Source organism: Burkholderia paludis (assembly GCF_000732615.1).
Lineage (GTDB): Bacteria > Pseudomonadota > Gammaproteobacteria > Burkholderiales > Burkholderiaceae > Burkholderia > Burkholderia paludis.
In genome coordinates this window covers 1-228,153 of sequence record NZ_JPGL01000010.1, presented here as the reverse complement: position 1 = coordinate 228,153, position 228,153 = coordinate 1, and the positions used below count along the sequence as shown (strand labels likewise).

The following is a 228,153-nucleotide window of genomic DNA, read 5'->3' as shown; positions in this document are numbered from 1 at the left end:
GCCGCAGAATCATTTCGGGCTGGTCGACGTGATCGCGCTGACCGGCACCGACGCGCAGAAGCGCCATTTCTTTTCCGAGGTGCTGAGCGGCAAGCGGTTCGGCAACGGCTTCTCGGAGAAGGGCACGAAGCACGTGCTCGACCTGAAGACGCGCGTGCGCCGGGACGGCGACGATTTCGTCGTCGACGGCACCAAGTTCTATTCGACCGGGGCGCTGTTCGCGCACTACGTGCCGGTGCTCGGCCTCGACGACGAGCGCCACGCGTGGCTCGCATATATCCGCCAGCCGGCGCCGGGGCTGGCCGTGATCGACGACTGGTCGGGCTTCGGGCAGCGGACCACGGCGAGCGGCACGGTGGTGCTCGACAACGTGCGCGTGCCGGCCTCGCACGTGCTGCCGGCCCAGCGCGTGTCGGACCTGCCGACGCTGAACGGCCCGCTGTCGCAGATCATCCAGGCCGCGATCGACGCGGGCATCGCCCGGGCCGCGCTCGACGACACGCTGGCGTTCGTCCGCACGCGCACGCGGCCGTGGGTCGACAGCGGCGTCGAGCGGGCGGCCGACGATCCGTTGACGATCCGCGAGATCGGCCACCTGCATATTCAGCTGCATGCGGCGGAGGCGCTGCTCGAGCGCGCGGCGCGCACGCTCGACGAGATCGCGGCGCGGGGCGACGTGACCGAGGACGACGTCGCGCGCGCGTCGGTGGCGGTCGGGGAGGCGAAGGTGCTGACGACCGAGATCGCGCTGCTCGCGGGCGAGAAGCTGTTCGAGCTGGCCGGCACGCAGGCGACGCTGGCCGAGCACAATCTCGACCGGCACTGGCGCAACGCGCGCACGCATACGCTGCACGATCCGGTGCGCTGGAAATATCACCTCGTCGGCAACTACTACCTGAACGGCGTGCGTCCGGCCCGCCATGCGTGGAACTGAGCCGCCGGCGACTCCACCCTCAAGGCGCGGCGACGGCAACGCCCGCCGCCGCAGCAGCCGGGTTCGTCGACGCGATCGTGGATGAACCCGCCGATGCCGTCGAAGCGCAGCCGCCGGATTTCGCCGGGGTGAACGCCGCGACGTTCTCGAAGGAGCCGGCGGTGCAATCCGGCAGCGGCCTCGCCGCGAGGCCGGTCATTGCGGCGATTCGGGCAGCGTGTATTCGAAGCGGTAGGCATGACGGCCGTTGTCGACGTCGATGGTCATCGAGCCGGCGAGCCCCAGCAACGCCCCTGTGCCGGAATCGGGCACGACGGTGATCGACTGCCGCGGCTGCCCGCGGGTCATCGTGGCACTGTGCTGCAGGACGAAGCTGCCGTGGCGGCCGCCGAGCGCGCCTTGCACCGTTTCCATCGCCACATAGCCGGCGGAGCCCTGCACGTCGCTGCGAAACGCGAGCATCTCTCCGTGGCTGACGGCTTCCAGATCGCCGTGAAACTGCTTGTCGAGCGACATGCGGCCGAGCCCGCTAGCGCCCGCGACGGGACTCAGGGGTTCGGGATTCAGCTTCACTTCAAACGGTCCGTTGGCCAGCAAGGTCATGGCGGCGCTCCTCGTCGAATGGGCATGCCGCACTATAAGCCAACCGGGTTCCGCCCGAGGTGACGGTTCGACCGATGCGAACGCGTCGCCGCCGGGCGCCGCCGTGGCTTGCTTTTTCTCGCGGCGCCTGGGGGATAATCGGCATCCCGTCCCCGACGCGTTCATTCATGACTCTCCCCGCTTTCGCACCCTTTCAGGATCTGGCCAGGACCCTGCTGGCTCACTGGAACGACACCCACGACGACGGCGCTCACGACACGTCGCATCTGCAACGCGTGTGGAAGAACGCGGCCGCCATCCAGGCCGAAGAGGGCGGCGACGCTGAAGTGCTGCTGGCGGCGACGCTGCTGCACGACTGCGTGGCGGTGGAGAAAAATTCTCCGCTGCGCGCGCAGGCATCGCGGCTGGCGGCGGAAAAGGCCCGGCAGGTGCTGACGTCGCTCGGCTGGCCCGACGCGAAGATCGACGCGGTCGCGCATGCGATCGAGGCGCACAGTTTCTCGGCCTGCATCGCGCCGCTGACGCTGGAGGCCAAGGTGCTGCAGGACGCCGACCGGCTCGACGCGATCGGGATGGTGGGCGTCGCGCGATGCTTCTATGTCGCGGGCCGGATGGGCAGCGCGCTGTACGATCCAGACGATCCGCATGCCGAGAGACGGGCGCTCGACGACACGCGATTCGCCGTCGATCACTTCCGCACGAAGCTGCTGAAGCTGTCGACCGGTTTCCAGACCGTCACCGGCACCCGTCTGGCGCTGGTTCGGCGCGATCGGTTGCACCGCTTTCTGGAAGAGTTTTCCGACGAAATCTGATGGCGCCGGCGCGGCCTGCGGATACCGTCGTCATCCGATGCACCCGGTGCGATGCGCAGCGATGCGACGTTTCTCAAGAGGATCGAACCATGAAGATCGTTTCCGGGCCCCTGAGCATGTTCGGTGCGAAGGTCGAGATTGCCGCGCACGAGAAGGGCATCGATTTCGAGCGGGTGATGGCGCCGTTCAGCCAGCTTCGCGGCTACGAGCCCAGGCATCCGGACGTGGTGCGCATCAATCCGAAGCGGCAGGTGCCGGTATTGATGGACGGCGATCTGGAGATATTCGACTCCACGCAGATCTTCGAATATCTCGAGGACCTGCAGCCCGATCCCGCGCTGTGGCCGGCGGGACCGGCGGCGCGCGCCGTGGCGCGCCAGCTCGAACATGGCAGCGACGAGGTCTATTTTCCGCACATCGTCCGGCTGATGGGCCTGGAACGGACGCCGGACGACCCGGCGGCGCAGGCCGCGCGCGCGGCAGCGGCGCAGTACTACCTGCGCATGGAGCAGGTGCTCGGGGAGCGTGCATTTCTGGCCGACACGTATTCCTACGCCGACATCGCGTTCTACATGGCGCAACTGTTCGGCGCGCGCAAGGGCGCGCCGATGACGGACGAGACGCCCCGCCTGCTCGCGTGGCGCGACCGGATGACGGCCCGGCCCGCCGTGTGGAAGGTCGCCGGCGCGATGGCCGGATATCTTGCGTCGATCGGGGAGGCGGTGCCCGGTTTTCTTCGTGCGCGTGGCTAGCCTCCGTGCGGACGCAATCCGACTTGCTCCTCTATTCGGACCCTTGACCTTGAAGTCGACTTCAAACTTAGAGTGCCTGCTGACGGCGGTGCATCAGCAGGCTTCGGGTGTTGCCTGCCACGGTCGATCATCGACGAGGGGCAACCAGCATGGACAGACGTTTCACTCAGGTCGAATTCGGGCCGCACAAGGTCGACGTGCCCGAGGGCGGGTACTACGACCGGTTCCGGATGAATCCGGACCTGAACGAGGTGGCGCGCGATCCCGCCGCGGGGAACATCGATTTTTTCCGCCGGATTCCGAAGCGCCAGGTCATGTCGCGGGTCGGTCCGACCTGGGCGCCGAACTTCTACTACCGCTCCAGCAGCATTCAGCTCCTGTTCCTGGCGCCGCTCGAACGGCTGCGGGCCACGCTGCCGGCGCCGCTCGAACCGCTGCGCGCGCTGCCCGGCCACGGGCTGGTCGCGCTGACCTTCTTTTCGTATTCCGTCTGCGACAACGATCCCTATGACGAAGTGTCGGTCGCGGTGGTCATCCGCCGGCCCGGCGCGACGGGGTCGCACGCGCTCGAGCTGATCGACTCGATGCGACGCCGGAGCTTCGTCGCGCACGTGCTGGCGCTGCCGGTCAGCACGGAAATCGCGCGGGTGCGCGGCGTCCACGGTTATCAGTTGCCCAAGTGGCTCGCCGATATCGACGTGAACCTCGGCGCGGTCGCCAGCGCCCGCATTGCGGGCCCGGGCGGCCGGCCGGACCTGAGCCTGAGCGTACCGCTGCCGGCGCTGACCGAGGCCGCGCCCCAGTCCCGCCTGGGCACGACGACGATGATCAATCGCATCGACGGCGAATGGCATCAGTCGACGGTGCAGACCAATACGCTCTCGTTCGCCCAGCGCCTGTTGCCGCGCAACGTCGAGCTGGTGCGGCACGGCGGCCCGCTGAGCCAGCTGCTCGACGGGCTCGGCGCATCCACCGTCCTGCGTCTCGACGTGGTGAAGGACGCGCAGCTGGTCCTGAACCTGCCGACTCCGCTGAAGGGATTCGATGAACCCGGAACGCCACGCTAACCCCGCGGATGTCTACGCCACGCCCGCGCCGAAGGAATCGTCCATGACCCAGCCGACCCACGATCTCGTCGTATTTGGCGCCACCAGCTTCGTCGGGCAGATCCTGGCCCGCTACCTGTCCGAGTACCTGTCGGGCGCCGGCGAGACGCTGCGCTGGGCCATCGCCGGCCGCTCCGAAGCGAAGCTCCGGCAGGTCAGGGAAACGCTGGGCGCGGCCGGACAGTCCGTGCCGATCGTCGTCGCCGACGCGGCCGATGACGCGCAGCTTCGCGCGCTCTGCGCGCAAACGCGGGTGGTCGTGTCCACCGTCGGCCCCTACGCGCTTTACGGCGAGCCGCTGGTCAGGATCTGCGCGGAAACCGGCACCGACTACTGCGACCTGACCGGCGAGACGCAGTGGATCAAACGGATGATCGAGAAGTACGAGCCGGCGGCCCGGCGATCCGGCGCGCGCATCGTCCATTGCTGCGGCTTCGATTCGGTGCCGTCGGACCTGGGCGTGTTCTTCCTGCAGCAACAGGCGCGGCGGCAGTGGGGCGCGCGGGCCGCGCAGGTGAAGATGCGCGTGAGGACGCTGAAGGGCGGCGCGTCGGGCGGCACGGTGGCGAGCGTGATCAACGTCGTTCGCGAAGCGGCGGCCGACCCGGCATTGCGCCGGGAACTGCTCGATCCTTATTCGCTGTGCCCGAAGGGGCACGGCTTCACGGTGCGCCAGCATGCGGTGCGGTCGGCGGAATTCGATCGCGACTGCGACGCGTGGATCGCGCCGTTCGTGATGGCGGCGATCAACGAGCGGGTGGTGCATCGTTCCAATGCGCTCGCGGACGATGCGTACGGCAGCCGCTTCAGCTACGACGAAGCGGTGATGACGGGCGCGGGCCTCAAGGGCCGCCTGACCGCGCTGGCGATGGTGGCCGGCCTCGGCGCGTTCATGGTGGGCGTCGTCATCGGGCCGGTGCGCGGCCTGATGGAGCGCTTCCTGTTGCCGAAGCCCGGCGAGGGGCCGAGTGTCGAGGCCCAGCAGGCCGGCCGCTACGATCTGCGCTTTTTCGGGCGCGCCGACGACGGACGGACCGTGCGCGTGAAAGTCACCGGCGATCGCGATCCGGGCTACGGCTCCACCGGCAAGATGCTCGGCCAGGCCGCGATCAGCCTCGCGCTGGATTGCGTCGCCGACGGCGTCAAGACCGGACGCGGCGGCGGCTTCTGGACGCCCGCGACGATGTTCGACGAACGGTACATCGAGCGTCTGGTTCGCCATGCGGGGCTGCGGTTCGAGGTCGTCTGAGCGCGCGTGCCGTTCGTCGTTCAAGGACGCTGCCGTCGCGCATCCCGCCCGCGAATGCGATGGACGAAGGCGACGGCGCCGCCTCCGCGCGTGACGAACGGGTGTCGCGCCGGACGGCCTGCTCCCGGGGCGGCGGCCGTCACGTCGCGTCGCATCACATCACGTCAAAGAAGCGCGACGACCTGTTCGGCGGTCGCCTTTGCGGATTGCGGATTCTGGCCGGTGACCAGGCGGCCGTCGACGACGACGTTCGACGTGAACGGCAGCAGCGCCTTCTCGTAGCGCGCACCGCGCTCCTGCATCTGCTGCTCGACGTTATAGGGCACCTTCTTCGCCACGCCGGCGAGGATTTCCTCCACCCACGAATAGCCGGTGATCCGGCGTCCGGCGACCAGCAGCGAGCCGTCCGACAGCTTCGTGTTCAGCAGCCCGCAGTAGCCGTGGCAGACCGACGACACGATGCCGCCGCGTTCGTAGATCTCGCGGGTGAGCCGCTGCAGGCCCGCGTCGTCCGGGTAGTCCCACATCACCGCGTGGCCGCCGGTGAAGTAGATCGCATCGAAATCGGCCGGATCGATCTCGTCGGGGCGCGCCGTGGTGGCGAGCAGCGTCGCGTTGGCCTGGTCGGCGCGCCACGCCTTCGCGGCGGCGTCGGCATGCGGCCATTTGAGCGAGCGCGGCTCCAGCGGCGACACGCCGCCCTTCGGGCTCACGAGCCGCTGCTCGTAGCCGTGCGCCGCGAAGATGTGATGGGCATGCGTCAGCTCGGACAGCCACAGGCCGGTCGGTTGCGACGGATCGGCGTAGTGCGCGACGTTGCTGACGACGTGAAGGATACGCTTGGTCATGATGCGGTTCCCGGTTGATCGGCCAAGGGCGGACGTCTGCGACGCGCCGCCGGATTGTCGGATGGCAGTACCCATACCCATGGCCTCGATACGCTGCCGAGGCAAACCATAACCTTCAAGTTAAATCGAAGGTCAAGCGTCTTTCGTGCGGGCCGTCGGCGCGTGCCCGTCGGGCAGCACGAGGCCGTCCAGCAGCGTCGCCAATGCATCCTCGATCGCATGATCGCCGACCTTCTCGCGCACCAGGCGCCCGTCGATCGCGAGCATCGTCAGGCCATGCAGGTGCGCCCAGCAGGCGGTCGCCTGGCCGAGCGCCGGACGCGGGCGGATCGTGCCGGCGCGCTGGCCGCACTCCAGGAGGTCGACCACCAGCAGGAACGGCGCCTGGACGCGCGGATCGAGGTGGATGTCCGAAGGCTCCCCGGCGTCAGCGGCAAACATCAGCCGGTAGAGGTCCGGGTTGCGCTGCCCGAACGCGAGATGGGCGTACGCGAGCGCCAGCAGCACCGCCGGCGCGTCCGCGGCCGGATCGACGGACGCGGCGAGTTCGTCGCGCAGGCGGTCGAAACCGATCAGCGCCAGTTCGTGAAGCAGCGCGGCCTTGTCCGGGAAATGCCGGTACGGCGCGGAGTGGCTGACGTTCGCCCGCCGCGCGATTTCACGCAGCGTGAACTGCCAGCCTTGTTGCTCCTGCAGCGTGTCGAGCGCCGTGTCGATGATTGCGCGACGCAGATCGCCGTGGTGATAAGCCTTGTGCCCGGTGTCCGCATCCGCGTTCGACGGCATCGTGCTTCTCCTATGTTGACAGGGAAAACATTGTGGGCCTATGATCCGCTGCATGCAAGTTGACAGTGTCTACATCAACGCTCTTTCGTGAGGTGCACCATGGCCGTTTCCGCGGAATCCCGCTCGAGCCTCGATCCGGCGGCGTTGCTGGCCCGCCAGCGCGACGCGTTTGTCGGCGAGGGGCCGCCGAGCCTGCAGCAGCGCAAGGCGCGGCTCGCGCGGCTGCGCGCCGTGGTGCTCGCATATCGCCGCGAAGTGGAGGAGGCGGTCAGCGCCGATTTCGGGCATCGCTCGCGACACGAGACGGCGATCATGGAACTGGTCGGCGTGATCCAGGCGATCGACTACCTGACGCGCAACCTGCGCCGCTTCATGAAGCCGCAGCGCCGGCATGTCGGCCTCCTCTATCGCGCCGGGCACGCCCATGTGGAATATCAGCCGCTGGGCGTCGTCGGCGTGATGGCGCCGTGGAACTACCCGTTCGCGCTGACCTTCATTCCGCTTGCCACCGCGCTGGCCGCGGGCAATCGCGCGATGCTCAAGCCCTCGGAGCTGACGCCGCGCACCAGCGAGGTGATGCGCCGGATGCTCGCGGAGACCTTCGCGAGCGAAGAAGTCGCGGTCGTGCTCGGCGGGCCGGAAATCGGCGCCGCGTTCAGCGGCCTGCCGTTCGATCATCTGCTGTTTACCGGCAGCACGCAGGTGGGCCGCAAGGTCATGAAGGCGGCCAGCGACAACCTGGTGCCGGTGACGCTCGAACTCGGCGGCAAGAGCCCGGCGATCGTCGCGAGGGGGCGCGTCGACGAGCGGTCGGTCTCCAGCATCGTGTTCGGCAAGCTGTCGAACGGCGGGCAGACCTGCGTGGCGCCCGACTACGCGCTGGTGCACGAGGACGACCTGGACGCGTTCGTCACGCAATACGATGCGGCCGTTGCGCGTTTCTACCCGGGCGGGCCGACCAGCCAGGACTACACGTCGATCGTCAGCGACCGGCATTTCGATCGATTGAAAGGGCTCGTCGACGAGGCGCGCAGCAAAGGCGCGCGCGTGATCGAGGCGGGCGTGAACCCGAAGCAGGCGGCCACCCGCAAGCGGACGCTCGCGCCCACGCTGATCGTCGGGGCCGGCGACGATACGGCCGTCATGCAGGAAGAGATCTTCGGGCCGATCCTGCCGGTGCGCACGTATCGCACGATCGACGAAGTCGTCGATTACGTGAATGCGCGCCCGCGGCCGCTTGCGCTGTATTACTTCGGCGCGCGGGACGGCGATTGCGAGACGTTGCTGGCGCGCACCACGTCGGGCAACGTCGGCATCAACAACACGCTGCTGCATGTCGCGCAGGAAGACCTGCCGTTCGGCGGTGTCGGCCCGAGCGGGATGGGCGCGTATCACGGCATCGAGGGGTTCCGCGCGATGAGCCATGCCAAGGGCGTGTTCGTGCAGGGGCGCTGGAACCTGCCGAGCCTGCTGCGCGCGCCGTTCGGCAAGCTCGCGGATCTCTCGCTGGCGGCGCTGCTCGGGCGCAGCCGGGAGCCGGTCGGCGCGCGGGCGGGCTTGAGCACGCGGCGCTGAGCCGGGCGGCCCGTCGGCCCGGCCGCGCCCGGCGGCGGCGCCAGCGCGGGCGTCCGGATCAGCGTCCGCCGCGCGCGATCGCGAGCGCGACGCCGAAGCCCACGAGCAGGCATCCGAAGGTGCGGTCGATCCAGTGGCGCAGCGACAGCAGGCGATCGCGGACGGCCGGCGCGGAGAAGCACAGGGCGACCAGGCTGAACCAGCCGGCGTGCGCCAGCGCGATGAACGCGCCATAGCCGAGCTGCACGATCAGCGGCGTGTCGGGTCGCACGGCCTGCATGAACAGGCTGACGATGAACACCGTGGTCTTGGGGTTCAGCGCATTGGTCAGGAAGCCGGTGCGCAGCGCGGCCAGGTCGGACAGCGGCGCGACCCGGGCGGCGGGTTGCCCGTCGGCGGCCTTCGTCATGAGCATCCTTGCGCCCAGGTAGACCAGGTAGACCGCGCCGATCAGCTTGACGGTATTGAAGAGCCACGGCGATTGCCGGATCAGCAGGCCCACGCCCAGCAGCGTGTAGCTCACGTGGACCGTGACGCCGAGCCCGATCCCGAGTGCCGTGAGCACGCCCGAGCGGCGCGACAGCATCAGGCTGTTGCGCGTGACCATCGCGAAGTCGGGGCCCGGGCTGATCACGGCCAGCAGCGTGATCGTGACTACAACTATCCATTCTGTCATCGTGTCGTCCTTTCGGTCGGTGTCGTCATGGCACAATCGTAGAGACCGTATCCGCCCGGGAAAAGCGATGATTTCTGACCAGAATGGTGAGCTGGATTCACCATCGATCCGTTCGCACCTGCCATCGCTGATGGCCTTGCGCTGCTTCGAGGCGGCGGCGCGTCACGAGCATTTCAGCCGGGCCGCCGACGAGCTGTGCGTGACGCACGGCGCGGTCAGCCGGGCGGTGCGACTGCTCGAGGACGATCTGGGCGTGGCGCTGTTCGAGCGGCGCAGCCGTCGCGTGTTTCTGACCGACGCGGGCCGCAAGCTGGCCCGGGCGGTGCATGACGGGCTGGGGCTGATGCGTCACGCGGCGGACGAATTGCGCGTCGAGGCTGCGCGGGCGCGGCGCTGGGTCCTGTCGTGCGAACCGACGCTGCTGATGCGCTGGCTGATTCCGCGCTGGCCGGATTTCCAGGCGCGGCATGCGGGCGTCGACATTCACCTGGCGGCCGGGGGCGGGCCGTTCTCGTTCGACGGCGGCATCGACATGGCGATTCGTCGCAGCGATTTTGCGTGGCCCGCCGGTTGTCACGCCGAGCCGCTGTTCGCCGAGCGGGTGGGGCCGGTCTGCCGGCCCGACAAGGCCGGTGCGTGGTTTGCCTCGCGTCGCGGCGATTGCACGTTGAAGCCCGATGTGCCGCTACTGCATACGCGGACCCGGCCGGGCGCATGGAAGGAATGGGCCGCGGCGGCGAATCGGCCGGCCGCGGGCGAGCGCGGGCAGCGGTTCGACCATTTCTATTTCAGCCTGCAGGCGGCGGTCGCGGGGCTCGGCGTCGCGATCGGCCCGTGGCATCTCGTTCGCGACGACATCGACAGCGGCGTGCTGGTCGCGCCGATGGGGTTCGTCGACGACGGCTCGCACTATTGCCTGCTGACGCCGGCGCCCATCGCGGACGGCACGGCGCAGGCGGATCTGCTTGCGTGGTTGAGGGCGGCGGCCTGACGAACACGGGGAGACCGGGGCGGCGCGGGCCGCCGTGAGCGCCGCGCAATCCGGGATCGCGTCGGGGTTGCTGAACACCGCGCGGCAGGTGGGCGGCGTGATGGGGGGGGCGCGTTGTTCGGCTTCTTCGTGCGGGCGCCCGGGGCGGCGTCGTTCATCGACGGGGTGGAGCGGGCGTTGCCCGTCTCGGCGCTGCTGCCGGTCGTCGGCGCCGTGACGGCCTGGCGGAACCCCGGGCAGGCGGCGCAGCGCGGGAAGCGGGCTCGCGCGGCGAGCCCGCTGCGTCAATGACCCACGCGATAGACGCGACCGCTATGCACCCCTTCCACGCTGCGGCGATAGGCCAACGCCACGCGCGCGGCCGGCACGCTCTCGCAGCCCGGAAAAAACGGACCGAACCGGTCCATCGATTCCGTCAGGACGGTCGGGCTCACGGCATTGATCCGGATGCCGCGCCGAAAATCGCACGCGGCGGCGCGCACGAAGCCTTCGATCCCGGCGTTCGACGTCGCGGCGTTGGCGCCTTGCGCAACCGGATCGTCGACCGCGATGCCCGAGGTCAGCGTGATCGATCCGCCGTCGGACAGGTAGTGCTGGCCGACCAGCGCGACGCGTACCTGACCCAGCAGCTTGTCCTGCAATCCCCGTTGGAATTCAGCCGTCGTCATCCTTTCGATCGGCGCCAGGATGACATTGCCCGCGGCGGCGACGATCGCGTCGACTCGCCCGATCTTTTCGAACAGCGCATGCACGCTCTCGTCATGGGCGATGTCGACCTGATGGTCGCCCGACGTGCGCCCGACGCGAATGACGGCATGGGTTCCGTCACGCGCCAGCTCATCCGCCACCGCACGGCCGACGTCTCCGCCGGCGCCGATTACAACGATCTTCATGGAACGGCTCCTTGTCGAATTCAGGTTGGAGCGGCCATTGTTCGTCGAATCGGCGCGCCGATAAATGTGCTCTAATTTTCGATACTACTAATCGCCGGTTCGCAATATGGACAAGCTGCGCTCAATGGAAACGTTCGTTGCCGTCGTGGAAGGCGGCAATTTCACCGAGGCGGCGCAGCGGCTCGGAATGTCGGCGGTCATGGTCGGCAAGTACGTGCGCGAACTGGAAGAGCGCCTCGGCGCGCGCATGCTCGAGCGCACCACGCGACGGCAGAGCCTGACGGATGCGGGGCGTGTCTTCTACGACGATGCGAAGCGCGCGCTTGAACACGTGCGACTGGCCGAGACCTCGGTCGAGCGGTTGCGCGCGTCGCCGTCCGGCACGTTGCGCATCAGCGCGCCGCTCACTTTCGGCTCGTGCGTCGTCGCGCCGCTGGCCGCCACGTTCCAGCAGATGTATCCGCTCGTGCGCATCGAGCTGGAGTTGAGCAATCGTGTCGTCGACCTGGTTGACGAAGGGTTCGACCTGGCCATCCGTATCGGTGCGCTCGGCGATGTCGACCTGATCGCGAAGCCGCTGGCCCCGTATCGCATGACGATCTGCGCATCGCCCGGCTACCTCGCGCGGCATGGCCGTCCCGAGACGCCGCAGGACCTGGGCGTGCATCATTGCCTGTCCCACTCGGTATGGAACGGACGTAACGGCTGGAAACTCGCGGGCTGGGACGGGCCGTCGGTGTCGACGGACCCGGTATTCACGTGCGACGACGGCAACGGCCTGCGCATGGCCGCCATCGCGGGCGCGGGATTGCTGCTGCAGCCGGAAGTCCTGGTGGCGCACGATCTGGCGAGCGGGGCGCTGGTGCCGGTGCTGCAAGCCTATCTGCCCGAGCCGCATCCGATCCATATCGTGTACCGGCACGACCGGCGGCCGCTGCCGAAGCTGACCCGCTTCGTCGCGCATCTGCTCGAGCATGCCGCCGAGCGGGACACGTCTCAGGAGGCGCTTTCCGGTTGAGCCTGCCGGGAAGCGGCGCGCTCGCGAGGCGATGCGCGTCGGGCGGCCGGGCGGCGCTTGCCGCCGGCGACGCTACGCGTCCGGCGCCGTGTGGCCCGGGATCGGGGCGGGGCCGGCCATCTCGGTGATCCATTGTTCGAATGCCATCACGGCATCGTCGTCGGCGCGTTCGGCGTTGATCACCAACTCGTAGTCCGGCGCGTGCCACACCGGCGCCGGTATCGGACAGACCAGGCGGCCCGCGGCCAGGTCGCGCCCGATCAGCGGCAGCGACGCGAGCGCGACACCCAGGCCCTCCATCGCACCGGCCAGTTGAAGATAGGTGTGTTCGACCTCGACGTCGCGCATCGGCCGAAGCTCGGAGGCGCCCGCCTCGCGGAGCCAGTGCGACCACGCCGTGCGTGTCGTGGCGGAGTGCAGCAGCGTGTGGTGACGCAGGTCTGCCGCTTCCCGGACGGGATGCCGGTGCAGCAGCGCCGGGCTGCAGGCCGGCAGCCGCACGTCGGCCATCAGGCGCCGCGAGATCACGCCGTCGCCTTCTTCCCGTCCGGCGCGCACGCCGATATCGAAAGCGTGACCGATATAGCGCAATTTGCGCGAGGTCGTGGACAGGCGCAGGTCGATCTCGGGATACCGGGCCTGGAAGTCGCCGAGCCGCGGCAACAGCCAGTTCAGCGCGAAGCTCGGCTGTACGTTCACGCGCACGATACCCGAGACCCGATGCGCGACGCCACGCCGGCGCAGCCGGCCCGCCGTCGCGGCGAGCCGCTCGAACGTGCTGCTCACGTCGTTGAGCAATGCGGCGCCTTCGTCGGTCAGGGCGACGCCGCGTGCGCGACGCTCGAACAGCGGCACCCCGAACCAGTCTTCCAGCAGCCGGATCTGCTTGCCGACAGCCCAGTGCGTGACGTGCAGGTCGGCCGCGGCGGCCGTCAGGCTGCCATGCCGCGCGACCGCTTCGAAATGGCGAAGCGCATTGAGCGGCGGCAGCTTTCCGTCATTGCCTTGCGGCTTCCTCGCGCGGTTCACGATGTGACTTTTTCTCTCATGTGAGGCGATATTAACTCATTTGATATGGGGAGCCGGCGACGATAGGATCGTCGTCGAAGGAATTGAAAAGAAACGGACATGTCGCGCCTCTTCGGCCGGAATGTCATTCGCCCGAGGGGCCATGCGCTGCGATTTATTCTCCCTGACGCCCGCATTACGATCGGCTCGCCGGGCCGGCATCGGCTCGGCACCCGACGCGTTGCTTCGCCGATGACGGGCTACCTGCTGGTTCTGTTCGTCGGCGTGGCGGCCGGTACGCTGAGCGGCATCGTCGGTACGGGTTCGTCGATGATGCTGATGCCGGTGCTCGTGATCTGCTTCGGGCCGCAGCGTGCGGTGCCGATCATGGCGATCGGCGCGGTGATGGGCAACCTCGGCAAGGTATGCGCGTGGCGACGCGAGATCGACTGGCGGGCGCTCGGCGCCTACTGCCTGACGGCCGTTCCCGGCGTCGCGCTGGGCGTTCGCACGTTGCTGGCGCTGCCTGCGCGCTTCGTCGACGTCGCGCTCGGCGTGTTCTTCATCGCGATGATTCCCGCGCGCCGCTGGCTTGCCCGCCGCTCCGCGCGGCTCAGCCTGTGGAACCTGGCGATGATCGGCGGCCCGGTGGGCTTCCTGACGGGAATCGTCGTGTCGACCGGCCCGATTACCGTGCCCGTCTTCACGTCCTATGGCCTGGAGCGGGGAGCGTTTCTTGCAACGGAAGCCGCCGGGGCCTTGGCCGTTTATGCGACCAAGATCGCGACGTTCCGGGAAGCCGGTGCGCTGCCGCTCGACGTGTGGACCAAAGGGCTGATAGTCGGGGCCGCGTTGATGGCGGGATCGTTCATCGCGAAACGATTCGTTGTCCGGATGAAGTCGTCGTCGTTCAGGCTCCTGGTCGACGGGTTGATGTTCGTGTCGGGCACTTCGTTGCTGTGGGCGTCGGTGGCGAAATAGGCCGGTTGCAAGGTCGCCTAGCGACTTGGCTGCGTGACTTCCCCGGGCCGTTTCAATGCGCGTTACCGAATGACGATCTGCGCGTCGCCTGACTATATCGGCCAACGCGGGCTGCCGCGCGCGCCGCAGGATCTGGTCGAACAAGAATGTCTCGGGTCCGGGCGCGGCAGCAAGACGTCGACTTTGACGGCGAAGGGCGGGTCAGCACAGTGCCGGTCCGTCCGCATATCAAGGTGAATAACGGGCAGACGCTTCGTGTCTGCCGCCGCGAACGGCCTCGGAGTCATCCTGCAGTCCCAATCATTTCTGGCCGATGATGTCGCCGCCGGACGCCTCGTGCGATTGTTTCCGGAGCATGAGTTGCCCGGCCGCCCGATGTATCTCGTTGATCTGCTTAACCGGCGCAAGTCGTTCAGATTGCAGAGCTTCATCGATTTCGCGATCGATCCGTTCACGGCTTGGTCGTTCGCGCATTGTTGCCCGACCGGGATTGCCGGATAAACCGTACTGAATGTGTTTCATACGGAACCGCTTCAATACCGGACGGACGATCGACGCGCATGGCGAACATCGTTTCGAGCCGGCCTTCAATGAGCGTGATTCCGCTTTCCCGGGTTGGCCTGTCGAATCAAAAGCCAGGCCACGATCGACAATAGAATCGTCGCGGGTTGTGCGGCGTCGCGCGATCGCCGAATAGCCGGTATCTCGACGAATGCGAGCGCTTCAAGATATTGCCGATTCGGCGCACGGACAGGATTGCCGGAGACAATGCAAACCGTCACGTCGATTTCGGCGCGCAACGCCGATACCGCGATTCGGCCGCCATCGGGACAATTGCCGGGAAGCCATAGTTGCCTGAAGCCGCCACGCATTCGGCGTTCCGCTCTGTTTCGCTTTCCGACATTCGTGTTCGGCGATGCCCGCCGCTGCCGCCGCGAAACAAGTCTGCCGTATTGGCAGTCACTGGACTACAGTGAACCTTTCCCGCCGCATTGAAATCCGCTTCCTTTCCCCGAAAGCCGACGACGAGATCAAGCCATGACACTTCAAACCGGTAACCTGTTCGCCGCGGAAGGCCCGCGCGGCGACGACGAACGAATCGACCTCCTCGTTACGGGGCCGCGTTTGAACGTCGAGAGAATCGTGTCGATGGGGCATGCGAGCCCCGACGGGTTCTGGTACGACGACTCGCGCGCCGAATGGGTCGTCTTGCTGTCGGGCGCGGCCGTGCTCGAATTCGAAGCGGGCCCGGCGCGTCATGAAATGCGCCCCGGCGACTACGTATTGATCGAGCCGCATTGCCGCCATCGCGTCGCGTGGACGCAAGAAGAAACGCAAACCGTGTGGCTTGCGATTTATTACGAACGTTAAAACAGGAAATATCGGAGGGTTTGCGATCCGGCACGCAGCATGCGACTCCGTGCCGGATTGCGCAAGTTTTCACCATGCCGGAGCGGTCTTTGAATACCGCCGGCCTCGATGCCCATATTGCCGGACGGCGCGCCGAATCGCGCGCCGGTATGCGCCGGGAATCTTATTCCTGGATCAGGAATCGATTGCGATTCTTCGCGTCCTTGATCCATGCGGGTGCGCGACCACGACCCGACCAGGTTGCCCCGGTCTTCGGATCGCGATACTTTGCCTGCACGGGTGCAGCCGCCTGTTTGGCCGGTCGACCTCGACGCGTGCCGAAAATGTCCTTTTCGGTGATGCCGAATTCCACGACCTTGGTGCGGATGTCATCGAGGATTGCCTGGAATTCCGCGGCACGCGCCACTTCGGCTTTTTCCGCCAAAGCTTCCATTTGGGCTTTCAGTTCCTTGTAAGTCGCCATATATCGCTCTTCAGGTTGAAGTACACACATGATAGCGGTTTCAATGCGAAATTATGAGGAAATTCTCACTGATTCGGCGTTTTGTCATCGATACAACATTGCAGGACTGCTTCGAACACCTGAGAAGTGTGTCTCGCCGGCGTACATCCAGGGGTTTGTTTACATATGAAGCACACGTGCGAATGCCCGACATCGCGTGTGGGGAAAGAAATGAGGCGAGCCCTTTCGTCTTGTGGCAAGTGACGAACGAAATCGCCGTGCAGCGCGATTTCGGGTATTCCCGTGACATGTTTTTAAATGCGGGGTTGCCGCGAGAGCGACCGCGCTCCGCGTGACGCTTCTTGCGCGCGCCCGTTCTCGCGGTAACGCGGGCGTGCTCGATATGTAAACAGTCGCTGGAGGATTACCCGGAAATATTGAATGGCAACGATGCATCGCTTCGACCGTTCCAGGCCGATCCTCTTTCCGGCGACAAGCCGCGGCGATTTAATTATTCTTTGCATTTTTCAGAGGTATCGGGGAATTCACTAATGAACAGAGACGACAGATTGACCCGGATCGCGGCCGGGTTCGGATTCGACCCGGACGAGGAAATCAGGATCGGCGGAAAGTACACGCCCGTTCTGGTCGACGGCAGGACGGCCTACATTGCCGGCCAGATTCCGCGAATCGGCGAAGTCGTGCACTTCGTTGGCGTCGTGGGGGAATCCGTTTCGCTCGACGAGGCTCGCCGCGCGGCCGGCATATCGGCGCTGCGTGCGCTGGCGCTGATCCGCAGGCAGTGCGGCACGCTCGATGCGATCGCGACGGTGCCGCGCATGACCGTGTACGTGCGCAGCGCGCCGGGCTTCACGATGCAGAGCGAAGTGGCCGACGGCGCATCCGACGTGCTGTATGCGGTGCTCGGCGACGCGGGCGTCCATACGCGTTCGTCGGTCGGCGTGCTGCAATTGCCGAAAGGCGCATCGGTGGAAGCCGACTTCATTTTCGGGTTGAACCGCGACGACGCTTCCCGCTGATGTCGCTCGGGGCCGGCGGCGATGCGGCAATGCGTCAGCGGGTTTTCCGTGCGCGTGCGGCTTCGGGCGTCATGCCGGTCCATTCGTTGAATGCGCGGAAGAACGAATTCGGATCCTGATAGCCGAGCAGGAACGCGATCTGGTTGCACGGCAGGTCGGAGCGGTCGAGGTAGTGCCATGCGAGTTTTTCGCGCACTTCCGCGAGGATCGCCTTGAAGCTGGCGCCCTCGTCGCCGAGCCGCCGCTGCAGCGTGCGCCGGCTGATCGCCAGCATGCCCGCGACATCGTCCACGGTGGCGATGCCGCCGGGAATCAGTTCGAGCAGCGCGGCCCGCACGCGCTCGGCGATGCCCGCTTCGGCCGACAGCAGGTCGAGGCGGCGGCGCAGGTCGGGTTCGAAAATCTGCCACATCGCGTCGTTCGCGGTGACGAACGGAAGCCGCACATCCTGCAGCGACAGACTCACGGACGGCGCGTCGCCGTATTGCGGCGTCACGCCGAAAAACTGCGCGTAGCCGGGATCGGGCCTGAGGTCGCGCGGCAGCGTGACGGCGCGTGCCGGCAGGCGGGTGCGGGTGGCGAGGCGCGCGACCCTGACGAAGAAGCCGAGCTCGATCGCGAGCAGCGAGCCGGGCGGCGGCACGCCCTGCTCGAGGAACTGGACGGTCAGCGTGAGAAGGTCGGCCTCGCGCGCGACGTGCAGGCGGATCGGGCCGATCAGCGGCTTGAACTGGACGATGCGCCGTATCGCGACCTCGAGATTCGGGCTGCACATCGCCGCGAAGATCGACGGATTGAAGGTCTCGGTCGTCACGAGATCGAGCACGCGCAGCGCGACGGCGGGCTCGTCGACCATCTCCTCGATCGCTTGCCACATGCGGAAATACTCGCGGGTGGTCAGCCCGCTTTCCGGCCGCGTGAACAGGTCGGCGGGCAACTGCGAGCGCCGCAGCACTTCGTCGACGCGCAGGCCGAGATCGACGATCACGATCCGCCAGCCCGGTGAAATCGCGAAGCGGTTCATTTTCGCAGTTGCCCGGTCTCGACCAGTTGCTGAAAGAACTCGTTCATCGATTCGGCGAGCGGGCGGTAGCGCATGCCGAGTTCGTCGCGGCTGCGGCGATTGTCGGCGTGCCACGGATATCCGACGTTGCGGGCGATCACGCGCCGCGTCAGGTCCTTGTTCGCCAGCGGGCCGACCAGCCATACGAGCCATTTGGGCAGGACGCGCCGTGGAATCGGGTAGTCGGCGCCGTACCGTTCGAGCAGCGTGGCCGCCATGCCGTGCAGGCTCGTGTCGTGGCCCGACACGATGTAGCGGCCGTTCGCGTCCGGCAGGAACGCGGCGCGCAGGTGGGCGTCGGCCACGTCGCGGACATCGACCGCGCCGATGCCGAGATCGGGGACGCCGGTCTTCATCGTGCCGTTGCCCATCTGCCGCACGATCTCGAAGCTTTCCGACGTGGCGTACGGGTTGATGCCGGGCCCGATCACCAGCGACGGATTGACGGTGACGAGCTTCCAGCGTTGCTGCGCGCCGGCGATTTTCCACGCTTCGCGCTCGGCGACGGTCTTCGAATACGAATACGGCTGGTGGGTCAGCGACGAACTCGTGTTCCAGATCGCCTCGGTAAACACCTCGTCGGGCGTGGCGGCGAGATCGGCATTGTCGCCGTAGATCGCCGCGCAACTGCTGGTCTGCACGACGCGCCGTACCGACGGCGTGCGGTTGGCCGTTTCGAGCACGTTGCGCGTGCCGAGCAGCGCCGGATCGACCAGCTCCTTCTGCGGATCGCGGACGCTGACCGTGAACGGCGACGCGGTGTGGAACACGGTCCCGCAGCCCGCCATCGCGTCCGCGTACGATCCGGATTCGAGCAGGTCGGCGCGGAAATAGCGGATCGTGCCGGGCTGGCCGGCCGCGATGCGCTGGAGATGCTGCAGCTTGTCCGGGCTGCCGGGATCGCGGACGGCCGCATGAACCGTCAGGCCGGCTTCGAGAAGTCGTTGCACGAGCCAGCCCGCCACGTACCCGGTGGCGCCGGTCACCATGACGGGGAGGTCGGTATCGATATTCATGGTCGTTGATTCCGTGGCGAATGGGATGAGCCATGATGCCGCCTTTCGCGTGCCACTTCACTCGCGAAGCGCGCCAATCGACATGCAGGGCGCGCCACGCGGCGCGACGCCGGACCGGCGGAAAGCTTGCAATACTGAAAGAAAATGCCGTTGCCGAAGGGCTTCGGCGCATGGCTCGACGAAGGCGATTCCCGCGCGCTGTAATTTCCGGAAATCGCCGGGTGGCCGGGGTTGACCGGCATCCTCATTTTTGGGGATGCCGGAGCCGGACGCTGCGCCTACGATTGACAACGGGGCACCCGGAACCGGATGCCGCCAAGCCTTGTCGTTCCGCGTTGGCGGTCGCGACGAGCGCACGCGCAGTTGATTGACACAGCCGTTGCGTACGATGCCGCGCAACGTGTGCAGTGAGCCGTCTGCATCGCGCCGCGCGACGGCGCGTCCGCGACGGATGCCTGATGGCGTATTTCGGGGAATCTCAATCGATATGCTGGCGCGAGACTATGTGGAACGGGAGATCTCTCACATACAGAGAATGGTGGCGCTCCTGGAAAGCGAGACGTTCGCCGACGCCGTGTCGATGTCGGGCGCGGGGCGCGTCAGGCATCCGAGTTACTGGCGCGGACGGATCGAGGCGCTGCTGTCGGCGCCCGACGTGCCGAGCCACGTCAGGCGGCTCAGCGAAGCCGTGCTCGCGAAGATCGACGAGATGGAGTTGCGGTTCGCCACGATGAAGTAAGCGCACCGTCGGCTCGGGCGCCGGCACGCGCGTCGTCGCGTGGCCGCGCGACCGCGTGCCGGCTGGCCGGTCGCTTACCCTGCCGACATCACGTCGAGCAGCGCCGCGCGAAACGCGGCCATCTCCGCCGCCGTGCCGATCGACACGCGAAGATAGTCCGGCGGGCCGGATTCGCGAATCAGGACGCCGTGACGCAGCAGCCCGTTCCATATCCGGTGGCGATCCGCGAACTTGCCGAACATCACGAAGTTCGCATCGGAATCGGCTGCCGTGAGGCCCAGGCCGCGCAGCCAGCCGACCGTCGAATCGCGCTCGGCCTTGATCGCGTCGACCTGCGACAGCATTTCGTCGCGCGCGACCAGTGCCGCGCAGGCCGCTGCCTGGGTCAATGCGGACAGGTGATAGGGCAGTCGAACCAGCTTCAACGCCGCCACGATCGCAGGCGCGCATGCGCAATAGCCGACGCGTCCGCCCGCGAACTTGAACGCCTTGCTCAGCGTGCGGGTGACGATGAGCCGCGGATGATCCGGCAGCAGCGTCACCGCGCTGCGCACACCCTGGCGGCGGAATTCCGCATAGGCCTCGTCGACGACGACCACGCCCGGCGCGGCGTCGAGTATCGCCCGGATGGTGTCGAGCGCGAGCGCGGTCCCGGTCGGATTGTTCGGCGACGTCAGCAGGACCACGCTCGGCCGGTGCGTCCGGATGCTGTCGATCGCCTGGTCGAGGTCCAGCGCGAAATCCTCGGTACGCGGCAGCGTATGCAGGCGCGTGAAGGTCGTGCGGCAGTATTCGTCATACATCGGATACGCGGGCGTGAAGGCCAGCGCCGCGCGCCCCGGGCCGCCGAACGCCTGCAGGATCTGCTGGATCACTTCGTTCGAGCCGTTGGCCGACCAGACCCGCGACGCGTCGATGGCGACGCCCGTGTCGTGCGTCAGGTAGGCGGCCAGATGCGCGCGCAGTTCGGCGAAGTCGCGGTCCGGATAGCGGTTCGCGTCGCGCGCGGCGTCGGCCACCGCGTTGGCGATGCGCTCGACGAGCGCCGGCGACGGCGGATAGGGATTCTCGTTGACGTTCAGGCGCACCGGCACGTCGAGCTGCGGCGCCCCGTACGCGTGCAGCGACCGGAGGTCCTCCCTGAGCGGCAGGTCCGGCAGGGCGATGTCTGTCCAGGCTTGTTGCATTGAAAACACTCCATCCGTTGTCGATTGATCGGCGCGGCAGGTTTCTCGGGCGGCAAAAAACAAAAAAGGCGCCGGAGGCGCCTTGGGTATCGTCCTGATCGGGCATGAACCCGATGCGGTTGCTAGATGCGAGACGAGCCACGGCGCAATGGAGGGCGTCCGTGGTGATGGTGCAGCGAGGTCGTGGCGTGTCGCATCTTCATGCGCCGCATCATGGCATATGGCGACCCGGATGAAAAGCCGGTCGCGATCGCGTCATCCTGCCCGAGCAAGCCATTCCATCTGACGAGAAGCGGTAACAAACGTGGTATTTCGGACAAACGCACGCGGGCGATTTTTGACCGTCGTTGCCGATTGGCTAAGATGCGCGGAAGACGTTCGACAAAGACGCACGGCGCGGGGTGGCCAGATGCAACTGAACGGATTGATTCCATCGGCGTGGATCGATGACGTCTACGCGGCGGCGCTGGGCGACCAGCGATGGGAAGCGGTGCTGGACGGGCTGCGGTCGACGGTCGGCGTGCGCATGGTCACGCTGCTGTCGTTCGACGATGCGGCGAGGGTGCCGGCGATCGAGCAGGCGGCGGGCGACGACGCCTCGTGGGTCGCCGCGTGTTACCACACCTACAACACCGAGTTCTACCGGTACGACCCGGTGGTGCCGGTCGCCGGCAACTGGCCGGCCGGCCGCTGGTTCGAGGACATCCGGCACCTGTCCGCGCAGCAGCGCACGCACGGTGCGTTCTACCAGGAATTCCTCCATCCGTACGGGCTCGGCAGCATCTCGGGCCTGTACATCCATCGCGACGCAGGCGCGGGCGCCTTCCTCAGCGTCCAGAGCGGCCCCGAATCGCAAGGCCTGTCCGACGAGCAGCGCCGCACGATCGAAACCATGGGCGTGCACATCAGCCGCGCGCTGCAGATCCAGGCGCGGATCGGGGCGCTCGAGGCGCGCGTGGCCGCCGCGGAATCGACGCTCGATGCGATTCCGGTGCCGGTCTTCCTGCTCGGCGCGCAACGCGAGCTGCGCTACACCAATCGCGCGGCCGACCAGCTGATCGCGGCGGAGCCGGCGCTGCGGATCGTGAACGGGCGGTTCGTGCCTGACGGCTGCGCCGACGACGCGCAATGGCGTCATGCAATCGCCTGCGGCGGGCTGCTGTTGCGGCGCGTGACCGGCGAGCCGCTGCCGCTGGCGCTGATGCCGGTGCCCGGGCAGTCGCGCCTGATGCGCGAGCGGCCCGGCGCGGCGACGCTGATGACGGCCGCCGACCTGCGCGCACCGTCGGCCCGCGCGCAGCGGCTGCGGGTGTTCTACGGGCTCTCGTCGGCCGAAGCCGAGCTCGCGGTGCTGCTCTGCTGCGACGGGCTGTCGCCGCAGGAATGCGCCGGGTTGCGCGGCGTGTCGATCGGCACGATCCGCACGCAGATCAAGTCGATCTACGCGAAGACGGAAGTGGCGCGCGCGGCGCAACTGACATCGCTGGTCATGCAGGCGTGACGGCGCGGCAGGCGCCGTCGCCTGCCCGGAATCTCCGTCGTCCCGTTTCCTTCGCATCGGGCAGGGCGCTTGTGCGTCACATGACGCCGAGTGCTGCCCTGTGTGATCGGACATCCTATGACAAATGCAAGCGAAGCGAAAGATAAATTTTCGCTGCCGATGCCTGCGGTCGCGCGGTCGTCGCGCGTGGAGAGGAACCCGGTTCAGGAAAACGTTTCGCAGAAATTCCCCAAAACAGAGAATGCGATTCCCCGGACAATCCAGAAAACGCTGCATGACAGTAGTTCTACGGGTATGCACCAAGTGAGTTAAACGATTAACCGACGTACATTCGCGTCAACACGTCATACGACGTATGACTCTGCGGTCGGCGAGCACGGCGCCGAAGCACGCGCCGGCCGGCGGATCGCCGCGCAATAACGAGTACAACCATCAAGGAGACTGACGATGAAGCACCGATTCACCCGCTCCCGTACCGCACTGGCCGTCGCGCTGCTGGCCGGCTTCGCGACGTCCGCCCATGCGCGCGTGTTCCGCTCGGCGGACGTGCACGGCGACAACTTCCCGACCAACATGGCCGTGAAGTACATGGGCGACGAACTGTCGAAGCAGACGGGCGGCAAGGATTCGATCAAGGTGTTCGGCAACAGCGCGCTCGGCTCCGAGAAGGACACGGTCGACCAGGTGCGGATCGGCGCGATCGACATGGCGCGCGTGAACGGTGCGTCGTTCAACGAGATCGTGCCGGAATCGCTGATCCCGTCGTTCCCGTTCCTGTTCCGCGACGTCGATCATTTCCGCAAGGCGATGTACGGCCCGGCCGGCCAGAAGATCCTCGACGCGTTTACCGCGAAGGGAATGATCGCGCTGACGTTCTACGAGAGCGGCGCGCGCTCGATCTACGCGAAGCGTCCGGTGCGCTCGCCGGCCGACATGAAGGGGCTGAAGGTGCGCGTGCAGCCGTCCGACCTGATGGTCGACGAGATCAAGGCGATGGGCGGCACGCCGACGCCGATGCCGTTCGCCGAGGTGTACACGGGCCTGAAGACGGGCCTCGTCGACGCGGCCGAGAACAACATGCCGTCGTACGAGGAAACCAAGCACTACGAGGTCGCGCCCGACTACTCGGAAACCCAGCATGCGATGACGCCGGAAGTGCTGGTGTTCTCGAAGAAGGTCTGGGACACGCTGTCGCCGCAGGAGCAGGCGGCGATCCGGAAGGCGGCGGCCGATTCGGTGCCGTACTACCAGAAGCTGTGGACCGCGCGCGAGGCGTCCGCGCAGCAGACGGTGACCAAGGGCGGCGCGAAGATCGTGCCGGCCGGGCAGATCGATCGCGCGGCGTTCGTGAAGGCGATGCAGCCGCTGTGGACCAAGTATGAAAAGACGCCGCAGATGAAGCAGATCGTCGACGAGATTGAGGCGACCAAGTGACGCGACGCACTTCCCTGAACAGCGCGGCGGCCGCGGGTGCGCAGGCCGCCGCCCCGGATGGCGCGGCGCCGGCCCGGCCGCACACGGCGCCGCTGCTGCGCTGCGTGAACGACGTGCTGTTCCGCGTGCTGGCCGTGATCGCGTCGGCGTGCCTCGCGGTGCTGACGGTGCTGGTGTTCTACGCGGTCGTGATGCGCTACGTGTTCGAGAACGCGCCGGATTTCGTGGAGCCGATCGCGCTGCTGCTCGTGATCGTGATCGCGATGTTCGGCGCGGCGATGAAGGTGCGCGACGGCGGCCACATCGGCCTCGACTCGCTCGTGCGCCGGCTGCCGCCGAGGTCGCGCACCGCGGTCGTCGCGGTCCAGCACCTGAGCCTGATCGCGTTCGCGATCATGATCATGGCCGGCTGCGGCAGCATGGCCGCCGAGACGATGGGCGACCGCATTCCGATCATCGGGCTGCCCGAGGGCGTGCGCTACCTGATCGCGATGCCGGCGGCGATCGCGATCATCCTCTTCTCGCTCGAGCACCTGCTCGCGCTCCGTCGTCCTTCGTCGAGACAATAACGCCATGGAACTCGCGATCCTGTCCGTCAGTTTTCTGATTTTCCTCGTGCTCGGCGTACCCGTATCGTTCGCGCTCGGGATAGCGTGCGTGCTGACCTATATGGTCGAAGGCCTGCCGATCGCGACCGCGATGCAGGCGATGGTCTCGGGGATGAATGCATTCTCGTTCCTCGCGGTGCCGTTCTTCATCTTCTCCGGCGAACTGATGCTGCACGGCGGCATCGCCGACCGGATCCTGCGCTTCGCGCAGGCGACCGTCGGCCATTTCCGCGGCGGCCTCGGGATGGCGAACGTCGTCGCCTGCACGCTGTTCGGCGGCGTGTCGGGCTCGCCGACCGCCGATACGTCGGCAATGGGCGGCGTGGTGATCCCGCTGATGAAGCGCGAAGGCTACAGCGCCGCATACGCGGTCAACGTGACGACGCACGCGTCGCTGGCCGGCGCGCTGATGCCCACCTCCACCAACATGATCATCTACGCGTTCGCCGCGCAGGGGATCACGGGGATGCTGCACGGCCAGCCGGTGAGCGGCGTGTCGATCGGCGACCTGCTGTTCTCGGGGCTGCTGCCGGTGCTGTGGGTGATGGGCTTCGTGCTCGCCGCCGCATACTGGCAGGCCGTGCGTCACGGCTATCCGCGCCGCGCGGACGGCTCGTCCGCGCTGCCCGCGTTTCCCGGCTGGTATGCGGTGCTGCGCAGCTTCGTCGGCGCGGTGCCGGGGCTGATGGTGATCGCGATCATCCTGGTGTGCGTCGCGAAGGGGATCGCGACCGCGACGGAAGCGGCCGCGATCGCCGTCGTGTACTCGCTCGTGCTGACCGCGCTCGTCTACCGGACGCTGACGGTCGAGAAGCTGCGCCGCGCGCTGTCGCATGCGGCGCGTACGACCGGGGTCGTGCTGCTGCTGATCGCGGTGTCCAACATGCTGCGCTTCCAGATGTCGTACCTGGAGATTCCGGATGCGATCGAAGGGCTGCTGAAGCAGTCGACCGCCGCGCCCTGGCTGATGCTGCTGTACATCAACATCATCCAGGTGTTCCTCGGCACGTTCGTCGACATGGCCGCGCACATCCTGATCACGACGCCGCTGTTCCTGCCGATCGCGATGGCGTGCGGCGTCGGGCCCGTGCAGTTCGGGATCATGCTGCTGCTGAACTGCTCGCTCGGCCTCGTGCATCCGCCGATCGGGTCGGTGCAGTTCGTCGGCTGCGCGATCGGCAACGTGTCGATCGGCGAGACCACGAAGATGGCGTGGCCGTACTATCTCGCGATCTTCAGTGCGATCAACATCGTCACCTACCTGCCGTTCTTCTCCACCTGGCTGCCGAGCCTCATCAGCGGGCACGCGGTGTTCTGAGCGAACGCCCGTTTCGCCTGACCGCGGCGCCGGACGACCTGGGTTGTCCGGCGCCGCGGTCGTTTTGGCGTGCCCGATCGGGAGGGCGGCAAGCGGCGGAATGAACGCGCCGGCTTGATTCGCAATCCTTTGCATCCGACCCGGGACTGTCCCGGTCTGCCGCATGGCGGCAGGCATCTTTCGCGCGTGCCGTCACGCGCGCCACGGCCCCGCCATATTTTCCGGCCGTCCGTTCGGCCGGCTTTGGCCGCGTGCGTCCCGACCGGGACGCACGTGCGCGCCGAGCCGTTTTCCCTCTCCACCGACCCCGCGCGTCGATCCCGGCGCGACCGACGCCGCGTCAGTGTCGCTGCAGCTTGCCGCACCCGCCGGGCGACGCGTGCCCGATGCGCGCACGACTCCTCCCCCGGCGCGACCGCGGCGGCCTGCGCGTCGCCGGCCCGACAGCCGGCGGAAGTTCGCGTCCGTCAAGACAATTCGACAGCCCGTAAAAACAGTCCGTCCGGTCGGTAAACTTGCCCGCTCGCGGGGAATCGGTGCGGACGAATGCGGCAAATGATGGAGAGTTTCACGTCGCGTGAATCCCGTGCACGCGTCGATGGGTAAATCCGTATCGGCGAGAACGTTTGCGTGACGTCAAACCGGAATATTCGGCGATGAAACCGCGATTTAAATATGGTTTCGGGGCAGAAGGCTGCCCGCTCGTTCAATAAAGTCCATAAAAATCCCCACCGGAAACGCTTGCGGTAAATCGATGTGTATACGATGCCGGCACTCCGCCGCCGACTCGAATTCGGTAATTTCGAGGTAAAAATCGGTCGATTTTACATGCGGTCGTCGGCATTACCAGAAATTGCGACATGCCCGGTATTCACATGAAACATCCCGAATTACGCGATTGACCGGGGAGCGGGCCGCACGGGCGGGGGGCAAGGCGCAGCGGGGCGGGCGGCCGTCCGGTCCGGGCGAAATGCGGCGATGCGCGTTTCACATGAAGCGCCGCATTGCATTCCGAATGCCTGCTCCTTTTCTCGCTCCGGCCTTGCCAGCCGGTATTTTTGGCGTATCCAACGGATTCCGGTTCCTCGTACTCGGCCGCGGAAAGAACCGCCAACCATATTCCGGTTCAAAATCCCGCGTCAATGACGTGCATCAATTGTCTGCGGATTTGAATGAATGTATTGCGATCGGGTACGAAGAATCTTGAAAAAGGGCCATACCATCTGCTTGATTGATTCCGACAACAACACGGCGAAAACAGACATTGACAAATCGGCGGACGAGGGTCGCCCATATGATGCGGCGCAGAAAATCAGAAATGTAAGAAATTGTCAAAGGTCCGTAATAATGCAGACAGTGTCGAATCATTCATCGGCGGGGTTCACCGTGAATCGTGGTAGAGGCCCCGGTAACGGGCACCAACGCGCAAGCGTAATCGTGCTGTTGCTCGAGGGTTTTCCCATTATGCAGATGGGCAAGCTTGCCGCGGTTTTCGAACTCGCCAATCAACTCGGCCGTGCGGACGGCGCATTTGTCGACCACTACGAATTACGGCTCTATTCCGTGCACGGCGGGCCGGTCCGGTCGTCGTCGGGTGTCGGAATCTGGACGGACGCGGCCCGTACGCTCGACGCCAGCGTCGTGCATGCGATGTTCGTTCTGGGCGGGCAGGGCGGGATCGACGATCCCGACGAGCTCGACGAGCAGCTGATCGCCTGGCTGAGGTATGCGCACCGGCGTGCGCGTGTCGTCAGGGGCAGCAGCGGCGGCCGGAAGTTGCTCACGCAGATGCACCTGCCGCAGAAGGAGGTGGAGAAGGCCTCGCCCGACATGGATGGCGGCAGGGCTCTGCAGGTCGGACCCGACGCCGCCGACTATGCCGGCGACGAGGACGACGGGCCTTTCTCGGATGCGCTGTCGATCGTCCGGGTGGACATGGGCTACGAAGTCGCGCAGGAAATCGTGGCGTGCATGGTGTCCGGCGCGAACCGGAGGTTGACCGACGTGTTGTTCGGCGCGCGCGTCGCGCGGGCCAGCACGCTGATCCGGATGGCGGCGCATCACCTGCGCGTGAACAGTGAGAATCGCATCTCGATTGCGGAAGCGGCGCAGGCGGCGGCGATGAGCGAGCGCAATTTCCTGCGGCGCTTCAAGAACGAAATCGGCGTCACGCCCACCGAGTTCGTGCTGAGAATCCGCCTCGAAAAAGCCTGCCGCATGCTGATCGAGACGGATCTCCCCGCGGACAAGGTCGCGAGGCGCACCGGCCTGGGCAGCGGCGACCGGATGGCCAAGCTGTTTCGCCAGCACCTGCAGACCTCGCCGACCGAATACCGGACCGCCGCGCGAAAGGGCGGCGATGCGTCGGCGGAGATGCTGTACGCGTCGGATCTGAGCGACTGGATGAGCGGCACGACCTCCTAGGGCGCGTGGCGCGCCGACCGGTATCGATCCGCCGGATTCGATACCGTGCAAGCCGTTTCATGACGGATATTCGTGTTCAAGTAGAATTGCGAAGCCGTCATTCCGGAATAAAAACCGGATATTCGTCAATCAAAATGCGACGAAGTCGGATTCAGCCACAATCGTGGCGCGGTCCGACATGGCGCGTCAAAAGCACCCTTCCGCCGGATTAACTTATCGACTGGACTTTCGAGGAGGCGGCACCCCGGCACTCCTCGGAATTTTGCCTGCCGTGCTGCCGTGAGCGCACTGCGCAGGCCTTTTTATTCGTCGAGCCAGCATTCGCGCCGATCGCGTCCGGCCGGTGCTTGCCCGCATGTTCCGGGCGGCGAGCGAAGGATTCGGTCGCTGCCCGATGCGCCTGAAACGACCGGCGCGGTCCATCGAAATTCAATAACCGTTCGTCAATCGCTTCAGCGCGCGCTTGCCATTCGCGTGCGGAATTTCATTGCGCAATCGATGAAATGAATTGAATGAATTCGCGCGGAAATCGGCCTTGATTTGTTCCGCCATCAACAAGGCGAATTCGGACGCAAGCGGTAAAAGCGCGAATGGCGACGCATATGATGCGCTGCGGAAACATTGAAGCAACGACGTCGCGACGATCGCGCCGCGTTGAATGCGCATCGTGCCGGGCCGGAGAGGCCAGGGGGATGCGCATCGCATGCAGTGAAGACGTGAGGCGCCGACGCGCCGCGCGAACGGGTGTTGGACGATGAATTAGGAGTTCACATCAATGAATTCGTTGATCAATCGAGCGACCGATATCGGGCTGATTGTGCTGGGCGCGTTCATTCCCGCGTCGATCGGTGCGGCCGGCGGTGCGCGAGGGGCCCTGTTCGACGGCGCGCTGGTGGCGTTCGCCGCCGCGCTGGCGTTGACGGTATTTCCGGCGTGCGGCATCTACGAGCCGGCGCGCAAGCGATCGCCGTTGCGCGTGCTCGGCCGCACCGTGCTCGCCTGGAGCGTCGTGCAGGGCATGAGCACCGCGCTCCTGTACGTGCTGCATCGCGCACACGTGCTGTCGAGCGAATGGTTCGTGTACTGGACGCTCGCGAGCGGCATCGGCCTGATCGCCTTTCGCGCGCTGACGCTCGCGATCTTCGGCGCGATCGAGCGGGCGGGCGGCCAGGTTCGCGCGGCGGGCATCGCGCACGCCGACCGGTTCGGCCAGCAGGAATCCGGCCACGCGGCGGCAGGGCGAATCGGGCGGATGGTCAAGCGAAGCTTCGACCTGGCCGGCGCGTCGCTGTTGCTGGTCATGCTGGCGCCGGTCCTGTCGGGCATCGCCTGGACCGTGCGGCGCGACGGCGGCCCGGCGATCTTCGGTCACGAGCGGGTCGGCCGCAACGGCCGGCGGTTCAAATGCCTGAAATTCCGTTCGATGGTGACGAACGCCGATGCGGCGCTCAAGGCGCTGCTGGAGCGCGATCCCGACGCCCGCGCGGAATGGGATCGCGAGTTCAAGCTGAAGAACGACGTCCGCATCACGCCGGTCGGCCGGTTCCTGCGCAAGACGAGTCTCGACGAGCTGCCGCAACTGATCAACGTGCTGAGGGGCGACATGAGCCTGGTCGGGCCGCGCCCGATCGTCGAGGCCGAGCTCGAGCGCTACGGCACGGACGCGCGCTACTACCTGATGGCGAAGCCCGGCATGACCGGCCTCTGGCAGGTCAGCGGCAGGAACGACACCGACTATTCGACGCGCGTGTCGCTCGACGTGTCCTACGTGCGCGAATGGTCGCTGCGCCGCGATATCGGGATTCTGTTCCGGACGATCAACGTGGTGCTGCGCGGTTCGGGCGCGTACTAGCCGCGACGGGCCCGCGCGCCGGCAGGGGCGCGGGCGATCGCGGAAGGTGGCAGCAGGCAGCAAGTCCGATCTAGACAGGGGTGCTGTACACGCGTCGATGCGGCGCGTGGCGATCGGAGCAATTTCAAATTAGAACAGGTGAGAGGTTGTCATGCAGAGGTTGCGTCTCATGGTCGCGGCGCGTTGGTCCGCGCCGCGACGGCCGGCGCGTGCCGGTTCGCTTGCGGCGATCCTGCCGCTGTGCGCATTGCTGGGTGCGTGCGGTATCGCGCCGGGCATGCGCATGCAGCAGCCCGCGTCGATTCCGCTGCAAAGCGGCGCCACGCCGGCCGACAGCGCCGCGCTGCCGGTTCCGGTCACGAACATCGACCTGTCGCTGATCCGGCGGCTGCGCGATGCGGAGCACGGCGCGCGCGGCGACGCGCGCGACATCGTCGCCGCGCCGGGCGTCTACACGATCGGGCGCGGCGACGTGCTGCAGATCACGGTATGGGATCACCCGGAACTGGCGGCGGCGCTCGGTGCGCCCGCGCAGGCCGCGCCGCGCGCGGCGGATGCGGCGCCGGGTTTCGTCGTCGACCAGGACGGCACGCTGCAGTTTCCGTATGCGGGCCGGCTGCCGGTCGCGGGGCTCACGGCCGAACAGGTGCAGACGCAATTGACGCACCGTCTCGACAAGACCTTCAGGAATCCGCAGGTCACGGTGCGCATCGCGTCGTTTCGCGCAAAGCAGGTGTATATCGAGGGCGAGGTGCACACGCCGGGCACGCAGCCGCTCAACGACATCCCGATGACGCTGTACGACGCGATCGGGCGGGCCGGCGGCTTTGCGGCGTCGGCCGACCAGAGCCGGATCGTCCTCGTGCGCGACGGCGTCGAGCGCCGGATCGACCTGACCGAGATGGCCGAACAAGGACGCAATCCGTCGAAGATCGTGCTGAGGAACGGCGACCTGGTGCGCGTGCTGCCTCGCGACGAGAGCGGCGTGTTCGTGATGGGCGAGGTCAACAAGCCGGTCACGGCGATGCCGATGCGCAACGGCCGCCTGACGCTGAGCGAAGCGATTTCGCAGGCCGGCAGCCTCAATGCGAACACGGCCGACGCCGCGCAACTGTACGTGGTGCGCGGCATGCAGGACGAGCAGCCGCAGGTCTATCACCTCGATGCGCGCTCGCCGGTCGCGATGGTGCTGGCGAACCAGTTCCAGCTGAAGCCGAAGGACGTCGTGTATGTCGACGGCAACGGGCTCGTCCGGTTCAGCCGCGTGCTGAGCCTGTTGATGCCGGCCATCAACGCCGGCCTGACCGCGGCGATTGCGACCAAATGATCGAATCCATCCTGATCGTTTGCGAGGGCAACATCTGCCGCAGCCCGATGGCCGAAGCGATGCTGCGCCGGGCAATGCCCGGGCGCCGCGTCGTGTCCGCCGGACTGAACGCGCTGGTCGGCATGCCGGCCGCGCCGTATGCGCAGGACGTCATGCGCCTGCGCGGATTCGACGTGTCGACGCACCGCGCGCAGCAGATCGGCTTGTCGCTGTGCACCGAAGCCGACCTGATCCTCGTGATGGACCGGCGGCAGCGTGCGTCGCTCGAAAGCCAGTTCCCGTTCGTGCGCGGCCGCGTGTTCCGTATCGGCGAATACACGGATTTCGACGTGCACGACCCTTACCGCCAGCCCAGGTTCGTATTCGAACGCTGCGCGCGACTGATCGAGCTCGGCGTGTCCGAGTGGTCGAAGCGCCTGCGCATCGTCTGAACGCCCCACCGGAACACATTCGCCTCCTATCGTTGCCATGACCCAACCCTCCGCCCCGCCGCAGCACGCCGCCGAAGAAGGCGGCGAGACCGATTTCGTCGCGGTGCTCGACATCCTGCTGGAAAGCCGCTGGCTGATCGCGGCCGTCACGTGCGTATTCCTCGTCGCGGGCCTCGCATATGCGGTGCTCGGCAAGCCGGTGTTCGAAGCGAACATCATGGTCCAGGTCGAGGACAGCCCCGATACCTCCGCCGCCAAGTCGCTGCTGGGCGACGTGTCCGCGCTGTTCGACGTCAAGTCGTCGGCGGCCGCCGAACAGCAGATCCTCGCGTCGAGGCTGGTGGTCGAACGCGCGGTGGACAGGCTGCATCTGTTCATCGACGCATCGCCCAAACGCTTTCCGCTGATCGGCGACTGGATCGCGCGCCACGGCGACGGGCTGTCCGATCCCGGCCTGGCCGGAGTCGGCGGCTACGCATGGGGGCGCGAGCGCATCGACGTGTCGACGTTCGACGTGCCGCGCAAGAACGAAGGCGACAAGTTCGTGCTGACGAACCTGGGCGGCAAGCGCTATCGGCTCGAAGGCGGCGATTTCGACGCCGCGGTCGAGGGCACGGTCGGCACGCTGGAGCGGTTCCGCTCGCCGCGCGGCCCGGTCGCGCTGCGCGTCGACGCGATCGACGCGAAACCCGGCGCCGCGTTCGTGCTGGTTCGCAACTCGCGGCTGAAGACGATCGAGGATATCCGCGACCGCCTCAACGTGCAGGAGCGCGTGAAGCAATCGGACGTCGTCGTCGCCAGCCTGCAGGACACCGATCCGAAGTGGGTGAGCGACACGATGAACGAGATCGGCCGCCAGTACGTCCGGCAGAACATCGAGCGCAAATCGGCCGAGGCCGCGCAGTCGCTCGAATTCCTCAACGCCCAATTGCCGCAGCTCAAGGCGCAGTTGACCGATTCCGAGGCGCGCCTCACCCGCGTGCGCAACGAGCACGGGACGGTCGATCTCACCGAGGAAGCGAAGCTCGCGCTGGCGCAGAGCGCGGACGCGAAGACGCGCCTGCTCGAACTGCAGCAGAAGCGGCAGGAACTGATGTCCCGCTTCACCGAACGGCATCCGAGCGTGGCCGCGATCGACGAGCAGATCGCGGCGCTGGGCGGCTACCGGAACGCCGCCGAGCTCCAGATCCGGCGCCTGCCGGATCTTCAGCAGGAAACCGTGCGCCTGATGCTCGACGTGAAGGTCAACACCGATCTCTACACGGCGTTGCTGAACAACATGCAGCAACTGCAGCTCGTGCAGGCCGGCAAGGTCGGCAACGTGCGCCTCGTCGACACGGCGGCGGTGCCGGAGGTCGCGGTGCGGCCGAAGAAGGCGCTCGTCGCGCTGGCGTCGCTGCTGCTCGGGCTGCTCGCCGGCTGCGGCGCCGCGATCGTCCGCTCGATGCTGTTCCACGGCATCTCGGACCACAACGAGATCGAGCGCCGGCTCGGCCTTGCGGTCTACACGACCGTGCCGATCAGCGACCACCAGCGCGAGCTGGCCGAAGAGGCCGCACGCAAGCGCGGCCACAAGTCGGTCCTGTCGGTCGACTACCCGAACGAGCCGGCGGTGGAGTGCCTGAGAAGCCTGCGCACGGCGCTGCAGTTCGCGATGCTCGAGGCGAAGAACAACATCGTGCTGATCGCCGGCCCGGCGCCGGGCGTGGGCAAGACGTTCATCTCGTCGAACCTGGCGGTGGTGATGGCCAGCGCGGGCAAGCGCGTGCTGCTGATCGACGGCGACATCCGCAAGGGGCGGCTGCACGACTATCTCGGCTTGCCGCGCGGGCGCGGCTTCACCGAGCTGATCGCCGGAAGCGCCAACGTGGACGACGTGATGCATCGCGAGATCGTCGACGGCCTCGATTTCATCTCGACCGGGACGATACCGAAGCACCCGGCCGAACTGCTGCTGAACCGGAACCTCGCGCCGCTGGTCGACGCGCTGTCGTCGCGTTACGACATCGTCATCGTCGACTCGGCGCCCGTGCTCGCGGTGCCCGATGCCGGCATTCTCGGCGCGATCGCCGGCACGTCGCTGCTGGTCACGATGGCCGGCAAGACGAAGCTCGGCGAGATCGGCGAAGCGGCGAAGCGGTTCGCGCAAAACGGCATCCGCCTGAACGGCATCATCTTCAACGGCGTCAATCCGCGGCTCGGCCAGTACGGATACGGATCGAAGTACGGCGGATACCGGTACGTCTCCTATGAATACGGGATGCACGATGCGTGACGCGCGCACGATCGTCGACGGCGCGCCGCACGGGCGCAGCGGGGGCGGGCGATGATCAATCCACGGGATTCGATCGTTTCGCTGGCCGGCGTCGTGGTCGGGCAGATCGCGCTGTTCGCCTGCATCTTCGTGATCGGGCGACGGTTCGGCCCGGCGTCGCTCGGCCACTTCAACTACCTGCTCGCGCTGGCGACCTTCGCCGGCACGCTGCTGGCGTTCCGCTACGAGCTTGCGTGCGTCGACGACGATCCGCGCGAGTCGTTCAATGCGTTCGTCAACGTGACGGCGCTGGGCCTGGCCGTCGTGGCCGTGGCGGCGACGGCGATCGGCATCGCCGGCCGCGCCGACCTGCTGGTCGTCGCGGTCTATGCGCTGGCGTCGTTCGTGCAGCTGGCCGCGGCGTCGTACCTGAACAGCCTGCGGCGGTACGGATGGATCGCGGTGTCGCGCGTGGTCGTCAACGGCGCGTTTCTCGCCGGCCTCGTGCTGGCGCCGGCGTGCCGCGCATGTGCAGGCGGCGACGTATTCGACCTGTACGCGTGGGTGAGCGCGGCGGTCTCTCTCGCGATCGCCGCCGCGATCCTGCTGACCGGCTACCGGGCCGGCCATTCGTTCCGGCTGTCGCGCGGTTTCTTTGCCCGCAACCGCCGTTTCGCGCTGTACATCCTGCCGTCGACGCTGTGCGCATCGGTGCTGACGTATGCGCTGTCGATCGCGATACCGCACTGGTTCGACGCGCAGAGCGCCGGCTACTTCGCCGCCGCCTACCGGCTCGGGTTCTTTCCGGTCTCGCTGATCGCGCAGAGCGTCGGCGGCGTGTTCCGGCGCGACGCGATCGGCGCGATGGCGCGGCCGGACGCCGCCGCGACGGTGCCTCGGGTGTATCGCACCTACGCGCGTGCGCTCACGGTGCTCGCGGCCGTCTACATGGCGGGCGGGCTGCTGCTGTTCGGGCCGCTGGTCGACCTGTTCTTCGGCGACAGCTGGCGGGGTTCGGTCGGCTTCTATCGCAGCCTGATGCCGCTCTTCGGGCTTCAATTGATCTACGTGCCGCTGTCGCAGATCTTCCTCGCCACGCGCGCGCAGCGCACCGATTTCCTGTTCCAGCTGGCGTGCGGCACCAGTCTCGTCGGCGCGCTGGGCGTGGCGAGACTGACGGACCTGTCGGCCGCCGCCAGCGTGCAGCTGTTTTCGGTGACGGGCGCGGCGCTGATGGCGGCCGGCATCGCGCTGACGTACCGGGTACTCGACGCGAACCTGAACCGATCCCGTGCGCCCGCATGACGGCGCCGCCACGACGAACGAGCACACCATGATCCTGATAGTCATCGATTCCCTCCAGCGGTACGCCTTCGTCACCCGCCTGGTGAACGAGGTCCGGCACGAGTACGAGTTCGTGTTCCTGACGAGCGAACCCGTCGCGCATCTCGGCCTGCTGCGGCGCGGCTACCGGTCGGTGTACCTGAACCGCTTCCTGCCGGCCGACGAGCCGGACGCGCAGGCCGCCGACCGGACGCCGTACCGGTTGTCGATCGAGGTGTTGAACGGCCAGATGACGGAGGCGCGCGCGCGGCGCGAGTCGGCGGCGATCTTCCGGATCGCGTCGGAGCAGCTGCGCAGCCGGCGGGTCGACCTGTGCGTGATGTGGAACGGGCAGCAGCTCGTGTGCCGCGCGGTCAGGCAGGCGTGCACGGTGCACGACGTGGCGACCCGGTTCATCGAGATCTCGAATCTGCCGGGCAAGCTGTTCGCCGATTCGCTGGGCGTCAATGCGCTGTCGACCATCAGCCGGAACCCCGACGTCATCGATCGCCTGCCGCTGCCGGACGAGGAGACGCATGCCCGGTGGCTGTCGCGCTACGAGCACGACAAGCGGATGCCGCTGCCGCAGGCGCGGACGTCGCTGGCGCGCAAGGCGATGTCCACGGCCAACTACGTGCTGAAGGTGGCGAGCCGCGGGGTCGCCCGCAAGCGCCTCGCCAGCGTGCGCGCGCGCAACGGGATGCCGGCGCCGCGCCAGGCGGTGCACCTGCCGACCGAGACGCTGTCGAGCTGCCGCTACGTGTTCCTGCCGCTCCAGGTGTCCGGCGACACGCAGATCAGGCTGCATTCGGACGTCGGCAATCTCGACGCGATCCGCCAGGCGTTCGAGTTCGCGGCGAACGAGAGCGCCGACCTGTTCGTGAAGCTGCATCCGGCCGAGACCGATGCGGCCGAGATCGACGCGATCCTGCGCCTGCAGGAGACCTATCACTTCGAGATCGTCACGTCGCCGACCACGGACCTGCTCAGGCATGCGTACGCGGTCGTCACGATCAATTCGACGGTCGGGCTGGAGGCGATGCTGTACGGCAAGCGCGTGGTGTCGCTCGGGCGGTGCTTCTACAAGGAGTTCGACCGCGACCGCCTGCTGAAGTACATCCACTCGTTCCTGATCGACGGCATCGACTACTTCGGCACCGCGCGCATTCCGGCCGACGCGGCCCGGCGCGTATTCGCGGAGGCGAACTGACATGGCCGTCACCTTGCGCAACACCGTCGAGGCGATCGCCGAGGACTGCCGCTGCAACGCGTTCTTCAAGACGCGCTGCGTCGTGATCTTCTACCGGATCGTGCATTACCTCGCCTGCCGGAGCGCGTTCACGCTGGTGGCCGGCGCGCCGCTCATCGTGCTGTACATCGTGCTGTGCGACTGGCTGATGGGCATCGAGATCCCGGTGAAGACGAAGATCGGCAAGGGGCTCGCGCTTTATCACGGCACCGGCCTCGTGATCAACGGGTACACGGTGATCGGCGACTACTGCACGCTGCGGCACGGCGTGACCATTGGCAACACCATCCGCAAGGACGGCACGATCGGCGGCGTGCCGACGATCGGCGATCACGTGGAGTTCGGCGCGCACAGCGTCGTGCTCGGCGAGATCAGCGTCGGTCATCGCGCGCGCATCGGCGCCGGGGCCGTGGTGCTGAGCGACGTGCCCGACGGCTACGTCGCCGTCGGCGTCCCCGCGCGCATTCTCGACAACGGAAAGGAGCCGAAATGAGCGTCTTCATCCTGCATCCCGGCAAGGCGAACTATCCCGAGATCGCCGCCTACGGGCGTTGCCTGAGGGCCTACGGCTACGAGGTGTTCGACGGCGATCTCGACGCCTATGCGCGCTTTCCGGACCGGGATGCATGCATCCTGTGGTGCATCATGGGCTTCTATCGCGCGTTGCCGCCGGCCAGGTACGTGATTCACGACTATCGCTCGCTGTCGGTCGGCCGGCTCGCCGCGATGAAGGATCGCGTGAAGCGCGTGCTCAACGTCCGCCCCGACCTGCGGATCTTCCAGAATGCGCGCATGCGCGACGCGATGGCGTTCCGCGACGACGTGCGGACGCTGCTGCTGCCGATGGGCGTGCCGGACTGGATCTTCGATCCGGCCGCCAATGCCGCCGGCCCGGTGCACGCGGCCGCGGGCCGGTTCTGCTACATCGGCGAAATGAGCCGCGAGCGCGGTTTTCACAAGGTGCTGGCCGCCTACCGCGACGCGCGGCGCGACGCGGCCGACACGCTCGTGCTGGTCGGCCAGCCGGAGCCCGAAATCCAGGCGGCGTTCGGCGCGACGCCGGGCATCCGGTTCGTCGGCCGCGTGCCGCAGCCGGATGCGCTGCGCATCGTGCGCGACAGCGACTACGCGGTGTGCTTCTTTCCGTATCACCGCCCGCATTGCTTCCAGACCCCGACGAAGCTGCTCGAATACGCGTCGCTCGGCAAGAAGATCGTCTGCAACGACGCGCCGTCTAACGTGCGCACCGCGCACGAACTCGGCATCCAGTGCCACGTGACCGGCGCGGCGATCTTCGACGAACTGTTTCCGCTGTCGCGGATCCGCGCGCACCGCACCGACCCGGCCGCGATGAAGTCGCTCGAATGGGGGCGCGTCATCGAGCGCTCGGGCGTGCTGGCCCATATCGGCGCGGCGGCGCGTCGTTCATGAGGCCGGCGCCGATGAAGATCGTCCACATCGTCGAATCCAGCGCCACGGGCACGTTGTCGATGGTGTGCCTGATCGCCAATCGTCTCGCGCGCGAAGGCCATGACGTGCACGTCGTCTACTCGGTGCGGCCGGATACGCCGCCCGGGCTCGCCGCGATGTTCGATGCGCGCGTGACGTTGCATCACGTCCAGATGCAGGGGGCGAGCCTGTTGCGGAACGTGTTCCGGCTGCGCGCGATGCTGACGGCGCTCGGGCCGGACGTCGTGCATCTGCATTCGTCGATCGCGGGCTTCCTCGGGCGCCTGTCGACGCTGTTCGCGCTGCCGGGAACGGCGTTCTTCTACAGCCCGCACTGCATTTCGTTCATGCGCCGCGACATCTCGCAGTTGAAGCGCCTGGCATTCGTCGCGCTGGAGAGGCTCGCGTGTGCGCGGAAGTGTCTTTACGTGGCCTGTTCGGAAAGCGAGGGGCGGGCGATCCGCGCATGGCTGCGCCAGCCGGCGGTGGTGATCGAGAACGCGGTCGGCGACGGCGCGCCGCGCGCCGCTTCGGACGACACGCCGCCGGCGGCGGACGGCCCCGTGTGCGTGACGACCGTCGGCGGCGTGCGCACGCAAAAGGATCCCGCGCTGTTCGCGCGGATCGCGCACGGCATGCGCGGGCGCGGCATGCGGTTCGTCTGGATCGGCGACGGCGACGACGCGCTGAAGGCGCAGCTCGCGGATGCCGGCGTCGAGGTGACCGGGTGGCTGCCGCGCGACGAAGTGGCGCGCCGGCTCGAACGGGCGGACGTGTACCTGTCGACGTCGTCGTGGGAAGGCATGCCGGTGTCGGTCATCGAGGCGATGCTGGCCGGCCGGCCCGTCGTCGTGTCCGACTGCGCCGGCAACGTGGATGTCGTGCGTCATCTGCAGACCGGCGTGCTCTACGCGACGGCGGACGATGCGCTCGCGTGGCTGGAGCGCCTCGCCGGCGACCGCGCATTGCGCGGGGAGCTGGGCCGGCGCGCCGGCCGGGAAGCGCGCCGGCGTTTCGGCGAGGAACGCCTGTATGGCGAGCTCGCGCCGCTTTATGCTGCATGGGCGGCGCGCTGACGGTCGGCCCGGCCGCCCGGTCGCGCGGCATCCGCCGGCCTGCGACGCGAACGACGCCGATTCAATTTCATGGAGAACTGTATGAATGTATCGATCACGCCGGACATCACGGTGGGCAACGACCTGCCGTTCGTGCTGTTCGGCGGCCTCAACGTGCTCGAGAGCGTCGAGTTCACGCTCTACGTCTGCAGCCGGTACGTGGAAGTCACGCGCCGGCTCGGTATTCCGCTGGTGTTCAAGGCGTCCTTCGACAAGGCCAACCGCTCGTCGATCCACTCGTATCGCGGCGTGGGGTTCGACGAGGGCCTGCGGATCTTCGAGGAGATCAAGCTGCGGTTCGGCGTACCCGTGATCACGGACGTGCACGAGGTGTGGCAGGCCGAGCCGGCGTCGCAGGTCGTCGACGTGCTGCAGGTGCCGGCGTTCCTCGCGCGCCAGACGGATCTCGTCGTCGCGGTCGCGCGGACCGGCAACGTCGTCAACATCAAGAAGCCGCAGTACATGAGCCCGACGCAGATCGAGCACGTGGTGTCGAAGTGCCGCGAAGCCGGCAACGACCGCGTGATCGTGTGCGAACGCGGCACGTCCTTCGGTTACGACAATCTCGTCGTCGACATGCTGGGGTTCCGCCAGATGCGCGACGTGACGGGCGACTGCCCGGTGATCTTCGACGTCACGCACAGCCTGCAGATGCGCGATCCGGGCGGCGCCGCCTCGGGCGGCCGGCGGCGCCAGGTGCTCGATCTCGCGCGGGCCGGGATGGCGGTCGGGCTGGCCGGGCTGTTCCTCGAGGCGCACCCGGAGCCCGACCAGGCGCGCTGCGACGGCCCGAGCGCGCTGCCCCTCTCGCAGCTCGACGCGTTCCTGCAGCAGGTCAAGGCGGTGGACGACCTGGTCAAGCGGTTCCCGCCGCTCGATATCCGGTGAGCGGCGCGACGTATCGCGGGGCCGTGCGGCTGGTGCTGTTCGATGTCGACGGCGTCCTGACCGACGGCCTGCTGCACGTGACGGCCGAAGGCGAGGTCATGAAGCGCTTTCACGCGCACGACGGCGTGGCGATCGCGCTGCTGCGCGCGCACGGCATCCGCAGCGGCATCCTGTCGGGCAAGCACAGCGGCGCGCTGACCTGGCGGGCGCACGAGCTCGGCATGGACGTGCTCGTGACCGGCTGCAAGGACAAGGCGGCCTGCTATGCGGGCATCAAGGCGCGGCGGCAGATCGACGATCGCGAGATCGCCTACGTCGGCGACGACGTGAACGATCTCGCGGTCATCGAGCGCGTCGGCGTGTCGTATGCGCCGGCCGATGCGCATCACCTGGTCCGGACGCGCGTCGATCATGTCACGCGCGCGGCCGGCGGCCGCGGCGTGGCGCGCGAGGTGGCCGAGCATGTGCTGCTCGGCGCCGGCCTGTCGCTCGACGACGCATACCGGCCCTTACTCGAACAATGGAGCGGACGTGACGTCATTCAATAACGGGCGGCCGGTGCATGTCGTGATTCCGGCCCGATACGGCTCGACGCGCCTGCCGGGCAAGCCGCTCGTCGACCTCGGCGGCGAACCGATGATCGTCCGCGTGCATGCGCGCGTGAGCGGCGCGCTGCCCGGCGCGGACATCGTCGTCGCGATCGACGACGCGCGCATCGCGGAGGTGCTCGACGCGCGCGGCATCCGTTTCGCGATGACCGGCGCGCATCACGCGTCCGGCACCGACCGCGCGGCGGAAGTCGCGCGCGCGGCCGGCTGGCCCGCCGGCGACGCGGTGCTCAACGTGCAGGGCGACGAACCGCTCGTGCCCGGCGCGCTGCTGAAGGCCTTCGCGGCCTTTTGCGCCGCGCAGCCGGACCTCGGCGTCGCGACGGCGGCGTGCCCGGTCGACGAGGCCGCGCAGCTCGACGATCCGGGCATCGTCAAGCTCGTCGTCGATCGGCGCGGCCGCGCGCTGTACTTCTCGCGCGCGGCGATCCCGTTCTGTCGCGACGGCCGGCCGGCGGCCGTGGACGGCGGCGGGTTCCTGCGGCACATCGGTCTCTACGGTTATTCGAATAAGGCGTTGCAGGTGCTCGCGGGCACGGCGCAGTGCGAGCTGGAGCAGCTTGAAAAACTGGAGCAGTTGCGCGCGCTGTGGCTCGGCATGCCGATCGACGTGATGCGCTGGCCCGATGCGCCGCCGGCCGGTGTCGATACGCCCGACGACGTCGCGCGCGTCGTCTCCTTCCTCAAACGACATACCCATGATGCGACATAACCATATTGAATCCGCCCGGCAGGTCTTCGAGATCGAGTCGCGGGCATTGGCCGGCGTCGCCGCGCGTCTCGACGCGAATTTCGACGCGGCGGTCGAGACCATCCTCGGCTCGCGCGGCCGCGTCGTCGTGTGCGGCATGGGCAAGTCCGGCATCGTCGGCCGGAAGATCGCCGCGACGCTGTCGAGCACGGGTACGCCCGCTTTCTTCATGCATCCGGGCGAGGCCTATCACGGCGATCTCGGCATGGTGACGCCGGACGACGCGTTTCTCGCGATCTCGAATTCGGGAGAAACGGACGAGGTGATCAAGCTGATTCCGTTCCTGCGCAACAACGGCAACGACCTGATCGCGCTGACCGGCAATCCGTCGTCGACGCTCGCGTGCGCCGCGCGGATCCATCTCGACATCGGCGTCGAGCGCGAGGCCTGTCCGCTGCAACTGGCGCCGACCGCGTCGACCACGGCGACGCTCGCGATGGGCGATGCGCTGGCCGTGACGCTGATGCGCGCGCGTGGTTTCCAGCCCGAGCACTTCGCGCGCTTCCACCCGGGCGGCTCGCTCGGCCGCCGGCTGCTGTCCACGGTCGACGACGAAATGGCGTGCGGGGATCTGCCGTTCGTGACGGAGGAGACGTCGGCGCTCGACGTGCTGGATGCGATGACGCGCGGGCGGCTGGGCCTCGCGATCGTGAAGCGCGAGGCCGGCTGGGGCATCGTGACCGACGGCGACGTGCGCCGCGCGATCGAGCGGCACGGCGACGCCGTGCTGCGGCGCACGGCGGCCGACATGATGTCGGTCGAGCCGTCCACGGTGCCGCCCGGCACGCGGGTGGAGGACGCATTGCTGCTGATGCAGCAGCAGCGCATCGGCGCGCTGCTCGTCTCCGACGGCGCGCACATCGTCGGCGTCTTCAAGAAGTAGGCGCGGCGGCGGCCGCGCTACTGCAGGCTCTGCGTCAGCGCCCTCGGCGCGGCGTCCTGGCGGAAGCGCGGCACGCGCAGGAACGTGATGAAATTCGAGTCGTGCTGGCTCGCCGCGCCGCCTTCCGGATCGTCGAACGCCACGCGGAGCACCGCGATCAGGTCGTCGCCGTCGAATTGCCAGTCGACGTACTGGAAACCGTGCCGCTTCACGTCGGCGTGTTGCAGCACGACCCGCCGGGCGGTCCACTGCCTGAGATCGGGCGAGGACAGCAGCACCAGCGTGTTGCGCACGCGCTCGAGGTTCGCCCGCCCGACGCTCTTCGGCACCGCGTTCGTGATCGTCCAGTACTGCTTCGAGCGCGGGTCGAAGCGGATCGTGAATTTCTTGCCGGCGCCGGGCAGGTCGACGAAATCGCGCGCCGGGTCGAACGACAGCGTCCGGCCGTCCTCGCCCGTCGCGACCAGCGCGGCCTTCTCCGGGCCGTTGTCGGTGTTCACGCGCAGCATGACGGCCGGCGCCGCGCCGGGCCTGCCGACGACGTTGCCTTCCTCCCACGACTCGAAGCGGCCGTCGAGCCAGCGCCGGTCCGACGGCAGATGGACGGACGCACGCCAGTTGCGCGCGTCGAGCAGATCGCGATCGGCGGGCGCGGACATCACCAGCGCGCGCAGGTCGCCGTCCTCGACGCTTTCGTACGCGCGCCAGACCCGCCCGCGATCGACGAGAACCGGCACCGGCCCGGTGATATAGCGGCCCGCATACGGCAGCAGCCCGGTGGCGGCGTCGACCGGCGTGGTCCAGGTCGCGCCGCCGTCGTCGGAGCGGCGAATCGACGGCGTGCCCATCGAGCGGTTGGTGCCCATCAGGTACAGCGCGCCGCGCAGCACGAACAGCGACGACCAGTACTGGTCCGGCACGTCGTCGAGCTTCGACCAGGTCGCGCCCTTGTCGTGCGACGTGAAGACGGACACGCGGTTTTGCGCGGCGGCGGGGCCGAACGTGTCGCAGGTCGCGACGTAGTCGCCGTTCGGCAGCACGGCCAGCGACGGCGAGCCGAGATAGACGCGCGTGGCCGCCCGGCTGTGCGCGACGATCTGGCCCGGCGGCACGGGTGCCGGCGCGGGCGCGGCGTTCGAGGCCGTCGCCGTGCAGTACGCGCACAGCGCCGCGAGGATCGGCCGCTTCATCGCGGCCAGCTTCGGCAGGTACGGAAATGTGGTCATGTCATGTTTGCCAGCGGTTTGCCGCCGAATGCGCCCGGGTGCGGGCGCGCGGCGGCGCGCCTGCGTGGCGCGTCCTGGTCGGCCAGCACGACGAACAGCAGGATGGTGAGCCAGAGCATGCCATAGAGGACGTGATACTTGAACAGCAGGATCGGCAGCAGATACAACAGGTATTTCCGCCTGCCCCGGCGGCGAAACAGCACGAACAGCGTGCCGATGAACGCGACGGACCCGGCGGCGCCCGCCGCGAACACGAGGTAGATGTAGAACGAGCTGTCCCGCACCTGGTAGCCGCGCAGATGGGTTTTCCCGACGTTGTTGCGTTCGTCCCAGAACAGGCCGCCGCCGAACACGCCGGCGACGACGTCGCGCTCGGTCAGTTCGGTCAGCACGAGCGTGCGGCTGCCCACCGCGTCGTAGTCGACGGACTGGTTGACGCGCTGGTCGTACACGCCGTAGAGCCACGGGACGCACGCCAGCGCGACGGCGACGACGGCGATCCGGGCCCCGATCCGCCCGCGCCCGGCGAGGACGTGCAGCCCGCACAGCGCCGCGCACACGACCATCGAGGCGATCGAGAAGCTCAGCAGCGCGGTGGCGAACGCGACCACCGGCGCGAGCGTGACGCGCCGCTGCGACAGCAGCAGGATCACCGCGCTCGGGACGACGGTCATTGCATAGAAGGACGGTTCGGAATACAGGCCCAGCGCACGGATCGAAATCAGGCTGTCGCTGAGTGCCTTGGTCGCGTAGAGCGCTTCGGAATCGGATTCGCGGACATAGCTGTCGAAGTCGATGAAGTGGCCCGTCGCGAGGTAGAAGACGAGCTGAAACGTGAAGAACGCGGCGTGGACGTAGATGAGCGTCCGGCACGCCGTGTCGAGCGAATGCCGCGTGAGCACGCCGCCGGCGAACATCCAGTAGCTCAGTGCGATATACGTCTGGATCAGCACGAACTTGATGTAGAAGTTCAGGTAGAAATCGCCGAACGCGGACAGGATGAACGCGACGCAGGTGCTGATCAGCCAGTACGTGCACACCGGAAACAGGTGCCGCTGGCGCGTCGTCAGGGTCGGCGCCCGGAGAAAGGCGAGCGCGCACAGCAGGAAATACGCGGCGAAGGTTGCCCGTACGCTGAACGCATTGAGGGAGAAGAACAATACGCTGGCTGAAAATAGCAAGGTCGACATGCATGCGCCCGATCGGAGAGTGCGGATGCGCCGCGTGACGGCCGTTGCGGCGCCGCGCGGCGAGGTGCCGTGCGACGCGGGCGGCATGGCTGCCGGGCAGCGCCGGCTCGCCGGTTCGCACGCGGAACGCGCGCGTCGTTCGGCACGAAGCGGTTCCGGCGATCAAGCATAGACGGCCGGGCGGCGGGGCGAACGCGGCCGTCCGATCGCGGCGGGGTTCTGTCGGTTTCCGGCAGGGTCCGTCCCGCGGAGGGCGCCGGTGCGGGTGCGCTCCGGCGGGCCGGGCGGGCGCCGCGCGGCGCGGCCGCCCGGGGCCGTCCGGGGCCGCGACCGTCAAGGCGGCATCGCGTAGCGTCCGCACAGAAACGGCGAGTACAGTTCGATCGCCGCCTGGATCGGCGCGTGATGTCCATACGCGACGGCCGACACGGCAAGCAGCGACGCGGCGGCGAGCAGCCGATACCGGGGCGCGATGCGCGGCGCGCCATGCCGCCGCACGAACGACAGCGCGACCGCCGAGCCGACGATCCAGCCGGCGACGACTTCCGACGGCGTATGCGCGTCGTCGATCACGCGCGCGACGCCGATCAGCGCGCCGAGCGCCAGCCCGAGCGCGAGCGACGCGCCGGGCCGCAACCGCGCGCAGCCGGCCAGCGCGAGCGCGCAGGTCATCGGCCATACCGCCGCCGCCAGCATCGTGTGTCCGCTGATCACGCGGAAGTCGATCGCGCGGATCTGGATGCCGCAGCCGGCGTACAGCGTCTTGGTGGCGCCGACCAGCGCCATGCCCGCGGCAAGCATCAGCGTCCACGCGGCCGCCCCATGCCGCCCGGCGTTCGACCGCGTCAGCCAGCCGATGCACGCGACGGCAAGCGGCAGCGTCACCGCCGCATCGCCGAGATCGCTGACGGCCACCCACATGAACGGGCTCCCGGCGGCTATGCGCTCAGGCGGCCAGCAGCGCCGACATGCGCGTGGCCAGGAAGCTTTCGAAATCCGCGGCCACTTCCGGGTGGCGCAGCGCGAATTCGACCGTCGCCTTCAGATAGCCGAGCTTGCTGCCGCAATCGAAGCGCGTGCCGTCGTAGCGATGCGCGAGCACCTGTTCGTCGGTCAGCAGCGACTGGATCGCGTCCGTCAGCTGCAATTCGCCGCCGGCGCCCGGACGCAGCGCGCGCAGGTGTTCGAACACCTTCGGCTTGAGCACGTAGCGGCCGACGACGCCGAAATTCGACGGCGCCTTCGTGGGCTCCGGCTTCTCGACGATTCCGGACAGCTTGAACAGGTTGTCTTCCCAGCGCTTGCCGTCGATGACGCCGTACGACTTCGACGCCTCGGGCGCGATCTCTTCCACGCCGATCACCGACGCATGGTAGTGATCGAAGACGTCGATCATCTGGCGCAGCACAGGCGTCGGGCCGTCGAGCAGGTCGTCGGCGAGGATCACCGCGAACGGCTGGTCGCCGACCAGCTTTTCCGCGCACAGCACCGCGTGGCCGAGCCCCAGCGCTTCGGCCTGGCGAACGTAGAAGCAGTCGACATGGCTCGGCTTGATGCTGCGCACGAGCGACAGCAGCTTTTCCTTGCCGCGCGCCTCGAGTTCGGCCTCGATCTCGTAGGATTTGTCGAAGTGGTCCTCGATCGCGCGCTTGCTGCGGCCGGTCACGAAGATCATTTCGGTGATGCCGGCGTCAATGGCTTCCTCGACCGCGTATTGAATGAGCGGCTTGTCCACGACAGGCAGCATCTCCTTCGGGCTGGCCTTGGTCGCAGGCAGAAATCGCGTGCCGAGACCGGCAACCGGAAATACGGCTTTCGTCACTTTCAACATGATTTTCGAATTCCATCCGTTCAGGGCTGTGAACAACAATGCGGGGCGCAAGCGGCGGCGCGGGAATTCCGTCGTCGCTCGCCGGCGTCGTGCCGCGCGTCAATGAATCCGCGCGCCGTCGGAAAATCGTAGGGACATTCCGGTTCGGGGGAGTGACCGAATCTAGGTCGATTCCGACAAAGGCGAATCGCGCGTTTCGAATACGCAATGGCGGCTTTACGGTGTGTCGGATGCCATCTAGGAATTGTCGGCATGACGCCGGCCGCGTGACATAGATTCAGGCATCTACTACTGGACGGGCCGGTCGCGGCGCCGCGCATCGCGGCCGCGGCGCCGCCGTCGCGCGGGAGCGGCCATGACCGGACACGGCGATATCTTCGATGCAATCGCGGAATTCAACCGCGCCTATCTCGTGCTTGCGCAACGCATGTTGCGTACCGACTTCGAGCAGGGCAAGCGGCAATTGGGGATTCCGGACGACGTCGCCGCGTCCATCGCCGCATTGACGCAGCAGCAGATCGATGAGATTGCGGAAAGCGGCGAATTGTTCTGCGAATTCCGCAGTGAAAACGCGCCGGGCCGCGCGTGAATCGTTTTTTGTTTTTTTAATGGATGGCCGGCGGCGCTTTTCACGATGTTGCATCGCACATCGACGGCGGTCGTATTGCCGCGCTCGTCCGGTCCTTTTGAAACGCCATGAATCAATGGAGGAAGTGCATGTCCGGTTATCGCGAATTGAAGGCGCAAGCCGACGCTTTGATGAAGCGCGTCGAGGAGGCGCGGCTCGCCGAACTCGAGAACGTGATACAGGAGGTTCGCAACCGGGTCGCCGAATACGGGCTGACCGCCAGCCAGATATTCGGCCGCTCGGCCGGCGCCGGAACGAGGCGGGGCCGCAAGGCCGCCGCCGCGCCCAGGTATCGCGACCCGAAAACCGGCGCGACCTGGAACGGACGCGGCCGCGAGCCCGGCTGGATCAAGGGCGGCCGTCGCGAGCGTTTCCTGATCGAGCGCAGCGCGGGTTGAGCGCGCGGCGCGCGAGCCGCTTACGGATAGTCGGTGAAGCGCGACGTCGGCGCGGGCAGCGCCGGTGTCGCATACCCCGGCACGCTCGCGCGGAATTGCTGCAATAGCCCGTTGTCGATGCGGCTCAGCCCGTTGAGCTGCAACTGCACCAGCACGCGCGTCCCGGTGGTCGGCGACGTGGTGCTGTTGTAGTTGGTGTATTTCTGCAGCGCGAAGCTGACGGCCCAGCAGTCGGCCGCATACTGGAAACCGAGCAGCCCGCTCACCAGCCGGTGCGCGGCGAGGTCGTAGTCGACCGAGCCGACGCCCGACAGCGCATGCGTGAGCGGCCATTGCGCGGACAGCAGCACCTGGTTCTCGGGCTCGTCGTCGAGCGTCGCGTTCGCGCGCGCATACAGGTAGGCGAGATTGATCACCTTGCCGTCGGCCGGCTTCCAGTCGATGCCGGCCATGGCCTGGGTCAGCTCGTTGCTCGACTGGTTGTATTCGGCCGCCTGCTGCAGTTCGAGGCCGGCGCCGATATGGAGCGCCGCGCCGCCGATCACGCTGGACGGCCCGACCGTCGGCGGCGTGTCGCCCGGCATCGTGACCTGCGACGTACGGAAGTCGTACGCCTGCGCGAGCACGAAGCGCGCCAGCTCGACGCCGCTGCCGGCATCGATGAAGCGCGTGGTGACGCCCGCCGTCAGCCGGTTCATGTCGCTCACGCGATCGCCGCCGACGAAGCGGTTGCTCGTGAAGATCTCCGCGAGACCGAAGTCGAGCGGCGCGGTGTCGAACACCGGTGCGAAGGTCTGGTTGCGGTACGGCGTATAGACGTAGTACAGCCTCGGTTCGAGCGTCTGGATCATGTCGACGCCGAACAGCCGCACCGCGCGCTCGAACGTGGCGCTCATGTCGAGGCTCGCGGTCGGCACGTTGACGGTGAAGTTCTTCGGCTGGCCGGCCGGTGCGTCGCTGCCGATCGACGTCAGGTCGTACGACGCCGCATGCCACTGCAGCTTCGGTATCACCGACCAGCCGGGCGACAGGATCGGGTAGCTGACGTAGGTGTCGAACGTCATCCGGTTGCCTTCGGTCGAATCGGCGGTCGGGATCGTGAAGCGCGTCGCGTCGACATCGGCGCCGAAATCGAAGCCGCCGGCGTCGTAGCGCGTGTATTTCGCGTTGAGCTCCGGTTCGCGGTTGTAGGGCGGCGTGGTCGTGAACGACTGCCAGTTCTGCACGCGAGCGAGCACCGACCACGGGCCGTGGTTGTACGTGACGCCCGCCTCCTGCTGGAACAGCGTCTGCGAGCCGACGACGAGCGAGTTGGCGCTCGAGAAATCCGACGGGACCGACGCGTCGGACACGCGGTTGTAGTTCGTGTACGCGGCGAAGCCGTTGCCGAGGTCCTCGCGGTGCTGGAATGCGATCGAGTAGCGGTTGGTGTGCGTCGTCGCGTCGTCGGGCAGTACGCTGGCGGACAGCGAGCCGGAATAGGTCGAGCCCAGGTAGCGGTAGTCGGTCGTCAGCATCGCGCCGCGCTTGGTCATCAGCCGCGGCGTGACGGTCAGGTCGTAGTTGGGCGCCAGGTTGAAGTAGATCGGGACGGCGATGTCATAGCCGTTCGTCGAGCTGATCGCGAACGTGGGCGGCAGGATGCCGCTCTTGCGCGCGTCGTTCAGCGGAAACGACATCCACGGCGACGCGAACACCGGCACACCCGCGAAGAAGAGGATGCCGTCGTGCGCGACGCCGATACCCGCCGCATTGTCGAGATCGAGCCGCGACGCCCGGAGATACCACGCCGGATCGTCCGAGCAATGGCACGTCGTGTACGTGCCGTCGTAGACCACTTCGCGCGTGTCGTCGAGCAGGTCGACCCGCGTGCCGGAGCCCGAGCCGCCCGTCAGGTTGAAGCGGTAGTGGGGCGCCGTCATCGTTCCCGCGAAGCTGTCGAGCTGCAGGTGCGCGTCGGGGCCGGCGAACGCGTTGCCGTCGTGAACCACGAGCACGTGGCCGTACGCGTCGGTCATGTCCGTGTCGGCGTCGTAGTGGATCGCGTCCGCCTTCACGACCGACGGGCCGCGCCGCAGTTCGGCGTTGCCGTGCAGCGACAGGTCCTGGTCGACGGTGCCGCTGGCGGCCGCGCCGATCCCGAACGTCGTCGCGGCCTGGCCCGGCGCGAGCGGATGCTCGACGAGCTGCGACGCGATGCGCAGCCCCCATGCGTCGCCGATCCGGTACGGCTCGGCGGCGGCGTTCTGCAACTGCGCGTCGGCATCGCGCGGGGTGCAGAGCGCGACCGACAGCGCGACGTCGACGAGCAACGCGACCGCGCCGGCGCGCAGGCGCGCGACGATGCCGCCGCGTGGAGCGGAGCGCGGGCCGCGCGCGGGTTCAGAACGACGTGCCAATCTGGAACTGGAACTTCTGGTACTGGTCGCCGCTGTGGTGAACGATCGGCAGCGCATAGTCGATCTTCAGCGGGCCGATCGGCGAGATCCATTCGAGCCCGAGGCCGTAGCTGTACCGCAGCCCGTTCGCGCCGACGCTGTTGCCTTCGGTGCCCCACACGTTGCCGCCGTCCACGAACGTGAAGACGCGCAGCGTGCGGTCGTAGCCGGTGCCCGGCAGCGGGACGGTCATCTCGATGTTGCCGACCACCATCCTCGAGCCGCCGATCGGGTCGCCCGTCGTCGCGTCGCGCGGGCCGAGCGAGTTGGGCTCGTAGCCGCGCACGGAGCCGATGCCGCCCGCGAAGTAGTTCTTGAAGATCGGGTAGGGCTCGCCGCCGAGGCCGTTGCCGTAGCCGGCCTGGAAGTTCATGCCGAGCACGAGGCCGCGCGCGAACGAGTGGTAGTACTGCGCCTGCACGTCGGTCTTGTAGTACGACACGGAGCCGATCGGCGTGCCGTATTCGGCGTTCGCCTGCAGGTAGTAGCCGTGCCCCGGAATCAGCACGCTGTCGCGCATGTCGCGCGACCAGCCGACCGTGAAGGGCGCGACGTTCGACACGCGGCCGAACGTCTTCACGTAGTCGAGATAGCTCTGCGGGGTCGTCGAATCGACGTCGAGGCGATCCTGTTCGAGCCCGAGTCCGAAGTACACCATGTCGGTCTCGGAGAACGGGATGCCGAACTTCGTGTCCGCCCCGTACGAGATGATCCGGAAGCTCGTGTCGCTCGTGCTCGAGTAGTAGAGCGGTTGCGTCGTCCGGTAGTACACGTCGGTGATGCGCTTGACGCCGTCGATCGTGAAGTACGGATCGGTCTGCGACAGGCTCAGGGTGCGCATCGTCGTCGCGGTGTTCGCGTTGACGGCGATCGTCTGGCCGCTGCCGAACACGTTGTCCTGCGACACGCCGGCCGAGATGATCGGGCCTTCGCCCGATCCGTAGCCGAGGCCGAGCGAGATCGTGCCGGTCGGTTTCTCGGTCACTTTCACCTGCACGTCGACCTGGTCGGCGGTGCCTTCCACCGGCACGGTCGTCACGTCCACGTCGGTGAAATAGCCGAGACGGTTGATGCGATCCTTCGACAGCTTGAGCCGCGACGAATCGAACCACGCATCCTCCATCTGGCGCATCTCGCGGCGGATCACCTCGTCGCGCGTGCGCGTGTTGCCCGAAATGTCGATGTGCCGCACGTAGACGCGCTTGCCCGGCGTGACCTGCAGCGTGAGGTCGACCGTGTGATGTTGCTGGTCGATCTGCGGCACGGTATTGATCGTCGCGAACGCGTAGCCGTATTCGCCGAGCTTGTCGATCAGCGCCTGCGTCGTGTCCTTGAGTTTCGCCGCGGAGAAGCGCTCGCCGGCGTGGATCGCGACGATGCGGTTCAGTTCGGCCTCGCGATCGAGCAGGTCGCCGGCCAGCCGGATGCCGGAGATCGTGTAGGGATCGCCCTCGTGCAGCGTGATGGTCAGGTCCATGTCCTTGCGGTCCGGCGACAGCGACACCTGGGTCGAGTCGATGTTGAACTCCAGGTAGCCGCGATCGAGGTAGTAGGCGCGCACGGCGTCGAGATCGGTCGCGAGCTTGTCCTTCGAGTACAGGTCGTCCTTCGTGTACCAGGAGAACCAGTTCGGCGTCGACATCTGCATTTCGTCGCGCAGCGTCGCGTCGCTGAACACGTGATTGCCGATGAAGGCGACCTGCCGGATCTTCGCGCTCGGCCCTTCGATGACGGAAAACAGCAGCGCCACCCGGTTGCGGTCGATCGGGCTTACCGTCGTGGTCACTTCGGCCGCGTAGTAGCCGCGCGTCAGGTACTGGCGCTTGAGCTCCTGCTCGGCCTTGCTGACGAGCGACGGGTCGTACGCATGCCCGGACACCAGCCCGACCGACTTCATCGCCTTCTCGATCGCGTCCCGGTCGAACTCGTGCAGCCCGGCGAAGTCGATCGTGCCGATCACCGAGCGCTCGACGACGTTCACGATCACGACGTTGCCTTCCGTGCCGATCCGCACGTCGTTGAAGAAGCCGGTCGCGTAGAGCGCGCGGATCGCGGCCGACGCCTTGTCGTCGGTGAAGGTGTCGCCGATCTTGAACGGCAGATACGAGAACACGGTGCCGGACTCGATGCGCGTCAGACCCTCGACACGGATGTCGTGGATCGCGAAGCCGCTCGACGCCGGCGCATCGGGCGCCGCTTGCGCAGCCGGTGCCGGTTGCGCGTGAACGGAAAATGCAGCCGGCGCGAGCCAGCAAAGCCGGGCAAGCCAGCCGAACCTCATCGAACGTGCTTTCACTGCCAGGCGATCCCTTCTTCGAATGTGTGGACGCGATGTGCGGCGTCGTTCTGCGCGTCGCGCACGAGCAGGCGCGACACCGTGTCGACGTGCGACCGGGCCAGAAGATGCACGGCCGCATAGCCGTTGCCGCAGACGGCGCTCAGCGACAGCCCGGACGCGTAGCGGCCGTCGAGCCGGCAGCGGAAGATCGGGCGCGCGCCGAACGCGTGAACATCGCGGGTTCCGGCTGCTGCCGGCCGCGTGTCGGCCGGCAGCAGGTACCACGTGCAGGCGCCGAAATCGGACAGCGCATAGGTGGCGCGTTGCCGGGCGGGTGCGACGATCGGGGAAGGGATTCGCATGATGGCAGGTCCTTGTCGAAAAGGAACGGAAAGTCGCGATCCGGGGCAATGCGCCCCGCATCGTGTCAATGATTCGTATTGCGAAATAAATAGGGTTGGGTTCGACGATCCGGCGTGAATCCGGTCAGCGCCGGTCGCGCCTCAGTTCAGCATCGCGTGATTGATCGGCAGCGCCATTTCAGGCGGAGAGACGAGCGCCTCGACGAGGCTGTTCAGGTTGACGGCGGGCAGGGCGAACGCGATCCAGCCCATCCCGACATGACGGATCGACAGCACCGCGCCGTCGTAGTCGGCGAGCCGGTCGACGCGCCAGCACGGGTCGATCTGCAGCGGATACTGTCCTTCCGGCGGCTCGACCGGATGGGTCGGCTGCATCGCGGCTCGTGCGGTCGCGAGTTGCAGGATCATCTGGTCGATATCGTTGACGCCGAGGACGGAGGTCTGGCCGTCGATCGTGAAGCGGATCACTGGAAACCCGGATTCGGAGGAGACTTCCATGCGCATCGTGTGATACATGATCGGGCCTTTCACTTTCACTGTCGGGGAGAACTGCCGCCATCGGCGCGGCCGGTGTGCGGTGTGACGGAAGCATAGGTCACACGCTATCCGAATAAATTTCAGGATTGTTTCGTCATATTCAGGACTCCCGGATTCGCGCGTTGTAAGCGGAATGAATTGGAGATCGCGCAAGAGTGCGCGGTAATTATTGAGATATATGGCGACGCTGACATCGGTCGCTGTGCGCGATCGGTAACCGATGCCGCATGAGCGTGCGCGATCGACGGACATTGGGCGGAATTCCGCACCGGAAGTGCGTTTCGGCCTGTCTTGAGCCCGCAATATTTCAAATGATTGCGGTGAAACCCGGCGCTTCGACGCGAGGAATCGCGATACGCCGGCCGTCGCGAACGGCGGCCGGCGCGTGTCGCGATCAGAACCGGTGACGAATGCCGAGGCTGACCATCTCCTGGCTGTCGGTGCCGGCGACGCCGTACGAGCCGATCGACGCTTCCGCGCCCGACACCGTGCCGTCCGCGTTCAGCTGCGTGCCGGTGGCCTTCTGCCATGCGCCGACGAGATACACGTCGGTGCGCTTCGACAGGCTGTAGTCGGCGCCGAGCGAGACCTGGTGATAGGACGCGCTGGCATCCCCGTTCGCATGCGTGTAGCTGTAGCCGAGACCGAGCAGCAGCGCCGGCGCGGCCTGGTAGTTGACGTACGCCTGGCCGGTGTTGAACTTCTCGGTCGACGCGAACGCCGATTCCGCATCCGCCTTGTACGCCGAGTTGCTGTACGCGAGGCCGAGCGTATACGGGCCGGCGATGTAGCGCGCGGCGACGCGCGCGATATTGATCGACTTCGCGGTGGCGTAGCCCGAGTTGACCGGGCCGTCGAAGGTGCCGTCCGAAGTCGACGACCAGCCGGTGCGCGCGGCCGTCGCGTTCGAGTTGTCGGCCACGTAATAGCCCGCGGCCAGCGAGAACGGGCCGTTGTTGTACGAGGCCGCGACCGCCCAGGTCTGGCCGGACCCGGTTTGCCCCGCGACGCCGCCGAGCGCGTACATCGTCTCGACCTGCAGCCCGCCGTAGCTCGGCGACAGGTACTTGATCGCGTTGTTGGTGCGCGAGCTGTTGTCGTAGTTGTCGACGTCGCCGGCGGTGGCGAACGTGCTGCCGAAGTAGTTGTCTTCGGTCAGCCCCTGGATCTGGTCGACGAGCGGATCGTACTGGCGGCCGAGCGTGAGCGTGCCGTACTGGGCGCTTTGCAGGCCGACGTAGGCCTGGCGGCCGAACAGCGACGTCGTGCCGTTGTAGGTGCCCATCTTGCCGTTGTTGACGTTGAAGCCGTTCTCGAGCTGGAAGATCGCCTTCAGCCCGCCGCCGAGATCCTCGCTGCCGTTCAGGCCCCAGCGGCTGCCGGACAGGTTGCCCGAGTAGAGGCCGACCTGGTTGCTGCCGGTGGGCGTGGCGTTGTGCGTGAACTGGAGCGACTCGTCGATGACGCCGTACAGCGTCACCGTGCTCTGCGCGTGCGCGGCCGAAAAGCCGGCCAGCAACGCGAGCGACAACAGCGATTTCCTCAAGATACCTTTCATCATGAACTCTCCTGGCATGTACCGGAACTGCTTTCCTTCCTGTCGAAGCGACCCGCCTTCGTCAGGAGCCGCCATTAGGTCATGACACAAATCCCGATCCGTTGGGATTCCACAACGACGGGTTTACCGCGGGTTTCCGCTTCGTTCATCCGTAATCTGATGGTTGCATGCGCAACGTTTATTCGAGGCCGGATGAAGGGGCGGTCGGTGCGGCGCGAGCCCCATCTAGCGGGGCCGCGCAGGCGTCGGCCGAATCCGTCGCGGTGCGCGGCGGCGCGCGATCGGGAATGCGTGCGTCAAATGCGGTAACGAAAACGCTCGCGAGTGAACGGCGGGATCCGGGCCGACAGGCAACCCGCGCGCTGCGCGGCAGCACGCGGCCGGTAAATGGCGGTAACGGGGCCGGTAAACCGGGTAATTCCACCGAAACCTACACTGGCCCGATGCGATGGACGAACTTCGACCCAACCTGACAGGAGCCACCATGAACTCGATGCAAGCGGTGTTTCTGCATTCCGGATACGGCGCGACCGACGGCTGGCTGTGGTCCTGCCTGCGCGATCTCGACGGCGTAACGGCCTACGACGAGCCGCTGCGCGCGATGGACGAGCCGGTCGACCGCGGGCAGTACGCGGGCGCCGGCCCGGGCGGCCCGCCGGCCGCGGACGTGGCCGAGACGCTCAGGCAGGATGCGCTCGGCACGTCGCGCGCCGAAATGGCCTTTTCGGCGAACCAGTTCGAGGAAGCGACGCCGGAACATGCGGGCGACATCGATCGCTTCCTGCGTACGCTGATGGCGCAGGCGTTCGATCGCGGCGACGTGCCGGTGTTCCGGTTCGGCGAATCGCTCGGCCGCCTCGCGTGGATGCGCCGCACGTTTCCGGACGTCGTTCACATCGTCGTCGCACGCAATCCGCTCGCGCAGTGGCAGTCGTGCTGCGACCGGCTCGTCGCGCAGCGCGACGGGGGCTGCATCGCGCTGCCGTTCCTGGCGCTCGCATGCGCCCGCAGCGTGCCGGCGGTCGAACGGGTGATCGTCGGCCTGCGCATCGATCTGCCCGACGACGTTCCGTGCGTCGGCGAGCGCCCGGCCGATCATTGCATCGAGTTCTTCAAGGCGCACGCGGCGTATGTCGGGCCGGCCGCCGCGTATCGCGCGTTTCTCGGCTACTGGCTGCTCGCGATGCGGCATGCGACGACGCATGCGGACGCGATCTTCGATTGCGACCTGGCGATCCGGTCGCATGCGTACCTGGGTGCGGCGCAAGCGTGGATCGGGAGCCTGACCGGATTGACGCCGTCGCTGCGCGCCGCGCACCGGAACCACGCGGTGCGCAGCCGGACGATGTCGTGCTCCGATGACGAGGATGTGCATCTCGCGGCGATGGAAATCGGCAGGATGCTGGTGCGCGACGGCTGCGCGCCGACCGACGCCCTCGCGCTGTGGGCGAGCAAGCTGGCCGAGGCGACGCTGGGCGCGCGCGCCGACGCCGATGCCACGACGGCGTACGGGCAGATGTGCGTCGATCAGGCGATGCGCATCGTCGATCTCGCGGCGGCCGGCAGTTTCGGCTCCGATACGGCGCTCGCGAGCGAACTCTCGATGATGAGGGCGGCGCTCGGCGGGTCGGCCGAGCAGGAGTCAAGCCGGCGCGCAGGGCCGTGGTCGCGGTTGACGAGCACCGCGCGCAGTTTCCTCGCGATGCGGCGGTAGCGGGCCGGATACGCCGGCGGGACGGCGGCGCGAACGGGGGCGGCGATCGTTTCGCCGCCCCCGTTCGCATCGCGCGGCCGTCAGCCCGGCGTGCGCGCCGCCTGCTTCGACGGCTGCGCGTCGAGCTGCGCATCCGACCACCCGCCGCCGAGATCGCCGAACAGCGTCGCCGTCGCCACCAGCCGCTCCTGCTGCACCGTCAGCGCATTTTCCTGCAGCCCGAGCAAGGTCGTCTGCGCGGTGGCGACCGTCGTGTAGTCCACGGTGCCGGCCTGATATTCGTTGAACGCGATGTCCGCGCCACGCCTGGCGTCGGCCACCGCGCGTTCCAGCACGGCCGCCTGCTCGGCCAGCACCCGCACGCTGACGAGATCGTCCTCGACATTCTGCAGCGCCCCGAGCACCGTGCCGCGATAGTTCGCGACCGCCGCGTCGTACGCGGCTTTCGCGGCCGCCACTTCGCCGCTGCGCTCGCCGCCGTCGAACAGCGTCTGCGACGCACTCGCCCCCAGCGACCACACGTAGTTCGCGACATTGAGCAGCCCCGCCAGCGGCGACGCGGAGAACCCGGCCGCCGCCGACAGCGAGATCGTCGGGTAATAGGCGGCAATTGCCACCCCGATCGCCGCATTCGCCGACGCCATCTGCCGTTCGGCAACGGCGATGTCGGGCCGCCGCTGCAGCAGCGTCGACGGCACGGCGACCGGCACGTCGGGCAGCGCAGGCAACGCGGGGTGGTGCGGAACGTCGAGCGCTTCGGGGGTGCGTCCGACCAGCACCGCGATCGCATGCACGTACTTCGCGCGCGTCACGCCGAGCGCGATCAGGCTCGACTGCGCGCTTTCGAGCTGCGTCTGCGCGGCGACGAGATCGGACGGCGGGATCGTGCCGGCCTTGTCCTGGTCGGCGATCACGCGCAGGTACGCTTCGTCGGCCTTGACGGTCGCATCGAGCAGGTCGAGGTTCGCATCGGCGACGCGCAGGTCGATCACGGTGGTCGCGAGCGTCACCTGCTCGGACAGCGCCGCATTCGCGTAGGTGGCGGCGCTGGCCTGCGCGCTCGCCTTGCGTTCCTCGACCGTGCGGCGCACCTCGCCCCACAGGTCGGGCGACCAGCTCACGGTGCCTTCGAGCGCGCCCGCGTTCGCGACGGTCGGCGAGCCCGCGGCCGTCGTGCGCTGCCGGGTGGCCGACGTCGTCGCGGAAACGGTCGGAAACAGCCCGGAACGCGCTTCGCGCACCAGCGCGAGCGCCTGCTGGTAGTTGTAATAGTCCTGCCTGACCGTCTGGTTCGACACCGTGACGAGCGGCTCCAGTTCGTTCAGCAGCGGATCGTTGAACGCGGTCCACCAGTCGCCTTTCGGGCCGTCGGCGTCGGGCTTCGCCTGCGTCCAGCCGGGCAGCTCGCGCCAGGTCGCGGGCGTTGCCACGGCCGGGCGGTGATAGTCGGGGCCGACCGCGCAGCCGGCGACGGCCAGTGCGATCGCCGCACCGAGCGCGCAGGTTCGCAGCCGTCGCACGAACGGCGGCACGGGTCGAGGAGAGAAGCGGGGGAAAGTCATGGGTCAGGGCCTCGATTCGGGCCGCTGTTGCCGCGGCCGCAGCCACGACCCGCGCGCGAGTCGCTCGCGCAGCCGGTCGAGATACAGATAGATCACGGGCGTCGTATAGAGCGTGAACACCTGGCTGATCAACAGCCCGCCCATCACCGTCACGCCGAGCGGCTGGCGCAGCGACGCGCCCTGGCCGATCGCGAACGCGAGCGGCAGCGCGCCGAGCACGGCCGCGGCCGTCGTCATCATGATCGGCCGCAGGCGCCGCACGGCCGCCTCGTGAATCGCGCGCCGCGCGTCGACGCCCTCGTCGCGCTGCAGCGCGATCGCGACGTCGACCATCATGATCCCGTTCTTCTTCACGATGCCGATCAGCAGGATGAAGCCGATCAGCGAGATCACCGAGAACGGCACGCCGAACACGAGCAGGGCCAGCGTCGCGCCGATGCCGGCCGACGGCAGCGTCGACAGGATCGTCAGCGGGTGGATCGTGTTTTCGTACAGCACGCCGAGCACGATGTAGACCACCACGAGCGCCGCGACGATCAGCAGCGGCACCGCGCCCATCGAGTTCGTGAATGCCTGCGCGGCCCCGGCGAAGCCGCCGTGTACCGACGCGGGCATGCCGATCGACTGCTCGGCGTCGGCGATCGCGACGGCCGCGTCGCTCAGCGACCCGTTGGCCGGCAGGTTGAACGAGATCGTCGCCGCGACGAGGCCGCCCTGGTGGTTCACCTGCGTGGCGGTGTGGCTGTTCGCGAACATCGCGAGCGCGGCGAGCGGCACCATCGTTTCCGCCGACGTGCTGTCCGCGCTGCCGGTCGAGCTGCCGCCCTTGCTGTTCGCGATGCTGTTGGTGGATGCGTTCGCTTCCGCGTTCGCGTTCTGCGCATTGGTCGTGCCGCCCGCGCCCGCCGTCGCGACGCCGACCGCCGCGCCGGTCGCGAGCGTCGCGGCGGCGGCCGGGACGGTGGCCGACGGATACTGCGTCTGCGCGGTGCCGTTCGCGTTGCCCGCCGCGGTGCTCGCGAAGATCCGGCCGAGCGACGACGGGAACTGCCAGTACGGCGGCGCGACTTCCATCACGACGAAGTACTGGTTCAACTGGTTGTAGATCGTGGAAACGGTGCGCTGGCCGAACGCGTCGTACAGCACGTTGTCGATCTGGTTCGGGTCGAAGCCGAAGCGTTTCGCGGTCGCGCGGTCGATCGTCACCATCGTCTGCAGCCCGTGCTGCTGCAGGTCGGAGTTCACGTCGACGAGCTGGCCGCGCCGCCGGTTCAATTCGTCGACGAGCCGCGGCGTCCACGTATAGAGCGCCTGCGGATCGTCGCTCGTGAGCGTGTACTGGTATTCGGCGGCCGATTGCCGGCCGCCGATCCGCAGGTCCTGCTGCGCCTGCAGGAACAGGCGCGCGCCCGAGACGGCCGCGAGCTTCGGCCGCAGCCGGTTGACGACCTCGGTGGCCGACGCGTGGCGCTGCGCGAGCGGCTTCAGCGCGACGAACACGTTGGCCGTGTTCAACGCGCGCCCGCCGGTGAAGCCGGCGACCGCCGAGACGGCCGGGTCCTGCTGGACGATCGCCTGGAGCTGCGCGAGCTTGTGCCGCATCGCACCGAACGAGATGCTCTGGTCGGCGATGATCTGCCCCATCAGCGTGCCGTTGTCCTGCTCGGGGAAGAAGGTCGCGGGCAGCAGCCGGAACAGCAGCAGGTTGCCGGCGAGCAGCGCGATCAGCACGACGCCGACGAGCGGCGCGCGGTCGAGCACCGCGTCGAGCGAGCGGGCGTACGCGTCGCGCAGCCCGTCGAGCACGGCGGCGATACGGGCGCCGACGCGCGACGGCGCGGCGTGCGCGCTGCGCCGGCTCAGCACGTACGCGCACATCGTCGGCGTGACGGTCAGCGAGATCACCATCGACAGCAGGATCGCGATCGACAGCGTGACCGCGAACTCGTGGAACAGCAGGCCGACGATGCCGGGCATCAGCAGGATCGGCAGGAACACGGCGATCAGCGACAGGCTCATCGACACGACCGTGAACGCGACTTCCGCGCTGCCGCGCAGCGCCGCCTCCTTCGGCGTATGGCCGGCCTCGAGAAAGCGCGTGACGTTCTCGAGCACGACCACCGCGTCGTCGACGACGAAGCCGGTGCCGATCGTCAGCGCCATCAGCGACAGGTTGTCGATGCTGTAGCCGAGCAGGTACATCGGGCCGAACGTGCCGACGATCGACAGCGGCAGCGCGACGGCCGGGATCAGCGTCGCGCGCGGCGACAGCAGGAACACGAACACGACGCCCACGACCAGCAGCACCGCGATGCAGAGCGTGCGCTCGGTGTCGTCGACCGACGCGTTGATCGACTGCGAATGGTCGACCGCGATGCCGACGCGCACCGAGCCCGGCAACGCGGCCTCGATCACGGGCAGGCGCTCGCGGATCTGCTGCACGGTGTTCACGACGTTGCTGCCCGGCTCCGGAAACACGATCACGAGCACGGCCTGCTTGCCGTTGTAGAGCCCCGCGTTGCGCACGTTCTCGTTCGAATCGAGCACCTGCGCGACGTCGTGCAGCTGCACGGCCGCGCCGTTGCGGTAGGCGACGACGAGGTCGCGGTACGGCGCGGCCGTGCCGATCTGGTCGTTGGACAGGATCTCGTAGCGATGGCCGTCCTGGTCGAGATGGCCTTTCGGGCTGTCCGCGTTCGCCGCGCCGAGCGACGCGCGCACGTCCTCGAGGCCGATGCCGTAGCTGTTCAGCTTGCCGGGGTTCAGCTCGACGCGCACCGACGGCAGCGCGCCGCCGCCGAGCGTGATCTGCCCGACCCCCTTGATCTGCGAGAGCTGCTGCTGGATCACCGAATCCGCGGAATCGTAGAGCTGCGCGGAGGTCAGCGTGTCGGAAGTCAGCGCGAGCACCATCACCGGCGCGTCGGCCGGGTTGTATTGCCGGTAGGTGGGGTTCGAGCGCAGCGTGGTGGGCAGGTCGGCGCGCGCGGCCTGGATCGCGGCCTGCACGTCGCGCGCGGCGCCGTTGATGTCGCGGTCGAGGCCGAACTCGATCACGATCATCGACGAGCCCGTGTAGCTCATCGACGTGAGTTCCTCCACGTCCGCGATCGTTTCGAGCCGGCGTTCGAGCGGCTCGGCCACCGTCGACGCCATCACGTCCGGGCTGGCGCCGGCCATGTTCGCCTGCACGACGATCACCGGATACGCGACGTTCGGCAGCGGCGCGACCGGCATCCGGAAGTACGCGAGCGCGCCGGACAGCAGGATCGCGATCGCCATCAGCGTCGTGGCGACCGGCCGGTTGATGAACAGGGCCGCCGGGTTCACGGCGCGCTCCCGCCGTCCGGCGCTGCGGCGCCGGCGCCCGCCGCGTCACGCCGGCGCCGCAGCGCCGCGGCCATCCGGTCGAACAGCAGGTACACCACCGGCGTGGTGAACAGCGTGAGGAGCTGGCTCAGCGCGAGCCCGCCGATGATCGCGAGGCCGAGCGGGCGGCGCAGCTCGGACCCCGTGCCGGTGCCGACCAGCATCGGCAGCGCGCCGAGCATCGCGGCGAAGGTCGTCATCAGGATCGGCCGGAAGCGCAGCAGCGACGCCTCGAAGATCGCGTCGGCCGGCGTCTTGCCGTGCTCGCGTTCCGCTTCGAGCGCGAAGTCGACGATCATGATCGCGTTCTTCTTCACGATGCCGATCAGCAGCACGATGCCGATGATGCCGATCACGTCGAGATCCGCGCCCGCGATCATCAGCGCGAGCAGCGCGCCGATCCCGGCGGACGGCAGCGTCGACAGGATCGTGACCGGATGGATGAAGCTCTCGTACAGCACGCCGAGCACGATGTAGACGGCGACGAGCGCGGCGATCAGCAGATAGACCTCGCTCGACAGCGAATCCTCGAACGCGGCCGCCGCGCCCTGGAACGACGACTGGATCGACGGCGGCAGCGCCGCGTCGCGCTCGACGCGCCGCACGTCGGCGACGGCCGCGCTCAGCGACGCGCCGTTCGCCAGATTGAACGACACCGTGACCGCCGGGAACTGCGCGAGATGGCGGATCGCGAGCGGCGTCTTCACGAGCCGTACGGTCGCGATCTGGCTGAGCGGCACCTGGCCGCTGCTGCTCGTCTGGCTCGGCAGGTAGAGGTTGCCGAGCGACGCGACGTTCGGCATCGTCTCGGGCTTCGCGACCAGGATCACGCGGTACTGGTTCGACTGCTCGAAGATCGTCGACACGATGCGCTGGCCGAGCGAATCGTACAGCGCGTTGTCGATGGTGGCCGGCGTGATCCCGTAGCGCGCGGCCGCCTGACGGTCGACGTCCACCTGCACGCCGAGCCCGTCGACGTCGAGATCGCTCTGCACGTCGGTGATCGAGCGCACCTGCTTCAGCTTCGCGACCAGCGCGGGCACCACCTGCTGCAGCGCCTGCCGGCTCGGGCCGCGCAGCACGAAGCGGTACTGGTTCGGCGACAGCGTCGTGTCGAGCGTCAGGTCCTGCACCGGCTGCAGGTAGAGCCGCACGCCCGGTACGCCGGCCGTTTCCTGCTGGAGCCGCCGCGCGATCGCCGCCGCGCTCTCCGCGCGGTCGCCGTGCGGGCGCAGGTTGATCAGGAAGCGGCCGTTGTTCAGCGTCGCGTTGACGCCGTCGATCCCGACGTACGACGTGAGCGACGCGACATCCGGGTCCTTCAGCAGCGCATCGGCCAGTTGCGACTGGCGCTCGACCATCGCCGCGTACGACACCGACGTGTCGGCCACGCTGATCCCCTGGATCGTGCCGACGTCCTGCACGGGGAACAGCCCCTTCGGGATCGCCACGTAGAGGATCAGCGTCAGCGCGAGCGTCCCGAGCGCCACGACGAGCGTCAGCGTCTGGTGCCGCAGCACCCAGGTCAGCGCGCGCGAATAGGCCGCGAGCGTGCGATCGAAGATCCGTTCGCTGAAGCGCTCGAAGCGGCTCGGCTGCGACTCCGACTGCGCATGCAGGATGCGTGCGCACAGCATCGGCACGACCGTCAGCGACACGACCGCGGAAATCAGGATCGTCACCGCGAGCGTGACCGCGAACTCGCTGAACAGGCGGCCGATCACGCCGCCCATGAACAGCAGCGGGATCAGCACCGCGATCAGCGACACCGTCAGCGACAGGATCGTGAAGCCGATCTGCCCGGCGCCCTCCAGCGCGGCGTCGAGCGGCCGCATGCCCTGCTCGATGTAGCGCACGATGTTCTCGATCATCACGATCGAATCGTCGACCACGAAGCCGGTCGCGATGATCAGCGCCATCAGCGACAGGTTGTCGATCGAGTAGTGCAGTTCGTACATCGCGGCCACCGTGCCGATCAGCGACACGGGCACCGCGATGCTCGGGATCAGCGTCGCCGGCAGGTTGCGCAGGAACACGAAGATCACCATCACGACCAGCGCGACGGCCAGCACGAGTTCGGTCGCGGCGTCGAACACCGACGCACGGATCACGCCGGTGCCGTCGCCGACGATCTGCACGTGCATGCCGGCCGGCAGCGTCGCCTCGAGCGCGGGGAGCTGCCGCTTGATGCGGTCGACGGTCGCGATCACGTTCGCGCCCGGCTGGCGCTGCACGTTCAGCACGATCGCCGGCGTGCGGTTCAGCCACGCGCCGCGCTCGATGTCCTGCGGCGCCTGCGACACGCGCGCGACGTCGCCGAGGAACACCGGCGCGCCGTTCTGGTACGCGATCACCGTGCGCAGGTACGCGGCCGGATCGGTGATCTGGTCGTTGGAATTGATCGTGTAGTCGAGATCGGGGCCGTCGAAGTTGCCTTTCGGCTGGCTGACGTTCACGTTCGCCAGCAGCGTGCGCAGATCGTCGATGTTCAGCCCGTACGCGGCGAGCTTGTGCGGATCGGCTTCGACGCGCACGGCCGGCACGTGGCCGCCCGCCGTCGTGACGAGGCCGACGCCCGGCACTTCGGAAATCTTCGTCGCGAGCCGGTTGTTCGCGGTGTCCTGCAGCTGCGTGAGCGACATCGAGCTCGACGTGACCGCGAGCGTGAGCACGGGCTGGTCGGCCGGGTTCACCTTCGCGTAGGTCGGCGGCGCGGGCAGGCCGCTCGGCAGGTAGCTGTTCGATGCGTTGATCGCCTGCTGGACGTTCTGCTCGGCGACGTCGAGGCTGACCGACAGGTCGAACTGCAGCGTGATGACCGACGCGCCCTCCGAGCTGTACGAGATCATCTGCTGCAACCCGGGGATTTCGCCGAGCTGGACCTCGAGCGGCGCGGTGACGGTGGTTGCCATCACGTCCGGGCTCGCGCCGGGGTAGAAGGTCTGCACCTGGATCGTCGGGTAGTCGACGTCGGGCAGCGACGACACCGGCAGGAAGCGCACCGCGACCGCGCCGGCCAGCACGAGCGCGATCGTCAGCAGCAGCGTCGCGACCGGCCGCAGGATGAAAAGGCGGGAGAGGTTCATCGTATCGGGCGCCGCGGATCGTCAGGCGGCGCCGGACGCGCCGGGTGCGGCCGATGCCGCGCCTGCCGCGGCGGGCCGGTGGCCGGCATGATGCGACGCGGCCGCCGCCGGGGCGCCCGATGCCGCCTGGGCCCCGCCGGCCCGGTTCGACGCGATGCGGATCGCCGCGCCGTCGCTGAGCCGGTCGACGCCGTCGGTGACGACCTGCTGCCCCGCCGCGAGCCCGGCAACGATCGCGGTGGTGCGCCCGTCGCTGGGCCCGAGCGTGACCTTGTGCACCGAGACCGTCCGGTTCGCATTGACGAGATACACGTAGTCGCCCGGCGCGCCGTTCTGCACCGCGGCCGTCGGCACGAGCACCGCGTCGTGCAGCGTATCGACGCCGAGCCTGACGTTGACGAATTCGTTCGGGAACAGCGCTTCGTCGTCGTTCGCGAACGTCGCGCGCAACGTGACGGTGCCGGTGGCGGTCGCCATCTGGTTGCCGATCGCATACAGCGTGCCGGTGGCGACCTGCTTGTCGTCGTCGCTCGAATACACGGTCACCGGCAGTTTCGCGCCCGCGCCGACGCGCCGGATCACGGCCGACAGCGCGTTCTGCGGCACCGTGAACTGCACGGTCATCGGTTTCATCTGCGTGATCACGACGATGCCCGTCGTGCTCGACGACGTCACGTAGTTGCCCGGGTCGACGAGCCGCAACCCGACGCGGCCCGCCACCGGCGCGGTGATGTGGCAATAGGCGAGATCGAGGTCGTATTGGGCGATGTTCGCGCGATCGGCCTGGGTGGCCGCCTCGTCCTGCTGGACGGTGAACTGCGCGTCCTGATAGGTCTGCTCGGCGATCGACTTGTGCTCGGCGAGCTGCGCGTAACGCGCGAGATCGGCGCGCGCCTGCGCCAGGCTCGCCTGGTCCTTCGCGAGCTGGGCCTGCGCCTGCTGCTTGCTGATCTGGTACTGGCGCGGATCGATCTGCGCGAGGAACTGGCCCTTGGCGACTTCCTCGCCTTCGTGATAGCCGACCTCGGTCAGGTAGCCGCTCAGTTGCGGCAGCACCGTCACGGTCGCGACCGGCGTGACCGTGCCGAGTTCGTTCAGCACGACCGGCATGTCGCCCGTCGTCGCGGTCGCGACGCTGACGACCTGGGCCGACGTCGAGCGAACCGGCTTCGACTGGCGCAGCAGGTGAAAGACGATCAGCGCGACCGGGACGGCCAGCGCGACGACGACGATCCAGCGGCGCGCACGGCGGCGCGGCGGCGGTGCGGAACCCGGTTCGCTCATGTCCGTCTCCGGAACGGGCGGCGCATTGCGCTACGAGCTGACATGGGGGCACTCCCGAGGGTGGCGGTGGCTGATGCGGAAAGACCGGGCCGGCCGCGTTGCGGCCGGGTCGAGGCATGGACCGGCGCCGCGTGCGGGCGCACGCGGCGTACGGTTGCCGTCGATGTCGTGACGGGGAAAGCGGGGCGGGTGCGGCGGGCGGGCCGCCCGCCGCGTGACGCGGCTTACCAGCGGTGGTGCGCGGCCCAGTCGCGCCGGCCCCACCAGCGGCGGCCGTCCCAGTACCGGTCGCCATGCCAGCCGAGCGTGATGCCGATCGCGGGCACCATCACGGGCGCGGCCACGACAGGCGGGGCATAGACCACCGGGGGCGGCGGCGCGACGTACACGGGCGCCGGCGCGACATAGACCGGGGCGGGCGCGGCTATGCCGAAACCGATCGAAACGCCGGCCATCGCCGGCTGTGCGGAAAGGCATGCGACCAGCATGCCCGAGCCGACCAGGGCCCATTGTTTCGCGTTCATCGTTGCACCTCATTGCGCTGGGAACGCTTTTAATCTAGTGGAAGGCCGGGGCAATGGGAATTACAGGGGCGTAACGCTCGATTTCGAAAAATAGCGGGGCCGGGCGCGCGGCGTCCGGAGGCGGCTCCCGGGCCGGCCGGCCGGTCGCCGGGCCGGCTCGTCGCGGTCGGCGCGCGTGCGCCCAAATGTTTGATGGAAAAAGGCTTTCGCGGCGCCCGGCGCGGGCGCCGCGAAAGTCGCCGGCAGGGGCCGGGCAGGCCCGACATCCGGCTGTCAGCCGGCTGTCGGTAATATGCCGAGATCAATTTCGGGCGGGAACGCGCGCCGGCCGGCCCGTGGCGGCCCGTTCCGGTGCGATCAGGCCGGCCCGGGCGCGTCCGTTCCGGCATCGGGCGCCGCGGCCGCGATGCGCGCGCGCTTCAGCGCATCCGCCAGTTTCTCGATCGCGGGCAGATTCAGCGCGTCGAGGTGCTCGCGCACCTGCCGCACGAAGGCCGCGTAACCGTGCTCCTCCGAATATCGGCCGAGCCAGGCCTCGATATCCGTGAGCCTCCCGTGGCCGGCAAGCCGGACCAGCGTGTCCAGCGCATCGGCGGGCGGGCCGTCCATCACGGGCGCGGCGCGCGCCGGTACGGCAGCGTCGTCGCCCGGGCCGAACCGCCGGAGCAGCTCCGCCGCCGGCACGATCGCATGCCCGACGGCCGGCGCGACGATCGCGAACGAGAACGCCGTGCCGACGCCCGGCTCGCTCGCCACGGCCAGCTCGCCGCCCATCGCGGCGACGATGCGCTGCGCGATGAACAGGCCGAGCCCGGTTCCGCCGTTGACGGCCTGGACCTGCTGGTACGCGCGGAAGATGTCGCGGTGCTCGTCGATGTCGATTCCGATGCCGGTATCGGCGACCTCGAACAGCAGGTGCCACGCATCGCCCGCGCGCGCCGCGTGAACCGACAGCGTGACCGTGCCGTCGCGCGTGAATTTCGATGCGTTCGACAGCAGGTTGAGCAGCACCTGCTGCAGCCGCGTCCCGTCGATCGACACCGTGCGCGGCAGCGGCGTGGTCGGCCGGTAGACGAACCGGTTGTCCTGCTGCGCGCCCAGCGCGACCGCGTAGTGGCCGATGTCGTCGAGCAGGCCGGGCAGGTCGGTCGTGTCCGGGGTGAGGCCGAGCGGCTGCAGTTCGGCCTTCGTGAACGCGAGCAGTTCGTCGATCAGCGCGAGCTGATAGCGGATGCTGCGGTCGATCGAACGGATCAGCCGCGCCTGGCCATGCGTCGCATCCTGCAGCAGCAGCTTCGCGTAGCCGTTGATCGTCGACAGCGGCGCACGCAGGTCGTGGCTCACGTAGCCGAGCGTCTCGATCTTCTGCTGCATGTGGGTCGTTACCTGCTGCAGCGCATCGTTGAGCGCCACCGTGCGGCGCGCGACCTCGTCGCGCAGGCGCTCCTGCTCGGTGAGCTGCCAGTGTTCGAGCCGCTGCCTCGCCTCGGTGCGCTGGCGGCCCACGTGATGGATCCAGGCGGCCAGCACCAGCAGGTGCGTGGCGAGCCCGACGATCGTGATGACGGGGTTCGGGTAGATGTCGGACTTGAGCCACGCAAGCGCCGGCGGCAGCATGTTCATGCCGTCGAGCACGCGCATCAGCATGTTGAAGGTGGCGAACCCGATGGCGACCAGCATGACGCGGCCGGTTGGCGTCCGGCGGATCGCGAGCATCAGCGCGATGCTGATGTTGACGATCCCGAGCACCGCGTTCAGTCGCAGGCAGAACCATGTGAAGGTCAGCAGGTCGCCGCATGCGGCGCCGGCCATGCCGATGCATTCGAGCGCGAGGAACGCCGCGTAGACCGCGCGCATCGGCAGCCTCGCCTGCTCGCGCCGGGCGACCGTCAGGATGAAGACGATAAAGCATGCGACCGCCAGGTACGCGAAGATCACCTCGCCGCGCGCCGACCATTCCCGCAGCGCGGCGGGCAAGGCCATCGCCACGTAGCCGCGGTAGGCCGCTTCGAACAGCGTCGTGCCGAGCGCCAGCGCGGCCAGCACGTGAAACACGCCGCTGCGCGAAAAGAACCCGATCAGCAGCGCGCACCAGGCGAGCGCGAGCAGGCCGCCGAAGAAGCCGAAGTCCCACATCGTCGCGCGTCGTTCCAGCGCGTCCCATGCCGCGCGGGTGAACGCGGCCGGCGCGAGCCGCATTTCCTTGCGCGACGTCACGCGGATCAGCACGGAGACGCTTTCGCCGGCGCGCAACGTGACGTCGAGCGCCGGGTAGCGCGACGGTTGTCGCGCCGCATCGCCGGCGGCGTCGGCCGGGAAGCGGCCGGCGAGCGTCCACCGGCCGTTCCGGTCGACAAGGAAGTCGGCCTGGTCGACGCGTGCGTCGCGAATCGCCAGCACCAGCGGATGCGCGACGCTGTCGCGGTTGGTCAGCGTCGCGCGAATCCACCATGCGGACCGCGAGAACGCGACGTTGTACGACGCGGCGCCCGCGACGGGCGCGCCTTGCGCCGGATCGTCGAGCCGCGCGGCGACCTGATCGGCCGACAGGGTCGTGGTCGCATCCTCGAATACCGCCACGTGTTCGAGTTGCGCGACGTCTGGCGCTGCGGCGGCGCGGGCCGTTGCGCAGCCAACCGCCATCGCGAACAGGAGCAGCCACATCGCGCCGCATCCGGCGGCCCATGCCGCGCAGCGCCTACGCATCGTGACGGTGCATTCGGGGCGTGCCGGCCGCCTGGCGGTGGCGACGCAAGACGGATGGCGCGATGCGGGGGCGTTCGCGGAAGTCCGTCGGGAAATTGCCGGGTGTGGAAAGGGCGGTCTTTTCGGCGATGTCGCCGATCGCCGGCGGCACGTGGGTGTGGTGGCCGGCTGGCTGCCCGTCGAACGCGATGCGGATCGCGCGTCGCGTGGGCGGCGGGATGTCCGTCGGGAGCCGCAGGTCGGCCGGGCGATCGCCGACGACAGGCAGATGGACGTCGACGAAACCCGGCGTGATGCGGGGCAACGCCGGACTGAACGAGCGGGATGACATGGTGGCGGACGCGCTGGAAGGATGGCCGGTCAGGGAGAAAGCATCTCGGGCTGCTCAATGGTTGCGAAAAATTATATGCCGGTGATTGCGCCGGCTGCGAGGATTCCGTGCGGCTCGCGGGGGCTTGCACGATGAGGCGCTGCACGTTGGTGGCCGCAATGGGCGGCGGGAAAGAACCGACGTGGAAAAACATGCCGGATTTGTTTTATGAATCCGGTTTTTGTTGTCGGGTTCGTTGTGTTTGGCCCGGGTTTTGAGGGTAATGGGTGTGTTTTGCCGTGCATTGACGGGTTGATGCGGTCAATGTGAAGCGCGATGAAAAATCGTGCGGCTGGCTGGAATCTTGTTTTTGTAGTCCGGAGGTAATCGGATTTGTATCGGCATGCGTGAATGTAAAGGCCGTCTGTCCGGGAAAAGGTTTTTTCCGCTCGGGAAAAGGTCGGCCCGGCCCGATGCGCCGGCACTCGTCTCCGTGCGGCTGGAGGCGATTCTTTCGAGGCCCGACGGGTGTTCGGACGACTGGCCGCAGTCGCGTCGCGCGGCATGCGATATCCATTCAACTTCGAACGGCGAGATTCCCGGGATTCGGGGAGGCGGCAGTGCATGAAGAACCGGTACGCGGGTAATGAAAATTTCGTGCATTCGACGAATGCGCTGCCGGATGAAGTCATTCGACGGATCGTGAAAATTTCCCGGTGTGATGCACTGATCTGGATGACATGGTCAAGAAAAATGGCTCGATGAATGCGGTGCGGCGGCGTTCGAAAATTCGTCGATTGTGTTCCGGAAAACGGGGAAATACGGTCGATGGCCGGACGGGAAAGGTGAGTGGCTGCGCGTGAGTTGCCTGATGGTTCGAGTCGCCAGATTTGAGTTATTTATTCAGTAATCCAATATGAATAAAGAGATGTCGGAGACCGGGATGAGCATGGTCTATCCGGCCGGCAACCTGTGTTGCGACGCAGTCGGGACAGGCGTGGGGCATTGCGATGCTCCCGGAGAACAGCCACTGGATCTACGAGAAGGTCGTTTTGGCCAACACGCACGGCGCGTCCGGCACTGTGGTCAGCTCCGATCATCAGTGATGAACCGCAGACGCGCGCCGATGTATGCAAACGGAATCGGTGAGGCCTCGACCGCACGGGCACGAACGATACGAACGATACGAACGATACGAACGATACGAACGATACGAACGATACGAACGATACGAACGATACGAACGGATCGCCGGGCCGGAGCCGCCCGATTCATCAACGGACAAGCCGGCGCCCGGCCATCGGCGCCCCGTCAGTGCCTGATCACGCAGACGGCTACGATTTCGTATCCGGGATCGGCGTGTGCGTGCGCCGCTTTTTCCGCTTCTTCATACGAACGAAACGACGTGGCATCTTCGACTGCCGGCGCCATGCCGATATCGCCGTCTTCGGCGGTACAGAGGAACTGTTCGCCGGTCTTCACGACGTAGATGGACATCATGATTCCCTCCATGGTTTGCAGGGGGAAATTTCAGTCTAGCAGGCCGAAGGAGGGACGGATGGCTCACTGTGACCGGTTCGCGAGACGGGCGCCGGCGGCATTTCCGCAGCGTGTGTCTATGCGTCGTTCCGGCGATGGATCGGGATTCGCCCGCGCGCGCTGCGGCGCATACGCCTGGACGCTACGGCGAGCCGCCGACCCGGAGCGGTTTCCCGATCCGGCATCGCGCGAAGGTCCGGCTTCACGTTCTCCAACCGCCCCGGATCGGCCTGCACGCAACGGGCGCGGAAAGCCGTGCACAATACCGCCATGCACGCCCCAGACCTTGAACATCTCGTTACCGTGACCATGCCCTTCGGAAAGTACAAGGGCCGACTCATTGCCGACCTGCCCGGCAACTACCTGAACTGGCTGGCCCGCGAAGGATTTCCGCGCGGCGAACTCGGCCGGCAGCTCGCGCTGATGCACGAAATCGATCACAACGGCCTGAGAGACCTGCTGGAGCCGCTGCGCAAACGCGGATAGCGTCGTCAGTCGGCCGCGATCGGTGCCGCGAGCCATTCGGCGCGAATCAAACCGGCCGTTCTTGCCGGCGGTAGTTGCGGTTGCTGCGACGACAGCGCGCCCTGCAGATACCCGCGTCGTCCGTTCCAGGCGACCGCATCGGCTTCATCGCCGTAAACCAGAAGATTCCGGGCGCATGGTAGCGGTTCCCGCCTGCCGGCTGGATCGAGGAATCCACGCCCGGCGTTGCGCATGCCGCCTGCACGGAACACCGGATCGCATGACCGGCCACGCGGTACGCTCGCCGCCACGAGCCACGAGCCACGAGCCACGAGCCACGAGCCACGAGCCACGAGCCACGAGTCGCGAGTCGCGCAGGCTGCGCCAAGGATCATCCATGTGCGATCACCGCATGGCTGCGGGTGACATAAAATAGAAGACGCTCCCGCGTGAGGGAGCGGATGGCAGAAAAGGGGTGCCAACATGAGACGCCTTTATTTCCTCGTGCCCGATACGCTGATGGCGAAGGCGATCGTCGACGATTTGCTGCGCGCACGTATCATCTGGCGCCATATCCACGTTCTCGCCGACCACAGCGTCACACTCGATCAGTTGCCCGAAGCATCGTTGCTGCAAAGCAGCGATGTCGTTCATGCGCTCGAGCGCGGCGTGGCGCTCGGCGGCGCGACGGGTGCGCTCATCGGCCTGGTCGCGCTGGTGTTCCCGCCCGCGGAACTCGTGATCGCGGGCGGCGCCGTCGTCGCCCTGACGCTGGCGGGCGCGGGCTTTGGGGCGTGGACGGCCGCGATGATCGGCATCGCCGAGCCGAACGGCCGGCTCCAGCGGTTTCGCGAAGCCATCCGGGAAGGCCAGATCCTGATCATGGCCGACGTCCCGGCGTTGCGGGAGCAGGAAATCGAGCAGATGGTCGCCCAGCATTTTCCGAAGGCGGACCTCGAAGGCGCCGAGCCGACGACCCCGATCTTCCCCTGACGCGCGAAGGCCGGCCTTTCCGGCCCCGGGCGCGCCGGCGCCCTGGCGCAATCGCGGACGGCGTGCCGATGCGTCCCGATGCGTTCGGCCCCGGCGTTGCCGCACGGTTCGCGCAGCCGCCGTCCGGCGAGGCGGGCCGTATTCGTCAGCGCGCACCGGTCGTGCGCGTCGCCCGATGAGCGAACCGGACAACGCCGCGCCGCGTTGCCAGCCGACACGCCGATGCAGAGCCGCGAGCGGAACGCCGCGGTGCCGCGCAACGTGCGGGCCGGTTCGCCGGCTGCCGCCGCGCCGCGAGCTGCCATTCCGGATCGCGCAGGAAGCCCGCGCCCGACGCGCATCGCGCCTTCCGAACCCGAGTGCCGGCGTGGAATCGTCGGCGAGGAGGTCGTATGGAACTGCACATTCAATCCCATCATTGGGCGCGTCGCACGCCCGACTGGGTCGCCGCCGCCGTGGCCGGCCTTGCGGGCGGCGCGCTGGTGATCGTGCTGGAATTCTTCTGGTCGACCCTGGTGCTCGGCGAGAGCCCGTGGCAGCCGACCCACAAGATCGCGGCGATGGTGATGGGCCGCAGCGCGCTCGGTCAGCTGTCGCAATTCAGTCTCGAGATCGTGGCGATGGCGCTGCTGCTGCACTACGTGCTCGGCGCGATCATGGGGATGATGCTCGCCGCGATCATGGCGCCGTTCCGCTTCGATTCGAGCGTGGGCATGGAGGCCGTGATCGGGCTGGCGTTCGGGATCGTCGTGTACGGATGGAACTTTTACGTGATGACGGCCGTGTTCCCGTGGTTCGTCTCGGAGCGGGGTTCCGGACCGTTGCTGGCGAACCTGCTGTTCGGCGTGGTGGCGGCCGTCGCCTACGGCAAGCTGGAACGATGGCGCAATCCGGGCGAGGCGGGCTGACGCGCCGCCGCCGTTCCTGCCGCAGCGCGACTGAACACCCGGCGCCCTCGCGAGACAGCCACTCGCGCGACGCGTGCCGGACGCGGCCGTGGCGCACGGCTGCGCCACGCGTGACGCCGCCGTCCGGGCGGCTTGCGCAACGGCGCGACGCTTCCGCCGCTGCCTTGCGAGACGCGGCGGCGCGGACTACCTTTGGTATGGAGCCGTCGTTGAAAACGCGTGGCGCAGCGGTCCCGGCAGACGCGCCGACGCAGACGAATACACGGTGCGACGAGGCCGCACGCCGCCGCCGGGAGCGTCGTGCCGGCGGCTCCGGCGAGTGACACGCAACGAGGCGGCTTATGGCGCTTGCGATTGCCCTGATCCTGATCGTCGTCCTGGCGGTGGGGTTTCACTTTGCCAGCCCCTGGTGGATCACGCCGATCGCGTCGAACTGGGTGCGCATGGACGACATGCTGACGATCACGCTCGTCATCACCGGCGCATTCTTCATCGCGATCAACCTGTTCATCGTGGTGGCGCTGCTGCGCTACCGCCATCGCGGCGGACATCGCGCCGCATATGAGCCACACAACAAGCGGCTGGAATGGTGGCTGATCGGCCTGACCGCCGCCGGCGTGGCGGCGTTGCTCGCGCCGGGCCTGTTCGTCTACGCGGACTACGTACGGCCGCCGCACGGGGTGCTGCAGATGGAGGTGCTCGGCCAGCAATGGCAGTGGCGCTTCCGCTTCGCCGGCCCCGGCGGCAAGCTCGGCACGACGGACGTGCGCTACATCACCGACGACAACCCGTTCGGCCTCAATCCCGCCGACCCGAACGGTCAGGATAACTACCTGATCGAGACGCCCGAGGTGCACCTGCCGCTCAACCGGCCGATCCAGGTCCTCGCGCGTTCGCGCGACGTGCTGCACGACTTCTACGTCCCGCCGTTCCGGGCCCGCATGAACATGGTGCCGGGCATGGTCACCACTTTCTGGTTCACGCCGACCCGGGCGGGGCGCTACGACATCCTGTGCGCGCAGCTCTGCGGCATCGGGCACTCGAGCATGCACGGCGTGGTGGTGGTGGAGGATGAAGCGTCGTTCCAGGGCTGGCTCGCGCGGCAGGCCACGTTCGCGCAGCGGCAGCAGGCCCGCGCGCAGGCCGCGCCTGCCGCCGCCGGCGGCAGCGCGGCGGCGCTGGTCGAACAGGGCCGCGCGCTCGCGGCGTCCAGGGGCTGCGTCGCGTGTCATACCGTGGACGGCAGCCCGCGCGTGGGGCCGACCTGGAAGGGCCTGTACGGCAAGACCGAAACGATGGCCGACGGCAGCACCGCGAAGGTGGACGAAGCCTATCTGCGCGCGTTCATCCGCGACCCGACGGCCCGCGTCGTGAAGGGCTACGCGCCGGTGATGCCGCACTTCGACCTGAGCGAGCCGGAGCTGGCCGCGCTGGTCGCCTATATCGAGGCGCAGGGCGGGCCGCCCGCCCGCACCGCCGCCCGGCCGTAGCGGAGCCCGCCATGCCTTACGCACACACCGATCACGCCCCGCACGGTTTCTGGACGCGCTATGTCTGGAGCCAGGACCACAAGGTCATCGCGGTGCAGTACGCGCTGACGGCGATCGCCGTCGGCCTGGTCGGCCTGGTGCTGTCGGACCTGATGCGGCTGCAGCTCGGCTTCCCGGGCCGGTTCGGCTTCATCGACGCCAGCCACTACTACCAGTTCGTCACCATGCACGGGATGATCATGGTGATCTACCTGCTGACGGCGCTGTTCCTGGGCGGCTTCGGCAACTACCTGATCCCGCTGATGCTGGGCGCGCGCGACATGGTGTTCCCGTTCCTCAACATGCTGAGCTACTGGGTCTACCTGCTGGCCGTGCTGGTGCTGCTGGCGAGCTTCTTCGTGCCGGGCGGGCCCACCGGCGCGGGCTGGACGCTGTATCCGCCGCAGGCGATCCTGCCCGGCACGCCGGGCGTGGAGTGGGGCATCGTGCTGATGCTGGTGTCGCTCGCGATCTTCATCGTCGCGGCGACGATGGGCGGCCTGAACTACGTCACCACCACGCTGCAGGCGCGCACGCGCGGCATGACGCTGATGCGCATGCCGCTCACGGTGTGGGGCATCTTCATCGCGACCGTCATGGCGCTGCTGGCGTTTCCGGCGCTGTTCGTGTCGGCGGTGATGATGCTGCTCGACAGGACGCTGGGCACCAGCTTCTTCATGCCGGCCGTGGTGTCGATGGGGCAGACGCTCAGGCATGCCGGCGGCAGCCCGCTGCTGTTCCAGCACCTGTTCTGGTTCTTCGGGCATCCGGAGGTCTACATCGTCGCGCTGCCGGCCTTCGGCATCGCGTCGGACCTCATCAGCACGCACGCGCGCAAGAGCATCTTCGGCTACCGGATGATGGTGTGGGCGATCGTGATCATCGGCGCGCTGAGCTTCGTGGTCTGGGCCCACCACATGTTCATCGCCGGCATGAATCCGTATTTCGGCTTCTTCTTCGCCACCACGACGCTGATCATCGCCGTGCCGACCGCGCTCAAGGTCTACAACTGGGTGCTGACGCTGTGGCGCGGCGACATCCACCTGACCGTGCCGATGCTGTTCGCCATCGGCTTCGTCAGCACCTTCGTCCTGGGCGGGCTGACCGGGCTCTACCTCGGCAACGTGAGCGTGGACATTCCGCTGTCGAACACGTACTTCGTGGTTGCGCACTTCCACATGGTGATGGCCGTGTCGCCGATCCTGGTCGTGTTCGGCGGGCTCTACCACTGGTATCCGAAGGTGACGGGCCGCATGCTCGACGACACGCTCGGGCGCGCGCACTTCTGGATCACCTTCGTCGGCACCTATGCGATCTACTTCCCGATGCACTATCTCGGCCTGCTGGGCATGCCGCGACGCTATTACGCCTATCAGGGCTACAGCTTCATTCCGCAATCGGCGCAGACGCTCAATACCTTCATCACCGTCGTCGCGCTGGTCGTCGCGGCGGCGCAGTTGCTGTTCCTGTTCAACCTGGCGTGGAGTCTCGTGCGCGGCAGGCGCGCCGACGGCAACCCGTGGCGCGCCACCACGCTCGAATGGCAGACGCCGCATACGCCGCCGCAACACGGCAACTGGGGCGCCGCGCTGCCCGTCGTCTATCGCTGGGCATACGAATACAGCCCGCCGGGGCAGGAGCAGGATTTCGTCCCGCAAAACCAGCCGCCCGCGGCGCCGCCCGAGCCGGCCCGGCCGACGCTTCATCCCGGCGAGGCGCGCGAATGACCACGCTGCCGCGCCCCTTCGCGCCCGACGCGCGCCCGGCGCTGCCGAATGCGGGGCGCACCGGCCTGTTCGTCTTCATGGCCGTGGCCACGACGCTGTTTGCGTTGCTGCTGCTCGCCTACGGGATGCGCATGCGCGAGCCCGACTGGCAGCCGGTCCCGCATCCGGCGCTGCTGTGGTGGAACACCGTCGTGCTGGCGCTGGCCGGCGCGGCCATGCAGCGGGCGCGGCGGACGGGCCCGTACCGCGCGGCGTGGCTCGTGGCGGGCGGCGTGCTGGCGGCCCTGTTCGTGATCGGGCAACTGAGCGCGTGGCGCCAGCTGGCCGCGGCCGGGCAGACCGTGGCCGTCAATCCCTCCGACAGCTTCCTTTACCTGCTGACCGGCCTGCACGGGCTGCATGTGCTGGGCGGGCTGGCGGCGTGGGGCATGACGGTCGCGCGCCTGCGGCGCGCGGATCCGCCGCGGGTCGGGCGCGCCATCGCGCTCTGCGCGCTCTACTGGCATTTCCTGCTGGCTGTCTGGCTCGCGCTGCTGGCCGCGATGTGGTGGCTCACCCCCGGAATCGTCGCCGATATCTGCGGGCCGCTGTACGGAGCCGCGCCATGACCTCGCCCGTGCTCCCCGGTGCATCCGGTGCATCCGGTGCATCCGGTGCCTCCGGCGGCGAACCGGCCGCGCCCGCGTCGCCCGATGGCGGGCCCGACGGCTGGCGCGGCATCGTCGCGGACTGGTCGGCCGACCGCGAAGCCTTCAAGGTGCCGTGGGGCAAGGCGATGATGTGGATCTTCCTGCTGTCGGACACCTTCGTCTTCAGCAGCTTCCTGATCGGCTACATGACGGTGCGCATCTCGACCACCGCGCCGTGGCCCGATACGTCCCGGGTGTTCGCGCTCACGGTGGGCGGCCTCGACGTGCCGCTGCTGCTGATCGCCGTCATGACGTTCATCCTGATCACGAGCAGCGGCACCATGGCGATGGCGGTCAACTTCGGCTACCGGCGCAACGCCCGGCGCGCCGGCGCGCTGCTGCTCGCGACCGCGCTGCTGGGCGCGACCTTCGTGTCGATGCAGGCCCTCGAATGGACCAAGCTGATCGTCCACGAAGGGATCCGGCCATGGGGCAACCCGCTGGGCGCGGCGCAGTTCGGCGCGTGCTTTTTCGCGATCACCGGATTCCACGGCTTTCACGTGACCTGCGGCGTGATCTACCTGCTGCTGGTCGCGCGCAGGATCCGGCGGCCGGGGTTCGACGCGCACGGCAATTTCCAGATCGTCGAGATTGCCGGCCTGTACTGGCATTTCGTCGACCTGGTGTGGGTGTTCATCTTCGCGCTGTTCTACTTGTGGTGACGGGCCATGAATCCTGCCGATCCCGCCGGTCGACCCGGCCCCGCGCACGGCCAGCAGCATCCGGTCGGCCTGTACCTGAAGATCTGGGGCCTGCTGTTCCTGCTGAGCACGATGTCCTACCTGGTCGACTACTTCCGCGTGCAGGGCCTGCCGCGCTGGGGGCTGATCGTCGCGCTGATGATCGCCAAGGCCGGGCTGATCGTGTCGGTCTTCATGCACATGCTGTGGGAGCGGCTGGCGCTGGTGTATGCGATCCTGATCCCGCCGCTGTGCCTGCTGGTGCTCATGGTGCTGATGGCCGCCGAGGCGCATCACACGCTCGGCGTGCGGGAACTCTTCTTCCGGTGAGGCAGGCGGCAGCGCGTTGCACGGCCGCCTGCCCATGACGACCTCAGGGTCGTCATGGAAAACTGTATGAATATACAGTATAGTATCCGTCGAATTCGAGCCGCGCGGGCGCACCCCCGCGGCGCGCGCGCCGCGCCTGCGGGCATCCGCCGCAGCGTTCCGGCACCGTGAACTCTGGCTAACTCATTCAGACGGGCAGGCAAATTGGCATCCAGCAATCTGATCCGCATTCGCGGAGCACGTCAGCACAACCTCAAGAATGTCGATCTCGACCTGCGCACCGGCGAAATGACGGTCGTCACCGGCCCGTCGGGTTCCGGCAAGTCGAGCCTCGTGTTCGATACGCTGTACGCGGAAGGCCAGCGGCGCTATGTCGAGACGTTCAGCGCGTACGCGCGGCAGTTCCTCGACCGGATGGATCGCCCGCAGGTCGAGCGCGTCGACGGCGTGCCGCCCGCGATCGCGATCGACCAGACCAACCCGGTGCGCAGTTCGCGCTCGACCGTCGGCACGATGACCGAGCTGAACGATCACCTGAAGCTGCTGTACGCGCGCGCGGCCGAGCTGTTCGACCGCAAGACCGCGCGGGCGGTGCGGCACGACTCGCCGGAAACGATCTACGCGGATCTCGTCGCGCGCACGCGGGCGGACGATCCGCGCGTCGTCGTCACGTTCCCGGTCGAGCTGCCCGAAACGGCGTCCGACGACGAGGTTGCGCAGTGGCTGTCCGCGAGCGGCTACACGCGCGTGCAGGCGCAGCGCGAGGTCGCGTCGCCCACCGGGCCGCGCAAGGTGCTCGACGTGGTGGCCGACCGCTTCCGCGTGCAGCAGGCGGACAAGGTGCGGGTCGTCGAGGCGATCGAGGCGTCGCTCAAGCGCGGCGGCGGGCGCGTGAACGTGTACGTGCTCGCGCCGGAGCCGGGCAACGCGGAATCCGCGGCGGCCGAGCCGCAGGTGTGGCGCTTCTCCACCGGGCTCCACGATCCCGATAGCGACCTGCGCTACGCGGAGCCGCAGGCGGCGCTGTTCTCGTTCAACTCGGCGTACGGCGCGTGCGAGACCTGCCGCGGCTTCGGCCGCGTGATCGGCGTCGATCTCGGCCTCGTGATTCCCGACGCGCGCAAGACGCTGCGCGGCGGCGCGATCAAGCCGATGCAGACGCCCGCCTGGAAGGAATGCCAGGACGACCTGATGCGCTACGCGGCGAAGGCCGGCATCCCGCGCGATACGCCGTGGTCCGAGCTGTCGGACGCCGAGCGCGACTGGGTCGTCAACGGCTCGCCGGAATGGAACGGCAAGTGGCAGAGCCAGTGGTACGGCGTGAAGCGCTTCTTCGGCTACCTCGAATCGAAAGCGTACAAGATGCACATCCGCGTGCTGCTGTCGAAATACCGCAGCTACACGCCGTGCGAGGTCTGCGGCGGCGCGCGCCTGAAGACGGAATCGCTGCAGTGGCGGCTCGGCTCGAAAGAGAACGCCGACGCTGTGCTCGCGCCGGCCGGCCGTTTCATGCCGCGCGGCGTCGACTGGAGCCGCGCGCAGCTCGAGGCGCTGCCGGGCCTGACCGTGCACGACCTGATGCTGCTGCCGATCGAGCGCATCCGCCGCTTCTTCGACGGAATCAGCCTGCCGAGCGCGCTGCTCGACGACGCGCTGAAGCTGCTGCTCGCCGAGGTGCGCACGCGTCTCAAATACCTGTGCGACGTCGGGCTCGGCTACCTGACGCTCGACCGGCAGAGCCGCACGCTGTCGGGCGGGGAGGTTCAGCGGATCAACCTGACGACGGCGCTCGGCACGTCGCTCACGAAAACGCTGTTCGTGCTCGACGAGCCGAGCATCGGGCTGCATCCGCGCGATCTCACGCGGATCGTCGAGGCGATGCAGCGGCTGCGCGACGCGGGCAATACGCTGGTCGTCGTCGAGCACGATCCCTCCGTGATGCTCGCGGCCGACCGGCTGATCGACATGGGGCCCGGCCCGGGCGAGCGCGGCGGCACGATCGTCTACGACGGCACGCCGGGCGACATCCGGTCGGCGCACACGCTGACCGGCGAGTATCTCGGCGGCCGCAAGCATGTCGCGCATGCGTCGAACTGGGCGCGCCGGCCGGTCGACGCGCACACGCCGCGCATCGTGCTCGACGGCGCGACCGAACACAACCTGCGCGACGTGACGGTCGAGATTCCGCTGCAGCGGCTCGTCTGCGTGACGGGCGTGTCGGGGTCCGGCAAATCCACGCTGCTGCAGGACGTGCTCTATCCGGCGATGGCGCGGCACCACGGCAAGGCGACCGAGTCGCCGGGCGCGTATCGCGGCCTCACCGGCGCGGACCAGGTGGGCGACGTCGTGTTCGTCGACCAGTCGCCGATCGGCAAGACCACGCGTTCGAACCCGGCGAGCTATGTCGGCGCGTTCGACGAGATCCGCAAGCTGTTCGCGAAGGCGCCGCTCGCGCTGCAACGCGGCTACGGCGCCGGCACGTTCAGCTTCAACTCGGGCGACGGCCGTTGCCCGACGTGCGGCGGCTCGGGCTTCGAGCACATCGAGATGCAGTTCCTGAGCGACGTCTACCTGCGCTGCCCGGATTGCGACGGCAGCCGCTACCGCGCCGAGATCCTCGAGGTACGCCTCGAGCGCGACGGCCGCGCGCTGAGCATTGCCGACGTGCTCGACCTGACCGTCAGCGAGGCGGCGGCGTTTTTCGCGACGGACGCCGAGGTGCTGCGCGTGCTGCAGCCGATCGTCGACGTCGGCCTCGAATACGTGAAGCTCGGCCAGCCGGTGCCGACGCTGTCGGGCGGTGAGGCGCAGCGCCTGAAGCTGGCAGGCTTCCTGGCCGAATCCGCGGCGGCCGGCAACGGGCGCCGGGTCGTCACGGAAGAGGCGCGCATCGCGCGGGCCAAGCTGTTCATGTTCGACGAGCCGACCACCGGGCTGCACTTCGACGACATCGCGAAGCTGATGCAGGCGTTCGGCAAGCTGCTCGCGGCCGGCCATTCGCTGATCGTGATCGAGCACAACCTCGACGTGATCCGCGCGGCCGACTGGCTGATCGATCTCGGCCCGGAAGGCGGCGACGGCGGCGGCCGCGTGCTGTGCGCGGGCACGCCCGACGACGTGAAGGCCTGTGCCGAATCGCATACGGGCGTGGCGCTGCTGCAATACGATCGCGCGATGGATGCCGACCGGGCGCCGGCCGACGAAGGCGTGCCGCTGCAGGCGGTGCTGAACGCGGCGCGCGAACGGCGCGCGATCGAAGGCGAGGACGTCGTGCGGATCGTCAACGCGCGCGAGCACAACCTGAAGGCGCTCGACGTCGACATCCCGCACGGCAAGTTCAACGTGATCACCGGCGTGTCGGGTTCCGGCAAGTCGACGCTCGCGTTCGACATCCTGTTCCACGAGGGCCAGCGCCGCTACCTCGAATCGCTGAACGCGTATGCGCGTTCGATCGTGCAGCCGGCCGGGCGCCCCGAGGTCGACGCGGTGTACGGCATTCCGCCGACCGTCGCGATCGAGCAGCGGCTGTCGCGCGGCGGCCGCAAGAGTACGGTCGCGACCACGTCGGAGGTCTGGCATTTCCTGCGGCTGCTGTACGTGAAGCTCGGCCTGCAGCATTGCATCCACGACGGTACGCCGGTCACGTCCCAATCGGTCGAATCGATCGCCGCGCAGTTGCTGCGCGACCATCGCGGCGAGCACGTCGGGTTGCTCGCGCCGCTCGTCGTCAACCGCAAGGGCGTCTATACGGATCTCGCGAAGTGGGCGAAGGCGCGCGGCAGCACGCATCTGCGCGTCGACGGCGAGTTCGTGCCGGTCGATCCGTGGCCGAAGCTCGACCGCTTCCGCGAGCACACGATCGAGCTGCCGGTGGCCGACATTGTCGTATCGCCCGACGACGAAGCCGGGTTGCGGCGCGCGCTCGACGAAACGCTCGAGCTGGGCAAGGGCGTGATGCATCTGCTCGCGCCGCTCGACGGGCTGCACGACGCGATGCGGAACGATCATTCGACCGCGCGCGTCGGCACGATCAAGGTGCTGTCGGTCAAGCGCGCCTGCCCGGTGTGCGGCACGAGCTACCCGGAACTCGATCCGCGGATGTTCTCGTACAACAGCAAGCATGGCTGGTGCACGACCTGCGTCGGCACCGGCGTCACGCTCACGCGCGAGCAGCGCGCGGCGTACGACGACACGGTGCTGGCCGGCGACGATCGCGGCCGCGAGCAGACGCTGCCGTCGGACGAGCAGGAACCGGAAGGCGTCGGCAACGAGCCGTGCCCGGATTGCGGCGGCACCCGGCTGAACCCGTCCGCGCGCGCGGTCACGTTCGATGCGCATCCGATCGTCGAGGTCGCGCAGTGGACGGTGTCGGACACGCGGCGCTGGATCGACGGGCTGGAACTCAGCGGGCGCGACGCGCAGATCGCGCGCGACATCGTCAGCGAGATCGGCAGCCGCCTCGCGTTCCTCGAGGAAGTCGGGCTCGGCTACCTGAGTCTCGATCGCGCGGCGCCGAGCCTGTCGGGCGGCGAAGCGCAGCGCATCCGGCTCGCCGCGCAGCTCGGCAGCAACCTGCAGGGCGTGTGCTACGTGCTCGACGAACCGACGATCGGCCTGCATCCGCGCGACAACCAGATCCTGCTGGACGCGCTGCGCAAGCTCGGCGACAAGGGCAACACGCTCGTGGTCGTCGAGCATGACGAGGACACGATCCGCCGTGCCGATCACATCATCGACGTCGGCCCGGGCGCGGGCAAGCGCGGCGGCACGCTGGTCGCGCAGGGCGCGGTCGCGGATCTGGCCGCGCAGCCCGATTCGGTGACGGGGCGCCTGCTCGCACAGCCGATGATGCACCCGCTGCAGCCGCGCCGGAGCGTGAGCCTGCCGGGCAGGAAGGGCGCGGCCGCGGTGCCGGACGCGTGGCTGACCGTGCACGGGGCCCGGCTGCACAATCTGCGCGACGTCACGGTCGGCATTCCGCTCGCGCGGCTCGTCGCGGTGACGGGCGTGAGCGGGTCGGGCAAGTCGACGCTCGCGCGCGACGTGCTGATGACGAACCTGCTCGACGCGGTCGGCCGCTCGGTGTTGTCGTCGCCGGCCACGCGGCGCGCGCGCAAGGCCGCGCAGCAGGACGCGCCGGCCGCCAACCGCCGCTCGAGCGTGCTGGCGCGCAGCGCGCCGCGGCCGTCGCTGAACATCACGCATGCATGGCAGGGCTGCGAGTCGCTGAGCGGCTGGGAACAGATCGACCGCGTGCTCGAAGTCGACCAGACGCCGATCGGCAAGACGCCGCGTTCGTGTCCGGCCACCTATATCGGCGTGTGGGACACGATCCGCAAGCTGTTCGCCGATACGCTCGAAGCGCGTGCGCGCGGCTACACGGCGTCGCGTTTCTCGTTCAACACCGGCGACGGGCGCTGCCCCGCGTGCGAGGGCCAGGGCGTGCGGACGATCGGCATGAGCTTCCTGCCCGACGTCAAGGTGCCGTGCGACGTCTGTCACGGGCAGCGCTTCAACCCGGAGACGCTCGCCGTCACGTGGCGCGGCCGGAACATCGGCGACGTGCTGACGATGGAGATCGACGAGGCGGTGGAGTTCTTCGCGCCGATCTCGAACATCGCGCATCCGCTGCAACTGATGAAGGATGTCGGCCTCGGATACCTGACGCTCGGCCAGCCGTCGCCGACGCTGTCCGGCGGCGAGGCGCAGCGCATCAAGCTCGTCACCGAGCTGACGAAGGTGCGCGACGACATCACGCGGCGCGGCCAGAAGGCGCCGCATACGCTGTACGTGCTCGACGAGCCGACGGTCGGCCTGCACATGGCGGACGTCGCGAAGCTGATCCGCGTGCTGCACCGGCTCGTCGATGCGGGGCACAGCGTCGTCGTGATCGAGCATGACCTCGACGTGATCGCGGAAGCCGACTGGATCATCGATCTCGGGCCGGAAGGCGGCGTGGGCGGCGGCAAGATCGTCGCGGCGGCGACGCCGGAAGCGCTCGCGGAAACGGCCGCGAGCCACACGGGGCAGGCGCTCCGGCCGGTGCTCGCCCGCACGGGCGGGGACGAGGGCGAAGCGGCGCGGCAAGGCGAAGCGCGGGTCGGTTGAGCACGACGCCGCGCGTCGGCAGGCCCGCTGCCGGGCGCCGGTTCCCTTCGGTCAGCGGACTCGTGGCCGAAGGGAGCGGCCCGGCTTGAGTACGCCGCTTCGCCGTATCACTGAGCGCCCGCCTACCGGCCGCCTGACGGCTTCTTGACGGTCGGCGTGCTGTTCATGGAGGGCCCGCCCGGGCCCTCCCGTACGTTTTCGGCAACCTTGCCGATGCGTGATGCATCGACGACGGTGTGCGCCCCCGGATCCAGCAGGTTCGTGCTGAAATCGCAGGTCCGGGCTGCCAGCCGGACGATCTCCGCCGTCAGCGTATGCGTCTGCCCCTGTCCCTGCCGATGCAGTGCGACGTAGCGAACCGGCGGCAGCGCCGGGCGAGTCCGCACGATATTCAGCGCCTCGCAGGCGACCAGGTGCGCGACGCATGCCTTCGGCAGATAGCTGACGCCCAGCCCCGACAGCGCCAGGCCGATCTGCGCGATCAGGCTGTTGCTCGTCAGCACGCGCTGCATCGCGACGCCGTGTTCCTGCAGGAAGCGCGTGTACAGGTGCCCCGTGCCCGACAGGTTGCCTTGCAGGATGAGCGGAAATTGGGCGATGTCCGCCAGCGAGAGGGCCGTCTTCCGTTTCGGCACGAGCCCGGCTGCGCACATCCATGCATTGTCGACTTCGCCCACCACCGTCGCCGCGAACGATTCCGTCGCGTGAATCTGCGGGACGACGATCAGGTCGATCGTGTCGGCCGCGAGCCGCTCGCGCAGCGTCGCGGTCAGGTCCACCTCCGCCTCGACGTGCACCCGTGGATAGGCGGCCTGGATCGCCGCAATCAGGCGCGGCAGCCACGTCAGCGCGGTCAATTCGGTCACGCCGATCCGGACGTGCCGCACCAGCGCTTCCTTCGAAATCATCCGCTCGACGACGCGGTCGCGCTGCTCGAGCAACTCCTTCGCGTGATCGAACAGTTCGGCGCCCTTGTCGGTGAGCCGGGCGCTGCGATGAGCGCGGTCGAACACGGTCAGGTCGAACGCGCGTTCGAGTTCCTGGATCCGCTTCGACACGGCCGACTGCGTCGTGTTGAGACGCGTCGCCGCCGCGTCGAAGGTGCCGAGTTGCACGATCCAGTACAGCGCTTCCATCTGCTTGAACGTGAGCATCGTCTGTCGCTCGATAGATGAATAAAAGCGATATTTTCGCATATCAAAAAATCGCTTTTTTTACCTGTTTCGGCCGCTTAAGGTTCTCCCGTTGCGTTGCCCGACGCGTGCACTCGTCAGAAAGCGCGCCGCATCGCCCCCGGCGTTCGATCGCCCCCTCATTTCCGGAGACAGCATGGACACCGTCATCGACTCCCCGCCCGTCCACGAAGCGGCGCGCAAGCCGCGCATCGGTCTTGCATGGCAGATCGCCATCGGGCTCGTCATCGGCATCGCGACCGGGCTCGTCCTGAACCGGTTCCCGTCGTTGCGCGACGCCGCCGTTTCCGGGTTGCTTCAGCCGGCCGGCGACATCTTCATCAGGCTGGTGCGGATGATCGTCGTGCCGATCGTGTTCACGAGCATGGTGATCGGCATCGCCGGGGTGGGCGACGGCAAGTCGCTCGGCCGCATCGGCCTGAAGACGCTGCTCTATTTCGAGGTGATCACCACGATCGCGATCGTGCTCGGGCTCGTGATCGGCAACGTGCTGCAGCCGGGCGTCGGCACCGACATGTCGCAGCTCGGGCACACCGACATTTCCCGCTACCAGCAAGCGACGCAGCAGGTGCAGCAGGCGCACCACGGGTTGATGGCGCTGGTGCTCGGCATCATTCCCGACAACATCGTCGCGTCGATGGCGAAGGGCGACCTGTTGCCGGTGATCTTCTTCTCGCTGCTGTTCGGGCTCGGTCTGCAATCGGTCCCGGAAGAGCACCGCAAGCCGGTGCTCGCGATGCTCAAGGGCGTCGCCGACGCGATGTTCAAGGTGACGAACATGGTGATGCGCTATGCGCCCGTCGGCGTATTCGCGCTGATCGCGGTCACGGTCGCGAGCTTCGGTTTCGGGTCGCTGATGCCGCTGCTGAAGCTGGTCGCCGTGACGTACTTCGCGATCCTGGTGTTCGGGATCGCGGTGCTCGGCCTGACCGCGCGGCTGTTCGGGTTCCGCATCTTCACGCTGCTGCGCGTGATCAAGGACGAGCTGATCATCGCGTTCTCGACCTGCAGTTCGGCGACGGTGCTGCCGCAGTTGATGAAGAAGATGGAGGACTACGGCGTGCCGAAGAGCATCACGACGTTCGTGGTGCCCACCGGCTACACGTTCAACCTCGACGGTGCGTCGATCTATCTCGGCATCGGCACGCTGTTCGTCGCGCAGCTCTACGGCGTGCATCTCGGCTGGCAGCAGCAGATCCTGCTGACGCTGACCATGGTCGTCACGTCGAAGGGAGCCGCCGGCGTGCCGGGCTTCATGTTCGTGATCATGCTCGCGACGCTCGCGAGCGCCGGGTTGCCGCTCGAAGGGCTGGCGTTCATCGCCGGCGTCGACCGGATCATGGACATGGGCCGCACCGCGCTGAACGTCGTCGGCAACGCACTCGCGCCGCTCGTCATCGCGAAATGGGAAGGCCGCTACGACGCGGACAAGGGCCGCGCGTACCTCGAATCGCTGCGCGGCTGAACGTCGCCATGCAGGCATCGCACAACATCCGGAAGCAAACAGGAGTATCGAAGATGAGCAGTCCCCGTGGAGTACTTTTTCCCGACGCGTTGATGCAGCAGGTCAAGGCGCGCTTTCATCACGTCGATCGCGATATCGACGGACGCGCGCGGCTGTTCTTCGACAACGCCGGCGGATCGTTCCGGCTGAAGGCCGCGGTCGACGCGTACGCGTGGACCGATGCAATGCCCGACTGCCCGGAGCGCATTCATGAGCGTGCGCTCGATCTCCAGGCGATCCAGTCGCGCGGTGAGGACGACGTGCGAACGATCCTGAATGCACGCGACGGCACCGTGTATGCGTCGCTGACGGCGTCGGGCGCGATGTTCGACATGGTGCGCGCGATCATGGAGAACGTGCCGGGCGCCAATGCGGTGACGACCGTGCTCGAGCATCCGTCGTCCTACGATGCGATGACGTATTACGCGGAACGTACCGGCAAGACGCTGCGCATCGCGCCGAGCAATCCGGAAACCGGCGGCGTGGACGTCGATGCGATCGTGTCTCTGGTCGACGCCGATACCGCGCTGCTCAGCGTGATGTTCGCGTCGAACATCTCCGGCGCAAAATTCGACATCGAGACGATCGTCGCGCGTGCGCGGGAGAAGAAGCCGGACCTGTTCGTCATCGTCGACGCGGTCCAGCATGCGCCGCACGGCGTCGTCGACCTGCAGCGCACGCCGGTCGACGGCATCAATTTCGCGCCGTACAAGTTCTTCGGTTGCCGTGGCTCCGGCATCTCGTGGCTGTCGCCGCGTGCGGCCGCGTTGCCGCATCACCGGCTCGCCGCGAAGGAGAGCGGTGTATGGGAACTGGGCAGCCCGGCGCCCGCGCAGTTCGCGGTCGTGACGTCGATCGTCGATTACGTCACGTGGATCGGCCGGTATTTTTCCGATTCGGACGATCGGCGCACGCAGTTCGTCGAGGGCATGCACCGGATCGAACTGCACGAGCGTGCGCTGCTGGCGGCGCTGCTCGACGGGTATGGCGGCCGTCGCGGGCTGCGCTCGATCGACGGCGTCGAGGTCTACTGGGATCACGACGACCTGACGAAGCGCGACCTGATCGTCGGGATCGGCTTCGCGAACCTCGAACCGACGCAAGCGGTGCGGGAGTACGAGAAGCATGGCGTGATCGTCTATGAGCGCGTTGCGTCGAGCCTGTATTCGGGACGGATGCTGAAATCGTTCGGGATCGGCGGCGCGGTACGCGTATCGCCGCTCCATTGCCATGCGCCGGACGATATCGCGCGATTCCTGGCGATTACCGAGACGCTGGCGGCGAACCGCTGAGCGACGACACGGCCCGGATTTTCCGGGCCGTGTCGCATCCGGCATCCGGCATGCGGAACACGCGCCGGCCCGCGAGCCTGTGCTGGTCCACCACGTCCCCCGTCAATGCCGCGCGCCGGCCGTGCGGCATACGATCGTCGAGCTGACCGGAGAACTGGCCGCGAGTGGGGCGTGAACGGGCATTGCGCTGCGGGCGGGCGACTCCGCGCCGTCATGACGGGCGGGGTGGACGGGCTCAGTCCGCGACGCCGTGCGCGGAGGGCCGGTCGCCGCGTTCGACGGCGGCACGCACTCCGTCCCGAACGGCACGTGCCCCCGCTCCGGCCATCGAGCGCGGACACCGGCGCATCATTTGCACAGCGCGTCCCGTGCGGCCTCGAGGATCTCCTGCGACAGCCCGTCGTCATCGACCACGCGCGACATCATCAGTGCGCCGATCATGGCTGACGCCGCCGCCAGCGATTTGCCGCGCTTGCTCGCTTCCGTGCCCCCCAGCTGTTCCGCAAAGAGACCCGCGAGACGCAGGAATCCTTCCGTCGCGACTTGCCGCGTGCGCGCATCGGCTCTCGCCATGTCGCCGCCCAGCGCCGCGAACGGGCAGCCGATCGACATGTTGTCGCGGTGCGCGACCGACAGGTAACGCTCCGCGATCTCCCGGCGCGCGTCGCGCGGCGGCTTCCCCTGCACGAACGACTCGAGCGTCTCGTACAGCGTCGCACTGGCGACGTCGCATGCTTCCGCCACGAGATGGTCCTTCGATTCGAAATGTCGATAGAACCCGCCCGGCGTGAGGCCGGCCGCCGACATGATGTCGGCAATCCCGGCGCCCACCACGCCCTTCTCGCGCAACTCCCGCGCCGCTGTTTCCACGATCCGCTTGCGGGTCTGGCTGGCCTCTTCCCTGGACTTTCTCATGTCGATCCGGCGCCCGAGCGCCGCCTTGAAACTTTTCGTTGACACTTAGAGTGTATCCATACTCTAATTGGATGTCGATCATACTCTTATTGACCCAAGGGGGCGGAAGTGGGACACGACTGGAAGCATGGCTACGTCCATACCAACGGCATTCGCATGCATTACGTGGAGCAGGGCGTCGGGCCGCTCGTGCTGCTGTGTCACGGGTGGCCGGAATCGTGGTTTTCGTGGCGTCATCAGATCGAGCCGCTGGCGCGGGCCGGGTACCGGGTCGTCGCGATGGATCAGCGAGGCTACGGCGACACCGACTCACCGCAAGCCGTCGAGTCGTACAACGTCCTGAACCTCGTCGCGGATCTGGTCGGCCTGGTTCATGCGCTCGGGGAAGAGCGCGCGACGCTCGTCGGGCACGATTGGGGCGCCATGGTCGTCGCGCCCGCCGCGCTGCTGCGCCCCGACATGTTCGACAGGCTCGCGTTGCTGAGCGTGCCGTACCTGCCGCGCCAGGTGCTGCGGCCCGCGGTCCGCTTTCAACTGCTTTCGCAAGAACAGCACTTCTATCAGCAGTATTTTCAGGAACCCGGACGGATCGAGCGCGAACTGGAAGCCGACATCCGACGCTCGTTGCTGGGCATTCTCTATACGGCGTCGGGGCAGGCGCGCGCGAATGAAAAACATCGCCACGCCAGCTTCGCCCGTTTCGACAAAGCCAGCCGCCTCGTCGACAGTCTCGTGTTCCCCGACGAGCAACCCGCGTGGCTCACGACGGAAGCGCTCGACTATTTCACGGCGCAGTTCGAGCGGTCGGGTTTCCGCGGCGGCATCAACTGGTATCGGAACTTCGACCGGAACTGGGAACTGACGGCGTTCCTGGCCGGCGCGCGCATCCTCCAGCCCACGGTCTTCATCACGGGCGAGCTGGACGGCGTGCTGAAGATGGCGAAGGACGAGTACGAGACGCTCGAACGCAACGTGCCGCACCTGACGGGCAAGCACCTGATCGCCGGAATCGGCCATTTCGTACAGCAGGAAGCGCCCGATGCGGTCAATCAGCTGTTGCTGTCGTTCTTGTCGAACCGGGGACAGGAACGGCGCCCATGAATCAGACTGCCACCAGGCCCGATGCCGGCGCGCTGCGTCGCGCCCGCATTCTGGGCGGCCCGCTGTTTCGAACCCTGCTGTCGCTCGGGCTCACCACCATCGTCGTCCTGATCGCCCAGACGTTCGTCGGCGTGCTGGAGACGTGGTACGTGAGTTTTCTCGGCACCAATTCGCTGGTCGGCGTGTCGCTCGTCTTCCCGGTCTCGATGTTGATGACGATGATGTCCAACGGCGGTATCGGCGGCGGCGTGGCGTCCGCCGTGGCGCGCGCGATCGGCGGCGGCAAGCGGCGCGAAGCGGATGCGCTCGTCCTGCATGCGGTCGTCGTGGCCGTCGTGCTCGGCTGCCTGTTCACGATCGGGGCGTGGTGGTGCGGCCCCGCGCTGTATGCCGCGCTCGGCGGCCGGGGGCCGGGGCTTGCCGCGGCGGTGACCTATTCGAACTACGTATTCGCCGGCGCGATCCCGATCTGGATCGTCAACCTGCTGTGCGCGGCCTTGCGAGGCAGCGGCAACGTCAGGATTCCCGCGATCACGACCTTTGCCGGCGCACTGGTGCTGATTCCGCTTTCGCCGTTGCTGATCTTCGGCGTGGGCGCCGTGCCGGGCCTCGGCATCGCCGGAGCGGGGATAGCGGTGTCTCTCTATTACAGCGTCGCCGCGGTCGTGCTGCTGGTCTACATGGCCCGCGGGCACGGCGGGTTGATGCTGACGCGCACGCCGCTGAACCGGCGGTTCTTCGCGGACATTCTCCGGGTCGGCGCGCTCTCGTCGATCGGCGCGCTGCAACTGAACCTGATGGTCGTATTGCTGACCGCGGTGGTCGGGCGTTTCGGCCAGGCCGCGCTGGCCGGCTACGGCATCGCGTCGCGACTCGACTACGTGCTGATACCGCTGCTGTTCGGCATGGGCACCGCCGTGCTGACCGTCGTCGGGACGTGCATGGGCGCGGGCGACGTCGCGCGCGCCCGGCGCGCCACATGGCTCGGCATTGCGATGGGCGCCGGCTTCACGCAGGTCATCGGGCTGGTCGTCGCCATTCATCCGCCCGTCTGGCTGGGGCTGTTCACGCATGACGCGGCCGCGACCCGTTTCGGCGGGCTTTACCTGACGACCATCGCGCCGCTCTACGGCCTGGTCGGCGTGTCTTTCATCCTCTCGTTCGCCGCGCAGGGTATCGGCCGTCCGTTCTGGACGATCCTGGGCGGCACGGCCCGCCTGTGCATTGCGGCCGGAGGCGGCTGGCTGGCCGTCAATCAGCTGGGCGGCGGCATGGGGACGCTCTCCGCGTTCGTCGCGGCGGGGACGGTCGGCTCGGCGCTGGTGTGCGCGGCCACGATGGTGCCCAAACGTATCTGGACCCGGGTCGAGGTGTGACGGCGCGCGCACTGGCGCGCCGTTACCGGCCGGCCTCATTTGGAGGATGCTGAAATGAATCGTACCGTCATCGCGGGTTACGTCCGCACGCCTTTCGCGTTTGCCCGCAAGGGACCCCTGCACGCCGCGCGTCCCGACGATCTGGCCGCCGTCGCGCTGGCCGAACTGGTCCGGCGCAGCGGAATCGATCCGCACCTGATCGAGGATGTGCTGATGGGATGCGCCTATCCCGAGGGGGCCCAGGGCGACAACGTCGCACGCATCGCATTGCTGCTCGCGGGACTGCCCGTCCGGATCGGCGGGGCGACCGTGAACCGCTTCTGCGGCTCGTCGATGTATGCGATCCACATGGCGGCCGGGCAAATCGCGATCGGGGCCGGCGAAGCGTTCATCGCGGCAGGGGTCGAGAGCATGACGATGGTGCCGCAAGGCGGCCTGTCGGCGTCGCCGAACCCGCGATTCGCGTCGCCGGAACATCCCGATGCGGAGGTTCCGACCCACGCGTACACGCCGATGGGCATCACGGCCGAGAACGTCGCGGCCGGCTGGAACATTTCGCGCGAGGAGCAGGACGCGTTCGCGGTCGAGTCGCAGCGCAAGGCCGCACGCGCGCAGGCCGAGGGGCGTCTGGACGACGAACTCGTGCCCGTCGTCACGCCCGACGGCACCATGATCGATCGCGACCGCTGCCTGCGCCCGCAGACGTCGCTCGAAGGGCTGGCCGCGCTGAAACCCGCGTTCGGGGAAGGCGGAACCGTCACGGCCGGTACCGCGTCGCCTTTGACCGACGGCGCCGTTGCCGTCCTCGTCACGTCGGAGGCATTCGCCCGGCAGCATGGGCTCGACGTGCTCGCCCGCATCAGGTCGACCGCGATCGCGGGCCTCGAACCGGAAATCATGGGGATGGGGCCGGTGCACGCGACGCGCAAGGCGCTTGCGCGTGCCGGCTTGCGCATCGAGGACATGGACGTGATCGAAATCAACGAAGCCTTTGCGTCGCAAGCGATCGCCTGCATGCGCGAGCTCGGCATCGATCCCGAGCGAACCAACATCGACGGTGGCGCGATCGCGCTCGGCCATCCGCTCGGCGCAACGGGCGCGCGGATCACGGGCAAGGCGGCCACGCTCCTGTGCCGCGTCAGCGGTCGTTACGCGCTGGCCACGCAGTGTATCGGCGGCGGGCAGGGGATCGCGACGGTGCTCGAGGCGGTTTAGGCGGTGCGTGAAGGGCGCGCCCCGTCGAGGATCGCGTCGGCATGCCGGCGCCATCCAGCACGTGCGGCTGAATTTGCGTTGTGCGGTGCCGCGACGGCATGACGTTCGCGGCACGGGATGCCGATGACGCTGGATGGCCAGGCGCCTGACCCGCGACATCGTGCGGCTCGTGCCGGCAGTGCGCGGCGGGCCGGCCGCCGCGGGTGGCTACGTGAGTCCCGGGGCGACACCGTGAAGCCCGCGCGGGCGATTGTCGCGGCGGGCCGTGATCACGCCGGCGGCGCGACGGATGCGCCGTTGATGCCGTGGCGCCGCAGCGAATCCGCGACGAAGCCCGACGCCTTCATGTCCTCGACGAATGCGCTCAGTGCCGCCGCGGCCGCTTCGCCGCGGCTCTTCGGCACGCCCATCGCCTGCCGGATCACCATGAAGCGTTCGTCGAGCAGGCGCAGGCCGGGCGTGGTCGCCGCGTCTGCCTCGAGCTGCTGCTTCACGCCGGCCGCCACTTCCAGCTGCTGGTCGACGAACGTCTGCACGACGGCCTGCGACGTCGGTGCACGGACGATCCGGGCGGCCTTCAGCTCGCGCGTGAGGAACAGGTCGTAGGCGCTGCCCTGGCCGACGGTCACGCGGTTGTGAGGCTGGTCGACGTCCGCGTTCGTGCGGATCGGCGACGCGTCGCGCACGAGATAGAACCCCTCGATCAGCACGTACGGCGCGGTGAACGCGACCGTTTCGCCGCGCAGCGGATCGACCGCGAAGAAGCCGAAATCCGCGCGCTCGTCGGTCAGCGCCTGCACCGACTTGCCGGCCGCGTCGAACACCACGAGTTCCAGTTCGGCCGACAGGCGTTCGGCGAATGCACGCGCGAGGTCGATCGATACGCCGAACGGTTCGCCGGTCGCCGGGTCGCGGTTCGCCAGGATCGGGTTGCCGAGATTGATCGACGCGCGCAGCTTGCCGGTCGGCGTGAACGCGGAAAGGACGGAAGGAGAGAGGGACATGGGGGCTCGCTGCGGTCGTAGGGTCAGGGTTCGAGGTGCGCCGGTGCGCGGCGATGCGACGGCATCGAGCTTATCACCTGACCGGCGGAGGGCGCGAAGCGGCGCCGGTCGAGGGGGGCCATTTCGTGTCGATGGTCGGCTGCGTCGTGTCGAAGCGCGAGACGCGGGCCGCAGGCCGGTGCCGGGGAGACGCGCGTCGATCGGCTGCTTCGAACGCGTCGAGGCGCTGCGCGCGGTGACGCCGCTTCGATCGGAGACCCTTGCGTCCCGCGATCCGCATGGTGGAACCGGCGTGATAACCGCTAGAATTACGGTTTTAGCCCGGAAAACGTCCATGTCTTTTGCATCGCTCGGCCTGATCGATCCGTTGCTGCGTAATGTGCAGGATCTCAATTACCAGACACCGACGCCGGTGCAGGCCAAGGCGATTCCCGCCGTGCTCGGCGGCAAGGACGTCATGGCCGCGGCGCAGACCGGCACCGGCAAGACGGCCGGGTTCGCGCTGCCGCTGCTGCAGCGCCTGGTGCAGCACGGCCCGGCGGTGTCCAGCAACCGCGCGCGCGTCCTGGTGCTGGTGCCGACGCGTGAACTGGCGGAGCAGGTGCTGCAAAGCTTCGTCACTTACGGCAAGGGCCTCGACCTGCGCTTTCTGGCTGCCTATGGCGGCGTGAGCATCAACCCGCAGATGATGAAGCTGCGCAAGGGCGTGGACGTGCTCGTCGCGACGCCGGGCCGCTTGCTGGATCTCAATCGCCAGAACGCGGTGCAGTTCGATCAGGTGCAGGCGCTGGTGCTGGACGAAGCGGACCGCATGCTGGATCTCGGCTTCGCGCGCGAACTCAACGCCGTCTTCGCCGCGTTGCCCGCCCGGCGCCAGACCTTGCTGTTCTCCGCTACGTTCACCGACGATATCCGCGCGATGGCGGCGGGCATTCTGCAGAACCCGGTCGATATCAGCGTCAGTCCGCCGAACGTCACGGCGAGCAAGATCAAGCAGTGGGTGGTGCCGGTCGACAAACGGAACAAGCCCGACCTCTTCATGCACCTCGTGGCCGAGAACAAGTGGACCCATGCGCTGGTGTTCGTCAAGACCCGCAACGGCGTGGATTATCTGGCGGCGATGCTGGATGAAGCAGGCTATGCGGTCGACACCATCCACGGCGACAAGCCGCAACCTGCGCGCCTGCGTGCGCTGGAGCGTTTCAAGTCCGGCGACGTGCAGATGCTGGTCGCCACCGACGTGGCGGCGCGCGGGCTGGATATCGACGATTTGCCGCTGGTGATCAACGTCGATCTGCCGATCGTCGCGCAAGACTACGTGCACCGTATCGGCCGCACCGGCCGTGCAGGCGCGAGCGGGGTGGCGGTGTCCCTGGTGTGTGCCGACGAGGCGCCGCAACTGGCCGCGATCGAAGCGCTGATCCGGCAAACGCTGCGCCGTGAGGAAGAGCCGGGCTTTGAAGCCGAACATCGTGTGCCGCAGACCAGCACGACCGGCGAGATCGTCAAGAAGCCGAAGAAACCCAAGAAGCCCAAAGTGCCGCAAGCCGTGCCGGGCGGCGGGCAGGGGCCCGGCAAGAAGCCGCGTGCGCAAGGCGGGGAAGGCAAACGCAAGCCTGCGGCGCCGCGGGCGGCGGGCTCGGGTGCGGGTAAAGGGGCAGGTTTGTCCAGCGGTAGTCCGTTCAGCGCGCAAAAGCCGCGCAGCAAGCCCGCCGGCAAGGCTGTTGCGGGTCCGCGCAAGCCGGGTGGCAAGCCGGCCGGTGGCCGAGGGAAACGCCAGGCTTGATGGGTGGCAGCGTTGTGTTGGGCGGATGAATCGCGCGTTTAAGACGCGGGACGTATTCGACACGGCGCTGGTCGCGCTGGTGACGAGGCGAGAAATCCGTCGCGTGACGTCCGGCTGCTCGGTGATGCGGTGCTCCGTTGGTGATCATGCCGCCATCTACCGTTGTATTCAGGAGAACCAGAGTCATGGGAATCGAGTACAAGATCAAGTTTTCCGTCCCGGCCGGCTACGATCCATCCGCGCTTTTCAAAAAATTACCGAACCCCGTCGATCAGCCTTCGATGGCAGAAATCTACAGCTACTCGCTCGAGCAAGACGGGTTCTACTTTGTGGATTATCTGGTGAACAGATCTGCTGCTGCGCTTGCACTCCGAATATTTATCGATGAAGCGTTGAAGTACGCCGAGCATATCGTGATCTCGGAGCCGTGATGGAAAGGGGCGCGTGGGCTTCCGGATTCGGCCAGAGGCAGTTGCTCGGCGCCACGATTCCTGGGGTGCGCAACACAGGCTTTGCCTGGAGAAATCAAGCTGTATCTTGATCGGGAAGACTGGGCCTCATTGGCTGATAGAGGCATCGGTTTGGTCGTTTTTAGTCGTCGCTGCCGCTCGCGTCCGATTGGGCCCGGCCAATTCCGGACCGTCGAGATAGACTGGCAGCTTTGCTGCCGGAACACGTTCAGAATGGAAAAGCCATCGATGGAGTCTACCGTTACGCTGCGCCAGGCGTATCTGATCATGTTCGAATTTCTCGAACGGGAATGGGAGTCTCTCGATAGGCCTGAAGTGCTAGGCGCACTTCTCAGCAGCCTGGCCCTATGGGGGGAACCCAATGGGCAGGGGGCGCCCATGGACGCCGCGGTGTTCCCTGAGTGGCTCGAGTGCGCTCGCCGCGTGCTTCGGGATGGGCAGCGTGGTGGTTATGGAAACGCGGACATCAGATTGTCACCCGAGTAACCGTGAGCGCCTGCTTGATGACAGGCCGGTTCCTGCCGCAGATCAGTAACGGTCCGCCATGCCGGGTAGACGTTGGCCACAACGAGACAGTCGACCTTGTGACGTAGACCGACAACAATCTGTCTCCGTCTATTGATCCGGGAGCATCGAAAGTGTTGATCGTCCTTGGCGGGCTACCGGGCACCGGGAAGACGACAGTAGCGCAAATGCTCGCACGCAAGCTCGCGGCCGTTTATCTGCGCATGGATACATTGGAACAGGCGATCAAGGCGTGCAGAGGCGGCCAAGCGGATATTGGGGCCGGTGGCTATCTGGCCGCATATGCGGTTGCCGCCGATAACTTGCGGCTTGGGTCGACTGTCGTCGCGGACTCGGTCAATTCATTGCAAATTACACGTAGCGCCTGGAGAAGTGTAGCGTTCGACGCAGGGGTGCGGATTTGCGAGATCGAATTGGTTTGTTCGGATGCTGCCATGCACCGGCGTAGGGTCGAGGGGAGACAGGCCGATATTCCCGATTTTCAGTTGCCGACATGGCAGAGCGTGCTTGAACGTCAATACGACCCATGGAAATCGGCGCACCTCGTCGTCGACACCGCAAAGTTGTCGGTTGAGCAGGCAGTCGAAGCAATCATGCAGCGACTGTCGTTGGCCCCTCCAGGGAACCAAATGGTTTAGTGAAAAGCACGCCGAACAGGCTGATTGCATCAGACGACGTTCGGCCAGCAGGGGGCTATCGGCAGCGTTCGCAAGATCGGTGGCAATGGTAGCGTTAATCCGCTTCGGATGCGGCGTGAAAAGGGCACATGGATACTGATGACGGAAAAGCAGAGGCAACATTAGATTGGGTCGAGGTGTCGAGGGAGGCGCACGAACTCGCGCTGCGTCATGGAAGGGCTGCTCATATCTTCGCTGCTGGTTTGGCAGATAAAGCGGAATCTACCGACGACTTCAAGGCGGCACAGTTTTGGCGAGCTGTCTCAAGGAGTCTTGCGCCGCGCACGTGAGCTAACCAAATGGAGATCTGATTTGAAGTGCGTTATCTGTCTCTCCCGATCGCTGCCAAGGTAGGGGCGGGTGCGGTTGCTATCGTCCCGGGTTCGAACGAAATGAACCGTTCGACACAGCCACCGGCTTCGTCGAGATTCGGAACCTCGGGTATTTATGGTTTTGCGAGAAGCCCGACAATCAGCGACCGGAGCATCCACGCGACGTATCCTTGCCATAGGTGATGGCGGCTTCATGATGGAAGATGCCCGGTCGCCTGTCGACGAGCATGTCGTTAGCCTCACTGGAAAGATGCGGCTACGTATCTGTTATCTGGCGCCCCCCAGCGGAGATCCTCACTGCAGCGACGGGTGCGCAGAGATCGACAACCTGATTGCTGAACGAGCGCTGCGCGGCGTCGCGATCGACAGGCGCAACTACTTGTACGCCGGCGCCGACGCTGGCGGAGAACGTGCCGCCGCGATGTACAGCCTGATCGGCACGGCACGCCTGAACGGCCTCGCTCGCGAGGCGTATCTTGCCTACGTTCTCGAGCGTATCGCTGACCATCCGGTCAGCTGGATTGACGAGCTGATGCCGTGGCGCGTGGCGCCGTTGCTGCCATCAACCGCTCGCGTCGAACCCATCCGATAGCATCGCCCCCCGCCGTCAACAGCCCACGCTACGGTTCTGGTCGGGCGCTTACGGAGCATGCCAGGCGCCCGCTCGATCAACTCGATGCGTGGCTGAGTGCCACGCTGGAAACGCTCGCGGGCAAATCCGCCAGGAGCCGGGCGATCCTCTGCGTTGAACCGGTGGGAAGCGCTCACGCGCCATTGAGACGACGGGCATCTGGAGATCGACACCCGCCAGTTGAACGCGCGCTACGAGGGGTTGCAATCGGACGGCGCAATTACCTGTTCGCGGGTGCGGACTCAGGCTGCGAGCGCGCTGCTGCGATCTACAGCCGGATCGGCACCGCCGGCCAAGGAATGGCATCGATCCCGAAGCATATCTGCGTCACGTGCTGGCACGCATCGCGGATCACCCGATTAACCGGATCAATGAGCTCACGCCGTGGGCTGTCGCCGATCAGCTCGCCATCGCATAAACGCCAGCGCTACACAAGACGGCTCCGGTGACACGCTTACCCGCCACCAACGTGGCAGCGATACAGATTACGCGCCCGGTACGATCGCGCCGACTTGACTTGCCGCTTGCCCTCGGCAGACAGATTGACCTTGCCGAGGGAGATCCATCTTCTATACTTTTCTCGGTGTACGACCCCACACCCAGGCCGTCGGAGACCGTCATGCTGGAGCAAAAACGAATCCAACAACAGGCTGTCTTGATTTCTCTGCTCGCTCTCGCTGTGGTTGGTTGCACTACCCTGGTTAGCGTGCATTACGATCCATCAAAGAAGGACCCTCCTGTGGACTCGTACCGTTATGCTCTGCCCGAGGCGATGGTCACCGTACTCTACACTGTGACCTTGACCAAGTGCGGTGAAACGACCCGGAACGTGAGGGACGTTCCATCGATCGGAGTGAAGATATCAGCGACGATTACCCCTTCCTATCCCGTCGATCCCAACCAATATTTCTACGTGCCTACCACCAGCCTGCAAGGGGCATTCAAAAACGCCAACGTGAAATTTACTACGGCATCTGATGGCACGCTGCAAGGCGTGAATGGGGAGTTGGCAGACCAATCGCTGCAGGTGGTAGGGGCCGGGTTGCAATCCGTCGCGACGATCGCAGGGGATGTATTGACCGCTGGGGTACATGTTCCCAGGAACGCGAGTCCATCATCCACGCAATTCAACGGGACCTACGACGAACCTTTGGATTTCGCCAATTTGACGAGCAAGCAAAAAAAGCTGATCCCAAACGATACGACAAAACAGATTTTTTTGGATAGCAATGCTTGTTCCGGGACAGCCCAGGCGGCTTTAAAGGACTACACGAAGGCTCAGACTGAACTCAAGAGCGCGTCCCAGAAGGCCAGTGCGGCAAAGTCTGCTCAAGCCACGTCGGCTGCAGAAGTGACACTCAACCAGGACACCTCGACGATGGCTGACGCGCTCAAAAAAGTGTCGTTCACGATACCCATCGCTGTTGTTCCGACCGCCAATCAGTTCAAACCCGTAGAGGGGGCGCTGAGCCAACCCCGTCTCATGAAAGCCGAGGTTCCGGTCGATCTTTGGCGCTACATTAAAGCGCTTTGGGTCGACCCGGACAAGGCCAAAAAGACCGTCTATGTCACGATCAATGGGGCTGCCAATTCCATTCCGAAGGATCCGCAATCCACGGATGACGGTGAAATCGCAATCTACGTGCTGAGGTCTACCACCGCGACGCAGCCCGCCGGAGCCTCCGACGCATTACCCGCTCAACCCACGGCCGCAACCGATCCCGCGTCAGACGCAAATGGGCAGATCAAGGGCCTGGTGCTGCGGCAACCCGCCGCAGGCCTTGCTCGTACGTGCTTAGGCAAGTGCCTCGACCCGGACACCCAAGGCGTGGTGATTACCCAAACTACCAGCGCGAATGCGGACCTAGCGCCTAGCGTTCCGATCACGCTGCCCCAATTGGGCAAACGGATCCTTGTTCCGTTACATACGCACGTGGGCGACGACGTGACGATCTCCGCCACGTTGTCCGCTGACGGCGCCCCTACAGTCCTGTCATTGGCCAACACCTCGACGTTGGCCCAAGGTCTCACCGCCGTAAGCGGTGCGGCCAACAGCTACTCGACCGCGTTGGGCGCCGAGAACACGGCTATTGGTCAGCGCAACACCGCGCTCACTGCTCAATCCACGCTATCGACCACCAACGCCACGCTCAACGACACGAAACTTAAAGCCCAAGCAGATTGCCTCGTACAGCAAGCTGCGATCGTGAAGGCTGGAGGTACGCCGGTCGCCGGCTGCCAGTAGGCAAATGACCTGCGGTTCCCACTACTGTCCGATGGGAACCACTCTGGACATTTCTATTCAGTCCGTCGAGACGGGGCTGGGAACTCGTTTACGATAAATTCACCCCCCAAAAAAGTGGTAATTTTCGTTTTGACACGCCCTCGGCCAGAATCGGTCATTCGATGTAAGAGCCTGGATCGTCGACAATGCTATTTTCGTGGAATAGCCACACCACAGTTCGTAAAGTTGCTTAAGTCAACAGGAAAAATTGATGGGACTCGACTGGAATCCAATTGGTAGGCCAAAGGCAGGATGCAAGGACGAATTTGAACGGATTTTTTCCTTGCTTGTAGGTGGCGATGCTTCAATCGACAAGGAGCAGCTTACAAATCAATGGCTGGGAATTCAGGTATCGCCGTTCGAAACGATCAAGGCACCACAAGTCGGATTTGATCCTGGGGCCGATGCCTGGGCGCGAGATCGCTACCGGACGATCCAGCACCCGACGACTTCGGAGGCGGAGTTCATGCGCTCCATGGAAGGCTATTACGTGATTGAGTTGGCTGCCCCATGCGATGGGATCCCGGTCTATTCCAATGGCGCCTTTGGGTATGTCGAACTCTACAGTTTTCGCGCACAATTTCTGGTAGAACATTGCGGGATACTAGGAGACGACGTTACCGCCGGCCTCTACAAGTCCTGTCTTGCGAGAGATCTTGGTGTTCTGGGCGAGAGAATTCGTGACGCAGCCACATCATATGCACAACGGGAAAAGGTGTCACATGTGGAGCATGTAAAGACAGTTGACGGAATCGAGCCTGAAAGCCCGGAGTCGACCGCGCACATACTGTTTTCGGCCGCCAGGTGGTGCGAATATTGGGCTCGTCGGGAGCATGGAATGGACGCATACTGGTAAACACGAAAAAGCATGTGTTGGGATGCAATTGCTCTCCGACGTGAACGCCGTAGTGGTCAGTGTGCGATTGGGACTGACGATGAATTCAACCGGTAGTTGCATACATGATCGAAACACGCACGGTAGCTCAATGCAAAACGTAATTGCAACATTCCATATTGCAGCGGACGTTCCTGAGCCGAGGACGCGCGGAGTGCGCAGCGGGTACGCACCGCACCATAAATTCACAGTCGACAATGATCTCTTCAGTCGATTTCACTCGTACGCCGATAATGAAATTCACTATCCAGGTGAAAGCTTGAGAGTCGACATCACCTTTCCCAGTTGGGCAAGTTTTTTCCGAAAGCGTGAGAGTCGGACAACGGGTCGACGTACTTGAGCTAAGTCGACTTGTCGGCCATACGACTTGAATTAGTGCGAGATCGACACATGACTACGAATCGCACGAAAACTCGGCTAGCTGGCGAACTTAGTCGCTTCGTCCAGCAATACGCCCGCAAGGCTCAGGCCTCGGAGCCCAACGACAGGTAATACGATCGCAAGATCGAAAAGAAGATGAAACGACTCTCCCCGTCTGAACTGTCAAACCTTCTTTCCCAAGACGGTGTGTTGATGCCGCAGCAATAGCCAGTATTACATTTAACGGACGGCCTTATTACACCCAACCCCGTTCGAGATCGCTTCGAGTGGCTAGGCATGACCGGTAATCAATCTCAGTGATCCATCGAACATCGGCAGCGTGCGAAGAAAGCCATACTTTGCGTCCCACGCGCCGTTTTCGAGATCGCGGCTGAGGCGCTCTGCAAAACGCGCCTCCACGCCAGGTTCAACGAAGCTCCATGCGGAATTGGCGCGCCGCGCGCCGGCTTCAAGCAACCTTTCAGGTCGCCCGTAATAGCCTTCGGCGAAGCCGTCCACGCAATTCAAGGGAATCTTCACGGACTCGACGTCCACCCGGCCGCCCAATCCATCGACGATGGACTGAATCGCCGGGTATCGCCGCGCCTCCACTGCGATCATCTCGGGCGCATATTCCGCAAGCCAGGAGGCGCTTAGTTGTGCAGGATCGCACGTCAGGATCAACACGGGTCCGCGCGACACTCTCCGCATTTCGGCAAGTCCGGCGTTCAGGTCGGGCCACTGATGCACCGAGAACGTCGACATGCTTGCATCGAAGCTGTCATCCGCGAAAGGCAGGCTTTGCGCCACCGCATCGATGGCAATCGGGAGATACGGAGGCCGCTGGGCCCGCATCGAGGCCGAAGGTTCAACTGCCGTGACATCACGGTCAAGAGGCTCGTAGGAGCCAGCGCCGGCCCCGACATTGAGAACCGATCGGGTATCGCCGAGAGCTTTCCTGATGCAGCCATCAATATAAGGATCAGGTTGCCGGTAAAGGGTGTAGTTGATACCTATCGATCCATAGTTGGCATCGCCCGCACTGCCGTCCTCGTGTCTGTTATCCATGTGCAGATCCTTTTCACTAGTAAACTAACGAAAGCTTGTTATTGCATAATCCTTTTGCGCAACGAACTCGGTGTCTCATGCAGCCACCTTCAACGACGGAAAGACTGCTGAAGGTGTCTCTCCTGCATCGCCGATAGTTTGCGAAAACTAGAATAAGCGCACACGGTACTATTCGAACATCGAGTTTTTTTGCTCGTATCCGTCAGTTTTTTTAACGAAGGGGCAGAAACATGCGTGCTCTACCTCCGCTCTCCTTGCTGCGCGCGTTTGAAGCGACGGCCAGGCATCAATCGGTCACAAAAGCCGCGGACGAGCTGTCCAGAACGCACGGCGCGGTGAGCCGGCAGTTGAGGCTCCTTCAAGAGCATGTAGGAGCCCCGCTCTTTGACAAGGACGGAACAGGGCTAAAACTGAATCGACACGGGCAGCAACTTAACTCCGTTGTCACGTCAGTTTTCGAGCAGCTCGAACACGGCTACGCGAAGGTACGCGATCAGGTACAACGCGCAGGTTTGCACGTTGCTTGTAGCGCGACTTTCGCAATGCGTTGGCTCGTTCCCAATCTAGCGGACTTCTATCGCGAGCATCCTGATGTCCGTATCCGCCTGTCAATGACCTCGGCTCGTGAAATCCGCAACGAAGGAGCAGACCTGGTCATTGCATGGGATCTCACGTCATATCCGGAAAGCGACCTCGGTCGCGCAACGCTGCTTGCGCCAGTTACATTCGGACCCGTGTGTTCCCCTGCATATCGAGGCTCAGCCGAGACCGGCATACGCATTGCCCACGATTTCACATCAAGTGCATGGACACATTGGGACGAGCGGGCCAATTGCGGAGTCGGAACCGGAGGAGAGATATCGTTCCCGCACACGCACCTATGCATTGAAGCTGCACTCTCCGGACTCGGCGTTGCCCTCGTCGAGCGCAGACTTGTACGTAAAGAGCTTAACGAGGGGCAGCTCGTTGCGCCGTGGGGATTCGTGGAACTGCCATTTGGATTGATGGCGCTACCTGCAAACAGAACACCCCCTGCAAATCTCGATGAGTTCGTTTCGTGGCTACGTGGTCGTTTTGTGACAGGGGATCGCGCATGACGACACTTTTTATTGCATGGTCAGGTGAGAGCGAGGCTTCGCCTTGAAACGAGCCCCCGGATTCATGGCCCATATAAACGGCGTCCGCGCCCGGAAGCAACCCCGTTCTTCCCTCCAAAAAACGACGAACGACCGTCGTCCACCAGCGGTTAGCCTCCGCATTGCCAGTCGGCCACATCATCCGCATCCGCGATCAACCTGCCGCTGCATGCAGCCCCAACGCGGCGGCGACCTTGACGATATCCGGTAACGGCGCTTCAGGTTCGAGCAGCGCTCTAAGCGCCATGCCCCGCAGGAGGTCGATAAAGAGCGCCACGCCTGGATCGTCCGCTTGCCGTCCGAAATGCGGTGCGACGAACCGAGCGAGACTTCGCGCATGTTCCGCGACTACCGACCGGAGTGCGGGTTCTTCGCTCACCTCGAGGATGGTCGTGAAGAAGAATCGCGCCCGCTCCCGATCGAACATGAGCTGATTCAGGAATGCGAAGAAATGCGGCGTTTCTTGCACGTCCCCGTGACCGGAATGGGCATGCGCGCGCGCGTGCGACGCTTCGAACAGCGCAAAGAACAGATCGGCGCGGCGCGGGAAATAGTAGGTCAGGTGGGACTGGCGAACGCCGGCCAGTTTGGCGACGCGCGGTTGGGTCAGTGCCTGTACCCCCTGCGTCCGGATCAATTCGAACGCAGCGTCGAGAAGGCGCGTGCGTATGCTGTTTTCGGGCTCCGGATCGCGTTTCCGGGACAAGTGTTCGTTCATTGCTTCGCATCCATGTGTACCAGGCCCGCGAAATGCCCGAAGCGGGCCAGGACCGCAGGTGAAAGCGTGCGCTCCATCGCGGCGAGATCGTTGGCGAGCACGGTCGCTTGCGGCATGGCGAGTCCCGCCTGCACAAGCGTTGCGGTTTCTTTCAGTGCTTCGCCGCCGCACAGCATAATCGACCATTGGCCTTGCCGGCGTCGCAGGAGCGCGCGGCCGCCGGTGGCACCCTGCGCCCAGTCGGCAATCGCGGCGTCGCCACTGACGGCGATCGGGCCGACCGTCAGGGGCGCATCCGGGTTATCGAAACGATCGTGGAGCATTTGACGGATCAGGGAAACGTCGGACGCCGGGGCATGCGGCGCGTCTGCTGTCCGTGTATCTTGCAGGAATTGCCGGATCGATCGATAGACGGCATCCGGCTGGTCCAGCATGACGAAGTGCCGCGCATTCGGGACGATTACCACGCTGGCCTGGGGCGCGTTGGCCAGCATGCCCGTATAGAAGGCGCGGATGTCGGACTCGCTCGCACCCTTCCGGTAGGAATTGGCCGCCACGATCGCCAAGACCGGCGCTTTCAGCTTGACGAGGTCAGGGCGGAGATCCGCGGGCAGCATCTCGAGAACGTATTCGGCCACTGCCTTCGGATCGCTGCGTGACGCAAGCGTGGCCAGGCGGTCCGCTTCCTTCGAATCGTTCATCCGCGCTTCCAGAAAGCCCTGCATGGACGCCAGGAACGCTTGTGGCGTGCCGCCTTCGGTGAACGTGCCGGCAAGCTTTTGTGCGGCTGCGCGCCGTGTGGCGGCATCCGCGTTTGCCAGCGGCGGGAACACGGGAAAGCCTTCCATTGCGACAAGTCGCCCGACGAGGTCCGGATGCTCGGTCGCGAAACGGTACCCGATGTAGCCGCCCAGGCTGTGGCCGATCAGAACCGGGCGGTCGAGATGTTGCTGGACGATCAGGCGCGCAAGATCCGCCACGACTTTTTCGATGACCGGCGCCGACGCGGCCGGGCGTCCATCGAGGCCGGCAAGCGTTAGCGTATAGACCGGATGGGACGACGCGAATCGCCGGTCCAGCCCGCCCCAGATCCAGGGTCCCGCTCCGAGGCTGGGGATGAAGATCACCGGTGTGCCGCTGCGGCCGCCCGCGCGATCGTATTTGTCCGCTTTGATCGTGCCGACGACGAGGGTTGTCGCAGGGCCGTCGGCCGCCGCCAGTGACGTCGACGGATGGCCGAACAGAAGCGCGAACAGCATCCAGATGGCGAGCACGGCTTTCGGTACGCGGCGGGCCGCCGTGGAGCGCCTGCTTTCAGTGCAAGAGCGTTTCATGCCGCGCCTCCCGCTCCGTGTCGACGGACCAGCGAAACACGGAACCCAAGTGCCTGAAAGCACGTTTCCGACGACCTATATCCCGCCTCTTTCAACAATGCCTGCCTCCGTTCCGCCGTAACGGGATGCCAGTGAGTGTCGATCCGCGCCTGTACGTCCGCGGCGTCCTCGTGATTGAGTCCGTTCGCGATCAGCCAGTGCCGATAGGCGCCGTCGGGAAGCGGGGTGGCTTCGTATTCGAAAAGCAGGCCGGGGCTGCCCGGTTTCATGCGCATCGCCATCGCGCGCAGATAGTCGAGCCGGGCTCCATCGTCCGGAATGAAATGCCCCACCAGCAGGGAGACGGCGGCGTCATGCTGCCCCGGCGGCGCATCCTCGAGACGGCATGGATGCCATGCGACGTGATTTGCCAATGCGGTGTGCTGCACCTTTGTCCGGGCGACCCCGAGCATCGCGGCGGACGGATCGACCGCGGTGAAACGCCAGCGGCTGGCCGCCTGGCCGAGCCGAAGCAGTTCCGCGCCTGTGCCCGCCCCGCAGATGAGGATCGAAGCGTCGGTCGGGAGGAGGTCGAGCATGATTGCGCGCACGACGTCCTGGGCGAGCGCATAGCCCGGGACGAGGGTTGGAATGCGCTGGTCGTAGCTGGTTGCGGAGGTGTCGAAATCTGCCATCGAAGAAATCCTCGCGTGAGCGTTGAGAACAATGAAAACAGAGGGATAACCTGATTTGGTATGTTACCAACCAATATCGAATCGTGCGGAGGAACTTGCGAATAACCTCACGACGGGAGGGTTCAATTCGTTCGAAGTCGTCGTCGACCGACAAGGAACACGGCTTTCGCGCGATGCGTCAGTCCGTCGGGAGTCGGGGTGTTCGTGGTTCGAAGGAACGGCTGTCGAGGCGCGAGGGAGGGCCATATTGGAGCCGACCGCTCATCCGCAACTTCCCGCAAAGGCAGCTCCGCTCGACATCGACCCGCCGATCGACGCGGAACGGCTTTCAAGGACCGAATGAGACCGGATAGCGGCCGTCCACGGAACCGCACAGTCAATCTCCCTTTGACTGAAAGGCAATTGTCGGAAAATCTGGTAACGTCGCCGTTCGCAACCGTGGGCCATGGAACAAGGGCGCGCTTGTCCTGCAGAAGCCGCCGTTAGCGCGCCGCGAAATCCGGGCGATCCGGATGAGGCCTCCGATGAGATCGAACCTTCGCGAACTCGCGATGTTCGATCTCATGATTGATAGCGAGCGCCGAGTTTGTGATCGTGCGCGGCTGCGGGTTCTGGATGTTTGTCACCGGCGCCATGTGGCGTCCAGGGCGATAGTCATGCAACAGCAGACTCGGCGGCCGGTGCAGTTCGAAATACCTTTAGGGGGGTATCCAGGTCCCGCACGATTCGTATCGCATTCGCGTTGTGCACCGCCCGGTGCGACCTATATCGCAGCGAAGGCACCAACGATGCACTATTCCGAATCATCACGATCGTGCCTGTTGAAGCTTGCTTACGGGGCATCACGAGCCAACGCGCATAAGGCGCCAAGCGTGCCGCGAAGGATATCCGGTAACGCGTCGATTAAAGGAAATGTGAGATGTCTGTTGCAATACGTTCCGCGGTCGCGGAAGACTGGCCCAAATTGCGGCAACTGTTCATGGAGGTTCGCCGGGATGCTTACCCATGGCTGGAGCCTGAAAAGATCCGGAGCGAGGATCTGGATGAACAGACGCAAGGCGAACTGCTGCTGATCGCCGAAGACGGCTCCGGGCTTCCGGCGGGTTTTGTTTCGGTTTGGGAGCCGGACAACTTCATTCATCATCTGTATGTTGGGCTCGATCACCAGCGACTCGGCGTCGGTCGCGCTCTCCTGCACGCATTGCCGGAATGGCCGACAGCACGCTATCGATTGAAGTGCCTGACTCGCAATCTGTCGGCGCTTTCGTTCTACCGAGCCTGCAACTTCATCGAAGTCGGTTCCGGAATATCGGAGGACGGGGACTACATTCTTCTGGAGTCACGCGAAGGGCCTCCAGGTGACCTGGAGAGCGACGCGCGCCATCGTCAGGCGTGAAGTGGCCATGAGGCGTTGCTCATCTCGCCGCAGCCAGCGACACCTGAAGGTTTGCCGCTTACCCGAGCAACGCCGTGCCGCCGGCACGCGTTGCCGTCAACTCGGCACCCGATCCGGCACGAAGGAATGCAACGGCCGACGCGTGGCGCTTTGCAGAAAGAAGTCGGCGCCGAATGCGACCGCTTGACGATGGATTCGTGTGCCGCGGGTTCGGCCATTCGAACGCCGCGCCTTACTCGATCGGTGGAATCGCGCCTTCCGACAGGGTTTTGATGAGCCTCATGCGACGTCGTTCGAGATCCGCGATCTGACGATCGATGGCTTCGAGGCGTCGCCGCTGGACATCGGTGATCTGGTCGCACGAACGGGCGCCTTCGATCAGAAGCATGCAGTCCGGGAAGCCGAGAATGTCGTCAATGGTGAAGCCGGTCGCGATCATGCGCTGGATCTGCCTGACCTGCGTGACCGCCTTGTCGGGGAACATCCGGTATCCATTGTTCGCGCGCACCGACGCGAGCAAGCCGTGTTCGTCGTAGTAACGGATCGATCGCACGCTTGCACCGGTACGCCGCGAAACTTCTCCGATAGTCAGCAGTTCCTTCGGGGGCATCTTGTCCATGAAAAGCAGGCTAGCACGAATCGCTTGACTCTGACATCAGTGTGAGGGTTGAGACTGGGCGGACGATTCACCTTGAGGACTTTCCGATGCCCACCCGAATGCTCAGTTATCTGCTGACCGCCGCAGTCGCGGCGGCAACGCCATGTGTGTCGATGCCCGACGCGGTCGCTGCTCCGACAAGCTATACGGTGACATCGAAGGATGGAGTAAAGCTTGCGGTTCAGGAAAGCGGCAACCCTGACGGCGCACCGGTCATTTTCATTCACGGCCTGCTTGGCAGTCGCCTGAACTGGGAAGCGCAGGTGCAAAGCGCCGACTTGCGTCCATACCGGATCATCACCTTCGATCTGCGCGGCCACGGCCTGTCGGATAAACCATCCGGCGGCGCGCCGTATCACGACGGACGCCGTTGGGCCGACGACCTCGAAGCGGTGATCGACGGCTCGCACGCGAAAAAGCCGGTCGTGGTCGGTTGGTCGCTTGGCGGCGTGGTGATATCGAACTACCTCGCGACGTACGGCGATCGCAACATCGCCGGTGCCGTGTATGTCGATGGTGTGGTCGAACTCGTGCCGGGTCAGATCGTCGAGCATCCCGAGGTCTATCGGGACATGAATGCGTCGGACCTGAAGACGCATCTCGACGGCGAGCGTGCCTTCGTCGGGCTGTGTTTCAACCATCGTCCGGATGCCGACACCTTCAGCCGATTGCTCGCCAACGCCGCGATGGCGTCGTGGGACATGCAGAGGGAAGTCCCGACGATGACGGTGTTTGCCGCCGAGGCGCTCGGCAAGACGCGCGTGCCCTTGCTGTTCCTGTACGGCGGCCGCGATGCGCTGGTCGACACGTCTGCGACGCTGGCCCGCGTGACCGCGGTGAATCCACGCATCATCAGCAAAGTTTACGCCGACGCGGGCCATGCACCGTTCATGGAGGAACCCGATCGATTCAACCGCGATCTGGCCGGGTTCGTCAGGTCGGTATCCGGGAAATGAAGCATTCCTGCACAAGGAGGCAAACGTGGAACCCGACGTCGAACGAACTGCAGCGGCGGACTTCTTTCCCGGCTTTACCCGGCTCGACATCGAAACTGACGAGGTTTCGTTTCGGGGTGTCGTCGGCGGAACGGGATCACCGGTGCTGTTGCTGCACGGCTATCCGCAGACCCACGTCGCGTGGCGACTGTTGGCGCCGGCGCTCGCCAGGTCGCACACCGTCGTCGTACCGGACCTGCCGGGATACGGCGACAGCCGGACCCGCAACGATCGGCCGCGATGGACCAAACGCCGCGTGGCCGGCGCGCTCGTCACGCTGATGGATCGGCTCGGGTACGAACGGTTCGCCGTGGCCGGACATGATCGGGGCGCTCGCGCAGGATACCGGCTTGCGCTGGATCACCCTCAGCGTGTCACCGCCTATGCATCGCTGGCCGTCGTGCCCACGCTGGATGCGTTCGCGCAGGTCGACAGGACTTTTGCATTCAATGCCTGGCACTGGTTTTTTCTGGCGCAGCCTGCGGACCTTCCGGAGCGGATGCTGGCGGCCGATCCGGACGCCTACATCGACGCCGCGCTTGCGAGGATGGCGGGAGGCATTGAGCGGATCGATACATTGGCGCTGGAAGCCTATCGAACCGCATTCCGGAACCCGGACGTGCGTCACGCGATCTGCGAAGACTATCGCGCCGCCATGTCGGAGGATCTGGAACACGACGCGAGCGATTGTGCAGCGGGCCGCAAGCTTGCCTGTCCGGTGCTGGTGCTATGGAGCGACATGGAGCAAAAGGCGAGACATGTGTCGCCCGTCGATACGTGGTCGAGGTGGGCTGACAATGTGAAGGGGGGCGGACTGCCCGGTGGGCATCTGCTGCCTGAGGATGCCCCGGCCGAGGTGTTGGCCTTCCTCGAGAATTTCCTGATCTAACGGCTTTAGCGTGACAACGACGGTTTTGTCGAAGGGGGGCGGTTATCGAGCGCTTGAATCCGCAGTCGATGCCGGACGCCGACTTCGCGCGGAAGCGCATCGTTCGATGCCCGCTACGGACGTGGCCGCACTGGTGGACGCAGGCGTTGAATTCCGGTCTCGGTCGAGACGGTGGCCGCCGGATCGTGGAGTAGTATTCCCCCATCTCCAGGTTATTGCTCGACCGCTGCGGCGTACTGCCAACCTGCTCGCTAAAGGGGTTGGGGAGCGGCTTCAACGATACGTGTGGCGAGTCGGCCGTGACGACGGCATTGATGGGAATGCATGATGTCAACCGAGTGGAAGCTTCGCGTCAGACTGTTTATCCAGCGCTTCTGGCAGCCGACCAGCGCGTGCATGACCTGCATGCCGGGGAGTTGGGGCAATATCATGAGCCTTGCCCACTGGACCATTGCATTTCATACGGGCCTGCTTACCGGACTCCTGGCCGTACTGTTGACGTTCACGCCTGCGGCGAAACTCTACGTGAATCGATACGGCAATGCGTTGGTCGTTGGCGTCCTCACGGCACTGGGCGACGCTTACTCGCACACGAGTCACTACCGTATCCCCTATGTCGAGCACATCGTGACGGGGGCAATTTCAGGTCTCTTGACGCTGGCGGCCTCATATCTCTTCGAAGACCGCGCGCGACGCCTTCGGGCGGTATGGGCTCGGGTTTTCGGATAGCGTGTCCGCAGACTGCCTGAACCCACCGGGCCAAACCGGGAGAGGTTTGCCTGCTTGGACGCGCTTCATGATCGTGAGGTTGCGCATGGACAATGCGAGTTCGCCCTATGCGCCGATATGATTGCGGCGGAATCGACGGCATGCCCCATTCGGTAGTGGTCCGGGAGCAGAAGCGCTCGAGTGAAGACCTGCGGCTTTTCCAAAGCTGCTTTGAATCGCTGCAACGCAGGTGTTGATGCCGCCGCCCGTGCGCACGAAGATGGTGTCAGGGTTGAAGCGCGGTTAAACGATACTTGCCACGCGGCGCTCAGCTGATTCGAAGCGATGTGTGTCGTGCTTTCCGCAAAACCCGATACGACCAAGGCGATTCGATACGCGCCAAACCGCCGGCCGGCGCTTGTCTTTTACTGTAGCGACGGGCGTTCAGAAGTCGAAACCTGATCGCCGGGCGAGCGCCGCGTGGCGTTGCCCTCGGCAGACGGAAGCCTGTTCAGCGGTGCCGACTTCGATGGCAAACGTGCCGTCACTCAGCGAGGCGATTCCGGCCGTGCGGCTGCGGGAAAACCATGTCGTCATGGAAGCCTCTCGGTCGATCGTGAATACCAATGTGAGAGAATTTTACCCACTCGTAACCGATCATCACCATCCGCCGCCTGCCGAATGACGCGGGCGTGCGCTTCAACAGGAGAATTCATGGGCTTCCTCGCTGGAAAACGCATTCTGCTGACGGGCCTGCTGTCGAACCGTTCGATCGCATACGGCATCGCCAAGGCCTGTCATCGTGAAGGCGCCGAACTCGCGTTCACCTATGTCGGCGATCGCTTCAAGGATCGCATCACCGAATTCGCCGCGGAGTTCGACAGCACGCTGGTGTTTGCGTGCGACGTCGCCGACGACGCGCAGATCGACGCGCTGTTCGCCTCGCTCGGCCAGCACTGGGACCGGCTCGACGGCCTCGTTCACTCGATCGGCTTCGCGCCGCGCGAAGCGATCGCCGGCGACTTCCTCGACGGCCTGACGCGCGAGAACTTCCGCATCGCACACGACATCTCCGCGTACAGCTTCCCCGCGCTCGCCAAGGCCGCGCTGCCGCTGCTGTCGGACGACGCGTCGCTGCTGACGCTGTCCTACCTCGGCGCGGAGAAGGCGATTCCGAACTACAACACGATGGGCGTTGCGAAGGCCGCGCTCGAGGCCAGCGTGCGCTACCTCGCCGTGTCGCTCGGTGCCAAGGGCATCCGCGTGAACGGCATCTCGGCGGGCCCGATCAAGACGCTCGCCGCGAGCGGCATCAAGGGCTTCGGCAAGATCCTCGAGTTCGTCGAGCACAATGCGCCGCTCAAGCGCAACGTGACGATCGAGCAGGTCGGCAATGCCGGCGCGTTCCTGCTGTCGGACCTCGCGAGCGGCGTGACGGCCGAGATCATGCACGTCGACAGCGGTTTCAATGCGGTTGTCGGCGGGATGGCCGGTCTCGAAGAGTAAGCGCCGCTCTCCACGCGCCGTTGCTCCCGCAACGGCCTTGCCGACCGTGGAGTTGCGCCAGCAGTGCTTGCTGCAACGTCAGATCGCTCGACAGGTGGACGTGTCTGTCTCGACTGTCAGCCGCGTGAACCGGTTGAGCGATACAGGCACTCCGCACCGGGCAAGCGATCAGATTCGCCCGTTGAATACCCGATGGGGAATAACCGATCGGACGTACCGGGCCGGTATCGGAATCGCTCGCCGGGCACAGCGCAACAAAGCTTGACGATCAGTACCTTCCAAAACGCAGATGAGCCTGAACGGAGTCGGGCGCCGGTAAGGTTGATTGTTATTCGGGCATGAGAGTTTGTGCTGAATACGAAGGTGCACCCTGCAGCCGCTCAAGGAGGCAGGGGCAGGCTATCGGCAACGAGCGCGCAACAACAGATCTGGCAGCAGCGCCAAAAGGAGCGCAGCGCCCTGCGGAAAGAGCGTGAAAGGCGCGTTATGGATCGAGAATGGCCTATCCAAAGGAACGCGAAACACGTACGTTAGTCCGCCATGACACGCTGGAAGTACATATCGAGAAATTCGCGGTCCGCGACCAGACCGTGGGCGTCCATGCAGTAGTCGGCCACCATGCCGGGCACGAGCCGATCGATTGCCTCGAACATGCGGCGCAATGCATCGGCATCTGCTGCGTCTGAGCTGGAAATATCGAACCAGATTTCCGTTACGAGGTCGTCTTTGACTTCCACCTTGAGATAACAATGCTGGCGCCCGAAGCACCAGGCATCTTCGTCATAGGAACCATAGGGATCTCGCTGCGCCAGATCAAACCCGGCGGAAGCTGTTGCGTAAAAGCGCTTGACCCGGGGCTGGATCGAGCTCAGAGCCGTGACGACATCAGCCAAGCGAAGCCCGGCTTGGGCGTAGTTTGTCGAAGGCTGTTGAATGATGTGCAGATCAGTCCAGCCAACTCCCGATGTCGCCTGGTTTTTTTGACTGGCATCTCGCGCCGCTTCAATATCGCTGCTTACTTCACGCAGGACAGCGACGGGGTGAAGGCTGCGTAGCCCCCAGTCGTCCTCATGGATGTGAATCAGATCAGGGGAGCCGTGACTCATTTCGTTTCGGGAGCAGTGTGTGGTTTGCCGGATTTTATACCGCAAGTGCGCATCGTCCTGCGAAAATGGGTTCACCTGGTTGATCACGCGGCGTCACTGTTCGTAGAACTCCAGGCGCCCCTGAATATTCGCACCTCCATGGCGATCCCGTCCATTCACTTGTCGCGGGCCGACGTTTCAGATGTACCGCTTCGATGTCAGTCAGGCCGAGTGGACCGTTAAGCGTGAGGGCTTTGCGCAGGAAGCTGCTGGCATTGGACAATGCAAGGGGCGGCCTCGTCGGCGCGTGGTGGAAAAGCGACCTGTTCGTCCAGCACTTCGTCGTTCGACAACCTGGCGAGTGTGGTCGCCATCGCTTGATGTCCTCGTCCATCCTTGTGCTCATCGTCGTTTCGTCCATTGTCGCGTGAGCAGGTTTTCACTGGGGAAATACATTGCAATGCGCTCACATGTTCAATCTTCCCAGTAGAAGAGCGCGTCGAACTGTGTGTGTCCGCGATCATTGAGGATCGTCGGCACATACGTGCCGGGCGGCAATGAATCCGATAGTTCGATTCGAGTTGCGCGAGCAAGGCCGTAGCTCTCCAGAACAGGTTGCACGTCCTTCGCCAACTGCTGGACCCCTTTGTTTTTCAGCCTGTCCAGCATGTCAAACGCCGGAAGGTAGCTTCCCTGTTCGCGAAGATGCCAATGCTTCTCTCCTTCCATGAACACGAAGTATGGGGATAGGCGACTGAGCAACACCACCAATCCGACATGGCTTTCCCAGAGAGGACGTGGTCGTGCAACGTCAAACTCCGGCGTGTCCTTGTAAAACCAGGCATCGACAAAGGATGCGTAGCCGGACCCGTAGTGTCCCCATTCAATGTGCGATCTTGCTCCCGTTGTTCGCTCGATGGCATCGCACGCGTTTCTCAGGTAATCATCGATGACTGCCTCGTCGCAAGTCACCCAAGGATGCCGGTCAGAAATAGGTTGCTGAGTCAGCAACAGCTCTATTTTCTCATTGGAGAGGAGTGGCGAGGTCGTCATAAGGCGCGCGGTACGATAGGAACATTGAGAGGCGCCCCCCTGTGAAAATCAGGGTGCGGCCGAGGATATTGGCTGGAACAGCGACGGATTCTCTTGATAGGGGAAATTTCTGTCTTGAGTAACAATTCCTGAATTGATGGGCCGGAATGCGCTGAGCGCACCTCACTATGTCGTAGCCCGTTTTACGGGTGACTGAACGTCGATAGTTCCATTGATGAGATAATATCAAGGCGATATTTGATGGCATTGATATTTTATTGGAGTGGTTGCCATGAGCTTTTTCCGCCGTCTCGCGCTTCATCGCTTCGTGCAATCACATCCCCCGTCACGACACGTTTCTCCGGCTCCTCGCGATCTTGTGTCCGCTTATAGTGGCATCCTCCCTGCCAGTCTGCTTCAACTCTGGCGAACCAAAGGGCTTGGGCTGTATGGGAGCCTCCAACTTGCCCTGATCGATCCTGGTCAATGGCAAGCGACGCTTGATCGCTGGATTATCTCACCACCTGGTTCCGTGCGACGTATTCCCATCGCGCTGCTCCCGTTCGGGACACTGCTTTACTATCGAAAACTGACCGCGATAGATGAGGACGTCGCATATATCGATCCTGTATCGAAGCAAACAGGGGATTTGGCCTGGAGCCTCGATGATTGCTTCAACAAGATCCTGTGCGAACCGGCCTCGCTGCACTCGATCGTTTCTCCGGTACTGATACGGTCTGCACGAGAGACATGCCAAACGCTGGAACCAGGGGAAGTCTACGAAGTCGAGCAGGTATCGCTGTCCATGCAGATGCTGAGAATCGAAAAAGTCAATGCTCTCGAATTGCACCGTCGGCTTCGCGACGCCGTTGAATTGCACTCATCTGCAGCCAAACGTCCCGCGACCGTACTTGACGCACTGCCTGACGAATATCGTAGCCGGTTCGAGGAGATGGTCAGCGAACGTGATCTTGTCGGCTTGTATCTGTCCTCGTACCTGGACTGGCATCGATTGCTTGCCTTGCAACCGAATGGTCTATACGACCTGCTGCTCTGGGAAATTCAAGACAAGACTTTCGCGCGCGTCAACGTGCGCGCCTATAGCGGCGTCTACACAACCCAACGCAGTTCCGATGGCGATGATGGCGTTACGCTCGATATTGCTCTGGAGCACAACTCGTCCGGCGGTGACGCCGACGACGACCAGCTAATCGCGATGTATTCGAACGGGACAACTTTCCTGCTTCGCGCCAACGAACTGGAGGATATGGCAACCGCGATAGGTGGTCGCAACCTGATGGGGCGCAGCGAGTCCTACTTTCGGAAAGTGACGTTAAGCGACGCATTCGTTGAAGAGCAGGCCGATGGACGTGTTGCGCCACCGTTCGACGATTTTCCGAAAGCACTGCAGGCATTGATCCATGTCGAACCGTTACGAGCGACCATCACGCACGTCGACATACCGAATCCGGATGAAGAAGAGGAAGGGGAGGGGTCCGTCATGTGCACGCTGGATCTCGGATCGGAGGACGGATTGCGCATGAACATGCCGCTCTATTCTCCCGAGCACTCCGGGCGCAATCTCGAAGGCTGGGTTTGGCGGATGACCCCTCATGCCTGCGGCGCCGGTGTTTCCTATCGGCGAGGCGTCGACGGCACCATCGAGAACGGCCCGAAGGTTGGAGACGTTTTGGTGACACGCGCTCGTGGCTGGCAAACATGATGCGGATATCCGTCTGCTGAGCAATGTGGCCGCCCACGCACCGGCGGCCTGCTCGATCAACTGCAGGGATGCCGGCGTCACGCCGGGTTCGCCGTACTTTGGCGTGGGCGCCTGCAGATACGACATCGGCATGGCATCTCCTCCCGGTGGCGTGCGCTCGACCCGGGCATCGTGTGTGGTGTGCGGCGGGTCGCGGCGTTCTACGCGTACCGTCTACGGAGAAAGGGGACATCCCACGCAGCGACCAGCGTCGCCCCCTTCACGCGTGACTCAATCCTGCAGCACCTGCGGGGTACAGCCAATCATTGATGGGTGCAATCGATTCAACCGTCGCCCGCATCGCCGAGGGCAACGTCGGCCTTCTGCTTTCTGCCGATCCGGCAGGTGACGTTTCATCGCGCGCCCTGCGAGGCCGACTCAAGTTGCGCTCCACTCGTCATCGATCATTCCGCCCCGAGCGTCAGCCACGTGGATGAAGCCTTTGAGGTCTGTAACCAGCCAGAATGCCTGCATCGCCTCGATATCCATTGAAAAACAAAATCACTGAAATATTTCTCATGCGGTTTCCAGGCAGCGCACTCGCCGCTATTCTTTTGACCGATGCTCGGTTCGAGGAAAATCGGAATTGACCGTGCTACTGCTTGATTGATTGATCGAGCGCGCGTCGTGACTGGCTGGAGCGAACTGACGACCAGATCGTCAAGGCGTCCCTCGGGCACGCTGCCATCGAGATGTCTGCTGCACTCGACGCCTTTCGGACCAGAACCAGCGGAGTCCGGGCTTCATCCGGACGCATCCGTCTCAACCGATTCTCAATACATCAACGCCGGGAGCCATCAGGTGAGCTATCAGTTCAAGGCAGGAAAAATATATCGGATGCCTACGCATTTCGGGCCTGCGCCAGGGCCGCGGCAGTTACCCGACGGCGTCTCGACCGATCCGAAACTCAGCCCACGTCGCCTGTCGGTCGCCGTGAACTTCCTGACCGATGCAAAGATGCTCGAACGGCACCTGCCGGAGGGCTTCACGCTTGCCGGCGAACCTGTCGTTTCAATCGAATTTCACTACCTGACGGAAATCGACTGGTTAGCCGGGCGCGGCTACAGCATGATTCACGTCGGCTGGCCGGCGAGCTTTACCGGCCGGCGGGATCGGGCGACCGGCCGGTTTCTCGCGGTCGTCTGGGAAAACCTCGCCGACCCGATCATTTCCGGTCGCGACGAGATCGGACATCCCAAGCTCTATGCCGAGATAGCCGAGCCGCGCCTGTGGAACGGAACACAGACATGCGCCGCCGGCTGGATGGGGTTCCGTTTCCTGGATCTGTCGGTTGCCGAACTGAGCGATGCGCCGTCTGCATCGACGGCGGCTCACGCGGATGGCACGCTGATGCTGAAATACGTCCCGCAAACGGGCGCATGGGGGCAAGCCGAGATCAATCAGGTGACGCTTACACCGTCCGCCGATCCCGACAGGACGATCGAGCGCCGGCAGGAAGGCATCGGTGCCGTGCAGTTCCACCGTGCAACCTGGGGCGATCTGCCGACCCTGCAGCATGTGGTCAACGCACTGGCCGACCTGCCCGTCCTCGAATCGCGGGGCGCATCGGTCATTCATTCGCGCGGCGGCAAGCCGTATCTTGATCAGCGCGTGCTGGTGTAATCGGTTTCGCCATTCCTGCGCTGGCGAAGCACGCTGGTGCAGTTCGACCAGGGCATCGAAGCCGGAACCGGACCGGAGCATCGGCCGATGGTTGAAAAAGCGTGCGAGGCACCGGCTATGCCTTCGGCGTTGACGATCCGAAAAATGGCGATGGCGCGCTTGTGCCTCGGCAGGTTCGGCATGGACACGTAGCTTTACCGCATCCGCTTCGTGATGAAAGCGCGTCGTTCAAGCAGGTTTGACGGCGCCGTCAGGTCGGCCGATGCCGATCAGGGAGACGATGCAGGCGAGGGCGCTCGCGCACGCGCAAACGACGAACACGCACGGAATGCCCGCAATGCTTGCACCGAAGACGGCGAGGCCCAACGCATCTCCAATCGGCCGCACGGTCGTGAAGGTGGCCGAAGCGATCCCGGCGCGATGCCGTTCGGCCGCCGCGAGCAAGGCGCCTGTCACGGCCGGGATGGCCGGAACACCGCATGCGGGGCCGGCAACCGGAAATCGCCGGGCGTGACCGCGACACTCGCCTTGAGCCGCTATTGCGCCGGGCTGTCCGGGTGCATCAGTTTGCGGTAAATCTGTTCAACCCGCCCGGGTGAAATGCCGTTGCGTTGCTCGATCGCAAGTGGATGCTCGCCGGGCTCCAGCTCGACATACGGCCGTATGCCGTTGTCGCGCAGATGCACCATCGTCTTGAGATTGAGCGTTTCCGGATAGATGTCGAGACGCGTATTGAGCCAGCCAAAAAACGGGCCGACATCCGATCGATGCGCGATATCGAATGTCCGCACCCATTCCATGAAGCTGGACTCGCTCAGCGAGAGCCACACTCCCCAGGAGAATGGCTCGTTACTCTCGTGCACCGGTATTTCAATGCATCCGCGGACGAAGAACATGCTTTCATCGATGACGCAATCGTCGCTGCCGAGCGAACAGCGACGCGCCCTGTCCGCGGCGGGTACCTCGTAATAGCTGAAAGGCGCATTCGCGCCGAAGCTCGGCATGCCGTGATGCGTTTTACCGCAGGTTATGCACTTGAACGAGAACGTCATGGATTGACCGCAGACTCGGGAAGAATCGGTACTTTCTCACAGGCGCTTTACCGTCGCAACGCGGAACGGGATATTGCCCGCCTTTGGGCGAAAGGGTGATGCGATACAGGCAGCCCGCTTTTGGCACGGGTGAAATCGTGTGCATGACCGCTTGATGCACGGTCGAAAATCGCGCTTCTTTTCCGGAGTGCGGATTTTTCCGGATTTCCCGGATCGGAGGCCGCGCATGCTTTAAGTTCCGGGCAAGGGATTCCCATCGACGTGCCTCGGCCAAAGCCGGCCAAAGGCCGCTCATCTTCTCACGGCGCGTCTGGCCAGACTTGCCCGATTACCCGTGACGACCATTCGACTGTGATGGCTTTATATCGCTGATAAGATCAATTCCTTTCGTGCGCATGTTGATGATTTGACCGATTCCCCACTTTTGATTGGAGCAGCCATGGTTGATATTTCGCATGAGACCGTCGAACAAACGGAGAGCCGTCTGCGGCGCGTCATGACCGAGTCGCGACTACGGGTGTACTCCGGGACGTATGCGTTCGTTGAATTTCCGCTGGATCAGTTTCCGGCGGCTGTGCGGGCCGACGCACTCGCGCTGGTACGAGACGACAACGTGTGGAGTCAGCTTGTTCCGAGTGACGGCTCGCAGAAGGAACGGTTCGGCATCTTCCGGTTCCACTTTCCGGCGGGAGCGGACAACAGCGGCTTCGTAGGCTGGCTGGCCTCGCATCTCAAGAATCGATTCGGCACCGGCTTGTTTGTGACATGCGGACAGAATCAGGCCGATGGCGGAATCTTCGATTACTGGGGCGTGCCGGAAACGCTGGCGGGTGAAGTAGTTGAAGAGGTCAAGCGGCTTGTGTCGGGAACATAGCGGCCGTTCGCCTGCGTTGCCCGATGGATAATACCGATTCGATTCCTACCCGTACCCCATGGTCCGGTAACGCCCGGATCATCCTGGCGTGTCCACGCAAGAAACGAGATGCAAACACATCGCATTGAATGCGAACAGCTTCCGGGGCAACCGATACCGTGTCGGGATCGTTCCGCAATGGCCGATCATCCCGGCGTGGCCGTTACATGCCGTTGATCCTGCGTCGGGCGACCCCGGCCGATGCCGCAGAAGTGGCGGAAGTCTACCTGCGGTCGCGCAACACGCTGGCATCGTATGCGCCGCTCGCGCACACCGAAACGGCCGTCCGGGAGTGGATCGCCAACGTGCTGGTCCCGTCGGGTAACGTCACAGTCGCCGTGAGCGATGGCTGCATCGTCGGCATGGCCGCGCACTCCGTCACAGATGGCGTGGCGTGGCTTGACCAGCTGTACGTGTGCCCCGGGCTCAAACGGCAAGGGATTGGCACTCGCCTGCTGGCGTCGGTAAAGTCGCAGACCGACGGCCGGCTCCAGCTTCATACGTTCCGGATGAACCGTGACGCCGCCGCGTTTTATGAGCGGCACGGGTTCGTTGCCGTCGCATATGGCGATGGAAGTGGAAACGAGGAGGGGTGCCCGGACGTTTTGTATTGCCTCGCGCGGTAACGCTTCCGTCCGCTGGTTCGCATCCGCTGGTCGTTATCCGCGAGGTAGCGAAGTTCAATCGTCGGCTAGACGTGTGCGCCAGATATGCGAACCGCCACGTGAGCGCCGAACAGGCGCAAGCCGCCGTCAGGGCATCGATGGATCGTGGCTACTGCGACAAAACCTGCTGCTCGGGTAGGGCATCCCGAAACTGCGTCGGCGACAAGCCGGTCCATCGCTTGAATGCGCGGGCGAAATTGCTGGTGCTGGTGAATCCGAGCAAGAACGCGATTTCGGTTACGGAGCTTGTGCGGCGCTGGATGTAATTGCAGGCCAGTTCCCGGCGCGTATTGTCCATGATCTGCAGGAAATGCGTGCCGCGCTGCGCCAACCGCACCTGCAGGGTAGCGGGGCTCATGCACAATGCTTCGGCCACCTTCTCCCTGCTGCAGTCGCCGGAGGGCAGCAATTCGATGATCTTCTGCGTGACGCCGGTCACCACGTCGCTCTTGTCCAGACGGGCGAGATATTGATTCGCGATGTTGTCGTTGACCTGCGCCAGCTCCGGGCAGGCGCCGCCGAGCGGCTGCATCAATTCCTGCCTGTCGAATGTCAGCGTCGTGGCCGGATTCGAAAAACTGACCGGCGCCCGCATCAATGTACGGTACGGCTCGTCGCCTTCAAGCGGCATCGGTCGATGGAATTCCACGGACAGCGGGTTGAACCCCGGTTTGTACAACATGCGCATCGTTTGCACCAGGAACCCGACGAACGCATCCTCGGTTTCGCCGCAGACCTCGATCCTGAAATCGGCGGCGCGCACCGCGATCGTATTGCCGTCTTCGATCACGCGAACGGTTGCCGCCTGCGACACGAGCCGGAAGTACTGCTCCAGCCGGCGGCAGAAGTCGAGGAGCGTGCTGCTGGCGGCGAGCGCGTAGCCGAGCGCATGCAAGTGGGAGATATGGATATGGCGGGCCACCGACAAGCCGAAATACGGATTGTGGGTCGCCTCGACGCAGGCACGGTATAGCCTGGTCAGCGTGGCGACGGGCAGCCGGACCATCGGGCCGTTCACCATGTGGGGTTGCACGCCGACGGCGCGAAAAATGCGCTCGCTGTCCATGCCGCTGGCCTGCAGGGTCTTGGCGATTGCCGTGCAGTACCCGCCTATGGTCGTCGCTTCCTGCGTCGCGACGTGGGAGGGGTGGCGGTCGGGTTTCAAGGCGCGGCGATGTCGATGGACGGGGTGACGCCGATTCTACACCGCTGCCGAACCGTGCCCGGCGCGCTCGCGACCGCCGCCGTTCGACCGCGCGGGAACGGCCCCCTCCCGGCCATGGCCGCCCGTTCACCGGCGCATCCCGTCGCCGGTCAGGGCGGATCGCTTTGCGGAATGCACTTTTCGCTCCAAAGAGCCGCGCGCTCATGTCCCCCTGCCTATGATCGTTTCCTATCGCGGGCAGGTCTGCGCCTCTCCGCTACGACACCATTCCAAGATAACCCGGAGACGTCATGATCGAAGACGCATTGCTGTTTGAAACCACCGGCGCGGTTGCGCGCCTGACGCTGAATCGTCCCAAGGCGATGAACGCGCTGAATATCGCGCTGCTGACTGAACTGGACCGCCGGCTGGCCCAGATCGACGCCGACGACGCCATTCGCGTCCTGGTCCTGACCGGCACCGGCCCCGCATTCTGCGCCGGCGCGGATCTGAAGGAGGTGCTGGCAAGTCAGCATGCGGAGGTGGGGGAAGCGGATTTCCTCGACCGGGCCGACGCAACGCTCGCACGCCTGCGCAATTTCTCCAAGCCGGTGATCGCCGCACTCAACGGCGTCACGATGGCCGGGGGGCTGGAGCTGGCCATGTGCGCCGACATCGTCGTCGCCGCGGAGAGCGCCGCGATCGGGGACGCCCATGCCAACTTCGGCGTCTATCCCGGCGCCGGCGGCGCGGCGGTCTTGCCGCGCCTGATTCCCCAGAACATCGCCATGTATCTGCTGTTGACCGGCAAGACGCTGTCGGCGACCGAGATGAAGGCGTACGGTTTCGTCTCCGAAGTGCATCCCGACGCCGAATTGTCCGACGCGACGATGAAGCTGGCCGGCCAGATCGCCGGCAAGAGCCCCGTCGTGCTGCGGCGCATGAAGGCTGTCGCGCGTTCCTCCGCCGACAAGAGCCGGGACGACGCGTTGCTGCACGAGCAAGTCATGCTGCGTCGCCATCTGCGCAGCTTTGACCTGCAGGAGGGTTTGCAGGCATTCGCCGAAAAGCGCGCGCCGCGATTCCAGGGCCGTTGAGCCCGCCCGGTTCAGTCATCCTGCCTTTCTCATTCCTCAGTCGGAATTACATGAACGATATCTATGTTGCCGGCGTCGGTATGACGCCGTTCGGACGCTTGCTCGACCGCAGCGTGTACGACATGGTCGGCGAGGCCGTCACGCTGGCATTGAAGGACGCCGGTGCGGAGGCCGCGGACATCGGCTCGGCATTCTATGCGACGCTGACCAATGGCCCGTTCCAGGGGCAGAGCGCGATTCCCGGGCCGATCGCGATGCGTCGCCTCGGCATCGCGGGCATTCCGGTGTTCTCCGTCGAAAACGCCTGTGCCTCCGGCTCGTCGGCATTCAGCCTCGCGGTGCAGGCGCTGCGCGCGGGGGCCTGCGACGTGGCGCTGGCCGTCGGTGCGGAAAAGATGAATATCGCCGAGAAGGCCAAGATGTTTGCCGTGTTCGACGGCGGCTGGGACGTCTCGACCGTCGAGGAAAACAAGAAGACGCTGCTGGCACTGGGCGAAGGCGTGGAGCCTCCGCCCGGCACCCAGTCCGACCGTCCCTACAGCGTGTTCATGGACGTCTATGCGGCCATCGCCCGCAACCACATGAAGCGCCATGGCACCACGCAGCGCCAGATCGCCGCGGTCGCGGCCAAGAACCACCAGCACTCGGTGCACAACCCGCTGGCGCAATTCCAGCAGCCCATGACGATCGAGCAGGTGCTCGGTTCGCCGCCGATCACCTATCCGTTGACGACGGCCATGTGCTCGCCGATCAGCGACGGCGCGGCCGCCGCCGTGCTGTGCACCGCCGCCGGCCTGAAGCGCCTGCAGGGCGAGGCGGGTCGCGCGGTGCGCGTGCTGGCCAGCGTGATTCAGACCGGCATCACGCGCGGCGTCGATGAGCCGCACAAGATCATCGCCCGTCTGGCGGCGACGAAAGCGTACGAACAGGCCGGCGTCGCGCCGGAGGACGTCGACGTCGCCGAGGTACACGATGCATCGGCGATCGGCGAGATCCTCAACGCCGAATCGCTGATGCTGGTGCCCCTCGGAGAAGGCGGCCCCGCGGCCGAACGCGGTGACTTTACGGTTGGCGGACGCATTCCGATCAACCCGTCCGGTGGGCTCGAATCGAAAGGCCACCCGATCGGTGCAACCGGCCTCGGCCAGATTCACGAACTGGTGACGCAATTGCGCGGCGAAGCCGGGCAGCGTCAGGTTCAAGACGCCCGGATCGCCATCCAGGAAAACGGCGGCGGCCTTTACGGCATCGAAGAGGCCGTGGTCGGCGTCAACATCCTGGCAAAACAATAGGGAGGCCGCCATGGGACACGTATTCCGCACCGAAGAGCAGCAGGCAGCCGTCGATGGACTGCGACGCTTCCTCGACGCCGAGATCGATCCGGTTTTCAGCAAGCAATACCGCGACCAGTTCGTGCCGCGCGACAGGATGGCCGACATCATGCGCCGGCTGACGGAGTTCGGGCTGGTGTCGGGCATCGCGAGCGAAGCCAACGGCGGCCTGGGCCTGGACTGGTTGACCTCGCTGATGCTGTTCGAGGAAGTGGCGACCACTTCGGCGGACCTGTCGGTGCCGGTGCTGATCAATTCGTTCGGCGTCGTGCTGCTCGAGAAGGTAGCGCCCGCGCATTTGCGCGAACGCTACCTGCCCGGCCTGTTGAGCGGAGACAGCTTCGTCTCGATGGGCATTTCGGAACCCGATGTCGGCTCCAACGTGCTGGAGATCAGGACGCGGGCACGCCGCGACGGCGATCATTTCATCATCAACGGCGAAAAGACCTGGATCAGCAACGGGGAGTACTCGGATTTCCTGATCTGTACGTGCCGTACCAGCGACGATCCGCGCAAGGGGCTGACCCATTTTCTGCTCGACCGCAAGGAACACCCGTACGAGGTACGCGGTATCCACAAGATCGGCTTCAACAGCCAGTCCACCGCGCAGATCTTCCTGACCGATGTGCGGGTGCCGGCCTCCAACATGATCGGCAACGAAGGCGAAGGGCTGCGCAATACGCTTTCGCTGTTCGAGCGGTCGCGCGTATTCGTCGCGGCCCAGGGGCTGGGCATCGCCCGACGGGCGCTCGAAGAGGCGGTTCGCTATGCGACGGAGCGGCGCCAGCACGGCAAGGTCATCGCGGGCCACCAGTTGATCGCGGCGATGCTCGCGGAAATGGCGACCCACGTGGACGCTGCGCGCCTGCTGACCTACCGCGCGGCGTCGATGATCGAAGCCGGCGTGCCGGCCGAGATGGAGGCGGCGATGGCCAAGTATTTCGCGTGCGAAGCGGCGGTGAAGATCGCCCGCCAGGCGGTGCAGATTCACGGCGGTAACGGCGTCACGACCGAATTCCTCGTCGAGAAGCTCGCGCGCGAGGCAATCGTCACGCCGATTCCGGAAGGCACGACCCAGATCCAGCAACTCATCATCGGACGCGCGTTGACCGGCGTACCGGCGTTCTAAGACCCCCAGTCACAGGAAACATCATGCGTATCGAAGGAAAAGTCGTCGTCATTACCGGCGGCGCGTCGGGCCTCGGCCTTGCGACGGCGCGCTATCTGGCACAGGAAAAGGGCGCGCGCGTCGCCATCTTCGACCTGAACGCTGAAGCGGGCGCCCGGGCCGTGGAAGAGATCGGCGCCGAACGCACACTGTTCGTGCAGACCGACGTCTCCAGCGAGGAGTCCGTACAAAACGCGGTCGCGGCCGTGACCGCCCGCTTCGGCACGGTGCATGTCTGCATCAACTGCGCGGCGCTGCCCACGCCGTGCAAGGTGCTGGGCAAGGACGGCAAGGCCACGCCGCTGGCGAAGTTCGCGCAAGTGACGGCGGTCAACGTCAACGGCGTGTTCAACGTGATGTCGAAGTGCGCCGAGCAGATGGCCGCGAACGAGCCGGAAGCCGGGGAAGAGCGCGGCGTCGTGATCAACATCTCGTCGGGCGCCGCCTACGAGGCGCAGATCGGTCAAGTGGCCTATGCGGCCTCCAAGGCCGCGCTGCTCGGCATGAACATGCCGGCGGCGCGGGAACTCGGTGACGTCGGTATCCGGGTGAACGCCATCGCGCCGGGCCTGTTCCTGACGCCGATGGTGAAGTCGCTAGACGAAAAGATCGTCAATGCGCTGACGTCGCAGATCGAGGCGCCCCGACGTCTCGGCGACATGCGGGAGTTCGCGCACTGCTGCGCGTTCATCATCGAAAACGCGTACCTCAACGCGGACACCATCCGTCTGGACGCGGCATCGCGCCTGCGCGCGCGCTGAACGCACGCCGCCGGCGGCATGGCAGCCCTTCCTCCAGGGCGAGGGAGGGCAAAGAACCAAGGAGACACATCGGTGAAGATGAACTTTTGCCGCGTCATGCGCCTGATGACGTTGCGCTTTCGCGATCGGCAAGCGATCGTCAATGTGGAGCGCGGCCGCAGCTACAGCTACCACGAGTACCACCTGTTGACCAACCGCATCGCCGATGCGCTGCGCAACGCGCTCGGGGTCGGCAAGGGTGACAGGTTCCTGCTCATCCTGGAAAACGACAACCTGAGCCTGATGATGCTGCCGACCGTCCTCAAGCAGGAAGGCACGGTGGTCATGACCAACCTGCGCGATGCGCCGGAAGAGCATGCGCGGCAGATCGAACTGGTCAGGCCGAAAGTCGTATTCATTGAAACGCGCCTGCTCGACGGCTACTACGACATGCTGCGTGCGGCCGGTTGCGAGATCGTCGTCATGGACGAGCTGACGCCGGAACAGGCCGCACGGCCCGGCGTGCGTGCGTTCCGGCATCTGGTTGACGCAGCGTCCGAACTCGACGCCGATGTGGAGCTGGACGACGACGAGCACATCTGCATGCTGCGCTTCACCGGCGGCACGACCGGCCAGGGCAAATGCGCGATGTATTCGATCGACAATCTGATGGCTTGCTGCGATGGCGGCTTCCGCAACCCGGATTTCGGCTTCAACGACCGCACACGTATGTTGCACGTGGCGCCGCTCTCGCATGGGGCCATGGTCGCTTTCATACTGACTTTCTATGCCGGCGGCGCCAACATCACGCTCAATCAGCTCGATCTCGAGCAATGGCGGGAAACGGCCGAGCGGCAGTGCGTGACCCATTCGTTCCTGGTGCCGACCGTGCTGTACCGTCTGCTCGAGTTGCAGCGCGCGAACCCACGCAATCTCTCGTCGCTGAACACCCTGATCTACGCGGCCGCGCCGATGAGTCCCGCGAAGCTCGAGGAACTGATCGGGTGCTTTGGCCTCATCTTCGCGCAAATCTACGCCGCCACCGAAGTTCCCATCTTCGTGTCGGCACTCGACAAGGCCGGGCACGAGATTGCGCGTACAACGGGCAGCGGCACCAAGCACTTGTCTTCGGCGGGACGCACGACGCCGGGCGTCGAGGTTTATATCACCGACGAGCATGGCAAGCCGCTGCCCATCGGCCAATCCGGCGAAATCCGCATCCGTAGCCGGGCTGTTATCAAGGGGTACTACAACAATCCCGAAACGACGGCCGCCGAGTTCTCCGACGGGGCGTGGAAGTCGGGCGACCTCGGCTACATCGACGAAGACGGCTATCTGTACATCGTCGACCGGTTGAAAGACATGATCATCAGCGGCGGCTTCAACGTCTATGCGGTCGAAGTCGAAGCCGCGCTGGCCTCCCATCCGGCCGTCATGATGTGTGCGGTGGTCGGCATTCCGCATCCGGAGTGGGGGGAGGCCGTGCATGCGGAAGTGGTGCTGCGTCCTGGTGCTTCGGTCGAAGCCGCCGAACTTGTCGCACACGCCAAGGAAAAACTCGGGAGCTACAAGGCGCCGAAGTCGATCGTATTTGTCGAGCAATTGCCGACCTCGGTGGTCGGCAAGGTTCTGCGGCGCGTGGTCAAGGACCGGTACTGGCAGAACATGCAGCGCAAGGTCAGCTAGACAGCGCGCCGTGACGCGCCGGCGGGCGTCGACTGACGGCGGTCCCGTTCCGATTCCACTCTTCACGACAAACGGAGTATTCGATGACAAGGATTCAGGTACGTGCGTTGGCGATTGCCGCTTTGATTCTGGCCGTTTCCGGCAACGCACGGTCGCAGCCGAACCAGGCTGCCGGCGCTTCCGCCAGTGTGCCGGCTGCGTCCGCTGCGCAAGGCACGGTCGCTTCCGTCAGCACGAGGAAAGCCAATCGCGCACTGCGCCGCAAGGTGTATGCCGCCATCGGCAAGCACAAGAAGATCAGCGCCGGCAATATCAGCATCGTCGCGAAAGGCGGCGCGGTGACGCTGAACGGCACGGTCACGGACGCCGCGCAGGTCGATGAGGTCGCGGAGATCGCGAAGGGGGTGCCCGGCGTCAGCTCCGTGACCAACAAGCTGACCGTGCAGAAGCCGTTCGGCGGTTCGTAACGGCTCGCACATCGGGAAAACCGGCATGAGCGTGCCCGAGCCGGCGGGTTCCGGCGCGGCAGTCGATCTGCCGGGGCCGCCCGGCCGGGAACCCGTGCGGTTTTCCACGTTTTGCTGGCGTCTGCTCCAGGCCAAGCCGCTAGTCATGCCTGCGATGTGGCCCGGCAGCGTACGGAACCCGATGTCCAGGCGCGCTCGTTCATGACGCGCGGCTCTTGCCCGTGCCTCGCCGGCATCGCTGGCAGGGGCGTCGCTCGAGCCGGCGTTGCGCTCCGGAAGCGGAGTCGCCCGGCCCGTCGCCACCGCGAGGCCATGCCGCGTTCGTTTCCCCGACTTGCCCGTCGACGAATGATGTCGAGAACGTGCGTCTTGCCGGACGGCGATGGATGCCACGTCCGGCGCCGTGATCGGTTGCGCATGCAACCAGATTGAATCAGGGTGTCAGGGCGCGCTCCGCGGCCGATGCCGCGTGCTCATCCGTCGATTGCGAGGCTGCCTTGTTGCCGCGGAAGTCCGACGGCGAGTGACCGGTCCATCGCTTGAAGGCGCGCGTGAAATTGCTGCTGTCCGTGAAGCCGAGCAGAAAGGTGATTTCGGTAATCGACCGGATCGGCTGCAACACGTACTGACAGGCCAGATCCTTGCGCGTTTCGTCGAGCAGCGACTGGAAGCTCCGGTCGTGACGGGCAAGGCGCGCCTGCAGCGTGCTCGCGCTCATGAGCATGGCATGGGCCACGCGATCGCGCGTGCATTCGCCCGTGGGCAGGAATTCGATGATCTTCTGACGGGTCGCGGCGACGACGTCGCCCTTGTCGAGGCGCGCGAGATACTCCCGCGCAAGACTGTCGTTGTGAAGGGCAAGTTCGGGGCATGCGCCGGCAAGCGGTTGCTGCAGTGCGCTCATCGGCAGCGTCAATGCCGAGCAGGGCGCGTCGAACGTGACGGGCGCGCGAAACAGCCGGACATACGCGTCGTCGCCCTGCGGCGGCGCGGGATGACGCATCGCGACGTGCAGCGGGTTGAAGTCCTGCTGATGAAGCATCCGCATCGACAACACCAGGAAACCCAGGAATGCGTCCTCGGTCTCGCCGCAGACGGTAGTCAGATGCTCGACGCGCATCACGACCTCGTCGTCCCGCTGCTGCAGGGCGACTTCTCCGACTTGCGACGCGAGTTTGAAGTAGCGCTCGACCCGTTTCAGGAAGTCCATCAGGGTGCTGCTGGCCGCCAGCCCGAAACCCAGTGCGTGCAGATTCGAGATGTGGATGAAGCGAGCCACGGTGAGGCCGAAGTACGGATCTCCCGTGACGTCCACGCAGGCTTTGTACAACCGCGTCACGGTGTCGACCGGCAGGCGCGACATCGGATCGTTTGCGATGGCGGTGTCGACATGAAAGGCCCGGAATATCGGCCCGGCGTCCACGCCATAGCGGTTCAGGGCTTTCGCGATCGCCAATGCGTACCCGCCAATCGTCGTCAGCGAGCGCGTCCGGGGGCTTGGGCTGGCCGCGAGTGGCGAATGGGGGACAGGCATGACGTCCGTGCGATCACAAAAATCTCATTCTTTTGCACGTCCCGCGGGCTGTCAAGGCCGCTGTTTGCGACTGGATCGGATTCGCGTCCGGACGCATGTCCTCCGGATGACCGACTGTTGATCGCAAATGACCGGCGACAGTTGTCGCGCAGGAATAGTGTCTTGACCAGGGGCCGGGTCGAACCGGCGGCATGCATCGGAGGCTGCGTCCGCATGCGCGCGTCGAAGGATGGAACATGAATCTGCAGGAACTGCATGGCGCTGCCGTCGCCGCATGGTGTGTCGTTCTGGCGGCGGAAGCGGCGGTCGAGGCGCGCGTGCGAGCGCCAGGGGCGCACCGTACCGCCAGCGCCGTGCATGGATGGATCGGTCTCGTCGCGGAGGCGCCGCTGATCGCGGTCACCGTGGTCACGGGCTTGGTGCTGATGGTGCGCATGTGGCCGGTTTCGACACTGGTGCTCGTCAAGGCCGCTTTGGGCCTCGTCGCAGCTGCCGCCAGCAAGCTGCGCGTCTGGCTGGTCGCACCCCGCATTTGTGTGGACGACGACATGGAGCGCATCCGGCTTGCGCGCCGGATCGCCCTGGCCGGAACGGCGGTCCCGCTGGGGGCCGTCACCGGGTTGATCGGGTACCTGTATTGGCACGGAGCGTAGAGGAACAACGCCGTTTCCCGTGCCACCTCGAACCAGTCGCGGAACGCGGCCGGGACGACCTCGGCGCGCGTGGTTGGCGCCGAGGCGAAGTAGTCGACGTATTCAGTCGGTACAGCGGTCGAGACAGGCCGCTTCAAAGCAAAAAATGGAGACGCAATGAAATTGAAATGGATCGTTGCTGCCGTTCTGGCGGCAACAGGCAGTGCCGTTCACGCACAGTCGTCAGTGACGCTGTACGGTGTCCTCGATGCCGGGATGCTCTATCAGAGCACATCGGCGGCCACGCTGAGCCCGACGGCGCCGAACCTCGGCAAGGTCTATCGCTACAAGGATGGCGGTATCTATGCCAGCTACTGGGGACTCAAGGGTTCGGAGGACATCGGCGGCGGGTATCACGTCAATTTCAAGCTGCAAGGCGAATTCGACAGCGGCAGCGGCAAGTTCAATCTGTCCGACACGCCGGGCGGGGTCGCACCGTTCAACCAGGTTGCGATGGTCGGCGTATCCGGACCGTTCGGAACACTGAATTTCGGTCGACAGATCGTGCCGATTGCCTATGCCATGGCCGAGACGGACGTACGAGGGGCCCACTACTTCGGCAGCACGCTGACCGCGTGGCTCGGCATGAACCAGGCGGCGGGCTGGCAGGGCATCAGCACGAACGCGCCACTCGGCGCGTTGTACGACAGCAATGCGATCGTCTATGAATCGCCGAAGTTCGCCGGCGTGTCCGCGGAACTCGAGTATGCCCCGGGAGGGGTGCCGGGCAGCTTCCAGGCGGGGACGCGGGAATCCGTCGTGCTGAAATACTCGAACTATGGCCTTCGCCTCGCGGCGGGCTACTACGCCGGCCACGACACGAACCCCGGCCCGACGACGGTGGCCACCGGACTGGCCAACAACCGCCTGGTCTACGTGGGGGCGCTGTACACGTATCGCGCGTTCTCCGCTTCCGCATCGTATTCCAACGGCAGGGATCCGGCGCATGCCGAACTGGTCAACCTCGACCTGTACTCGGCCGGCCTCGGCTATCAGTTCTCGCCGGCCTTCAAGGTGACCAGTGGCGTGTATTACCTGAAGGATCGCAACAACCAGGCCAACAAGTCGACCGAAGTGGCCGTCGGCGCGGAGTACAGCCTGTCGAAGGCAACGCTCGTCTACGGGCAGGTGGGCCATGTGAACAACCGCGGAACGATGAACCAGCCCATCACGTTCGGCCAGCCCGTGGCGGCGGGCATGAGCACGACGGCGGTCATGCTGGGCGTCCGTCATGCGTTCTAGCGGCTGCGTCGTCGCCAGTTTCGACGAATGGGCGCACCGGGCAGCCCCTGCTTTCTCGGAGGTCGCGCGGTATCCAGCGGGGCTCGCTGCCGGGTGCGCGTGCCGACGTTGCGGTTGATCCGCACACACCGCAAGCCGCGCGCGAGCGGCTTGCGGTGACGCCGGCCGATCGGGGCGGGCGACGACGGAAGAAGTCAAGGCGGCGGAGCGCCGGAGCGCCGCGCGGACCGGAAAACCGGCCCCACGGACCGGAGTGCGCACGATTTGCTCCCTATCATCGACCACCATGCACGACACCTCCCCCGACAGCTCGGACGACGATCCGTCGGGGACGCACCGGCCGCGCCGAACGACGTCGGCGCGGCCTCTTTTCTCCAGATCCCGGAGCCAGCCTGCGAGGGGGCTCGAACCGCACTCCGTGCAGGTCGGCTCCACGGAAATTCGACGCTCTCGATCGACGCCATGGCACTTCTTTATCCGTTCGCCCCTCCGTTGCCGCGCCATCCTGTCGAGGTTGCCCCCGGCGTGCGCTGGATCCGGCTGCCGATGCCGTTCAGGCTCGACCACATCAACGTATGGGCGATCGACACGTCCGACGGCTGGGTGCTGGTCGACACCGGCCTGAACGCCCCCGACACCATGGCGGACTGGCTGGCGCTGATGGCGCAGGGGCCCCTGTCGCGGCCGCTCCAGGGGGTGTACGCGACGCACATGCATCCGGATCACGCTGGCCTGGCAGGGTGGTTGACGCGGCGCGCCGGCGTGCCGCTGCACATGAGCCGCCTCGAATACCTGTCGTGCCGGGTATTGCATGCCGACACGAACCGCGAGGCTCCGCCCGACGGCGTGCGGTTTTGCCGGCGCGCAGGGTGGTCGGAGGCGGCCGTCGAGGGCTATCGCAGCGGCTTCGGCAGCTTCGGCAAGCATATTCACGCGCTGCCCGACAGTTATCGGCGTCTGCAGGACGGCCACACGGTCCGGCTGGGCGGGCACGACTGGCGAATCATCACGACCGGCGGCCATTCGCCCGAGCATGTCAGCCTGTACTGCCCGGATCTGAAGCTGCTGATCTCCGGCGACCAGGCGCTGCCGAAGATTTCGTCGAACGTGTCGGTGTTCGCGAGCGAACCGGAAGCCAACCCGCTGCAGGAGTGGTACGCATCGCTCGGGAAGCTGATGCGCGGCGTGCCCGACGATGTGCTGGTGCTGCCTTCTCACAACGAGCCTTTCTACGGGTTGCATGAGCGCCTGCACGCGCTCGAATCCGCACAGGATCGCGCCCTCGACCGGCTGCGCCAATCGATGGCGGCCGGCCCCCTGCGGATCGTCGATGCGTTTGTCCCGCTGTTCGGTCGTCCCATCGGGGAACAGGATGTACAGCAACTGAGTCTTGCGACCGGCGAGGCAGTGGCCTGCATGAACCATCTCATTGCCACGCGCGTGGTGAAGTGCGAGCTGGATGACGGCGACGTCGCGTGGTATTCGCTGGAAACTTGAGGCGGATGACCGCTTCGAGTGTCGGAACCGGCCGGCCGGATCGTTCGCGCGTATCGACCGGTCTCGGCGTTTCTCCATGTCATCGGTGCTACGGCGATCCGGGGACGCATTTTCAAAAGGAGTCCTGACACCATGCCTCATCCCGTTTCCACTTTGGGTGCGATACACACCGCTGTCAGCCTGGTGACGGTCGCCGCGGGTCTCTACAGTTTTTCCCGATATCGAGGGATCGACAGCTCAACCCGGTCCGCGCGGATCTACGTGGCGGGCATGGCGGCGTCCGTGTTCACATCGTTCGGGTTGTCCAGTACCGGAGGCTTCAATGTCGGGCACGCGCTCGGCATCGTGGCGCTTCTTGCAACGTGGGGTGGACTACGCGTCCCGCGAATCAACGTCCTGGGGACTGCGCGACAGTACCTTTCCCAGTTTGCATTCACGTTCAGCTTCTTTTTGCTGCTGATCCCGGGGATCAACGAGACGCTGACACGATTGCCGATTGGTCATCCGCTCGCGAACGGCCCTGATTCTCCCGTCGTGCGCGGTTCCCTCGCGGCATGGCTGGGCGTTTTCGTGCTGGGATCGCTGCTGCAGTTGTCGTGGCTTCGTTCTTGCCGCAGCCGTACATGAAGGCGCTGGGCGAGGCCGGCCACCGTTTCCGCAGTCGTGCGACTCGTCCTCGCACGTGCGACATCGGCCCGCCCGGATCGGCTGCCACGCCCGGGGCGTCGCGGCCGGAAAGGAGCGGGCGGAGCCGGCCGCGTCGAGACGCACGTTCCGGCCGCCGACATCATGGCATCCGTCGGCACGCCATTGACGGCAACGTCGTCGGGCAGGCAAGATGCGTGCATGAACGCCGCAGCCCTTCAATTCATGATGTGCACCATGACCGCCGATGGCGAGTCGTGGGAATCGTGACGTTCATCCCTCACACACGAATTTCCTCTACGGCCCCGCCAGTCATGACGGGGCCGTGTCTTTTCGACCGCTCCGGAATGGCTTGGCACTGACAGGAGTGATCGCATGCATGACATCGCATGGTTTTCCGTTGCCCGGGACGTCTCCGGCGTACCGACGCGACGGTCCGAGCCAAGGAGCGCAACGTGCTGACGATACGAAAAGCGAATGCCGATGACGTCCTCGACGCATGGGAGATCCGCCGTGCGTCCGTGCACGCCGCATGTGCCGGATATTATTCCGACGCCGCGCTTTCCGGATGGGTCGACGGTATGCCTACGGACAAATGGGCTCACCTCGTCGAGCACGACTTCCACGTTGTCGTCGACGAACGGCTGGTCGTCGGTACGGGCATGCTGACAATCGCGAGCGGGCAAGTCGACGCCATCTTCGTCCGACCCTCGCACATGGGCTGCGGCGTCGGCCGCACGATGCTGCAATTTCTCGAAGCGCGGGCCGGCGACCACGGTCTGCCCGACATGCACCTCGACGCAACGCTGAACGCCGCGCCGTTCTATCGGCGCTGCGGCTGGACGGGCGATGCGATTTCGACGTACCGGACCGCGCTCGGACTGGAACTGGCTTGCGTGCCGATGACCAAGCGCCTGTCACGCGATGCATAGCGCGCCGCCGGCTGCCGGCTGCCACGCGTAGCCGGCGCAAGTCGACTCCGACGCTGGTCCTTGCACGCTCGATGCGAATGACGCTATTCGAGGGTTCCCTGTAAAATACGCCTTCCCGAACTTCATCGGCAACTGCCTCGTCATGCATCGAATCGGATTCTACGTTTGCCGCGGCTACGACGCGCTCGATCTCGGCGGCCCGCTGTCGGCGTTCAATCAGGTGGCCACCGTTGCCGGTCGCACGCCCTACGACCTGCATGTGATTTCGCAAGCCGGCGGCCCGGTTCCCGGCAATGCGGGCCTTTCGATCGAGACGAAGCCGAGCGCGAGGCGCACGTTCGACACGGTCGTTTTCGTGGGCGGCGATGTCGAGCCGATGCAGACGCCGGAGAACATCGCCGCCGCCGGCAAACTGGCCGCGCGGGCGTCGCGGGTGGCGAGCGTTTGCACGGGCGCCTTTCTGCTGGCGGAAACCGGCTTGCTGGACGGCGTGAGGGCCACGACACACTGGCGCTACGCTGCGCTGTTGCAGTCGCGCTTCCCGCTCACCCGGGTCGACGGCGACAGCATCTATATCGAGGATGGCCGCGTCTGGACGTCGGCGGGGATCGCGTCGGGCATCGACCTGGCGCTCGGCCTGATCGAACGCGATATGGGCGCGGAGACCGCGCGCGCGGTCTCCAGGCTGCTGGTCGTTCCGTATCGCCGGCCGGGCGGGCAGTCGCAGTTTTCCGCGATGTCGCAGATGGAGCCGGAATCGGATCGCATCCGCATCGCGCTGAATTTCGCCCGCGAGCATCTGACCGAAGCGTTGCCCGTCGAACGACTCGCCGATGCCGCAAGCTTGAGCTTGCGTCAGTTCGGGCGAGCCTTTCGCCGGGAAACCGGCGAGACGCCCGCGAGGGCGGTGGAGCGCCTGCGGGTCGAAGCCGCGCGATTGCGCCTGCAGGGCGGCAGCGAGCCGATCGAGCAGATCGCGCTGGCAGTGGGGTTCACCGATCCGGAACGGATGCGGAGAGCCTTCATCAAGCTGCACGGGCACCCGCCGCAAGCGATTCGACGCGAGAGCCGATCGGGCGGAACGCGCTGAGCGCCCGCCGGCCGCCCGGCGCACCGGCGGCCGGGCGGTGCGCGGATACACGACTATCCGGGGCGCCGGATGCTCAATGGCCGGCCGCGTTGACGGGCGGGTAGTCGTTCCAGATGTCGCGATGCAGCTTCCAGACGCCGTCCTGCTTCAGAAAGACGAGCGTCTGCTTCGCGCGGAGCTTGAGCTTGCCATCGTGGTCGCGGATCTCCGCATCCGACACCTCCGTCACGGCCCGATCGTCGCCGTAGAACTCGTATTGGCTGAACGATACGGTGTCGGGGCGGGAGCCGGCATACCCTTTGGTGAAGTACGCGGCGATCGCGCTGCCGCCCGTCACCTTGTCGCCGCCGGGCGGCAGGAGCGCGCCGTCGCGGGTATAGAGGCGGCCTATCGCCTCATAATCCCCGCGCGCAAAGGCGTCTGCCCATCGCGCGTTCTCGGCCTTGATGGCCGCTTCGGGTGGACGTCGCGAATCGCCGGCGGTGGCCGGCGTCGCGAACGCGAAAAAGGAAACGCAGGCTGCGAGCGCAGCGGTGCAAAGACGAATCTGTCGCATGACGTAATGGGAAACCTGGCTTGAATTGAACGGGTGAAACCGACGGGCCGGTGGAGCCGGACATGCCGGCCGAGGCCTTCATCGAGACCGTCGGCGAGGCGTGCGTACCTTTGCCGGCAGGCGCTTCAGCGCACGCCGGGGATGCGCGCGAGCCCACGGGATGCGCCGGGCAGCTCCCGGTCGACCATCGCGACGACTTCCGGCCGTGCGTCCCTCGGATGGCCGGAGTGGAACGGCGGCGCGGGATCGTATTCGATCACGAGCTGCGTGAATTCGGCGGCCTGTCGACCGCGCAGTTTCGCGGCGACGCGCAGCGCGAAGTCGATGCCCGCCGTTACGCCGCCTCCGCTCATGAAGCGGCCGTTGTCGTCCTCCACGAAGCGATCGGGAACGGGAATGGCGCCGTATTCGGCGAGCTTGTTGACGAAGGCCCAATGGCAGGCGCTGCGCTTGCCGTGGAGAATGCCCGTGGCGGCGAGCACGAGCGAGCCGTTGCACACCGACGTCACGTGCCGGGCGCTTTCCGCGAGACGCCGGATTTGCGCCTGGTACGCCGGCCGCATCGGCACGCTCAGATCGGACCCGCCGGGCACGAGGATCACGTCCGCTTTCTCGATATCGGCGAGCCGTTCGGTCTTGCCGTACACGACGCCGAATTCGAGCGTCACGTTGCCGCCGTCGAGGCTCGCATAGCGAACGTTCGTATTGGGCAGCCGGTGGAAAATCTCGCTGGGGCCGGCGAAGTCGAGAAGCGTGCCGCCGTCGTAATTGACGATCAGGATCTCGAGCGGGTCGTTCGGGGCGAGCAGTCCGCCGTCGCCAGCCTGCGCCAACGCGGGCGCGGCGTGTCCGAGCAGTGCGCCGCCCCCCACGACGGCGCCCAGGGCGGCGACGCCTCCAAGCTTGAGCATGTCGCGGCGCGAGCGCCCCGGCTGGGTAAGGGGCGTGACGGAAGACGGGTTGTCGCGATGGTCGGTCAAGATGATTGCTCCTTGTGCAGTGGCCCGCCGTGCGGGCGTAACCAGGCCGGGCCGGATTGAACGAGCGCCACGGCGGCAGGCGTGGCGAACGTGAGATCGGGGTGTGGACGGGGCCGGACGATGTGCCGGGCCGGCCCGGGCGTCGCGGCTCGCGGGCCTATAGCTGCGACGCGCCGCCGTCGACGACCAGTTCGGCGCCGACGACGTAAGCGGATTCGTCGCTGGCGAGATAGAGCGCCGCATGGGCGATGTCTTCGGCGCGGCCCATGCGGCCCACCGGGATGGCTGCGGCGAATTCGGCCTTGCGGTCGCGAACCCAGTCGTCGGGCATGCCCCACTTCGCGATCAGGGGCGTGTCGATCGCGCCGGGGGCGATCGCGTTGAAGCGGATCTTCCGGTCGAGAAACTCGTGGGACCAGCTGCGGGCGAGCGATCGCACGGCGGCCTTCGCGGCCGCGGTCAACGAGATGCCATGCTTGCCGGTCTGCGCGACGAACGAGGTATTCAGGATGACGGACGAACCCGCGCGCAAGTCCGGCAGCACCGCTTGCAGCGTGTACACCACGCCCCTGACGTTGATGTCCATGATCTCGTCGTAGAGTGCGTCGTCGATGTCGTCGAGCGCGGACGGGAACGCCCAGCCGGCGTTGGCGAACACGACGTCCAGGCCGCCGAACGTCTTCCGGGTCTCCGCGGCGATCGCGCGCATGTCCTGGAGCGAGCGCACGTCGCCCTTGAGAACGATCGCGTGTTCGCCGAGCTCGGCCTTCACGCGCTCAAACACGGTTTCGTCGCGGCCGGTTACCGCGACGCGCGCGCCTTCCGCAATGAACAGCTTCGCGGTGGCGAGGCCGATGCCGCTGGTGCCGCCCGTGATCAAGGCCGATTTGTTCCTGAGTCTCATCTTCCATTCCTTTCCACGTTGTGATGGATCGGGCCGGAAGTGCGCAGCGCCGTTGCGTTCGTGCGCTTTGCCGTGACCGGCTCGATCTGCCACACGCAGTATGGAATGCGGCGTGAATGGCGCAAAGGTCGTATAACCCTCAAAACGCGCCACTCGCCGCCGGCTTGCGGCGTCACGCGTCCGTTGCGTAGCGCAAGCCGTAGCCTCCGTCGGTTCGTTCGATGCGTGCGAACCCGAGTTCCCCCAGATGCATGCCGGCGATCAGAAGGCCGTCCGAGCTGACCCGGTCGAGAATCCGCGACCGCGTGGCGACTGCCAGCGACGCATCGTGATCGAACGCAATCGATACCTCCGGCCGTCGAATCTGGATGTGCGGGAAGTGAACCACGTCGCCCCACACGAGCAGGCCCTGGTCGCGGGATTCGACCACGTATCCGGTGTGCCCGTCGGTGTGCCCCGGCAGCGGCAGCGCGCGGATGCCGGGGAGCACCTGTCCGTCGTCGAACAGGCGGAGCCGGTCGCGATAGGCGTCGAACACCCGGCGCGCCATCATGAAATTGCCGCGCGCCCGCTCGCTGGCGCGGCTCAGGTTGCCGTCGTCCTGCCAGAACGCGATTTCACGCCGATGCACAACGAGCTCCGCATTCGGAAACGCGACCTGTCCCGCGCCGCTCACCAGCCCGCCGACATGGTCGGGATGCGCGTGGGTGAGCAGGATGGTGTCGATCGCGGCGGGGGCGATGCCGGCAAGCGCGAGGTTTGCCCCGAGGCGGCCGCCCCATTGCCGGAAGCCGCCCGCGCCGCCGTCGATGAGCACGGTGCGGCCCGCGCCGCGCACGACGTAGCAATTGATATGCACGGCGGTAGGGGGCTGCTGCCCGGCGGCGCGCTGCAGGTTCGACGCGTCGGACGGATCGATATTCGCGAGGACGTCGAGGCTGGCGTCGAGGTAGCCGTCGCTGATGGCGGTGATCGTGAAATCCCCGACGGCCTGGCCTGGAAAGGTGAGGGTGGACATCATGCTGCTCCGGATCGGCTAGTTGCGTGCGTGAAGGGACGACTCGGTGTAACCGGCGCATCGAATCCGCGCGGTGAGGCCGGTGCGATGAACGACGGCGCGGTCGAGCGCCTCCATGAACCGGTTCATGACCGCCGGCGTGCGAAACGGCGCGATGCGGTAGCGGACGTCGGCGAAGGCGGGATGCCCGTACCCGTGCCGAACCGCCAGAAAAATCACGTGAACGTTCCGGCGTTCCGCTTCGAGCACCTGCGTGCAGAGTTCGACGCAGTCGCGCGACAGCTCGGCAAGGCTGGCGTCGGCCGGCATCCGCGTCGCATCGATCGAGAAAGTGACGTTCGGCATCGCAGGCTCACTCCCGGACGGTCGAAAGAGGGCGGGCGCTCGTCAGTTGGTCCGTCATCGGCGCGTAAAGGTGAACGCCGTCGGGAAGGGGTTCGTCGCGCGGCGCGCGGTCGCGCGGCAGCACCGCGAGCCAGCGGCGCGCCGGATGCTGCTCCAGCGCGACGGCCTGCAGGGCCAGCGGTTCGACGCCCAGCCGGACCAGCGGATCGGGGCCGTCCGTACAAAGCGCGAGGCGTTCGTCGTGCGCGATCGCCGGCGCGAGGCCGATATCGTCGTAGAGATTCCGGTGCCAGTCGGTGATGTGCTGCTGCCACTTCGCGAAATTGCCGCCGCCTTTCCGGCGATAGTCGTCGCCGGTCAGGACGTCGAGGTCGTCGATCGTATGGACGGCCAGATAGACGGGGCACCCGCCGCCGATCGCCTTGAACCGCTGCGACGTGTGAAATCCGCTCACCGAGATCAGGGCGGGCAGTTTCTGGAGGCTGTAGAAGTCGTTCCATTCGGCTTCGCTGGCGGGATCGGCGAAGCTGCATTCCACGGTATAGATCATCCGGTTTGTCCTTTGAGGATGGCGTACATTCCGCTGCGAACGTCTGATGTTCAGTGCGGTAACGTAATGCTAAGCTCGCGTTTACACCGTATAAAACGAAATAAAGTCAGCCTTCAGTGATATTTGCTCAAGCTGGCGATCCAGCCGCACCCCGACCGACGAGACGCCCATGACCCGCAGGATTCCAAGCAATGCCGCCCTCCAGGCGTTCGAGGCCGCGGCCCGACACGGCAGCTTCGCCCGCGCCGCCGAGGAGCTGGCGCGGACCGAGGGCGCCGTCAGTCGCCAGATCGGCCGGCTGGAAGCGTTTCTGGGCGTCGCGTTGTTCGAGCGGATCGGCAACCGGGTGCGGCTGGCGCCGAACGGCGTGCGCTACGCGGCGCAGGTGCGCGAGATCCTCGACCGGCTGGAACGGGACAGCCTTTACCTGATGGGCCAGCCGGTCGAAGGCGCGAGCATCGATATCGCCGCCATTCCGACCTTCGCCACCCGCTGGCTGATCCCGCGGCTGAAGCGGTTCCAGGATCGGCATCCGAACATCACGGTGCATGTCGCTGAACGGATGGAGCCGTTCCTGCTGGCCGGCAGCGGTTTCGACGCGGCCATTCATTTCGAGCATCCGGCCTGGGCGGGCATGCATCTGCATCCGCTGCTGGAGGAAGTGCTCGTGCCCGTGTGCAGCCCGGCGCTGCTGGCCGGCGCCGGGGCGGCGGCGTCGCTGGATGCGCTGCCGCGCCTTCACCGGCGCCAGAATCCTGACGCGTGGCAGGCATATGCCCAGGCGTGCGGCATCGCGCTGACCAATTCGGCGGTCGGCGCGCGCTACGACCTTCATTCGATGCTGATCGAAGCGGCGCTGGCCGGCCTGGGCGTCGCGCTGGTGCCGCGCCTCTACATCGGGGCCGAGCTGGAGCAGGGCCGGCTGGTCGCGCCCTGGCCCGAAGGCAAGACGGTGACGAAGCACTTCTGCCTCGTCCTGCCCGAGCCGCTCGAACTGGCCGAAGGGCCGGTGCAGGCATTTGCGAGATGGGTGCTGCAGGAAGCGCGGGGCACGACGCCGCATGACGGCGCGTGACGACGCCCGACACGCATCGCGCGGCCGTCATGCGCGCGGCGGCCGCATTGCCCGGTTGATTGTCCGGGCGCGGGCCGGGCGCTCGGGTACACTCGGAGTCCCGTCACGCACGCGGCAACAGCATGGACAGTCAGCTTTGGATCATTTGCGGGCTCACCTTCGTCATCCATGTGATCGCGACGCTGGCGTATGCCGTGCGGATCGCGGGCGTGCGCACGCGCCGCATCGCGCTGTCGTTCTCGCTGTTCGGGATCATCGCGCTTGTCTCGCGGACGGCGAATTCCTTCCAGGGGCCGTTCATCGCGAAGCGCGTCGAGATGGACATCGCGCACCGGATGGGGAGCGGGCTGCTGACCGATTTTCGATGGTTCCTTCTATCCGCGACCGCGGCGACCATTGCCGGATCGTTCCTGATTCCCACGTTCCAGCGCTATTTCAGCCGCGCGGTCGAGCACTTCCAGGTGAACCGCTCGATTCCCCGCCTGCTGCTGGACGCGTGCAGCCGCGCCGGGATCAACTACCTCCGCGTCGGCGCGCGATTGCCGTCCCGCCAGAACGTCACGCAACTGGCCGCGAGCGCGGGCGTGTCCTGGCGCGTCATCGCGCTGAACGTCGCCGCGATGGCGATCTGGACGGTCGGCGTGTTCGCGTCGCTGTATGCGGGTTACCTGAAGCCCGACCTGCGCGTGACGTGCGCGAACCTGTCGTCCGTCATCAACGGTTTCGCGACCGTCGTGCTGGCGGTCGTCATCGACCCGCAGGTTTCCGTCATGACCGACGACGTCATCGAAGGCCGGATATCGGAGAACAGCTTCCGGCGGGCCATCACGACGCTCGCGGGCGCGCGCGTGCTCGGCACGCTGTGCGCGCAGGCGGTGCTCGTGCCGGCCGCGCTCGTCATCGTGCGCGTCGCCGAGCTGATCTAGCGCGGCCGCCGGCAACCCGTTTCTTCGAGCACTTGCGATGAAACCCGCCGCCATCGTCCTGCACGGCCCGACCAGCGCGGGGAAGAGCAGCCTGGCGTGCGCGCTTCAGCAGCAATCGGACGTGCCGATGTTCCACGTGTCGATGGACGCGTTCGTCGAGATGTCGCGCCGGCGTGACATGCGGTCGGCCGACGAGCTGCAGCAGGCGCTGAGGCTGCATCACCTCAACCTGCAGTCGACGCTCGAGCGGCTCGCGGCCAGCCATTTCGGGATCGTCCTGGATCTCGTGCTCCGGGAGCCGTCCGTGCTCGACGAATGCCTGGCCGCGCTGTCGCCGCGTCGCACCTTCGTCATCGGCGTGTCGTGCCCGCTGGACGTGCTCGAGCGGCGCGAGCGCGCGAGGCCGGATCGCGGCGAAGGCATGGCGCGATCCCAGTTCGGGCATCCCGCTTATACGCGGCCGTATGCGATGTGCATCGACACGTCGACCTGCACGCCGGAGGACGGCGCACGCCGCATCCGCGCGCACATCGATGCGTTGCGCGAATGAGCGCGGCCGGGCCGGTTCGGCATGCGCCGCGTTCTCCTTTAAACTCGGCTGCACCGGCGTTTTGCGGTCTCGTTGCGAACGCCGGCCTCGCGCGATGAACCGCGCGGGGCATGAAACCGATTCCTGTCGCAAGGTTGCGCGTGCGCGACCCCCTGAAGCAACGCGTTGTCGTACAAAACTTCGATCAACCTGTCATAGGGAGCCGAACGAATGAATTCCCCGGTGATTCGGGCCGCCGCCGCACAAGACGTTGACGACATCTACGCCGTCCACCGAGACTCCGTCATCCAGCTCTGCGCCGGGCACTATACGCATGAACAGATCGAAGGCTGGCTGGACGGGCGCGATCCGTCGATGTATCTGGCGGCCGTCGAGAATTGCTCGATCTGGGTGGCGGACGACGGCGGAATCCGCGGTTTCGTCGAGACGGCGGGCGAGGAGGTCACCAAGCTGTTCGTTCGCGGCCAGTCGGCGGGCGGCGGAATCGGCGCCACGCTGCTGGAACATGCCGTCTCGACGATTGCGGACAACGGTCATGCGCGCGCATATCTCGAAGCCACCACGAATGCGCGGTCGTTCTACGAGCGGCACGGATTCGAGGTCGTCGGGTCGGGGCATTTCTCGCACGGGCGCAGCCAGGTCCGGCTCGAAATCGTGAAGATGGCGCGCCGGCTGACGCGGGATGCCGGGTGACCGGGGCCGCGCCGGCGCACGAACGGGCGGTTGTGGTCCCGATGCGTCCATACAGGGGATTCATGGATTGAATGCCCGCCTATTCAAAATATAAATTTCGGGAGTAATCTGGCCCCCGATATGCTTCGCAGTTCTTGTCGGATCGGAACTGCACGTCGGATGCCCGGCAGGGGGATCGGGCACGGTAACGAACCGGTTCGGCTGCCGGAGACGGTCGATCGCGGGGCGGGCAGGGTGTGAATCCGGCGGGCGCAGTGCTGGCGGCCGCCGGGCGTAGTCGTACACGGATTGAGTTGGGTGACTTGAAACGCAGGCCGTGACTCCTTGCGACGGCCACTACTGACAGTTCACGATATGACAAACCTGATTGGGGTCCCTCTGGAGACGGCCCACGAGGAGCGGCGCGTAGCGACCGTTCCCGATGTGGTCGAGAAGCTGATCAAGCTGGGGTTTCCGGTGGCCGTGCAAAGCGGCGCCGGCGCCGGTGCAAACTTCAGCGACGACGACTACCGTGCGGCCGGGGCTGAAATCGTGCCGTCGGCCGCCGATCTGTGGGGCCGCAGCGACATCGTCCTCAAGGTCCGTCCGCCGAGCAGCGAGGAAGTCGCGCTGATGCGCGAAGGCGGCACGCTGATCGGCTTCGTGTGGCCGGCGCAGAATCCCGAACTGATGCAGCAGCTGGCCGCGAAGCGGGCCACGGTGCTGGCCATCGATTCGCTGCCGCGCACGCTGTCGCGCGCGCAGAAGATGGACGCGCTCACGTCGATGGCCGGCGTGAGCGGCTACCGCGCCGTCATCGAGGCGGCGCACGCATTCGGCCGTTACTTCAACGGGCAGATCACGGCCGCGGGCAAGGTGCCGCCGGCCAAGGTGTTCATCGCCGGCGCGGGCGTCGCGGGCCTCGCGGCGATCGGCACGGCGGCGGGCCTGGGCGCGATCGTGCGCGCCAACGACACGCGTGCGGAAGTGGCCGACCAGGTCAAGTCGCTCGGCGGCGAATTCGTCAAGGTCGACTACGAGGAAGAGGGCTCGGGCGGCGGCGGTTATGCGAAGGTGATGAGCGAAGGCTTCCAGCAGGCGCAGCGCGCGATGTACGCGCAGCAGGCCAGGGAAGCGGACATCATCATCACCACCGCGCTGATTCCCGGCAAGCCGGCGCCGAAGCTCATCACGGCCGAGATGGTGCAGTCGATGAAGCCGGGCAGCGTGATCGTCGACATGGCCGGCGAGCAGGGCGGCAACTGCGAGCTGACGGTGCCGGGCGAAGCCGTGGTCCGTCACGGCGTGACCATCGTCGGCTACACGGATCTCGCATCGCGCCTGGCGCGGCAGTCGTCGACGCTGTATGCGACCAACCTGCTGCGCGTGGTCGAGGAGCTGTGCAAGGCCAAGGACGGCACGATCGACGTCAACTTCGACGACGACGCGATCCGCGGCCTCACGGTCATCAAGGAAGGCAACGTGACCTGGCCGCCGCCGCCGCTCCAGCAGCCGGCCGCGGCACCGAAGCCCGCGGCGGCGCCGGTTGCCGCTGCCGCGTCCAAGGGCCACGGTCACGGCAGCGGCGCGCCGATGTCGGCGAAGTCGCTCGCGATCGTGTTCGCCGTCGGCGCGCTGGCGTTCCTGCTGGTCGGCCAGTTTGCGCCGGCCACCTTCCTGTCGCATTTCACGGTGTTCGTGCTGGCCTGCTTCATCGGCTACATGGTGATCTGGAACGTCACGCCGTCGCTGCATACGCCGCTGATGAGCGTCACCAACGCGATCTCGTCGATCATCGCGATCGGCGCGCTGGTGCAGGTCGCGCCGCCGTTGGGCGAGGCCGCGGCGGAGGGGCGTCCGTCGGGGCTGATCCTGGGCCTGGCGGTGGGCGCGCTGACGCTCACGGCCGTCAACATGTTCGGCGGTTTCGCGGTGACGCGGCGCATGCTGGCGATGTTCCGCAAGTAAGGAGACGACAACGATGACTTCCAACCTGACCACCGTCTCCTATATCGGCGCGGCCATCCTCTTCATCCTGAGCCTCGGCGGGCTGGCCAATCCCGAGACCGCGCGCCGCGGCAACCTGCTCGGCATGATCGGCATGCTGATCGCCGTGCTCGCCACGGTACTCGGCCCGCGCGTCTCGGTCGAAGGCATTCCGTATATCGTGGCTGCACTGGTCGTCGGCGGCGCCGTCGGCCTGTTCGCCGCGAAGAAGGTGCAGATGACGCAGATGCCCGAACTGGTTGCGCTGATGCACAGCCTGGTCGGTCTGGCGGCCTGCCTGGTGGGCTTCGCGAGCTACATCGATACGTCGGTTCAGTTCACGGGTGCCGAGCACGCGATCCACGAAGTGGAGATCTACGTCGGCATCCTGATCGGCGCGGTGACCTTCGCGGGCTCGGTCATCGCATTCGGCAAGCTCTCCGGCAAGATCGGCGGCAAGCCGCTGCTGCTGCCGGCGCGGCACTGGCTCAACCTGGCCGCGCTGCTGATCGTGATCTACTACGGCCGCGCGTTCCTGCATGCGGAAACGATCCAGGACGGCATGACGCCGCTCATCGTGATGACGGTGGTGTCGCTGCTGTTCGGCGTGCACATGGTGATGGCGATCGGCGGCGCGGACATGCCCGTCGTGGTGTCGATGCTCAACAGCTACTCGGGCTGGGCGGCGGCGGCCACCGGCTTCATGCTCGGCAACGACCTGCTGATCGTGATCGGCGCACTGGTGGGCTCGTCGGGTGCGATCCTGTCGTACATCATGTGCCGCGCGATGAACCGCAACTTCATCAGCGTGATTGCCGGCGGCTTCGGCACCGGCAGCGGCGCACCCGCGGCAGCGGGCGGCGGTGCGCAACCGGCCGGCGAAGTGGTGGCCGTGAGCGCGCTCGAAACGGCCGAGATGCTGCGCGAGGCCCGGAGCGTGATCATCGTGCCCGGGTACGGGATGGCCGTGGCGCAAGCCCAGCATACCGTGCACGAACTGACCAAGGTGCTGCGCGAGAAGGGCGTCGACGTGCGGTTCGCGATTCATCCGGTGGCGGGCCGCATGCCCGGCCACATGAACGTGCTGCTGGCCGAGGCGAAGGTGCCTTACGACATCGTGATGGAGATGGACGAGATCAACGCCGATTTCCCCGAGGCCGACGTGTCGATGGTGATCGGCGCGAACGACATCGTGAACCCGGCGGCGCAGGAAGATCCGGCCAGCCCCATCGCCGGCATGCCGGTGCTGGAAGTGTGGAAGGCCAAGACCTCGATCGTGATGAAGCGCAGCATGGCGTCGGGCTACGCGGGCGTCGACAATCCGCTGTTCTACAAGGACAACAACCGGATGCTGTTCGGCGACGCCAAGAAGATGCTGGACGAGGTGTTCGGGGCGTTGAAGGGCTGACGGCGGCGCGCATGCGCGCATGCGCGGGGCGAACGACAACCGGCGGCGGCGCGTGGCCGCCGGCCGGTCGGATCGTCCTTGCGCCTGCATGCGGCGCGGCCGTGTCGCATGCCTTCTGCTTTGCCGCAGGCGGCGTCGCCGCCTATCCGCGCATGCCGAGCCCGGCGAAGTTCGTGATCGTCGCGTCGCAGGCCCGCGCGAGCGCCAGGTCGTGGCTCGAGAAAAAGACCGCGCGGTCGGCGGCCAGGGTCTTGAACAGGTCGACGAGAACGGCGCGCGCGGCGGCATCGAGCCCGTTGCCCGGTTCGTCGGCGATCACGACGGCGGGCGCGCCGAGCGTCGTCGCCGTCAGGAACAGCTTCTTGCGCGTGCCGAGCGACATCTGCTCGAAACGCTTGTCCAGGTGCGGAGCCAGCCCGAAGCGGTCGGCCAGCTCGAGCACGCGGGAATCGACGACGGTCTTCTTGGCGGCCGCCACCAGGTCGAGAAACGCCCGCCCCGTCTGGAACGGATACGCGAGGCAATCGTCCGGCACGTACGCCAGCACGGATTTCGCGTCGAGCGGCGCGGTCCGCAGCGAATGGCCGCCGAGCCATACCTCGCCTTCGTCTGCCTCGATCGCGCCGGCGAGAATGCCGAGCAACGTCGACTTGCCGCTGCCGTTTTCGTCGCACAGCGCCACGCATCCGGCGCCGGAGGTGTAGTTGAGCCTGTTGAAGATGATGCGCTTGTCGTAGCGCTTGCCGAGATTGTCGAAGCGGAGCATGGAGCGGTTGATCAGACGAAGATTGGCCAGGTGAGCGTGACCCAGGTCACGGTCAACAGTATGCCAAGCAACACGGATTGCCGCGACGCATAACGTTGCGGCAAGTAGTGCAATGCGAGGAGCGGCGCGGCCGAACCCACGAGCGCCGCCGCCATCGCCCAGGACAGCACGCCATGCGCCACCAGCACCAGCGGCGCGACGGCGGCGAACGGCAGCGCGAGCGCGGCCACGGTCAGCCAGTCGGCCCGACGCTTCGCGAAGGCCGATAGCGGCAGCGAGCGCATGAAGTGGGCGGCCCGCTCGTGCGCCGCCCGCAAGTCGCGGTAGGTCGTCGCCGCGATCAGGGCCACGACGGCCTGCGCGATCAGCGTCAGCGGAACGGCGCGCCTGTCGAAATCCCAGAGGACGAGCAGGAAGCACGTGGCCGCCGCGACCGCGCCCATCATCAGGCAGTGTCCGAGCGTGCTCGCGGCACGGTCCCGCACGATGCCGATCTGCAGGCGGGCCATCGGCGACAGCGCGTTTCGCATCCGCGGCCGGACGGAAGCGGTGACGCGGCGCGAGAACGCACCCGACCGGGTGGTCGAGCGCCGGGCGGTATGGACGATCGCGAATGCCGCGAGCAACGACGCCATGGCCAGCAGCACCGGGCGCAACGCGCCGTCGGCGTGAAAGCCGCCGACCAGCATCACGTTGGCGACGATCAGCGCGACGGCGTTGCGCGCATGGCGCGACAGCGCCGTCAACTGCCACCCCAGCGTGCTCAGGAACAGGCCGAGAACGAACAGATAGTTGACGGCCTTCTGGGGCAGAAACGCGAGCGCAACGGCGGCGGCCGCCACCGGCAGCAGCAGCGGCGTGCTCGCGACGATCACGACGACGGCGTCGACGGCGCGACGGCGGCCGTCGGGCACCGGCAGGGACGCGAGGAAGGCGGCGAACGGGCCGCCGGTGATGGCGGTGCGCTGCGCCAGGACCCACAGGATGCCCACCGCCTCGAGCAGGATCACCCATGCGAAGCGCCATTCGATGTCGTGCGACGGCGCCAGTGCCGCGAGTACCGGGGCGCCCAGAATCCGCGTCTGCGAGAACACCGGCATCGCCGGCAGCAGCAGCGCCGCCAGCAGCAGCAACGCCTGCCAGTGCCTGCGCAGCAGGTTCGAGGTCGCGATTGCGTACCACCTCAGTCGGCAAGACAACATCGTATCCGGCTCCCGGTAACCGTCAGACGAACAGGCATCCTGCCACGCCGATCGCCGCGTCACAACCGCCGCGGTCGTCGGCTGACGGTGCGTGGTCGCGCGCACGACCGGGGCGGCGGCGGTCGATTGCATCGTGCGGTGTCGCCGGAAAGCGGGTGCGTGGAGGTGCCGCATCGGTCGTGCCGGCGGGCGTTCAGGGCGTTCAGGGTAGTTCCCGGAATGCGCCGGTGCAGCGCGCCGTGCCGAGTCCGGTGCGACAGGCAACTGCGCCGACGTCACGGCCGCGACGATCGGTCGTCCGCCGGCGGCCGGGCCGGTTGGCCGAAAGTCGAAACGCGCGGGTCATCGCGCTCGGGTATGCTGGAACGCAAGCACGCCGACGCAACGGTGTGCCGCGCCGCGCGACGCGGCGATCGCAACGCAACGAACACGACACAACCATTGGCGGCACAGGCCGGCCTTCACTCCACTCCGGAACAGGAACTCGACATGGCAGAACTGGACAACGCGCTGTACGAACGGATCGGCGCGCTGAGCGACGCGGGCGACGCACTGATGGAAGACGGGGACTATGACGGCGCGCTGGCGAAATTCCGGGAAGGCTTCGACCTGCTGCCCGAACCCCGGACGCAATGGGAAGCCGGTACCTGGCTGATGGCCGCCATCGGCGACGTGAATTTCCATCAGGCGGACTACGCGGCCGGCCGCGACGCGTTGAGCGATTCGATGCATTTTCCGAACGCGATCGGCAATCCGTTCCTGCACCTGAGGCTCGGTCAGTGCCGGTTCGAACTGGGCGATCTCGACCGCGCGGCCGACGAGCTGATGCGCGCCTACATGGGCGGCGGGCCGGAATTGTTCGAGGACGAGGACGGCAAGTACCTGCGCTTCCTCGCCACCCGGGCGGAAGGCATCGAGACGCCCTGACGGGCGCCGTCCGTTCCGCCGCCGGCTCGCGCCGCGCGAGGCCTGCGATGCCCGCGCGGCGGTGCCGGACGTTTCTCCGCCCCAGCGCGACCTGCCCATGAACCTGACCTTCCCTCTTGCCACGCCATCCGACGCCGACACGCTGGTGGCGATCCGCATCGCGGCGATGCGCGACAGCCTCGAGCGCATCGGCCGCTTCGATCCGCAACGGGCGCGCGAGCGCTTTCTCGCGTCGTTCGACCCGGCGCTGTGCCGCTTCATCGAAGCCGACGGCGTGCGCGCGGGCTTCTTCGTGGTCCGTCCGAAGGACGACCACTGGCTGCTCGATCACCTGTACATCGTGCCCGCGCATCAGGGCAAGGGCATCGGCGCGGCCGTGCTGCGCAACGTCCTGGCGCAGGCCGACGCGCGGCGCGTGCCCGTTCGCGTCGGCGCGCTGCGCGGCAGCGACTCGAACCGCTTCTACGCACGCCACGGCTTCGTGCAGACCGACGAGGCGGAATGGGACATCTACTACGTGCGCGAACCGGGGCCGGCAACGGCGTAGTTCGCGCGTTGCCGCATCCGGCGCACCGCCGCACCGGACGGTTGCATCAGCGTTTTCCCGGATACGGAATGCGCGGCGCCGGCCGATGTTGCAGGGAGAGTCCAGATTTCATGACCCGAGGCCAATCATGACGATATCCGCAACGAGCGGGCCGATTGCGCCAGCGCCTGACGCGACCGGCGCGGCAGCGACATCCGGCGATGCGGGCGGCGCGCCGTCGATCCTGCTGGTCGACGACGAGCCGAGCGTGCTGTCGGCGCTCCGGCGCGTGTTCCGGCCCGCGGGCTACGAGATCCTGATCGCGGAAAGCGGCGAGGCCGCGCTCGAGATACTGGCGTCGACCGAAGTCGACCTGATCGTGTCCGACATGCGGATGCCGGGCATGAGCGGCGCGGAGTTCCTCTCCGTCGCACGGGCGCGCTACCCGGACACGATGCGCATCCTGCTGACCGGCTATGCGGAGATCGCGTCGGTCGTGCAGGCCGTCAACGAAGGCGGCGTCTATCGCTACCTGAACAAGCCGTGGGACGACCACGACCTGCTGCTGACCATCGAACAGGCGCTGGAGCAACGGCGCTTGCGGCGCGAAGCGGCGCGGCTGGCCGCGCAGAACGAGGCGCAGAACGAAGCGCTGCGCCGTTTCAACACGGCGCTCGAAGCGCAGGTGCGCGCACGCACGGAAGAACTCGGCCAGACGGTGCTGTTCCTCGAGGCCGCGCAACGCGACCTGAAAAGCAGCTTTACCGCGATGGTCCAGGTGTGCGCGAGCATGATCGAGTTGCGCTGCGGGGACGCGGGCGGGCACGCGATGCGGGTCGGCGAGATCTCGCGCCGGCTCGCGCTGTCGCTGGAGCTGGGCGAGCTGCACGCGCAGGACGTCTATTTCGCGGGGCTGCTGCACGGCATCGGCAAGTTGTCGCTGCCGGACGAATTGCTGCGCAAGCCGCCCGGGCGGATGACGGCGGAAGAACACGGGCTGTTCCAGCAGCATCCGCTGCGCGCGCAAATGGTGCTGATGCCGGTCGCGCAACTGCACCGGGTCGCGTCGATCGTGCTGCACCAGTACGAACGGTTCAACGGGCGCGGCACGCCGGACGGGCTGGCGGGCGATTCGATCCCGTTCGGCTCGCGGATCGTGGCGGTCGTGCGCGATTTCGAAGGGCTGCGCAAGGGCGACATCGGCGCGCCGCATTCGGTCGAGCTGGCGCTCGACGCGATGCGCTCGCAGGCCGGCCTGCGCTACGACCCGCGGATCGTCGACCGGCTGGGCGAGCTGATGCGGGATCCGGCCAGCCTCGGCATCGCGGCGTCCGTGGCGTCGATCAAGTCGGCGCAACTGCGCGACGGGATGCAGCTCGCCGACGATCTGCGCACGCATCGCGGCGTGCTGCTGATGACGAAGGGCAGCGTGATGTCGGCACACCAGATCGAACTCGTGCGGCGCTTCGAGACGCGCGAGGGGACGCCGTTCGACATCCTCGTACTGGCGGGCAAGGGGGCGACGACGCAGGCGCCGAACGGGGACGAGCCGTCCGCGTGACGCCGGGCGCGGCCCGCCGGCCGCGGCGACGCACTCACCTCGAACCGGGCGCTCGACCATGCAAGGCTCCTATCACCTCCCGCTCGTCCTGCTGTCGCTCGCGATCGCGACGCTGGCCTCCTACACGACCCTCGATCTGGCCGCGTTCATCGCGCTGCTCGACAAGCCGAAGCTCAAGCGCGCGTGGCTCGCCGGCGGCGCGGTGGCGATGGGAACCGGGATCTGGTCGATGCATTTCGTCGGCATGCTCGCGTTTGCGCTGCCGGTGCCGCTCGGCTACGCGTTGCCGGATACCGGGGCGTCGCTGGCGATCGCGGTGCTCGTGTCGTATGTCGCGCTGAAAGTCGTCACGCGCGGGCGGCCGGGCTGGCGCCGCTTGTGGGCCGGCGGCGCGCTGCTGGGCGGCGGAATCGCCGGCATGCACTACACGGGCATGGCCGCGCTGCGCATGCAGCCCGGGATTCGCTACGACGCGGTGCTGTGCGCCGCATCGATCGGCATTGCGGTGAGCGCCGCGACCGCCGCGTTGTGGATCGCGCAGGCGCTGCGCGTGCAGCAGGCGCGCCATGCGACCGTGCAGCGCACCGGCGCGGCGATGGTCATGGGCGCGGCCATCGCCGGCATGCACTACACGGCGATGGCGGCCGCGCATTTCGCGCCGGACGCCCGCTGCGGGGCAGCGAACGGCGTCGACGCGCCGTGGCTCGCGACGACCGTCGCGCTGTTCACGACGGCGACGCTGGTCGTCACGCTGCTGCTGAGCCGCTTCGATGCGCGCACCACCTTCCTGCGCGGGATGACCGATACGCTCGAGCGGCTGGTGCGGCTGCGGACCGACGAACTCGAACGCGCGCTGCAGCGCTACGAGCAGACCACGGCGACGCTGCAGCGCACGCGCGAGATCATGACGACCGAGATCGACGAGCGCAAGGCCGCGCAGGCGCGGCTCGAACGGGAGAGGGAGGAACAGCGGCGCCTGCTGCATGCGCTCGAGGACACCCACGAGCAGTTGCTGCAGTCGGAAAAGCTCGCGTCGATCGGTCAGCTCGCGGCCGGCGTCGCGCACGAGATCAACAATCCGATCGGCTTCGTCAGTGCGAACCTCCATACGCTGAGGACGTGGGTGCACGACCTGCTCGAGGTGGTCGCCGCGCATGAAGCCGCACTGCCGCAGCTCGACCCCGCCGCCCGCGAGACGCTGGCGGCGGCGGGCCGAGCCGCCGATCTGGCCTACGTGCGCGGCGAGATCGCGACGCTGATCGACGAATCGATCGACGGCGCGCTGCGCGTGCGGCGCATCGTGCAGGACCTGCTCGATTTCTCGCGGCCGTCCAGCGACGAGTGGAGCGTGGTCGACCTGCGCGCGGGCCTGGAGAGCACGCTGAACGTCGTCCACAACGAGCTGAAGTACAAGGCCGACATCGTGCGCGACTACGGCGACGTGCCGCCGGTCGAATGTCTGCCGTCGCAGTTGAACCAGGTGTTCATGAACCTGCTGGTCAACGCGGCGCAGGCGATTCCCGGGCGCGGCACGATCACGATCCGCACGTCGGGCGACGGCGATCAGGTGTCGATCGCGATCAGCGACACCGGAGTCGGCATGACGCCCGAGGTCCTGCGGCGGATCTTCGATCCGTTCTTCACGACGAAGCCGGTCGGGCAGGGGACGGGGCTGGGACTGTCGGTGTCGCATGGCATCGTCGAGCGCCATCGCGGCACCATCGACGTGACGAGCGAGCCCGGGCGCGGCACGACGTTCTGCATCCGGCTGCCGGTGCGGCGCGCCGCCGGCGGCAACGCGGGCGCGAAGACCGCCCCGGAAACGGCGGCGGCTATCGACGGTCCAGCAGCGTATCGCTCAGTACGCTGAAGGCCGCGCCCGGCAGCTCGTCGAGACGCTCGACCACGCTGCTGACCGGATAGAACGCCTCGACCGCATCGTCGAGAATCCCGACGCCGATCAGCTCGACGCGTTGCTCGCGCAGCGCCTCGACGCGGGCGCGCAGGTCCGTGCGCAGGATCTCCGGATGGCCGTCGCCGGTGGCCGGGTAGCCGTCCGACAGCACCATCAGGATCCGCCGCCGCGCGCGCCTCGACAGCAAGCGCTCGGCGGCCCAGCCCAGCGCCTCGCCGTCGGGGTTTTCGTGGCCGCATTCGATGCAGGCGAGGCCGCTCGGGTTGTCGGAATCGAATCGCTTGTAGACGCGCAGGTCGAGCTGCTCGACGAACCGGTTGTAGCCGAACGTGTCGCGGCCGTCGTCGATCCAGCGCTGGTAGTGCGCGCGCATCGCGGGATCCTCGACGGCGCTGTAGCCGAGCACTTCGCACGCGAAGCCGAGCCCGGTCAGCGCATCGCACAGCGCCGCCGCGCAGAGTGTCGCGAGCTCGATCTTCCTGCCGGCCATCGACCCGCTGCAATCGATCAGCAGGCTGACGGCCGCGTCGCGCCCGGGCGCCGCGCGCGTGATGCGAAACGGCGTGCGGTAGCCGGGCGACGTGACGAGGCGGGCGAGCGAGGCCCGGTCGAGTTCGCCGCGTTCCTGTTCGCGCTTCCAGCGCGTCTGCTCGTCCACTTTCAATGCGCGCTCGAGCCGCTGCTTGAGCGGCTCCGTCTGCGCGCGGGCCGCGCTGCGCAGCCGGCGCCAGCGTGCCGGCTCGCCGCTGCCGGTGAAGTCGGTCACCGTGTCGAACGCGGTGGTCAGCGGGACCGACATCAGCGGCCGCTTGTCGGCGGAGAGCCGGATCGCGCCGGGCGCCGCGTCGCCCGGCGTGGGCGACGCGGCCGACGATTGCGTGTCGGCGATCGCGCCGCCGCCGGATTCGCTCGTGGCCGGCGCGCGTGCGTCGTCCGGCGCGCCCTGGCCATCGGAGTCGAACGTCGCGGCGACGGCGTCGCTGTCGATCGTGTCGCCCGGATCGGCCGTGAACATCATGTTGTTCGCGCCGGCCGACGCCAGCGCGCGCACGCGTTCGACGATCCGGTACGCGGCGCGGATGCTGTCGGCCGTCGACGCGGCGGCGCGTGCCGCGGCGACGAGGTCGTCCAGCGCGGACAGCGTGGCGTCGAGCGACGGAACGCGCTCGACCGGGGACGGCGGTTCGTCCCACAGCGTGCGCCCGATGCGCGACAGCAGGCGGTCGCGCCACGCCATGCGCGGCCATCGGCGGAGCGTGTCGGCGGCCGAGGCCGCCCGCATGCGCGCGAGGAACGTCTTCGCGCCGGGATAGATCGCGACGAGGCGGCCGGCCGCGCGCCGGTCGTCGATCGTCTGCGCGAGGTCCCGCACGACGGGCGAGGTCAGCGCGGCGATGTCGTCGGGCGCGCCGAAACGCACGCGGGCCGCGTGGAGGTCGACGAGGCCGGTGAGCGCGTCGTCGTCGACCGTGCCGGCGAGCAGCGCGTCGGGCAGCACCAGGACGTCGCGCTGCGCGGCCGCCGGGCCGCGGGCCGCGAACCGCACCTCGAGACCGTGCCGTTGCGCGAGCGTGCGGGCCAGCCGGGTCAGGTGGAGCGCGCGTGCGTCGTCGTCCCGGTCCATCGCATCACGCCTCGACGTCGATGTGGTGGCGAATGATGCTGCGGATCAGCTCGGCGTCCTCCGCGCCGACCTTCGCATAGATCGTCGGGCCGGCGGCCGATTCGGGGTCGCCGGTGCGCAGCATCAGCTCGGCCCAGTCGATGAGGCGCCGCGTGGAGAACGCGCTGGCGAGATCCTCGCGCACGAACGCGGCGCGGCAGTCGGCGGCGATCGCCGCGAGCGTGTCGGCCATCGTCGCGGTCATCGCCGCGCCGAAGGTGCGCTGCAGCACGCGCGCCTCGTCCGGCGGCGGCAGGTAGTCGAGGCGGTACACGCGCCAGCGGTCGAGGAACGCCTCGTTCATCACGTTGGCGCCCTGGTACAGGTGGCGGAACTGCCCCATCGCGCCGACGGCATTGGCGGTCGCGAACAGCCGGAACGACGGATGCGGGACGACGATCTCGTTGCCTTTCTCCTTCAGCAGCAGGCGGCCGGCCGGTTCGAGCACGGCGGTCAGCACCGCGAGGATCGCCGGCTCCGCGAAGTCGATCTCGTCGACGATGAGCCACAGCCCCTCGCGCATCGCGGTCGGCAGCACGCCGTCGACCCAGATCGTTTCGCCGCCCTTGACGGTCCAGAAGCCGACGAAATCGCCAATCGTCGTCTGCCCGTTCATGTTCGAGCGCAGCACGCCGTGGCCGGCCAGCGCGGCGGCCTGCTCGATGAGGCTCGTCTTGCCGGTGCCGGTGTGGCCGATCAGCAGGATGCGCCGGTTCTCGACGATGTCCTCCAGCACGTTGGTCGCGCGCGCGGTGAACAGATAGGCCGGGTTCGGCGGCGGCACCAGCGGCCCGCCGGGGCCGCGCGGCATCGGCACGTCGCCCACCTGCACGACGGGCGCCGTGCCGACGGCCGCGGGCGGCCGCGACGCGTGCGCGCGGCGCAGCTCCTGCATGAAGCGGCCGCGATGGGCGGGCGTCGCGCGCTCGCCCGCTTCGCGCCGGACGAAGCCTTCCTGGAGCCACTTGTGCAGCTTCGCGTCGAGGTTGTCCGCGTCGACGACCGTATCGACCGACGTGCTGCCGTCGGGCCGGTGATGCTGGATGCGGTACATGTGCGCGCGTTCGGAGCGGCTCACGACCCATTGTCCGGCGGACGGCTCGGCCGGTTGCCGATAGACGCCGAGAACCGACGGGGCGGAGGAGTGACGGTCAGCAGGTGCGTTCATGGTGGCGGGCAGGAGTGGGCGGCCGACGTCTCGTGCGATCCAGGCGTCGCGTCGATTGTATAGGCTTGCCGCGCAAGACGGCGTTCGTGTGGAGGCCAGTCTGTCGCCCGTCAGGAACGGGCGGCGCGCCGATCATCGTCGCGAGGCATGCGGAAGGAGGGGCGCCGGTGCCGCGTCGCTGGACGGTTTGTGCCCCGGTGAGTCTGCCGGGCGCATCGACGGCGGCCGGCAACGCCCGGGCTTGCGGGGGCGATCGACGTCCTGTCCGTCACTGCCTGCCCGGCGTTCCGCGACGACCCTCCCTCGCGTCGAATCGCGGGCCGTCGCGCCTTGCTTGTCAGGGGGGAATTTGGGTACCGTGGCAGGCTTGGCCGCGCAGGGGCGTCGCACGTCCCCCGCGGATCGGCCTGACAACTGCGCGCCGGTCGGCATTGCCGGCGAAAGGGAGGGGAACGTGACGGTGACGGGAACGGACGAGCCGGCGATTCGTCGCGCCAGCGCACAGGATGCGCCGGCCGTGCTGCGGATCTTCGATGAAGTGATTGCGTGGTTCGTCGAGGTGGGCAACGACGGGCAATGGGGCCGCGAACCGTGGTCGACTTCGCCCCGGCGGATTGCGCTGGTGACCGACGCCTGTGCGCTGCCGGAAGCGTGGGTGGCCGAAGGGCGGGACGGCCGCATCGTGGGCGCGCTGATCCTGGGCGAATCGATGCCCTACGTGCCGCCCGCGACCGAGCCGGAAATCTATGTGCGAGTGCTGGTCGCCTCGCGCGACGCGCGGGCGCGCGGTGTCGGACGGCGTCTGCTGGCCTTCGCGGACGACCGCGCGCGGGCCGCCGGCGTGGCGCGCCTGCGCGTGGACTGCTACGGCGGCGGGACCGGGGCGCTCGTGCGCTTCTACGAATCCTGCGGGTACGAGCGGATCTCGACGTTCGATGTGGATGGCTGGCCGGGGCAACTGCTCGGGCGCAGTCTGTAACGGGGCCGGGACGAAGCCGCGCGGCGCGACGGTTGGCGGTCGCGGCGGGGAGGCGGGCGGGCGGTCGCCGTCTGTGCGTCCTGCCCCCTGCCGCCCCTCGGCTCGGTGGTGCATGTTTCCGGCCGCCCGCGTGCCGGTCGCGACGAGCAAGTTGCCGGTAAAGACCTGCTGCCCGACGGACGACTCGCGGGCCGACGCGCCGCGAGGCGCGGGCGTCTCGTGCGTGGCCGGCAGTGCGACCCGCACATACCGAGCAGGTTAGCCGGTAAAGACCTGCTGCCCGACGGACGCCTCGCGGGCCGACGCGCCGCGAGGCGCGGGCGTCTCGTGCGCGACCGGCAGTGCGACCCGCACATACAGGAAAGCGCGCCGCTCGCGATCGGGCAGCACTTGCGGCCCGTAGCTGAGCGTCACCGCGCCGTCGCGGATCGTCCCGGCCTGCGCGAATCGCCACGCGCCGGGATCGCTGTCGAGCAGGAACTCGGCGCGCGCATACGCGTGCGGCTCGAACAGGTCCGGAATCGCCACCGGGCGATCGTCGAGCTTGTCGAGCAACGCCTCGACCACGTCGAAGCCATAGCCGTCGCGCACGATGTCGCAGATGAAGCTGCCGGCAATGCGCGGATTCAGTTCGATCACGTGCGGCACGCCGTCGTGCACGATGCAGTCCAGGTGCACGGGCCCCCACGCGAGCCCGGCGGCCGCGGTCGCACGCGCGCCGACGTCGATCAGCGCGCGCAGCGTGCCGGCGTCGAGGTCGAGTTCGGACGTATAGCCGCGTTCGAGAAAGCCGGCGCCATGCCGTTTCAGCTTGCGAATCGCGCCGACGTAACGGCCGTCGAAGTACTCGACGCAGTATTCGCTGCCGGCCAGGAATTCCTCGACGACGATACGCCCGGCCGCGCGCGCCGTTTCATCGGCTTCCCCGGCGGCGAGCGCATCGAGTTGCGCCCGTACTTCGGCGGGATCCTCGCAGCGCCGCACGCCGTCGCTGGCGGAGCCCTCCGACGGCTTGACGACGACCGGAAAGCGCAGCGCGGCGGCCGCGGCCGCGAGCGCCGCCGGCGCCGCCAGCGTGCCCGTGACGAACTGCGCGGCCGGGATCCCGTGCGCGGCGAGCAGCGCCTTCTGGTTCGACTTCGACACCGCATGCGCGACGCGGCGGGCATCGGGGCCGGGCAGGCCGAGCGCGTCGGCGACCCACGCGGCGGTGCGCGCATAGGTGTCGTGCGCGGTCGTCACGCGCAGCGTGCGGGTTGCGTCCGGAAAGCGCGCGCGCAGCCAGCCGGCAAGCGTGTCGGCGTCCGGTTCGAGGTTGACCGTCTCGACGCCGTCGGGAAACACGCCGTCGAGGCGATGGCCGGGCGCGGTGATGACGGTCACGGCCGCCTGGCGCGCGAGCGCGGCGCGCACCAGCGCGATGCTGCTGCCGGTGGCGCGGGCGCCGATCACGATGAGTCGCTTCATGCTGGATCCTTGATCGAGAGCGGGGAAACGAAGCCGCGGCCTGCGCCGGCTAACGCGCGCGCCGGCGCAGGCGCTGCGCCTCGAGGCGCGGCAGCAGGTGCTGCACGACGCGCGGGAGCGTATAGATCGGCAACTGCGCGCACGTGAACACCAGCGCCATGGTGGGCGTCGCGGCGAGCCCGAGCGCGGCCCACATCAGGCCGACGTTGCGATTGGCGACGATCAGCGCGACGTTGAGCCGCGTGCGGACGTCGCCGGGCGTGAGCCCGTACGCGACGATCTGGAAGCCCGCGTTGACGGCGAACGCGAGGGCGATCGCGCCCAGCGCGCGGTGCGGCGCATCGAGGATCGATTGCTGCATGCCGGCCATCGTGCCGAGCGCGAACACCAGCAGCGCGGCGACGACGATCGCGTCGATCGCCGTGGCGTGGCGATCGAGCCGCGAGCCGGCAAACCGTCGCACGAGCAGCGCGACGCCTTCGGCGCTGCCGATCAGCAGCGCGAGCCGCGCCGCGAGACTCGCGGGCGAGATCGACACGGCCGCGTCGTGACTGAACCAGGCCGTCAGCAGCGGCGCGGTGAGCGGCACGAATACCATCGACGCGAGAGTCGCGACGAGCGCGACGCTGGCGTCGAGCGACAGCATGCGCGCGATCGTCGACGTGCCGCTCGACGGCGGCGCGCAGTACGCGATCACGAGCGCGACGACCCAGTCGTACGGCATGCCGGCGAACCGCGCGGCGAAGCCGAGCGCGACCGGGCACGCGATCATCGTCGCGGCGGGCAGCAGCAGCGACACGGCCGGGCGCCGCGCGACCGCGCGCACGGCGGCGGGCTCGACGCGCAGCAGCGTGCCGAGCACGAACAGGAACACGGTGACGGGCATCAGCGGCCGCGCGAGATTCGCGAGCGGCGGTGCGAGCAGCCCGAGGCCGACGCCGCACGCGAGCACCGTCGGGCCGCGCCGCACCAGTGCGGCGATCAGCGCGCGCAACGGCGGACCTCGGCGGAACGATGAACGGAGGCGGGGCCGGAACAGACGGCAGGGAGCATGCGGATTCCTCGGAAGGGCGGGCCGGCACGGCATATCCGTCAGGCTAATCCCGATGAATGGCGAAGTAAAATGATATAAACTGATCGCGTAACAAGAGAAAGTGATATGAACATACCTCTGCTCGAAACCTTCCGGGCGGTCGTGCAGGAAGGCAGCGCGTTGCGCGCGGCCGAACGGCTCGGCTGCACGCAGTCGAACGTCACGGCGCGGCTGCGCCAGCTCGAGGAATCGCTCGACGCGCCGCTGTTCGACCGGCATGGCAAGCGGCTCGTGCTGAACGACGCCGGGCGCCGGCTGATTCCGTATTGCGACCGTATCCTGCGCCTCGTCGACGAAGCGACGCAGGTCGTGCGCGAGACGCCGGTCGCGCGCAGCTTCCGGCTCGGCTCGATGGAAAGCACGGCGGCCACGCGGCTGCCGGCGCTGGCGGCCGCGCTGAAGGCGCACGATCCGGCGCTCGGCCTCGCGGTGCAGGTCGCCAGCGAGCCGGATCTGGCCGACGCGCTGCTGCGCGGCCGGATCGACGCCGCGCTCACCGCGCGCGCGGTCGTCCGGCCCGGGCTGCACTACGAGCCCGCGTTCGCGGAAGACATGGTGCTGGTGAGCGCGGCCACGGTCACGCGCCGGCAGGTGCTGGCCGGCAACGCGGTGCGGCTGCTCGCGTTTCACGACGGCTGCCCGTATCGCGCGGTCGCGGAGCACTGGCTGAAGGCGCGCGGCATCGCGATCGAGTCGGTGGCGTCGTTCGGCACGTTCGGCGCGATCCTCGGCTGCGTGGCGGCCGGGATGGGCGTCGCGATCCTGCCGAAGCGGATCACGACCGGGCACGTGGCGCGCAAGGAGTTGCGTGCGTACGCGTTCGACGATCTCGACAGCGTGACCACCTATCTCGTCACGCCCGACGCGGCGCCCGCGACGGCCGAACTCGACGCGCTGCGCGCGGTGCTCGGCCGGCAGGCGGGCGCGCTGCTCGCACGCTAGGCCGGCGCGACCGCGCGTTCGTCCGCGAAGAAATCGGCCTCGATTTCGCGGATCCGCCGGCAATCCTCGAGCAGCCGCTCGAACGTCGGACTGTACAGGCCGACCGTGCCGAGCGCCGTCTGCAGGTCGGTGGTCACGCGCAGCGTGTCGCCCACCCGGGCCCATTGCTTGAGCCCGACGAACGACGGCAGCGCCTGGATCGCCTGCCACGTGAAGTCCTGCCGGAGCACGCCGTTGCGGGACGACAGCAGCAGCACATGGCCGCAGTAGCCGCGAAACTCCGCCGGCGCGACGGCGTCGCCGAACAGCCGCTCCGGATGCAGCACGGCTTCGACGGCCGACGACACGTGGTTCTCGCCGCTGACCGCGCTCGTCAGGCGCGGATCGAGGCTGCCGTGCAGCCGCGCGTTCAGCTCGACGATCGTCGGGCCGTCGGCCGTGTCGAACAGCTCGAGATGGGTCGGTCCGAACCGCACGTCGAGCGCATCGAGCACGTCGGCCGCGTAGTCGAGCAGCGGCGCGTAGCGCGGATCGGCATGGTTCAGCACGAGCATCTTGTCGAGCCGCGGCGCATGCGTGCGGTCGCGGTGCACTTCCCACAGGCTGACTACCCGGTGACGGCCCTCGAACGACACCGAATCGACGATGTATTCCTGCCCCTCGGAATAGCTCTGGATCACGATGTCGTCGTTCGGCTGGTTGTACAGCGAGCGGGTGGCCAGCACGTCGCGCGCGGCGGCTTCGACCTGCGCGAGCGTGCGGCAGATCTTCACGCCGGCCACGCCCGCGCTGCGTGCGGGCTTCACCACGAGCGGCAGCTTGCCGTAAGCGCGCGCCCAGTCGAGCGCCGCGTCGACCGACGTGCTGTGGAAATGCACCGGCGCGCGCAGGCCGGCCTGGCGAATGCGCTCGTTCATCGCGTACTTGTCGCGCCGCGCGGCCGACGTCGCGAGCGGATTGCGGTACGGCACGTCGAGCCGCTCGGCCAGCGTGTCGGCGAGTTCGAGCGCCGCGTCGAGGCCGTGCAGCACCGCGCCGATGCGCAGGTCGCGCAGCTGGGCGAGCGTCGCGTCGAGGTCGCCGCGATGCTGGACCTCGCGGATATAGTCCGACGGCACGAACTGGTTCCGGTAGATTTCGGGCAGGTCGGGGTCGCTGATCACGTGCGCGCAGCGGATGCCGTATGCGCGGAACGCGGGCGCCAGATAGGCGGCGGTGGATGCGCCGTCGACGATCAGGACGGTATCGATGAAGCGATGGGGCATGGATTCCTCGCTCGGCTGTGGGATCGGATGAAGGGAGCGCATGGGGTCAGGCGCGCGTGCCGCCGGCGTCCGGCGCATCGCCGGGCCAGCGTGCGGCGAGCACGAGGCACACGGCGACGAGCGCGGCCGCGACGGCGAACGCGCGCGCGGCGCCGGCCGCGATCGCGGCGCCTTGGCCGGCGACCAGCGCGCCGAGCGCCGCGACGCCGACGGCCGCGCCCACCTGGCGCGCGGTATTGAGGATGGCCGACGCGGTCGCGGAGCGGCCGGCTTCGACGCTGCCGAGCAGCGTCGACGTCAGCGCGGGAATCGCGATGCCGCCGCCGATCGCCATCGCCGCGAGCCCGGGCGCCAGCAGCACGTAAGGCGCCTGCGCGCCGAGCGTTCGCCACAGCCACACGTAACCCGCGAGCGAAACGGCGAGGCCGATGACGACGGTCGCGCGGAAGCCGTACCGGACGGCCAGGCGCGCGCTCGCGATGTTGGCGAGCATGATGACGGTCAGCGGCGCGAGCGCGAGCCCCGACTCGGTGGCCGAGAACCCGCGCGCGTTCTGGAAATAGAGGCTGAGCGAGAAGATCAGCCCGTAGAACGCGGCATTCGTGATCGCGCCGATCGCGAGCACGCCCGGCACGCGCGGGACCCGGAAGAACGCGAGCTGCAGCATCGGCGCGGCCACGCGCCGCTCGATCGCGACGAACAGCGCGCCGAGCACGACCGACGCGGCCAGCGCGCCGGCCGCATACGGATCGCCGATACCCTGCGCGCCGGCCCGGATGATGCCGCCCGTCAGCAACCCGAGCACGAGCACCGCGACGATCTGGCCGGCCGGGTCGAACAGCCGCGTGCGCGCGGCGGCCGAATCCCGCACGTGTCGCAGCGTGAGCCACAGCCCGGCTACGCAGACCGGCAGGTTGATGAAGAAGATCGCGCGCCAGCCGAGCGAATCGATCAGCAGGCCGCCGAGCGTCGGCCCGGCCGCGCTGATCGCCCCGCCCGTCGCGCTCCACCATGCGACGGCCCTCACGCGCGCGGCGGCGTCGTTCGCGCACGCATGCGTGATGAGCGCGAGCGAGGTGGGCAGGATCAGCGCGGCGCCGACGCCCTGCGCGACCCGCGCGGCGATCAGCGCGGCCAGCGACGGCGCGAGCGCGCAGCCGAGCGACGCGAGCAGGAACAGCGCGAGGCCGCAGGCGAACAGCCGGCGGCTGCCGAAGCGGTCGGCCAGCGTGCCGGAGGTCAGCAGCAGCGCGGCGAACGACAGCGTGTAGGCGTCGACGATCCACTGCAGCCCGTGGACGCTCGAACCGAACGAATGCGCGAGGCTCGGAAGCGCGACGTTGACGACGGTCACGTCGAGCTGGACGATCGCGAAGCCGAGGCTCGCGGCCGCGACGGTCGGGAAAATAGCGCGCAGCGACGTGCGATGCGGCGGCGCGGCGGCGCTCGGCGCGACGTCGAGCGTCGAGGCGTGTTCGCTCATTGCGGCCTCCGTGCCGCGCGGTTTGCGGTGCGGTGCGCGGGCAAGGACGGGGCGTTTCCGAACGACGGGGGCGGCAGGCGGAATCGGGTCATCGGGCAGGTTTCCGTAGGGCGGATGGAGGGCGCCGGCCGCCGCTCGGGCGCCGGTCGCATCGTCGAATCCGACAGAAAACTAGCATCGACCTGCTAACGAATACAAATAATAACCAGCGATTTTTTAACAACTGATCGTGTTAAGGGAGGGGGCGCCAGGTTCGGGGCGAGGGTGCCTGCATTGCTGAACATATATCCAAAATTTTTGTTAGCAATCGAATTAATATCATTTCGAAATGGAATGACGGTCTCCTAGTCTTGTCGAGCGCTGCGCACCGAGGACGGCAACGCGCGGCGGTAGTGCGCTACCGCCCTTCGATCCACGATCTTTATACGAGAGACCTATGACCTATCTCGCAGACGAACGCATCGCCTTGACGGCAACGGAGTCCGGCCACATCCGCAAGACGCTCGGCGCGCTGGCCTACGATCCGGCCGGCGGCGCGGGCTACATCAGCGCGGTGCGCAAGCTCGCGTACAACGCGTTTCCCGACCGGATCGTCGATGCGTTCGACCGCGCGAAAGCGCCGACCGCCGACGCGCACGGCTCGATCGAGATCGACAACCTGCCGATCGACGACGACGTGAAGGGCAGCCCGAGGTTCGAGGAAACCGGCCGCTCGTTCAAGGCCGGCGTGTTGAGCGAGAACGTGCTCGTCGCATTGAGCACGCTGGCCGGCGAACCGTATTCGATCGCGCACGAAGGCCGCGAACTGGTGAACAACCTCACGCCGCACAAGGCAACCGCGCGCGAATACACGGGGCTCGGCTCCGAGGTCGAACTCGACTTCCATATCGAGAACGCCGCGCAGGCGCACATGCCGGAGGGCGACACGTCGCCGTTCGCGCTGCTGCTGCTCGGCGTGCGCAGCGAGGCCGGCGGCGGCCCGTATACGCGCCTCGCCGATGCGCGCCGCGCGCTGCAGTTGCTGTCGGCGGACGATATCGCGCAGCTCTACGGCGAGCACTACATCATCCGCGTGCCGTACCGGTGGCGCGGCGCGGCGCCGACGCCGCGCGACAACACCGACCTGAGCGCCGTGCTGTCGGGGCCGATCGATGCGCCGCGCGTGACGGTCGCGTTCTATCCGGACATGGTGCTGGCGGTCAATACGCGTGCGCAGGAAGCGCTGGCCAACCTGTATCGCGCGGTGCGCGAGGTGTCGTTCGGCGTCCAGGTGCAGCCGGGCAAGCTGGTGCTGATCAACAATCATTTCACGCTGCATTCGCGCGACCGCTTCGAGCCGCAGTACGACGAGAACGACCGTGCGTTGCGCTGGGTGCAGCGTGTGTTCGTCGCGCGCAGCCTGTGGAATTTCCGTGCGTTCACGCCGCTGCAGGCGCGCGTGTTCGATCCGAAGGCGCTGTATGCGGGCGACGCGTCGCCTGCGGGCCGCCCGTCGCCGGTCGCGCAGCCGGCGACGCACCGTGCGGCCGCCGCGGCGGAGCTCGAAGCGACGCCCGCGTAAGCGGGCCGGCAACGCGGGGCAGGCGGCGGGGCGTGCGTTCGCGCCGGCTTCGCCCGCATCTGCCCCTCGCATCGTCAAACAGGAAGGAATCCACACACGATGAGAAGAACCGCATTCCCCGTCGAGCGCGTCGCCCGTTTTCTGGCGGTGGCCCTGATCGGCGGCGCCGCCGCCGTGCACGCCGCGACGTTCGACCTGAGCCCCGAGCAGCCGGGCCGGCCGCGCGGCACCCCGGACCCGGCGGTCGTGCAGGCGTGGCCGGCCGGCTTCCGGTTCGCCGAGGCCAACACGCTGACGGTCGGCATCGCGCCGAACCTGCCGCCGCTCAGCACCTATGCGACCGACGCGCGCACGGTGGTCGGCTTCGATCCCGATCTCGCGCAGCTGATCGCGGACAGCGTTGGCCGCAAGCTGAAGATCGTGCCGCTTGCGTGGGCCGACTGGCCGCTCGCGCTGCAATCCGGCAAGGTCGACGCGGTGATCTCGAACGTGACGGTGACGGAGCAGCGCAAGGAGAAATTCGACTTCTCGACCTACCGGAAGGATCAGCTCGGCTTCTACGTGAAGCAGAACAGCCGGCTCGCCGCGATCCGCGAGCCGAAGGACGTCGCCGGGCTGCGCGTCGTGACCGATTCGGGCACGAACCAGGAGAAGATCCTGCTCGAATGGAACCGGCAGAACGTCGCACGCGGCCTCGCGCCGGTCGAGATCCAGTACTACGCCGATGCGGCGGAGCGCTGGGTCGCGCTGCAGTCGGGGCGCGTGGATACGATCTTCAGCGTGAACTCGATGCTCGCATACCAGGCATCGCTGCGCGGCGACGCGAAGCTGATCGGCACCGTCAGCGGCGGCTGGCCGCGCACCGCGGACATCGCGATCACGACGCGCAAGGGCAGCGGCCTGGCGGATCCGCTGACGGTCGCGATCAATGCGCTGATCGCGAACGGCAGCTACCGGAAAGTGCTCGACCGCTGGCGCCTCGACGCCGAAGCGATCGACCGGTCACAGACGAATCCGCCGGGGCTGCCGCGTACCTGAGCGCCGCACGCCGCGATGCTCAGGTGATCGGCCACTGCAGAATCACGATGCCGTCGTTGAAGTCGCTGTCGGCGCCATCCTCGGAGCCGAGCCAGCCGAGCCAGACGGTGTCGCCGGCGGACAGCGGCGCGAGGCGCGCATCGGTCGCGGATCGCTTGCCGTTGGCCGATGCGTCGATCCGGATCTTGCCGCCTTTCGAGTTCAGCGTGAACATCCGGACGCCGTCCTCGCTGTTGCCGGTGAACGACGCGGCCGGTTCCGGCGCATCGTCGATGAAGAGTTTCAGCTCCTGGCGGTCGGCGGCGTTCGCGTAGAAGATCGCCTTGAACGCGGTATCCGGCGGCAGCGTGAAGTTGCCGTTGCGATCCGACGAGGGCTTGAATCCCGGCTGCTTCGTGTCCGGCTGGCCGCCCGCGATCTCGATCGTCGTCTCCCAGCGGAAATAGCCCGAGACCGCGCCGTCCCGGTCGAGCAACGCGAAATCGGCCGTACACGCGGTGGTGCCGGCGGCCAGGACGTCGCTGCGCCAGTAGTGATCCTTCATCGGCCGGCACGGCGGGTGCAGCAGGTCGTCGGTCTCCGGCACCGGCGCGGCCGCATCGCGCACTTCGGGTTCGATCGGCGCGACGATGCCCGCCTCCTTCAGCGTGAACCGGACGAACAGCACGCTGACCTCGGCGCGCAGCGCCAGCGCGGTCTCGCGCAGGCGCAACTGGTCGCCCGGCGCCAGGCCGGCAAACAGCCGGCTGTCGTTGTGGCCGAGCTGCGCGGCGTCGCCGGGGCTCACCACATAGAGGTGCCGGCCGTCGATCGCGGTCGGCGCGGTGGGGTCCTTGCTCGCTTCAGGGTAGGCCGACAGCAGCGTGACGGCGTCGACGATCACGAGCACATCGCAACGAACACCAGGCATGAGCGCTTCCTCCGCAACAAGTGAATGACGCGGGCGGCCGCCGCGCGGCCGCCCGCCTGCCGCGATCAGTTATGGATCGAGATGAACGGATCCCAGGAGAAGCAGCCCTGGCTCTGGCAATTGCGGTCGATGATCTGGAACTGGAAGTGGTAGGTCACGCGGCCGACCTTCAGGCATTCCGACGACCAGTAGTAGTTCGAAACCTTCTGGCAGGTCGGCACCTCGGGCTTGCTGGTGTTCGGCACCGGGATCGATGCTTCCGCGACGCGCGGCGTCGGCGTCGAGATCAGCTCGTTGCCGACGTTGCCGATGAACTTGTAGAACACCACCTGGTTCTCGAAGCCCAGCGACAGGCTCGTTTCACGCCAGCGGATCAGGTCGCCGACCTGCGCCTTCAGGTCCAGTTCGCCACCGGCCTGACCGGATACGACGTTGTCCTGGTTGGTGACCATGTACACGTGCTTCCAGTCGATCAGCGTCGGACTATTCGGATTCTTGCTGGGATTCGGATATTTTTTGAGAATGGTTTCGGTATCGAAAGAGACGAGCACATCGGTAACGCGTGACATAGAAGCTCCCGTTTGAAGGAATGGGACTTATTGTTGCGCGAATTTCTTCGTGCGGCCGCCATCGCCTTGTGCTGCAAGGCTCTGTGCCGATCCCGGCACATCCCGGCGCGATGGCGAATGCAGATTATCCCGTTCGGTTAATTATGGAAGCTGTAAAAGTAAACAGGGTGTTTAATACTATTTCAGACGGTAATTTTAAAATCGGAATCAATCCAGTTGATGCGTTTCGATAATATTGTGTAATTGAATCTGTTAATTGATCGGCCGATGGGTTTCGGCCGCGGCGCGCAGGGGCCGCGCGGCTACCGGTATGTCCAGAGCCGGTGCAGCACGAACGTCGTGGGCGGAATCAGCAGCGCGATCGCGACGATGCTCATCCCGCGCGACACGCCGAGCGTCGCGGTGGCGTGCGCGAGCAGCATCGTCTCGGCGAAGCCGGCGAGCGCGACCGCGAGAAAGCGTGCGACGCTGCGCGTGCACACGGTCGACGAGAAGCTCCACAGCGTATTCGCGAGATACGAGAACGCCGTCGCGCACAGGAATGCGATCGCGTTCGCAGTCACCCGCGTCGCATCGAACAGCGCGAACATCGACGCGGCGACCAGCGCGTGGATCGCGGTCGAGCCGAGCCCCGACATGCCGAAGCGCACGAGCCGCGTGCGCTCGGCAATCAGCCGCGCGAGCATGGCGGGCCCGCGCGCGTCAGCGTGCACCGAGCCGCGCACGGGCCGGCTGCGTGCGGCGGCGGGCGATCTGGCGGCGCGCATCGCGCGCGACCGGGAGTTCGATCACCTTGCCGTGCGTCTGGTAGCGGCGGCGGATCAGGTAGACGGGCCGCTGCTTCGACTCGTCGTAGATCCGCCCGATGTACTCGCCGACGACGCCGATCCCGATCAGCTCGATGCCGCCGATGAACAGCGTGACCGAGATCAGCGACGCGTAGCCGAGCACCGGGTTGCCGAACAGCAGCGTGCGGAAAATGATGAAAGTGCCGTACAGGAACGCGAGCGCGGCGATGCCGACGCCGATGTAGGTCCAGCTGCGCAGCGGCACGGTGCTGAAGCTGGTGATGCCTTCCAGCGCGAAATTCCACAGTTTCCATCCCGAGAACTTCGACTGTCCGGCGCTGCGCGCGTCGCGCTGGTATTCGACGATCACGGTGCGGTAGCCGACCCACGCGAACAGCCCCTTCATGAAGCGATGGCGCTCGGGCAGGCTGCGCAGCGCATTCACGACCTTGCGGTCCATCAGCCGGAAATCGCCGACGTTCTCCGGCAGCTTCACGTCCGACAGCATGTTGTGCACGCGGTAGTAGATCGCGGCCGCGGTGCGCTTCGCGAACGAATCGCACGCGCGGCTGCTGCGCTTCGCGGCGACCACTTCCGCGCCGTTGCGCCAGTGCTCGATCATCACGGGAATCAGGCTCGGCGGGTCCTGCAGGTCGGCGTCGAGCGGAATCACCGCGTCGCCGGCGGCTTCGTCGAGGCCGGCCGTCAGCGCGGCCTCCTTGCCGAAGTTGCGGGTGAGATCGATCACGCGCACGCGCCGCTCGCGCAGGCCGATCCGGATCAGGCGCTCGAGCGTGTCGTCGCGGCTGCCGTCGTTCACGCAGACGATCTCGAAGCGCACGCCGTCGATGGCCGTCAGCAATGGCAGCACGACGTCGAAGAAGCGTTCGACGGCCTCGCCTTCGTTGTAGAACGGCACGACCAGCGATACGAGCGGCGTATAGAGCGATTCCCGCATGGTGTTCTCCCCTTGTTATGGTGCGTCACCGGACGGCGCCGGCGGTCGGGCGGCCGGCGCGGCGCAAGCCGTACGCCGGGCGGTGATGGGTTCTGGCCGGATGCGCGAACGCGGTCCCGGTCGAATCGTCGCGCGCGTCCGGCATCGCCGGCACGTCGCGGCGCTCCTGCGCGATCCGGCTGACGAGCAGGCCGAGCGACGCCAGCGTGACGAGCGGCATGAACTGGAACGACAGATGCGGCACCGCCAGCAGGCCCGCGAGCGGCATCAGCCACAGCAGCAGCAGCCATTCGCGATCGAAGCGCCGCCAGCCGCGCGTCCACGCATAGCGCGCGTACCACGCGATCACGATGCCGTACCACGTCAGGTCGTAGTCGTACAGGTACGGGCTGACGAGCAGGCACGCGCAGGCGAGCGTCGCGGCGCGCAGCGCGTACGCGCAGTCGCCGCGCCATGCATAGGCGACGGCGGCGGCCGCGGTTGCCGCCGACAGCAGCTGAAGGCCGTTCGCGACGATCGCGGGCCAGCCGGCCATCGTCGCGAGCGCGAATGCGGACGGCATGCGCGCGACCCTGGCCTGGCCGTGGCCGATGATCGTGTAGACGCCGCCGATCACGTGCGCGAACGTGACCCACGGGCCGAACCCGAACGCGAGCGTCGCGAGCGCGACGCTGCAGGCGATTGTCGCGGCCCACGCGGCCAGTGCGCGCCATTGGCCGGCGCACAGCAGCGCGAACGGAAACAGCACCGCGAGCTGCGGCTTCATCGTCAGCAGGCCGAAGCAGATCCCCGCGTACACGGGGCGGCGGTTCAGCAGCAGCAGGCCGGCGCCGGCGAGCGTCGCGGTGAGCAGGCTGGTTTGCCCGACGATCACGGTGAGGAAGGCGCCGGGGAACGCGAGCGCGCACAGCCAGGCGGGGTCGTGCTGCACGGTCGCGCGCAGCGTCGCCGCGAACAGCGCAACCGTGACGCCGAGCCACAGCACGAGCGCCAGCAGGTACGGCAGCCAGCCGAGCGGCAGGACAAGCAGCAGCATGCTGGGCGGATAGAGCCACGGCAGCGTGCCGCCCGCGAGCGTCATGGTCGGGACCGCGAGCTTCTGGATCGCGAACAGCGCGGAGAACTGCCACGCATCGGCCGCCCGCCCGTGCGCGGCGAGCCACGCGGCGCTCCAGATCGGCGAGAAATCCTGCGACAGCGGCTCCAGCGCGCCGTTGTGCGACAAGTACACGCGGATCACGTAGATGCCGATGAACAGCACTTCGGCCACGAGCGCGGCGCCCGCATAGAGGCACACGCGCCGGCGGTTGAGCCAGTGCGGGTAACGGCGCGGGCCGGCGATCGGGAGTGCCGGATGCACGCCGGCATCCGGATGCGCATGGTGGACGGCGTTCGACGGTTTCATCGCGCGCTCCGGGAGGTGAGCGCCGCACGGCGCACGACGACGAACAGCACCGCGAGCAGCACGAGCGGCCCGACCTGCGGCAGCTTCATCAGCCGGTTGAACATCTCGAAGATCGGCAGCAGCCACGCGAGCACGAGGATCCCCTGTTCGCCCGGCAGCCAGCCTTCGTCGAGGCCGCATGCGATCAGGCAGAAGATCGCGATGCCGAGCCACGTCAGTTCGTAGTTCCACAGGTACGGGGTGGTCAGCAGGGTGGCGACCGCCAGCACCGCGCCGCGCAGCCGCATGTCGCGCGTGCGGCGCCAGACGTCGACGGCCGCGGCGAGCGCGAGCAGCGCGACCGCCGCCTGGGCGGCCAGCGCGGCCGAAACCGGCGCGCCGGCGAGGCGCAGCGCGGCGAACGGCGTCGGCGACGCGAGCCAGTACGACGGGAGCATGAAGTGCTGGTCGCGCACCGTCGACAGCGCGAGGCTCAACCCGTGCAGCGCGCCGGGGCCGGCCAGCGCGATGCCGGCGGCCGCGAACAGCGTCGCGCTGAGGGCGGCCGCCGCGAACGTGCGCCATGCGCGCGCCGCGACCAGCACGAACGGGAACACCACGGCCAGTTGCGGCTTGATCGCGAGCAGCCCGATCAGCAGGCCGGCGACGATCGGGCGCCGGCCGAGCAGATGCAGCGCGAGCGCGGCGATGCCGGCCGTGAGGATGCTGTTCTGGCCGAACAGGGCCGCCATGCATACCGCCGAATACGCGACGACGACGAGCGCCGCGGCGCGCGGCACGGGAAGATGCGCGCGCAATCCCGACAAGCGCGAGACGGCGAACGCGTAGCATAAAAGACTGCCCGCGAAAAAAAGGAAATATGCGGGCAGGAAAGGCACGAGGGCGACCGGCGCGACGAACAGCAGCATCGTCGGCGGATAGAGCCAGGGAAGCGGCCGGTGCTGCAGATACGCATCGAACTGCGCAAGCTCGGCCTGCATGAAGGAGGACGGGTCGTAGGCCGCCGCGGCATGGCCGTGCAACACCAGGTGCGAGGCGGTCCAGAAGACCGAGAAGTCGACGGCGGGGCGGACCGTGGCGTTCGACGTGAAGCCGTTCGTCACGATGCCCCAGACGGTTGCCAATGCAGCGAATAGCATCAGCATGATGCAGCTGTACGGAACGATCCGGTCGGCTGTCAGCCATTGAGCGCGATGCGTCGCACGCTCGCGCGTTCCACGATTGGCCGTGTACATGATTCCCCGTATGCGGTAGAGGCTGCGTGGTCTGTCGCAACCGTTTCGTGCGGTCATGCCTGCGGATCGATTCGCTCTGAATTGGCGTGGTCCGGTGAATTCATTGTTGAAGAAAAAATCCTGCGTGGCAAATCGGCAGTTGAAAGGAGAAATTGAGATCGGTTGAAAACACGCGTGAAAACGGCATTTTCTGGTATGAGAAATTCGCGCGGCCAGCCTTTATGTTTCCGCGCTGAAACATTCTTACGTTTGGGCCGGTTCCGGGCCCCGCCGATCCGGTGCGACGCAGGCGGCTTCCCGCGTCCGGGAAAATCCCGAGCAGAAATTTTCGCGCCTTGTCGCAGCGCGGCGGCGGGCGTTCCGGCTTACAACGCTTGCGGAAAAACAGCGATCAAATCTGAAACATTTTTCGCGCCGGCAGGCCGGACGGCGTGCGCCGGCATCGCCGTCACCCTTGATGGGCCTCGATTCGGCTGAAGGTGGCCTGCTCTTTGCGTAAGCGTTGGCACGGCAGTCGACGCGGTGACGACCGGGCGGTTCCGGCAACAGGCAACAGGCAAACGGAACCGGCCGCGGAATCACCAGGGGAAAGCAAGGCCGGAGCGCGCAGCACCTACACCGCGCCAGGCCGATGTACCGCACAGGCTTTCGTCGAATGGCGCGTGATACCCGGTTTCGTCCGGGCAATAAAAAGTCGGCATGACCGCCTACGGGGAATAAGAATGAAAGACCACAGCACATCGCGGTTCGCAAGTCGCAATAGAATCAGAAACGACTTGCTGCATTACCGGGCGTTTTTATCCGGTTCAATTGAATCGAGCGCATCGAACGGCCGTCGCGCCGTTCCGGTCGGCCTGCACGCCGGGGGTATCCGGCCGGCCGAATCGCTCGGGCGTCTCATGCTTTCCCGCTGATCGACTTCCGTTCGCACGGACAGGTGCACGCATCCCTGTCCCGGCCGCGGAGCGTCGCGTCCCGATTGTCCAGCAGTACCGGTGGTGCCCATCCCCGACGTCCGAGCGACGAAGGGAATTTCATAGTAGTCCGAAGGGAGAGTGCATATGCGAAGAGTCATCGAAAAGATCGCGTGGATCATCCAGGATCAGGGCGGCGTGGCGGCCATTGAATACGGCCTGATTGCCGCACTGATCGCGATCGGCATCGTCGTCGCGTTGACGACGATCGGGACGGACCTGAAGACCGCGTTCAGTACGGTCGCCACGGATCTGAGCTCGATAGTCGCAGGCATTTGACGGAAGGCGGGGCGAACCTCAACGGGATCGTTCGCTGCGTCATCCAGGCATCGGCAGCATTCCTCGGCGTATCGATGCACGGTCGACGACCGGCCGGTATGCGAGGGCTTTGAAATTCACCACACAAGGAGATCGACATGTCCAAGTTCATTCAACAAACCCGTGATTTCATCCGCGACGAAGACGGCGTGGCCGCCATCGAATACGGCCTGATCGCCGCACTGATCGCCGTCGGCATCATCGCCGCGCTGTCGACGATCGGTACGGATCTGAAGACCGTGTTCAGCACGATCGCGGCCGACCTGAATTCGGCGGTCTCGGGCCTTTGATGAACCGTACCGAGGGCGGCTCGGCCGGTGCAGCGTTCGAGCCGTCCCCGGTATCCCGATCCAGCCGGAACCGGAGACCATCATGGCAGACAGGGTGCGTGCGGCATGCCGCCTGCCCGGCGACGAAACGGGCGTGACGTCGATCGAGTGCGCGTTCCTCGCGGCGGCGTTCGCCGTCGCCGTGCTCGGCAGCGTCGTCATGTTCCAGGGTCCGCCGGCCGATCCGCCCGGGGTGATCGCAACGGCCGTCGCGGCCGCAGCGGCCACCGCGCTGGCCATGGTTTCCTGATTTTTCGATTCGCTCGCGAGGTTCGCCATGCTACCTGTTGCGCCGCCTTACCCGATTCCGTTGTGCGTGACGCTGCTCGCGGTGGCCGCGGCCAGCACGGACCTCGCGACCCGCCGCATTCCGAACCGCCTCGTCGCGGCCGGACTGGCCGGCGCGCTGGTCGCCCAATGCGTGCTGCACGGCGTGTCGGCCGGCGCGCTCGGCTGGCTTGCCGGCGCGGCGACCGGCTTCGCGCTGCTGCTGCCGCTCTACCTGTTGCGCGGGATGGCGGCCGGCGACGTGAAGCTGATGCTGGCGATCGGCGCGTGGGTCGGCGCGGAAATGACGTGCTACATCGTGCTGGCCACCTTCCTGGCCGGCGGGGTCGGCGCCGTCGCGTTCGCGCTGTCGCGCGGGCGCATGCGCCGGATCTGGGCGAACGTCCGCGTGCTGATCGCGCGGCGCGTGCAAGGCGCGCACACGGCGTCGGCCGACGGCGGCGCGCCCATCGCGTCGGTCGGCTCGCTGCCGTACGGCGTCGCGATCGCGGCCGGCACGCTGGCCATGTTGTTCGCGTCGTGCGCGTAGCGCGACGCATCCGCACCGAGGACGGAGCGACCATGAACCCGAATCCCACCGAACCGGTCCACAACGCGCAGGTGACGCACCTGCCCGATCCGTTGCCGTCGCGGGAGGCGCACGCGAAGCCGGGCGCGCTCCTGCCGGCCGCGCCGCGTTCGCTCGACGAAACCGGGTTGAGCAGGACGTTCGTCGCCGGGCTCGTGCTGAAGTCGACGCTGCTGCTGGGCCGCCCGTCGTACGGCGACCTCGTCGAGCGGCACTGCCTGCCGCTCGCGGTGCTCGACGACGTTTTCTCGTTCCTGGTGCGCGAGCATCTCGTCGAGCTCGCCCATCGCGGCGCGACCGATCTCGACGTGACGTTCCGCCTGACCGAGTCGGGCCGCGTGCTCGCGCTCGAGGAGCGGGCGCGCAGCAGCTACAGCGGGCCCGCGCCGGTGACGCTCGACGCGTATCTGGCCAGCGTGGCCGCGCATTCGGTGCGCAAGCTGACGGTCGGCCGGGACGACGCATGGGCCGCGTTCGAAGGCGTCGTGATCGACCGGGCGGTGCTCGATGCGGCCACCGCGGCGCTGAACGCGGGCCGTCCGCTGCTGATCCACGGCCCGGCCGGCAGCGGCAAGACCTTTTTCGCCGAACGGCTCGGCGCGCTGATGCGCGGTTGCGTGCCGGTGCCGCACGCGATCTGCGCGGCCGGCGAAGTGATCCAGATCTACGACCCGCTGGTGCACGTCGACGCGGCGTCGCAACCCGGCGGCCAGTCGGTCGATCGTCGCTGGCGCCTGTGCGAACGGCCGGTCGTGACGTCCGGCGGCGAACTGACGCTCGACGAGCTCGACCTGCGCCGCGACGCCGCCGCGGGCTTCTATCAGGCGCCGCCGCACATGAAGGCGAACATGGGCATGTACGTCGTCGACGATCTCGGCCGCCAGCGCGTCGCGCCGCGCGACCTGCTCAATCGCTGGCTGCGCCCGCTGGACCGCGGCGTCGATTTCATGACGCTCGATTCGGGCAACCGCCTGGTGCTGCCGTTCGATGTCTGGCCGGTGTTCTCGAGCAACCTGTCGCCGGAACAGTTCTGCGACGACGCGTTCCTGCGCCGCCTCGGCTCGAAGCTGCGGATCGGCCCGCTGCCGATCGACGACTACCGCGCGCTGTTCGACGCGGCCTGCGCGTCGCTGGGCCTCGTGGCGGCGGGCGACGCGTTCGACTACCTGCTGCACCGGCTGCATCTGCCGACCGGCAAGGCGTTTCTCGCGTGCTTCCCGATGGACCTGCTGCGCCTCGCGGCCGCCGGCGCACGGTATCGCGGCGGCCCGCCCGAAGTCACGCGCGACGCGCTGCACGAAGCCTGGGCGAGCTATTTCGGCGCGGCGCCCGAGCGCGACGGCGGCGATCCGCCGACCGTCGAGCGCGGCGGGCGCACCTACGTCACCGGTTGAGCCGTTCCATTCACGATTCGTCGAGGAGCATTGCCATGAAAAACAGTCGAGCGATCCTGATGCTGGTCGTCGCGATGATCGCGGGTCTTGCCGCGGTCGTGTTCGCGTCCCACTGGCTGGCGCAGACATCCACGAGCTCGGTCACGCCGGTCGCGGTGGCCAGCACCGACCTGAACCTGGGCGAGCCGCTCGGACCGAACCAGATCCACATGGTGAGCTGGCCGTCCGGCAGCGTGCCGATCGGCGCGTTCACGGACACCAAGGCGCTCGAAGGGCGCGTCGTGCGCGCCAGCCTGTCGCGCGGCGAGCCGGTGATCGAGGCGAAGCTCGCGCCGGTCGGCACGAAGGGCGGGCTGTCGGCGGTGATCTCGGACGGCAGCCGGGCGATCACGGTGCGCGTGAACGACGTGGTCGGCGTCGCGGGCTTCGCGCTGCCGGGCAACTATGTCGACGTGATCGTCAATACGCAGGAGCAGCAGGGCAAGACCGACGGGCAGAGCATCTCCAAGATCGTGCTCGAGCACATCCTCGTGCTGGCCGTCGCGCAGCAGGTCAGTCGCGACGACACGGCGCCCAAGGTCGTCAACGCGGTCACGCTGGAAGTCACGCCCGATCAGGCGGAACGGCTCGACCTCGCGCGCAGCGTCGGCACGCTGTCGCTCGTGCTGCGCAACCAGGTCGACCAGAAGACGCTGAACACCGACGGCGCGACCAAGCTGACGCTGCTCGGCAAGGACACCGCGCCCGAAGCGCCGCCGCCGGCCGTCCGCGTGCGGACCGTGCGCGTGCACGTCGCGTCGCATGCGGCGCCGGACGCGCGGCACGACTGCGTCGGCGTGCTGACGGGCGTGAAGGGCAGCGTCGAGTGCTTCTGACGCACGCGCGTTCATCCAGACAATCAGACCCGGCCGCCGGCAACGCATGGCGGCCCCGGAAGTCGACCACCGGCACGACGCCGGTCTCTCGGGGATCAGACGAAATGAAGATCAAACCGCAACGTACAGGTACCGGCCCGCTGCGCACGCGCGTCGCGCGCGGCACGACGATGGCCGCGATCCTTTGTTCAGGATGGCTCGTCGTCCATGGCGCAGTGGCCCAGGAAGGCGGCGAAGGGGCCGCGCCGGCGAAGAACGGCGCGAGCGCGCCGGCCGCGATCGGCAAGGGGCCGGTGCAGATGACGATCAGCATGACGCCGGCGCCGGCCGCCGCGCCGGCCGCATCGTCCGGGCCGCTGCGCGGGCCGAACTGCGTCGGCGCGGTGCGCGAGTCGAGCAGCGTCAGCGTGCCGCTCGGCAAGTCGCTGCTGGTGCCGATGCCGGAGCCGGTCCGCAACCGCACGATCGGCAATCCGGCCGTCGCGCAGGCGACCATGGTGTCGCCGCAGACGCTGTACATCCTCGGGCTGTCGGTCGGCACGACCAACATGATCGTGCAGGGCCGGAGCGGCGCCTGCCGGGTGATCGACGTGGCGGTCGGCGCGGATGCCGGCGGCCTGCAGGCGTCGCTGCTGCAGCTGATGCCGGACGAACGCGACATCCGCGTGACGACCGCGGCCGGCACGATCGTGCTGTCGGGCACCGTGTCGAGCTCGCAGGCCGCGCAGGCGGCCGTGCAGATCGCCCGCGCATACGGCGACAGCGGCGGCGACCCGGCCGCGGGCGGCAAGCCCGGCGGCGGCGTGCTGAACATGCTGGCCGTCACGTCGCCGCAGCAGGTGATGCTCGAGGTGAAGGTGGCCGAGGTGTCGAAGACGCTGATCAACCAGATGGGCAGCGCGCTCAACATCCAGGGCGGGTTCGGTTCGTGGAGCGGCGCGCTGGTCAGCAACCTGCTCGCGGGCGTGGCCAGCGGCGTCGCCTTCAGCAAGGCGAACAACAAGCCGTTCAACATCTCGGCCGATGCGCAGAATACCGACAACCTGGTCAAGGTCCTCGCGGAGCCGAATCTCGTGACGATCAGCGGCCAGGAGGCGACGTTCCTCGCCGGCGGCAAGATCTTCATTCCGATCCCGCAGAGCAGCGGCAACGGCACCTCGTCGATCACGCTGCAGGAAGAGGAATACGGGGTCGCGCTGAAGTTCACGCCGACCGTGCTGGCGAACGGCCGGATCAGCCTGAAGGTCGCGCCGGAAGTGTCGGAGCTGTCGCAGACGGGCGTCACGCTGAGCGCGTCCAACATCGGCGGCACGTCGATCCTGCCGCTGATCACGACGCGGCGCGCGTCGACGACGGTGCAGATGCGCGACGGCGAATCGTTCGCGATCGGCGGGCTGATCAAGGACAACGTGACCGGCGCGCTGAAGGCGATCCCGGGTGTCGGCGAAGTGCCGGTGCTCGGCGCGCTGTTCCGCAGCACGTCGTTCCAGCAGGACCGCACCGAGCTGATCTTCCTGATCACGCCGCACCTCGTGAAGCCGCTGCAGACCGCCGACGTGCCGTTGCCGACCGACAGCTTCACGAAGCCGAGCGAAGCCGACGTGTATGCGACCGGCGACATGGAGGGCCGCGGCGGCGCCCGCAAGCCGGGCGCCCGGCCGGCGAACGGCGCGGACGCCGCGCCGCCGGCCCCGATGCCGCAACCGGCCGCGCCCGCGGGCCCGGCCGCCGCGCTGCCCGCACCGCGCGCGCCGCTGGGCGCGGACACGCCGCCGCCGGCGCCGGCCGAGCCGCAGAAGGCGAGCGCGCCGGTGGCGGCCGCCGCGCCGCGGCCCGACGCGGCCGGCCCGGCCCGCACCGCGCCTGTCGACGCGGCCACCCGCGTGGCGGCGGCCGGCCCCGACGCGCCGGCCGTGCAGGTCACGCGTACGGAACCCGAGTCCAGCGATCGTTGAAGCCATCCAAGGGGACACTCATGAAATCCGCCTTCCTCGTATTCGTGCGCCGCGCGGCGCTCGCCGCACCGCTCGCGTTCGCGCTTGCAGGCTGCATGTCGTCGACCCCGGTGTGGGACAGCCGCTTCGGCGACTCGGTCCGCACCGTGATGCAGGCCCAGATCATCGATCCGAACGCCGCCGCGCACGCGGCGGGGCCGGCGGTGGCCGACGGCAGCGCGGTCGCGGCCGCACTCGACGGCTACGACAAGTCGTTCAAGCAGATCGAGCCGGCCGCCAATGCGTTCGTGATCGGCGTCGGCAAGTCCGGCCAGTAACGGCCGCATGCCCGGGGAGGAACGCCATGACCCGCGCCGTGCGTCATCCGAAGTCATGCGCCGCGACCGGCGGCGCCCATTGTCATTGATCGAACCGGCGAGGCACACGACATGATCAACATCCTCGTAGCTTCCGACGATACCGCGCGGCTCGCGCAGATCGCGCGTCACGTGGCCGACTGCGGACGCTATCGCGCGACGCGCGCCGCGGGCCGTCCGTCCCAGATCGAGCATCGCACCGACGGGCTCGACGCGTTCGACATCCTGCTGGTCGACGGCACGTCGCTCGATGCGTCCGAGCTGTCGGCGATCGAGCGGATCTGTCGCGCCCACGCCGGGCTGACCTGCATCCTGACGGCGGCGGACTCGTCGCCGCGCGTGCTGCTGGATGCGATGCGCGCCGGCGCGCGCGACGTGCTGCAGTGGCCGCTCGACCCGCAGGCGCTCGGCCGCGCGCTCGAACGCGCGGCCGTGCAAAGCACGCGGCGCGATACCGACGACACCCGCATCGTGTCGTTCATGTCGTGCAAGGGCGGGGCCGGCACCAGCTTCACGGCCGGCAACGTCGCATTCGAGATCGCCGAAGGCTTCAAGCGTCGCGTGCTGCTGATCGACCTGAACCAGCAGTTCGCCGACGCGGCCTTTCTCGTCAGCGACGAAACCCCGCCGTCGACGCTGCCGCAGGTCTGCGCGCAGATCGAGCGGCTCGACAGCGCGTTTCTCGACGCGAGCGTCGCGCACGTGACGGAGAACTTCCACGTGCTGGCGGGCGCCGGCGATCCGGTCAAGGCCGCCGGGATACGCGAGGACGCGGTCGAATGGATCCTGGGCGTCGCCGCGCCGCGCTACGACTTCGTGATCTTCGACGCGGGCGTCGGCATCAATCCGCTGTCGATGGTCGCGCTGGACCGCAGCGACCCGATCCATGTCGTGCTGCAGCCCGCGATGCCGCACGTGCGCGCCGGCCGCCGGCTGCTGGAGATCCTGGTGTCGCTCGGCTATCCGGCCGACCGGTTGCGGCTCGTCGTGAATCGCGCGACGCGCGCGAGCGAGCGCACCCGCACCGCGCTCGAGGAAGTGCTCGGCCTGTCGGCCGCCTGCACGATTCCGGACGACGCCGACACCGTGCTCGAAGCGATCAACCAGGGGCACCCGGTGTCGCGGCTCGCGCGCGGCACGGCGGTCACGCGCGCGCTGCAGGGCTATGCGAAGCGGCTCGTCGAAGGCGACGTGCGCGCCGGGCACGAAGCCGTGCGCGGCGAACCGCTGATGTCCCGGCTTTTCGGCCGCAAGGCCACACCGAAGCTCAAGTCCATGTAATCCGTTCGGGGAATCGATCATGTCACTGCGCGAACAGATGTCGTTGCAACGGACCCCGCCGCTGACGGCGGGCGGCGAGCCGGCCGGCCCGGCGCACGCGTCGGTACGCGACGCGTACCAGAAGCTGCGCCGCGAAATTCACCTGGCGGTGCTCGAGCGCGTCGAGCTGGAGCGCCTGTCGCGGCTGCCGCAGGAGCAGGTCCGGCAGGAGATCGGCGCGCTGATCTCGCGCATTCTCGACGACGAACGGATGCCCGCGAACGACATCGAGCGGCGCCAGCTCGCGATCGACGTGTACGACGAGATGTTCGGCTTCGGCCCGCTCGAAGTGCTGCTGCGCGATCCGGGCGTGTCGGACATCCTGGTGAATACGTACCGGCAGGTCTATGTCGAGCGTCGCGGCCAGCTCGAACTGACCGACGTGACGTTCTACGACGACGCGCACCTGATGAAGGTGATCGAGAAGATCGTGTCGCGCGTCGGGCGCCGCATCGACGAATCGAGCCCGATGGTCGATGCGCGGCTGCCGGACGGTTCGCGCGTGAACGCGATCATCCCGCCGTCCGCGATCGACGGGCCGCTGATGTCGATCCGGCGCTTCGCGGTCAATCCGCTGAAGATGGACGACCTGGTACGCTTCCACAGCCTGACGCCGCCGATGGCCGAGCTGCTGGACGCGCTGTCGCGCGCCAAGGTGAACGTGCTGGTGTCGGGCGGCACGGGCAGCGGCAAGACGACGCTGCTCAACATCCTGTCGGGCGCCATTCCGCGCAACGAGCGGATCGTGACGATCGAGGACGCCGCCGAACTGCAACTGCAGCAGCCGCACGTGCTGCGGCTCGAAACGCGGCCGCCGAACATCGAGGGCAAGGGCGAGATCACCCAGCGCACGCTGGTGCGCAACGCGCTGCGGATGCGGCCCGACCGGATCATCCTCGGCGAGGTGCGCGGCGCCGAGGCGCTCGACATGCTCAACGCGATGAACACCGGCCACGAAGGCTCGCTCGCGACGATCCACGCGAACACGCCGCGCGACGCGCTGACGCGGCTCGAGAACATGATCAGCGTCGCCGGCCTGTCGCTGCCGCCGAAGACGATGCGCCAGCAGATCGCGTCGGCGATCTCGGTGGTCGTGCAGGCGGCGCGGCTGACCGACGGCTCGCGCAAGATCGTCAGCATCCAGGAGCTGACCGGGATGGAGGGCGACGTCGTCAACATGCAGGAGATCTTCACGTTCCGGCGCACCGGCGTGGACCGCGACGGCGCGGTGCGCGGCCACTTCTGCGCGACCGGCGTGCGGCCGAAGTTCGCCGAGCGGCTGCAGGCGTTCGGCATCAACCTGCCGGATGCGCTCTACGACCCGTCGCGGCGCTACGAACCGAACTGACGGCCTGCCGCCGCCCGAACCCGGGGAGGTTTCATGAACACGGTCCTTTACGCTTTTCTGATTCTCACCTTCGTCGCGGTGGTCCTGGCGATCGAGGGCGCCTATCAATGGTGGAACGCGCGGCACGGCGCCGCCGCGCGCCGGATCGAGTCGCGCATTCGCGCGATGTCGGCCGGCGGCAACGTGCAGCAGGAGCGGCTGTCGATCCTCAAGAAGCGGATGCTCGACGACACGAAGCCGTTCGACCGCCTGCTGCTGCGCGTGCCGCGCGTGCAGACGCTCGATCTCGTGATCCAGCAGTCGGGGCTCGACTGGTCGATCCCGAAGCTGATCGTGCTCAGCCTGACGTTCGGGGCGTTCGCGTGGCTCGCGCCGAGCTTTGCCGCGCTGCCGCAACTGGCCGTGCTGCCGGTCGCGGGGCTGGCCGCGTGCGCGCCGACCGCATACGTGCTGCGCTGCCGGCGGCGCCGCCTGCGCAAGCTCGAGCGGCAGTTGCCGGACGTCTGCGACATGATCGCGCGCGCGCTGCGCTCCGGTCATTCGTTCACGAGCACGCTCGGGATGATCGGCGACGAGTATCCCGAGCCGATGGGCGGCGAATTCCGGATCACGTTCGACGAGGTCAACTACGGCGTGTCGCTGCACGACGCGCTGATGAACCTCGCGACGCGCGTGCCGGTGCACGACCTGCGCTATTTCGTGATCGCGGTGCTGATCCAGCGCGAGACCGGCGGCAACCTGGCCGAGCTGCTCGACAGCATCGCCTCGCTGATCCGCGAGCGCTTCAAGCTGTTCGACAAGGTGCGCGTGCTGTCGGCGGAAGGGCGGCTGTCGGCGTGGATCCTCGGGCTGCTGCCGTTCGGCACCGCGGGGGCGATGGTGTTGCTGAACCGCGAGTTCCTGTCGGTGCTCTGGGAGGATCCGGCCGGGGTCAGGATGGTCGGCACGATGCTGGTGTCGATGATATTCGGCGTGCTGTGGATTCGCCGCATTGTCCGGATTCGCGTCTGACGCGCGAACCCGATCACGAACCGTTGCGAGGCTGTCATGCAAAACCTGAGCGTGGTCCAGGCCGTGATGCTGGGCGGCTTGTTCATCTTCGTGTCCGGCGGCGCGCTGGTCGCGATGCTGCTGTTCGCGCCGCGCAGCATCCAGCGCCGGGTCCGGCAGGCCGGCGGCGCCGGGGCCGGTGCGGCGGCCGTCGCGGGCTCCGGCCCGGGCGACGATGTCGCGTCGCGCTGGGTCGAGAAGCTGGTGGCGATGTCCACCCCGATCTCGAAGCTGTCGGTGCCGAAGGAGGGCTGGGAGAATTCGCCGCTGCGCATCCGGCTCATGAATGCCGGCTGGCGCGGCCAGAACGCGGCCGCGCTGTATTTCACCGCGAAGACGGCGCTTGCGCTCGCGCTGCCGTGCGCCGCGCTGCTGGGGCTCGTCACGACCCGGCTCGGGGACGAGCGCGTCCTGCTGTCGGTGATCCTCGTCGCGCTCGCCGGGATCGGCTACTACATCCCGAACGCGGTGCTGTCGCAGCGCGTCAAGGTGCGCCAGCAGAAGATCTTCGAGGATTTCCCGGATGCGCTCGATCTGCTGACGGTGTGCGTCGAGGCCGGGCTGGGGCTCGACGCGGCGCTGATGAAGGTGAGCGAGGAGCTGCGCTTCGGCAGCGAGGTGGTTTCGAGCGAACTCGACCTGCTGCTGCTCGAGATGCGCTCCGGCTTCACGAAGGAGACGGCGCTGCGCAATCTCGCGCTGCGCACCGGTGTGGAGGACGTCGAATCGTTCTGCGCGATGCTGATCCAGGCCGACCGCTTCGGCACGAGCATCAGCGAATCGCTGCGCGTGCTGTCGGACCTGCTGCGCACGCGACGCCGGATGCGCGCGGAGGAGCGCGCCGCGAAAATCGCGCTGAAACTGCTGTTCCCGCTGATCTTCTGCATCTTTCCCGCGCTGATGATGGTGCTGCTCGGGCCGGCGCTGATCCACGTCTATCGCGTGCTGCTGCCGACGTTCGTCGGCATCGCGCCGTGAACGGCGGACCGGCGTCGCGCCGGGATCGCCCCGCAGCGTTTTGCGTGCCGGACGACCGCCGGCCGGCACGGCAACCGGCTTCATGAAGGCTCCCTTCCCAGGCGGCGCCGCGAGACAGGTCGACCATAGCGGCGTCAACGCGTCCTGGACGCATGGTCGGCCATGGAACGAGCCGTAGTCCACCGCCGCACCGGCGGCCCCCTACCGCTGCTCCGCATGCCGGCGAGGTGTGCCGGCATCGCTCCGTGCTGCGGCGCCGCAACGGGTGCCGCAGCGCGGCTGCGGTTCGTGCGGCGTTCCCGGTGCCCCGCAGCCATGGCTGGATCGGCGCGGCCGCTCGGCCCCTGCATGCGGATCGGGGTCGCGCGGCATTCGCCGCCGGGGGGCGCGCGCGGGTTCGGCAACGAGCCGACCGTGCCGGCCGGCGCGCGATGCGACGGGGTCGCGCGGGTTACGCGCCGCGCTGCGGCTCCCGGCTCGCGGCCTGTCCGCCGGGCTGGCGCTGGCGTTGGTGCCGGCTCTTGCGCCGCCATTCGGTCGGCGTGAGGCCGAAGCGCTCGCGAAATGCGGTCGCGAAATTGGCCGGCGTGGAAAAGCCGATCTCCTTCGCGATGCCGGCGATGCTCAGCGACGTCGAATCCAGCAGATCCTGGGCGACGCGCAGCCGCTCCTGGCGCAGATACTCGAACACCGTCTGGCCGAGATTGTCGCGAAACGCGCGCGACAGGCGTTTTTCGTGCGTGCCGACCGCGCGCGCCAGTTGTTCGACCGTCGGCGGATCGTGCAGCGTCCGCGCCAGATGGCGAATGGCCGCGCGGACGATGATGTCGTCGTCCTTGCCGGCCACGAGCGGGCCGTCCGTATCGACGGGCGGGTCGCGCCGGGTCCGGGCGAGCTGCACGCGGATGCGCGCCAGCACTTCGGTGGGCTCGAACGGCTTGACCACGTAGTCGACGCAGCCGATGTCGAACCCCTCGAGGCGCTCGTGCAATGCGCCCGCCACGGTCAGGAAGATGACCGGGATCGCGCTCGTTTGCGGATCGGCGGCCAGCAGCGCGCACGCGGTGAAGCCGTCCATCCGCGGCATGCGGACGTCCATCAGGATCAGGTCGGGCATGAGCGCCTGCGCGCGCTGGCACGCTTGCACCCCGTCGGACGCGATGCTGATCCGGCACCCCGTGCCGCGCAGGATGTCGATCAGCAAATGAAGCTGGTCGGGCTGATCGTCGACGATCAGGATATGGGCGTCGCCCAATGCGGAGATCGGTGAAGGCATCGTGCACCTGTCCTGGAATGGCTGCTGGCTGCGTTCCCGCGGGCGTCCGGCCCGGTTCGGAATAATCGACGGATGCCGTACGACGACGGCGCATATTCGCATCGATATTCGGATTTCGCCGGCATGCACGGCAGGCAACCGGCAGGCGTCATGCGGGACGTGGGTAGTCCCGATCGCCGGGCCGGCAACGACGCGAAGCGCTGTCGCCGTTACGCGCTGAAATGTACGCGGCCGCCGGGTATCGATGCGAGCCGAATTGTAGGGGTATATTTCAATTCACGCCAGACGCATCGACTCGATTCACGGCACTCCGTTTTCCTGAATTTCAAGTTTCCCGCCGGGAATTGCGGTTTGTGCAACAGGGTTGAGGATCAAATCCTGTCCAATTCCGCCATTTTCATTTTGCATTCGATTCTCAATCGCCGCTCCCGACAATTTTACGGATGTGGCCGAACTTTGCACATTTAATTCTAATCCGCTCCATCAAAGAAATTGTCCTCCCGGCAAAACATTTCGAATAAATCAAGCGTGGCGAAATCGTTTGCGAGATGGCATTTTTTAACGTAACTACATGAATTCATGGAATTTTACAATCTATAAAGAATGTTGCCTTTGATAATTTTTCATCGTGTCTCATAATTCGTCCGAACTTTGAATACAGGGCCGCGCAGGGCGACGCCAGGCGCGGCGGAATGTGACAGGAATTGTGCGATCCGGATTCGGGGGCATCGATAGATGCACATCCGGGCATATGTCCGTCACGCGAAAGTGGAAATGCGGTTGTCGAAGATGAAATAAAAGAGCGGGGTTGGTCGCGGTCGGCGCGACATCAAATCAGGGGTATCCAGATAAAGCGCGTTGAATCTCCGGATTCCGGCGCGGGGCGTGTTCGCCCATGGAAAACAGTATGCATTCCTAATGTATTGCCCGGATTAACGGAACGGTCGCGCTATCGCGGCGTGCCGGCGATGTCGTACGTCCTGTCGCGGCAGGCGTTCGATGCGTATCGCCTTCGACACGGCATGGCCTGACACGGGAAGCGGGTTCCGCACGGAAGTCGTTATCGCAGTCGCATCTGAAGTCTTCAATAAAAGTAAGTAGTCCATATTCAAACCACGCTAATAACGGAGCAGAAGACCATGAAGAGGAAGCAGATTTCGGCGCTGGCCGCCGCGATGTTCACGGGTGCGGGCGTCCTGATCTCGGGGGCCGCGCAGGCGGACAATTTCGTCGATCGCGGCAACCCGGACAACGCGCTGAGCGGCCAGTGCATCGACGGCACGAACCCGCTCTGCGTCGCCACGAAGAGCGGGAGCTACGTGGCGGTCAGCACCACGAACGTGACGATGGGGACGAATGCCCGGGCCGGCACCAGCGGCATCGCGATCGGCGACCAGTCGAATGCGAGCAGCAAGGGCGGCAACAGCAGCGGCGGCGCGATTGCGATCGGCATCGGCTCGCAGGCGCTGGCGAACTCGGCCACCGCGATCGGCACGGTGGCCCTCGCGCAAGGCAATACCTCGCTCGCCGTCGGTCGCCAGTCGGCGGCGGTGGGCGATTTCTCGATGGCGCTCGGCAACGTCGCCGATGCACACGGCACGAGCTCGATCGCGCTGGGCCACTCGGCGCTCGCCAGCGGCGATCGCTCGGTCGCGATCGGCGGCGCCAACCCGACGACCAGCGACGGCGTGTCGAGCGGCGCGGCCTATGACGCGGCGTCGCAGACGCGCGCGGCCGGCTCGCAATCCGTGGCGATCGGCGCGGGCGCGCAGACGAGCGACAACAACCAGGTGGCGATCGGCTCGGGCAGCGTCGGCGCGAACAACGGCGGCACGCCGGTGTTCGGCGGCACGGCCGCGCCGGTCGGCGGCGCGGTGTCGTTCGGTTCGCTCGGCAAGGAACGCCAGCTCAAGAACGTCGCGGCGGGCGCGGCGGATACGGATGCGGTCAACGTCCAGCAACTGAAGAACGTGAACGGCACGCTCAGCACGAGCATCGCCAACGTCGATGCGCGCGTGACGTCGGTCGGCAATTCGCTGTCGACCTCGATCTCGAACGTCGACCAGCGCGTGACGAACGTGGGCAGCAGCCTCAGCACGAGCATCGTGTCGGCGACGAAGAACGTCGTGAAGTACACCGACGATTCGCATGCGGCCATCGCGCTCGACGGCAGCAACGGCACGACGATCGGCGGCGTCGCGGCCGGCGTCGCGAATACCGACGCGGTGAACGTCGGGCAATTGAAGGGCACCGTCGCACCGCTGCAGACGTCGATTTCGACGGCGGCGTCGAACATCGCGAACCTGCAGACGAGCGTCACGGGCATCAACACGTCGCTGAGCACGGCGACGACGAACATCGGCAACCTGCAGGCGGCCGACGCGCGCAACGTGAAGTACGACGGCCAGAGCGGGTTCGATTCGGTGACGTTCGCCGGCACCAAGGGGACGACGCTGCACAACGTCGCGGCCGGTGCGGCCGATACCGATGCGGTGAACGTCGGGCAATTGAAGGGCACCGTCGCACCGCTGCAGACGTCGATTTCGACGGCGGCGTCGAACATCACGAACCTGCAGACGAGCGTCACGGGCATCAATACGTCGCTGAGCACGGCAACGACGAACATCGGCAACCTGCAGGCGGCCGACGCACGCAACGTGAAGTACGACGGCCAGAGCGGGTTCGATTCGGTGACGTTCGCCGGCCCGAACGGCACGACGCTGCACAACGTCGCGGCGGGTGTCGCGAACACCGACGCGGTGAACGTCGGTCAACTGAACGGCGGGCTGGCGTCGCTCAGCACGAGCGTGACGAACAACCTCAGCACGACGCTCGGCGACCTGAACACGTCGATCAGCAACCAGATCGGCAATGCGACGAAGAACGCGGTGCAATACGACGACGACGCGCACAGCGGCGTGACGCTGGGCGGCAAGGGTGCGCAGGCGCCGGTCGCGCTGCACAACGTCGCGGACGGCGTGGCCGCGGGCGACGCCGTGAACGTGGGTCAACTGGGCAAGGCGACCGACACGCTGAACCAGTCGATCACGAACGTGGGCAACAACGTGACGGCGCTCGGCAACCAGGTCACGACGATCGGCAACCAGGTGACGACGAACACGGGCAACATCGCGGCGCTGCAGCAGGATGCGCTGCAATGGAACGCGAACCTCGGCGCCTACGACGCGAGCCACGGCGGCAACGGCCCGCAGCGCATCGGCAATGTCGCGGCCGGCGTCGCGAATACCGATGCGGTGAACGTCGGTCAACTGAACGACAGCGTTGCGCCGCTGCAGACGTCGATTTCGACGGCGGCGTCGAACATCACGAACCTGCAGACGAGCGTCACGGGCATCAATACGTCGCTGAGCACGGCAACGACGAACATCGGCAACCTGCAGGCGGCCGACGCACGCAACGTGAAGTATGACGGCCAGAGCGGGTTCGATTCGGTGACGTTCGCCGGCCCGAACGGCACGACGCTGCACAACGTCGCGGCGGGTGTCGCGAACACCGATGCGGTGAACGTCGGTCAACTGAACGGCGGGCTGGCGTCGCTCAGCACGAGCGTGACGAACAACATCAGCACGACGATCGGCGACCTGAGCACGTCGATCAGCAACCAGATCGGCAGCGCGACGAAGAACGCGGTGCAATACGACGACGACGCGCACAGCGGCGTGACGCTGGGCGGCAAGGGCGCACAGGCGCCGGTCGCGCTGCACAACGTCGCGGACGGCGTGGCCGCGGGCGACGCCGTGAACGTGGGTCAACTGGGCAAGGCGACCGACACGCTGAACCAGTCGATCACGAACGTGGGCAACAACGTGACGGCACTCGGCAACCAGGTCACGACGATCGGCAACCAGGTGACGACGAACACGGGCAACATCACGTCGCTCCAGCAGAACGCGCTGCAATGGAACGCGAACCTCGGCACCTACGATGCGAGCCACGGCGGCAACGGCCCGCAGCGCATCGGCAATGTCGCGGACGGCGTGGCGGCGGGCGACGCCGTGAACGTGGGTCAACTGGGCAAGGCGACCGACACGCTGAACCAGTCGATCACGAACGTCGGCAACAACGTGACGGCGCTCGGCAACCAGGTCACCACGATCGGCAACCAGGTGACGACGAACACGGGCAACATCGCGGCGCTGCAGCAGGACGCGCTGCAGTGGAACGCGAACCTCGGCACCTACGATGCGAGCCACGGCGGCAACGGCCCGCAACGCATCGGCAACGTCGCGGCCGGCAAGAACGGTACGGATGCGGTCAACGTCGACCAGTTGAACGCGGCGGTCCAGGACGGCACGAGCCAGCTCGATGCGCTCGCGGTGAAGTACGACGACGCGAGCAAGCGGCAGGTTTCGCTCGGCGCGGGCAACGGCGGGACCGCGGTGCGCCTGACCAACATCGCGGAAGGCACCGTCGCGGCCGGCAGCACGGATGCGGTGAACGGTGCGCAGCTGCGCCGCGCGGCCGACGGCACCGCGGCCGCACTGGGCGGCGGCGCGACGGCGAATCCGGACGGCTCGATCGGCGCGCCGGACTACAAGGTCGGCGGCGGCTCGTACAACAACGTCGGCGACGCGCTCACGAACCTCGACGGCCGCGTCGGCAGCAACACGACGACGCTCGCAAACCACGAAACGCGCATCACCAACGCCGAAACCAACATCGCCGGCAATACGGTCGCGATCACCGGGCTGCAACAGAACGCGCTGCAGTTCGACCCGACGGTCGGCGCCTACAACGCGGCGCGCGACGGTGCGCCGACCAAGCTGACCAACGTGGCCGACGGCAATGTCGCCGCGGGCAGCACGGACGCGGTGAACGGCGGCCAGCTGTCGGGCGTGCAATCGTCGCTCGAACAGCAGATCACGCAGGTGTCCAACCAGGCGGGCGAGGCGGTGAAGAACGTCGTCAAGTACGACGTCGACACGAACGGCAACCGGCTGAATTCGGTCTCGCTGGTCGGCGGCGACGCGAATGCGGCCGTCGTGCTGAAGAACGTCGCGGCGGGCACCGACGATACCGATGCGGTGAACGTGAAGCAGTTGAAGGGCGTGCAGGCGAACCTCAACCAGCTCGGTGCGCTGGCGGTGCAGTACGACGACAGCTCGAAGAGCACGATCACGCTTGGCGGCGGCGCCGGCGGCACCCGCATCACCAACGTGCAGGCAGGCACGCTCAGCGCCACCAGCACGGACGCGGTGAACGGCTCGCAGCTCTACGCGACCAACCAGCAGGTGTCGAAGAACACGACCGACATCACGAACCTGCAGGGCAGCGTGACCAACATCGCGAACGGCAAGGCGGGCCTCGTGCAGCAGCAGGATCCGAACGGCGCGATCACCGTCGGGAGCACCACCGGCGGCACCAGCGTGAGTTTCACCGGCACGGCGGGCGACCGCGTGCTGACCGGTGTCGCGGCGGGCGTGAACGACAACGACGCGGTCAACATGGGCCAGTTCAACAGCGCGTTGAAGAACGCGGCGGCGAACGACCAGATCCGCACGGCGGCGACCGACGCGAACACGACGTGGATCGCGCGTGCCGATTCGGGCTCGATCGGGACGACGGCGTCGGCAACCGGCAAGAATTCGGTAGCGGTCGGCCCGGGCTCGGTGGCGGATCGCGACAATTCGTTCTCGGTCGGCGCGAAGGGCAGCGAGCGCCAGGTCACGAACGTCGCGGCCGGTTCGGCGCCGACCGACGCGGTGAACGTGCAGCAGCTGAACGACAACATCTCGGCGGCGTCCTCGCAGGCGAACGGCTACACCGACCAGCGCATCGGCCAGGTGTACAACTCGTTCAACGACCTGAAGAAGGACATGTACGGCGGCGTGGCATCGGCGATGGCGGTGGCCGGCCTGCCGCAACCGACGGGCGCGGGCCGCTCGATGGTCTCGGCGGCCACGTCGAACTATCACGGCCAGCAAGGTTTCGCCGCCGGGTATTCGTACGTGACGGAGAGCAACCGCTGGGTCGTCAAGGCGTCGGTGACGGGCAACACGCGTTCGGACTTCGGCGCGGTGGTGGGCGCCGGTTACCAGTTCTGACGTCGTTCGCGCCGGTCGGTCGACCGGCGAGCCGGGCAGCGCGTGCGTTGCCCGGCCTCGGCAGGAAATCCGCGGCCCGGGGTGCGTTTATCGACCCCGGGCCGCTGTCGTTCGATGCGTGATGAAGCGTGGCGTGGCGGTGCCGCCTGCCGTGCGTCCGTATCTTTTCTGCATCTCTCCCGGACGGCGCGTCTGCATGTCGCGGTGCGTTCGACGACCGCAGCGGGGCGTGTCGTACCGCGTTCAGCCGCCGGCGCGGGCCAGCCGGTCGATCACCGCGCGGGCCTGCGACGGCCGGGTGATTTCCGTCCAGTGCAGATGCGCGTATTTCGGGTCGTCGCGCAGGTTCGCGAACTTGACGCGGTTCCTGGCGAACGTGGTGAAGGACCACACCAGCACCGAGTCGCGCGAGAACGCCATCCGCAGCGATTCCCGGTTGCCGTGGGACAGCTCGGTGCGCATGAGCCCGCGGCGCAACGTGCGCCAGAGCACCCGCGAGAACACCGTCCGGCGCCCGAAGTTGAGCCAGATCACGTGCGTGGCGCGCGACCAGAGCACGTCGCGCACCGCGCTGTAGTTTCCGTCGACGACCCAGCGGTCGCCGGCCGTCGCGGCGAGCACGCCGCGCTCGAATTCCTCGGGCGGCACGGCCGTCCAGCCGGGGCCCCAGTAGAGCCGATCCAGCTCGACGTACGGGCAGCCGGCGGCAGCCGCCAGCGCGCTGGAGAAGGTCGACTTGCCCGCTCCGCTGGTTCCAACGACGACGAAGCGCATGGGTTTGACCGCGATCGAATTTGAAGGCCGCGTATTGTGCCCGATGCCGCGCGGCCGTGCGGCGTCTTCTGGCGGATTCGCGCAGTCCGCGGATCGGCCTTTCCCGCATTTCCCGGTCGTCACGCAGAGCTGGAGCGTCACTGCCGGGGCGCGCCCGGATCTTTCCTGTCCCGATCCGACGGTATGCGCGACGTTGCGACGTCGTTTCCGCACGCGTAACAGATGCGATGGCAACGATATCGGCAGGGTCTCGTGCAGACCTGTTTCGCGCTTTGTACAATCTGGCGCGAAGGTCGGGCAGCCTGCTGCCGCGGCGAACGATAACGAGATCGAATGAGAGAAGCGATGGCGACCAAACCGGGATCGGGGGCAAGCATGCACACGGGTGACGGCCGTGGCGGAATTCCGTCGTGCGGGGCTGAACGGGCAGGGGCCGTTCGCGCGTCCCGGGCACATGGAGGCGCCGCATGAGCGACAAATCCGCGCTTGCCGCCGGCGCGCCGCGCGAACCCGCCGCGTCGACTTTCTCCCTGATGGCGCTGGCGTGCCTGATCGTCTTCATGGCGCAAATGGCGACGACGGTGTACCTGCCGTCGCTGCCCGTCGTCATGCGCGAATTGAGGATGACGCAAGGCGGCGCCGAATTCTCCATTTCCGCCTACGTGATCGGCGCGGCGCTGCCGGTGCCGTTCTGGGGCGCGGCCGCGGAACGCTGGGGCAGGCGCGGCCCGTTGCTGATCTCGCTGCTGCTGTTCATTGCCAGCAGCCTGCTGCTCGCCGTCTGCACGTTCGCGCCGGCGCTGCTGGCGTTGCGCGGCCTGCAGGGCATCGCGGGCGGCGGCGCGGCGATCATCGCGCGCATCGTCGTCCGGGACAACTGGCGCGGCGACGAACTGGCGCGGCGCCTCTCCGTGCTGTCGATCGCCTTCATCACGGCGCTGGGCGGCGGCCAGTTCATCGGCGGGCTGATCGGCCGTTACAGCCACTGGCAGGCGGGCTTCGTGCTGATGGCCGTCACGGCCGCGCTGGCGATCGGCCTGTCGTACGCATTGCCGCTGAAGGCGGGAAACCGCACCGCCGCCACGTCGGGCATGGCCGGCACCTACTGGCTCCTGCTGCGGCGGCCGGGTTTTCTGTGGCCGGCCTGCGCGGGCGGCCTGGGGTTCGCGACGACCGTGACGCTGCAGGAAGTGAGCCCGTTCGTGTTCCAGTCGCACTTCGGGCTGGCCGTGACGAGCTTCGGCGGTATCGGCCTGCTGCTCGGTCTCGCCTATTTCAGCGGCGCGATGCTGGTGAACCGCCTCGTGAGGCGGCTCGGCGGCGTGCGGCTAATGCATGGCGGCGCGGCGTTGCTGGCGCTCGCGACCACGCTGATGCTGGCGTCGTGGCTGGGCGGCCTGCTCACCCATTTCGCCGGCCTGTGGAGTTTCATCGCGCTGTACTGCCTGGCGATCTTCGGCCAGGCCGTGCTGTTTCCCAACAGCATGGCAACGGCCGTCAGCGACGCGCATGAACATGGCGCGCATGCGATGGCCTTGTGCGGCTTCCTGCAGCAAGGACTCGCGGGCATCGCCGCGACGGCCGCCGTGCTGCAGCATCACGGCGGCACGTGGACGCTCGCCGTGTTCGTGCTGGGGGCGCTGACGTGGCTCGTGGTGCGGGTGAAGGTCATGGGCCGGTAGGCGGGACCGGAATCGCGCCTTGCGGGTTCGCGGCGGCGGCATCGGGACGCGCCGCCCCGCCATCACATCTGCTTGAAGAGACCCGCACAAGTGCGGCTGACGGGCAGGACGTCGTCGCTCCCGCGCAAATGGATGCGCTGGCGGCCGAGCAGATCGCGTTCGATGTGATCGATCGCCGCATAGGCGACGATCACGCCGCGATGGACCTGCGCGAACCGCTCGGCATCGAGCCGCTGCAGCATTTCCTTGAGGGGCGTGCGGATCACGTGCCGCTCGCTCGCGGTCACGACCTCCGTGTATTTGTCCGCCGCCTGGAAATACAGCACCTCGTCGACCGAGACGAGCCGGGTCGTGTCCCGCAGGCCCACGGTCAGCCAGCGAATCGGCGCGGCGTCGCGCTGCTCGCCCGCGCTGGCCAGCAGCGCGGTGTCGGCGGGCGCCGGGCCGCCGCGCTGCAGCTTGGCGATGCAGCGCAGCAGGCGATCGTCGGTCACCGGCTTCAGCAGATAGTCGATCGCCGACTGGTCGAACGCCTGGACCGCGTACTCGTCGTAGGACGTCACGAACACCACGTGCACGTGCGGCACGAGGCCCGCGATCTTCAGGCCGTCGAGGCCGGGCATCCGGATATCGAGAAACGCGAAATCCGGGCGTTTCGCATTCAGCTCGGCGAGGGCGTCGATGCCGTTGCGCGGCATCCCGACGATCTCGAGCTCGGGCCACAGCGTGGCGAGGCGCGCGGCGAGTTCCGCGGACAGGTTGGGTTCGTCGTCGGCGATCAGGGCGGTCGGCATGTCAGGGAATCGGGATCTGCAAGGTTGCGGTCACGCCCCGCATGGCGTCGGCATTCGCGCCGACCGACACGCGGCCGCGCTCGCCATAGAGGCTGATCATCCGCGCGCGAACGTTCGCGAGCCCCACGCCGCCGTGCAGCTTCGTGCCGGCGTTGCCGAGCCCCACTCCCGTGTCGCTCACGCTCAGCACGAGCAGGTCGCCGTCGCGCGTGCCGCGAATGCGCACGTCGCCGCCGTCGACCGACGGCTCGATGCCGTGCAGCAGCGCGTTCTCGACCAGCGGCTGCAGCAGGAGCGGCGGCAGCGGCAGGGCCCGCAGCGCGTCCGGCACGTCGATCGCGTAGCGCAGGCGCTCCTCGCCGAGCCGGAGCGTCGCGATCTTCAGCAGCGCCTCGACCAGCTCCAGTTCCTCCTCCAGCGTGGCGGTGGCCTTGCGCGTGCGGCCCAGGCTCGCGCGCAGATAGCGGTTCAGGCTGTCGAGCATCGTCGTCGCGCGGGTCGGATCGCGCTCGATCAGGCTCTGCACGTTCGCCAGCGTGTTGAACAGGAAATGCGGCTCGATCTGCGCCTGCAGCAGCGCGAGCCGCGCGGCCGTTTCGGCCTGGCGCGCCTCGGCGGCCTCGCGCCGCTGCGTTTCGAGCGACGCGCGCATGCGTGCGGCCTGCACGAACACCGAGACGAACGCGCAGGCCGCGCCGGCGACGACGAACGACGAGCCGTAGGCCAGCCAGACCTTGACGCCCGCCCGCCCGATCAGGTGCGGGACGTGCCCGATCGTGGACGCCGCGACCTCGAAACCGATGAACACGCTGGCCGGCGCGACGATCAGGATCTTCGGCACCAGCGCCAGCTTGCCGCGCACCAGCCGGTCGGCGGCGACGCTGAGCAGCGTCGCGCTGAAGCCGATGCCGTTCGCGACGACCAGGTACGGCAGCAACGCCTCGTTGCGGCGCGTGGCCCAGAAGATCAGCCCGACCACGGAGTTGAAGCAGAACAGCCCCAGCAGCGACCGGCCCCGATGCGCGGGGCCGAAGGAGGGCGCGGACGACAGGAAGGAGAGCGGCTTGCTTGGCATGGCAGCGAGCGGGGGCGGATTGCGCAGATGGTAGCGTAATTCGCGCCGGCAATGCCATCGTCGATCGGTCGCGCGGCCCGTGCGCCGCATCGCCGGGCGGTGGCGAGGCGGCGCGGACGCGCCGGGGCGCCGGCGGCCCGCATCGACGTTCGCCGGACGCAAGCGCCGTTCGTCGGCCGATTTCCACCGTTCGTCGCAACGGGCGGCGCGCGCCCCGTCCGGCCGCTATAGTCGCCGACATGGCCGCCGTACGCGGCACTTCCGAACAGGTACCCCATGCAACATCTCCCGACCTATGTCTACGTGTTGTTCTGCGCGCTCGTCTATATCGGCATCAAGCGCTGCTTCGCGCGCGAGGTACGGCCCGTGCGCCCGTTGCTGTTTCCCCTCGTGTTCGTCGGGCTCGGCCTGTCGAGCCTCGGGCGCCTGTTCCCGCACGCGGGAGCGGATGCCTTTGCCGCGGCGCTCGCGGCGCTCGTGATCGGCGCGACGGGCGGCTGGTTCCATGCGCGCCGCTGGCGCCTGCAGTTCCGCAACGGGCCGCAAGGCTTGCTCGTGCGCCTGCCGGGCGACGCGAGCCTGCTGGTTACGCTGCTGCTGACGTTCGTCGCCGAAACGTTCATTCACTACGCGATCGCCGCCGCGCGGCCGTGGGCCGCGACCGGCGCGTTCGCGATCCTGTCGTTCGCGGTCTGGGGCCTGCTGGTCGGCATGCCGCTCGGACGCGCGCTCAACGTGGTCATGCGCGGCATCCGTCACGCGAACGGCGCCGCCGAAGACGACGCCGGCTCCGCGTTCGAGTCGCGCTGAGCCCGGGCGCCGGGCGGCGAGGGCGGGCCTGGCGGGCCGCCCGCCGGGCGCGCCGGGCTTGCCCCGTTGTCGCATGCTCCCGCCGCCAACCCCTGCACAAGCCGCCAGCCCACCTTTCGCGCCCGCCGCATCGCGCCGGGCGCGTCATGCCGGACGCCCGCGTTCCACCCTCAGCCGTTCAAAAGAAGAACGTCGCGATCGCCTGCACGATCTCGCTCTGCGCCTGCGCGCCGTACACGCTGCGCGCCGCACCGTGGTTGCTCTGCCACTGCACCGCGAAATCGGTGCGCGGCCAGTGATAGCGCGCCTCGAGCCACGTGAAGTAGCTGTGATCGTCGAGGTTGTAGCGCGCCATCGCGGTCAGCGCGAGGTGCTGGACGAACACGTCGGGCATCGACGCGTAGACGAACAGCGAGCGCCGCGTCATCAGTTCCTGCGCGACGCTCGCCGTGTCGCGATAGCGCCAGTATCGCGACGGGTCGTTCTGCAGCGCCCGCCACGCGGCGGCGCTGGCGCTCGCACCGTCGTAGTCGTATTCGAGCGTCAGCGACAGCTTGTTCGCGAAGGTATGGGTGACGCCCGTCGCGAGCCTGGACGTCCACGACGAGGTCGCCTGCGAGAAGTCGGCGATCGCGCTGCCGCGTCCGATCGCGTATTCGACGAACCCGACCGTCGCGTCGTCGATCAGCGTGGTCGCGTTCACGCCCAGTTGCGGCGCGATGCCTTCGCCGCCGTACAGCAGCCACTGCGGCGAGAAGTTGCCGAACAGGCGCTGCGATCCGCTCAGCATGTAGCGGGTGCGCGCGTTCGTCGCGCCGAGGTCGGGATTGAAGGTCGCGTCGTTCGGGTGCGTGTCGAGCCGCGGCGACACCAGCGCGGTCACCGAGCCGCTGCTCCACAACAGTTGCGTGCGGGCCATCACGCTGCCGAGCCGGTTCTCGCGCAGGCTCTCGGGATCGATCGACACCACCGAGCGCAGTGCGCCGGCCTTGAAGAAATCCGTGGGATTGAAGCCCGACGCGACGCCTTCGCGCAGGTTCACGCGGCCGACGTCGACGAGCGCGTTCGGGCTCGCCTGCCAGCTCACGTAGGCCTGCTTCAGCGTGTCGACCGCGTTGTATTGCGACGTGCCCGCGCGCCATCCCGCGTCGAAGCGGTTCGACAGGATCGCCCGCCAGTTGCCCGACGTGCCGTCGTACGACAGCGTGTTCGAGACGCGCGCGTTGTCGTCGAGCGTCACGGGCCCGGTCTGGCTTGCCGCCGTGTAATTCGCGACGGCCGCCTCGAAGGTGCCGCGCCAGTTGCCCGGCGTCACGGGCGCGGCCGTCGCCGTATCGGCGAGCCGCAGCGCGTCGCCGTCGGCGTCGTCGGCCGCGACGGCCGTCTGCGCGGCCGCGAGGCCCGCCGCGCAGACCAGCGCCGCGACCCGGTGCCGCGCCATCGCCTAGTCGGCCTTGAAGCGCGACAGGTACGCGCGCTGCAGCCACGCGTCCGGAATGTCGCGCCACGCGTAGTCGGCGTAGCGCATCACCGTGACCCAGCCGGGATCGAGGCCGTCGATGATCACGGTCTCGGTCGGCCGCGCCGCGCCGAGCTGCTCCTGGTAGTGCCGGTAGTAGGCGATTTTCAGCACGCTGCCGCTCGCCGCGAAGAAGCGCGCCTTGACGGGCCGCTTCGTGTCGCTCGCGATCCACAGGTCGATCGCGTGATACGTGACGTCCGGTGCGCGCGCCGTCAGGTGCAGCCGGTAGCAGTGTCGCGTCTGATGCTCGCCGTCCGCAACGTCTTCCTCGCCCGCGAGCGATGCGTCGTAGTCGCTCGCCCAGTTGACGGTCACGACGTCGCCGTTGGCGGCCTGGCCGAGCAGGCGCTGCTGCGGCGAGATCCGCACGCTGGCCTGGCTGGACGGGTCGTAGAACCACAGATCGTTGCCGTTCTTCAGCATCAGCTTGTTCGCGTCGCGCGCGGGCGCGACGAACTGCACCAGCGTGCGGAACTGGCGGGTTGCCGGGTCGGCCTTCGAGTAGACCCTCAGCGTCTCGGCGTCGGTCTGCTGGCCGTTGCGGAATTCGAGCAGGGTCGTCGTCAGGCCGAACGGCTTGTCGGGGTTGCGCACGGCGTCGCTTTGTTCGAGCAGTTGTTGCGCCGCGGGGTCCGCGACGGCGGCGGTGGCGGCGGCGAGGGCCAGCAGCAGCGCGACGGCGCGTGCGATCCGGAGGGGCGAGGTCATGGCGGTCTCCCGGTCAGGCGAAGCGCAGCGCATCGACGATCGGCAGGCGCGCCGCCCGGCGCGCGGGCAGCCACGCCGAGACCGTCGCGACCGCCGTCACGCCGAGCGCATAACGCACGATCATCCCGAATTCGCCCCACACGCGCACCGACAGCGCGACCGGATCGGTCTGCCCGGGCGGCGTCCAGTGCAGGCCGGCGCGATTGATCGCGACGCCCGCCGCGAGTGCGAGGAGGGTGCCCGCGGCCGCGCCGCACAGGCCGAGCAGGCAGCCTTCGCAGACGAACAGGCGGCGAATGCCGGCGCCGCGCAGGCCGAGCGCGCGCAGCGTGCCGATCTCGTGCGTGCGCTCCATCACGGCCATGTTCATGGTGTTGCCGACCGTAAACAGCACGATCGTGGCGATCAGCACCGCGATGAAGCCGAAGATCGCGCCGAACATGCCGGTGACCTGGCCGTACTGCGGATTGAGCGTCGCGAAGCCGAGCACCTCGAGCGGCTCGCCGGCCAGCCGGGTGCGCAGCAGCGCCTGGATCCGCGCGCGCGCGGCCGGCAGGTCGGCCGTATGCCGGAGCTGCACGACGATGGACGTCACCTTCGCGTTCGGGCCGCTGCCGTACACGAGCTGCTGCGCCTGCGGCAGGTGCACCTGCACGAACATGTCGTCGATCTGCTTGACGCCCTGCTTCTGTGCCGCGATCACCGACAGTTCGGCGACGTTCGGCGCGCCGTACGCATTCGACGTCAGCAGTTCGAGACGCGCGAGGCCGGCGCGGCGCACGGGCTTCGCGGCGGCCTCGGCGCGGGAAAGCGACGCGATGTCGTCGGGCAGGTCGGACGCGTCGGATGCGCCGGCGGGGGCGGCGGGGGCGGCGGCCGGATCGCGGCAATCGGGCACCCGCAGCGCGTCGCACAGGCGCAGCACGCGCGCGACGCCCGTGCCGATCACGGCGGCGTCCGGCGCGCTGCCGGTCAGCGCGACGGGCGTCGGCCGGTCGGCGAAACCGTAGTCGTTCCACTGCCGCATCCGGTTCTGGTCGGCAACGACGATCCCGCTGCCCGAGACGGTGCGCGACACGCCCGCGCCGAAGTTGCCGGCGATCCCGTTGATCGTCAGCACCGGCGTCACGACCGTGACCATGCGCGCAAGCGCGGGGTCGCCGAGCACGGTATCGATGACCTTCCCGTAGTTGCCGATCCCGTACGAGACGGGGTCGCCGCTGCCGTACAGGAAATAGTCGCGGTGCTGGATCTGCAGATGGCCGCCCTGGCGCACGTAGCTGGTCTGGAGTCCGTAGTTGATGTCGCGCGCATAGCCGCCGAACAGCAGGATGGCGGTCAGGCCGACGATCATCGCGAGCAGCGTCGTGGCCGAGCGGCGGCGGTTGCGCAGCAGGTTGCGGAACGCGAGTACCCAGAGGCTCATTGGCAGGCCTCCTCGCGCGGTGCGATCGAGCGGACTTCCACCACGCGCCCGTCGCGGATCATCGCCACGTCGTCCGCGGCGGCGATCACCTGCGGATCGTGCGACGAAAAGACGAACGACGTCGCCCGCTCGCGCTGCATCGTGCGCATCAGCCCGATGATGGCGGCGCCGGTCGCGCTGTCGAGGTTGGCCGTCGGCTCGTCGGCCAGCACGAGCGCCGGCTCGGTGACGAGCGCGCGCGCGATCGCGACGCGCTGCTGCTGGCCGCCCGACAACTGGCCGGGCCGGCGATGCGCCTTGTCGCCCATGTCGACGGCGTCGAGCAGCGCGAGCACCTGTTCGCGGCGTCGCGCACGGGCGACGCCGAGCAGGGTCAGCGGATATTCGACGTTCTCGAACGCGCTGAACACGGGCAGCAGGTTGAACGACTGGAACACGAACCCGATGTGACGCGCGCGGAAATCCGCCAGCGCGTTTTCGCTCATCGTGTCGATCCGCTCGCCCGCGACCGCGATGACGCCGCGCGTCGGGCGATCGATGCCGCCGAGCAGGTTGAGCAGCGTCGTCTTGCCGCTGCCGGAAGGGCCCGACAGCACCGTGAAGCGGTTCGCGACGATATCGAGGGACGCGTCGTCGGCCGCCGGGATGGCGAGCGCGCCGCTTCCATATGTTTTCGTGACATGACTCAAGCTGGCCGCCAACACGGGCACCTCCCGGGGTATCTGTTCCATGCCGCCACCTTAGCGGGATCCGCCACCCGGCATGGCGCGGTGCGACGAATGGCGGGACGCGCGGACGAACGGTATTCCTCCGCGACGAACGGCGGCCGGCCGCGCCCGCCGGCGCGCACTGGCTCGGCGCGCGGCCGGGTGCCCCGCGCTGCATTCCATCGGCTCCATGCGCGGTTCGTCGCCCGCTTCTGCAATTGGTCGCATGATCGTTTCTTTCCGCGACGAATCGATACACTCGCAGCCGATCAGCAGTCGATCCGCACGACACCGGCCGATGTGAGAGCGGTCGCCGGATGCCGGGAAGCCAAGACACAGACATAACAAGGCATAACAATGAGACATACCAGGTTTGAGAGGGGGAGCGAGACGGCGCGGCCTGGCTTTCTTGCCCTTTGTCGAGTGATCCGCGATCCGTCCGATCCCGCACGCTTCGCGGGCGATGCCGATCCGCGGCGCTATCGCGACTGGTCGAGCGCACGGCCTGCGCTGCTCGTCATCGAAGCGCTGCATCAGTTCGCGGTCAAGGCGGCGCGTGCGATGCACGGCGAGCCGGCGCTGATGGTGCCCGCGCAACTGCGCGAACTGGCGCTCGGCCGCGTCGACGGCTACCCGCGGCTCGCGTTGGCGGGCACCGTCGCGAAACACGGCGACGGATACCGTGTCGAGGTATCGGCGCGCGACGCCGACGCCGGTGCCGGCACGTATCCGGCCGTCGCGTCGGGCACCGTGTTCGTCGCGCTGATGCCGGCTCGCCTGCCCGCGTCCGCCGTGCCGGGAGAACGGCCGTGATGCCCGCCACCGCGACGCCGGCGCCCACGATCGCCGGCGAACACTTCGGCGTGATCGACGTGGCGAGTGAGGCGCCGCTCTTCGACGAGCACTTCGAGCACTTTCCGGTGCTGCCCGGTTCGTTCAGCCTGAGCCTCGCGATCGCGATGCTGTTCGACGCGCTCGGTCTCGCGGCGGACCGGCCGCATCCGCCGCTCACGCTGCGCAAGGTCAGCTTCATCTGCCCGGTGCGGCCGGGCGAGCGCCTGAGTGCGCGCCTGCGGCGCCTGCAGCAGGACGGCGCGCGCACGACCGCGCACGTCGAGTTGCGCAACGCGAACGGCCAGAGCGTGATGGACGGCATCCTCAGCTGGGAGCACCGCGCATGAGCAAACTCGCCATTGTGACGGGCGGCACCCGCGGGATCGGGCGCGCGATCGTCGAAGCGCTGATCGCCGACGGCCATACCGTCTACTTCACCTATCGATCGAATCCCGAGCTGGCCGACGCGCTGGCGCACGCACACGACGGCGCGGCGCGCGGCTTTCGCGTCGACGGCGGCGACTGGGAAGCCGTGCAGGCGTTCGCCGATCGCGTGAACGCGGAGGCGGCCGTCGACGTGCTCGTGAACAACGCGGGCATCAACGACGACGCGATGCTGCTCGGCAGCCCGTTCGCCCGCTACTGGGAAGCATTGCGGATCAACCTCGGCGCGACGATGGCGTTTTGCCATGCGTTCGGAGAGGGGATGCAGGCGCGCCGGCACGGGGCGATCGTCAACGTGTCGTCGATCGCCGCGCGCAAGCCGAAGATCGGCAACGGCGCGTACGGCGCGTCGAAGGCAGCCATCGAGCGTTTCACGAAGACTCTCGCGCTCGAGATGGCGCGCTTCGGCGTGCGTGTCAACGCGGTCGCGCCGGGCTTCGTGCGCTCCGACCTGTTCGAGCGCTTTCTCGCGTCGCAGGACGCGGCGGCGTTCTACCGCCAGATTCCGATGCGCAAGATCCTCGAACCCGACCAGGTGGCGCGCGCGGTCGTCCTGCTCGCGAACGGCTCGCTCGAAACGACCGGAAGCGTGATCGATCTCGGCAATGGCGAAAACATCAGTGGCTGAACCCGTGACTCAAGGAGAGTGGATCATGAAGGAAGACATCAAGAACATCGTCGCGCAAATCCTCTATCTGAGCGGTCCGGAGCAGGTGGCCGACTCCGCGTCGCTGTTCCGCGAACTGAACATGAGCTCGATCGACTACGTCGACCTGTGCTACGAGCTCAAGGACAAGGTCGACAACCGCATCAGCCTCGAAAATCTGTGGCCGTTCAACCGGATGCTGCTCGACCCGCAATGCCACACGGGCACCGAATGGACCGACGACGGCTGGCGTCAGGTGTGCGACGTGATGAGCTGGAACGGCCACGAGAAGTGCAGCCTGCAGGATCTCTACGAGCACTTCTCGGTGAACTACATCGAGCGCCGCATCGCGCAGTTCGGCTGAGCCGCGCCGTTACGCCGCCTCGCAGGCACGCCGCGCGGCGCGACCGCGCGCGCCCGGTTTCAGACTCACGTGAAGGGGGACTTGCCATGTCGTACATCACCGGCCTCGGCATCGCGACGGCCGTCTTTCCCGACATCGCGTCGCTGCAGGGCGCCGACTTCGCGGCGCGCGCGCCGCTCGCGCCGGCCGCGCGGGCCGCCGACTATGCGCGCGTCAACCTGCCGTTTCCGCTCGTGCAGCGCATGGCGCGCGAGGATCGTTCGCTGCTGAACCCCGGTTCGCGCCTCGCGCTGCAGGTCGCGGCCGAGGCGTTCGACGCGGCGTCGGCCGGCCGGCCCTATACGGCCGGGGAGCGCGAACGGTTCGCGGTGTTTACCGGCGTCGAGGGCGAGGACGCGACGATGGCCGTGCTCGCGCCGTTGCACGAGCGGCGCGGCCTCGACAGTTGCGGATACTTCGGCGAGGTCAAGACGCACCTGAATCCGCTCGACATGCTGCGCCTCCTGACGACCAATGCGCTGTACCAGATCTCGAAGCTGTACGGGCTGCGCGGCGAAGGCTATCCGCTGCAGCGGATGTCGCTCACCAGCCTGTGCGCGCTCGAGGAGGCGCACCGGCAGATCGAGGGCGGCGCGATCGACCGGGCGGTCATCGCGGCCGTCGGCGACATGACGTCCGCCGACAATCTCGGCGCGTTCGAGAAGATGGGCCTGCTGCGCACGGCGACGCACCCGGTCGGCATCATTCCCGCATTCGGGGCCGCCGGCGCGATCGTCGAACGCGCGCCGCGCGACGGCGTCGCACCCTGCGCGCAGGTGCTCGACGTCCATTCGCTGTACAAGCCCGACACGTCCGTGTCGAGCGGCGACTGGTCGAGGCTGTTCGCCCGCTTCCCCGGCGAGGCCGCGCTGGGCGTGCCGCACGTCGTGCTGTACCAGAACGGCGAGCCGTCGCTGGGCAGGGCGGAGCGCCATGCCGTGCAGCAGGCCTGGCCGAACGCCGTCCTGCATGCGTACAAGCCGCATGTCGGCTATACCGGCCGGGCGAACAATTTGATCGATCTGGTGCTGGCCCTCGCGGATCCGGCGATTCCGGCCGGCGCGCCCGTGCTGGTGAACGGCATCGGCGTGTCGTCGGGCCTCGGCGCGATCCTGGTGCGCAAACTGGGCGGGGTGGGGCGATGAAGCCGCGATCGGACGCCATCGTCATCAGCGCCTTCGGCGCCGTCACGCCGCTCGGCGGCAGCTACGACGAACTGCATGCCGCGTTGCGCGAAGGCCGCTCGGGCATTCGCCCGATCGAGAAGTTCGATTGCTCGACCTATACGACCCGCCACGCCGGCGTGCCCGAGGAAGGCAACGAGCGGGTGCGTTGGCCCGCCGCGCGGCGGATTCCGGCCGAGCAGCTCTACGGCGACCTCGCCGCCGCGCGGCTGCTCGCGCAGGCGCCGTTCGTCGTGCGCGACTACGCGCCGGAGCGCATCGGCTGCCTGGTCGGCGTCGACGTGCCGGCCACCGACGTGCAGAGCGCGCTCGAACTGGTCGACCGGGTGAACGGCGACAAGTCGCGCGATGCGCTGATCCGCGTGCTCGTGTCGCACATGCGCATGAGCGAGTTCGTGAGCGGCGACGCGACTTCCGTGTTCGGCGCGATTCACCGGCACATTCCGTTCAGCGGCTGCGCGCTCGCGCACGTGGGCCTGTGCTCCGCGTCGCTGCAGGCGATCGGGATGGGCATGCTCGCGCTGCGCCAGGGGCGCGTCGACGCGGCCATCGTCGGCGGCGTGTCCGGCAAGGTCAATCCGCTCAACCTCGCGCGGCTCGAATCGCTCGACGTGATCTCGACCGACCTGAATCTCGATCCCCGCCATCGCTCGCGGCCGTTCGACGTGCGCCGCTCGGGCTTCGTGCTGGCGGAGGGCGCGGTGCTGTTCCTGATCGAGCGCGAATCGGCCGTGCGCGCTCGCGGCGAGACGCCGCTCGCGCGCGTCGCCGGCTACGGCGCGAGCCTGGCCGCCGAGCACATCGTCATCCCGCACCTGCAGTCGCTCGAGATGCGGCTGGCGATGCAGCGCGCACTCGACGATGCGGGATGCGCGCCGGCCGACATCGACTACGTCAATGCGCACGGCACCTCGACGATCCTCAACGACAGGCACGAGTCGGAGGCGATCCGCGCGATCTTCCCGATGCGGCCGGAGATGCCCGTTACCGCCAACAAGTCGCAGCACGGCCACCTGATCGCGACGGCGGGCGCGATGGAGGTGCTGAACACGGCGATCGGGCTGCGCGAGCGCTTCATTCCCCCGACCATCAACCTCGACGAGCAGGCCCGCGAGTGCCCCGTCAACGTGGTGCGCACCGCAACGCCGAGCGACGCGCGGCGCGTGCTCAAGAACTCGTTCGGCATGGGCGGGCTCGCGGCCTCGCTCGTGCTGGAAGGAGCGGACGCATGAAGTTCACGTCGCTGCTTGCCCGCGATGCGAACTGGCAGATCGTGCTGCATGGAGCGCGCCTCACGGCGCACGACCTGCGCGCGCGGCTGAGGGCCGCCCGGCGCGCGCTCGGCGCGCTGGAGCCGCAACTGCTCGGGCGCGGCTGCCTGATCGCGGTCGGGTTCTCGGGGTTCGACTATTTCCTGTTCACGCTGCTCGCGTCGACGCTCGGTTGCCGGATCGTCCTGTGCGACCCGAAGATGCTGCCCGCCGCGCTGCGCCAGTACCGGCTCGACGCGCTCGCGGTCGTCGCGACCCGCTCGATCGCATGCGACGCGCTGCCGGTCGTCGTGCTCGACCCCGCGGCGGCCGACGCCGAAGCGCCCGGACCCGACGCGGCCGCGTGGGCCGGCGCCGACGCGCCGCGCGCGCAGATCGTGTTCATGACGTCGGGCACGACGAGCGCGCCGAAACTGGTCGTCTACGACGAGGCGCAGCTCGTCGAGAACGCGCTGGCGGTGGGCCGCTATCTGGGCGTGCGGCCCGGCGACGGCGTGCTGTGCATGTTCCCCACGCACTACATGTACGGCTTCTCGACGATGATGAACGGCCTGCTGGCCGGCGCGACCGTCTGGCTCGAACGGGTGTCGCTGACCGCGCCGGAGGTGCTCGGCTACCTGGGCAGCGGCCGGATCAGCTTCGTGCCGCTGATCCGCAGCATTGCCGAGCGCGTGTGCGACCTGGTCGAGGCGACGCGCGGGATGCGGCTCGACGGGATCGTCGTGCTCAACGCGTCCGACCGCATCTACGCCGCGCAGGTGCGCCGCCTGCTCGCGCTCGGCGCGTGCGTGTGGAACAACTTCGGCCAGACCGAGTCCGGGCCGCGGATCTTCGCGCTGCCGCTCACGCCGGACGATCTGCCGCGTCTCGATTCGTATTGCTTCGAGGGGGTGCTCGCTCCGGGTCGCCCGATCGATCCGCGCATCGAGCTGTGGATCGTCGACGCGCAGGGCCGGCCATGCGCCCCCGGCGAGACCGGCCATCTGCATTACCGCACGCCGTATGCGATGCACGGCTACCTGCTGCCCGACGGCAGCCTGCAGCGCTTCTCGACGCTCGAATCGGGCGACCTGGTGTTTCGCCGCGACGACGGCATCGTGTTCTGGGTCGGCCGCAAGGACGAGACGGTCAAGTGCAACGGCCGGCTCATCAACGTCAGCCTGCTGCACCAGTACTTCGACGCGTTCGACGACATCGCGAAAAGCTATTTCCTCGCCGATCCGCAGACCGGCGCGCTGACCGTGTTCGTCGTGCCCTGCCAGGCGCCGGCTGGCGCCGACGTGGATTTCAAGGCGCGGATCCTGAGCCGCTACCGCGCCGCGTTCCCGCTGTATCCGCGCATCGCCGACGTGCAGTTCGTCGACGACCTGCCCGTCACGAGCACCGGCAAGATCTCATTGCGTCTCCTGCGCGCAAGCGCGTGACCGCCGCCCGAACCTGGAGCCCACGATGTCCGACCGCACGACCCGCTTCGATTCGATCGCCGTGAGCGAGGCGCTTTCGTACGATGCCCGCTATGCGCGCCTGCTGCCGGCCGGCGTGGCCAGCTACGCGGCGTTCCGCGCGCAGGTCGCGATCGAGACGGCCGACGACCTGAAGCGGCGCGTGCTGGATCGCCTGGACCACGACGGTCTTGCCGGCGCGACGTTCTACACCACATCGGGCACGAGCGGCGAGGTCAAGCTGCTGCTCAGCGCGCCGGCGCGCAAGCGGCCCGACGCGACGTACGGCCGGGCGCTCGCGAACGCGCTGGCGGGCCGGGCGATCGCGCCGACCGACCGGGTGGCGAACCTGTTTACGGCCGGCGGCTTCTCGACGCTGTACGACGGCGTGAACCGGCTGCTGGAAGCAATCGGCGCGAACGTGCTGCCGGTCGGGCGGCTGGACGCGTACGGCGCCGACCTGCCGGCGATGCTGAACCTGCTCGGCCGCGCCCGCCCCAACGTCCTGGTCGGCACGCCGACGAGCGTGCTGCAGTGCCTGCGGCTGCTCGACGCGCACGGCCTCGCGCTCGACGTGACGAAGATCCTCTACACCGGCGAGGCGTTTGCCGAGCGCAAGCGCGCGATCGTGCTGCGGCGCTGGCCCGATGCCGCGTTCCACGGGCTGTACGGCACCACCGAGACGGGGTTTCTCGGCTATCACACGCCGCGTTGCGCGCACGGGCACTACCACGTGCTCGACGACTGGTTCTTCCTCGAAGAGGAGGACGGGCAATTGCTCGTGACCAGCCGCGCCAACCCGGGCCTCGCGATGCTGCGCTACCGTGTCGGCGATCGCGTGCGCGTGGGGCCGTCGGTGCGCTGCACGTGCGGCGAGGGCGGGTCGGTCGTCGTGCTGCAAGGCCGCGCGGATCAGCGCTTCAAGTTCGCCGGCAATCTCGTCAGCGTCGAGCTGCTGGCCGGGCGACTCGCGGCGCGCGCCGGCCGGCCGCTCGACTGCCAGTTTCGCCTGCACGCCGACGCGCAGGGGCGCGATTGCCTGACGGTCGCCGTCGACCTGGGCGACGACGAACTCGAGCCGCTCGCGCCGCTGCTGGCCGGTGCGCTGTGCGAGATCGAGGACGTGCGCGAGTGCATCGACAAGGGCGAGGGCCGCATCGACGTGCTCGGCCGCGACGCGTTGCGCTTCTCGGTGCGCCAGAAGCTGCCGCGCCTGATTGACGAGAGGCATGCCGATGTCTGACGATCGCGCGACCGTCCTGCCCGCCGCGACCGCCGCGACCGCCGCGACCGCCGCGAGCACCGCGCCGGCATCGCGGGCCGAGCGCATGCGGCTGTTCGCGGCCGAGGTGCGAGCGACCTGGCTGATGCTTTATCCGATGGTGCTGTCGTCGATCTTCGGCTATTGCATGACGCTGTTCGATTACCGATGGATCCGCGACCTGCCGGCGGAGGACATGGCGCTGCTCGCGCTCGTCAACGGCAGCGTGGCCACCTTTCTGTTCCTGCTCGCGAAGAGTTTCGAGGAGTCGTTCGTCGCGGTGTTCGCGAAGGCGCCGCGCGAGGAGCAGGGGCGGCTGTTCGTGCAGAGCCTGGTGTTCGCGGCGGGCGTCGGCGTGCTGGTGGTGCTGGTGCTGATCGGCACGCGGGCGCCGCTGATGACCTTCATTTCCGGCGGCCATTTCCGCGACGCGCGCATGTTCGGCTATTACGCGCTCGTGGTCGGCAGTTTCCCGCTCACGCTGCTCAGCACCGCGCTGTCGGCGGCGATGCGCACGTATGGCGATACCAAGTCGCCCGCGCGCATCAGCATCGCATGCGGCGTGGTCAACAACCTCCTCGATCCGTTGCTCGTGTTCGGCCTGTTCGGCCAGCATCCGTCGCTGCAACTGTTCGGCCTCGCGCTGACCTCGTGGATCACCAAGAGCCTGTACCTCGGCTGGAGCATCCGCTGCATCCGCCCGCGGCTGCGCCGCGAACAGGTCGCGCTGCCGCGTCCCGGCCTGGAATGGCCGACGCAGCGACGGCTGCTGAACATCTTCCTGCCGTCGGCCGCGCTCGAATCGCTGACGTTCCTCGCGAACACGGCCGTCTATTCGATGATCGCCCGCTACGGCGTGCGCGCGATCGGCGGCTACGGCATCGGCTTCGAGCTGATGACGATCGGCTTCATCCTCATCAAGGGGCTGAGCATGGTGTTCATGATCCGGATCGGCCATCTCGTGCGCAGCCGGGCGCCGTCCCGCGCGGCGCTGCAGTCGGTGATGCTGCTGGGCGTGCTGTTCACGGCCGCGATCAGCGTCGCGTTCTTCCTGCTGCGCCCGCTCGCGCTGCGCTTTCTCGCGTCCGACGCCGGCGTGATCGAGGTGGCGACCGCGCTGCTCGACTATGTGCCGCTGTTCGTCTTCAGCTACCTGCTGACGAACCTCGTGACGGGCTGCTTCCAGATCCTCGAGCGCCCGGCGCGCGCGATGGCGCTCGGGCTGTTCTTTTCCTGGGCCGTCACGCCGGGCGCGATCTACCTCGGCGTCACGCATCATCTCGCGCTCGCGCAGCTGTTCGCGCTGCTGGCGGGCGTGAGCGTCGTGCGCCAGGCGGTGTACCTGACGATCTTCCTGCGGCTCATGCGCAGGCTCGGCGCGGCGCCCGGCGCCGCCCCGGCCGGCGCGCGACCCGCGGCCGGATGATGCCGCGACCGCTTTACCCCTCGACCTCACGACTGGAGACCCGCATGCGCACCAACACCCCCGCCGAAGTCAACGCCGATACCTACGATCACTACGTCGACACGTTTACGCTCGAATGGAACCGCAACCTCGTGCAGCGCGTCGAGCACGAACTCGCGCAGCGGCGCATCGCGTCGGGGCGGCTGCTCGACGTCGGCACCGGCACCGCGCGCACGCTGATCGAGCTGGCCCGTGTGCCGTCGCTCGCGCCGCTGGGTTTCGTCGGGGTCGACTACTACGACGACATGGTGCGGCGCGCCGAGCAGAACGTGCGCGCGGAAGGGCTCGGCGAGCGTATCGAGATCCGCGCGGGCGACGTGCACGCGCTGCCGTTCGACGACGGGACGTTCGTCGCGGTGATCGGCCGTTCGGTCGTGCATCACTGGGCCGATCCCGTCGGCGCATACCGGGAGATTTTCCGCACGCTCGCGCCCGGCGGCTTCGCGCTGATTCACGAGCCCTGCAGCGATCCCGATCCGGAAGCGCTCGCGTTCTTCAACGAGCGGCGCGCGGCCGCGGGCGTGCATCCCGTCCACCTCGACGGCAAGTTCACGGTCGCGGAGTCGGTCGAGCACTTGCGCGAGGCCGGCATCGGCGAGTACGCCACCGTGTCGAAAGGCTCGGGAATGCTCGCGATCGGCTTCGAGGTGCTGATCGCGAAGCCGGCGCGACAATAAACGGGGCGCGCCGATGCGAACCGACCACGACCTGCCGGTGCGGGATGCTACCCGCCCGCGCGCCGCGCCCGACGAAGGCGAGATCGACGCCGTATCGATCGCGCCCGACCGGCTCGCCGTGCGCGGCGTCGATCTGCTGCAACTGATCGATTCCGTCGATTTCACCGCCGCGATCCTGCACGTGCTCGCGGGCCGGATGCCGGACGCCGGCGACGTGCGCGCGCTCGATCGCGCGCTGGCGGCGACGCTGGCCGACGACGGTCCGCCCGACGACCGCCGGCTCGTCGCGCAACTGGCCGGCCGTCAGCGTCGGCCCGAGGCGTTTCTCGTCGCGGCGATCGCGGCCGGGCTCGCCGCCGGCCCGCAGGCGCGGCCGGTCGCGTTGCCCGATGCACTGCGCGGCATCGGGCAGGCTGACGACGTGGCGGCGGGCCTGGGCATCGTCGCCGCGTTGCCGCGCCTGCTGGCGGTGTGGCGCGCGGCGGCCGGCGAGGGCGCCGGCGGCGCGACGGCCGGGCCGCCGCCGGCAGACGCCGCGCGAGGTTTCAGCGCGGCGGTGCTGGACTGCCTCGTCGACCGTGCGCCGGGCGATGCGCACGCCCGCCTGTTCGACGTCCTGCTGGTTGCGCTGCACGGCGGCTTCGGTCTCGTCGCGCCGACCATCGCGTTGCCGCGCTTCTCGGCCAGCACCTATGCGAGCGTCGACCTGAACCTGATCGCGGGCCTGACGGGCAGCGGCCCCGCGCACGTGGGCGCCTGCAGCGACGCGACGCGCTTGTTCGCGAGCTTCGTCGGCCAGGCGCCCGCGGCGATCCGCGAGCGCATCGCGCAGCGCGTGCAAGCGGGCGACCGGATTCCCGGCTTCGGCCACCCGCTGCTCGAGCGCGATCCGCGGCCGGCCGCGCTCGAGCGCCATGCCGCGCGGCTGGGGGTCGACGGCGCGGCGTTCGATGCGTATCGGGCGGTGTGCGAGGCGATGCGGGACCTGCGCGGCCTGCCGCCGAACATCGACGCGGCCGCCGCGGCGATCCTGCTCGAACTGCGCGTGCCCGCCGTGCTGGCCACGCCGGTATTCCTGTTCGCGCGCACGCCGACCATGCTCGCGCACGCATTGCAGAAGAAGGCCCATCCGCCGTTCGGCCAGACCCGCCCGATGGCGCGCGAGCGCCTGGCCGCGCTGCCGAAAGCCTGGATCTGACGCCGGCCCGCCGGCACCCCTCAACCCGAGACCGGATCGACACCGACATGCCGACCACCCTGCCGCTCGCGCCGCGTTGCGCGGCCAACGATACCCAGCACCGCATCGACTTCGTGAAGACCCAGATCCACCGCTGGATCGACGAGCTGTTCGAGTCGCCGGACCGGCACGATCTGCGCGCGTGTTTCGCGAAGACGCTGCTGATCCGCAACTACCTGCTGTCCCCGTTGCTCGATGCACACGAGACGGAGCGCTTCCTGCGCGACGCGACGGTGCGCGAGTACATGAAGCGCTTCCAGGCCCTGTCGCTCGACAACGAGGTGCGCTTCGAGCGGCAGATGAGCGACGTGCTGCGCGCCGGGCCGTCGAGCGAGGGATTGTTGCTGATCATCAAGGAGTACTACGCGGAAATTTACCGGCTGCTCGCGCGAACCGAGATGTTCCTGTCGGACATGTCCGCGGATGCGACGGTGGCGATGGTCGGCTCGGGCGGGATGCCGCTGTCGCTGCTGTTCATGCAGTCGTTCAGCGGCGCGCGCATCGTCGGGCTGGATCTCAGCGAGGAATCGCTCAGGACCGGCGAGCGTTTCGTCGATCACCTGTGCGCGCTGCACCCGGCGCGCTATCGCCGCGATGCGATCGCGATGGTCCACGCGGACGGCGCGGCGTACGACTACGGCGCGTGCGACATCGTCATCCTGTCGATCCACATCGAGAACAAGGTGGAGATCGTCAGACGAATCGTCGAGACGGCGCCGCGCGATCGTCGCGTGATCGTGATCGAGCGGCAGGTGCAGGGGCTCGGGCAGTACTTCTATCCGAACTACGGCTTCGATGCGGCCGGGCTGCCGCTGGTGCGGCTGGCGTCGCTGTGCTCGTCGCTGCTGGTGAGCACGGCCTATGCGCTCGAACGGTAGGAGGGCGGGATGACGACGTGCGAGCTGCACTCCGGCGGGATCGGCCTGTTCCATGCGTGGGAGAGGCCGGTGCTCGCCCTGTACATGGAGGCGTTCACGACCGGCGCGTACGCCGGACACTATCTCGACGAGGCGGGCGAGCGCGGCTGGATCTACCGGCTGTTCGACGAGCACGCCGCGCGCTGCCATCTGTGGCTGGCCGGCGACACGCTCGCCGGGTTCCTGCTGTCGGCCGATTCGGGTTACGACCGCAAGCTGCCGGCGTCGTTGCGCGCGACGCTCGGCGACGGGCCCGTGACGTCGATCGCCGAACTGGCGGTTGCGCCGGGCTGGCGTTCGCGCGGGCTCGGCGAAGCGCTGGTGCGGCGCTGTGTCGACGAAGCGGCGCCAGGCTGCCGGGACGTGATCGTGCGCAGCAACGGCAATGCGCTCGCCGCGCACCGGCTCTATGTGCGGCTCGGGTTCGAGCCGTTCGGGTCGGTGAAGGTGCCGAACGACATGCTCAGCGACGGGCGGCGTGGCGTCGAGTGGGTGGACAAGCAGTATTTCCGGTATCGGCGGGCGGGCGATTGACGGGGGCGCCGCGCGAGCGGCGACGTGCGCCTTTCGCGCCATCGCGGGCCATGTTCGTCACGCGAGCGTGGCGGACGCGGCCCGCTGGCGTGCGGAACACGGCCCGGGCCGCTCCGGCGAGGCAGCGTCGCGCCAGGCCCGGCGCAACGCCGAAGCGTGCGCCCGCGCCGCTCGCCCCGTCACGACACACGCACCGCCGCCGGCGCGGCGGGCGCCACCGGGCGAAGCCGCACGTCCTCGACGATGCGCCCTTCGTCGAGGCGGATATAGCGATCGGCGGCGTTGAAATAGCGGTCGTCGTGGGAAATCACGATCAGCGTCTTGCCCTGGCGTTTCAGGTCCGGAAGGATCTCGGTATAGAAGATGCGCCGGAACGTCGGGTCCTGATCGGCCGCCCATTCGTCGAGGACCATCACCGGGCGGCGCTCCAGGTACGCATGGACGAGCGCGAGCCGCTTGCGCTGGCCGGTCGACAGGTCCGTGGTCGAGAACGCGCCGTCGCGGATCGCGACCTTGTGCGAGATCCCGAGCCGCTCCAGGTAGCGCCGCGCCTCGGCGGTGAGGTCGGCTTCGCCGGGCAGCAGCGTATCGAACAGGTAGTAGTCGGAGAACACGGCGGAAAACAGCTGGCGATAGGCGTCGAGCTGCGCGTCGCCCACCGGCTCGCCGTCGAGCCGCAATTGCCCGGCGTCGGGCCGGTAAAGGCCGAGCAGCAGCTTGATCAGGGTCGTCTTGCCGCAGCCGTTTTCGCCGACGATGAAGAGCGTTTCGCCGCGCTCGATCGTCAGGCTGAGCGGCCCGAGTTCGAAGCCGCCGCCGCCCTGGGCCGGCATGTCGCGTTCGTCCTGCGGCTGCGCGAAACGGTAGCGGACCGCGTCGAGGGACAGCGTGCCGAAGGCGTCGGCGCGCGCTGCCGCGTCGGCCGCCGGCGCGCTGTCGACGAGCGACGGCTCGCGGGTCGAGAACCGGGCGGACAGTTCCGTGATGCGCTGGAGCGCGACCTGCGCGCGGCCGATCGACGGCAACGCGGAGACGATCTCCTGGATCGGTCCTTTCATGTACAGCAGCACCAGCACGAACCCCGTGACGACCGCGCGGTCGGCGCCGGGCGTCCAGCGCTGCAGCGCGAGCATCAGGCCGACGACGACGAAAAACAGCAGCGAGCCGAACGCATTCGCGCTCACGAACACGTTGGCGGCGCGCACCCGCAGGCGGCTGATCGCGTCGATGGTGCCGGACAGCTCGTGTTCGTAGACGAAACGGCGGCGCGGGAGGTTCAGGCGCAGTTCCTTCGCACCGTCGGTGATCGAGCGGTAGTGCTTCTGCAGGCGGTCTTCGGCCTCGCGCGCGGCGCCGAAGCGGCGGATGCCGACGCGCCGGGCCAGCGCCTGCACGACCGAGCCGAGCGCGAGCGCGACCAGCGCGACGCCCAGCAGCGCGGGCGACAGGACGCACAGGTAGCCGAGGCAGCCGACGATCGTCGCGGTCGCGATCGCCAGGCTGGAGAACAGGAACGCGAACGCGCTGATCGTATCGATGTCCTGGTTCAGCGCGGTGACGAGCCGGTGCGTGCGGGAGGCCTCGATCTGGCGCAGCGGCGCGGCGATGATCTTGCCGCACAGATCGCGCCGCAGCGCGGCGATCACGCGCTGGCCGACGAGGTTGTTGCCGATGTCGGACACGATCTCGCCGACCAGCGCCAGCGCGCACAGGCCGGTGAAGCCCCACAGCAGCCCGGGCAGCGCCGCGCCGCCCTCGTGCAGCGAGCGGTTGGTGAGCGCGAGCAGCGCCGCGGTCGCGATGCCGCTCGCCGCGCCCATCGTGGTGGCGAGCACGCTGATCGGCCAGAGCCGTTTGAGCAGTCTGAAAAGTTGCACAAGCATCGAAGGTTCCTCGTTTCCGCCGGCTTCCGCGTTCAGCGGCGCCGGCCCAGCAGCCATATCAGGTAAGGGGTGCCGATCAGCGTCGCGACGAGGCCGGCCGGCAGCTCGCGCGGCATCAGCAGCACGCGGCCGAGCCAGTCGGCCGTGACGACGGTCAGCATGCCGATCAGCGCGGCCATCAGCATCTGCTGGCGCGGGCGGCGCGCGCCCAGCAGGCGCGCGAAATGCGGCGCGGTCAGGCCGACGAACGACAGCGGCCCGACGATCAGCGTGGCGGCCGCGGTCAGCAGCGCGATCAGCATCAGCAGCGCGAGGCGGGCGCCGCGCGGGGCGACGCCGAGCGCCCGCGCGGACGCGTCGCCGAGCGGCAGGATCTGCAGCCAGCGATCGCCGAGCGGCGCGAGCGCGCACAGCACGAGCGCGAATGCCGCGGCATGCAGCGCGTCGCCGGGCGTGACCGTGTAGGTCGAGCCGGCCAGCCATTGCAGCAGCGCGACCGCGCGCTCGCCGCCGCCCGCGATCGCGACGGCGACGACCGCCTGGAACAGCGCGCCGACGGCGATGCCGGCGAGCAGCACGCGGTCCGGCGCGAATCGCGAGCGCCGCGAGAACCACAGGATCGACACCAGCGCCGTCAATGCGCCGGCCGACGTCGCGGCGAGACGCGCGGCATGCCCGGTGTCGCAGCCGGCGAGCACCAGCACGACGAGGCCGAGCGCCGCGCCGCTGCTGACGCCGAGCACGTCGGGGCTCGCGAGCGGGTTGCCGGTCAGGCGCTGCATCAGCGTGCCCGCGACCGCGAGCATCGCGCCGGCGGCGGCGGCCACGCCGGCGCGCGGGACGCGCCAGACGGCGATGCGGGACAGTTCGTCCAGCGTGCTGAAGTGCCAGCCTTGCACGCCGCGGCCGAAGTCCAGCGCGAGCGCGCCCGCCGCGATCGTCAGCAGCACGAGCGCGAGCGCGCGCCGGCGCAGCACCCGTGCGCCGACGACGCCGGCACGGCCCGCGTTCTCCGGGCGGGCAGACAGATGCGTCGCGCGATGCACACGGGCGAGCAGCAGCAGCATCAGCGGCGCGCCGAACAGCGCGGTCGCGGCGCCGGTCGGCAACAGGTCGCCCATCGCGCCCGACAGGCGCTGCACGGCCTGGTCCGCGAGCCAGAGCAGCAGCGCGCCGTACAGCGGCGCGCTCAGCAGGCGCTGCGGCAGGCGCCGCGCGCCGGACAGGCGGGCGAGCGCGGGCGCCGCGAGACCGACGAAGCCGATCACGCCGACAGCCCCCACGACGGCCGCGCTCAACGCCACCGCCAGCGCGAGCGCGGCGAGCCGCATGTGCTGCAGCGGCAGGCCGAGGCTGCGGGCGTTGGCGTCGTCGAGGCCGAACAGCGTCATCGGCTTGAGCATCAGGAGCGCGCACAGGCCGCCGATCGCGAGGCGCGACGCGAGCAGCGTCACGCTGCTCCAGTCCTGCTGGACGAGCGAACCGCCGCCCCAGATGAACAGGCCGCGCAGGTACGGCGCATGGAACAGCTGCAACGCGACGACGATCGAGCCGCAGTACAGCGTGACGACGAGCCCCGCGACCGCGACGCCGGCCGGCGCGAAGCCGCTGCGCCACGACAGGCCGAACACGATCAGCGCGGCCAGCAGCGCGCCGCCGAACGCGACCCATTGCGCGCTCGCGAGCAGCACGGGGGCCCAGAGCGTCGCCGCGGTCAGCGCGAGCTGGGCGCCGGCGGACACGCCGAGCGTCATCGGCTCGGCCAGCGGATTGCGCAGCACCTGCTGGAACACCGTGCCGGCCAGCCCCAGCACGGCGCCGCACAGCCAGCTCACGAGCAGGCGCGGCAACCAGCTGTCGTGCACGACGATCTGCGGCAGCGCATGCGCGTCCGGCGACCACAGCGCGCGCCACCAGAGCGCGGGCGGCAGCAGCGCCGACAGGCTTGCGAGGCTGAGCGAGACGGCGAGCGCCAGCGCGATCGCGGTGCCCAGCACCGGCAGCCACGCGCGGGACGGCAGGCGCGGCGCGCGCACACTGACGACGTTCATGCGCGGCTCCCTGCGCCGGAGGCGCCCGGGCGCGTGAGCGACGCGGTCAGCACGCGGGAGAAGCGGGCCGCCGACGGCAGCATGCCGAAGCCCCAGAACGGCGGCAGCGACGCGACGCGCCCGGCGCTTACCGCCGGCAGCGCGTGCCACAGGCGATTGGCCGCCAGCGTGCGCGCGACGCCGGGGGGCAGCGGATCGAACCACAGCACGTCGGCGTCGGGCGTGGCGGCCAGCCGCTCGATGCCGGCCACGCCGATCCCCCAGTAGTCGGTCGGGCCGCGCCACGCGTTGGCGACGCCGAGCGCGTCCAGCACGTCCTGGAACAGGCTGCGCGCGCCGTAGATGCCGATGTGGCGGCTGTCGAAGAAGCGGATCAGGTAGAGCGGCCGCGGCGCCCCGCGCGTCGGTTGCAGCGTGCGCCGGTGCGCGGCGAGGCGCGCGCGGTCTGCCGCGATCGCGCCTGCGACCTCATCGATCAGCGCCTGGCCCGCGCTCGCGCGGCCGCACAGCGCGGCGAGCTGCCGCGTGATGTCTTCCGAGTGGCGATAGGGCGCGCCGGCATCCGTATACACCGCGAACGCACGGACCGGCGCGACGCGTTCGAGTATCGCGCGCTGCGATTCCTGGCTCGAATTGATCAGGATCAGGTCGGGGGCGAGCTGCTGAAGCAGTTCGAGGTCGGGCGCGAGACGCAGGCCGACGTCGGGCACCCGCGCCGGCACGCGCGGCGCGACCACGCTGTCGTTGTACGCGTCGATCTCGGCGACGCCTGCCGGCGTGACGCCGAGCGCGAGCAGCGTTTCCGCGAGGCCCCAGTCGAGCACGACGATCCGGGGTTCGCGCGCGGGCAGCGCGGCGCGCGCCGCCGGCAACGTCGCGGCGAGCAGCGGCGCGAGCAGCGCGGTGCTCAGGAAAGGGCGGCGCCGCATGTCAGCGCGCCACGCCGAGACGGCTGCCGCTATGCGGATGCATGACGATGTCCATGGGAATACCGTAAATCGATTCGAGTACGTCGCCGCGCATCAGCTCGGCCGGCGTGCCGCTGACGAGCAGCCGGCCGCCGTGCAGCGCGACGAGTTCGTCGCAGAAGCGGGCGGCGAGGTTGATGTCGTGCAGCACGATGACGACGGTCAGGCGCTGGGCGTCGGTCAGCTCGCGCAGCAGCCGCAGCACCTCGATCTGGTGCGCGATGTCGAGCGCCGACGTGGGCTCGTCGAGCAGCAGGCAGGATGCGCCCTGCGCGACCAGCATCGCGAGCCACACGCGCTGCCGTTCGCCACCCGACAGGTGGTCGACGAGCGCGTCGCCGAAGCGCAGCGTGTCGGTCACGCGCAGCGCCTCGTCGATCCGCGCATGGTCGTCGGCGCGCAGGCGGCCGAACGGGCCGCGCCACGGGTAGCGGCCGAGCGCCACCAGTTCGCGTGCGGTCATGCCGGTTTCCAGCGGCGGATGCTGCGGCAGGTACGCGACCTGCCGCGCGAAATCGCGCGCCGGCCATGCGTCGAGCCCGGTGCCGTGCAGCCGCACCGAGCCGCCCGACGGCCGCTGCTGGCGGGCGAGCAGCTTGAGCAGCGTGCTCTTGCCCGAGCCGTTGTGGCCGATCAGCGCGATCATGCGTCCGGCGCCGAGCGTCAGGTCGAGCGGTTGCAGCAGGACGCGGCCGTCGGCCCGGAACGATACGCCGTCGAGCCGGTACAGCGGGGGCGCGGCGGCGGCGCCCGCAGGCGCCGCGCGCGGGTCCGGCGTTCGTTCGGGCGACGATGCGCGCATGTCGGTCAGCACGTTCGATTCTCCCTGCTCACCAGCGATAGCGGGCCGTGGCGAGGACTTCCACGCCGTCGCCGTACTGGCAGATGGTGCCCGTGCGGCACGACGCCACGTAGGTGCGGTTGAACAGGTTCTTGCCGTTCAGCGAGAACAGCCAGTGCGTGCCGGTGTCGTAGTGAACCGTCGCGTCGACCAGCGTGCGCGCCCCGACGTGGACCGTGTTCGTCTGGTCGTAGCTGCCGCCGATGTAGCGCAGCCCGCTGCCGAAGCCGAGGCCGCGGAACGTGCCGCCATGCAGCGTGTAGTCGAACCAGGCGGCGGCCACGTGGCGCGGAATGCCCCACGTCTGCAGCCCCTGCAGCGACACGGCCGCGCCGGCCAGCGTCGTGCCGGTCAGGTTCGATTCCGTGGTGACGCTGCTGAGGTACGTGTACGACGCGGCGATGTCGAGGTTGTCGCTCAGGCTCGCATGGCCTTCGAGTTCGAGCCCGCGCGCGCGGACCTCGCCGATCTGCAGGCTGTAGCCGGGGTGATCGGTATCGCTGCTGGCGACGTTGCGCTCGCGCAGGTCGAACAGCGCCGCCGTCACGAAGCTGTTGTAGTTCTGCGGCTGGAACTTCACGCCGATTTCGTACTGCTGCGCGGTTCGCGGTCGCAGCGGGCCGCCGGCGTAGGTCAGGCCGATCTGCGGATCGAACGATTTCGCGTAGCTCGCATACGGGGCGAGGCCGTTGTCGAACAGGTAGACGACGCCGGTCCGCCAGGTGAAGGCGCGCGACGACTGCGCGATGTCGTAGCCCTGCAGCGGGTTGTTGTCTTCCGACGAGGTCCAGTCCTCGCGCATGCCGACCAGGAAGCGCCACTTGCCGTACGCGATCTGGTCCTGCGCATACGCGCCGAACTGCTTCATGCGCACCATGTCGTCGGACGTGGTCTTGGGCGCGGTGATCGGCAGGTACACCGGGTTGAACAGGTTCAGCGACGGCTCGACGAAGTTCGAGCCCACCGTCTCGTTGTACAGCACGCGCTGGAAGTCGAAGCCGAACAGCAGGGTGTGGGCCAGCGGCCCCGTCGAGAACCGGGCCTGGGCCTGGTTGTCGACGTCGAAGAACTTGCCGGTTTCCTCGTTCCTGAATGCGTAACGGTTGATGGTCGTGGTCGAGCCGGCAACGTAGCCGTTCGGGAACGGGAACACGTTCGCGAGATCGTCGCTCACCACCGTGTAGCGCAGGTTCTGGCGGAACGTCCAGGTGGGATCGAAGCGGTGTTCGAACGTATAGCCGACCGAATACTGGGTGCGCGTATGGTGATCGAAATCGGGATCGCCGACGTTCGTGTGGCTCGAGATCCTGCCGTTCGGGTTGAACAGCGCGCTGCCGATCGCCGGCACGTAGTTGAAGTAGCCGACGCTCGGGTCGTGCTGGTATTTCGCGAGCACGGTCAGCGTGGTGTCCGAGTCCGGTTTCCACGTGAGCGCCGGCGCGATGTAGATGCGCTGCTGCTTCACGCCGTTGACCTGCGTGTCCGCGTCGAGCCCCGTGCCGGTCAGGCGGTAGGACAGCTTGCCGTCGGCCGTCAGCGCGCCGCCGAGATCGAAGCCGAGTTCGGCGCGATTGTGGCTGCCCGTCGAGAAGAACACCTCGTGGACCGGCGTCGTGGTCGGCCGCTTGCTGACCAGGTTCGCGAGGCCGCCGGGGTTGGCCTGCCCGTACAGCACCGACGACGGGCCATGCAGCACGTCGATGCGCTCGAGCCCGTACGGATCGAAGTTCGGGATCGCGTAGCCGTACCCGGCGTCGCTCGGCATGCGCGTGCCGTCGAGAAACTGTTCGAGCACGAAGCCGCGGCTGTACAGGTATGGCGAGCCGCCCGACGAATCGCCGTAGATTTCCGGCAGCACGCTGGCCGTGTAGCGCAGCGCCTCGGCGACGCTGCGCGCCCCCTGGGCGGTCATCTGGTCGCTCGTGACGACCGACACGGACTGCGGCGTCTCGATCAGCGGGGTGTCCGTCTTGGTCGCCGTCACCGCCGTGACGGGCACGTAGCCGGCGGCGTCGCCGGTCTGCGACGCGGCCCGCTGGCCCGTCACGCGCACGGCGGGCAGCGTTCCGTCGTTCCCGGGCGCCTCGTTCGGCGGCGTTTGCGCATGCGCGGCCGAGAGGCCGCCCAGCAGACAGATCAATAAAGCGTTGTTCAACGCGACGGCTCGATACACCCCGGTGCTCATGTTGCTTCCTTCAATCGTTGGTAAATGATGGCGCGAATGATTCGCACTAACTTTCAAGGTGTTGCACTGCCAGGGCTCTGACGGCCATCGGCAGGGTGGAAACGCGGGTGGGGGTATGACTGCTGAGCGCGGAACGCGCGGTCCTGAACCGGACCAGCCGCCACTATAATCCGGGGTCTTGTCGTCAGTCAGGACAACTTCGGCACAAGAATGGACATTTTTGTCCGGTTTGATGGATTATCTCGAAAAGAGTAGCTGATTGAGCCATGAGCAAGCCCGTGTTACAGACCTTCGGCGACGGTTTCGCCACGCGGAAGGTGATCGCGCAGGCGATCGACTACGTCGACGGCACCCATGAAATCGCGCACGTGCATCACCGCGCGCAGCTCGTGTATGCGACCAGCGGCATCGTGCGGGTCGTCACGCCGCTCGGCCTGTGGATGCTGACGCCTGGCAATGCGTTGCTGATCGGTTCGCAAGTCGAGCATGCGTTGCATATGGTCGGACAGGTCGCGATGCGCACGCTCTACATCGATCCGGACGTGCTCGCGCCGCAAGAGCAGGAGTGCCGGGCGATTCCCGTCGGCGATCTGCTGCGCGCGCTGATCCTCGGCCTGTTCGACGCCCGCGCCGACGACGCCGAGGAGAACCGCGCGGAGCTGATCGTGCCGCTGATCCTGCGGTTGCTGCAGGACGCGAAGCACGAGCCGTCGGCGGCGCGCCTGCCGCTGCCGGCTCACGCGCGGCTGCGCCAGATCTGCGACAACCTGATCGCCGAGCCCGCCAGCGCCGATACGCTGGAGCGCTGGGCCGAGCGGATCGGCGCCAGCTCGCGCACGGTCGCGCGGCTGTTCCGCCAGGAGACGTCGATGAGCTTCGGCAAATGGCGCGAGCAACTACGGCTCGCGGAAGCGATGTCGCGGCTCTCGATCGGCGTGCCGGTCGCGCAGGTCGCCGAGGAACTCGGTTACGCGGACGTGCGCACCTTCACCGTGATGTTCAAGCGCGCGTTCGGCAGCACGCCGCAGCAGTTCCGGCAGCAGTTCGGCGGGCCGGCCGCGGCATGACGCAACGCGCGCCCAGCGGTTGCCGGCAGTCGAGCGCATCGACCCGCAACGAGAGCGCGGACGGCGCGGGGCGCCGATTCGCGACCACGCGTCATTCGCGCAGGGTGCGCCACCGCGCGGCTGTCGTTGCCGTCGCCGTCGCGCTTCGTCTGGCGAGAGATCTCGCGAGCGGCGCATGGGCCGGATGCGATACCCGATGAAAACCGTCCCGATCGTCGAACCCGGAGAATCGATGGACCGCCATGCATTTCTGGAACAACGTCCGGTAGCGGATTTCGTGTCCTGGCTCGTCGAGCATCTGCCGACGCTGCCCGTACACCTGCGATTTGCCCGCAGCAAGTTCGTGCCGGGCGGGCTCGACGTACGCGTGGACGGTATCGAGGACGTTCTCGCGCATTACTGCTGGCGCAACGAATGGCTCGATCCCGGCACGGGGCGACGGGTCGCGTCGCAGGACTGGGCAACGACGCGGTCGTCCCTCCACCGGTTGAGCGTCCTGCTGCGCACGAGCGTTGCCGATGGCGACGACGCGCGGGCCGGCGCGGCGGCGCGCGAGGTGTTGCGCTGGGGCGGTGTCCACAGCGCGATTCCGTTCATCCGGTCGAAGGTTCGGCGACGCGCGTTCTGCACGTACCTGCAGTCGCTTGCGCCGCTGTTCGCGCTGGCGGGTTCGCAGAAGACGGACGACCTGCACGCCCGCAACGTCGAGCGCTTCGACGCCGGGATGACCAAGGTGCATGCGCTATTCGACGTGACGGGATCGCCGATCTACGACAGCCGGGTCGGCGCGGCACTGGCCATGCTGTACGAGTTGTTCCGGCGGGATGCCGAGAGCACCGGCATCCGGCACGAGCTTCTCGGGTTCCCGTCGGGACAAGCGCGCGGCGCGCAGATCCGCGATCCGGGCGCGCTCGGTTTTGCGCGGGCGCCGCAGTTTTATACGAACCAGGTGCCGCGGGCATGCTGGGCGCGCTGGCAGGTGCGCACCGGCTGGATCCTCCGTGAGGTGCTCGGGCGCACGGCGTGGTTTGACGACGAGCCGCAGGTTGACGGCGTGAGCCCGATGGCGGCGCGGTGTCATGCGCTCGAGGCTGCGCTCTTCATGATCGGGTACGACCTCCGGAGCCTGGCCCATGCCAGCGGAAGCGGCGTTGGCACCGCCGCCGCCGCCGTTTCCGACGACATGCCGATGGTGCGCGACGAAGGGGGGAACTGGGTGCCGACCGGGCATCCGTTCGGCCGTGTGTTGCACGCCTATCGCGTCTATCGCGAAACCGAGCCGGCGCATCCCGATCCGGCCGATTTCGAGCAGTGGCTGAACGAGCCGGCACAGGCCGGACTGGACGATGCCTTCAGGCGGAATTTCCAGGCTTACTGTTTTCCGCTCGGCGAGCGCGAACTCGATCTGCATGAGCGCTCGCTCGAGGAGATTCGGGCAATCGCGGCCGAGGCGGAGGGCGAGGGCGACCTGACGACGGCGAACCATGGGGAGCCTGAATTCGTCGCCGGCGACGAGCGCGAACAGGTGTGTTTCGTTTGCGCGGGACTGACCGGATATTGCGAACTGGTCGAAACGACGCCCGACGCACGCAAGCAACGCCTGATCCGCAATGGTTTCGCGGGCACGAACCATTCGGCGGGCACGCTGATGTCGGTCGGGCGGGGCGTCGGCCGGCATTTCGGGTTGCTGGACGACCGGAACCGGCCGACGGCGCGGTTCTTCGGTTTCTTCGGCGCGGGTTTCGACGATTTTCGCGATCGGCTGGGCGTCGATCGCGACGGCCGCGACCTGGGTCCGACCTGATCGGTTGCGCCGCATCGAGACGGCGCATGCCGCGACGCGAGGCGGACGGCTTGCTGCGTTTCCTCGTGACCGGCTTCAACCACGCACGCAAGAGCGCCCGTCGCGACAAACCCGGATTCCGGGGCGCTGCGCGCACGTCCTGAATCACGGTCTGGCTGGCTTCGCGATAGACTCCCGGATACGCCTTCTCTCGCCGAGCCGGCCACCACGACGCGCAAGGCAGCAAGCGTGCGTACGCAAACCACCGGGCCGCGATACTTGCCGGCCCCCCGGGCAGGACGGCAATGCCTGTTCCGACGCTTGCGCTACGCGGTGGCCGCTGCCCGGCCGAAGGTACGTGACGCCTGCCGGGAGAGACGGGCAGGGTGGCCCCACCGGCCAGCGCCGGCCAACGGATTTCCATATGCAATTCGTCAAGTACCACGCTCTCGGCAACGACTATCTGGTCTATGCCGACGACGCGAAGTTCGCGCTGAATACCGAGCAAATCCGTCGCGTCTGCGACCGGCACCATGGATTGGGTTCCGACGGCATCCTGGTACTGGAAGCGCGCGCGTCGACGCAATTCAAGCTGCGGATCGTCAATCCGGACGGTTCCGATGCGGAGAAGAGCGGCAATGGGCTGCGAATTTTCTCGCGCTACCTGCGCGACCGATCGTGGGTTCAGGACGAATGGTTCGATATCCTGACTCCGGGCGGCCTGGTGGGGGCCCGCGTCGCGCAGGACAGGCGATCCGTCGAGGTCCGCATGGGCAGAGCCGATTTCGCGGCGCAAGCCGTTCCGGTCAGCGTGCCCGCCGCCGAAGCGATTGATTGGCCGCTGGCGTTGAATGGCATGAACCTGCGCATCAACGCCGTGTCGATGGGAAATCCGCACTGCGTCGTGTTCCTGGATGACGTCAGCAGCGAGCAAGCCCGGCTGCTCGGCCCTCAGATCGAGCGGCATGCGCTGTTTCCCCGGCGCACCAATGTGCAGTTCGTGAAAGTGCTGGATCGACATAATCTGCGGATCGAAATCTGGGAACGCGGCGCGGGGTACACGCTGTCGTCCGGCACCAGCAGTTGCGCGGCCGCCGCGGTATCCCGCCTGCACGGCTTCTGCGAGGCGGACGTCGTCGTGCACACGGCGGGCGGGCGCCTGCGCGTGCGGATCGGCGACGACTGGCAAGTCGTCATGCAGGGCGCAGTACAGCGTATCGGCTGCCTGAGCGTCGACGACGAATGCTTTGCGCCGCTCGATGACGGGCGCGGATGATCGCGCCGGCATCGTCGCGGCGTCGTACCCGTCGCGGACAATCGCCCTGCGGTTCGATCTGCTATCGTGGGTGCCGAACCGGAAATCCAGTCGTTGTTCCTGCCGCCCGGCACGCGAATCGGCGTCCGCGGATCGGCATTCCTTCGCCAGCGCATCCATCGCCAACCAACCGATGAACGATCAATTTCACCCCATTCCCCTCGTCGTCCTCGACGTTCAGGACGCGATCGACCGGCCGAACTGGGAAGGGAAGAGCCATCCCGGTTATCTGGCCGCGATCCGGCGCCTCCTCGCGCACTGGCGGCAAAACGGCTGGCCGGTGCTTCACGTCAAGCATGACGAGCCGACGCCCACCTCGAGCTATCACACGCACGGCCCGTGGAACGCCATCAAGAAGGAAGTCGCGCCGCTCGCGGGCGAACCCGTCATCGTCAAGCACCAGAACTGCGCGTTCGTCGGCACCGATCTCGAGCGCGTGCTGCGCGGCATGGGGGCGAGCCAGTTGGTACTGACGGGGGTGGTGGTCCACCACAGCATCGACGCGACGGTTCGCGCCGGCAAGGCACTCGGATTCGGCATCATCCTGCCGTCGGATACCACGACAGCGGTGCCGGTGGCCGGAAAGGACGGGCGATCCTGGGACGCGGCGACTGTCCACGGCCTGACGCTGGCGATACTCGACGGCGAATACGCCGAGGTCACGACATCGGATGACGTGATCGCACGGTTCAACCGGAGCGCGGGCTAGTCAGTATGACTCCCGTGGGGCAAAGGCTGGCCTGCCGTGAGGAATCAAACGCGGGTTAGCATGGCTGCCAGAGCCGCACGGTGCGGACAGGGCCGCACCCGGCGATTTCCAGCACGGAGGCCAGCATGGAACACGATAGCACGCTGTACGTCGGGCTCGATGTCCATAAGGAGTCGATCACGGCCGCCTATGCGCTCGGTATGGGCGAGGTTGAACTGCTCGGCAAGGTCGGCACCACGAAGACGGATATCGATCGCTTATGCAAGCGCCTGCAATCGAAGGCGTCGCGCATCCGTATTGTCTACGAGGCGGGCCCATGTGGTTACGGGCTTTACCGTCAACTTCAGCAGAAGGGGATCGACTGCATGGTGTGTGCACCGTCCCTGATTCCAAGGAAGCCGGGAGAGCGCGTAAAAACCGATCGGCGCGACGCGATCAAACTGGCGCGTTCGCTCAGGGCTGACGACCTGTCGGAAGTCTATGTCCCTACCGTCGAAGACGAAGCGTTTCGCGATCTGGCGCGGGCATGGGTGGGTGCCAAGGATGATCTGAAGCGTGCGCGGCAGCGGCTGAAGTCCTTTCTGCTTTCGCACGGGGTCAGCTATACCGGACGAGCCGACTGGAGGGCAGCACACCGGCGCTGGTTGAGCACGTTTGCGTTCGACAGCGCATGGCAGCAGTTGGCGTTCGAAGAACATCGACGCACGATCGAGGATCGTCTTGCGCAATGCGATCGACTGGAAGCTGCACTGCGCGAGGCAGTGGTTGCCTGGCGCCTTTATCCGGCAGTACTGGGTCTGCAAACGATGCGCGGCATGCAGTTCACCACGGCGGTCGGCATGCTTGCCGAGTTGGGCGATCTGTCACGCTTCACGCATCCCCGCCAATTGATGGCGTGGTTGGGTGTAACGCCGAGCGAGCACTCGTCCGGCGAGAAGCGCCGTCAGGGCAGTATCACCAAGAATGGCAACAGTTATGCGAGAAAGCTGCTCGTCGAGTCGGCATGGAGCTATCAGCATCCGGCCCGTGTCAGTCCGGAGATTCAGCGCCGCCACGAGGGGATTCCCAAACCCATCGTGGATCGAGCGTGGGACGCGCAGGTACGCCTGTGCCGACGCTATCGAACGCTCGTTGCACGCGGCAAGCAGAAGAACATTGCAGTGGTCGCGGTTGCCCGTGAACTGAGCGGGTTTATCTGGGACATTAGCCAGCTTGCCATGTCGCTTGCTTCGCAACCGCAGAGGCGCGCGGCTTGAGCAGGCGAGCGCGAGTCCTCAATCACCGAGCAAGGAGTTCCCTGAAGGCGGCGTAGCCCGGCACACGAGTAACCCGCGCCACGGCTACGCAACGAATCCGATTCGACTTGCGACGCTAGATAGCGGCAGGCTCATCGGGCGGACCTCTGTAATGCGGTAGCCAATCCGCGGATATCAGCGTGATCCACCGTCGAGACGTACTGCTACGCCGCCCTCAGGAAATTCGAATGGAACCTCTCAGAGAGAACTGAAAACCGATCCCAATTGACAGCGGGAGTCATATC

Annotated in this window: 205 protein-coding genes and 4 pseudogenes (1 of these 209 only partly in view); 130 read left to right on the top strand and 79 right to left on the bottom strand. The window is 67.3% G+C overall.

Annotated features, from left to right (window positions below; genetic code table 11):
- Positions 1–934: the 3' portion of an SfnB family sulfur acquisition oxidoreductase gene (locus GQ56_RS0107195; protein ID WP_031398005.1), read on the top strand. 305 nt of this gene lie to the left of the window's left edge; only the last 934 of its 1,239 coding nucleotides appear in the window; its start codon lies beyond the left edge, outside the window; the stop codon is at positions 932–934.
- 19 nt (positions 935–953) lie between these two features.
- Here GQ56_RS0107195 and GQ56_RS0107190 read toward each other — a convergent pair whose 3' ends face one another.
- Positions 954–1,133, bottom strand: a complete 180-nt coding sequence (locus tag GQ56_RS0107190; protein WP_031398004.1) for a hypothetical protein — start codon at positions 1,131–1,133, stop codon at positions 954–956.
- Entirely contained in the window at positions 1,130–1,537 is a 408-nt protein-coding gene (locus tag GQ56_RS0107185; protein ID WP_031398003.1) for a DUF3224 domain-containing protein, read from the bottom strand. Before GQ56_RS0107185 ends, GQ56_RS0107190 begins: the two co-directional genes overlap by 4 nt.
- A 167-nt stretch (positions 1,538–1,704) precedes the next feature.
- Here GQ56_RS0107185 and GQ56_RS0107180 point away from each other — a divergent pair, with 167 nt between their 5' ends.
- The 4 genes from GQ56_RS0107180 (at position 1,705) to GQ56_RS0107165 (ending at position 5,456) form a co-directional block, all read left to right on the top strand.
- Positions 1,705–2,349, top strand: a complete 645-nt coding sequence (locus GQ56_RS0107180; RefSeq protein ID WP_031398002.1) for an HD domain-containing protein — start codon at positions 1,705–1,707, stop codon at positions 2,347–2,349.
- Between the two features lie 89 nt (positions 2,350–2,438).
- Positions 2,439–3,101, top strand: a complete 663-nt coding sequence (locus tag GQ56_RS0107175; protein WP_031398001.1) for a glutathione S-transferase family protein — start codon at positions 2,439–2,441, stop codon at positions 3,099–3,101.
- Between the two features lie 149 nt (positions 3,102–3,250).
- On the top strand, positions 3,251–4,168 hold the full coding sequence (locus GQ56_RS0107170; protein ID WP_031398000.1) for an acetoacetate decarboxylase family protein: 918 nt from the start codon (positions 3,251–3,253) through the stop codon (positions 4,166–4,168).
- A gap of 43 nt (positions 4,169–4,211) precedes the next feature.
- Positions 4,212–5,456, top strand: coding sequence for a saccharopine dehydrogenase family protein (locus tag GQ56_RS0107165; protein WP_031397999.1), 1,245 nt, complete (start codon positions 4,212–4,214; stop codon positions 5,454–5,456).
- Between the two features lie 164 nt (positions 5,457–5,620).
- Here GQ56_RS0107165 and GQ56_RS0107160 read toward each other — a convergent pair whose 3' ends face one another.
- Positions 5,621–6,304 carry a type 1 glutamine amidotransferase domain-containing protein gene (locus tag GQ56_RS0107160; RefSeq protein ID WP_031397998.1) on the bottom strand — a complete coding sequence of 228 codons (684 nt, stop codon included), beginning with the start codon at positions 6,302–6,304 and terminating at the stop codon, positions 5,621–5,623.
- A 132-nt stretch (positions 6,305–6,436) separates the two neighbouring features.
- Complete coding sequence (locus GQ56_RS0107155) at positions 6,437–7,090, bottom strand: TetR/AcrR family transcriptional regulator (RefSeq protein WP_034199723.1); 654 nt, start codon at positions 7,088–7,090, stop codon at positions 6,437–6,439.
- Positions 7,091–7,189: 99 nt separating this feature from the next.
- Here GQ56_RS0107155 and GQ56_RS0107150 point away from each other — a divergent pair, with 99 nt between their 5' ends.
- Positions 7,190–8,665: a coniferyl aldehyde dehydrogenase gene (locus GQ56_RS0107150; RefSeq protein WP_031397996.1), complete on the top strand. Its 1,476-nt coding sequence runs from the start codon at positions 7,190–7,192 to the stop codon at positions 8,663–8,665.
- Positions 8,666–8,723: 58 nt separating this feature from the next.
- Here GQ56_RS0107150 and GQ56_RS0107145 read toward each other — a convergent pair whose 3' ends face one another.
- Entirely contained in the window at positions 8,724–9,341 is a 618-nt protein-coding gene (locus GQ56_RS0107145) for a LysE family translocator (RefSeq protein WP_031397995.1), read from the bottom strand.
- Between the two features lie 67 nt (positions 9,342–9,408).
- On the opposite strand from GQ56_RS0107145, the gene GQ56_RS0107140 reads away from it, so the two are divergent.
- Entirely contained in the window at positions 9,409–10,332 is a 924-nt protein-coding gene (locus GQ56_RS0107140) for a LysR family transcriptional regulator (RefSeq protein WP_031397994.1), read from the top strand.
- A 114-nt stretch (positions 10,333–10,446) separates the two neighbouring features.
- Positions 10,447–10,623, top strand: a complete 177-nt coding sequence (locus GQ56_RS45530) for a hypothetical protein (protein WP_160257563.1) — start codon at positions 10,447–10,449, stop codon at positions 10,621–10,623.
- On the opposite strand, the gene GQ56_RS0107130 is transcribed toward GQ56_RS45530, so the two are convergent.
- Positions 10,617–11,225, bottom strand: a complete 609-nt coding sequence (locus GQ56_RS0107130; RefSeq protein ID WP_031397993.1) for a short chain dehydrogenase — start codon at positions 11,223–11,225, stop codon at positions 10,617–10,619. The genes GQ56_RS45530 and GQ56_RS0107130 overlap by 7 nt on opposite strands.
- Before the next feature lie 106 nt (positions 11,226–11,331).
- Here GQ56_RS0107130 and GQ56_RS0107125 point away from each other — a divergent pair, with 106 nt between their 5' ends.
- Positions 11,332–12,243, top strand: coding sequence for a LysR family transcriptional regulator (locus GQ56_RS0107125; protein ID WP_031397992.1), 912 nt, complete (start codon positions 11,332–11,334; stop codon positions 12,241–12,243).
- Positions 12,244–12,315: 72 nt separating this feature from the next.
- Here GQ56_RS0107125 and GQ56_RS0107120 read toward each other — a convergent pair whose 3' ends face one another.
- Positions 12,316–13,272: a LysR substrate-binding domain-containing protein gene (locus GQ56_RS0107120; protein ID WP_031397991.1), complete on the bottom strand. Its 957-nt coding sequence runs from the start codon at positions 13,270–13,272 to the stop codon at positions 12,316–12,318.
- A 231-nt stretch (positions 13,273–13,503) separates the two neighbouring features.
- Here GQ56_RS0107120 and GQ56_RS0107115 point away from each other — a divergent pair, with 231 nt between their 5' ends.
- Both GQ56_RS0107115 and GQ56_RS47190 read left to right on the top strand, forming a co-directional pair.
- On the top strand, positions 13,504–14,232 hold the full coding sequence (locus GQ56_RS0107115; RefSeq protein ID WP_031397990.1) for a sulfite exporter TauE/SafE family protein: 729 nt from the start codon (positions 13,504–13,506) through the stop codon (positions 14,230–14,232).
- 255 nt (positions 14,233–14,487) lie between these two features.
- Positions 14,488–14,733: a LysR substrate-binding domain-containing protein gene (locus tag GQ56_RS47190; RefSeq protein WP_052007206.1), complete on the top strand. Its 246-nt coding sequence runs from the start codon at positions 14,488–14,490 to the stop codon at positions 14,731–14,733.
- Between the two features lie 86 nt (positions 14,734–14,819).
- On the opposite strand, the gene GQ56_RS44035 is transcribed toward GQ56_RS47190, so the two are convergent.
- Entirely contained in the window at positions 14,820–15,104 is a 285-nt protein-coding gene (locus GQ56_RS44035; protein WP_152601669.1) for a hypothetical protein, read from the bottom strand.
- A 166-nt stretch (positions 15,105–15,270) separates the two neighbouring features.
- Here GQ56_RS44035 and GQ56_RS0107105 point away from each other — a divergent pair, with 166 nt between their 5' ends.
- Positions 15,271–15,603, top strand: coding sequence for a cupin domain-containing protein (locus GQ56_RS0107105; protein ID WP_031397989.1), 333 nt, complete (start codon positions 15,271–15,273; stop codon positions 15,601–15,603).
- 163 nt (positions 15,604–15,766) lie between these two features.
- On the opposite strand, the gene GQ56_RS0107100 is transcribed toward GQ56_RS0107105, so the two are convergent.
- Positions 15,767–16,066: an H-NS histone family protein gene (locus GQ56_RS0107100; protein ID WP_031397988.1), complete on the bottom strand. Its 300-nt coding sequence runs from the start codon at positions 16,064–16,066 to the stop codon at positions 15,767–15,769.
- Positions 16,067–16,596: 530 nt separating this feature from the next.
- Between GQ56_RS0107100 and GQ56_RS0107095 the strand changes: the two genes are divergently transcribed.
- Positions 16,597–17,085, top strand: a complete 489-nt coding sequence (locus tag GQ56_RS0107095; RefSeq protein WP_031397987.1) for a RidA family protein — start codon at positions 16,597–16,599, stop codon at positions 17,083–17,085.
- A gap of 34 nt (positions 17,086–17,119) precedes the next feature.
- Here GQ56_RS0107095 and GQ56_RS0107090 read toward each other — a convergent pair whose 3' ends face one another.
- Complete coding sequence (locus GQ56_RS0107090) at positions 17,120–18,109, bottom strand: AraC family transcriptional regulator (RefSeq protein WP_031397986.1); 990 nt, start codon at positions 18,107–18,109, stop codon at positions 17,120–17,122.
- The gene (locus GQ56_RS0107085; RefSeq protein ID WP_031397985.1) at positions 18,106–19,164 is read right to left on the bottom strand and encodes an NAD-dependent epimerase/dehydratase family protein; all 1,059 of its coding nucleotides are present in this window, start codon (positions 19,162–19,164) and stop codon (positions 18,106–18,108) included. The genes GQ56_RS0107090 and GQ56_RS0107085 overlap by 4 nt, the downstream gene beginning before the upstream one ends.
- A 487-nt stretch (positions 19,165–19,651) precedes the next feature.
- Between GQ56_RS0107085 and GQ56_RS0107080 the strand changes: the two genes are divergently transcribed.
- Positions 19,652–19,903: a hypothetical protein gene (locus GQ56_RS0107080; RefSeq protein WP_031397984.1), complete on the top strand. Its 252-nt coding sequence runs from the start codon at positions 19,652–19,654 to the stop codon at positions 19,901–19,903.
- 74 nt (positions 19,904–19,977) lie between these two features.
- Here the strand turns inward: GQ56_RS0107080 and GQ56_RS0107075 are convergent, their stop codons facing one another.
- The gene (locus tag GQ56_RS0107075; RefSeq protein ID WP_031397983.1) at positions 19,978–21,090 is read right to left on the bottom strand and encodes a histidinol-phosphate transaminase; all 1,113 of its coding nucleotides are present in this window, start codon (positions 21,088–21,090) and stop codon (positions 19,978–19,980) included.
- A gap of 409 nt (positions 21,091–21,499) precedes the next feature.
- Between GQ56_RS0107075 and GQ56_RS0107070 the strand changes: the two genes are divergently transcribed.
- The 6 genes from GQ56_RS0107070 (at position 21,500) to GQ56_RS0107050 (ending at position 28,375) form a co-directional block, all read left to right on the top strand.
- Positions 21,500–22,591 (top strand): helix-turn-helix transcriptional regulator, encoded by a 1,092-nt coding sequence (locus GQ56_RS0107070; protein WP_031397982.1) that lies wholly within the window; start codon positions 21,500–21,502, stop codon positions 22,589–22,591.
- A gap of 447 nt (positions 22,592–23,038) precedes the next feature.
- Entirely contained in the window at positions 23,039–24,025 is a 987-nt protein-coding gene (locus GQ56_RS0107065) for a TRAP transporter substrate-binding protein (RefSeq protein WP_031397981.1), read from the top strand.
- On the top strand, positions 24,022–24,594 hold the full coding sequence (locus tag GQ56_RS0107060) for a TRAP transporter small permease (RefSeq protein WP_031397980.1): 573 nt from the start codon (positions 24,022–24,024) through the stop codon (positions 24,592–24,594). Before GQ56_RS0107065 ends, GQ56_RS0107060 begins: the two co-directional genes overlap by 4 nt.
- Before the next feature lie 4 nt (positions 24,595–24,598).
- A complete protein-coding gene (locus GQ56_RS0107055; protein WP_031397979.1) occupies positions 24,599–25,951 on the top strand; it encodes a TRAP transporter large permease in 1,353 nt (450 codons plus the stop codon).
- 991 nt (positions 25,952–26,942) lie between these two features.
- Positions 26,943–27,158, top strand: coding sequence for a hypothetical protein (locus GQ56_RS44030; protein ID WP_152601668.1), 216 nt, complete (start codon positions 26,943–26,945; stop codon positions 27,156–27,158).
- Between the two features lie 230 nt (positions 27,159–27,388).
- Positions 27,389–28,375 carry a helix-turn-helix domain-containing protein gene (locus tag GQ56_RS0107050; RefSeq protein ID WP_407638580.1) on the top strand — a complete coding sequence of 329 codons (987 nt, stop codon included), beginning with the start codon at positions 27,389–27,391 and terminating at the stop codon, positions 28,373–28,375.
- Positions 28,376–28,804: 429 nt separating this feature from the next.
- Here GQ56_RS0107050 and GQ56_RS0107045 read toward each other — a convergent pair whose 3' ends face one another.
- Positions 28,805–29,041, bottom strand: coding sequence for a hypothetical protein (locus GQ56_RS0107045; RefSeq protein ID WP_031397977.1), 237 nt, complete (start codon positions 29,039–29,041; stop codon positions 28,805–28,807).
- A 109-nt stretch (positions 29,042–29,150) separates the two neighbouring features.
- Between GQ56_RS0107045 and GQ56_RS0107040 the strand changes: the two genes are divergently transcribed.
- The 13 genes from GQ56_RS0107040 to GQ56_RS0106980 all read left to right on the top strand — a co-directional run bounded on the left by GQ56_RS0107040 (position 29,151) and on the right by GQ56_RS0106980 (position 42,505).
- A complete protein-coding gene (locus GQ56_RS0107040; RefSeq protein WP_031397976.1) occupies positions 29,151–30,227 on the top strand; it encodes a sugar transferase in 1,077 nt (358 codons plus the stop codon).
- A gap of 151 nt (positions 30,228–30,378) precedes the next feature.
- Positions 30,379–31,554 (top strand): polysaccharide biosynthesis/export family protein, encoded by a 1,176-nt coding sequence (locus GQ56_RS0107035; RefSeq protein ID WP_052001507.1) that lies wholly within the window; start codon positions 30,379–30,381, stop codon positions 31,552–31,554.
- A complete protein-coding gene (locus tag GQ56_RS0107030) occupies positions 31,551–31,985 on the top strand; it encodes a low molecular weight protein-tyrosine-phosphatase (RefSeq protein ID WP_031397974.1) in 435 nt (144 codons plus the stop codon). The genes GQ56_RS0107035 and GQ56_RS0107030 overlap by 4 nt, the downstream gene beginning before the upstream one ends.
- 37 nt (positions 31,986–32,022) lie before the next feature.
- Positions 32,023–34,260 carry a polysaccharide biosynthesis tyrosine autokinase gene (locus GQ56_RS0107025; protein ID WP_031397973.1) on the top strand — a complete coding sequence of 746 codons (2,238 nt, stop codon included), beginning with the start codon at positions 32,023–32,025 and terminating at the stop codon, positions 34,258–34,260.
- Between the two features lie 51 nt (positions 34,261–34,311).
- Entirely contained in the window at positions 34,312–35,544 is a 1,233-nt protein-coding gene (locus GQ56_RS0107020) for a lipopolysaccharide biosynthesis protein (RefSeq protein WP_031397972.1), read from the top strand.
- Between the two features lie 28 nt (positions 35,545–35,572).
- Positions 35,573–36,772 (top strand): capsular polysaccharide export protein, LipB/KpsS family, encoded by a 1,200-nt coding sequence (locus GQ56_RS0107015; protein ID WP_031397971.1) that lies wholly within the window; start codon positions 35,573–35,575, stop codon positions 36,770–36,772.
- A gap of 1 nt (position 36,773) precedes the next feature.
- Positions 36,774–37,304, top strand: coding sequence for a serine O-acetyltransferase (locus tag GQ56_RS0107010; protein WP_031397970.1), 531 nt, complete (start codon positions 36,774–36,776; stop codon positions 37,302–37,304).
- Positions 37,301–38,242 carry a glycosyltransferase gene (locus GQ56_RS0107005; RefSeq protein WP_031397969.1) on the top strand — a complete coding sequence of 314 codons (942 nt, stop codon included), beginning with the start codon at positions 37,301–37,303 and terminating at the stop codon, positions 38,240–38,242. Before GQ56_RS0107010 ends, GQ56_RS0107005 begins: the two co-directional genes overlap by 4 nt.
- Positions 38,239–39,336 (top strand): glycosyltransferase, encoded by a 1,098-nt coding sequence (locus tag GQ56_RS0107000; protein WP_407638579.1) that lies wholly within the window; start codon positions 38,239–38,241, stop codon positions 39,334–39,336. Before GQ56_RS0107005 ends, GQ56_RS0107000 begins: the two co-directional genes overlap by 4 nt.
- Before the next feature lie 81 nt (positions 39,337–39,417).
- Positions 39,418–40,263, top strand: a complete 846-nt coding sequence (kdsA, locus tag GQ56_RS0106995) for a 3-deoxy-8-phosphooctulonate synthase (protein WP_031397967.1) — start codon at positions 39,418–39,420, stop codon at positions 40,261–40,263.
- Positions 40,260–40,811: a KdsC family phosphatase gene (locus GQ56_RS0106990; protein ID WP_031397966.1), complete on the top strand. Its 552-nt coding sequence runs from the start codon at positions 40,260–40,262 to the stop codon at positions 40,809–40,811. Before kdsA ends, GQ56_RS0106990 begins: the two co-directional genes overlap by 4 nt.
- Positions 40,795–41,583 (top strand): 3-deoxy-manno-octulosonate cytidylyltransferase, encoded by a 789-nt coding sequence (kdsB, locus tag GQ56_RS0106985; protein ID WP_031397965.1) that lies wholly within the window; start codon positions 40,795–40,797, stop codon positions 41,581–41,583. The genes GQ56_RS0106990 and kdsB overlap by 17 nt, the downstream gene beginning before the upstream one ends.
- The gene (locus tag GQ56_RS0106980) at positions 41,570–42,505 is read left to right on the top strand and encodes a KpsF/GutQ family sugar-phosphate isomerase (RefSeq protein WP_031397964.1); all 936 of its coding nucleotides are present in this window, start codon (positions 41,570–41,572) and stop codon (positions 42,503–42,505) included. Before kdsB ends, GQ56_RS0106980 begins: the two co-directional genes overlap by 14 nt.
- Positions 42,506–42,522: 17 nt before the next feature.
- Here GQ56_RS0106980 and GQ56_RS0106975 read toward each other — a convergent pair whose 3' ends face one another.
- The 4 genes from GQ56_RS0106975 to galU all read right to left on the bottom strand — a co-directional run bounded on the left by GQ56_RS0106975 (position 42,523) and on the right by galU (position 46,752).
- The gene (locus GQ56_RS0106975; protein ID WP_031397963.1) at positions 42,523–43,695 is read right to left on the bottom strand and encodes a sialidase family protein; all 1,173 of its coding nucleotides are present in this window, start codon (positions 43,693–43,695) and stop codon (positions 42,523–42,525) included.
- A gap of 32 nt (positions 43,696–43,727) precedes the next feature.
- Positions 43,728–44,921 carry a hypothetical protein gene (locus tag GQ56_RS0106970; protein WP_031397962.1) on the bottom strand — a complete coding sequence of 398 codons (1,194 nt, stop codon included), beginning with the start codon at positions 44,919–44,921 and terminating at the stop codon, positions 43,728–43,730.
- Positions 44,922–45,254: 333 nt separating this feature from the next.
- Positions 45,255–45,842, bottom strand: coding sequence for a phosphatase PAP2 family protein (locus tag GQ56_RS0106960; RefSeq protein WP_031397961.1), 588 nt, complete (start codon positions 45,840–45,842; stop codon positions 45,255–45,257).
- A gap of 25 nt (positions 45,843–45,867) precedes the next feature.
- Entirely contained in the window at positions 45,868–46,752 is an 885-nt protein-coding gene (gene galU / locus GQ56_RS0106955) for a UTP--glucose-1-phosphate uridylyltransferase GalU (protein WP_031397960.1), read from the bottom strand.
- A gap of 355 nt (positions 46,753–47,107) precedes the next feature.
- Here galU and GQ56_RS0106950 point away from each other — a divergent pair, with 355 nt between their 5' ends.
- Entirely contained in the window at positions 47,108–47,341 is a 234-nt protein-coding gene (locus tag GQ56_RS0106950; protein WP_031397959.1) for a flagellar transcriptional regulator FlhD, read from the top strand.
- A gap of 128 nt (positions 47,342–47,469) precedes the next feature.
- On the top strand, positions 47,470–47,778 hold the full coding sequence (locus GQ56_RS0106945; protein WP_031397958.1) for an H-NS histone family protein: 309 nt from the start codon (positions 47,470–47,472) through the stop codon (positions 47,776–47,778).
- A gap of 20 nt (positions 47,779–47,798) precedes the next feature.
- Here the strand turns inward: GQ56_RS0106945 and GQ56_RS0106940 are convergent, their stop codons facing one another.
- The 5 genes from GQ56_RS0106940 to GQ56_RS0106920 form a co-directional block, all read right to left on the bottom strand.
- A complete protein-coding gene (locus tag GQ56_RS0106940; protein WP_235212647.1) occupies positions 47,799–50,177 on the bottom strand; it encodes an LPS-assembly protein LptD in 2,379 nt (792 codons plus the stop codon).
- Positions 50,161–52,497, bottom strand: a complete 2,337-nt coding sequence (bamA, locus tag GQ56_RS0106935; RefSeq protein WP_031397956.1) for an outer membrane protein assembly factor BamA — start codon at positions 52,495–52,497, stop codon at positions 50,161–50,163. The genes GQ56_RS0106940 and bamA overlap by 17 nt, the downstream gene beginning before the upstream one ends.
- Positions 52,498–52,508: 11 nt before the next feature.
- Entirely contained in the window at positions 52,509–52,856 is a 348-nt protein-coding gene (locus GQ56_RS0106930) for a hypothetical protein (protein WP_031397955.1), read from the bottom strand.
- Between the two features lie 141 nt (positions 52,857–52,997).
- The gene (locus GQ56_RS0106925; RefSeq protein ID WP_161788553.1) at positions 52,998–53,387 is read right to left on the bottom strand and encodes a hypothetical protein; all 390 of its coding nucleotides are present in this window, start codon (positions 53,385–53,387) and stop codon (positions 52,998–53,000) included.
- A gap of 400 nt (positions 53,388–53,787) precedes the next feature.
- Positions 53,788–54,954, bottom strand: a complete 1,167-nt coding sequence (locus GQ56_RS0106920; RefSeq protein WP_407638578.1) for a porin — start codon at positions 54,952–54,954, stop codon at positions 53,788–53,790.
- Between the two features lie 481 nt (positions 54,955–55,435).
- Between GQ56_RS0106920 and GQ56_RS0106915 the strand changes: the two genes are divergently transcribed.
- Positions 55,436–56,665 (top strand): hypothetical protein, encoded by a 1,230-nt coding sequence (locus GQ56_RS0106915; protein WP_031397952.1) that lies wholly within the window; start codon positions 55,436–55,438, stop codon positions 56,663–56,665.
- 80 nt (positions 56,666–56,745) lie between these two features.
- Here the strand turns inward: GQ56_RS0106915 and GQ56_RS0106910 are convergent, their stop codons facing one another.
- From GQ56_RS0106910 to GQ56_RS0106870, 8 genes are all read right to left on the bottom strand, one after another.
- Positions 56,746–58,227, bottom strand: coding sequence for an efflux transporter outer membrane subunit (locus tag GQ56_RS0106910; protein ID WP_081894845.1), 1,482 nt, complete (start codon positions 58,225–58,227; stop codon positions 56,746–56,748).
- A 3-nt stretch (positions 58,228–58,230) separates the two neighbouring features.
- Positions 58,231–61,557 (bottom strand): efflux RND transporter permease subunit, encoded by a 3,327-nt coding sequence (locus GQ56_RS0106905; RefSeq protein WP_031397950.1) that lies wholly within the window; start codon positions 61,555–61,557, stop codon positions 58,231–58,233.
- Complete coding sequence (locus GQ56_RS0106900) at positions 61,554–64,682, bottom strand: efflux RND transporter permease subunit (RefSeq protein ID WP_031397949.1); 3,129 nt, start codon at positions 64,680–64,682, stop codon at positions 61,554–61,556. Before GQ56_RS0106900 ends, GQ56_RS0106905 begins: the two co-directional genes overlap by 4 nt.
- Positions 64,683–64,703: 21 nt before the next feature.
- Complete coding sequence (locus GQ56_RS0106895) at positions 64,704–65,966, bottom strand: efflux RND transporter periplasmic adaptor subunit (protein WP_031397948.1); 1,263 nt, start codon at positions 65,964–65,966, stop codon at positions 64,704–64,706.
- A 224-nt stretch (positions 65,967–66,190) separates the two neighbouring features.
- Positions 66,191–66,454: a hypothetical protein gene (locus tag GQ56_RS0106890; RefSeq protein WP_152601675.1), complete on the bottom strand. Its 264-nt coding sequence runs from the start codon at positions 66,452–66,454 to the stop codon at positions 66,191–66,193.
- Between the two features lie 393 nt (positions 66,455–66,847).
- Positions 66,848–69,196: a sensor histidine kinase gene (locus GQ56_RS0106885; protein WP_031397946.1), complete on the bottom strand. Its 2,349-nt coding sequence runs from the start codon at positions 69,194–69,196 to the stop codon at positions 66,848–66,850.
- Complete coding sequence (locus GQ56_RS0106880; protein ID WP_031397945.1) at positions 69,189–69,500, bottom strand: hypothetical protein; 312 nt, start codon at positions 69,498–69,500, stop codon at positions 69,189–69,191. Before GQ56_RS0106880 ends, GQ56_RS0106885 begins: the two co-directional genes overlap by 8 nt.
- 1,317 nt (positions 69,501–70,817) lie before the next feature.
- Complete coding sequence (locus GQ56_RS0106870; RefSeq protein WP_031397944.1) at positions 70,818–71,006, bottom strand: hypothetical protein; 189 nt, start codon at positions 71,004–71,006, stop codon at positions 70,818–70,820.
- 309 nt (positions 71,007–71,315) lie between these two features.
- Here GQ56_RS0106870 and GQ56_RS0106865 point away from each other — a divergent pair, with 309 nt between their 5' ends.
- Positions 71,316–71,531: a DUF3820 family protein gene (locus GQ56_RS0106865; protein WP_031397943.1), complete on the top strand. Its 216-nt coding sequence runs from the start codon at positions 71,316–71,318 to the stop codon at positions 71,529–71,531.
- A gap of 5 nt (positions 71,532–71,536) precedes the next feature.
- Here the strand turns inward: GQ56_RS0106865 and GQ56_RS44020 are convergent, their stop codons facing one another.
- Positions 71,537–71,764, bottom strand: coding sequence for a hypothetical protein (locus tag GQ56_RS44020; RefSeq protein ID WP_152601666.1), 228 nt, complete (start codon positions 71,762–71,764; stop codon positions 71,537–71,539).
- Between the two features lie 229 nt (positions 71,765–71,993).
- On the opposite strand from GQ56_RS44020, the gene GQ56_RS0106860 reads away from it, so the two are divergent.
- The 8 genes from GQ56_RS0106860 (at position 71,994) to uvrA (ending at position 84,474) form a co-directional block, all read left to right on the top strand.
- Positions 71,994–72,503, top strand: a complete 510-nt coding sequence (locus tag GQ56_RS0106860; protein WP_031397942.1) for a hypothetical protein — start codon at positions 71,994–71,996, stop codon at positions 72,501–72,503.
- A gap of 392 nt (positions 72,504–72,895) precedes the next feature.
- Complete coding sequence (locus tag GQ56_RS0106850) at positions 72,896–73,411, top strand: hypothetical protein (protein WP_031397941.1); 516 nt, start codon at positions 72,896–72,898, stop codon at positions 73,409–73,411.
- Between the two features lie 341 nt (positions 73,412–73,752).
- A complete protein-coding gene (locus GQ56_RS0106845) occupies positions 73,753–74,901 on the top strand; it encodes a cytochrome c oxidase subunit II (RefSeq protein ID WP_031397940.1) in 1,149 nt (382 codons plus the stop codon).
- An 11-nt stretch (positions 74,902–74,912) separates the two neighbouring features.
- Positions 74,913–76,667, top strand: coding sequence for a cytochrome c oxidase subunit I (gene ctaD, locus GQ56_RS0106840; RefSeq protein WP_031397939.1), 1,755 nt, complete (start codon positions 74,913–74,915; stop codon positions 76,665–76,667).
- A complete protein-coding gene (locus GQ56_RS0106835) occupies positions 76,664–77,275 on the top strand; it encodes a cytochrome c oxidase subunit 3 (RefSeq protein ID WP_031397938.1) in 612 nt (203 codons plus the stop codon). Before ctaD ends, GQ56_RS0106835 begins: the two co-directional genes overlap by 4 nt.
- The gene (locus tag GQ56_RS0106830) at positions 77,272–78,018 is read left to right on the top strand and encodes a heme-copper oxidase subunit III family protein (RefSeq protein ID WP_031397937.1); all 747 of its coding nucleotides are present in this window, start codon (positions 77,272–77,274) and stop codon (positions 78,016–78,018) included. Before GQ56_RS0106835 ends, GQ56_RS0106830 begins: the two co-directional genes overlap by 4 nt.
- A 6-nt stretch (positions 78,019–78,024) precedes the next feature.
- Positions 78,025–78,366, top strand: coding sequence for a cytochrome C oxidase subunit IV family protein (locus GQ56_RS0106825; protein WP_031397936.1), 342 nt, complete (start codon positions 78,025–78,027; stop codon positions 78,364–78,366).
- Positions 78,367–78,570: 204 nt separating this feature from the next.
- Positions 78,571–84,474: an excinuclease ABC subunit UvrA gene (uvrA, locus tag GQ56_RS0106820; RefSeq protein WP_031397935.1), complete on the top strand. Its 5,904-nt coding sequence runs from the start codon at positions 78,571–78,573 to the stop codon at positions 84,472–84,474.
- A gap of 122 nt (positions 84,475–84,596) precedes the next feature.
- On the opposite strand, the gene GQ56_RS0106815 is transcribed toward uvrA, so the two are convergent.
- Positions 84,597–85,628 (bottom strand): LysR family transcriptional regulator, encoded by a 1,032-nt coding sequence (locus GQ56_RS0106815; protein WP_235212646.1) that lies wholly within the window; start codon positions 85,626–85,628, stop codon positions 84,597–84,599.
- Between the two features lie 175 nt (positions 85,629–85,803).
- Between GQ56_RS0106815 and gltP the strand changes: the two genes are divergently transcribed.
- Together gltP and GQ56_RS0106805 are read left to right on the top strand one after the other, a co-directional pair.
- Positions 85,804–87,132, top strand: coding sequence for a glutamate/aspartate:proton symporter GltP (gene gltP, locus GQ56_RS0106810; RefSeq protein ID WP_031397933.1), 1,329 nt, complete (start codon positions 85,804–85,806; stop codon positions 87,130–87,132).
- Positions 87,133–87,185: 53 nt separating this feature from the next.
- Entirely contained in the window at positions 87,186–88,463 is a 1,278-nt protein-coding gene (locus GQ56_RS0106805) for an aminotransferase class V-fold PLP-dependent enzyme (RefSeq protein ID WP_031397932.1), read from the top strand.
- A 348-nt stretch (positions 88,464–88,811) separates the two neighbouring features.
- Here the strand turns inward: GQ56_RS0106805 and GQ56_RS0106800 are convergent, their stop codons facing one another.
- The gene (locus tag GQ56_RS0106800) at positions 88,812–89,423 is read right to left on the bottom strand and encodes a TetR/AcrR family transcriptional regulator (RefSeq protein WP_235212645.1); all 612 of its coding nucleotides are present in this window, start codon (positions 89,421–89,423) and stop codon (positions 88,812–88,814) included.
- Positions 89,424–89,486: 63 nt separating this feature from the next.
- Here GQ56_RS0106800 and GQ56_RS0106795 point away from each other — a divergent pair, with 63 nt between their 5' ends.
- Genes GQ56_RS0106795 through GQ56_RS0106785 form a run of 3 tightly spaced genes read left to right on the top strand, consistent with a single transcriptional unit; the run spans position 89,487 to position 93,070 of the window.
- Positions 89,487–90,479 (top strand): alpha/beta fold hydrolase, encoded by a 993-nt coding sequence (locus GQ56_RS0106795; RefSeq protein ID WP_031397930.1) that lies wholly within the window; start codon positions 89,487–89,489, stop codon positions 90,477–90,479.
- The gene (locus tag GQ56_RS0106790; RefSeq protein WP_052007205.1) at positions 90,476–91,855 is read left to right on the top strand and encodes an MATE family efflux transporter; all 1,380 of its coding nucleotides are present in this window, start codon (positions 90,476–90,478) and stop codon (positions 91,853–91,855) included. Before GQ56_RS0106795 ends, GQ56_RS0106790 begins: the two co-directional genes overlap by 4 nt.
- 54 nt (positions 91,856–91,909) lie before the next feature.
- On the top strand, positions 91,910–93,070 hold the full coding sequence (locus GQ56_RS0106785) for a thiolase family protein (protein ID WP_031397928.1): 1,161 nt from the start codon (positions 91,910–91,912) through the stop codon (positions 93,068–93,070).
- A gap of 269 nt (positions 93,071–93,339) precedes the next feature.
- On the opposite strand, the gene GQ56_RS0106780 is transcribed toward GQ56_RS0106785, so the two are convergent.
- On the bottom strand, positions 93,340–94,074 hold the full coding sequence (locus tag GQ56_RS0106780; RefSeq protein WP_031397927.1) for an ABC transporter substrate-binding protein: 735 nt from the start codon (positions 94,072–94,074) through the stop codon (positions 93,340–93,342).
- Positions 94,075–94,408: 334 nt separating this feature from the next.
- Here GQ56_RS0106780 and GQ56_RS0106775 point away from each other — a divergent pair, with 334 nt between their 5' ends.
- The 8 genes and pseudogenes from GQ56_RS0106775 (at position 94,409) to GQ56_RS44010 (ending at position 101,635) form a co-directional block, all read left to right on the top strand.
- Positions 94,409–95,860 (top strand): DEAD/DEAH box helicase, encoded by a 1,452-nt coding sequence (locus GQ56_RS0106775; protein WP_031397926.1) that lies wholly within the window; start codon positions 94,409–94,411, stop codon positions 95,858–95,860.
- A 185-nt stretch (positions 95,861–96,045) separates the two neighbouring features.
- Positions 96,046–96,291: an RNA-binding protein gene (locus GQ56_RS0106770; RefSeq protein ID WP_031397925.1), complete on the top strand. Its 246-nt coding sequence runs from the start codon at positions 96,046–96,048 to the stop codon at positions 96,289–96,291.
- 677 nt (positions 96,292–96,968) lie between these two features.
- Complete coding sequence (locus GQ56_RS0106760; RefSeq protein WP_031397923.1) at positions 96,969–97,493, top strand: AAA family ATPase; 525 nt, start codon at positions 96,969–96,971, stop codon at positions 97,491–97,493.
- A gap of 128 nt (positions 97,494–97,621) precedes the next feature.
- Positions 97,622–97,822, top strand: a complete 201-nt coding sequence (locus tag GQ56_RS44015; protein WP_152601665.1) for a hypothetical protein — start codon at positions 97,622–97,624, stop codon at positions 97,820–97,822.
- 337 nt (positions 97,823–98,159) lie between these two features.
- Positions 98,160–98,456, top strand: a pseudogene (locus tag GQ56_RS0106755) (transposase domain-containing protein); the annotation flags it as partial.
- 71 nt (positions 98,457–98,527) lie between these two features.
- Positions 98,528–98,913 (top strand): annotated as a pseudogene (locus GQ56_RS40800) (IS66 family transposase); the annotation flags it as partial.
- A gap of 201 nt (positions 98,914–99,114) precedes the next feature.
- A complete protein-coding gene (locus GQ56_RS0106745; protein WP_152601664.1) occupies positions 99,115–100,740 on the top strand; it encodes a hypothetical protein in 1,626 nt (541 codons plus the stop codon).
- Between the two features lie 250 nt (positions 100,741–100,990).
- The gene (locus GQ56_RS44010) at positions 100,991–101,635 is read left to right on the top strand and encodes a hypothetical protein (protein WP_152601663.1); all 645 of its coding nucleotides are present in this window, start codon (positions 100,991–100,993) and stop codon (positions 101,633–101,635) included.
- A 690-nt stretch (positions 101,636–102,325) separates the two neighbouring features.
- Here GQ56_RS44010 and GQ56_RS0106740 read toward each other — a convergent pair.
- Entirely contained in the window at positions 102,326–103,102 is a 777-nt protein-coding gene (locus tag GQ56_RS0106740) for a class I SAM-dependent methyltransferase (RefSeq protein ID WP_031397920.1), read from the bottom strand.
- 230 nt (positions 103,103–103,332) lie between these two features.
- Here GQ56_RS0106740 and GQ56_RS40790 point away from each other — a divergent pair, with 230 nt between their 5' ends.
- Positions 103,333–104,199, top strand: a complete 867-nt coding sequence (locus GQ56_RS40790) for a LysR substrate-binding domain-containing protein (RefSeq protein ID WP_075122885.1) — start codon at positions 103,333–103,335, stop codon at positions 104,197–104,199.
- Positions 104,200–104,392: 193 nt separating this feature from the next.
- Here GQ56_RS40790 and GQ56_RS0106735 read toward each other — a convergent pair whose 3' ends face one another.
- The 3 genes from GQ56_RS0106735 to GQ56_RS0106725 are packed head-to-tail and all read right to left on the bottom strand — an operon-like array spanning position 104,393 to position 106,964.
- The gene (locus GQ56_RS0106735; RefSeq protein ID WP_052007204.1) at positions 104,393–104,956 is read right to left on the bottom strand and encodes a TetR/AcrR family transcriptional regulator; all 564 of its coding nucleotides are present in this window, start codon (positions 104,954–104,956) and stop codon (positions 104,393–104,395) included.
- Positions 104,953–106,230, bottom strand: coding sequence for a copper uptake system-associated protein (locus GQ56_RS0106730; RefSeq protein WP_031397918.1), 1,278 nt, complete (start codon positions 106,228–106,230; stop codon positions 104,953–104,955). Before GQ56_RS0106730 ends, GQ56_RS0106735 begins: the two co-directional genes overlap by 4 nt.
- Before the next feature lie 56 nt (positions 106,231–106,286).
- The gene (locus GQ56_RS0106725) at positions 106,287–106,964 is read right to left on the bottom strand and encodes a class I SAM-dependent methyltransferase (protein WP_031397917.1); all 678 of its coding nucleotides are present in this window, start codon (positions 106,962–106,964) and stop codon (positions 106,287–106,289) included.
- 919 nt (positions 106,965–107,883) lie between these two features.
- Here GQ56_RS0106725 and GQ56_RS40785 point away from each other — a divergent pair.
- Positions 107,884–108,360, top strand: coding sequence for a GNAT family N-acetyltransferase (locus GQ56_RS40785; protein ID WP_075122884.1), 477 nt, complete (start codon positions 107,884–107,886; stop codon positions 108,358–108,360).
- A 232-nt stretch (positions 108,361–108,592) separates the two neighbouring features.
- Here the strand turns inward: GQ56_RS40785 and GQ56_RS0106710 are convergent, their stop codons facing one another.
- On the bottom strand, positions 108,593–108,979 hold the full coding sequence (locus GQ56_RS0106710; RefSeq protein WP_031397915.1) for a MerR family transcriptional regulator: 387 nt from the start codon (positions 108,977–108,979) through the stop codon (positions 108,593–108,595).
- 86 nt (positions 108,980–109,065) lie between these two features.
- On the opposite strand from GQ56_RS0106710, the gene GQ56_RS0106705 reads away from it, so the two are divergent.
- The 6 genes and pseudogenes from GQ56_RS0106705 to GQ56_RS44000 form a co-directional block, all read left to right on the top strand.
- Positions 109,066–109,974 carry an alpha/beta fold hydrolase gene (locus tag GQ56_RS0106705; protein ID WP_031397914.1) on the top strand — a complete coding sequence of 303 codons (909 nt, stop codon included), beginning with the start codon at positions 109,066–109,068 and terminating at the stop codon, positions 109,972–109,974.
- Positions 109,975–109,999: 25 nt separating this feature from the next.
- Positions 110,000–110,902, top strand: coding sequence for an alpha/beta fold hydrolase (locus GQ56_RS0106700; protein ID WP_031397913.1), 903 nt, complete (start codon positions 110,000–110,002; stop codon positions 110,900–110,902).
- Between the two features lie 327 nt (positions 110,903–111,229).
- On the top strand, positions 111,230–111,631 hold the full coding sequence (locus GQ56_RS0106695; RefSeq protein ID WP_031397912.1) for a hypothetical protein: 402 nt from the start codon (positions 111,230–111,232) through the stop codon (positions 111,629–111,631).
- Between the two features lie 315 nt (positions 111,632–111,946).
- Positions 111,947–112,183, top strand: a pseudogene (locus GQ56_RS44005) (IS66 family transposase); the annotation flags it as partial.
- A gap of 141 nt (positions 112,184–112,324) precedes the next feature.
- A complete protein-coding gene (gene fabI, locus GQ56_RS0106690) occupies positions 112,325–113,116 on the top strand; it encodes an enoyl-ACP reductase FabI (protein WP_031397911.1) in 792 nt (263 codons plus the stop codon).
- Positions 113,106–113,338, top strand: a pseudogene (locus GQ56_RS44000) (IS481 family transposase); the annotation flags it as partial. The gene fabI and the pseudogene GQ56_RS44000, both read left to right, overlap by 11 nt.
- Positions 113,339–113,646: 308 nt before the next feature.
- On the opposite strand, the gene GQ56_RS43995 reads toward GQ56_RS44000, so the two are convergent.
- On the bottom strand, positions 113,647–114,222 hold the full coding sequence (locus GQ56_RS43995) for a hypothetical protein (protein WP_152601662.1): 576 nt from the start codon (positions 114,220–114,222) through the stop codon (positions 113,647–113,649).
- A gap of 453 nt (positions 114,223–114,675) precedes the next feature.
- Positions 114,676–115,254 (bottom strand): hypothetical protein, encoded by a 579-nt coding sequence (locus tag GQ56_RS0106675; RefSeq protein WP_031397908.1) that lies wholly within the window; start codon positions 115,252–115,254, stop codon positions 114,676–114,678.
- 271 nt (positions 115,255–115,525) lie between these two features.
- Between GQ56_RS0106675 and GQ56_RS0106670 the strand changes: the two genes are divergently transcribed.
- On the top strand, positions 115,526–116,956 hold the full coding sequence (locus tag GQ56_RS0106670) for a GAD-like domain-containing protein (RefSeq protein WP_031397907.1): 1,431 nt from the start codon (positions 115,526–115,528) through the stop codon (positions 116,954–116,956).
- 840 nt (positions 116,957–117,796) lie between these two features.
- Complete coding sequence (locus tag GQ56_RS0106660) at positions 117,797–118,618, top strand: acetoacetate decarboxylase family protein (protein WP_031397906.1); 822 nt, start codon at positions 117,797–117,799, stop codon at positions 118,616–118,618.
- On the opposite strand, the gene GQ56_RS43985 is transcribed toward GQ56_RS0106660, so the two are convergent.
- The 3 genes from GQ56_RS43985 to GQ56_RS0106645 all read right to left on the bottom strand — a co-directional run bounded on the left by GQ56_RS43985 (position 118,600) and on the right by GQ56_RS0106645 (position 119,670).
- Positions 118,600–118,806, bottom strand: coding sequence for a hypothetical protein (locus tag GQ56_RS43985; RefSeq protein ID WP_152601661.1), 207 nt, complete (start codon positions 118,804–118,806; stop codon positions 118,600–118,602). The genes GQ56_RS0106660 and GQ56_RS43985 overlap by 19 nt on opposite strands.
- Positions 118,807–118,846: 40 nt before the next feature.
- A complete protein-coding gene (locus tag GQ56_RS0106650; RefSeq protein WP_152601660.1) occupies positions 118,847–119,074 on the bottom strand; it encodes a hypothetical protein in 228 nt (75 codons plus the stop codon).
- Positions 119,075–119,154: 80 nt separating this feature from the next.
- Complete coding sequence (locus tag GQ56_RS0106645) at positions 119,155–119,670, bottom strand: DUF2199 domain-containing protein (RefSeq protein ID WP_043301182.1); 516 nt, start codon at positions 119,668–119,670, stop codon at positions 119,155–119,157.
- Positions 119,671–120,109: 439 nt separating this feature from the next.
- Here GQ56_RS0106645 and GQ56_RS0106640 point away from each other — a divergent pair, with 439 nt between their 5' ends.
- Together GQ56_RS0106640 and GQ56_RS0106635 are read left to right on the top strand one after the other, a co-directional pair.
- On the top strand, positions 120,110–120,544 hold the full coding sequence (locus GQ56_RS0106640; RefSeq protein WP_031397903.1) for a DUF6196 family protein: 435 nt from the start codon (positions 120,110–120,112) through the stop codon (positions 120,542–120,544).
- A 206-nt stretch (positions 120,545–120,750) separates the two neighbouring features.
- Complete coding sequence (locus GQ56_RS0106635) at positions 120,751–121,209, top strand: GNAT family N-acetyltransferase (RefSeq protein ID WP_031397902.1); 459 nt, start codon at positions 120,751–120,753, stop codon at positions 121,207–121,209.
- Positions 121,210–121,357: 148 nt separating this feature from the next.
- Here the strand turns inward: GQ56_RS0106635 and GQ56_RS0106630 are convergent, their stop codons facing one another.
- Positions 121,358–122,413: an AraC family transcriptional regulator gene (locus GQ56_RS0106630; RefSeq protein ID WP_043301180.1), complete on the bottom strand. Its 1,056-nt coding sequence runs from the start codon at positions 122,411–122,413 to the stop codon at positions 121,358–121,360.
- 290 nt (positions 122,414–122,703) lie between these two features.
- Between GQ56_RS0106630 and GQ56_RS0106625 the strand changes: the two genes are divergently transcribed.
- The 6 genes from GQ56_RS0106625 to GQ56_RS0106600 all read left to right on the top strand — a co-directional run bounded on the left by GQ56_RS0106625 (position 122,704) and on the right by GQ56_RS0106600 (position 128,881).
- The gene (locus GQ56_RS0106625; protein ID WP_031397900.1) at positions 122,704–123,489 is read left to right on the top strand and encodes an enoyl-CoA hydratase/isomerase family protein; all 786 of its coding nucleotides are present in this window, start codon (positions 122,704–122,706) and stop codon (positions 123,487–123,489) included.
- Positions 123,490–123,539: 50 nt separating this feature from the next.
- A complete protein-coding gene (locus GQ56_RS0106620) occupies positions 123,540–124,781 on the top strand; it encodes a thiolase family protein (RefSeq protein ID WP_031397899.1) in 1,242 nt (413 codons plus the stop codon).
- Between the two features lie 10 nt (positions 124,782–124,791).
- A complete protein-coding gene (locus GQ56_RS0106615) occupies positions 124,792–125,949 on the top strand; it encodes an acyl-CoA dehydrogenase family protein (RefSeq protein ID WP_031397898.1) in 1,158 nt (385 codons plus the stop codon).
- A gap of 23 nt (positions 125,950–125,972) precedes the next feature.
- Positions 125,973–126,749 (top strand): SDR family NAD(P)-dependent oxidoreductase, encoded by a 777-nt coding sequence (locus GQ56_RS0106610; protein WP_031397897.1) that lies wholly within the window; start codon positions 125,973–125,975, stop codon positions 126,747–126,749.
- A 78-nt stretch (positions 126,750–126,827) separates the two neighbouring features.
- A complete protein-coding gene (locus GQ56_RS0106605) occupies positions 126,828–128,414 on the top strand; it encodes a class I adenylate-forming enzyme family protein (RefSeq protein ID WP_235212652.1) in 1,587 nt (528 codons plus the stop codon).
- 83 nt (positions 128,415–128,497) lie between these two features.
- Entirely contained in the window at positions 128,498–128,881 is a 384-nt protein-coding gene (locus GQ56_RS0106600) for a BON domain-containing protein (RefSeq protein WP_031397895.1), read from the top strand.
- A 433-nt stretch (positions 128,882–129,314) separates the two neighbouring features.
- Here GQ56_RS0106600 and GQ56_RS0106595 read toward each other — a convergent pair whose 3' ends face one another.
- Positions 129,315–130,415 (bottom strand): AraC family transcriptional regulator, encoded by a 1,101-nt coding sequence (locus GQ56_RS0106595; protein ID WP_075122883.1) that lies wholly within the window; start codon positions 130,413–130,415, stop codon positions 129,315–129,317.
- Positions 130,416–130,651: 236 nt separating this feature from the next.
- Here GQ56_RS0106595 and GQ56_RS0106590 point away from each other — a divergent pair, with 236 nt between their 5' ends.
- From GQ56_RS0106590 to GQ56_RS0106565, 6 genes are all read left to right on the top strand, one after another.
- Positions 130,652–131,068: a hypothetical protein gene (locus tag GQ56_RS0106590; RefSeq protein ID WP_031397893.1), complete on the top strand. Its 417-nt coding sequence runs from the start codon at positions 130,652–130,654 to the stop codon at positions 131,066–131,068.
- A gap of 156 nt (positions 131,069–131,224) precedes the next feature.
- Complete coding sequence (locus GQ56_RS0106585) at positions 131,225–132,349, top strand: porin (RefSeq protein ID WP_031397892.1); 1,125 nt, start codon at positions 131,225–131,227, stop codon at positions 132,347–132,349.
- A gap of 546 nt (positions 132,350–132,895) precedes the next feature.
- Positions 132,896–133,846 carry an MBL fold metallo-hydrolase gene (locus GQ56_RS0106580; protein ID WP_321029192.1) on the top strand — a complete coding sequence of 317 codons (951 nt, stop codon included), beginning with the start codon at positions 132,896–132,898 and terminating at the stop codon, positions 133,844–133,846.
- Between the two features lie 132 nt (positions 133,847–133,978).
- The gene (locus GQ56_RS0106575; RefSeq protein WP_031397890.1) at positions 133,979–134,473 is read left to right on the top strand and encodes a DUF2306 domain-containing protein; all 495 of its coding nucleotides are present in this window, start codon (positions 133,979–133,981) and stop codon (positions 134,471–134,473) included.
- A 473-nt stretch (positions 134,474–134,946) separates the two neighbouring features.
- Positions 134,947–135,423 carry a GNAT family N-acetyltransferase gene (locus tag GQ56_RS0106570; protein ID WP_031397889.1) on the top strand — a complete coding sequence of 159 codons (477 nt, stop codon included), beginning with the start codon at positions 134,947–134,949 and terminating at the stop codon, positions 135,421–135,423.
- Positions 135,424–135,565: 142 nt separating this feature from the next.
- On the top strand, positions 135,566–136,513 hold the full coding sequence (locus tag GQ56_RS0106565) for a GlxA family transcriptional regulator (RefSeq protein ID WP_031397888.1): 948 nt from the start codon (positions 135,566–135,568) through the stop codon (positions 136,511–136,513).
- Positions 136,514–136,586: 73 nt separating this feature from the next.
- Here GQ56_RS0106565 and GQ56_RS0106560 read toward each other — a convergent pair whose 3' ends face one another.
- The 6 genes from GQ56_RS0106560 to GQ56_RS0106535 all read right to left on the bottom strand — a co-directional run bounded on the left by GQ56_RS0106560 (position 136,587) and on the right by GQ56_RS0106535 (position 140,866).
- On the bottom strand, positions 136,587–137,069 hold the full coding sequence (locus tag GQ56_RS0106560) for a YybH family protein (RefSeq protein ID WP_031397887.1): 483 nt from the start codon (positions 137,067–137,069) through the stop codon (positions 136,587–136,589).
- Between the two features lie 125 nt (positions 137,070–137,194).
- Positions 137,195–138,049 carry a DJ-1/PfpI family protein gene (locus GQ56_RS0106555; RefSeq protein WP_031397886.1) on the bottom strand — a complete coding sequence of 285 codons (855 nt, stop codon included), beginning with the start codon at positions 138,047–138,049 and terminating at the stop codon, positions 137,195–137,197.
- Between the two features lie 157 nt (positions 138,050–138,206).
- The gene (locus GQ56_RS0106550; RefSeq protein ID WP_031397885.1) at positions 138,207–138,953 is read right to left on the bottom strand and encodes an SDR family oxidoreductase; all 747 of its coding nucleotides are present in this window, start codon (positions 138,951–138,953) and stop codon (positions 138,207–138,209) included.
- A 172-nt stretch (positions 138,954–139,125) separates the two neighbouring features.
- Complete coding sequence (locus tag GQ56_RS0106545) at positions 139,126–139,971, bottom strand: MBL fold metallo-hydrolase (RefSeq protein WP_031397884.1); 846 nt, start codon at positions 139,969–139,971, stop codon at positions 139,126–139,128.
- A gap of 18 nt (positions 139,972–139,989) precedes the next feature.
- Complete coding sequence (locus tag GQ56_RS0106540; protein WP_031397883.1) at positions 139,990–140,316, bottom strand: hypothetical protein; 327 nt, start codon at positions 140,314–140,316, stop codon at positions 139,990–139,992.
- 7 nt (positions 140,317–140,323) lie between these two features.
- Positions 140,324–140,866, bottom strand: coding sequence for a hypothetical protein (locus GQ56_RS0106535; RefSeq protein WP_031397882.1), 543 nt, complete (start codon positions 140,864–140,866; stop codon positions 140,324–140,326).
- Between the two features lie 169 nt (positions 140,867–141,035).
- Here GQ56_RS0106535 and GQ56_RS0106525 point away from each other — a divergent pair, with 169 nt between their 5' ends.
- The 6 genes from GQ56_RS0106525 (at position 141,036) to pntB (ending at position 147,483) form a co-directional block, all read left to right on the top strand.
- Positions 141,036–141,941 (top strand): LysR substrate-binding domain-containing protein, encoded by a 906-nt coding sequence (locus GQ56_RS0106525; protein ID WP_031397881.1) that lies wholly within the window; start codon positions 141,036–141,038, stop codon positions 141,939–141,941.
- 122 nt (positions 141,942–142,063) lie between these two features.
- Entirely contained in the window at positions 142,064–142,867 is an 804-nt protein-coding gene (locus GQ56_RS0106520) for a lipid II flippase Amj family protein (RefSeq protein ID WP_031397880.1), read from the top strand.
- 37 nt (positions 142,868–142,904) lie between these two features.
- A complete protein-coding gene (locus GQ56_RS0106515) occupies positions 142,905–143,417 on the top strand; it encodes a chloramphenicol phosphotransferase CPT family protein (protein WP_031397879.1) in 513 nt (170 codons plus the stop codon).
- A 222-nt stretch (positions 143,418–143,639) separates the two neighbouring features.
- Positions 143,640–144,110, top strand: coding sequence for a GNAT family N-acetyltransferase (locus tag GQ56_RS0106510; protein ID WP_235212644.1), 471 nt, complete (start codon positions 143,640–143,642; stop codon positions 144,108–144,110).
- A gap of 354 nt (positions 144,111–144,464) precedes the next feature.
- Entirely contained in the window at positions 144,465–146,057 is a 1,593-nt protein-coding gene (locus GQ56_RS0106505; protein ID WP_031397877.1) for a Re/Si-specific NAD(P)(+) transhydrogenase subunit alpha, read from the top strand.
- Between the two features lie 13 nt (positions 146,058–146,070).
- Entirely contained in the window at positions 146,071–147,483 is a 1,413-nt protein-coding gene (gene pntB, locus GQ56_RS0106500; protein ID WP_031397876.1) for a Re/Si-specific NAD(P)(+) transhydrogenase subunit beta, read from the top strand.
- A gap of 142 nt (positions 147,484–147,625) precedes the next feature.
- Here the strand turns inward: pntB and GQ56_RS0106495 are convergent, their stop codons facing one another.
- Both GQ56_RS0106495 and GQ56_RS0106490 read right to left on the bottom strand, forming a co-directional pair.
- Complete coding sequence (locus tag GQ56_RS0106495; protein WP_031397875.1) at positions 147,626–148,249, bottom strand: ABC transporter ATP-binding protein; 624 nt, start codon at positions 148,247–148,249, stop codon at positions 147,626–147,628.
- A gap of 11 nt (positions 148,250–148,260) precedes the next feature.
- Positions 148,261–149,556, bottom strand: coding sequence for a DUF6136 family protein (locus tag GQ56_RS0106490; protein ID WP_152601659.1), 1,296 nt, complete (start codon positions 149,554–149,556; stop codon positions 148,261–148,263).
- A 384-nt stretch (positions 149,557–149,940) separates the two neighbouring features.
- Between GQ56_RS0106490 and GQ56_RS0106485 the strand changes: the two genes are divergently transcribed.
- The 4 genes from GQ56_RS0106485 (at position 149,941) to GQ56_RS0106470 (ending at position 154,335) form a co-directional block, all read left to right on the top strand.
- Positions 149,941–150,378, top strand: a complete 438-nt coding sequence (locus GQ56_RS0106485; RefSeq protein WP_031397873.1) for a tetratricopeptide repeat protein — start codon at positions 149,941–149,943, stop codon at positions 150,376–150,378.
- Positions 150,379–150,475: 97 nt separating this feature from the next.
- The gene (locus GQ56_RS0106480) at positions 150,476–150,925 is read left to right on the top strand and encodes a GNAT family N-acetyltransferase (RefSeq protein ID WP_031397872.1); all 450 of its coding nucleotides are present in this window, start codon (positions 150,476–150,478) and stop codon (positions 150,923–150,925) included.
- A 127-nt stretch (positions 150,926–151,052) separates the two neighbouring features.
- Positions 151,053–152,465: an HD domain-containing phosphohydrolase gene (locus GQ56_RS0106475; protein WP_031397871.1), complete on the top strand. Its 1,413-nt coding sequence runs from the start codon at positions 151,053–151,055 to the stop codon at positions 152,463–152,465.
- A 58-nt stretch (positions 152,466–152,523) separates the two neighbouring features.
- Positions 152,524–154,335: a histidine kinase gene (locus tag GQ56_RS0106470; RefSeq protein WP_052007202.1), complete on the top strand. Its 1,812-nt coding sequence runs from the start codon at positions 152,524–152,526 to the stop codon at positions 154,333–154,335.
- On the opposite strand, the gene GQ56_RS0106465 is transcribed toward GQ56_RS0106470, so the two are convergent.
- Positions 154,298–156,004: a cobaltochelatase CobT-related protein gene (locus GQ56_RS0106465; RefSeq protein ID WP_031397869.1), complete on the bottom strand. Its 1,707-nt coding sequence runs from the start codon at positions 156,002–156,004 to the stop codon at positions 154,298–154,300. The two genes, GQ56_RS0106470 and GQ56_RS0106465, sit on opposite strands and share 38 nt — an antisense overlap.
- Before the next feature lie 4 nt (positions 156,005–156,008).
- The gene (locus GQ56_RS0106460) at positions 156,009–157,211 is read right to left on the bottom strand and encodes an AAA family ATPase (RefSeq protein WP_031397868.1); all 1,203 of its coding nucleotides are present in this window, start codon (positions 157,209–157,211) and stop codon (positions 156,009–156,011) included.
- A 454-nt stretch (positions 157,212–157,665) separates the two neighbouring features.
- Between GQ56_RS0106460 and GQ56_RS0106455 the strand changes: the two genes are divergently transcribed.
- Complete coding sequence (locus GQ56_RS0106455) at positions 157,666–158,190, top strand: GNAT family N-acetyltransferase (RefSeq protein ID WP_031397867.1); 525 nt, start codon at positions 157,666–157,668, stop codon at positions 158,188–158,190.
- Between the two features lie 258 nt (positions 158,191–158,448).
- Here the strand turns inward: GQ56_RS0106455 and GQ56_RS0106450 are convergent, their stop codons facing one another.
- The gene (locus tag GQ56_RS0106450; protein WP_052007201.1) at positions 158,449–159,657 is read right to left on the bottom strand and encodes an ATP-grasp domain-containing protein; all 1,209 of its coding nucleotides are present in this window, start codon (positions 159,655–159,657) and stop codon (positions 158,449–158,451) included.
- Positions 159,658–159,706: 49 nt separating this feature from the next.
- Positions 159,707–160,651, bottom strand: coding sequence for a hypothetical protein (locus GQ56_RS0106445; RefSeq protein ID WP_031397865.1), 945 nt, complete (start codon positions 160,649–160,651; stop codon positions 159,707–159,709).
- Between the two features lie 165 nt (positions 160,652–160,816).
- Between GQ56_RS0106445 and GQ56_RS0106440 the strand changes: the two genes are divergently transcribed.
- Positions 160,817–161,692, top strand: a complete 876-nt coding sequence (locus tag GQ56_RS0106440) for a LysR family transcriptional regulator (protein ID WP_031397864.1) — start codon at positions 160,817–160,819, stop codon at positions 161,690–161,692.
- On the opposite strand, the gene GQ56_RS0106435 is transcribed toward GQ56_RS0106440, so the two are convergent.
- Together GQ56_RS0106435 and GQ56_RS0106430 are read right to left on the bottom strand one after the other, a co-directional pair.
- The gene (locus tag GQ56_RS0106435) at positions 161,689–162,957 is read right to left on the bottom strand and encodes an ATP-grasp domain-containing protein (RefSeq protein WP_031397863.1); all 1,269 of its coding nucleotides are present in this window, start codon (positions 162,955–162,957) and stop codon (positions 161,689–161,691) included. The two genes, GQ56_RS0106440 and GQ56_RS0106435, sit on opposite strands and share 4 nt — an antisense overlap.
- 46 nt (positions 162,958–163,003) lie before the next feature.
- On the bottom strand, positions 163,004–164,440 hold the full coding sequence (locus GQ56_RS0106430) for an MFS transporter (RefSeq protein ID WP_031397862.1): 1,437 nt from the start codon (positions 164,438–164,440) through the stop codon (positions 163,004–163,006).
- Positions 164,441–164,876: 436 nt separating this feature from the next.
- On the opposite strand from GQ56_RS0106430, the gene GQ56_RS0106425 reads away from it, so the two are divergent.
- Together GQ56_RS0106425 and GQ56_RS0106420 are read left to right on the top strand one after the other, a co-directional pair.
- On the top strand, positions 164,877–166,001 hold the full coding sequence (locus GQ56_RS0106425) for a TauD/TfdA family dioxygenase (protein WP_031397861.1): 1,125 nt from the start codon (positions 164,877–164,879) through the stop codon (positions 165,999–166,001).
- 99 nt (positions 166,002–166,100) lie between these two features.
- Positions 166,101–167,039 (top strand): ABC transporter substrate-binding protein, encoded by a 939-nt coding sequence (locus GQ56_RS0106420; protein WP_031397860.1) that lies wholly within the window; start codon positions 166,101–166,103, stop codon positions 167,037–167,039.
- 19 nt (positions 167,040–167,058) lie between these two features.
- Here GQ56_RS0106420 and GQ56_RS46425 read toward each other — a convergent pair whose 3' ends face one another.
- The 6 genes from GQ56_RS46425 to GQ56_RS0106385 form a co-directional block, all read right to left on the bottom strand.
- Positions 167,059–167,949, bottom strand: coding sequence for an AidA/PixA family protein (locus tag GQ56_RS46425; RefSeq protein WP_075122882.1), 891 nt, complete (start codon positions 167,947–167,949; stop codon positions 167,059–167,061).
- A 65-nt stretch (positions 167,950–168,014) separates the two neighbouring features.
- Positions 168,015–168,518 (bottom strand): inclusion body family protein, encoded by a 504-nt coding sequence (locus GQ56_RS0106405; protein ID WP_031397858.1) that lies wholly within the window; start codon positions 168,516–168,518, stop codon positions 168,015–168,017.
- Between the two features lie 302 nt (positions 168,519–168,820).
- Positions 168,821–169,204, bottom strand: a complete 384-nt coding sequence (locus GQ56_RS0106400) for a GtrA family protein (protein WP_031397857.1) — start codon at positions 169,202–169,204, stop codon at positions 168,821–168,823.
- A 16-nt stretch (positions 169,205–169,220) separates the two neighbouring features.
- Entirely contained in the window at positions 169,221–170,264 is a 1,044-nt protein-coding gene (locus GQ56_RS0106395) for a glycosyltransferase family 2 protein (RefSeq protein ID WP_031397856.1), read from the bottom strand.
- A gap of 25 nt (positions 170,265–170,289) precedes the next feature.
- Complete coding sequence (locus GQ56_RS0106390) at positions 170,290–171,669, bottom strand: glycosyltransferase family 87 protein (RefSeq protein WP_031397855.1); 1,380 nt, start codon at positions 171,667–171,669, stop codon at positions 170,290–170,292.
- Positions 171,666–172,904 (bottom strand): glycosyltransferase family 87 protein, encoded by a 1,239-nt coding sequence (locus GQ56_RS0106385; protein WP_031397854.1) that lies wholly within the window; start codon positions 172,902–172,904, stop codon positions 171,666–171,668. The genes GQ56_RS0106390 and GQ56_RS0106385 overlap by 4 nt, the downstream gene beginning before the upstream one ends.
- 1,061 nt (positions 172,905–173,965) lie before the next feature.
- Here GQ56_RS0106385 and GQ56_RS0106380 point away from each other — a divergent pair.
- The 12 genes from GQ56_RS0106380 (at position 173,966) to GQ56_RS0106325 (ending at position 184,657) form a co-directional block, all read left to right on the top strand.
- Positions 173,966–174,157 carry a Flp family type IVb pilin gene (locus tag GQ56_RS0106380; protein WP_031397853.1) on the top strand — a complete coding sequence of 64 codons (192 nt, stop codon included), beginning with the start codon at positions 173,966–173,968 and terminating at the stop codon, positions 174,155–174,157.
- Between the two features lie 137 nt (positions 174,158–174,294).
- Positions 174,295–174,486: a Flp family type IVb pilin gene (locus GQ56_RS0106375; RefSeq protein WP_031397852.1), complete on the top strand. Its 192-nt coding sequence runs from the start codon at positions 174,295–174,297 to the stop codon at positions 174,484–174,486.
- Between the two features lie 82 nt (positions 174,487–174,568).
- Positions 174,569–174,775 carry a hypothetical protein gene (locus GQ56_RS0106370; RefSeq protein ID WP_031397851.1) on the top strand — a complete coding sequence of 69 codons (207 nt, stop codon included), beginning with the start codon at positions 174,569–174,571 and terminating at the stop codon, positions 174,773–174,775.
- Positions 174,776–174,802: 27 nt separating this feature from the next.
- Positions 174,803–175,342 (top strand): A24 family peptidase, encoded by a 540-nt coding sequence (locus GQ56_RS0106365; protein WP_031397850.1) that lies wholly within the window; start codon positions 174,803–174,805, stop codon positions 175,340–175,342.
- Between the two features lie 32 nt (positions 175,343–175,374).
- Positions 175,375–176,775 (top strand): P-loop NTPase family protein, encoded by a 1,401-nt coding sequence (locus tag GQ56_RS0106360; protein ID WP_031397849.1) that lies wholly within the window; start codon positions 175,375–175,377, stop codon positions 176,773–176,775.
- Between the two features lie 35 nt (positions 176,776–176,810).
- A complete protein-coding gene (gene cpaB / locus GQ56_RS0106355; RefSeq protein WP_031397848.1) occupies positions 176,811–177,650 on the top strand; it encodes a Flp pilus assembly protein CpaB in 840 nt (279 codons plus the stop codon).
- Positions 177,651–177,754: 104 nt separating this feature from the next.
- Complete coding sequence (locus GQ56_RS0106350) at positions 177,755–179,605, top strand: type II and III secretion system protein family protein (protein WP_052001428.1); 1,851 nt, start codon at positions 177,755–177,757, stop codon at positions 179,603–179,605.
- A 20-nt stretch (positions 179,606–179,625) separates the two neighbouring features.
- Positions 179,626–179,922, top strand: coding sequence for a hypothetical protein (locus GQ56_RS0106345; RefSeq protein WP_031397846.1), 297 nt, complete (start codon positions 179,626–179,628; stop codon positions 179,920–179,922).
- A 111-nt stretch (positions 179,923–180,033) separates the two neighbouring features.
- Entirely contained in the window at positions 180,034–181,242 is a 1,209-nt protein-coding gene (locus GQ56_RS0106340; RefSeq protein ID WP_031397845.1) for an AAA family ATPase, read from the top strand.
- Positions 181,243–181,261: 19 nt separating this feature from the next.
- Positions 181,262–182,629 carry a CpaF family protein gene (locus GQ56_RS0106335; protein WP_031397844.1) on the top strand — a complete coding sequence of 456 codons (1,368 nt, stop codon included), beginning with the start codon at positions 181,262–181,264 and terminating at the stop codon, positions 182,627–182,629.
- Positions 182,630–182,662: 33 nt separating this feature from the next.
- The gene (locus GQ56_RS0106330) at positions 182,663–183,640 is read left to right on the top strand and encodes a type II secretion system F family protein (protein WP_031397843.1); all 978 of its coding nucleotides are present in this window, start codon (positions 182,663–182,665) and stop codon (positions 183,638–183,640) included.
- Positions 183,641–183,676: 36 nt separating this feature from the next.
- On the top strand, positions 183,677–184,657 hold the full coding sequence (locus tag GQ56_RS0106325; RefSeq protein WP_031397842.1) for a type II secretion system F family protein: 981 nt from the start codon (positions 183,677–183,679) through the stop codon (positions 184,655–184,657).
- A gap of 451 nt (positions 184,658–185,108) precedes the next feature.
- Here GQ56_RS0106325 and GQ56_RS0106320 read toward each other — a convergent pair whose 3' ends face one another.
- On the bottom strand, positions 185,109–185,933 hold the full coding sequence (locus GQ56_RS0106320; protein ID WP_031397841.1) for a response regulator transcription factor: 825 nt from the start codon (positions 185,931–185,933) through the stop codon (positions 185,109–185,111).
- Positions 185,934–187,072: 1,139 nt separating this feature from the next.
- Between GQ56_RS0106320 and GQ56_RS0106315 the strand changes: the two genes are divergently transcribed.
- Positions 187,073–191,998 (top strand): YadA-like family protein, encoded by a 4,926-nt coding sequence (locus GQ56_RS0106315; protein WP_031397840.1) that lies wholly within the window; start codon positions 187,073–187,075, stop codon positions 191,996–191,998.
- A gap of 243 nt (positions 191,999–192,241) precedes the next feature.
- Here the strand turns inward: GQ56_RS0106315 and GQ56_RS0106310 are convergent, their stop codons facing one another.
- A complete protein-coding gene (locus GQ56_RS0106310) occupies positions 192,242–192,772 on the bottom strand; it encodes a P-loop NTPase family protein (protein ID WP_031397839.1) in 531 nt (176 codons plus the stop codon).
- Between GQ56_RS0106310 and GQ56_RS43975 the strand changes: the two genes are divergently transcribed.
- Together GQ56_RS43975 and GQ56_RS0106305 are read left to right on the top strand one after the other, a co-directional pair.
- A complete protein-coding gene (locus GQ56_RS43975; protein ID WP_152601658.1) occupies positions 192,771–193,109 on the top strand; it encodes a hypothetical protein in 339 nt (112 codons plus the stop codon). The genes GQ56_RS0106310 and GQ56_RS43975 overlap by 2 nt on opposite strands.
- A 130-nt stretch (positions 193,110–193,239) precedes the next feature.
- Entirely contained in the window at positions 193,240–194,454 is a 1,215-nt protein-coding gene (locus GQ56_RS0106305; protein WP_031397838.1) for an MFS transporter, read from the top strand.
- A gap of 62 nt (positions 194,455–194,516) precedes the next feature.
- Here the strand turns inward: GQ56_RS0106305 and GQ56_RS0106300 are convergent, their stop codons facing one another.
- Positions 194,517–195,248 carry a LytR/AlgR family response regulator transcription factor gene (locus GQ56_RS0106300; RefSeq protein WP_031397837.1) on the bottom strand — a complete coding sequence of 244 codons (732 nt, stop codon included), beginning with the start codon at positions 195,246–195,248 and terminating at the stop codon, positions 194,517–194,519.
- A 1-nt stretch (position 195,249) separates the two neighbouring features.
- Positions 195,250–196,323, bottom strand: a complete 1,074-nt coding sequence (locus GQ56_RS0106295; protein WP_034199010.1) for a sensor histidine kinase — start codon at positions 196,321–196,323, stop codon at positions 195,250–195,252.
- 276 nt (positions 196,324–196,599) lie between these two features.
- On the opposite strand from GQ56_RS0106295, the gene GQ56_RS0106290 reads away from it, so the two are divergent.
- Entirely contained in the window at positions 196,600–197,133 is a 534-nt protein-coding gene (locus tag GQ56_RS0106290) for a DUF6622 family protein (protein WP_031397835.1), read from the top strand.
- A gap of 178 nt (positions 197,134–197,311) precedes the next feature.
- Here the strand turns inward: GQ56_RS0106290 and GQ56_RS0106285 are convergent, their stop codons facing one another.
- Genes GQ56_RS0106285 through GQ56_RS0106270 form a run of 4 tightly spaced genes read right to left on the bottom strand, consistent with a single transcriptional unit; the run spans position 197,312 to position 201,493 of the window.
- Complete coding sequence (locus tag GQ56_RS0106285; protein WP_031397834.1) at positions 197,312–198,574, bottom strand: hypothetical protein; 1,263 nt, start codon at positions 198,572–198,574, stop codon at positions 197,312–197,314.
- Positions 198,575–198,577: 3 nt separating this feature from the next.
- The gene (locus GQ56_RS0106280; protein ID WP_031397833.1) at positions 198,578–199,363 is read right to left on the bottom strand and encodes an outer membrane lipoprotein-sorting protein; all 786 of its coding nucleotides are present in this window, start codon (positions 199,361–199,363) and stop codon (positions 198,578–198,580) included.
- Between the two features lie 13 nt (positions 199,364–199,376).
- Complete coding sequence (locus GQ56_RS0106275; protein WP_031397832.1) at positions 199,377–200,789, bottom strand: ABC transporter permease; 1,413 nt, start codon at positions 200,787–200,789, stop codon at positions 199,377–199,379.
- Positions 200,786–201,493, bottom strand: coding sequence for an ABC transporter ATP-binding protein (locus tag GQ56_RS0106270; protein WP_162836096.1), 708 nt, complete (start codon positions 201,491–201,493; stop codon positions 200,786–200,788). Before GQ56_RS0106270 ends, GQ56_RS0106275 begins: the two co-directional genes overlap by 4 nt.
- A 426-nt stretch (positions 201,494–201,919) precedes the next feature.
- Here GQ56_RS0106270 and GQ56_RS0106265 point away from each other — a divergent pair, with 426 nt between their 5' ends.
- The 13 genes from GQ56_RS0106265 (at position 201,920) to GQ56_RS0106205 (ending at position 213,811) form a co-directional block, all read left to right on the top strand.
- Positions 201,920–202,309, top strand: coding sequence for a hypothetical protein (locus GQ56_RS0106265; protein WP_235212643.1), 390 nt, complete (start codon positions 201,920–201,922; stop codon positions 202,307–202,309).
- On the top strand, positions 202,309–202,677 hold the full coding sequence (locus GQ56_RS0106260; RefSeq protein WP_235212650.1) for a hotdog fold domain-containing protein: 369 nt from the start codon (positions 202,309–202,311) through the stop codon (positions 202,675–202,677). Before GQ56_RS0106265 ends, GQ56_RS0106260 begins: the two co-directional genes overlap by 1 nt.
- A complete protein-coding gene (locus tag GQ56_RS0106255; RefSeq protein ID WP_031397828.1) occupies positions 202,674–203,402 on the top strand; it encodes an SDR family NAD(P)-dependent oxidoreductase in 729 nt (242 codons plus the stop codon). The genes GQ56_RS0106260 and GQ56_RS0106255 overlap by 4 nt, the downstream gene beginning before the upstream one ends.
- A gap of 25 nt (positions 203,403–203,427) precedes the next feature.
- Positions 203,428–203,784: an acyl carrier protein gene (locus GQ56_RS0106250; RefSeq protein WP_031397827.1), complete on the top strand. Its 357-nt coding sequence runs from the start codon at positions 203,428–203,430 to the stop codon at positions 203,782–203,784.
- Between the two features lie 86 nt (positions 203,785–203,870).
- Positions 203,871–204,968: a beta-ketoacyl synthase N-terminal-like domain-containing protein gene (locus GQ56_RS0106245; RefSeq protein WP_031397826.1), complete on the top strand. Its 1,098-nt coding sequence runs from the start codon at positions 203,871–203,873 to the stop codon at positions 204,966–204,968.
- Entirely contained in the window at positions 204,965–206,239 is a 1,275-nt protein-coding gene (locus tag GQ56_RS0106240; RefSeq protein WP_031397825.1) for a beta-ketoacyl-[acyl-carrier-protein] synthase family protein, read from the top strand. Before GQ56_RS0106245 ends, GQ56_RS0106240 begins: the two co-directional genes overlap by 4 nt.
- On the top strand, positions 206,236–207,702 hold the full coding sequence (locus GQ56_RS0106235; RefSeq protein WP_031397824.1) for a class I adenylate-forming enzyme family protein: 1,467 nt from the start codon (positions 206,236–206,238) through the stop codon (positions 207,700–207,702). Before GQ56_RS0106240 ends, GQ56_RS0106235 begins: the two co-directional genes overlap by 4 nt.
- A 25-nt stretch (positions 207,703–207,727) precedes the next feature.
- On the top strand, positions 207,728–208,963 hold the full coding sequence (locus GQ56_RS0106230; RefSeq protein WP_031397823.1) for a phenylacetate--CoA ligase family protein: 1,236 nt from the start codon (positions 207,728–207,730) through the stop codon (positions 208,961–208,963).
- Positions 208,956–210,407 carry an MATE family efflux transporter gene (locus GQ56_RS0106225; RefSeq protein ID WP_031397822.1) on the top strand — a complete coding sequence of 484 codons (1,452 nt, stop codon included), beginning with the start codon at positions 208,956–208,958 and terminating at the stop codon, positions 210,405–210,407. The genes GQ56_RS0106230 and GQ56_RS0106225 overlap by 8 nt, the downstream gene beginning before the upstream one ends.
- Positions 210,408–210,451: 44 nt before the next feature.
- Positions 210,452–211,123 (top strand): class I SAM-dependent methyltransferase, encoded by a 672-nt coding sequence (locus tag GQ56_RS0106220; RefSeq protein ID WP_031397821.1) that lies wholly within the window; start codon positions 210,452–210,454, stop codon positions 211,121–211,123.
- Between the two features lie 13 nt (positions 211,124–211,136).
- Positions 211,137–212,321 carry a citrate/2-methylcitrate synthase gene (locus GQ56_RS0106215; RefSeq protein WP_031397820.1) on the top strand — a complete coding sequence of 395 codons (1,185 nt, stop codon included), beginning with the start codon at positions 211,137–211,139 and terminating at the stop codon, positions 212,319–212,321.
- A gap of 47 nt (positions 212,322–212,368) precedes the next feature.
- Positions 212,369–213,238, top strand: coding sequence for a class I SAM-dependent methyltransferase (locus GQ56_RS0106210; protein WP_031397819.1), 870 nt, complete (start codon positions 212,369–212,371; stop codon positions 213,236–213,238).
- Between the two features lie 9 nt (positions 213,239–213,247).
- Positions 213,248–213,811, top strand: a complete 564-nt coding sequence (locus GQ56_RS0106205) for a GNAT family N-acetyltransferase (RefSeq protein ID WP_031397818.1) — start codon at positions 213,248–213,250, stop codon at positions 213,809–213,811.
- A gap of 179 nt (positions 213,812–213,990) precedes the next feature.
- Here the strand turns inward: GQ56_RS0106205 and GQ56_RS0106200 are convergent, their stop codons facing one another.
- The 5 genes from GQ56_RS0106200 to GQ56_RS0106180 are packed head-to-tail and all read right to left on the bottom strand — an operon-like array spanning position 213,991 to position 221,739.
- Entirely contained in the window at positions 213,991–215,694 is a 1,704-nt protein-coding gene (locus tag GQ56_RS0106200) for a cyclic peptide export ABC transporter (protein WP_031397817.1), read from the bottom strand.
- A 32-nt stretch (positions 215,695–215,726) separates the two neighbouring features.
- Entirely contained in the window at positions 215,727–217,745 is a 2,019-nt protein-coding gene (gene fhuB / locus GQ56_RS0106195; RefSeq protein WP_081894841.1) for a Fe(3+)-hydroxamate ABC transporter permease FhuB, read from the bottom strand.
- Positions 217,742–218,674 carry an ABC transporter substrate-binding protein gene (locus GQ56_RS0106190; RefSeq protein ID WP_031397815.1) on the bottom strand — a complete coding sequence of 311 codons (933 nt, stop codon included), beginning with the start codon at positions 218,672–218,674 and terminating at the stop codon, positions 217,742–217,744. The genes fhuB and GQ56_RS0106190 overlap by 4 nt, the downstream gene beginning before the upstream one ends.
- 1 nt (position 218,675) lies before the next feature.
- On the bottom strand, positions 218,676–219,515 hold the full coding sequence (locus GQ56_RS0106185; protein WP_152601672.1) for an ABC transporter ATP-binding protein: 840 nt from the start codon (positions 219,513–219,515) through the stop codon (positions 218,676–218,678).
- A gap of 28 nt (positions 219,516–219,543) precedes the next feature.
- Positions 219,544–221,739 carry a TonB-dependent siderophore receptor gene (locus GQ56_RS0106180; RefSeq protein WP_043301176.1) on the bottom strand — a complete coding sequence of 732 codons (2,196 nt, stop codon included), beginning with the start codon at positions 221,737–221,739 and terminating at the stop codon, positions 219,544–219,546.
- A 266-nt stretch (positions 221,740–222,005) separates the two neighbouring features.
- Between GQ56_RS0106180 and GQ56_RS0106175 the strand changes: the two genes are divergently transcribed.
- From GQ56_RS0106175 to GQ56_RS0106150, 5 genes are all read left to right on the top strand, one after another.
- Positions 222,006–222,806, top strand: coding sequence for an AraC family transcriptional regulator (locus tag GQ56_RS0106175; protein ID WP_052001430.1), 801 nt, complete (start codon positions 222,006–222,008; stop codon positions 222,804–222,806).
- Between the two features lie 19 nt (positions 222,807–222,825).
- Complete coding sequence (locus GQ56_RS40015; protein WP_200877973.1) at positions 222,826–224,610, top strand: hypothetical protein; 1,785 nt, start codon at positions 222,826–222,828, stop codon at positions 224,608–224,610.
- Positions 224,611–225,013: 403 nt separating this feature from the next.
- The gene (dapF, locus tag GQ56_RS0106160) at positions 225,014–225,865 is read left to right on the top strand and encodes a diaminopimelate epimerase (protein WP_031397810.1); all 852 of its coding nucleotides are present in this window, start codon (positions 225,014–225,016) and stop codon (positions 225,863–225,865) included.
- Complete coding sequence (locus GQ56_RS0106155) at positions 225,837–226,613, top strand: isochorismatase family protein (protein WP_200877972.1); 777 nt, start codon at positions 225,837–225,839, stop codon at positions 226,611–226,613. Before dapF ends, GQ56_RS0106155 begins: the two co-directional genes overlap by 29 nt.
- A 125-nt stretch (positions 226,614–226,738) precedes the next feature.
- Positions 226,739–227,869 carry an IS110 family RNA-guided transposase gene (locus tag GQ56_RS0106150; RefSeq protein ID WP_031397808.1) on the top strand — a complete coding sequence of 377 codons (1,131 nt, stop codon included), beginning with the start codon at positions 226,739–226,741 and terminating at the stop codon, positions 227,867–227,869.
- Positions 227,870–228,153 lie beyond the last annotated feature (284 nt).

What these genes read in the sequence shown, in the direction of transcription:
- GQ56_RS0107175 (WP_031398001.1), top strand. Translation starts at nt 2,439, where the DNA reads ATGAAGATCGTTTCCGGGCCCCTGAGCATGTTCGGTGCGAAGGTCGAG.
- GQ56_RS0107190 (WP_031398004.1), bottom strand. Translation starts at nt 1,133, where the DNA reads ATGACCGGCCTCGCGGCGAGGCCGCTGCCGGATTGCACCGCCGGCTCC.
- GQ56_RS0106595 (WP_075122883.1), bottom strand. Translation starts at nt 130,415, where the DNA reads ATGCCTGTCCCCCATTCGCCACTCGCGGCCAGCCCAAGCCCCCGGACG.
- GQ56_RS0106865 (WP_031397943.1), top strand. Translation starts at nt 71,316, where the DNA reads ATGCACGCCCCAGACCTTGAACATCTCGTTACCGTGACCATGCCCTTC.
- GQ56_RS0106465 (WP_031397869.1), bottom strand. Translation starts at nt 156,004, where the DNA reads ATGGACCGGGACGACGACGCACGCGCGCTCCACCTGACCCGGCTGGCC.
- fhuB (WP_081894841.1), bottom strand. Translation starts at nt 217,745, where the DNA reads ATGAACGTCGTCAGTGTGCGCGCGCCGCGCCTGCCGTCCCGCGCGTGG.
- GQ56_RS0106400 (WP_031397857.1), bottom strand. Translation starts at nt 169,204, where the DNA reads ATGCTCGCGCGGCTGATTGCCGAGCGCACGCGGCTCGTGCGCTTCGGC.
- GQ56_RS0106430 (WP_031397862.1), bottom strand. Translation starts at nt 164,440, where the DNA reads ATGAGCGAACACGCCTCGACGCTCGACGTCGCGCCGAGCGCCGCCGCG.
- bamA (WP_031397956.1), bottom strand. Translation starts at nt 52,497, where the DNA reads ATGAGGTTCGGCTGGCTTGCCCGGCTTTGCTGGCTCGCGCCGGCTGCA.
- GQ56_RS0106345 (WP_031397846.1), top strand. Translation starts at nt 179,626, where the DNA reads ATGAAATCCGCCTTCCTCGTATTCGTGCGCCGCGCGGCGCTCGCCGCA.
- GQ56_RS0106210 (WP_031397819.1), top strand. Translation starts at nt 212,369, where the DNA reads ATGCCGACCACCCTGCCGCTCGCGCCGCGTTGCGCGGCCAACGATACC.
- GQ56_RS0106780 (WP_031397927.1), bottom strand. Translation starts at nt 94,074, where the DNA reads ATGTCCCTCTCTCCTTCCGTCCTTTCCGCGTTCACGCCGACCGGCAAG.
- GQ56_RS0106475 (WP_031397871.1), top strand. Translation starts at nt 151,053, where the DNA reads ATGACGATATCCGCAACGAGCGGGCCGATTGCGCCAGCGCCTGACGCG.
- pntB (WP_031397876.1), top strand. Translation starts at nt 146,071, where the DNA reads ATGACTTCCAACCTGACCACCGTCTCCTATATCGGCGCGGCCATCCTC.
- GQ56_RS0106845 (WP_031397940.1), top strand. Translation starts at nt 73,753, where the DNA reads ATGGCGCTTGCGATTGCCCTGATCCTGATCGTCGTCCTGGCGGTGGGG.
- galU (WP_031397960.1), bottom strand. Translation starts at nt 46,752, where the DNA reads ATGTTGAAAGTGACGAAAGCCGTATTTCCGGTTGCCGGTCTCGGCACG.
- GQ56_RS0106950 (WP_031397959.1), top strand. Translation starts at nt 47,108, where the DNA reads ATGACCGGACACGGCGATATCTTCGATGCAATCGCGGAATTCAACCGC.
- GQ56_RS0107155 (WP_034199723.1), bottom strand. Translation starts at nt 7,090, where the DNA reads ATGCCGTCGAACGCGGATGCGGACACCGGGCACAAGGCTTATCACCAC.
- GQ56_RS0106150 (WP_031397808.1), top strand. Translation starts at nt 226,739, where the DNA reads ATGGAACACGATAGCACGCTGTACGTCGGGCTCGATGTCCATAAGGAG.
- GQ56_RS0106545 (WP_031397884.1), bottom strand. Translation starts at nt 139,971, where the DNA reads ATGTCCACCCTCACCTTTCCAGGCCAGGCCGTCGGGGATTTCACGATC.
- GQ56_RS0107140 (WP_031397994.1), top strand. Translation starts at nt 9,409, where the DNA reads ATGATTTCTGACCAGAATGGTGAGCTGGATTCACCATCGATCCGTTCG.
- GQ56_RS0107105 (WP_031397989.1), top strand. Translation starts at nt 15,271, where the DNA reads ATGACACTTCAAACCGGTAACCTGTTCGCCGCGGAAGGCCCGCGCGGC.
- GQ56_RS0106505 (WP_031397877.1), top strand. Translation starts at nt 144,465, where the DNA reads ATGACAAACCTGATTGGGGTCCCTCTGGAGACGGCCCACGAGGAGCGG.
- GQ56_RS0106900 (WP_031397949.1), bottom strand. Translation starts at nt 64,682, where the DNA reads ATGAACCTCTCCCGCCTTTTCATCCTGCGGCCGGTCGCGACGCTGCTG.
- GQ56_RS0106890 (WP_152601675.1), bottom strand. Translation starts at nt 66,454, where the DNA reads ATGCTGGTCGCATGCCTTTCCGCACAGCCGGCGATGGCCGGCGTTTCG.
- cpaB (WP_031397848.1), top strand. Translation starts at nt 176,811, where the DNA reads ATGAAAAACAGTCGAGCGATCCTGATGCTGGTCGTCGCGATGATCGCG.
- GQ56_RS0107170 (WP_031398000.1), top strand. Translation starts at nt 3,251, where the DNA reads ATGGACAGACGTTTCACTCAGGTCGAATTCGGGCCGCACAAGGTCGAC.
- GQ56_RS0107025 (WP_031397973.1), top strand. Translation starts at nt 32,023, where the DNA reads ATGACCCAACCCTCCGCCCCGCCGCAGCACGCCGCCGAAGAAGGCGGC.
- GQ56_RS0106250 (WP_031397827.1), top strand. Translation starts at nt 203,428, where the DNA reads ATGAAGGAAGACATCAAGAACATCGTCGCGCAAATCCTCTATCTGAGC.
- GQ56_RS0106815 (WP_235212646.1), bottom strand. Translation starts at nt 85,628, where the DNA reads ATGCTCACGTTCAAGCAGATGGAAGCGCTGTACTGGATCGTGCAACTC.
- kdsA (WP_031397967.1), top strand. Translation starts at nt 39,418, where the DNA reads ATGAATGTATCGATCACGCCGGACATCACGGTGGGCAACGACCTGCCG.
- GQ56_RS0106920 (WP_407638578.1), bottom strand. Translation starts at nt 54,954, where the DNA reads ATGATGAAAGGTATCTTGAGGAAATCGCTGTTGTCGCTCGCGTTGCTG.
- GQ56_RS0106710 (WP_031397915.1), bottom strand. Translation starts at nt 108,979, where the DNA reads ATGGACAAGATGCCCCCGAAGGAACTGCTGACTATCGGAGAAGTTTCG.
- dapF (WP_031397810.1), top strand. Translation starts at nt 225,014, where the DNA reads ATGCAATTCGTCAAGTACCACGCTCTCGGCAACGACTATCTGGTCTAT.
- GQ56_RS0106525 (WP_031397881.1), top strand. Translation starts at nt 141,036, where the DNA reads ATGACCCGCAGGATTCCAAGCAATGCCGCCCTCCAGGCGTTCGAGGCC.
- GQ56_RS0106295 (WP_034199010.1), bottom strand. Translation starts at nt 196,323, where the DNA reads ATGCCAAGCAAGCCGCTCTCCTTCCTGTCGTCCGCGCCCTCCTTCGGC.
- GQ56_RS0107045 (WP_031397977.1), bottom strand. Translation starts at nt 29,041, where the DNA reads ATGCGCATTCAACGCGGCGCGATCGTCGCGACGTCGTTGCTTCAATGT.
- fabI (WP_031397911.1), top strand. Translation starts at nt 112,325, where the DNA reads ATGGGCTTCCTCGCTGGAAAACGCATTCTGCTGACGGGCCTGCTGTCG.
- GQ56_RS0106620 (WP_031397899.1), top strand. Translation starts at nt 123,540, where the DNA reads ATGAACGATATCTATGTTGCCGGCGTCGGTATGACGCCGTTCGGACGC.
- GQ56_RS0106520 (WP_031397880.1), top strand. Translation starts at nt 142,064, where the DNA reads ATGGACAGTCAGCTTTGGATCATTTGCGGGCTCACCTTCGTCATCCAT.
- GQ56_RS0106215 (WP_031397820.1), top strand. Translation starts at nt 211,137, where the DNA reads ATGCGAACCGACCACGACCTGCCGGTGCGGGATGCTACCCGCCCGCGC.
- GQ56_RS0106290 (WP_031397835.1), top strand. Translation starts at nt 196,600, where the DNA reads ATGCAACATCTCCCGACCTATGTCTACGTGTTGTTCTGCGCGCTCGTC.
- GQ56_RS0107085 (WP_031397985.1), bottom strand. Translation starts at nt 19,164, where the DNA reads ATGAATATCGATACCGACCTCCCCGTCATGGTGACCGGCGCCACCGGG.
- GQ56_RS0106485 (WP_031397873.1), top strand. Translation starts at nt 149,941, where the DNA reads ATGGCAGAACTGGACAACGCGCTGTACGAACGGATCGGCGCGCTGAGC.
- GQ56_RS0106695 (WP_031397912.1), top strand. Translation starts at nt 111,230, where the DNA reads ATGTCAACCGAGTGGAAGCTTCGCGTCAGACTGTTTATCCAGCGCTTC.
- GQ56_RS0106330 (WP_031397843.1), top strand. Translation starts at nt 182,663, where the DNA reads ATGAACACGGTCCTTTACGCTTTTCTGATTCTCACCTTCGTCGCGGTG.
- GQ56_RS0106190 (WP_031397815.1), bottom strand. Translation starts at nt 218,674, where the DNA reads ATGCGGCGCCGCCCTTTCCTGAGCACCGCGCTGCTCGCGCCGCTGCTC.
- GQ56_RS0106340 (WP_031397845.1), top strand. Translation starts at nt 180,034, where the DNA reads ATGATCAACATCCTCGTAGCTTCCGACGATACCGCGCGGCTCGCGCAG.
- GQ56_RS0107115 (WP_031397990.1), top strand. Translation starts at nt 13,504, where the DNA reads ATGACGGGCTACCTGCTGGTTCTGTTCGTCGGCGTGGCGGCCGGTACG.
- GQ56_RS0107010 (WP_031397970.1), top strand. Translation starts at nt 36,774, where the DNA reads ATGGCCGTCACCTTGCGCAACACCGTCGAGGCGATCGCCGAGGACTGC.
- GQ56_RS0107130 (WP_031397993.1), bottom strand. Translation starts at nt 11,225, where the DNA reads ATGAAGATCGTTGTAATCGGCGCCGGCGGAGACGTCGGCCGTGCGGTG.
- GQ56_RS43995 (WP_152601662.1), bottom strand. Translation starts at nt 114,222, where the DNA reads ATGAGTCACGGCTCCCCTGATCTGATTCACATCCATGAGGACGACTGG.
- GQ56_RS0107150 (WP_031397996.1), top strand. Translation starts at nt 7,190, where the DNA reads ATGGCCGTTTCCGCGGAATCCCGCTCGAGCCTCGATCCGGCGGCGTTG.
- GQ56_RS0106775 (WP_031397926.1), top strand. Translation starts at nt 94,409, where the DNA reads ATGTCTTTTGCATCGCTCGGCCTGATCGATCCGTTGCTGCGTAATGTG.
- GQ56_RS0106385 (WP_031397854.1), bottom strand. Translation starts at nt 172,904, where the DNA reads ATGTACACGGCCAATCGTGGAACGCGCGAGCGTGCGACGCATCGCGCT.
- GQ56_RS0106235 (WP_031397824.1), top strand. Translation starts at nt 206,236, where the DNA reads ATGAAGTTCACGTCGCTGCTTGCCCGCGATGCGAACTGGCAGATCGTG.
- GQ56_RS0106610 (WP_031397897.1), top strand. Translation starts at nt 125,973, where the DNA reads ATGCGTATCGAAGGAAAAGTCGTCGTCATTACCGGCGGCGCGTCGGGC.
- GQ56_RS0106740 (WP_031397920.1), bottom strand. Translation starts at nt 103,102, where the DNA reads ATGGATAACAGACACGAGGACGGCAGTGCGGGCGATGCCAACTATGGA.
- GQ56_RS0107075 (WP_031397983.1), bottom strand. Translation starts at nt 21,090, where the DNA reads ATGCAACAAGCCTGGACAGACATCGCCCTGCCGGACCTGCCGCTCAGG.
- GQ56_RS0107185 (WP_031398003.1), bottom strand. Translation starts at nt 1,537, where the DNA reads ATGACCTTGCTGGCCAACGGACCGTTTGAAGTGAAGCTGAATCCCGAA.
- GQ56_RS0106240 (WP_031397825.1), top strand. Translation starts at nt 204,965, where the DNA reads ATGAAGCCGCGATCGGACGCCATCGTCATCAGCGCCTTCGGCGCCGTC.
- GQ56_RS0106310 (WP_031397839.1), bottom strand. Translation starts at nt 192,772, where the DNA reads ATGCGCTTCGTCGTCGTTGGAACCAGCGGAGCGGGCAAGTCGACCTTC.
- GQ56_RS0107015 (WP_031397971.1), top strand. Translation starts at nt 35,573, where the DNA reads ATGATCCTGATAGTCATCGATTCCCTCCAGCGGTACGCCTTCGTCACC.
- GQ56_RS0106835 (WP_031397938.1), top strand. Translation starts at nt 76,664, where the DNA reads ATGACCACGCTGCCGCGCCCCTTCGCGCCCGACGCGCGCCCGGCGCTG.
- GQ56_RS44015 (WP_152601665.1), top strand. Translation starts at nt 97,622, where the DNA reads ATGGATACTGATGACGGAAAAGCAGAGGCAACATTAGATTGGGTCGAG.
- GQ56_RS40790 (WP_075122885.1), top strand. Translation starts at nt 103,333, where the DNA reads ATGCGTGCTCTACCTCCGCTCTCCTTGCTGCGCGCGTTTGAAGCGACG.
- GQ56_RS0106970 (WP_031397962.1), bottom strand. Translation starts at nt 44,921, where the DNA reads ATGTCGACCTTGCTATTTTCAGCCAGCGTATTGTTCTTCTCCCTCAAT.
- GQ56_RS0106805 (WP_031397932.1), top strand. Translation starts at nt 87,186, where the DNA reads ATGAGCAGTCCCCGTGGAGTACTTTTTCCCGACGCGTTGATGCAGCAG.
- GQ56_RS0106575 (WP_031397890.1), top strand. Translation starts at nt 133,979, where the DNA reads ATGCCTCATCCCGTTTCCACTTTGGGTGCGATACACACCGCTGTCAGC.
- GQ56_RS0106425 (WP_031397861.1), top strand. Translation starts at nt 164,877, where the DNA reads ATGACCTATCTCGCAGACGAACGCATCGCCTTGACGGCAACGGAGTCC.
- GQ56_RS0106305 (WP_031397838.1), top strand. Translation starts at nt 193,240, where the DNA reads ATGAGCGACAAATCCGCGCTTGCCGCCGGCGCGCCGCGCGAACCCGCC.
- GQ56_RS0106220 (WP_031397821.1), top strand. Translation starts at nt 210,452, where the DNA reads ATGCGCACCAACACCCCCGCCGAAGTCAACGCCGATACCTACGATCAC.
- GQ56_RS0106770 (WP_031397925.1), top strand. Translation starts at nt 96,046, where the DNA reads ATGGGAATCGAGTACAAGATCAAGTTTTCCGTCCCGGCCGGCTACGAT.
- GQ56_RS0106230 (WP_031397823.1), top strand. Translation starts at nt 207,728, where the DNA reads ATGTCCGACCGCACGACCCGCTTCGATTCGATCGCCGTGAGCGAGGCG.
- GQ56_RS0106175 (WP_052001430.1), top strand. Translation starts at nt 222,006, where the DNA reads ATGAGCAAGCCCGTGTTACAGACCTTCGGCGACGGTTTCGCCACGCGG.
- GQ56_RS0106325 (WP_031397842.1), top strand. Translation starts at nt 183,677, where the DNA reads ATGCAAAACCTGAGCGTGGTCCAGGCCGTGATGCTGGGCGGCTTGTTC.
- GQ56_RS40785 (WP_075122884.1), top strand. Translation starts at nt 107,884, where the DNA reads ATGTCTGTTGCAATACGTTCCGCGGTCGCGGAAGACTGGCCCAAATTG.
- GQ56_RS0106910 (WP_081894845.1), bottom strand. Translation starts at nt 58,227, where the DNA reads ATGACTTTCCCCCGCTTCTCTCCTCGACCCGTGCCGCCGTTCGTGCGA.
- GQ56_RS0106245 (WP_031397826.1), top strand. Translation starts at nt 203,871, where the DNA reads ATGTCGTACATCACCGGCCTCGGCATCGCGACGGCCGTCTTTCCCGAC.
- GQ56_RS0106380 (WP_031397853.1), top strand. Translation starts at nt 173,966, where the DNA reads ATGCGAAGAGTCATCGAAAAGATCGCGTGGATCATCCAGGATCAGGGC.
- GQ56_RS0106225 (WP_031397822.1), top strand. Translation starts at nt 208,956, where the DNA reads ATGTCTGACGATCGCGCGACCGTCCTGCCCGCCGCGACCGCCGCGACC.
- GQ56_RS0106735 (WP_052007204.1), bottom strand. Translation starts at nt 104,956, where the DNA reads ATGAACGAACACTTGTCCCGGAAACGCGATCCGGAGCCCGAAAACAGC.
- GQ56_RS0106850 (WP_031397941.1), top strand. Translation starts at nt 72,896, where the DNA reads ATGGAACTGCACATTCAATCCCATCATTGGGCGCGTCGCACGCCCGAC.
- GQ56_RS0106790 (WP_052007205.1), top strand. Translation starts at nt 90,476, where the DNA reads ATGAATCAGACTGCCACCAGGCCCGATGCCGGCGCGCTGCGTCGCGCC.
- GQ56_RS0106825 (WP_031397936.1), top strand. Translation starts at nt 78,025, where the DNA reads ATGAATCCTGCCGATCCCGCCGGTCGACCCGGCCCCGCGCACGGCCAG.
- GQ56_RS0106435 (WP_031397863.1), bottom strand. Translation starts at nt 162,957, where the DNA reads ATGCCCCATCGCTTCATCGATACCGTCCTGATCGTCGACGGCGCATCC.
- GQ56_RS0106945 (WP_031397958.1), top strand. Translation starts at nt 47,470, where the DNA reads ATGTCCGGTTATCGCGAATTGAAGGCGCAAGCCGACGCTTTGATGAAG.
- GQ56_RS44010 (WP_152601663.1), top strand. Translation starts at nt 100,991, where the DNA reads ATGGGACTCGACTGGAATCCAATTGGTAGGCCAAAGGCAGGATGCAAG.
- GQ56_RS0106395 (WP_031397856.1), bottom strand. Translation starts at nt 170,264, where the DNA reads ATGCGGGAATCGCTCTATACGCCGCTCGTATCGCTGGTCGTGCCGTTC.
- GQ56_RS0107095 (WP_031397987.1), top strand. Translation starts at nt 16,597, where the DNA reads ATGAACAGAGACGACAGATTGACCCGGATCGCGGCCGGGTTCGGATTC.
- GQ56_RS0106705 (WP_031397914.1), top strand. Translation starts at nt 109,066, where the DNA reads ATGCCCACCCGAATGCTCAGTTATCTGCTGACCGCCGCAGTCGCGGCG.
- GQ56_RS0107070 (WP_031397982.1), top strand. Translation starts at nt 21,500, where the DNA reads ATGCAACTGAACGGATTGATTCCATCGGCGTGGATCGATGACGTCTAC.
- GQ56_RS0107055 (WP_031397979.1), top strand. Translation starts at nt 24,599, where the DNA reads ATGGAACTCGCGATCCTGTCCGTCAGTTTTCTGATTTTCCTCGTGCTC.
- GQ56_RS0107125 (WP_031397992.1), top strand. Translation starts at nt 11,332, where the DNA reads ATGGACAAGCTGCGCTCAATGGAAACGTTCGTTGCCGTCGTGGAAGGC.
- GQ56_RS0106315 (WP_031397840.1), top strand. Translation starts at nt 187,073, where the DNA reads ATGAAGAGGAAGCAGATTTCGGCGCTGGCCGCCGCGATGTTCACGGGT.
- GQ56_RS0106560 (WP_031397887.1), bottom strand. Translation starts at nt 137,069, where the DNA reads ATGCGACAGATTCGTCTTTGCACCGCTGCGCTCGCAGCCTGCGTTTCC.
- GQ56_RS0106450 (WP_052007201.1), bottom strand. Translation starts at nt 159,657, where the DNA reads ATGAAGCGACTCATCGTGATCGGCGCCCGCGCCACCGGCAGCAGCATC.
- GQ56_RS0106745 (WP_152601664.1), top strand. Translation starts at nt 99,115, where the DNA reads ATGCTGGAGCAAAAACGAATCCAACAACAGGCTGTCTTGATTTCTCTG.
- GQ56_RS0106975 (WP_031397963.1), bottom strand. Translation starts at nt 43,695, where the DNA reads ATGAAGCGGCCGATCCTCGCGGCGCTGTGCGCGTACTGCACGGCGACG.
- GQ56_RS0106830 (WP_031397937.1), top strand. Translation starts at nt 77,272, where the DNA reads ATGACCTCGCCCGTGCTCCCCGGTGCATCCGGTGCATCCGGTGCATCC.
- GQ56_RS0106785 (WP_031397928.1), top strand. Translation starts at nt 91,910, where the DNA reads ATGAATCGTACCGTCATCGCGGGTTACGTCCGCACGCCTTTCGCGTTT.
- GQ56_RS0106260 (WP_235212650.1), top strand. Translation starts at nt 202,309, where the DNA reads ATGCCCGCCACCGCGACGCCGGCGCCCACGATCGCCGGCGAACACTTC.
- GQ56_RS0106335 (WP_031397844.1), top strand. Translation starts at nt 181,262, where the DNA reads ATGTCACTGCGCGAACAGATGTCGTTGCAACGGACCCCGCCGCTGACG.
- GQ56_RS0106870 (WP_031397944.1), bottom strand. Translation starts at nt 71,006, where the DNA reads ATGATGTCCATCTACGTCGTGAAGACCGGCGAACAGTTCCTCTGTACC.
- GQ56_RS0107030 (WP_031397974.1), top strand. Translation starts at nt 31,551, where the DNA reads ATGATCGAATCCATCCTGATCGTTTGCGAGGGCAACATCTGCCGCAGC.
- GQ56_RS0106515 (WP_031397879.1), top strand. Translation starts at nt 142,905, where the DNA reads ATGAAACCCGCCGCCATCGTCCTGCACGGCCCGACCAGCGCGGGGAAG.
- GQ56_RS0106645 (WP_043301182.1), bottom strand. Translation starts at nt 119,670, where the DNA reads ATGACGTTCTCGTTCAAGTGCATAACCTGCGGTAAAACGCATCACGGC.
- GQ56_RS0106365 (WP_031397850.1), top strand. Translation starts at nt 174,803, where the DNA reads ATGCTACCTGTTGCGCCGCCTTACCCGATTCCGTTGTGCGTGACGCTG.
- GQ56_RS44020 (WP_152601666.1), bottom strand. Translation starts at nt 71,764, where the DNA reads ATGCGCAACGCCGGGCGTGGATTCCTCGATCCAGCCGGCAGGCGGGAA.
- GQ56_RS0107100 (WP_031397988.1), bottom strand. Translation starts at nt 16,066, where the DNA reads ATGGCGACTTACAAGGAACTGAAAGCCCAAATGGAAGCTTTGGCGGAA.
- GQ56_RS0106915 (WP_031397952.1), top strand. Translation starts at nt 55,436, where the DNA reads ATGAACTCGATGCAAGCGGTGTTTCTGCATTCCGGATACGGCGCGACC.
- GQ56_RS0106390 (WP_031397855.1), bottom strand. Translation starts at nt 171,669, where the DNA reads ATGAAACCGTCGAACGCCGTCCACCATGCGCATCCGGATGCCGGCGTG.
- GQ56_RS0106405 (WP_031397858.1), bottom strand. Translation starts at nt 168,518, where the DNA reads ATGTCACGCGTTACCGATGTGCTCGTCTCTTTCGATACCGAAACCATT.
- GQ56_RS0106350 (WP_052001428.1), top strand. Translation starts at nt 177,755, where the DNA reads ATGAAGATCAAACCGCAACGTACAGGTACCGGCCCGCTGCGCACGCGC.
- GQ56_RS0106275 (WP_031397832.1), bottom strand. Translation starts at nt 200,789, where the DNA reads ATGAGCCTCTGGGTACTCGCGTTCCGCAACCTGCTGCGCAACCGCCGC.
- GQ56_RS0106860 (WP_031397942.1), top strand. Translation starts at nt 71,994, where the DNA reads ATGAGACGCCTTTATTTCCTCGTGCCCGATACGCTGATGGCGAAGGCG.
- GQ56_RS0106960 (WP_031397961.1), bottom strand. Translation starts at nt 45,842, where the DNA reads ATGTGGGTGGCCGTCAGCGATCTCGGCGATGCGGCGGTGACGCTGCCG.
- GQ56_RS0106725 (WP_031397917.1), bottom strand. Translation starts at nt 106,964, where the DNA reads ATGGCAGATTTCGACACCTCCGCAACCAGCTACGACCAGCGCATTCCA.
- GQ56_RS0107035 (WP_052001507.1), top strand. Translation starts at nt 30,379, where the DNA reads ATGCAGAGGTTGCGTCTCATGGTCGCGGCGCGTTGGTCCGCGCCGCGA.
- GQ56_RS0106470 (WP_052007202.1), top strand. Translation starts at nt 152,524, where the DNA reads ATGCAAGGCTCCTATCACCTCCCGCTCGTCCTGCTGTCGCTCGCGATC.
- GQ56_RS0106670 (WP_031397907.1), top strand. Translation starts at nt 115,526, where the DNA reads ATGAGCTTTTTCCGCCGTCTCGCGCTTCATCGCTTCGTGCAATCACAT.
- GQ56_RS0107080 (WP_031397984.1), top strand. Translation starts at nt 19,652, where the DNA reads ATGCTGGCGCGAGACTATGTGGAACGGGAGATCTCTCACATACAGAGA.
- GQ56_RS44030 (WP_152601668.1), top strand. Translation starts at nt 26,943, where the DNA reads ATGAAGCGCCGCATTGCATTCCGAATGCCTGCTCCTTTTCTCGCTCCG.
- GQ56_RS0107005 (WP_031397969.1), top strand. Translation starts at nt 37,301, where the DNA reads ATGAGCGTCTTCATCCTGCATCCCGGCAAGGCGAACTATCCCGAGATC.
- GQ56_RS0106370 (WP_031397851.1), top strand. Translation starts at nt 174,569, where the DNA reads ATGGCAGACAGGGTGCGTGCGGCATGCCGCCTGCCCGGCGACGAAACG.
- GQ56_RS0106635 (WP_031397902.1), top strand. Translation starts at nt 120,751, where the DNA reads ATGCCGTTGATCCTGCGTCGGGCGACCCCGGCCGATGCCGCAGAAGTG.
- GQ56_RS0107165 (WP_031397999.1), top strand. Translation starts at nt 4,212, where the DNA reads ATGACCCAGCCGACCCACGATCTCGTCGTATTTGGCGCCACCAGCTTC.
- GQ56_RS0106205 (WP_031397818.1), top strand. Translation starts at nt 213,248, where the DNA reads ATGACGACGTGCGAGCTGCACTCCGGCGGGATCGGCCTGTTCCATGCG.
- GQ56_RS0106585 (WP_031397892.1), top strand. Translation starts at nt 131,225, where the DNA reads ATGAAATTGAAATGGATCGTTGCTGCCGTTCTGGCGGCAACAGGCAGT.
- GQ56_RS44035 (WP_152601669.1), bottom strand. Translation starts at nt 15,104, where the DNA reads ATGCGTGGCGGCTTCAGGCAACTATGGCTTCCCGGCAATTGTCCCGAT.
- GQ56_RS0106895 (WP_031397948.1), bottom strand. Translation starts at nt 65,966, where the DNA reads ATGAGCGAACCGGGTTCCGCACCGCCGCCGCGCCGCCGTGCGCGCCGC.
- GQ56_RS0106180 (WP_043301176.1), bottom strand. Translation starts at nt 221,739, where the DNA reads ATGAGCACCGGGGTGTATCGAGCCGTCGCGTTGAACAACGCTTTATTG.
- gltP (WP_031397933.1), top strand. Translation starts at nt 85,804, where the DNA reads ATGGACACCGTCATCGACTCCCCGCCCGTCCACGAAGCGGCGCGCAAG.
- GQ56_RS0106590 (WP_031397893.1), top strand. Translation starts at nt 130,652, where the DNA reads ATGAATCTGCAGGAACTGCATGGCGCTGCCGTCGCCGCATGGTGTGTC.
- GQ56_RS0106930 (WP_031397955.1), bottom strand. Translation starts at nt 52,856, where the DNA reads ATGCGAATCCCTTCCCCGATCGTCGCACCCGCCCGGCAACGCGCCACC.
- GQ56_RS0106565 (WP_031397888.1), top strand. Translation starts at nt 135,566, where the DNA reads ATGCATCGAATCGGATTCTACGTTTGCCGCGGCTACGACGCGCTCGAT.
- ctaD (WP_031397939.1), top strand. Translation starts at nt 74,913, where the DNA reads ATGCCTTACGCACACACCGATCACGCCCCGCACGGTTTCTGGACGCGC.
- GQ56_RS0106550 (WP_031397885.1), bottom strand. Translation starts at nt 138,953, where the DNA reads ATGAGACTCAGGAACAAATCGGCCTTGATCACGGGCGGCACCAGCGGC.
- GQ56_RS0106320 (WP_031397841.1), bottom strand. Translation starts at nt 185,933, where the DNA reads ATGCCTTCACCGATCTCCGCATTGGGCGACGCCCATATCCTGATCGTC.
- GQ56_RS0106615 (WP_031397898.1), top strand. Translation starts at nt 124,792, where the DNA reads ATGGGACACGTATTCCGCACCGAAGAGCAGCAGGCAGCCGTCGATGGA.
- GQ56_RS0107180 (WP_031398002.1), top strand. Translation starts at nt 1,705, where the DNA reads ATGACTCTCCCCGCTTTCGCACCCTTTCAGGATCTGGCCAGGACCCTG.
- GQ56_RS0106480 (WP_031397872.1), top strand. Translation starts at nt 150,476, where the DNA reads ATGAACCTGACCTTCCCTCTTGCCACGCCATCCGACGCCGACACGCTG.
- GQ56_RS43975 (WP_152601658.1), top strand. Translation starts at nt 192,771, where the DNA reads ATGGGTTTGACCGCGATCGAATTTGAAGGCCGCGTATTGTGCCCGATG.
- GQ56_RS0106495 (WP_031397875.1), bottom strand. Translation starts at nt 148,249, where the DNA reads ATGCTCCGCTTCGACAATCTCGGCAAGCGCTACGACAAGCGCATCATC.
- GQ56_RS0107160 (WP_031397998.1), bottom strand. Translation starts at nt 6,304, where the DNA reads ATGACCAAGCGTATCCTTCACGTCGTCAGCAACGTCGCGCACTACGCC.
- GQ56_RS0106540 (WP_031397883.1), bottom strand. Translation starts at nt 140,316, where the DNA reads ATGCCGAACGTCACTTTCTCGATCGATGCGACGCGGATGCCGGCCGAC.
- GQ56_RS0106885 (WP_031397946.1), bottom strand. Translation starts at nt 69,196, where the DNA reads ATGCGTAGGCGCTGCGCGGCATGGGCCGCCGGATGCGGCGCGATGTGG.
- GQ56_RS0106200 (WP_031397817.1), bottom strand. Translation starts at nt 215,694, where the DNA reads ATGCTTGTGCAACTTTTCAGACTGCTCAAACGGCTCTGGCCGATCAGC.
- GQ56_RS0106535 (WP_031397882.1), bottom strand. Translation starts at nt 140,866, where the DNA reads ATGATCTATACCGTGGAATGCAGCTTCGCCGATCCCGCCAGCGAAGCC.
- GQ56_RS0107065 (WP_031397981.1), top strand. Translation starts at nt 23,039, where the DNA reads ATGAAGCACCGATTCACCCGCTCCCGTACCGCACTGGCCGTCGCGCTG.
- GQ56_RS0107040 (WP_031397976.1), top strand. Translation starts at nt 29,151, where the DNA reads ATGAATTCGTTGATCAATCGAGCGACCGATATCGGGCTGATTGTGCTG.
- GQ56_RS0106285 (WP_031397834.1), bottom strand. Translation starts at nt 198,574, where the DNA reads ATGGCGCGGCACCGGGTCGCGGCGCTGGTCTGCGCGGCGGGCCTCGCG.
- GQ56_RS0107145 (WP_031397995.1), bottom strand. Translation starts at nt 9,341, where the DNA reads ATGACAGAATGGATAGTTGTAGTCACGATCACGCTGCTGGCCGTGATC.
- GQ56_RS0106460 (WP_031397868.1), bottom strand. Translation starts at nt 157,211, where the DNA reads ATGAACGCACCTGCTGACCGTCACTCCTCCGCCCCGTCGGTTCTCGGC.
- GQ56_RS0106300 (WP_031397837.1), bottom strand. Translation starts at nt 195,248, where the DNA reads ATGCCGACCGCCCTGATCGCCGACGACGAACCCAACCTGTCCGCGGAA.
- GQ56_RS0106625 (WP_031397900.1), top strand. Translation starts at nt 122,704, where the DNA reads ATGATCGAAGACGCATTGCTGTTTGAAACCACCGGCGCGGTTGCGCGC.
- GQ56_RS0107020 (WP_031397972.1), top strand. Translation starts at nt 34,312, where the DNA reads ATGATCAATCCACGGGATTCGATCGTTTCGCTGGCCGGCGTCGTGGTC.
- GQ56_RS0106640 (WP_031397903.1), top strand. Translation starts at nt 120,110, where the DNA reads ATGGTTGATATTTCGCATGAGACCGTCGAACAAACGGAGAGCCGTCTG.
- GQ56_RS0107000 (WP_407638579.1), top strand. Translation starts at nt 38,239, where the DNA reads ATGAGGCCGGCGCCGATGAAGATCGTCCACATCGTCGAATCCAGCGCC.
- GQ56_RS0106600 (WP_031397895.1), top strand. Translation starts at nt 128,498, where the DNA reads ATGACAAGGATTCAGGTACGTGCGTTGGCGATTGCCGCTTTGATTCTG.
- GQ56_RS0106980 (WP_031397964.1), top strand. Translation starts at nt 41,570, where the DNA reads ATGATGCGACATAACCATATTGAATCCGCCCGGCAGGTCTTCGAGATC.
- GQ56_RS0106375 (WP_031397852.1), top strand. Translation starts at nt 174,295, where the DNA reads ATGTCCAAGTTCATTCAACAAACCCGTGATTTCATCCGCGACGAAGAC.
- GQ56_RS0106255 (WP_031397828.1), top strand. Translation starts at nt 202,674, where the DNA reads ATGAGCAAACTCGCCATTGTGACGGGCGGCACCCGCGGGATCGGGCGC.
- GQ56_RS0106185 (WP_152601672.1), bottom strand. Translation starts at nt 219,515, where the DNA reads ATGCGCGCATCGTCGCCCGAACGAACGCCGGACCCGCGCGCGGCGCCT.
- GQ56_RS0106420 (WP_031397860.1), top strand. Translation starts at nt 166,101, where the DNA reads ATGAGAAGAACCGCATTCCCCGTCGAGCGCGTCGCCCGTTTTCTGGCG.
- GQ56_RS0107090 (WP_031397986.1), bottom strand. Translation starts at nt 18,109, where the DNA reads ATGAACCGCTTCGCGATTTCACCGGGCTGGCGGATCGTGATCGTCGAT.
- GQ56_RS46425 (WP_075122882.1), bottom strand. Translation starts at nt 167,949, where the DNA reads ATGCCTGGTGTTCGTTGCGATGTGCTCGTGATCGTCGACGCCGTCACG.
- GQ56_RS0106440 (WP_031397864.1), top strand. Translation starts at nt 160,817, where the DNA reads ATGAACATACCTCTGCTCGAAACCTTCCGGGCGGTCGTGCAGGAAGGC.
- GQ56_RS0106675 (WP_031397908.1), bottom strand. Translation starts at nt 115,254, where the DNA reads ATGACGACCTCGCCACTCCTCTCCAATGAGAAAATAGAGCTGTTGCTG.
- GQ56_RS0106360 (WP_031397849.1), top strand. Translation starts at nt 175,375, where the DNA reads ATGAACCCGAATCCCACCGAACCGGTCCACAACGCGCAGGTGACGCAC.
- GQ56_RS0106580 (WP_321029192.1), top strand. Translation starts at nt 132,896, where the DNA reads ATGCCGTTCAGGCTCGACCACATCAACGTATGGGCGATCGACACGTCC.
- GQ56_RS0106605 (WP_235212652.1), top strand. Translation starts at nt 126,828, where the DNA reads ATGAACTTTTGCCGCGTCATGCGCCTGATGACGTTGCGCTTTCGCGAT.
- GQ56_RS0106280 (WP_031397833.1), bottom strand. Translation starts at nt 199,363, where the DNA reads ATGACCTCGCCCCTCCGGATCGCACGCGCCGTCGCGCTGCTGCTGGCC.